At 69.9% G+C, this 230686-nt stretch carries 197 protein-coding genes, 5 tRNA genes, 8 pseudogenes and 1 riboswitch (1 of these 211 cut by a window edge); of the genes and pseudogenes, 134 read left to right on the plus strand and 76 right to left on the minus strand.

All coding sequences use genetic code 11. The features are described 5' to 3' along the window. The 4 genes and pseudogenes from J7E89_RS18265 to J7E89_RS18280 form a co-directional block, all read left to right on the plus strand. A pseudogene (locus J7E89_RS18265) lies at positions 1 to 344 on the plus strand (NAD(P)-dependent oxidoreductase); the annotation flags it as partial. A gap of 42 nt (positions 345 to 386) precedes the next feature. After that, complete coding sequence (locus J7E89_RS18270; protein WP_214974771.1) at positions 387 to 791, plus strand: MerR family transcriptional regulator; 405 nt, start codon at positions 387 to 389, stop codon at positions 789 to 791. A gap of 21 nt (positions 792 to 812) precedes the next feature. Then, on the plus strand, positions 813 to 1139 hold the full coding sequence (gene trxA, locus J7E89_RS18275; protein WP_308315515.1) for a thioredoxin: 327 nt from the start codon (positions 813 to 815) through the stop codon (positions 1137 to 1139). 150 nt (positions 1140 to 1289) lie between these two features. Beyond that, positions 1290 to 3566 carry a UvrD-helicase domain-containing protein gene (locus J7E89_RS18280; protein ID WP_214974772.1) on the plus strand — a complete coding sequence of 759 codons (2277 nt, stop codon included), beginning with the start codon at positions 1290 to 1292 and terminating at the stop codon, positions 3564 to 3566. A 12-nt stretch (positions 3567 to 3578) separates the two neighbouring features. Here the strand turns inward: J7E89_RS18280 and glgB are convergent, their stop codons facing one another. The 6 genes from glgB to J7E89_RS18310 all read right to left on the minus strand — a co-directional run bounded on the left by glgB (position 3579) and on the right by J7E89_RS18310 (position 14875). Next, the gene (gene glgB / locus J7E89_RS18285) at positions 3579 to 6206 is read right to left on the minus strand and encodes a 1,4-alpha-glucan branching enzyme (protein ID WP_214974773.1); all 2628 of its coding nucleotides are present in this window, start codon (positions 6204 to 6206) and stop codon (positions 3579 to 3581) included. A 340-nt stretch (positions 6207 to 6546) separates the two neighbouring features. Continuing rightward, positions 6547 to 8193 (minus strand): maltokinase, encoded by a 1647-nt coding sequence (locus J7E89_RS18290; protein ID WP_214974774.1) that lies wholly within the window; start codon positions 8191 to 8193, stop codon positions 6547 to 6549. Positions 8194 to 8396: 203 nt separating this feature from the next. Further along, positions 8397 to 10118 (minus strand): maltose alpha-D-glucosyltransferase, encoded by a 1722-nt coding sequence (gene treS, locus J7E89_RS18295; RefSeq protein WP_214974775.1) that lies wholly within the window; start codon positions 10116 to 10118, stop codon positions 8397 to 8399. Next, entirely contained in the window at positions 10115 to 12103 is a 1989-nt protein-coding gene (locus tag J7E89_RS18300; RefSeq protein WP_214974776.1) for an alpha-1,4-glucan--maltose-1-phosphate maltosyltransferase, read from the minus strand. Before J7E89_RS18300 ends, treS begins: the two co-directional genes overlap by 4 nt. A 391-nt stretch (positions 12104 to 12494) precedes the next feature. After that, on the minus strand, positions 12495 to 13703 hold the full coding sequence (locus tag J7E89_RS18305) for a S8 family peptidase (RefSeq protein ID WP_214974777.1): 1209 nt from the start codon (positions 13701 to 13703) through the stop codon (positions 12495 to 12497). A 233-nt stretch (positions 13704 to 13936) separates the two neighbouring features. Next, positions 13937 to 14875, minus strand: a complete 939-nt coding sequence (locus tag J7E89_RS18310) for an SDR family oxidoreductase (protein ID WP_214974779.1) — start codon at positions 14873 to 14875, stop codon at positions 13937 to 13939. A gap of 127 nt (positions 14876 to 15002) precedes the next feature. Here J7E89_RS18310 and J7E89_RS18315 point away from each other — a divergent pair, with 127 nt between their 5' ends. The 6 genes from J7E89_RS18315 to glgP all read left to right on the plus strand — a co-directional run bounded on the left by J7E89_RS18315 (position 15003) and on the right by glgP (position 24716). After that, a complete protein-coding gene (locus J7E89_RS18315; protein WP_214974782.1) occupies positions 15003 to 15953 on the plus strand; it encodes an AraC family transcriptional regulator in 951 nt (316 codons plus the stop codon). Between the two features lie 273 nt (positions 15954 to 16226). Next, the gene (locus J7E89_RS18320; protein ID WP_251060725.1) at positions 16227 to 17705 is read left to right on the plus strand and encodes a 4-hydroxyphenylacetate 3-hydroxylase family protein; all 1479 of its coding nucleotides are present in this window, start codon (positions 16227 to 16229) and stop codon (positions 17703 to 17705) included. Further along, the gene (locus tag J7E89_RS18325; RefSeq protein ID WP_308315516.1) at positions 17702 to 19126 is read left to right on the plus strand and encodes an MFS transporter; all 1425 of its coding nucleotides are present in this window, start codon (positions 17702 to 17704) and stop codon (positions 19124 to 19126) included. The genes J7E89_RS18320 and J7E89_RS18325 overlap by 4 nt, the downstream gene beginning before the upstream one ends. 300 nt (positions 19127 to 19426) lie before the next feature. Then, the gene (locus J7E89_RS18330; RefSeq protein ID WP_214974786.1) at positions 19427 to 20608 is read left to right on the plus strand and encodes a monodechloroaminopyrrolnitrin synthase PrnB family protein; all 1182 of its coding nucleotides are present in this window, start codon (positions 19427 to 19429) and stop codon (positions 20606 to 20608) included. A 37-nt stretch (positions 20609 to 20645) separates the two neighbouring features. Next, positions 20646 to 21932: an FAD-dependent monooxygenase gene (locus J7E89_RS18335; protein ID WP_214974788.1), complete on the plus strand. Its 1287-nt coding sequence runs from the start codon at positions 20646 to 20648 to the stop codon at positions 21930 to 21932. Between the two features lie 138 nt (positions 21933 to 22070). After that, positions 22071 to 24716, plus strand: a complete 2646-nt coding sequence (gene glgP, locus J7E89_RS18340) for an alpha-glucan family phosphorylase (protein ID WP_214974790.1) — start codon at positions 22071 to 22073, stop codon at positions 24714 to 24716. Between the two features lie 119 nt (positions 24717 to 24835). Here the strand turns inward: glgP and J7E89_RS18345 are convergent, their stop codons facing one another. The 4 genes from J7E89_RS18345 to glgX all read right to left on the minus strand — a co-directional run bounded on the left by J7E89_RS18345 (position 24836) and on the right by glgX (position 33253). Continuing rightward, a complete protein-coding gene (locus J7E89_RS18345; protein WP_214974792.1) occupies positions 24836 to 26863 on the minus strand; it encodes a M4 family metallopeptidase in 2028 nt (675 codons plus the stop codon). Between the two features lie 288 nt (positions 26864 to 27151). Beyond that, positions 27152 to 29101: an ABC transporter ATP-binding protein gene (locus J7E89_RS18350; protein WP_214974794.1), complete on the minus strand. Its 1950-nt coding sequence runs from the start codon at positions 29099 to 29101 to the stop codon at positions 27152 to 27154. Next, on the minus strand, positions 29098 to 30918 hold the full coding sequence (locus tag J7E89_RS18355) for an ABC transporter ATP-binding protein (RefSeq protein ID WP_214974796.1): 1821 nt from the start codon (positions 30916 to 30918) through the stop codon (positions 29098 to 29100). The genes J7E89_RS18350 and J7E89_RS18355 overlap by 4 nt, the downstream gene beginning before the upstream one ends. A 43-nt stretch (positions 30919 to 30961) precedes the next feature. Beyond that, on the minus strand, positions 30962 to 33253 hold the full coding sequence (gene glgX / locus J7E89_RS18360; RefSeq protein WP_214974798.1) for a glycogen debranching protein GlgX: 2292 nt from the start codon (positions 33251 to 33253) through the stop codon (positions 30962 to 30964). A 166-nt stretch (positions 33254 to 33419) separates the two neighbouring features. Between glgX and J7E89_RS18365 the strand changes: the two genes are divergently transcribed. The 6 genes from J7E89_RS18365 (at position 33420) to J7E89_RS18390 (ending at position 40030) form a co-directional block, all read left to right on the plus strand. Continuing rightward, positions 33420 to 34619, plus strand: a complete 1200-nt coding sequence (locus J7E89_RS18365) for an Ig-like domain-containing protein (protein WP_308315517.1) — start codon at positions 33420 to 33422, stop codon at positions 34617 to 34619. Between the two features lie 160 nt (positions 34620 to 34779). Then, positions 34780 to 36042: an Ig-like domain-containing protein gene (locus J7E89_RS18370; protein WP_214974802.1), complete on the plus strand. Its 1263-nt coding sequence runs from the start codon at positions 34780 to 34782 to the stop codon at positions 36040 to 36042. An 80-nt stretch (positions 36043 to 36122) separates the two neighbouring features. Next, positions 36123 to 36890, plus strand: a complete 768-nt coding sequence (locus tag J7E89_RS18375; protein ID WP_214974804.1) for an enoyl-CoA hydratase/isomerase family protein — start codon at positions 36123 to 36125, stop codon at positions 36888 to 36890. A gap of 258 nt (positions 36891 to 37148) precedes the next feature. Then, on the plus strand, positions 37149 to 37664 hold the full coding sequence (locus J7E89_RS18380; protein ID WP_251060727.1) for an ATP-binding protein: 516 nt from the start codon (positions 37149 to 37151) through the stop codon (positions 37662 to 37664). A gap of 402 nt (positions 37665 to 38066) precedes the next feature. Further along, on the plus strand, positions 38067 to 38855 hold the full coding sequence (locus J7E89_RS18385; protein ID WP_214974805.1) for a polysaccharide deacetylase family protein: 789 nt from the start codon (positions 38067 to 38069) through the stop codon (positions 38853 to 38855). Continuing rightward, positions 38852 to 40030: a YncE family protein gene (locus tag J7E89_RS18390; protein WP_214974806.1), complete on the plus strand. Its 1179-nt coding sequence runs from the start codon at positions 38852 to 38854 to the stop codon at positions 40028 to 40030. The genes J7E89_RS18385 and J7E89_RS18390 overlap by 4 nt, the downstream gene beginning before the upstream one ends. 70 nt (positions 40031 to 40100) lie before the next feature. Here J7E89_RS18390 and J7E89_RS18395 read toward each other — a convergent pair whose 3' ends face one another. Beyond that, positions 40101 to 41291, minus strand: coding sequence for a cytochrome P450 (locus J7E89_RS18395; RefSeq protein WP_214974807.1), 1191 nt, complete (start codon positions 41289 to 41291; stop codon positions 40101 to 40103). 501 nt (positions 41292 to 41792) lie between these two features. On the opposite strand from J7E89_RS18395, the gene J7E89_RS18400 reads away from it, so the two are divergent. Beyond that, positions 41793 to 42008 carry an EF-hand domain-containing protein gene (locus J7E89_RS18400; protein WP_214974808.1) on the plus strand — a complete coding sequence of 72 codons (216 nt, stop codon included), beginning with the start codon at positions 41793 to 41795 and terminating at the stop codon, positions 42006 to 42008. Between the two features lie 34 nt (positions 42009 to 42042). On the opposite strand, the gene J7E89_RS18405 is transcribed toward J7E89_RS18400, so the two are convergent. The 3 genes from J7E89_RS18405 to J7E89_RS18415 are packed head-to-tail and all read right to left on the minus strand — an operon-like array spanning position 42043 to position 45158. Continuing rightward, on the minus strand, positions 42043 to 42615 hold the full coding sequence (locus J7E89_RS18405; protein ID WP_214974809.1) for a PadR family transcriptional regulator: 573 nt from the start codon (positions 42613 to 42615) through the stop codon (positions 42043 to 42045). Positions 42616 to 42641: 26 nt separating this feature from the next. Next, positions 42642 to 44690: an NADPH-dependent 2,4-dienoyl-CoA reductase gene (locus J7E89_RS18410; RefSeq protein WP_214974810.1), complete on the minus strand. Its 2049-nt coding sequence runs from the start codon at positions 44688 to 44690 to the stop codon at positions 42642 to 42644. Between the two features lie 60 nt (positions 44691 to 44750). Further along, positions 44751 to 45158 carry a MerR family transcriptional regulator gene (locus J7E89_RS18415; RefSeq protein WP_214974811.1) on the minus strand — a complete coding sequence of 136 codons (408 nt, stop codon included), beginning with the start codon at positions 45156 to 45158 and terminating at the stop codon, positions 44751 to 44753. Between the two features lie 140 nt (positions 45159 to 45298). On the opposite strand from J7E89_RS18415, the gene J7E89_RS18420 reads away from it, so the two are divergent. Beyond that, entirely contained in the window at positions 45299 to 46783 is a 1485-nt protein-coding gene (locus J7E89_RS18420) for a SulP family inorganic anion transporter (RefSeq protein ID WP_214974813.1), read from the plus strand. Between the two features lie 195 nt (positions 46784 to 46978). Here the strand turns inward: J7E89_RS18420 and J7E89_RS18425 are convergent, their stop codons facing one another. The 3 genes from J7E89_RS18425 to J7E89_RS18435 all read right to left on the minus strand — a co-directional run bounded on the left by J7E89_RS18425 (position 46979) and on the right by J7E89_RS18435 (position 49474). Continuing rightward, on the minus strand, positions 46979 to 48157 hold the full coding sequence (locus J7E89_RS18425) for a serine hydrolase domain-containing protein (protein WP_214974815.1): 1179 nt from the start codon (positions 48155 to 48157) through the stop codon (positions 46979 to 46981). Between the two features lie 141 nt (positions 48158 to 48298). Beyond that, on the minus strand, positions 48299 to 48874 hold the full coding sequence (locus J7E89_RS18430) for a TerD family protein (protein WP_214974817.1): 576 nt from the start codon (positions 48872 to 48874) through the stop codon (positions 48299 to 48301). Between the two features lie 141 nt (positions 48875 to 49015). Continuing rightward, positions 49016 to 49474 (minus strand): GNAT family N-acetyltransferase, encoded by a 459-nt coding sequence (locus J7E89_RS18435; RefSeq protein WP_214974818.1) that lies wholly within the window; start codon positions 49472 to 49474, stop codon positions 49016 to 49018. A gap of 170 nt (positions 49475 to 49644) precedes the next feature. Between J7E89_RS18435 and J7E89_RS18440 the strand changes: the two genes are divergently transcribed. After that, complete coding sequence (locus J7E89_RS18440) at positions 49645 to 50424, plus strand: GNAT family N-acetyltransferase (RefSeq protein WP_214974819.1); 780 nt, start codon at positions 49645 to 49647, stop codon at positions 50422 to 50424. Beyond that, positions 50421 to 51296 (plus strand): lysophospholipid acyltransferase family protein, encoded by an 876-nt coding sequence (locus J7E89_RS18445; protein WP_308315518.1) that lies wholly within the window; start codon positions 50421 to 50423, stop codon positions 51294 to 51296. The genes J7E89_RS18440 and J7E89_RS18445 overlap by 4 nt, the downstream gene beginning before the upstream one ends. Here J7E89_RS18445 and J7E89_RS18450 read toward each other — a convergent pair. Next, the gene (locus J7E89_RS18450) at positions 51278 to 51913 is read right to left on the minus strand and encodes a TetR/AcrR family transcriptional regulator (protein WP_214974820.1); all 636 of its coding nucleotides are present in this window, start codon (positions 51911 to 51913) and stop codon (positions 51278 to 51280) included. The genes J7E89_RS18445 and J7E89_RS18450 overlap by 19 nt on opposite strands. A gap of 175 nt (positions 51914 to 52088) precedes the next feature. Here J7E89_RS18450 and J7E89_RS18455 point away from each other — a divergent pair, with 175 nt between their 5' ends. Both J7E89_RS18455 and J7E89_RS18460 read left to right on the plus strand, forming a co-directional pair. Then, positions 52089 to 53627, plus strand: coding sequence for an APC family permease (locus J7E89_RS18455; RefSeq protein ID WP_214974821.1), 1539 nt, complete (start codon positions 52089 to 52091; stop codon positions 53625 to 53627). A gap of 178 nt (positions 53628 to 53805) precedes the next feature. Then, the gene (locus tag J7E89_RS18460; protein ID WP_308315519.1) at positions 53806 to 54606 is read left to right on the plus strand and encodes an SAM-dependent methyltransferase; all 801 of its coding nucleotides are present in this window, start codon (positions 53806 to 53808) and stop codon (positions 54604 to 54606) included. 72 nt (positions 54607 to 54678) lie between these two features. Here the strand turns inward: J7E89_RS18460 and J7E89_RS18465 are convergent, their stop codons facing one another. The 4 genes from J7E89_RS18465 to gcvT form a co-directional block, all read right to left on the minus strand. Further along, positions 54679 to 56046 carry an L-serine ammonia-lyase gene (locus tag J7E89_RS18465; protein ID WP_214974824.1) on the minus strand — a complete coding sequence of 456 codons (1368 nt, stop codon included), beginning with the start codon at positions 56044 to 56046 and terminating at the stop codon, positions 54679 to 54681. A gap of 142 nt (positions 56047 to 56188) precedes the next feature. Continuing rightward, positions 56189 to 57451: a serine hydroxymethyltransferase gene (gene glyA / locus J7E89_RS18470; protein ID WP_214974826.1), complete on the minus strand. Its 1263-nt coding sequence runs from the start codon at positions 57449 to 57451 to the stop codon at positions 56189 to 56191. Between the two features lie 20 nt (positions 57452 to 57471). Next, positions 57472 to 57852 carry a glycine cleavage system protein GcvH gene (gene gcvH / locus J7E89_RS18475; protein ID WP_214974828.1) on the minus strand — a complete coding sequence of 127 codons (381 nt, stop codon included), beginning with the start codon at positions 57850 to 57852 and terminating at the stop codon, positions 57472 to 57474. A gap of 58 nt (positions 57853 to 57910) precedes the next feature. Continuing rightward, positions 57911 to 59026 (minus strand): glycine cleavage system aminomethyltransferase GcvT, encoded by a 1116-nt coding sequence (gcvT, locus tag J7E89_RS18480; RefSeq protein WP_214974830.1) that lies wholly within the window; start codon positions 59024 to 59026, stop codon positions 57911 to 57913. Between the two features lie 148 nt (positions 59027 to 59174). Further along, a riboswitch (glycine riboswitch) is annotated at positions 59175 to 59272 on the minus strand. A gap of 127 nt (positions 59273 to 59399) precedes the next feature. Here gcvT and J7E89_RS18485 point away from each other — a divergent pair. The 10 genes from J7E89_RS18485 (at position 59400) to J7E89_RS18530 (ending at position 70148) form a co-directional block, all read left to right on the plus strand. Continuing rightward, the gene (locus J7E89_RS18485; RefSeq protein WP_214974832.1) at positions 59400 to 60107 is read left to right on the plus strand and encodes an AAA family ATPase; all 708 of its coding nucleotides are present in this window, start codon (positions 59400 to 59402) and stop codon (positions 60105 to 60107) included. A 79-nt stretch (positions 60108 to 60186) separates the two neighbouring features. Further along, a complete protein-coding gene (locus J7E89_RS18490) occupies positions 60187 to 60963 on the plus strand; it encodes an enhanced serine sensitivity protein SseB (protein WP_214974834.1) in 777 nt (258 codons plus the stop codon). Positions 60964 to 61046: 83 nt separating this feature from the next. Next, positions 61047 to 61850, plus strand: a complete 804-nt coding sequence (locus J7E89_RS18495) for an enhanced serine sensitivity protein SseB C-terminal domain-containing protein (RefSeq protein WP_214974836.1) — start codon at positions 61047 to 61049, stop codon at positions 61848 to 61850. A 398-nt stretch (positions 61851 to 62248) separates the two neighbouring features. Then, a complete protein-coding gene (locus J7E89_RS18500; RefSeq protein WP_214974838.1) occupies positions 62249 to 63247 on the plus strand; it encodes an ABC transporter permease in 999 nt (332 codons plus the stop codon). 116 nt (positions 63248 to 63363) lie between these two features. Beyond that, a complete protein-coding gene (locus J7E89_RS18505) occupies positions 63364 to 65139 on the plus strand; it encodes an ABC transporter substrate-binding protein (RefSeq protein ID WP_308315520.1) in 1776 nt (591 codons plus the stop codon). A 116-nt stretch (positions 65140 to 65255) separates the two neighbouring features. Beyond that, positions 65256 to 66254, plus strand: a complete 999-nt coding sequence (locus J7E89_RS18510) for an ABC transporter permease (protein ID WP_214975108.1) — start codon at positions 65256 to 65258, stop codon at positions 66252 to 66254. Next, a complete protein-coding gene (locus J7E89_RS18515) occupies positions 66251 to 67360 on the plus strand; it encodes an ABC transporter ATP-binding protein (RefSeq protein WP_214974842.1) in 1110 nt (369 codons plus the stop codon). Before J7E89_RS18510 ends, J7E89_RS18515 begins: the two co-directional genes overlap by 4 nt. A gap of 20 nt (positions 67361 to 67380) precedes the next feature. After that, positions 67381 to 68553, plus strand: coding sequence for a dipeptide ABC transporter ATP-binding protein (locus J7E89_RS18520; RefSeq protein WP_308315521.1), 1173 nt, complete (start codon positions 67381 to 67383; stop codon positions 68551 to 68553). An 18-nt stretch (positions 68554 to 68571) separates the two neighbouring features. After that, positions 68572 to 69246 (plus strand): trimeric intracellular cation channel family protein, encoded by a 675-nt coding sequence (locus J7E89_RS18525; protein ID WP_214974846.1) that lies wholly within the window; start codon positions 68572 to 68574, stop codon positions 69244 to 69246. A 50-nt stretch (positions 69247 to 69296) separates the two neighbouring features. Continuing rightward, positions 69297 to 70148 (plus strand): thioesterase family protein, encoded by an 852-nt coding sequence (locus J7E89_RS18530; RefSeq protein WP_214974848.1) that lies wholly within the window; start codon positions 69297 to 69299, stop codon positions 70146 to 70148. Positions 70149 to 70336: 188 nt separating this feature from the next. Here J7E89_RS18530 and J7E89_RS18535 read toward each other — a convergent pair whose 3' ends face one another. Then, positions 70337 to 70963, minus strand: a complete 627-nt coding sequence (locus tag J7E89_RS18535) for a TetR family transcriptional regulator (protein WP_214974850.1) — start codon at positions 70961 to 70963, stop codon at positions 70337 to 70339. Between the two features lie 97 nt (positions 70964 to 71060). Here J7E89_RS18535 and J7E89_RS18540 point away from each other — a divergent pair, with 97 nt between their 5' ends. The 3 genes from J7E89_RS18540 to J7E89_RS18550 all read left to right on the plus strand — a co-directional run bounded on the left by J7E89_RS18540 (position 71061) and on the right by J7E89_RS18550 (position 72753). Next, entirely contained in the window at positions 71061 to 71225 is a 165-nt protein-coding gene (locus J7E89_RS18540) for a hypothetical protein (protein WP_214974852.1), read from the plus strand. A gap of 7 nt (positions 71226 to 71232) precedes the next feature. Continuing rightward, positions 71233 to 71505 (plus strand): DUF4190 domain-containing protein, encoded by a 273-nt coding sequence (locus J7E89_RS18545; protein ID WP_214974854.1) that lies wholly within the window; start codon positions 71233 to 71235, stop codon positions 71503 to 71505. 78 nt (positions 71506 to 71583) lie between these two features. Then, positions 71584 to 72753 carry a cysteine desulfurase family protein gene (locus J7E89_RS18550; RefSeq protein ID WP_214974856.1) on the plus strand — a complete coding sequence of 390 codons (1170 nt, stop codon included), beginning with the start codon at positions 71584 to 71586 and terminating at the stop codon, positions 72751 to 72753. Between the two features lie 9 nt (positions 72754 to 72762). Here J7E89_RS18550 and J7E89_RS18555 read toward each other — a convergent pair whose 3' ends face one another. Next, complete coding sequence (locus J7E89_RS18555) at positions 72763 to 73431, minus strand: N-acetylmuramoyl-L-alanine amidase (protein WP_214974859.1); 669 nt, start codon at positions 73429 to 73431, stop codon at positions 72763 to 72765. Between the two features lie 54 nt (positions 73432 to 73485). Here J7E89_RS18555 and mnmA point away from each other — a divergent pair, with 54 nt between their 5' ends. Continuing rightward, positions 73486 to 74613 (plus strand): tRNA 2-thiouridine(34) synthase MnmA, encoded by a 1128-nt coding sequence (gene mnmA, locus J7E89_RS18560; RefSeq protein ID WP_214974861.1) that lies wholly within the window; start codon positions 73486 to 73488, stop codon positions 74611 to 74613. Between the two features lie 291 nt (positions 74614 to 74904). Beyond that, positions 74905 to 75612: a heparin lyase I family protein gene (locus tag J7E89_RS18565; RefSeq protein WP_214974863.1), complete on the plus strand. Its 708-nt coding sequence runs from the start codon at positions 74905 to 74907 to the stop codon at positions 75610 to 75612. A 104-nt stretch (positions 75613 to 75716) separates the two neighbouring features. On the opposite strand, the gene J7E89_RS18570 is transcribed toward J7E89_RS18565, so the two are convergent. Next, the gene (locus J7E89_RS18570; protein WP_214974864.1) at positions 75717 to 75917 is read right to left on the minus strand and encodes a DUF397 domain-containing protein; all 201 of its coding nucleotides are present in this window, start codon (positions 75915 to 75917) and stop codon (positions 75717 to 75719) included. A 12-nt stretch (positions 75918 to 75929) separates the two neighbouring features. Beyond that, positions 75930 to 76784 (minus strand): Scr1 family TA system antitoxin-like transcriptional regulator, encoded by an 855-nt coding sequence (locus J7E89_RS18575; RefSeq protein WP_214975111.1) that lies wholly within the window; start codon positions 76782 to 76784, stop codon positions 75930 to 75932. Between the two features lie 273 nt (positions 76785 to 77057). Here J7E89_RS18575 and J7E89_RS18580 point away from each other — a divergent pair, with 273 nt between their 5' ends. Next, entirely contained in the window at positions 77058 to 77552 is a 495-nt protein-coding gene (locus J7E89_RS18580; protein WP_308315522.1) for an ATP-binding protein, read from the plus strand. Here the strand turns inward: J7E89_RS18580 and tnpA (J7E89_RS18585) are convergent. Next, a complete protein-coding gene (gene tnpA, locus J7E89_RS18585; protein WP_251060728.1) occupies positions 77549 to 77887 on the minus strand; it encodes an IS200/IS605 family transposase in 339 nt (112 codons plus the stop codon). The genes J7E89_RS18580 and tnpA (J7E89_RS18585) overlap by 4 nt on opposite strands. 48 nt (positions 77888 to 77935) lie before the next feature. Then, a pseudogene (gene tnpA, locus J7E89_RS18590) lies at positions 77936 to 78198 on the minus strand (IS200/IS605 family transposase); the annotation flags it as partial. Positions 78199 to 78250: 52 nt separating this feature from the next. On the opposite strand from tnpA (J7E89_RS18590), the pseudogene J7E89_RS18595 reads away from it, so the two are divergent. The 4 genes and pseudogenes from J7E89_RS18595 to J7E89_RS18610 form a co-directional block, all read left to right on the plus strand. Beyond that, a pseudogene (locus J7E89_RS18595) lies at positions 78251 to 78931 on the plus strand (RNA-guided endonuclease InsQ/TnpB family protein); the annotation flags it as partial. A 49-nt stretch (positions 78932 to 78980) separates the two neighbouring features. Continuing rightward, entirely contained in the window at positions 78981 to 79604 is a 624-nt protein-coding gene (locus J7E89_RS18600) for an IS607 family transposase (protein WP_214974866.1), read from the plus strand. Next, complete coding sequence (locus J7E89_RS18605) at positions 79601 to 81577, plus strand: zinc ribbon domain-containing protein (protein ID WP_308315523.1); 1977 nt, start codon at positions 79601 to 79603, stop codon at positions 81575 to 81577. The genes J7E89_RS18600 and J7E89_RS18605 overlap by 4 nt, the downstream gene beginning before the upstream one ends. An 8-nt stretch (positions 81578 to 81585) precedes the next feature. Next, positions 81586 to 82107 (plus strand): annotated as a pseudogene (locus J7E89_RS18610) (RNA-guided endonuclease InsQ/TnpB family protein); the annotation flags it as partial. A 235-nt stretch (positions 82108 to 82342) separates the two neighbouring features. Here J7E89_RS18610 and J7E89_RS18615 read toward each other — a convergent pair. Together J7E89_RS18615 and J7E89_RS18620 are read right to left on the minus strand one after the other, a co-directional pair. After that, a complete protein-coding gene (locus tag J7E89_RS18615) occupies positions 82343 to 83122 on the minus strand; it encodes an alpha/beta fold hydrolase (RefSeq protein ID WP_214974868.1) in 780 nt (259 codons plus the stop codon). A gap of 53 nt (positions 83123 to 83175) precedes the next feature. Continuing rightward, positions 83176 to 83508, minus strand: coding sequence for a DUF427 domain-containing protein (locus tag J7E89_RS18620; protein WP_214974870.1), 333 nt, complete (start codon positions 83506 to 83508; stop codon positions 83176 to 83178). 93 nt (positions 83509 to 83601) lie between these two features. Between J7E89_RS18620 and J7E89_RS18625 the strand changes: the two genes are divergently transcribed. The 10 genes and pseudogenes from J7E89_RS18625 to J7E89_RS18670 form a co-directional block, all read left to right on the plus strand. Next, on the plus strand, positions 83602 to 84141 hold the full coding sequence (locus tag J7E89_RS18625; protein WP_214975117.1) for a TIGR00730 family Rossman fold protein: 540 nt from the start codon (positions 83602 to 83604) through the stop codon (positions 84139 to 84141). Between the two features lie 16 nt (positions 84142 to 84157). Continuing rightward, positions 84158 to 84847, plus strand: coding sequence for an SDR family oxidoreductase (locus tag J7E89_RS18630; protein ID WP_214974871.1), 690 nt, complete (start codon positions 84158 to 84160; stop codon positions 84845 to 84847). Continuing rightward, positions 84844 to 85851 carry a methionine synthase gene (locus J7E89_RS18635; RefSeq protein ID WP_214974872.1) on the plus strand — a complete coding sequence of 336 codons (1008 nt, stop codon included), beginning with the start codon at positions 84844 to 84846 and terminating at the stop codon, positions 85849 to 85851. Before J7E89_RS18630 ends, J7E89_RS18635 begins: the two co-directional genes overlap by 4 nt. 28 nt (positions 85852 to 85879) lie before the next feature. Continuing rightward, positions 85880 to 88063 (plus strand): NAD-dependent DNA ligase LigA, encoded by a 2184-nt coding sequence (gene ligA, locus J7E89_RS18640; protein WP_214974873.1) that lies wholly within the window; start codon positions 85880 to 85882, stop codon positions 88061 to 88063. Positions 88064 to 88358: 295 nt separating this feature from the next. After that, complete coding sequence (locus tag J7E89_RS18645; protein WP_214974874.1) at positions 88359 to 90500, plus strand: bifunctional diguanylate cyclase/phosphodiesterase; 2142 nt, start codon at positions 88359 to 88361, stop codon at positions 90498 to 90500. A gap of 401 nt (positions 90501 to 90901) precedes the next feature. After that, a complete protein-coding gene (gene gatC / locus J7E89_RS18650; protein WP_015036350.1) occupies positions 90902 to 91198 on the plus strand; it encodes an Asp-tRNA(Asn)/Glu-tRNA(Gln) amidotransferase subunit GatC in 297 nt (98 codons plus the stop codon). Positions 91199 to 91204: 6 nt separating this feature from the next. Then, positions 91205 to 92707 carry an Asp-tRNA(Asn)/Glu-tRNA(Gln) amidotransferase subunit GatA gene (gene gatA / locus J7E89_RS18655; protein WP_214974875.1) on the plus strand — a complete coding sequence of 501 codons (1503 nt, stop codon included), beginning with the start codon at positions 91205 to 91207 and terminating at the stop codon, positions 92705 to 92707. A gap of 5 nt (positions 92708 to 92712) precedes the next feature. Next, the gene (locus tag J7E89_RS18660; protein WP_214975120.1) at positions 92713 to 92946 is read left to right on the plus strand and encodes a hypothetical protein; all 234 of its coding nucleotides are present in this window, start codon (positions 92713 to 92715) and stop codon (positions 92944 to 92946) included. Positions 92947 to 92962: 16 nt separating this feature from the next. Continuing rightward, the gene (gatB, locus tag J7E89_RS18665) at positions 92963 to 94474 is read left to right on the plus strand and encodes an Asp-tRNA(Asn)/Glu-tRNA(Gln) amidotransferase subunit GatB (protein WP_214974877.1); all 1512 of its coding nucleotides are present in this window, start codon (positions 92963 to 92965) and stop codon (positions 94472 to 94474) included. Between the two features lie 397 nt (positions 94475 to 94871). Further along, a pseudogene (locus J7E89_RS18670) lies at positions 94872 to 95054 on the plus strand (hypothetical protein); the annotation flags it as partial. Between the two features lie 108 nt (positions 95055 to 95162). Here J7E89_RS18670 and J7E89_RS18675 read toward each other — a convergent pair. The 5 genes from J7E89_RS18675 to J7E89_RS18695 all read right to left on the minus strand — a co-directional run bounded on the left by J7E89_RS18675 (position 95163) and on the right by J7E89_RS18695 (position 98218). Further along, entirely contained in the window at positions 95163 to 96296 is a 1134-nt protein-coding gene (locus J7E89_RS18675) for a methyltransferase domain-containing protein (protein ID WP_214974879.1), read from the minus strand. Between the two features lie 14 nt (positions 96297 to 96310). Beyond that, on the minus strand, positions 96311 to 97174 hold the full coding sequence (locus tag J7E89_RS18680) for a radical SAM/SPASM domain-containing protein (protein WP_308315524.1): 864 nt from the start codon (positions 97172 to 97174) through the stop codon (positions 96311 to 96313). A 157-nt stretch (positions 97175 to 97331) separates the two neighbouring features. Next, positions 97332 to 97526, minus strand: a complete 195-nt coding sequence (locus J7E89_RS18685; protein WP_214974883.1) for a hypothetical protein — start codon at positions 97524 to 97526, stop codon at positions 97332 to 97334. Next, positions 97523 to 97813 (minus strand): hypothetical protein, encoded by a 291-nt coding sequence (locus J7E89_RS18690; protein WP_251060730.1) that lies wholly within the window; start codon positions 97811 to 97813, stop codon positions 97523 to 97525. The genes J7E89_RS18685 and J7E89_RS18690 overlap by 4 nt, the downstream gene beginning before the upstream one ends. A 177-nt stretch (positions 97814 to 97990) precedes the next feature. Continuing rightward, the gene (locus J7E89_RS18695; protein WP_214974885.1) at positions 97991 to 98218 is read right to left on the minus strand and encodes a hypothetical protein; all 228 of its coding nucleotides are present in this window, start codon (positions 98216 to 98218) and stop codon (positions 97991 to 97993) included. Positions 98219 to 98343: 125 nt separating this feature from the next. Between J7E89_RS18695 and J7E89_RS18700 the strand changes: the two genes are divergently transcribed. Then, positions 98344 to 99156 (plus strand): helix-turn-helix transcriptional regulator, encoded by an 813-nt coding sequence (locus J7E89_RS18700; protein ID WP_214974887.1) that lies wholly within the window; start codon positions 98344 to 98346, stop codon positions 99154 to 99156. After that, complete coding sequence (locus tag J7E89_RS18705) at positions 99153 to 99374, plus strand: DUF397 domain-containing protein (RefSeq protein WP_214974889.1); 222 nt, start codon at positions 99153 to 99155, stop codon at positions 99372 to 99374. The genes J7E89_RS18700 and J7E89_RS18705 overlap by 4 nt, the downstream gene beginning before the upstream one ends. Positions 99375 to 99900: 526 nt before the next feature. Here the strand turns inward: J7E89_RS18705 and J7E89_RS18710 are convergent. The 3 genes from J7E89_RS18710 to J7E89_RS18720 all read right to left on the minus strand — a co-directional run bounded on the left by J7E89_RS18710 (position 99901) and on the right by J7E89_RS18720 (position 102088). Beyond that, positions 99901 to 100329, minus strand: coding sequence for a phage major capsid protein (locus J7E89_RS18710; RefSeq protein WP_214974892.1), 429 nt, complete (start codon positions 100327 to 100329; stop codon positions 99901 to 99903). A gap of 466 nt (positions 100330 to 100795) precedes the next feature. After that, entirely contained in the window at positions 100796 to 101080 is a 285-nt protein-coding gene (locus J7E89_RS18715; protein WP_214974894.1) for a hypothetical protein, read from the minus strand. Between the two features lie 588 nt (positions 101081 to 101668). Beyond that, positions 101669 to 102088, minus strand: coding sequence for a recombinase family protein (locus J7E89_RS18720; RefSeq protein WP_214974896.1), 420 nt, complete (start codon positions 102086 to 102088; stop codon positions 101669 to 101671). On the opposite strand from J7E89_RS18720, the gene J7E89_RS18725 reads away from it, so the two are divergent. From J7E89_RS18725 to J7E89_RS18750, 6 genes are all read left to right on the plus strand, one after another. Further along, positions 101975 to 104125 carry a phosphocholine-specific phospholipase C gene (locus tag J7E89_RS18725; protein ID WP_374196834.1) on the plus strand — a complete coding sequence of 717 codons (2151 nt, stop codon included), beginning with the start codon at positions 101975 to 101977 and terminating at the stop codon, positions 104123 to 104125. The two genes, J7E89_RS18720 and J7E89_RS18725, sit on opposite strands and share 114 nt — an antisense overlap. A gap of 182 nt (positions 104126 to 104307) precedes the next feature. Continuing rightward, entirely contained in the window at positions 104308 to 106527 is a 2220-nt protein-coding gene (locus J7E89_RS18730) for an MMPL family transporter (protein ID WP_214974899.1), read from the plus strand. 15 nt (positions 106528 to 106542) lie between these two features. Continuing rightward, complete coding sequence (locus J7E89_RS18735) at positions 106543 to 107100, plus strand: GNAT family N-acetyltransferase (protein WP_214974900.1); 558 nt, start codon at positions 106543 to 106545, stop codon at positions 107098 to 107100. Positions 107101 to 107135: 35 nt separating this feature from the next. Beyond that, positions 107136 to 107789 (plus strand): hypothetical protein, encoded by a 654-nt coding sequence (locus tag J7E89_RS18740; RefSeq protein WP_214974901.1) that lies wholly within the window; start codon positions 107136 to 107138, stop codon positions 107787 to 107789. A gap of 171 nt (positions 107790 to 107960) precedes the next feature. After that, positions 107961 to 108146, plus strand: coding sequence for a hypothetical protein (locus tag J7E89_RS18745; protein ID WP_214974902.1), 186 nt, complete (start codon positions 107961 to 107963; stop codon positions 108144 to 108146). A 92-nt stretch (positions 108147 to 108238) separates the two neighbouring features. Next, positions 108239 to 111355, plus strand: coding sequence for an AAA family ATPase (locus J7E89_RS18750; RefSeq protein ID WP_214975126.1), 3117 nt, complete (start codon positions 108239 to 108241; stop codon positions 111353 to 111355). Positions 111356 to 111427: 72 nt separating this feature from the next. Here the strand turns inward: J7E89_RS18750 and J7E89_RS18755 are convergent, their stop codons facing one another. Continuing rightward, positions 111428 to 112609, minus strand: coding sequence for a sorbosone dehydrogenase family protein (locus J7E89_RS18755; protein WP_214974903.1), 1182 nt, complete (start codon positions 112607 to 112609; stop codon positions 111428 to 111430). Positions 112610 to 112765: 156 nt separating this feature from the next. Next, entirely contained in the window at positions 112766 to 113758 is a 993-nt protein-coding gene (locus J7E89_RS18760) for an aldo/keto reductase (protein ID WP_214974905.1), read from the minus strand. Between the two features lie 75 nt (positions 113759 to 113833). Here J7E89_RS18760 and J7E89_RS18765 point away from each other — a divergent pair, with 75 nt between their 5' ends. The 6 genes from J7E89_RS18765 to serA all read left to right on the plus strand — a co-directional run bounded on the left by J7E89_RS18765 (position 113834) and on the right by serA (position 123732). Next, positions 113834 to 114772 carry a 2-hydroxyacid dehydrogenase gene (locus tag J7E89_RS18765; RefSeq protein ID WP_214974907.1) on the plus strand — a complete coding sequence of 313 codons (939 nt, stop codon included), beginning with the start codon at positions 113834 to 113836 and terminating at the stop codon, positions 114770 to 114772. Between the two features lie 345 nt (positions 114773 to 115117). Beyond that, on the plus strand, positions 115118 to 118138 hold the full coding sequence (locus J7E89_RS18770) for a bifunctional diguanylate cyclase/phosphodiesterase (RefSeq protein WP_214974909.1): 3021 nt from the start codon (positions 115118 to 115120) through the stop codon (positions 118136 to 118138). A 208-nt stretch (positions 118139 to 118346) separates the two neighbouring features. Beyond that, positions 118347 to 120206: an acetolactate synthase large subunit gene (locus tag J7E89_RS18775; RefSeq protein WP_214975129.1), complete on the plus strand. Its 1860-nt coding sequence runs from the start codon at positions 118347 to 118349 to the stop codon at positions 120204 to 120206. Positions 120207 to 120232: 26 nt separating this feature from the next. Further along, positions 120233 to 120760, plus strand: a complete 528-nt coding sequence (gene ilvN, locus J7E89_RS18780; protein ID WP_028813778.1) for an acetolactate synthase small subunit — start codon at positions 120233 to 120235, stop codon at positions 120758 to 120760. A gap of 125 nt (positions 120761 to 120885) precedes the next feature. Then, positions 120886 to 121887 (plus strand): ketol-acid reductoisomerase, encoded by a 1002-nt coding sequence (gene ilvC, locus J7E89_RS18785; RefSeq protein ID WP_214974911.1) that lies wholly within the window; start codon positions 120886 to 120888, stop codon positions 121885 to 121887. Positions 121888 to 122139: 252 nt separating this feature from the next. Then, on the plus strand, positions 122140 to 123732 hold the full coding sequence (serA, locus tag J7E89_RS18790) for a phosphoglycerate dehydrogenase (RefSeq protein WP_214974913.1): 1593 nt from the start codon (positions 122140 to 122142) through the stop codon (positions 123730 to 123732). A gap of 296 nt (positions 123733 to 124028) precedes the next feature. Here the strand turns inward: serA and J7E89_RS18795 are convergent, their stop codons facing one another. Beyond that, complete coding sequence (locus J7E89_RS18795) at positions 124029 to 125183, minus strand: CdaR family transcriptional regulator (protein ID WP_214974915.1); 1155 nt, start codon at positions 125181 to 125183, stop codon at positions 124029 to 124031. A gap of 164 nt (positions 125184 to 125347) precedes the next feature. On the opposite strand from J7E89_RS18795, the gene J7E89_RS18800 reads away from it, so the two are divergent. After that, positions 125348 to 126274 (plus strand): proline dehydrogenase family protein, encoded by a 927-nt coding sequence (locus J7E89_RS18800; RefSeq protein ID WP_214974917.1) that lies wholly within the window; start codon positions 125348 to 125350, stop codon positions 126272 to 126274. A 168-nt stretch (positions 126275 to 126442) separates the two neighbouring features. After that, a complete protein-coding gene (gene pruA, locus J7E89_RS18805; RefSeq protein ID WP_214974919.1) occupies positions 126443 to 128074 on the plus strand; it encodes an L-glutamate gamma-semialdehyde dehydrogenase in 1632 nt (543 codons plus the stop codon). A gap of 104 nt (positions 128075 to 128178) precedes the next feature. Here the strand turns inward: pruA and J7E89_RS18810 are convergent, their stop codons facing one another. Next, a complete protein-coding gene (locus tag J7E89_RS18810; RefSeq protein ID WP_214974921.1) occupies positions 128179 to 129018 on the minus strand; it encodes a DUF1206 domain-containing protein in 840 nt (279 codons plus the stop codon). A 168-nt stretch (positions 129019 to 129186) separates the two neighbouring features. Here J7E89_RS18810 and J7E89_RS18815 point away from each other — a divergent pair, with 168 nt between their 5' ends. The 3 genes from J7E89_RS18815 (at position 129187) to J7E89_RS18825 (ending at position 131830) form a co-directional block, all read left to right on the plus strand. Then, a complete protein-coding gene (locus J7E89_RS18815; protein ID WP_214974924.1) occupies positions 129187 to 130266 on the plus strand; it encodes a S1 family peptidase in 1080 nt (359 codons plus the stop codon). A gap of 102 nt (positions 130267 to 130368) precedes the next feature. Continuing rightward, positions 130369 to 130929, plus strand: a complete 561-nt coding sequence (locus J7E89_RS18820) for a GNAT family N-acetyltransferase (RefSeq protein ID WP_214974926.1) — start codon at positions 130369 to 130371, stop codon at positions 130927 to 130929. Between the two features lie 154 nt (positions 130930 to 131083). Next, the gene (locus tag J7E89_RS18825) at positions 131084 to 131830 is read left to right on the plus strand and encodes a hypothetical protein (protein ID WP_251060732.1); all 747 of its coding nucleotides are present in this window, start codon (positions 131084 to 131086) and stop codon (positions 131828 to 131830) included. On the opposite strand, the pseudogene J7E89_RS18830 reads toward J7E89_RS18825, so the two are convergent. Both J7E89_RS18830 and J7E89_RS18835 read right to left on the minus strand, forming a co-directional pair. After that, positions 131827 to 133459, minus strand: a pseudogene (locus tag J7E89_RS18830) (IS200/IS605 family accessory protein TnpB-related protein). The gene J7E89_RS18825 and the pseudogene J7E89_RS18830 overlap by 4 nt on opposite strands. After that, positions 133452 to 134027 (minus strand): IS607 family transposase, encoded by a 576-nt coding sequence (locus J7E89_RS18835; RefSeq protein WP_214974928.1) that lies wholly within the window; start codon positions 134025 to 134027, stop codon positions 133452 to 133454. Before J7E89_RS18835 ends, J7E89_RS18830 begins: the two are co-directional and overlap by 8 nt. Between J7E89_RS18835 and J7E89_RS18840 the strand changes: the two genes are divergently transcribed. Further along, entirely contained in the window at positions 133989 to 134564 is a 576-nt protein-coding gene (locus J7E89_RS18840; protein WP_251060733.1) for a hypothetical protein, read from the plus strand. The two genes, J7E89_RS18835 and J7E89_RS18840, sit on opposite strands and share 39 nt — an antisense overlap. Positions 134565 to 134804: 240 nt before the next feature. Beyond that, positions 134805 to 134930: a hypothetical protein gene (locus J7E89_RS41840; RefSeq protein ID WP_285439257.1), complete on the plus strand. Its 126-nt coding sequence runs from the start codon at positions 134805 to 134807 to the stop codon at positions 134928 to 134930. Between the two features lie 17 nt (positions 134931 to 134947). On the opposite strand, the gene J7E89_RS18845 is transcribed toward J7E89_RS41840, so the two are convergent. Continuing rightward, positions 134948 to 136513 (minus strand): metallophosphoesterase family protein, encoded by a 1566-nt coding sequence (locus tag J7E89_RS18845; RefSeq protein ID WP_214974930.1) that lies wholly within the window; start codon positions 136511 to 136513, stop codon positions 134948 to 134950. 127 nt (positions 136514 to 136640) lie between these two features. Here J7E89_RS18845 and J7E89_RS18850 point away from each other — a divergent pair, with 127 nt between their 5' ends. Together J7E89_RS18850 and J7E89_RS18855 are read left to right on the plus strand one after the other, a co-directional pair. Beyond that, on the plus strand, positions 136641 to 137684 hold the full coding sequence (locus J7E89_RS18850; RefSeq protein WP_214974932.1) for a 3-isopropylmalate dehydrogenase: 1044 nt from the start codon (positions 136641 to 136643) through the stop codon (positions 137682 to 137684). 224 nt (positions 137685 to 137908) lie between these two features. Continuing rightward, positions 137909 to 138997 (plus strand): branched-chain amino acid aminotransferase, encoded by a 1089-nt coding sequence (locus tag J7E89_RS18855; RefSeq protein ID WP_214974934.1) that lies wholly within the window; start codon positions 137909 to 137911, stop codon positions 138995 to 138997. A gap of 149 nt (positions 138998 to 139146) precedes the next feature. Here the strand turns inward: J7E89_RS18855 and J7E89_RS18860 are convergent, their stop codons facing one another. From J7E89_RS18860 to J7E89_RS18885, 6 genes are all read right to left on the minus strand, one after another. Beyond that, positions 139147 to 140160: a methyltransferase domain-containing protein gene (locus J7E89_RS18860; RefSeq protein WP_214974938.1), complete on the minus strand. Its 1014-nt coding sequence runs from the start codon at positions 140158 to 140160 to the stop codon at positions 139147 to 139149. Between the two features lie 15 nt (positions 140161 to 140175). Continuing rightward, positions 140176 to 140595 (minus strand): lasso peptide biosynthesis B2 protein, encoded by a 420-nt coding sequence (locus tag J7E89_RS18865; RefSeq protein WP_214974945.1) that lies wholly within the window; start codon positions 140593 to 140595, stop codon positions 140176 to 140178. Further along, complete coding sequence (locus J7E89_RS18870) at positions 140592 to 140879, minus strand: PqqD family protein (protein WP_214974949.1); 288 nt, start codon at positions 140877 to 140879, stop codon at positions 140592 to 140594. Before J7E89_RS18870 ends, J7E89_RS18865 begins: the two co-directional genes overlap by 4 nt. Further along, the gene (locus J7E89_RS18875) at positions 140872 to 142668 is read right to left on the minus strand and encodes an albusnodin/ikarugamycin family macrolactam cyclase (RefSeq protein WP_214974952.1); all 1797 of its coding nucleotides are present in this window, start codon (positions 142666 to 142668) and stop codon (positions 140872 to 140874) included. Before J7E89_RS18875 ends, J7E89_RS18870 begins: the two co-directional genes overlap by 8 nt. Before the next feature lie 75 nt (positions 142669 to 142743). After that, positions 142744 to 142890, minus strand: a complete 147-nt coding sequence (locus J7E89_RS18880; RefSeq protein ID WP_214974955.1) for a hypothetical protein — start codon at positions 142888 to 142890, stop codon at positions 142744 to 142746. A gap of 120 nt (positions 142891 to 143010) precedes the next feature. Further along, entirely contained in the window at positions 143011 to 143418 is a 408-nt protein-coding gene (locus tag J7E89_RS18885; protein ID WP_214974957.1) for an ATP-binding protein, read from the minus strand. Positions 143419 to 143632: 214 nt separating this feature from the next. Here J7E89_RS18885 and J7E89_RS18890 point away from each other — a divergent pair, with 214 nt between their 5' ends. Then, positions 143633 to 144799: a helix-turn-helix transcriptional regulator gene (locus J7E89_RS18890; RefSeq protein ID WP_214974959.1), complete on the plus strand. Its 1167-nt coding sequence runs from the start codon at positions 143633 to 143635 to the stop codon at positions 144797 to 144799. 23 nt (positions 144800 to 144822) lie between these two features. Continuing rightward, entirely contained in the window at positions 144823 to 145536 is a 714-nt protein-coding gene (locus J7E89_RS18895; protein WP_308315525.1) for a 5-formyltetrahydrofolate cyclo-ligase, read from the plus strand. Between the two features lie 115 nt (positions 145537 to 145651). Here J7E89_RS18895 and J7E89_RS18900 read toward each other — a convergent pair whose 3' ends face one another. Then, positions 145652 to 147094, minus strand: a complete 1443-nt coding sequence (locus J7E89_RS18900) for a cytosine permease (protein ID WP_214974963.1) — start codon at positions 147092 to 147094, stop codon at positions 145652 to 145654. A gap of 141 nt (positions 147095 to 147235) precedes the next feature. Between J7E89_RS18900 and ureA the strand changes: the two genes are divergently transcribed. The 7 genes from ureA to J7E89_RS18935 all read left to right on the plus strand — a co-directional run bounded on the left by ureA (position 147236) and on the right by J7E89_RS18935 (position 155398). Beyond that, positions 147236 to 147970, plus strand: coding sequence for an urease subunit gamma (ureA, locus tag J7E89_RS18905; RefSeq protein WP_214974965.1), 735 nt, complete (start codon positions 147236 to 147238; stop codon positions 147968 to 147970). Then, on the plus strand, positions 147967 to 149655 hold the full coding sequence (locus J7E89_RS18910; protein WP_214974968.1) for an urease subunit alpha: 1689 nt from the start codon (positions 147967 to 147969) through the stop codon (positions 149653 to 149655). The genes ureA and J7E89_RS18910 overlap by 4 nt, the downstream gene beginning before the upstream one ends. Positions 149656 to 149673: 18 nt before the next feature. Next, entirely contained in the window at positions 149674 to 150705 is a 1032-nt protein-coding gene (locus tag J7E89_RS18915; protein ID WP_251060734.1) for an agmatine/peptidylarginine deiminase, read from the plus strand. 34 nt (positions 150706 to 150739) lie between these two features. Then, positions 150740 to 151375 carry a TetR/AcrR family transcriptional regulator gene (locus J7E89_RS18920; protein WP_214974970.1) on the plus strand — a complete coding sequence of 212 codons (636 nt, stop codon included), beginning with the start codon at positions 150740 to 150742 and terminating at the stop codon, positions 151373 to 151375. A gap of 148 nt (positions 151376 to 151523) precedes the next feature. Continuing rightward, on the plus strand, positions 151524 to 152051 hold the full coding sequence (locus J7E89_RS18925) for a PD40 domain-containing protein (RefSeq protein WP_214974973.1): 528 nt from the start codon (positions 151524 to 151526) through the stop codon (positions 152049 to 152051). A gap of 316 nt (positions 152052 to 152367) precedes the next feature. Then, positions 152368 to 153969 (plus strand): citramalate synthase, encoded by a 1602-nt coding sequence (cimA, locus tag J7E89_RS18930; RefSeq protein WP_214974975.1) that lies wholly within the window; start codon positions 152368 to 152370, stop codon positions 153967 to 153969. Positions 153970 to 154072: 103 nt separating this feature from the next. Then, positions 154073 to 155398: a hypothetical protein gene (locus J7E89_RS18935; protein ID WP_214974978.1), complete on the plus strand. Its 1326-nt coding sequence runs from the start codon at positions 154073 to 154075 to the stop codon at positions 155396 to 155398. Here the strand turns inward: J7E89_RS18935 and J7E89_RS18940 are convergent. Together J7E89_RS18940 and J7E89_RS18945 are read right to left on the minus strand one after the other, a co-directional pair. Beyond that, a complete protein-coding gene (locus J7E89_RS18940; protein WP_214974980.1) occupies positions 155395 to 155604 on the minus strand; it encodes a DUF397 domain-containing protein in 210 nt (69 codons plus the stop codon). The genes J7E89_RS18935 and J7E89_RS18940 overlap by 4 nt on opposite strands. Further along, positions 155601 to 156425: a helix-turn-helix transcriptional regulator gene (locus tag J7E89_RS18945; RefSeq protein ID WP_214975135.1), complete on the minus strand. Its 825-nt coding sequence runs from the start codon at positions 156423 to 156425 to the stop codon at positions 155601 to 155603. The genes J7E89_RS18940 and J7E89_RS18945 overlap by 4 nt, the downstream gene beginning before the upstream one ends. Positions 156426 to 156536: 111 nt before the next feature. On the opposite strand from J7E89_RS18945, the pseudogene J7E89_RS18950 reads away from it, so the two are divergent. After that, positions 156537 to 156863, plus strand: a pseudogene (locus J7E89_RS18950) (ATP-binding protein); the annotation flags it as partial. A 69-nt stretch (positions 156864 to 156932) separates the two neighbouring features. Here J7E89_RS18950 and J7E89_RS18955 read toward each other — a convergent pair. Continuing rightward, positions 156933 to 157553, minus strand: a complete 621-nt coding sequence (locus J7E89_RS18955) for a YceI family protein (RefSeq protein WP_214974982.1) — start codon at positions 157551 to 157553, stop codon at positions 156933 to 156935. 165 nt (positions 157554 to 157718) lie between these two features. Between J7E89_RS18955 and J7E89_RS18960 the strand changes: the two genes are divergently transcribed. From J7E89_RS18960 to J7E89_RS18975, 4 genes are all read left to right on the plus strand, one after another. Beyond that, a complete protein-coding gene (locus J7E89_RS18960; protein ID WP_214974984.1) occupies positions 157719 to 158204 on the plus strand; it encodes a cupin domain-containing protein in 486 nt (161 codons plus the stop codon). A gap of 376 nt (positions 158205 to 158580) precedes the next feature. Then, the gene (locus tag J7E89_RS18965) at positions 158581 to 160944 is read left to right on the plus strand and encodes a polysaccharide lyase 8 family protein (protein ID WP_214974986.1); all 2364 of its coding nucleotides are present in this window, start codon (positions 158581 to 158583) and stop codon (positions 160942 to 160944) included. 163 nt (positions 160945 to 161107) lie between these two features. Next, positions 161108 to 162691 (plus strand): acyl-CoA carboxylase subunit beta, encoded by a 1584-nt coding sequence (locus J7E89_RS18970; protein ID WP_214974988.1) that lies wholly within the window; start codon positions 161108 to 161110, stop codon positions 162689 to 162691. A gap of 43 nt (positions 162692 to 162734) precedes the next feature. Continuing rightward, positions 162735 to 162926 (plus strand): acyl-CoA carboxylase subunit epsilon, encoded by a 192-nt coding sequence (locus J7E89_RS18975; protein WP_214974991.1) that lies wholly within the window; start codon positions 162735 to 162737, stop codon positions 162924 to 162926. 86 nt (positions 162927 to 163012) lie between these two features. Here J7E89_RS18975 and J7E89_RS18980 read toward each other — a convergent pair whose 3' ends face one another. From J7E89_RS18980 to J7E89_RS19015, 8 genes are all read right to left on the minus strand, one after another. Then, entirely contained in the window at positions 163013 to 163594 is a 582-nt protein-coding gene (locus J7E89_RS18980) for an ATP/GTP-binding protein (protein WP_028813754.1), read from the minus strand. Then, on the minus strand, positions 163575 to 164132 hold the full coding sequence (locus J7E89_RS18985; protein ID WP_214974994.1) for a DUF742 domain-containing protein: 558 nt from the start codon (positions 164130 to 164132) through the stop codon (positions 163575 to 163577). Before J7E89_RS18985 ends, J7E89_RS18980 begins: the two co-directional genes overlap by 20 nt. A gap of 93 nt (positions 164133 to 164225) precedes the next feature. Next, entirely contained in the window at positions 164226 to 164639 is a 414-nt protein-coding gene (locus tag J7E89_RS18990; RefSeq protein WP_037649449.1) for a roadblock/LC7 domain-containing protein, read from the minus strand. Positions 164640 to 164649: 10 nt separating this feature from the next. Further along, entirely contained in the window at positions 164650 to 167841 is a 3192-nt protein-coding gene (locus tag J7E89_RS18995; protein WP_214974997.1) for a nitrate- and nitrite sensing domain-containing protein, read from the minus strand. 339 nt (positions 167842 to 168180) lie between these two features. Then, the gene (locus J7E89_RS19000; RefSeq protein ID WP_214974999.1) at positions 168181 to 168762 is read right to left on the minus strand and encodes an ATP/GTP-binding protein; all 582 of its coding nucleotides are present in this window, start codon (positions 168760 to 168762) and stop codon (positions 168181 to 168183) included. After that, on the minus strand, positions 168743 to 169150 hold the full coding sequence (locus tag J7E89_RS19005) for a DUF742 domain-containing protein (protein WP_214975001.1): 408 nt from the start codon (positions 169148 to 169150) through the stop codon (positions 168743 to 168745). Before J7E89_RS19005 ends, J7E89_RS19000 begins: the two co-directional genes overlap by 20 nt. Positions 169151 to 169267: 117 nt before the next feature. Then, a complete protein-coding gene (locus J7E89_RS19010; protein WP_037649408.1) occupies positions 169268 to 169681 on the minus strand; it encodes a roadblock/LC7 domain-containing protein in 414 nt (137 codons plus the stop codon). Between the two features lie 9 nt (positions 169682 to 169690). Beyond that, entirely contained in the window at positions 169691 to 173416 is a 3726-nt protein-coding gene (locus J7E89_RS19015; RefSeq protein WP_214975003.1) for a nitrate- and nitrite sensing domain-containing protein, read from the minus strand. 573 nt (positions 173417 to 173989) lie between these two features. Here J7E89_RS19015 and J7E89_RS19020 point away from each other — a divergent pair. The 12 genes from J7E89_RS19020 (at position 173990) to J7E89_RS19075 (ending at position 179191) form a co-directional block, all read left to right on the plus strand. After that, positions 173990 to 174175, plus strand: a complete 186-nt coding sequence (locus J7E89_RS19020; protein WP_214975005.1) for a hypothetical protein — start codon at positions 173990 to 173992, stop codon at positions 174173 to 174175. A 98-nt stretch (positions 174176 to 174273) separates the two neighbouring features. Continuing rightward, a complete protein-coding gene (locus J7E89_RS19025; RefSeq protein WP_214975006.1) occupies positions 174274 to 175062 on the plus strand; it encodes a fumarylacetoacetate hydrolase family protein in 789 nt (262 codons plus the stop codon). Continuing rightward, a complete protein-coding gene (gene gltX, locus J7E89_RS19030) occupies positions 175055 to 176530 on the plus strand; it encodes a glutamate--tRNA ligase (protein WP_214975008.1) in 1476 nt (491 codons plus the stop codon). The genes J7E89_RS19025 and gltX overlap by 8 nt, the downstream gene beginning before the upstream one ends. A gap of 65 nt (positions 176531 to 176595) precedes the next feature. Beyond that, positions 176596 to 177318 (plus strand): HAD family hydrolase, encoded by a 723-nt coding sequence (locus J7E89_RS19035; RefSeq protein WP_214975010.1) that lies wholly within the window; start codon positions 176596 to 176598, stop codon positions 177316 to 177318. A gap of 87 nt (positions 177319 to 177405) precedes the next feature. Further along, positions 177406 to 177477 (plus strand) — tRNA-Gln (locus J7E89_RS19040). A 23-nt stretch (positions 177478 to 177500) separates the two neighbouring features. After that, positions 177501 to 177573: transfer RNA gene (locus J7E89_RS19045), tRNA-Glu, on the plus strand. A gap of 63 nt (positions 177574 to 177636) precedes the next feature. Continuing rightward, positions 177637 to 177709 (plus strand) — tRNA-Glu (locus tag J7E89_RS19050). A gap of 30 nt (positions 177710 to 177739) precedes the next feature. Then, a tRNA-Gln gene (locus J7E89_RS19055) sits at positions 177740 to 177811 on the plus strand. Between the two features lie 23 nt (positions 177812 to 177834). Then, positions 177835 to 177907, plus strand: a tRNA-Glu gene (locus tag J7E89_RS19060). A gap of 114 nt (positions 177908 to 178021) precedes the next feature. After that, the gene (locus tag J7E89_RS19065) at positions 178022 to 178360 is read left to right on the plus strand and encodes an STAS domain-containing protein (RefSeq protein ID WP_214975012.1); all 339 of its coding nucleotides are present in this window, start codon (positions 178022 to 178024) and stop codon (positions 178358 to 178360) included. After that, positions 178350 to 178616 carry an MEDS domain-containing protein gene (locus tag J7E89_RS19070; RefSeq protein ID WP_214975013.1) on the plus strand — a complete coding sequence of 89 codons (267 nt, stop codon included), beginning with the start codon at positions 178350 to 178352 and terminating at the stop codon, positions 178614 to 178616. The genes J7E89_RS19065 and J7E89_RS19070 overlap by 11 nt, the downstream gene beginning before the upstream one ends. Continuing rightward, positions 178613 to 179191, plus strand: coding sequence for an MEDS domain-containing protein (locus J7E89_RS19075; RefSeq protein WP_308315526.1), 579 nt, complete (start codon positions 178613 to 178615; stop codon positions 179189 to 179191). Before J7E89_RS19070 ends, J7E89_RS19075 begins: the two co-directional genes overlap by 4 nt. A 398-nt stretch (positions 179192 to 179589) precedes the next feature. Here J7E89_RS19075 and ndgR read toward each other — a convergent pair whose 3' ends face one another. Continuing rightward, on the minus strand, positions 179590 to 180309 hold the full coding sequence (gene ndgR, locus J7E89_RS19080) for an IclR family transcriptional regulator NdgR (RefSeq protein WP_028813744.1): 720 nt from the start codon (positions 180307 to 180309) through the stop codon (positions 179590 to 179592). Positions 180310 to 180484: 175 nt separating this feature from the next. Between ndgR and leuC the strand changes: the two genes are divergently transcribed. The 4 genes from leuC (at position 180485) to J7E89_RS19100 (ending at position 183752) form a co-directional block, all read left to right on the plus strand. Then, the gene (leuC, locus tag J7E89_RS19085) at positions 180485 to 181909 is read left to right on the plus strand and encodes a 3-isopropylmalate dehydratase large subunit (protein WP_214975017.1); all 1425 of its coding nucleotides are present in this window, start codon (positions 180485 to 180487) and stop codon (positions 181907 to 181909) included. 11 nt (positions 181910 to 181920) lie between these two features. Further along, entirely contained in the window at positions 181921 to 182514 is a 594-nt protein-coding gene (gene leuD / locus J7E89_RS19090; RefSeq protein ID WP_214975137.1) for a 3-isopropylmalate dehydratase small subunit, read from the plus strand. A gap of 192 nt (positions 182515 to 182706) precedes the next feature. Further along, entirely contained in the window at positions 182707 to 182934 is a 228-nt protein-coding gene (locus tag J7E89_RS19095; protein ID WP_028813741.1) for a hypothetical protein, read from the plus strand. Between the two features lie 143 nt (positions 182935 to 183077). Continuing rightward, positions 183078 to 183752: an HU family DNA-binding protein gene (locus J7E89_RS19100; RefSeq protein WP_214975018.1), complete on the plus strand. Its 675-nt coding sequence runs from the start codon at positions 183078 to 183080 to the stop codon at positions 183750 to 183752. 330 nt (positions 183753 to 184082) lie between these two features. On the opposite strand, the pseudogene cofC reads toward J7E89_RS19100, so the two are convergent. Then, positions 184083 to 184718 (minus strand): annotated as a pseudogene (gene cofC, locus J7E89_RS19105) (2-phospho-L-lactate guanylyltransferase); the annotation flags it as partial. Positions 184719 to 184901: 183 nt separating this feature from the next. On the opposite strand from cofC, the gene J7E89_RS19110 reads away from it, so the two are divergent. From J7E89_RS19110 to J7E89_RS19120, 3 genes are read left to right on the plus strand one after another with little or no spacing between them, the layout of a single operon-like run. Next, a complete protein-coding gene (locus J7E89_RS19110) occupies positions 184902 to 185672 on the plus strand; it encodes a 1-acyl-sn-glycerol-3-phosphate acyltransferase (RefSeq protein ID WP_214975020.1) in 771 nt (256 codons plus the stop codon). After that, positions 185669 to 186682, plus strand: a complete 1014-nt coding sequence (locus J7E89_RS19115) for an NAD(P)H-dependent glycerol-3-phosphate dehydrogenase (RefSeq protein WP_214975021.1) — start codon at positions 185669 to 185671, stop codon at positions 186680 to 186682. Before J7E89_RS19110 ends, J7E89_RS19115 begins: the two co-directional genes overlap by 4 nt. A 34-nt stretch (positions 186683 to 186716) precedes the next feature. After that, positions 186717 to 187874, plus strand: coding sequence for a D-alanine--D-alanine ligase family protein (locus J7E89_RS19120; RefSeq protein WP_214975023.1), 1158 nt, complete (start codon positions 186717 to 186719; stop codon positions 187872 to 187874). Positions 187875 to 187899: 25 nt separating this feature from the next. Here J7E89_RS19120 and J7E89_RS19125 read toward each other — a convergent pair whose 3' ends face one another. Further along, positions 187900 to 188388 (minus strand): DUF3515 domain-containing protein, encoded by a 489-nt coding sequence (locus J7E89_RS19125; protein ID WP_374196833.1) that lies wholly within the window; start codon positions 188386 to 188388, stop codon positions 187900 to 187902. Between the two features lie 20 nt (positions 188389 to 188408). Further along, on the minus strand, positions 188409 to 188642 hold the full coding sequence (locus tag J7E89_RS19130) for an Lrp/AsnC family transcriptional regulator (RefSeq protein WP_069926747.1): 234 nt from the start codon (positions 188640 to 188642) through the stop codon (positions 188409 to 188411). A 206-nt stretch (positions 188643 to 188848) separates the two neighbouring features. Between J7E89_RS19130 and J7E89_RS19135 the strand changes: the two genes are divergently transcribed. Together J7E89_RS19135 and thiD are read left to right on the plus strand one after the other, a co-directional pair. Further along, the gene (locus J7E89_RS19135) at positions 188849 to 189820 is read left to right on the plus strand and encodes a thiamine-phosphate kinase (RefSeq protein ID WP_214975025.1); all 972 of its coding nucleotides are present in this window, start codon (positions 188849 to 188851) and stop codon (positions 189818 to 189820) included. Between the two features lie 39 nt (positions 189821 to 189859). Further along, positions 189860 to 190660, plus strand: a complete 801-nt coding sequence (gene thiD, locus J7E89_RS19140; RefSeq protein ID WP_214975028.1) for a bifunctional hydroxymethylpyrimidine kinase/phosphomethylpyrimidine kinase — start codon at positions 189860 to 189862, stop codon at positions 190658 to 190660. Here thiD and J7E89_RS19145 read toward each other — a convergent pair. The 3 genes from J7E89_RS19145 to rpmB all read right to left on the minus strand — a co-directional run bounded on the left by J7E89_RS19145 (position 190651) and on the right by rpmB (position 195845). Beyond that, a complete protein-coding gene (locus tag J7E89_RS19145) occupies positions 190651 to 191844 on the minus strand; it encodes an FAD-dependent monooxygenase (RefSeq protein ID WP_214975031.1) in 1194 nt (397 codons plus the stop codon). The genes thiD and J7E89_RS19145 overlap by 10 nt on opposite strands. Positions 191845 to 192400: 556 nt before the next feature. Next, positions 192401 to 195529 (minus strand): BTAD domain-containing putative transcriptional regulator, encoded by a 3129-nt coding sequence (locus J7E89_RS19150; RefSeq protein WP_214975034.1) that lies wholly within the window; start codon positions 195527 to 195529, stop codon positions 192401 to 192403. A 130-nt stretch (positions 195530 to 195659) separates the two neighbouring features. Further along, positions 195660 to 195845: a 50S ribosomal protein L28 gene (gene rpmB, locus J7E89_RS19155; RefSeq protein WP_003957616.1), complete on the minus strand. Its 186-nt coding sequence runs from the start codon at positions 195843 to 195845 to the stop codon at positions 195660 to 195662. 148 nt (positions 195846 to 195993) lie between these two features. Here rpmB and J7E89_RS19160 point away from each other — a divergent pair, with 148 nt between their 5' ends. The 9 genes from J7E89_RS19160 (at position 195994) to mutM (ending at position 205301) form a co-directional block, all read left to right on the plus strand. Continuing rightward, a complete protein-coding gene (locus tag J7E89_RS19160) occupies positions 195994 to 197742 on the plus strand; it encodes a DAK2 domain-containing protein (RefSeq protein ID WP_214975037.1) in 1749 nt (582 codons plus the stop codon). 263 nt (positions 197743 to 198005) lie between these two features. Then, positions 198006 to 200216, plus strand: coding sequence for an ATP-dependent DNA helicase RecG (gene recG, locus J7E89_RS19165; RefSeq protein ID WP_214975041.1), 2211 nt, complete (start codon positions 198006 to 198008; stop codon positions 200214 to 200216). A gap of 75 nt (positions 200217 to 200291) precedes the next feature. Continuing rightward, positions 200292 to 200876 carry a 16S rRNA (guanine(966)-N(2))-methyltransferase RsmD gene (rsmD, locus tag J7E89_RS19170; RefSeq protein ID WP_214975044.1) on the plus strand — a complete coding sequence of 195 codons (585 nt, stop codon included), beginning with the start codon at positions 200292 to 200294 and terminating at the stop codon, positions 200874 to 200876. 26 nt (positions 200877 to 200902) lie between these two features. Then, positions 200903 to 201382 carry a pantetheine-phosphate adenylyltransferase gene (gene coaD, locus J7E89_RS19175; protein ID WP_206281711.1) on the plus strand — a complete coding sequence of 160 codons (480 nt, stop codon included), beginning with the start codon at positions 200903 to 200905 and terminating at the stop codon, positions 201380 to 201382. A 109-nt stretch (positions 201383 to 201491) separates the two neighbouring features. Then, positions 201492 to 202547 (plus strand): ATP synthase F0 subunit B, encoded by a 1056-nt coding sequence (locus J7E89_RS19180; protein WP_214975046.1) that lies wholly within the window; start codon positions 201492 to 201494, stop codon positions 202545 to 202547. Between the two features lie 138 nt (positions 202548 to 202685). Then, positions 202686 to 203327, plus strand: a complete 642-nt coding sequence (locus tag J7E89_RS19185; protein ID WP_251060768.1) for a DUF177 domain-containing protein — start codon at positions 202686 to 202688, stop codon at positions 203325 to 203327. A gap of 2 nt (positions 203328 to 203329) precedes the next feature. Then, positions 203330 to 203503, plus strand: a complete 174-nt coding sequence (rpmF, locus tag J7E89_RS19190; protein WP_003965982.1) for a 50S ribosomal protein L32 — start codon at positions 203330 to 203332, stop codon at positions 203501 to 203503. Positions 203504 to 203510: 7 nt separating this feature from the next. Then, on the plus strand, positions 203511 to 204362 hold the full coding sequence (rnc, locus tag J7E89_RS19195) for a ribonuclease III (RefSeq protein ID WP_214975052.1): 852 nt from the start codon (positions 203511 to 203513) through the stop codon (positions 204360 to 204362). 69 nt (positions 204363 to 204431) lie between these two features. After that, entirely contained in the window at positions 204432 to 205301 is an 870-nt protein-coding gene (gene mutM, locus J7E89_RS19200; RefSeq protein WP_214975055.1) for a bifunctional DNA-formamidopyrimidine glycosylase/DNA-(apurinic or apyrimidinic site) lyase, read from the plus strand. 4 nt (positions 205302 to 205305) lie between these two features. On the opposite strand, the gene J7E89_RS19205 is transcribed toward mutM, so the two are convergent. Then, the gene (locus tag J7E89_RS19205; protein ID WP_214975057.1) at positions 205306 to 205725 is read right to left on the minus strand and encodes a helix-turn-helix domain-containing protein; all 420 of its coding nucleotides are present in this window, start codon (positions 205723 to 205725) and stop codon (positions 205306 to 205308) included. Between the two features lie 114 nt (positions 205726 to 205839). On the opposite strand from J7E89_RS19205, the gene J7E89_RS19210 reads away from it, so the two are divergent. After that, on the plus strand, positions 205840 to 206442 hold the full coding sequence (locus tag J7E89_RS19210) for a flavodoxin family protein (RefSeq protein WP_214975058.1): 603 nt from the start codon (positions 205840 to 205842) through the stop codon (positions 206440 to 206442). Between the two features lie 22 nt (positions 206443 to 206464). Here J7E89_RS19210 and J7E89_RS19215 read toward each other — a convergent pair whose 3' ends face one another. Then, complete coding sequence (locus J7E89_RS19215) at positions 206465 to 207400, minus strand: CAP domain-containing protein (RefSeq protein WP_214975060.1); 936 nt, start codon at positions 207398 to 207400, stop codon at positions 206465 to 206467. Positions 207401 to 207547: 147 nt separating this feature from the next. Between J7E89_RS19215 and J7E89_RS19220 the strand changes: the two genes are divergently transcribed. The 4 genes from J7E89_RS19220 (at position 207548) to J7E89_RS19235 (ending at position 214100) form a co-directional block, all read left to right on the plus strand. Next, positions 207548 to 207829, plus strand: coding sequence for an acylphosphatase (locus J7E89_RS19220; protein WP_214975062.1), 282 nt, complete (start codon positions 207548 to 207550; stop codon positions 207827 to 207829). Between the two features lie 369 nt (positions 207830 to 208198). Beyond that, positions 208199 to 208414, plus strand: a complete 216-nt coding sequence (locus J7E89_RS19225) for a hypothetical protein (protein ID WP_028814575.1) — start codon at positions 208199 to 208201, stop codon at positions 208412 to 208414. Between the two features lie 202 nt (positions 208415 to 208616). Then, on the plus strand, positions 208617 to 212474 hold the full coding sequence (locus J7E89_RS19230; protein WP_214975064.1) for an AAA family ATPase: 3858 nt from the start codon (positions 208617 to 208619) through the stop codon (positions 212472 to 212474). 207 nt (positions 212475 to 212681) lie between these two features. Next, entirely contained in the window at positions 212682 to 214100 is a 1419-nt protein-coding gene (locus J7E89_RS19235) for a sugar porter family MFS transporter (RefSeq protein WP_214975066.1), read from the plus strand. A 41-nt stretch (positions 214101 to 214141) separates the two neighbouring features. Here J7E89_RS19235 and J7E89_RS19240 read toward each other — a convergent pair whose 3' ends face one another. Both J7E89_RS19240 and J7E89_RS19245 read right to left on the minus strand, forming a co-directional pair. Continuing rightward, positions 214142 to 215113: an LLM class flavin-dependent oxidoreductase gene (locus J7E89_RS19240; protein WP_214975069.1), complete on the minus strand. Its 972-nt coding sequence runs from the start codon at positions 215111 to 215113 to the stop codon at positions 214142 to 214144. Positions 215114 to 215175: 62 nt separating this feature from the next. Further along, complete coding sequence (locus J7E89_RS19245) at positions 215176 to 216624, minus strand: cytosine permease (RefSeq protein ID WP_214975071.1); 1449 nt, start codon at positions 216622 to 216624, stop codon at positions 215176 to 215178. A 314-nt stretch (positions 216625 to 216938) separates the two neighbouring features. Between J7E89_RS19245 and ftsY the strand changes: the two genes are divergently transcribed. Further along, entirely contained in the window at positions 216939 to 218162 is a 1224-nt protein-coding gene (gene ftsY / locus J7E89_RS19250) for a signal recognition particle-docking protein FtsY (RefSeq protein WP_214975072.1), read from the plus strand. 231 nt (positions 218163 to 218393) lie between these two features. Here the strand turns inward: ftsY and J7E89_RS19255 are convergent, their stop codons facing one another. Further along, positions 218394 to 219056, minus strand: a complete 663-nt coding sequence (locus J7E89_RS19255) for a bifunctional DNA primase/polymerase (protein WP_214975073.1) — start codon at positions 219054 to 219056, stop codon at positions 218394 to 218396. A gap of 433 nt (positions 219057 to 219489) precedes the next feature. Here J7E89_RS19255 and J7E89_RS19260 point away from each other — a divergent pair, with 433 nt between their 5' ends. The 5 genes from J7E89_RS19260 to ffh all read left to right on the plus strand — a co-directional run bounded on the left by J7E89_RS19260 (position 219490) and on the right by ffh (position 227178). Further along, positions 219490 to 220965 (plus strand): hypothetical protein, encoded by a 1476-nt coding sequence (locus J7E89_RS19260; protein WP_214975074.1) that lies wholly within the window; start codon positions 219490 to 219492, stop codon positions 220963 to 220965. 348 nt (positions 220966 to 221313) lie between these two features. Next, on the plus strand, positions 221314 to 222681 hold the full coding sequence (locus J7E89_RS19265) for an ammonium transporter (protein WP_214975075.1): 1368 nt from the start codon (positions 221314 to 221316) through the stop codon (positions 222679 to 222681). Next, the gene (locus J7E89_RS19270) at positions 222678 to 223016 is read left to right on the plus strand and encodes a P-II family nitrogen regulator (RefSeq protein ID WP_214975077.1); all 339 of its coding nucleotides are present in this window, start codon (positions 222678 to 222680) and stop codon (positions 223014 to 223016) included. Before J7E89_RS19265 ends, J7E89_RS19270 begins: the two co-directional genes overlap by 4 nt. Before the next feature lie 43 nt (positions 223017 to 223059). Continuing rightward, complete coding sequence (locus J7E89_RS19275) at positions 223060 to 225534, plus strand: [protein-PII] uridylyltransferase (protein WP_214975079.1); 2475 nt, start codon at positions 223060 to 223062, stop codon at positions 225532 to 225534. Positions 225535 to 225624: 90 nt separating this feature from the next. Further along, positions 225625 to 227178, plus strand: coding sequence for a signal recognition particle protein (gene ffh / locus J7E89_RS19280; protein WP_214975080.1), 1554 nt, complete (start codon positions 225625 to 225627; stop codon positions 227176 to 227178). A 75-nt stretch (positions 227179 to 227253) separates the two neighbouring features. On the opposite strand, the gene J7E89_RS19285 is transcribed toward ffh, so the two are convergent. Beyond that, a complete protein-coding gene (locus J7E89_RS19285; RefSeq protein WP_214975082.1) occupies positions 227254 to 228126 on the minus strand; it encodes a methyltransferase domain-containing protein in 873 nt (290 codons plus the stop codon). A 524-nt stretch (positions 228127 to 228650) separates the two neighbouring features. Between J7E89_RS19285 and J7E89_RS19290 the strand changes: the two genes are divergently transcribed. From J7E89_RS19290 to rimM, 4 genes are all read left to right on the plus strand, one after another. After that, on the plus strand, positions 228651 to 229244 hold the full coding sequence (locus J7E89_RS19290; protein ID WP_214975085.1) for a hypothetical protein: 594 nt from the start codon (positions 228651 to 228653) through the stop codon (positions 229242 to 229244). Between the two features lie 228 nt (positions 229245 to 229472). Beyond that, positions 229473 to 229919 (plus strand): 30S ribosomal protein S16, encoded by a 447-nt coding sequence (gene rpsP, locus J7E89_RS19295; protein WP_214975088.1) that lies wholly within the window; start codon positions 229473 to 229475, stop codon positions 229917 to 229919. 2 nt (positions 229920 to 229921) lie between these two features. Next, a complete protein-coding gene (locus tag J7E89_RS19300) occupies positions 229922 to 230161 on the plus strand; it encodes an RNA-binding protein (protein ID WP_005311361.1) in 240 nt (79 codons plus the stop codon). A gap of 95 nt (positions 230162 to 230256) precedes the next feature. Continuing rightward, positions 230257 to 230686 carry the 5' portion of a ribosome maturation factor RimM gene (rimM, locus tag J7E89_RS19305; protein WP_214975092.1) on the plus strand. 134 nt of this gene lie beyond the right edge of the window, so only the first 430 of its 564 coding nucleotides appear in the window; it begins with the start codon at positions 230257 to 230259; its stop codon lies off the right edge, out of view.

The raw sequence follows: 230686 nt of genomic DNA on the forward strand, positions 1-230686 counted from the left end.
TCTACGCGAGCATCTCGGGTCTGGTGCACGCCTTCGCCCTGGCGCGGGAGGACAAGGTGGCGGCCACGGCCCTGGCTCCGTACCTGAACGCCATCACCTCGATCCTGCCACCCATCGCGGCCGGTATGGCGACCGCGATCGACGCGGGCCAATATGACGGCGACGAGGCCAACCTGAGCATGATGACCGCGAGCGTCGACCACCTTCTGCACATGTCGCGTGACCGTGGCCTCGACACGGGCCAGCTGGAGGCGATCAAGGCCGTCGCCGACCGTGCGATCGCCAAGGGGCACGGCGCGGACGGCTGGGCGAGTACGTTCGAGGTGCTCAAGCTCAAGGGCTGACGTCCTTGCCTTGACGTCGGCGTCAAGGATTACCGTCGGGGCATGCGAATCGGCGAGCTGGCGGAGCGCGCGGGGACAACCACCCGCGCACTGCGCTACTACGAGTCCCGCGGGCTCCTCCCCGCCCGGCGCGCGGTCAACGGCTACCGCACGTACGACGAGGACGACCTGCGGCTCCTCCAGCAGATCCGGACCCTTCAGGACTTCGGGTTCGACCTGGAGGAGACCCGTCCCTTTGTGGACTGCCTGCGGGCCGGCCATCCGGCGGGGGACTCCTGCCCGGCCTCGCTCGACGTGTACCGGCGCAAGCTGGCCGAACTCGATGTGCTGATCGGTCAGTTGGACGCCGTACGCACAGAGGTGGGCGCCCAGCTCGCCCGAGCGGAGCTCGAAGCCGATGCGGCAGTGCCCGGTGGCCCCGAGCCGCGCTGTGAACTGACGGACTGACGGACTGAGGAGACATTGAGGGTGCGAGCAGTGGGTGTGGACGCGGTCACGGACGCGACCTTCGACGACGAGGTCCTGAAGGCCGGTCTTCCTGTTCTTGTGGAGTTCACGGCCGACTGGTGCGGGCCGTGCCGGCAGCTCGCGCCCGTACTCAGCGACGTGGCCCGGGAGGAAGCCGACCGGGTCAAGGTGGTTCAGCTGGATGTGGACTCGAATCCCGAGACGACGCTTCGGTACGGCGTGCTGTCGATGCCTACGCTCATCGTCTTCCGCGACGGCGAGCCCGTGAAGCAGATGGTCGGCGCCCGCCCCAAGCGAAAGCTCCTCCTGGAGCTGGCGGACGCGTAGCCGGGCGACACGCTGCCACAGGCAAAAGAAATACCCCGGGGAATTGACACCCGGGGTATTTCTCTGCGTATATTGAGCGTTTCCGTGACCTCGGCTAAATTGGGCCACAGAGGTGCCGCATGAACACAGTGTAGCTTGTTGGGAGCTGAATTGTCAACCGAGGAATTTCAGAAAGAGCAGGAATTCATCACCGGTCTCTACGCGCGCCTCGATGACCTGCGTGAAGAGGCAGAGGTCGCTGTGCAGTCCGCGTTGACGCAGGTGAGGACCGGCCAGCAGGCGAAGCTGGAGCGGGATGTGCTGGTGGCCGAGCAGTCCGGGCTGCTCGCCGCATTCAATGCGGGAGAGAGCGGGCTCTGCTTCGGGCGGCTCGACTTCCGGGACGGACGCCAATACCACATGGGGCGTATCGGAATCCGGCAGAACGACGCCGAGCGCACGCCACTCGTCGTCGACTGGCGGGCCGACATTGCCCGGCCCTTCTATCTCGCGACCGGTTATTCCCCGATGGGACTGCGCCGTCGGCGGCACATCACCACCGAAGGCCGCACCGTCACCGCTCTGCACGACGAAATCCTCGACCTGACCGACCCCACCCGCACCGGCTACGAGGGCTCCGCCGCCGACACCGTGCTGCTCGCCGCGCTGGACGCGGCCCGCTCCGGACGGATGCACGACATCGTGCAGACCATCCAGGCCGAGCAGGACCGCATCATCCGCGCCTCGCCCCAGGGCGTCCTCGTCGTCGAGGGCGGCCCCGGCACCGGAAAGACCGTCGTTGCCCTGCACCGCGCGGCGTATCTGCTGTACGCCCACCGTGAGCTGCTCGCCCGTCGCGGTGTGCTGATCGTCGGGCCGAATCCCGCCTTTCTCGCCTACATCGGCGAAGTGCTGCCCTCGCTCGGCGAGACCGGGGTCCTGCTGGCGACGGTCGGCGAGCTGTTCCCGGGCGTAACCGCCACCGGTACTGACACTGCCGCGGCCGCCGAGATCAAGGGCCGCCTCGCGATGGCGGACGCCCTCGCCCGCTTCGTGCGGGATCGGCAGACCGTGCCCCACCCGGGCATCGAGATCGAGCATGACGACGGCACGCTGGTGCTGGACCGGGCGATGGCGGAGGACGCCCGGGCCGCCGCCCGCGCGACCCTCCTGCCGCACAACCTCGCCCGCCCCCACTTCGCCTTCCGGATCATCGACGCGCTCACCGACCAGCTGGCCGACCGGATCGGCTACGACCCGTACGGCGGCCCCAACTTCCTCGGCCCCGACGACATCGCCCAGCTCGGCAAGGCCATCGCGCTCAGCGACGAGGTGCACGCGGCCATCGACTCGCTGTGGCCGCCGCTCACCCCGCGGCAGCTGGTTGCCGACTTCCTCGCCGATCCCGTTCATCTGCCCGACGCCGAAGCCGAGTTGATCCGGCGCGTCGGAGGCGAGTGGACGCCCGCCGACGTGCCGCTTCTCGACGAAGCCGCCGAACTGCTCGGCGAGGACGACTCGGCCGCGCGCGCGGCCGAGGAGGCCGAGCGGCAGCAGCGCATCGCGTACGCCCAGGGCGTGCTGGACGTCGCGTACGCCTCCCGCAGCTACGAGTTCGAGGACAAGCACGACGAAGACTCCGAGATCCTGGGCGCGCAGGACATCGTCGACGCCGAGCGGATGGCCGACCGCCACGAGGAGGCCGACCACCGCAGCGCCGCCGAACGGGCCGCCGCCGACCGCACCTGGGCCTTCGGCCACATCATCGTCGACGAGGCGCAGGAGCTGTCCGCCATGACCTGGCGGCTGCTGATGCGCCGCTGCCCGACGCGCTCCATGACGCTCGTCGGCGACCCGGCCCAGACCGGGGACGCGGCGGGCTGCGACTCCTGGCAGCAGATCCTCGACCCGTACGCCGGGAGCCGCTGGCAGCACACCCGGCTCGGCGTCAACTACCGCACGCCCGCCGAGATCATGGAGGTCGCGGCCGGTGTACGGCGGGCCGAGGACCCGGCCTTCGAGCCGCCCGGCTCGGTGCGCTCGACGGGGACGCGGCCCCGGGCGCGCGCCGCGGTGCCGGACGGCCTGGCCCGTACCGTCGCGGAAACGGTCGCGGACGAGGCACCGCAGGACGGGGCGGAGGAGGGGCGGCTGGCCGTCATCGCCCCGGCCGCGCTGCACGCGACACTGGCCGCCGCCCTTCCCGGCGCCGCGCACGGCCCCGCGCCCGACCTCACCAGGGCCGTCGTAATCCTCGACCCGCGGCAGGCTAAGGGCCTGGAGTTCGACACGGTGGTCGTCGTCGAGCCGGGACGGATCCTCGCCGGGTCGCCGCGCGGCGCCAACGACCTGTACGTGGCTCTGACCCGGGCCACGCAGCGCCTCACCGTCGTACATACGGGAGCCCTTCCCGAATGCCTCCGGGAAGGGCTCGCGCGGCTCGCGTAGGCAGGAAGGGGATCAGGCCGGCTTGAACCACACCGTCGCCAGCGGCGGCAGTGTCATCTCCAGGCTCGGCCGGCCTCCGTGCGCCCCGCCCGACTCCGGCTTGAGCGGTTCCGTATTGCGTACGTCGCTGCCGCCGTACCGGGCCGCGTCCGTGTTCAGGACCTCCGTCCAGGCCGGGATGAGGTCCGGGACGCAGAGCCGGTAGCCGTGGCGTACGACGGGCGAGAAGTTGGAGACGGCCAGCAGCGGGCCGCTCTTCGCGTCGAAGCGCAGGAACGCGAAGACATTGTCCTCGGCGGCGTCGCCCAGCACCCACGTGAAGCCGTCGGGGACCGTGTCCAGCTCCCACAGGGCGGGCGTGGCGACGTACAGCTGATTGAGGTCGCGGACCAGGTCACGTACGCCCCGGTGGTCCGGCTCCGCCGAGTACGACGGGTCCAGCAGCCACCAGTCGGGGCCATGCCCCTCCGACCACTCCGCTCCCTGGGCGAACTCCTGCCCCATGAAGAGGAGCTGCTTGCCGGGGTGCGCCCACATGTAGCCGAGGTACGCACGGTGATTGGCGCGTTGCTGCCACCAGTCGCCCGGCATCTTGCTCACCAGGGCCTGCTTGCCGTGCACCACCTCGTCGTGGGAGATGGGCAGCACGTAGTTCTCGCTGTAGGCGTACACCATCGAGAAGGTCATCTCGTTGTGGTGGTACTTGCGGTGCACGGGCTCCTTGCTGATGTACACGAGGGAGTCGTGCATCCAGCCCATGTTCCACTTCAGGCCGAAGCCGAGGCCGCCGCTGTCGGTCGGGCGGGTCACGCCGTCCCAGGCGGTGGACTCCTCGGCGATCGTCACGACGCCGGGGTTGCGGCGGTAGACGGTCGCGTTCATCTCCTGGAGGAAGGAGACGGCGTCCGGGTTGTCGCGGCCGCCGAACTCGTTGGGCGCCCATTCGCCGTGCTCGCGCGAGTAGTCGAGGTAGAGCATCGAGGCGACCGCGTCGACGCGCAGCCCGTCGATGTGGAACTCCTCGCACCAGTACGTGGCGTTGGCGACCAGGAAGTTACGGACCTCCGGGCGCCCGTAGTCGAATTCGAGCGTGCCCCAGTCGGGGTGCTCGGCGCGCCGCCAGTCCTCGTGCTCGTACAGGTTCGGGCCGTCGAACCGCGCCAGTGCCCAGTCGTCCTTCGGGAAGTGGGCCGGGACCCAGTCCATGATGACGCCGATGCCGGCCCGGTGCAGCGCGTCGACCAGGTGGCGGAAGTCGTCGGGCGTGCCCATGCGGGCGGTCGGGGCGTACAGGCCGGTGACCTGGTAGCCCCACGACCCGCCGAAGGGGTGCTCGGCGACCGGCATCAGTTCGACGTGGGTGAAGCCGAGGTCGGCGACGTAGGAGGGGAGCTGGTCGGCCAGCTCGCGGTAGCTCAGGCCGGGCCGCCAGGAGGCGAGATGCACCTCGTAGACGGAGAACGGCGCCTTGTGGATCGGCCGGTCGGCGCGGTGCGCCATCCACTCCTGGTCGCGCCAGGTGTGGTGTGAGGCCGTCACGATCGACGCGTTGGCGGGCGGGCACTCGGTGCGGCGGGCCATCGGGTCGGCGCGCATCGTGTGACTGCCGTCGGGACGCATGATCTCGAACTTGTAGAGCGTGCCCTCGCCGACGCCCGGCACGAACAGCTCCCAGACGCCGGACGAGCCGAGGGAGCGCATCGGGAACCCGGTGCCGTTCCAGTAGTTGAAGTCGCCGACGACGCGTACGCCGCGGGCGTTCGGCGCCCAGACGGTGAAGCGGGTGCCGGTGACGCCCTGGTGGACCATCGGCTGCGCGCCGAGCGCCTGCCACAGCTCCTCGTGGCGGCCCTCGCCGATGAGGTAGAGGTCGAGCTCGCCGAGGGCGGGGAGGAAGCGGTACGGGTCCTGGACCTCGTGTTCGGTGCCGTCGTACGTGACGAGCAGGGTGTACTCCGGCGGGACGGCGTCCAGGGGCAGTACGCCGGAGAAGAGGCCGTCGCCGTCGTCGTGGAGTGGAGTGCGGTGGCCGTCGGCCAGGACGGTGACGGCCTGGGCGAAGGGGCGCAGCGTGCGGAAGATGATGCCGGTGGGTGCGTTTGGTTCTTGGAACGGGTGGGCGCCCAGGAGGCCGTGCGGGTCGTGGTGACCGCCGGAGAGCAGCCGGTCCCTGTCACTGCCTTCGAGGGCTCCCGGCCGCCGCTTCTTGGGCGTGGGGGGCTTCGCGGGGGTGCCGCTCTCGGCGTCCTGCACGGCCTTCGGCGCGGAGTCCGGCGGCCCTTCCGCCGGCTGCGGGGCCCGGCGCGGCTTGGCGGACTTGGCCGGCTGCGCCTTCGAACCCCCGCGCGCGCCGGTGCCCGGTCCGCGCCCGGACTCGGCGTCCTGGGCGGCCTTGGGCGCGGAGTCGGGCGGCCCTTCCGCCGGCTGCGTGGCCTGCGGCGACTTGGCGGCCTTGGGCTTTGCGGCCCGGGCGGGCTTGCGCGGCTGCGGGGAGGCCTCGGCGGCCTGCGTGGCCTCGGCGGCCTCGGCCGGCTTCGGGGCCGTGGCGCGCTTGGCGCGCTTCCGGGGCGGGGTGGGCGGATTGGACGGTGCGGGCTGCTCGGCGTCTGCGGACTTGCGGGACGGTGGACGGGGGGTCACGGGTGCGGCCTCCTCGGGAGGATCCGGTCGGGTGCGGTGGACGGGGTCGGGTTGGCTGAATCGCGCCACGCGAAGGGGCGCGGGCACGGCGGTCCGGCCGCGCGCCGGAGCCACAGGCGGCTACGGCCGCCCCCGGCCAACTGGGGTGCGCGAAGCCCCCGGAGGCCGCCGTAACTGGGGCTCCGCCCCAGACCCCGGTCCTCAAACGCCGGACGCGCCGAAGACGCCCGGCGGGCTGGGGTTTTCAGCCCGGCCGGCGTTTGAGGCCTTCGGGAAGGGGCGGGGTGGGGAAAGAAGGGATCCGCCGGACGGTCAGGAAGTGGAGTTGACCGGAGCTGGGTCATGGTGTGGGTCCCGGGGAGCGGTCGTTGGCCGGGGGCGGGGCGGTGGTGCGGTGGGTGGTGTCCGAGGGCGCGGCCGGACTGGTGTGTGCGCCCGCGCCCGGGGGCCGGGTGGGGGCGTTGTGCGCGCCCGTGCCCGGAGGGCGGGCGGGGGCGGTGTCCCGGCGGAGGCCAGGGGTGCGGGCCGCGGGTGGCGCCGGGGACGAGGCCAGGCGGTGGATGGCCGCCAGGGGGACCGGGAGCCAGTCCGGGCGGTGCCTGGCCTCGTAGAGGACCTCGTACACCGCCTTGTCCGTCTCGTACGCCCGCAGCAATTCCGGTTCCTCGCGCGGGTCCGTGCCCGAGGCGAACGCGTAACCCGCGCAGAACGCCTCGCGGCACCGCGTCGCCCACTCCGCGTTCCACGGCTGGTGGGAGCGGGCGGCGTAGTCGAAGGAACGCAACATGCCCGCCACGTCACGTACGACCGGCTGCGGGCGGCGCCGCTCCGTGAGCGGGCGCGACGGCTCGCCCTCGAAGTCGATCACCGACCACTCGCCGCCCGGCGCCCGAAGCGTCTGGCCCAGGTGCAGGTCGCCGTGGACGCGTTGGGCCGGCCACGCCCGCCCCGCCCGCCCCCGCGCCGCGAACGCGTCGAAGGCGGTGCGCAGCGCCGGGACGTACGGGACCAGCGCCGGCACCGCCTGCGCCGCCGCGTCGAGGCGCTCGGTCATCGCCGCGGCCAGCAGCTCCGTCTGTTGCCGGCGCAGGGTCACCGTCGGCAGGGCTACGGCCAGCGCGGTGTGCACCTCTGCGGTGGCCCGGCCCAGGGCCTGTGCGTCGGCGGTGAAGTCGTTGCCGACGGCGAGGGCCCGCAGCGCGCGCTGCCAGCCGTCCTCCGAGCCGCGCAGGAAGGGCTGGAGGACCCCGAGGGTGTACGGCTCGTACGGATCGTCCGCGTTGTCGGCCTCGTACCAGGCGACCGGAGCCGGCACCCGGTCGCAGCCCTTGTGGGCCAGTGCCAGCGGCAGCTCCAGATCGGGGTTGGAGCCGGGGCTGACCCGGCGGAACACCTTGAGGATGAACGAATCTCCATAGACGAGCGAGGAGTTGGACTGTTCGGCGCCCAGTGGCCTGGGAGTGAGACCGGGCGGGATGTCCACCGACGGGTCGCGCTCGAAGCGCAGCGCGCCCGGTGCGCCCGTGTTGCGCAGCCGTTCCAGCAGCAGCCCGGCCAGGCGCGGGTCGAGTAGTGCGTCGTAGACCGTGAGGCCGGCCAGCGGCCCCTCCTGGACGTGACCGATCAGGGCCGGCGCCAGGCGCGGCGGCAGCGCGGACCGTACACCGAGCAGCAGTTGATAGCAGTCGGCGACCGGCGGCGCCGGTGGGCCGTGGCTGGGCCCGGCGGGCTGCTGGACGCTCACCAGCAGATGCAGCAGGCCGGGCCCACCCGAGGCCCCCGCGCCGGAACCGCCTCTGGCGGGCAGCAGTTCCGTGGCGGCGACGAGTGAGAATCCGGTGACCGGGCGCCCCTTGCCCGCGAACCACCGCTGCCTGGGCAGCCATTCGTGCAGCAGTGGCGCCAGCGAGGGGAGCAGCGCCGGTGGAGGGGCTGGAGGAGTGGCGCGGCGGGCGGCCGTACTCCGGATGGATGCAGCCTCCGACATGGCATCGCGTCCTTTCCCCGGGCACACCACAGGATGCGCAGAGTGTCCCGGATTGCGACCGTAGCTGTCCGGGCGGTGCGTGGGGTTCTCCCCGCAGCCGAAACGCGGGAAGTGTCGGGTCGGGGATCGTCCGTACGGACCCGATATGAGGGGGAGAGTGCCCAAGGCGGGGCGGTGGAAACCGCCCCGCACCGGACGGGAATTCAGACGCGCTTGGCCGGCAGCGGCGCCGGGTCCTTGCGCAGCCGGAACCAGTAGAAGCCGTGACCTGCGAGGGTCAGCAGATACGGCCATTCGCCGATGGCCGGGAAACGCACCCCGCCGATCAGCTCGACCGGATGCCGTCCGTTGAAGGTCTGGAGATCCAGTTCCGTCGGCTGCGGGAAACGCGAGAAGTTGTGGACGCACAGCACCAGGTCGTCCTTGTACTCGCGCAGGAATGCGATGACCGCGGGGTTGGTCGACGGCAGCTCCGTGTACGAGCCGAGTCCGAAGGCGTGGTTCTGCTTGCGGATCTCGATCATCCGCCGGGTCCAGTGCAGCAGCGAGGAGGGCGAGGTCATCGCGGCTTCGACGTTGGTGACCTGGTACCCGTAGACCGGGTCCATGATCGTGGGGAGGAAGAGCCGTCCCGGGTCACAGGACGAGAAGCCGGCGTTGCGGTCGGGCGTCCACTGCATGGGTGTGCGTACGGCGTCCCGGTCGCCCAGCCAGATGTTGTCGCCCATCCCGATCTCGTCGCCGTAGTAGAGGATCGGCGATCCGGGGAGGGACAGGAGCAGAGCCGTGAACAGCTCGATCTGGTTGCGGTCGTTGTCGAGGAGGGGAGCCAGCCGCCTGCGGATGCCGATGTTGGCGCGCATCCGTGGGTCCTTGGCGTACTCCGCGTACATGTAGTCGCGCTCTTCGTCCGTGACCATTTCGAGGGTCAGCTCGTCGTGGTTGCGCAGGAAGATGCCCCACTGGCAGTTGGACGGGATGGCCGGGGTCTTGGCCAGGACTTCCGAGACCGGGTAGCGCGATTCGCGGCGTACGGCCATGAAGATGCGGGGCATGACGGGGAAGTGGAATGCCATGTGGCACTCGTCGCCGCCCTTTTTGAAGTCGCCGAAGTAGTCGACGACGTCTTCAGGCCACTGGTTGGCCTCGGCGAGGATCACGGTGTCGGGGTACGACGCGTCGATCTCGGTCCGTACCCGCTTCAGGAACTCGTGGGTACGGGGGAGGTTCTCGCAGTTTGTGCCCTCCTCCTGGTAGAGGTAGGGGACGGCGTCGAGGCGGAAGCCGTCGATGCCCAGATCCAGCCAGAAGCGCAGGGCCGAGATCATTTCTTCCTGCACGGCCGGGTTCTCGTAGTTGAGATCCGGCTGGTGGGAGAAGAAGCGGTGCCAGAAGTACTGCTTGCGGACCGGGTCGAAGGTCCAGTTGGACGTCTCGGTGTCGACGAAGATGATCCGGGCGTCCTGGTACTGCTTGTCGTCGTCGGCCCAGACGTAGTAGTCGCCGTAGGGGCCGTCCGGGTCGGACCGCGACTCCTGGAACCACGGGTGCTGGTCACTCGTGTGGTTCATGACAAAGTCGATGATGACGCGCATGCCGCGGTGGTGTGCGGCGTCCACGAACTCCACGAAGTCGGCGAGGTCACCGAACTCGGGGAGGACGGACGTGTAGTCGGAGACGTCGTAACCGCCGTCTCGCAGCGGGGACTTGAAGAACGGCGGCAGCCAGAGGCAGTCGACACCGAGCCACTGGAGGTAGTCCAGCTTGGCGGTGATGCCCTTGAGGTCACCTACGCCGTCTCCATTGCTGTCCTGGAAGGAGCGGACGAGCACCTCGTAGAACACGGCGCGTTTGAACCACTCGGGATCGCGGTCCTTGGCGGGAGTGTCCTCGAATGTGTCGTGGACGGGCTCGTTGACGATCATGATGTGGGTGACCCTCCGATCGGCGGGGACGGTCGCAGGACGACGATGTGCGCGGGCGTACGGCCCGGCTCGAGGCGCACATAGTTGGCCCTGCCCCAGTGGTAGGTCTCGCCGGTGAGCTCGTCGCGCACCGGGACGGAATCGGACCAGTCGAGGCCGAGTTCCGGCATGTCCAACGAGACCGTGGCCTCCTGGGTGTGGTGCGGGTCGAGGTTGACGACCACCACAACGATGTTCGAACCCGAGCGCTTCGAGTACGCGATGACGGCGTCGTTGTCGGCATGGTGGAAGTGCAGGTCACGCAGCTGCTGGAGCGCCGGATGGCGGCGGCGCAGACGGTTCAGAGTGGTGATCAGCGGGGCGATCGAGCGGCCCTCGCGCTCCGCCGACTCCCAGTCGCGGGGCCGCAGTTGGTACTTCTCCGAGTCGAGGTACTCCTCGCTGCCCGGCTTGGCCGGAGTGTTCTCGCACAGCTCGTAGCCCGCGTACACGCCCCAGGACGGCGCCAGGGTGGCGGCGAGCACGGCGCGTGCTTCGAATGCGGGACGGCCGCCCTGCTGGAGGTAGGCGTGCAGGATGTCCGGGGTGTTCACGAAGAAGTTCGGGCGCATGTACGAAGCGGCCTCGCCGGTGAGCTCCGTGAGGTACTCGGTCAGTTCGTGCTTGGTGTTGCGCCACGTGAAGTACGTGTACGACTGCTGGAAGCCGATCGCGCCGAGGGTGTGCATCATCGCGGGGCGGGTGAAGGCCTCGGCGAGGAAGATGACGTCGGGGTCGGTGCGGTTGATGTCCGCGATGACCTTCTCCCAGAAGACCACCGGCTTGGTGTGCGGATTGTCGACGCGGAAGATCCGTACGCCGTGGCTCATCCACAGCCGCAGCACCCTGAGCGTTTCCTTGACCAGGCCCGGCATGTCGGCGTCGAACGCGATCGGGTAGATGTCCTGGTACTTCTTCGGGGGGTTCTCGGCGTACGCGATCGAGCCGTCGGCGCGGTGGTGGAACCACTCGGGGTGCTCGGTGACCCAGGGGTGGTCCGGCGAGCACTGCAGCGCGAAGTCCAGCGCGATCTCCATGCGCAGGTCGTGGGCGCGCGCGACGAAGGCGTCGAAGTCCTTGAACGTACCGAGGTCCGGGTGGATCGCGTCGTGGCCGCCGGCCGCCGAGCCGATCGCCCACGGCACACCGACGTCCTTGGCCGACGCCGAAAGCGTGTTGTTGGGACCCTTGCGATGGGTGGTGCCGATGGGGTGGATGGGCGGCAGGTACACCACGTCGAAGCCCATCGCGGCGACGGCGGGCAGCCGCTCGGCGGCTGTCTTGAACGTTCCGCTCTTCTGCTTGCCCCTCTTGTCGGTACGGACGCCCTCCGAACGCGGGAAGAACTCGTACCAGCTTCCGTAGAGCGCGCGCTCGCGCTCGACCAGCAGCGGCATCTCGGGCGACGACGTGACCAGCTCGCGCAGCGGGTGGCGGCCGAGCGCGGCCTCCGCTTCGGGGTCGAGCGCGGCGGCCAGCCGGACGGCCGGGGGCTTCTTGGTGTTGCGCAGCGCGTCTACGGCGGCCAGGACGGCCTCGCGGCCGTCCTTCTTCGGCACACCGGACGCGGCGCGCTCATAGAGCTCCGCACCCTCCGCGAGTACGAGTTCGGTGTCCTGGCCCGCCGGGATCTTGATCCGGGCGTTGTGGCGCCAGGTCGCCACGGGGTCCGACCAGGCCTCCACGGCGTACGTCCACTGCCCCTCGGCGAGAGGCGTCACGCGCGCCCCCCACCGGTCGGTGCCCGGCGCGAGCTCGCGCATCGGGGTCCAGGGGCCCTCCCGGCCCGCCGGGTCACGCAGGACGACATTGGCGGCGACGGCGTCGTGGCCCTCGCGGAAGACGGTGGCGGTGACTTCGAACGTCTCACCGGCCACCGCCTTCGCCGGCCTTCTGCCGCAGTCGACGGCGGGACGTACGTCCAGGACAGGGATGCGACCGATCATTGGCTCACCTGGGGGCTGTGCGGCCGCGGACGAGCGCGGCTCGCGTTCGGGGGATTTCTTGGGTTCTGTTCTTTTTATCTGCTCCGTTGGCGACTGGCGGGGTGCGGGCATCACCGCTCCTGTCCACGTTCACTCGGGTGGACCGACTTGGACGGACTTGGGACGCGTGGGGGGTGCGTACCGTGTGTACCGGAGGAGCCTTCCCTCGTACGTCGGGTGCGCAATCCGGGGCTTTGTTAACTACTGCCGCGTAACGGTGGCTAAAAAAACTGGGCCCCGGGATGCGTAAGGGTGGGGAAAAGAAACGGCCCCACCTTTCGGGCGGGGCCGGTTCGTTCTGCGGTGTTTGTTTTGCGGTGTGCGGTGTGCGGTGTGTGTTGTGCCGTTCGGATCAGTTGTTGACTTGGAGCAGGCGGTTCGGCGTGGCGAGACCCGCGCCCGTGACCTTGCCCTGGACCGCCTTCGCGGTCAGCGCCGCGCTCACGGCCGCCGGGGTCGCCGACGCGTGGTCGGCCAGATACAGCGCCGCCGCGCCCGCCACGTGCGGGGTCGCCATCGACGTACCGGATATGGTCTTTGTCGCCGTGTCACCCGTGTTCCAGGTGGACGAGATCGCCACGCCGGGAGCGAACAGGTCGAGACCCGGGCCCCAGTTGGAGAAGCTCGCGCGCGCGTCCTTGACGTCCGTCGCGCCGACCGTGACAGCTTCCGCGACGCGGGCCGGCGAGTACAGGTTCGTCGGCAGCCCGTCGTTGCCCGCCGCGACCGCGTACGTGACGCCGGACGCGATCGAGTTGCGTACCGCCGCGTCCAGCTGGGCGTTGGCGTAACCGCCGAGGCTCATGTTCGCCACGGCGGGCTTCCTGGCGTTCTTGGTCACCCAGTCGATACCCGCGATCACCTGGGCCGTCGTACCGGAGCCCGCGTTGTCGAGCACCCGTACGCCGACGACCTTGGCCTTCTTCGCGACGCCGTACTGCCCGCCCGCGACGGTGCCGGCGACGTGCGTGCCGTGGCCGTTGCCGTCCTGGGCGGTGGCGTCGTTCTCGACGAAGTCCCAGCCGCTGCTCGCCCGGCCGCCGAAGTCCTTGTGGGACGTGCGGATGCCGGTGTCGATGACGTACACCTTCACGCCGCTGCCGGCGCTCTCGGGATAGGTGTACGACTTGTTCAGGGGGAGGCCGGGCTGGTCGAGCCGGTCCAGGCCCCAGGTCGGGTTCGTCTGGGTTTGGTCCAGTGACACCATGGTGTCCTGGACCACGGAGGCGACGTTCGGATCGGCTGCCAGGCGCTTGGCCTGCGCCTCGGTCGCTCTCACCGCGTAACCGTTGAGCGCGGTGCTGTACGTGTGACGGATGTCCGCCCCGTACTGCTCCGCGAGGTCGCTGCCGGCCTCGGACGGAGCCAGGATTCCGCCCGAGCCCGTCTTCAGCGTGACGATGTAACTGCCGCCGACCGAGCCGGGTGAACCGGCTCCCAGTATTCGCCCCTCGGCGGGGGCGGCCTGCGCGGGCAGCGTGATGGCCGAAAGAACCGCTGCCGTGGTGGCAGCGGTGACGGCCCCCGCAAGACGCAGGCGAGTATTTCGCGTTTGTGCCATGTGCTGAGTCACCTCCTCAACTTGGCGCACGTGCTGCGGAGTTGGCCGGCCCTCGCTGCCGGTCCCCCGTGGTGCTGGCCACAGACGATGCCTGTGGAAGCCTCTCGTGCGCTGTGAAGCACTACAAGACCGCACGTGGGGGCGGAATTGGCCATATCACCGGTGAGGGCATTGAGGAGGTGATCACTCATGTCGTCCGCAGGTCGTCCAGAACGAGGAGACCTCGGACCGGACTAGGAGGCCGTGGCCGCTTCGTCCGACCAGATCTGCCACGGCTGCCTGGCCACCCACTCGTCCACCGGCGCCGGCTTCACGGAAAGTGCCTCGACGGAGCTGCCGTCGTCGCCGGCCATCAGCTCGGGGCCCGCGCCGCTCGCCATGTAGTGGTAGATGCCCGCCACACCGGCCGCCCCCTCGGGGCCGATGACCTGCGCCAGTCCCTCTTCGAAGACGTGCGGCGGGAGCGCCACGTAGCTCACGTCGCGGCCGAGGCCCTGCGCGAACGCGTCCGCGAGCTCGTCGCCGGTCAGACTCTGCGAGCCGCCGATGTCCAGCGTGCGGCCGGCGACACCGTCCACGGTCAGCGCCGCGTACACCGCCTCGGCGAGATCCCGGTGGGAGATCCACGCGGTCTTGGTGTCGGCGGGCAGCGGGTAGGCGAGCACGCCGTCCTTCGCCAGCGCCGGGCCGTTCCACGGGCTGAAGAGGTTGTCGAGGTAGACCGGCGGCCGCAGCACGACCAGCTCCACCCCGCTGCCGCGCAGGCTCTCCCGCAGCACCGTCTCAGCGAGCCGCCGCGTCTCGAAGGCCGCCACATTGGTGGAGGCCTCGGGGACGCGTGTGTTGGCGTTGTAGACGACCCTGCGCAGTCCGACCTCACGGGCGGCGTCCGCGATGTTTCGCGCGTACGTCCGGACCGTCTCGGTGTCGTACACCAGTGGCATCACGACCGAGGCGTGCGTGGCGCCCTCGAAGAGGTGGCGTACGTCGTCGGGGTTCGCGAGGTCGCCGGCGATGAAGGCCGCTCCCTCCAGCTCGGGGCGCTCGCCCTCGGGCTTGCGGGTCAGTGTGCGGATGCGGTGGTTCCGCTCGGCCAGCAGACGGGCGACCGCGCCACCCTGGAAGCCGGTCGCCCCCACGACCGCGACGCGCATCGAAATCTGATCGGACATGAGTGTGTAGAGCCCTTCGATAGGGTGAGGCTGTTGCCGTGAACGGCCTTTCCAGGCTGGCGGCGGGGGCTTCGGCCGATCAATTAACAAACCGGGGCGAGGGTTGAGGGATCGTCCAATGGACGGCATGGAACGTGCAGGCCACGATGGTGAAGACCTGCTCAGCGAGCTGCTGAAGCCCTTGCGTCTCACCGGCGTTTTCGACAGCCGCTGGCATGTGAACGCCCCGTGGGCGATCGAGGGTGACGCCGAGCAGAGTTGCGCCGTACTCCACTACATCGTCGAGGGCGGCTGCTGGATCAGCGGTGAGGGCCAGACCGCTCTCGAACTGAACGCGGGCGACCTCGCCGTCTTCCCGACCGGGACCGCGCACCGGCTCTCCGACCGGCCGGACCGGCAGGGTGTGCCGTTGCGGGCCGTGCTTCCCGAGCGGCAGCCCGGCACGTCCGGCGAGATCAGGATCGAGGGCAGCGGGCCCGCGAGCCGGCTGCTGTGCGCCGGGCTGCACTACGACGCGAGCGCCGCCACGGGCCTTTACAAGGCGCTGCCGTGGGCCCTGGTCCTCGACGGCCCGCAGGTCGCCGCCGAGCCGCTGCTGCGGGACACGTTGCGCCTGCTCGCGGCCCCGGACCGGCCCGTCGGGCCGGGCGACCGGCTCATCACACTCCGCGCGTTCGAGATGGCACTGGTGCTCGCGCTGCGGCCGCTGCTGCGGGAACTGGCGGACAACCCGGCCGCGCTGCCGGTGCTTCGCCACCCCGGCATCAGCAGGGCCATGGTGATCATCGCGACCCGGTTCGCGGAGCCGTGGACGATCGAGTCCCTGGCCAAGGAGGTCGGCATGTCGAGGTCGGCCTTCACCGCCGCCTTCCGCAGTCTCGTCGGGGACGCGCCGGCGCGGCATCTGACGGGGCGGCGGATGCAGGAGGCGGCGCGGTTGCTGGGGGAGACGACGGTGGCGCAGTCGGCGGTGCCGCAGCGGGTCGGTTACCAGAGCTCTGTGGGCTTCCACCTTGCGTTCCGCAAATGGTTCGGGAAGACGCCGGGGGAGTACCGGATCGCGGCCGGCCTGGCGTGAGGGCGTGCCGCTGCGCGGGGTCGCCATAGCCGGACGGCTCCTGTGGAGCCCCTCCGGCGATTGAGGAGCGGGGTCCGGGGCAGCGCCCCTCACGCGGCGGAGCCGCAAAGTGTCACAGCGGGAAGTGGCGGGTCGGGGAAAGCCCCCGCAGGGCCCGCCGCCCGCGTCGCACCGGCTGGCCGGTTCATAAGGACCGGTGGACGGGTGTTCATTGCCCGGGCGGGCGCGGCGAGGCAGGCTCGGCAGCGGCAGTGCCGTTCCGCATGAGGAGAAATGGTGACGAGGTCCGGTCAGGATTATCTGGAATCGCTGCGAGACGGCCGAGAGGTGTGGCTGGACGGCGAGCGCGTCAAAGACGTCACCCGGCACCCGGCCTTCCGCAACACCGCGGGATCCATCGCCGGCCTCTTCGACCTCGCGCACGACTCGGCGCACACACCCGTGCTCACCTCGGACGGCGTGCACCGCGCGTACACGATCCCGCGATCGTACGAGGACCTGGTCGCCCGGCGCCAGGCCTACAAGGTGTGGGCCGAAGCCAGCTTCGGCTTCCTGGGCCGTACGCCCGACTACATGGCCGGCGGCGCCGCCGGATTCGCCGCGCTCCCGCAGGTCTTCACCACGGAGTCGTTCGACGGAGCGCCCAATGCGCTCGCTTACCACCGGCGGCTCGCCGAGGGCGACCTCTACCCGACGTTCACCATCACGAATCCGCAGATCGACCGCACCAAGTCCGCCTCCGAGCAGGAGGAGGACGACCTGGTGGTCCGCGTCGTCGCGGAGCGGGACGGCGGGATCGTCGTACGCGGCGCCAAGATGATCGGCACCGGCGCCGTCTTCGGCAACGAAGTCATCGTCGGCACGATCGAGCCGCTCGCGCCGCAGGACATCGAGCACGCCGTCTGCTTCTCCGTGCCGATCGACACCCCGGGGCTGAAGTTCCTGTCGCGTACGTCGTACGAGGCGCAGGCGCGCAGCGTCTTCGACAACCCGCTCTCCTCCCGCTTCGACGAGAACGACGCCCTGCTCGTCTGCGAGGACGTCTTCGTGCCGTGGGAGAACGTCCTCGCCTACCGCAACGTCGACGCGAGCTTCAAGATGTGGTGGCAGACCCCGGCGTACGTGAACTTCGTGCACCAGGCGGCGACCCGCTTCTGGACCAAGATTGAGTTCCTCACGGGTCTCGCCATCCTCATCACCAAGGCGAACAACACCTACAAGCTGCCTCCCGTCACCCAGGCCATCGGCCGGCTGATGGGCAAGGTCGCCCAGGCCAAGGCCTTTGTGCTGGCCGCGGAGGCGTCGTACGAGACCGTCGAGGGCGGGCAGGGCGTCAAGCCCGGCAAGGAGATCTCCTTCGCGCAGCGCATCATGGCCGGCGAGCTCTACCCGCAGGCCGTGCAGGAGATCAAGATGCTCGCGGGCGGCGGCGTCATCCAGCTGCCCGCCTCCGCCGAGGACCTGCTGCATCCGGAGCTCGGGCCGCTCGTAAGGAAGTACATCCGATCGCCCGGGCATCCCGCCGAGGACCGGATCAAGCTGCTGAAGCTGGCCTGGGACGCCCTCGGTTCGGAGTTCGCCGGACGGCATGAGCAGTACGAGCGCTTCTATCACGGCGCCCCGCACATCTACCTGATGCAGCAGGCATGGGAGGGCGACACCGGAGCGTGCGAGTCGCTCGCGCAGGCATGTCTCGACGGCTACACGCTGGGGGCGGGCGGGACGGGCGGCGAGGAGCGCTCGGCGCTGTGAACCGCTCTCCGAAAGCCGCGCTCGCCCTGCTCGCCTCCACCCAGCTGCTGCTCATCATGGACACCGCGATCATCAACGTCGCGCTGCCCTCGATCGGTGAGGATCTGGGCTCGGGCTCGGCGGGACTGTCGTGGGTGGCCAACGCCTACCTCATTACCTTCGGCGGGCTGCTGCTGCTCGGTGGGCGTACCGCCGACCTGCTCGGCCACCGGCGGCTGTTCGTCGCCGGTCTCGGTCTGCTCGCCGCCGCTTCCGCCGTCGGCGGGCTCGCGCAGAGCTCCGGCGCGCTCGTCGCCGCCCGCGCCGTCCAGGGCGTGGGCGCGGCGCTGGCCGCGGCCGCCGCGTTCGCCCTGCTGCTGATCCTGTTCCCGGACGGGCCCGGGCGGCACAAGGCGCTCGGCGCGTTCGCCGCGATGGGCGGGCTCGGCGGCGTGCTGGGCACCGTCTCCGGCGGGGTGCTGACCGACCTGCTGGGCTGGCGCTCCACCTTCTGGCTCAATGTGCTCGTCGGGCTGCTGCTCGGCGTACTCGCCCTGCGCCTCCTCGACGGCGGTACGCGCTCCGCCGAGCGCGGCTTCGACCTCGGCGGCGCGCTCACCGCCACCGGCGGGCTCGGCCTGATCGCGTACGCCCTCGTCGGCGCCGGCGAAGCGGGCTGGATCAGCGGGCGCACGCTCGCCGCCGGCGGCGCCGGGCTGGCGCTGCTCGCCTCCTTCGCCGTACTGGAAGGCAAAATCGCGCGGCCGCTGGTGCCGCCCGCCGTGCTGCGGCGGCCCGCACTGCGGCTCGCCAATGTGCTGAGCGCGCTCGCCCAGATGGCGCTCTTCCCGATGTTCTTCCTGGTGAGCCTCTACCTCCAGAGCGTGCTCGGTTACTCGCCGCTCGTCGGCGGGCTCGGGCTGCTGCCGCTGTCGATCGTCGTCGTTCTCACCGCCCCGCAGAGCGGGCGCCTCATCGCCAGGCTCGGACTGCGCTCCACGATGACGCTCGGCTTCGGGCTGCTCTTCGCCGGTACGGCCTGGCTGGCCCTCGCGCTCGCCGCCGAAGGCACTTTCTTCACCACCGTCCTGGCCCCCAGCCTCGTGCTCGGCGTCGCCCTGCCGCTGGTCATGGTCACCACCAACGTCGCCGCGACCGCCGACGCGTCGCCCGAGGAGACAGGGCTCGCCTCCGGGCTCATCAACACCAGCCAGCAGTTCGGCTCGGTGCTCGGCCTCGCCGTCCTGGTCGCCGTCGCCACCACGGTCACGGACACGTCCACCAGCGCCGCCGCCACCGCCCAGACCGCGGGCTTCCGGGCCGCGCTGCTCGTCGGCGCGGTCTTCGCGGGCGTGGCCGCACTCCTGTCCGCGCGGCTGCGCCTCCCCGCGCCGCCCGAGGTCCCCGCGAGCCACGAGCGGGTGGGGGACGCCGTGAAGTAGGGCCCGGGCGGGCGGCGTTGTGAGGCGCCGCCCGCCCGCGCGCGGCACTTGCCGCGCTCCGGCGCGCCGCGGCGTGCCGTACGGCACGGGCTGAACCCCCTGCGTACGGACGCCCGGGCGACAGCCGGCACCACGCGACGGGACGGCCACAAACCGCCGCCGCGATCGATCCGGGGCCGCCACCACGGACCGCACCACCGCACTGCGAACACCTCCGCCGCGCCCACACCGCGGCGGACCCACGCCGTCGGCCGCACCGCATGGCATCCACCGAATCCCATTGCCCGAGGGGGGCATCCCATGACCACGCACCTCACGCACCTCACGCACGTCCCGGATTTCCGGCACCTGAGCAACACCGCCGACCTTGTCGCGCCCGGTCTCGACGCACGCAACGAACCGCGTTACCGGATATCCGAGATACGCCAGGCCGACCCCCTGGCCGCCGACCCACTGCTCGCCGCACTGCCCGCGATGAACCGCGACGCCGACGTCCCCGCGCTCACCGTCTCCCTGCGCACCCTGCTGCCGGACGCGGACACGCTCGCCCGATGGAGCGTCGTCGAGTCGCTCGCCGCCATGCGCGACCTCGGCATGATCCTCGGCTCGCTCAAACGGCACGGCACGGAGCCGCTCGCCGTCGTCCCCGAAGCCCTGCCGGTGCTGGAGGCGCTGGGGCGACGTACCGACATGGTGCCGCGCGACACCGTGCACCACTACACGACGTGGAACCCCACCGGCGTACGCCAGCGGATGTACACGGGTGAGGAGATGGAGGGCAATCTCCAGGACGCCGTCCGCATGGTCTTCCCCAGCCTCGCCGCCTCGCTCGACACCTGCGCCGCGCTGGCCCGCCTGGAACCGCACGATCCGGGATTCGCCGTCGCCCTCGACCGCACCGCCCAGCACGTCCAGTCCATGGTCGACTCCATCGACTTCACCGTCGCCAACGTCTCGCCGGTCTTCTTCGCGCAGACCCTGCGCCCGTACTTCGAGGAAGTCGGCGTCGCGGGCCACGACTACCTCGGCCCGGCCGCCGCCCAGGTGCCGCTGTGGCTGGTCGACCTGACGCTGTGGCAGTGCGATCACAGCTGCCCGCAGTACGACGGGTTCCTCTCCGAATCGGTGCAGTACAGCCTGCCGTCCTGGCGCGACTTCTACGCCGTCCACAGCGGCGGCACCTCCGCGGTCTCCAAACTGGCCGCCGCCCTCGACTGGGAGAACGCGGACCGGGTGTCCCCGCAGCTGGCCGCCTCCGCCGTCTCCCTCGCCCGCGTACTGCGCATCCTCAAGACCTTCCGGGCCCGCCACATCGGCATCGCGCGCAAGGCGTACAGCGAAGAGGTGCGGCTCTACGACGTGGGCTCCGGCGGCGCCCCGATCGAGCTGCTGCGCTCCGTGCTCGACCTGACGCGGGACAACGAGACCCTGGTGCGCCGCACGACCGAGCGGCACCGCACGCCGGTCGCCTCGAACGTCTGACCGCCAAACGCCTGAATGTCTGAAGGGCTACCCACCCATGACCCACATCCTGATCGCCGGCGGCGGCATAGCCGGGCTCACCGCCGCCCTGAGCCTGCACGCGGCCGGCTTCGGCCGGATCACCGTGGTCGAGGCGGCGCGCGAGATCCAGCCGGTCGGCGCCGGGCTGAACATCATGCCCAACGCCGTACGCGAACTTGACGCGCTGGGGCTCCTCGGCGTACTCGACCGGCAGGCCGTACGCACCCGCGAGCTGCGCTACTACCACTGCTCCGGCGGCCTGATCTCCCGTGAGGCGCGCGGTCTCGGGGCCGGTTACCACTGGCCGCAGCTGTCCGTCCACCGCGGCCACCTGCAACTGGCGCTGGCCGAGGCGGTACGGGAGCGGCTGGGCGCGGACGCCATCGTCGGCGGCGTCCGGGTGTCCGGGCTGACCATGCTGGCGGACGGCCGCGCGCACGTGGAGCTGGAGCACCGCGACGGCGGGACCCGCGCGCACGCCGCCCTGGAACCCGACGTACTGATCGGTGCCGACGGCATCCGCTCCACCGTCCGCACCGCATTCGACCCGGGCAGTGCCGAGCCGCCGTGGAACGGCATGCTCGTGTGGCGCGGAATCTCACGCATGGACGCCGAGCGGGCCGGTACGTTCATGTTCATCGCCGGATCCGACCGGCAGAAGGCCGTCGTCTACCCGATGACCGAACCGGACCCGCAGACCGGGGAAGTGCTGGTCAACTGGGCGCTCGCGATGCCCGCCGAGTCCATCGACGACGCCTCGCGCGGTGACTGGAACCGGCCGGTGCCGGTCGGCAAATTCCTGCGCCACTACGAGGGCTGGGAGTTCGACGGCGTCAGCGTCCCGGACGTACTACGGGCCGCCGACCGCGCATTCGAATACCCCATGGTGGACATCGACCCCCTGGAGCGCTGGACCCACGGCCGTACCACACTGATCGGCGACGCCGCCCACGCCATGTACCCGATCGGGTCGAACGGCGCGACGCAGTCCATCGTCGACGCCCGCGCCCTCGCCCACGCCATGGCCCGGTACGCCGACCCGGCCGAGGCGCTGGCGGCGTACGAGGCCGAGCGCCGGCCCGCCATGACCGAACTCCAGCGGGCCAACCGGCGGCTCGGCCCCGAGGTCGTCATCAACCTGGCGCACGAGCGGGCGCCGGGCGGATTCACCGACATCGACGACGTGATCCCGGCCGAGGAGCTGGCGGCGATCGCCGCCCAGTACGCGGCGACCGGGGCGTTCGACCCGGTCACCGTCAACCTGGGATCGCCGTACGACGTCGGCGTGCACGCCCTGCGCTGACCCCCGCGCTGACCCCCCGCGCCCGCAGTGCGCCGTGGCTGCGGGGGGCGGCGTGGCACTACCTTCGTCAGGGAAAGGCCGGACACACACCGCCGTGCGTCCGACCCGGTTCGTATGTCCCCTGCGAAGGTGGAACACGTGAAGGCCATTCGTCGATTCACCGTGCGCCCCGTTCTTCCCGAACCCCTACGACCACTCAGCGACCTCGCCCGCAATCTGCGATGGTCCTGGCACACCGAGACCCGCGAGCTGTTCCAAGCCGTGGACCCCGAAGGCTGGGCAGCCGCTGGGGGTGATCCCGTACGGCTGCTCGGGGCCGTACCTGCCGGGCGGCTGGCCGAGCTGGCCCAGGACCGGCGCTTCCTGCGCAGACTCAACGCCGCCGCAGACGACCTGGACGACTATCTGCGCGGCCGGCGGTGGTACCAGTCGCAGTCACCGACGCCGGAACTGCCCGCCGCCGTCGCCTACTTCTCACCCGAATTCGGAGTCACAGCGGCTCTACCCCAGTACTCGGGCGGCCTCGGCATCCTCGCCGGGGACCACCTGAAGGCCGCCAGTGACCTGGGCGTACCCCTCATCGGTGTCGGGCTCCTCTACCGGCACGGGTACTTCCGCCAGAGCCTTTCAAGGGAAGGCTGGCAGCAGGAGCACTATCCCCTCCTGGACCCGAACGAACTCCCCGTCTCCCTCCTCCGGGAGCCCGACGGCACGCCGAGTCAGGTATCCCTCACCCTGCCCGGCGGGCGGTCCTTGCGGGCCCACATCTGGCAGGCGCAGGTCGGGCGCGTACCGTTGCTGATGCTCGACTCGGATGTCGAGGAGAACGCCGCGGGGGAGCGCGATGTCACCGACCGGCTGTACGGCGGCGGCAGCGAGCACCGGCTGCTCCAGGAGATGCTGCTCGGCATCGGCGGAGTGCGGGCCGTCCGCTCGTACTGCCGCCTGACCGGCCATCCGGCCCCCGAGGTGTTCCACACCAACGAGGGCCACGCCGGCTTCCTCGGTCTGGAGCGGATCCGGGAACTGGCGGGCGAAGGGGTGGAATTCGACCCGGCTCTGGAGTCGGTCCGTGCCGGAACCGTCTTTACGACGCACACACCGGTCCCGGCCGGCATCGACCGCTTCGACCGCGAACTCGTCGCGCGCCACTTCGGGGACTCCGGCGAACTGCCGGGCGTCGACGTCGGGCGCATCCTCCAGCTCGGCATGGAGACGTACCCGGGCGGCGAGCCGAACCTCTTCAACATGGCGGTGATGGGCCTGCGGCTCGCCCAGCGCGCCAACGGCGTCTCCACCCTCCACGGCGCGGTCAGCCGCCAGATGTTCTCGGGTCTGTGGCCCGGCTTCGACCCCGAGGAAGTACCGATCACCTCGGTCACCAACGGCGTACACGCGCCCACCTGGGTCGCCCCCGAAGTCATGCGCCTCGGGGCGCGGCAGATCGGTGCGGGCCGCGCCGAGGACGCCCTGTCGGTCGGCTCCCTCGGCGGGTCCGACCGGTGGGAGAGCGTCGCCGACATCGCCGACGCCGACATCTGGGACCTGCGGCGCACCCTGCGCGAACAGCTGGTCCAAGAGGTACGGGAGCGCCTGCGCGCATCGTGGCGCCAGCGCGGCGCGGGCGACGCGGAACTCGGCTGGATCGACGAGGTTCTGGACCCGGACGTCCTGACGATCGGCTTCGCGCGCCGCGTCCCCTCGTACAAACGCCTCACCCTGATGCTGCGCGACCGCGACCGCCTGATGGAGATGCTCCTTCACCCCACCAGGCCGGTCCAGATCGTGGTGGCGGGCAAGGCGCATCCGGCGGACGACGGCGGGAAGCGGCTGGTGCAGGAGCTGGTGCGGTTCGCGGACGATCCGCGCGTACGCCACCGGATCGTCTTCCTGCCCGACTACGGCATGGGCATGGCGAAGAAGCTCTACCCCGGCTGCGACGTCTGGCTGAACAACCCCCTGCGCCCGCTCGAAGCCTGCGGAACGAGCGGAATGAAGGCCGCCCTCAACGGCTGCCTCAATCTCTCGGTGCTCGACGGCTGGTGGGACGAGTGGTTCGAGCCGGACTTCGGCTGGGCGATCCCGACCGCCGACGGCGCGGCGACGGACGAGGACCGCCGGGACGAGCTGGAGGCCAGTGCCCTCTACGAGCTGATCGAGCAGCGCGTCGCGCCGCGCTTCTATGACCGGGGGCGCGGCGGCCTGCCCGACCGCTGGATCGAAATGGTCCGTCAGACCCTGGTCAGGCTCGGCCCGAAGGTGCTGGCGGGGCGCATGGTGCGGGAGTACGTCGAGCGGCTGTACGCCCCGGCCGCCGAGGCGCACCGGGCGCTGGTACCGGAGGCGGCCCGCGAACTGTCGGACTGGAAGGCGAAGGTGCGCGCCGCGTGGCCGCACGTCAGGGTCGACCACGTCGAGGCGCTGGCGGCGACCCCGGTCAACGGCACGGCGGAACTCGGCTCGACGCTCGGCCTGCGCGTACGCGTGGCTCTCGGCTCCCTCCTGACCCCCGACGACGTGGAGGTGCAGGCGGTGGCGGGCCGGGTCGACCCGGACGACGCGATCGGTGATGCCCAGGCCGTCCCGCTGAAACCGGCGGGCGGCCCGGACCTGGAGGGCCGCTGGATGTACGAAGGCCCGCTGGCCCTCGACCGCACTGGCCCCTTCGGCTACACGGTCCGGATACTGCCGTCCCACCGCCTGCTGCCGCACAGCGCGGACTTGGGCTTGGCGGCGCTGCCGACGGAGGCGACGGGGGAGGGCGCGGGCGTACTGATGCGCTGACGCGCCCCATCCGCCCCGGGCGGCCGAATTCAGCCCGTCCGGGGATCTGGGATTAGCCCGCCGAGCGGCCCCGGGGGAACGAAGGTTCCCCCGGGGCCGCTCGATCCGTTCCCGTCGTACTACGGGAACGTCACCTTGAAGCTGTTGATGTAGCCGGTGTCCTGCGCCGCCACATCCTGGACCTTGAGCTTCCACACCCCGTTCGCCGTCTCGGACGACGCGTTGACCGTGTACGTCGCGACGACGTTGTCGGCCGAGTCCGACCCGCTGGAGTTCTTCAGCCGGTACGCCGTACCGTCCGGCGCGAGCAGGTCGATGACCAGGTCACCGCGCCAGGTGTGGACGATGTTCACGTCGACCTTGAGGGTGCTGGGCGCCGCGCCCGTCTTGGTCGAGGTGACCGACGACGTCACCGCCGCCCCGTTGTCCGGGATAGCCACATCGGTTGTGTTCTCGAACGACGTGCCCGTACCCGGGTCGCCGCCGCCGGGACGCGTCCCGACGTTGACGCCGGCCCACGCGTCCGCCACGGCCTTGTACTCCGCGCTGGTGGTGCCGTACAGCTCACCGGCGACCGCGAGCGTGCCGGTGCGCGCGCCCGCGTAGTTGGTCGACGAGCCGAACTTCGTCGTCAGCGCCTTGAACCAGATCTGCGCGGCCTTCTCGCGGCCGATGCCGGTCACCGGCAGGCCGTCGGAGGTCGGCGAGTCGTAGCTGACGCCGTTGACGGTCTTCGGTCCGCTGCCCTCGGAGAGCAGGTAGAACCAGTGGTTCGCCGGACCGGACGAGTAGTGGACATCGATGCTGCCGATGCCCGAGTACCAGGCGTCCTTCGACGAGCCGTCCCGGCTCGGCTTGTCCATGTAGCGCAGCGGCGTGCCGTTGCCCCGGATGTCGATCTTCTCGCCGACCAGGTAGTCGCCGAGGTCCTTGGGGTTGTTGGCGTTGAACTCGACGGCGGCGGCGAAGATGTCGGAGGTCGCCTCGTTGAGGCCGCCCGACTCGCCGCTGTACACCAGTCCCGCGGTGTTGGAGGTGACGCCGTGCGTCATCTCGTGCGCGGCGACGTCGATCGAGGTGAGCGGCTTGGCGTTGGCGGCCCCGTCGCCGTACGTCATGCAGAAGCAGGAGTCCGACCAGAAGGCGTTGACGTACGCGTTGCCGTAGTGGACCCGGGAGTACGCTCCGACGCCGTCACCGCGGATACCGGTACGCCCGTGCACGTTCTTGAAGTAGTCCCACGTCAGGCCGGCCCCGTACGCCGCGTCCGCACCCGCGGTCTCCAGGTTCTGCGGGGTGCCGTCGCCCCAGACGTCGTCCGGGCCCGAGAAGAGGGTGCCGGTGCCCGACGTACCCCTGTTCAGGTTGTACGTCTTGTGGTTGCCGCGCCCGGTGTCGGTCAGTGTGTACGACGGGGCGGAGCCCACCGTCACCTGACCGCTGTACTGGGTGTTGCCGGTGCCGTTGTGAATGGCCTGCCACTCGAAGATCTTCTTGCCAGTGGAGGCGTCGGTGACGACGTGCAGTTCGTTCGGGGTGCCGTCGTGCTGCAGGCCGCCGACGACCGTCTCGTACGCGAGTGTGGGCTTGCCCTGCCCCATCCACACCACCTTGCGCGGGGCCCGGTCCGCCTCGGTCTTCTTCGACCCCTCGGCCTTCGCGGCGCCCAGCGCCTGCTTCTCGGCGACGGCCGGAGCCACTTCGGCGCTCATGTCGATGGACTTGAGCTGGGCCTTGGATGCCTTGGTCACGCCCTCGGTCTTGCCGGCCTTGGTCTCGGCGACGATCAGGTCGCCGCCGAGGACCGGGAGTCCGTCGTAGGTGCGCTCGTACCGCGTGTGGGTGGTCCCGTCGCGGTCCTGGACGACGTCGCGTACGGCGAGCCTTTCCTTGGCGCCGAGCCCGAGGTCCTTGGCGGTGGCCGCCTTGGTGGCGTTGGCCTCGCGTATCAACTCCGCACGCTGGGCGGGGGAGAGCTTCGCGGGCAGGGCGCCGGGGTCGGTCTTCCCCGCTGCGGCGGTCTTCGGGGCGGCGGCCTGGGGATCGTCGGCCGATGCGGTGCCGGCCTGTACGCCGACGGTGAGCAGTGCTGCGGCTGTGAGCAGCGCGCCGGTCGCGGTGGCACGTCGTCTGGGCGTGGATCTCACGCGAACTCCTTCTGCAAGGGGGGTGGCGGGCAGCTTGGGTGGGCTGCCCGGGCAGAGCCGTGCGGAGCAAGGTGAAGCGCGGAACGGGGGAAGAGTGACAGGGGTGAGCACCCGCTGTCAGGACCGCGTCAAGAAGTTGGCCGGAATTCGTCCGTTGCCCGAATAGTCATGTTCGTTAACCGGACGCTTCGCGGCCTGTTAACCACGAGGCCGTACGGCGCCCGGAACCGGCCATGAACCGAGGCCACGGGTTTCAGTTGGCCGTGCCACGAGTGCCGGAGCGCGGCATCAGGCCAGGCTGTCGCGCCAGGCGCGGTGCAGGCCGGCGAAGTGGCCCGTACCGCCGATGAGTTCGGTGGGGGAGCCGTCCTCGACGATGCGGCCGTGCTCCATGACCAGCACCCGGTCGGCGATCCCCACCGTCGACAGCCGGTGCGCGATCACCACGGCCGTACGCCCGCGCAGCACCGTGTCCATCGCGCGCTGCACCGCCCGCTCGCCAGGGACGTCCAGGGACGACGTCGCCTCGTCGAGGATCAGGACCGCCGGGTCGGCCAGCAGCGCGCGGGCGAAGGCGACCAGCTGCCGCTGGCCCGCCGAGATGCGCCCGCCCCGCTTGCGTACGTCCGTGTCGTACCCCTGCGGCAGACCGCTGATGAAGTCGTGTGCGCCGATCGCCTTCGCCGCCTGCTCGATGTCCTCACGGGCGGCGTCGGGGCGGCCGATGGCGATGTTGTCGGCGACCGTACCGGAGAACAGGAACGCCTCCTGGGTCACCATCACCACCCCGCGTCGCAGTTCGGGCACGGCGAGATCGCGCAGGTCGGTGCCGTCGAGGAGGACGCGGCCCCCGGTCGGGTCGTAGAAGCGGGCCAGCAGCTTGGCGAGGGTCGACTTGCCCGCGCCCGTCGAGCCGACGACGGCGACGGTCTGGCCGGCGGGCAGCGTCAGGCTGAAGCGCGGCAGGACTTCGCCGCCGGTGCGGTAGGCGAAGCTGACGTCGTCGAAGACGACCTCGCGGCCCGGTCCGCCGTTCCCGAGGGCGGGCAGTTCACGCGGCTCGGCCGGTTCGCGGACGGTCGGGGTCTGGGCGAGCAGGCCCGCGATCTTCTCCAGGGAAGCGGCCGCCGACTGGTAGGAGTTGAGGAACATCCCGAGCCGGTCGATCGGGTCGTAGAGCCGCCGCAGGTAGAGCACGGAGGCGGCGAGGACGCCGAGCTCCAGCGTGCCGTCGGCTACCTGGTAGGCGCCCCACAGGACCATGCCGGCGACCGCCGTGTTGGCGACCAGCCGGGAGCCGACGACGTACTGGGCCATCTCCAGCAGGCCGTCGCCGTTCGTCCGCTCGTGGCGGTGGTTGAGCACGCGGAACTCGGCGTCGTTCGCCCGCTCGCGCCGGAACGCCCGTACCGGCCGGATGCCGTTCATCGTCTCCGCGAACTTCACGATGACGGCGGCGATCGCTGTCGACCGCTTGCTGAAGACGACGGAGACGCGGGCCCGGTAGCGCCGGATGAGCAGATACAGCGGTACGAACGACAGCACCGCCAGCCCGCCGATACCCGCGTCGAGGTACAGCAGCAGCGCGCAGATGTAGACACTCGACAGGATGACCCCGATCAGCTCCTGCAGACCCTCGCTGAGCAGCTGCCGCAGCGACTCCACGTCGGTCGTCGACCGGGAGATCAGCCGCCCGGACGTATACCGCTCGTGGAAGTCGACACTCAGAGCCTGCGCGTGCCGGAAGATCCTGCCGCGCAGATCGAGGAGTACGTCCTGGTTGACGTGGGCGGAGAGCCGGATGAAGGCGTAATGGAGCAGGCCCCCGCCGACCGAGCACAGCACATAGCCGGCCGCGACAACGACCAGCGGCCCGAAGTCGTCGCGCCGCAGGGCCGGCACGCCGCGGTCGATGGCGTACGCGACGAGCAGCGGCCCCGCCTGCACCGCCGCCTGCTGGAGCAGCAGGATGAGCGTGGCGACACCGACCCTGACCCGCCGGGGCCGCAACAACGACCGCAGCAGCACCCCCGTCGCCCCTTCGGGCGCGGGCAACGCATCCCGGTCAAAGGGATCCCCACCCCGCTCCGCACCCCCAACCCCACCTCCAGCTTCCGCCCCGACACCGACCGCGCCCCCGGCTTTTGCCCCGGCCCGGGCCTCATCCGTGCGCCTGGCGGGCCGCTCGGCCCCGGCCGCGTTGTCGGAGTTCGGCTGGCCGTTCGCGGTGGTGGTCATGCCTCGGCTCCCTTTTCGCCGTCGGCCGGGCCGTCGGACGTTCCGGACATCAGCCATGCGTACTCGGCGCTGCTGTGCAGCAGTTCGTGGTGGGTGCCGACGGCTGTGATGCGGCCGGCGGAGAGCAGCGCCACCCGGTCGGCGAGCAGCACGGTGGACGGACGGTGCGCGACGACGAGCGCGGTCGTGTCCGCCAGGACGCGCCGCAGTGCCGCCTCCACCAGTGCCTCCGTATGCACGTCGAGCGCCGACAGCGGATCGTCGAGCACGAGGAAGCGCGGCCTGCCCACCACCGCCCTGGCCAGCGCGAGCCGTTGCCGCTGACCGCCTGACAGGCTCAGGCCCTGCTCGCCGACCTGCGTGGCCGTGCCCTGCGGCAGTTGGTGTACGAAGCCGGCCTGCGCGGTGTCCAGGGCCCGGTCCAGGTCGGCTTCGTCCGCGCCGCCGCCCGCGCCCATCAGGACGTTCTCGCCGACACTCGCCGAGAAGAGCGTCGGCTCCTCGAAGGCGACGGACACCAGCTCCCGCAGCCGCTCGCGCGGTATCGCCGTGATGTCCTGCCCGTCGAGCGTGATCCGCCCGCCCGTCACTTCGTGCAGCCTCGGTACGAGCGTGGTGAGCGTCGTCTTGCCGCTGCCGGTGGCTCCGACGAGGGCCATCGTCTCGCCCGGCCGTACGTGCAGATCGATGTGGGCCAGGACGGGCGGAGTTCCGGGGGACGCGTCGGGGTATCGGAACTCGACCCCCTCGAAGACGATCCCGTCCCCGCCCGGAGCCGCCGTGAGCACGTGCGCGCCCCCCTCCGTCTCCTCCCGCGCGTCCATCACCTCGAAGTACCGCTCGGTCGCCGTCGCCGCGTCCTGGCTGATCGCGAGCAGGAAGCCGATCGACTCCACCGGCCAGCGCAGAGCCAGCGCCGTCGACAGGAATGCCACCAGCGTGCCCGCCGACAGATCGCCGTCGGCGACCTGCACCGTGCCGAGCACCAGCGCCGTGCCGATCGCCAGTTCCGGCAAAGCCGTGATCACGGCCCAGATGCCCGCCAGCAGCCGGGCCTTCGTCAGCTCCGTGCCCCGCAGCGTCAGCGACAGCTCACGGAAGGCCTGCGCCTGACTGCGGTGCCGGCCGAACCCCTTGATGACGCGGATACCGAGCACGCTCTCCTCGACGACCGTCGTCAGATCGCCGACCTGGTCCTGGGACCGCCGCGCGACCAGTGCGTACTTCGACTCGAAGGCAAAGCACAGCACCACCAGCGGAATCACGGGCGCCAGCAGCACCAGCCCCAACGACCACTGCTGTTGCAGCAGGATGACGAACCCGACCAGGATCGTCACCCCGTTGACCAGCAGGAACGTCAGCGGAAACGCCAGGAACATCCGCAGCAGCATCAGATCCGTCGTCCCGCGCGAAAGTAACTGCCCCGACGGCCACCGGTCGTGGAAAGCCACCGGCAGCCGCTGCAGATGCCGGTACAGATCGCCCCGCATCGCCGCCTCCACCCCGGCCAGCGGCCGCGCCACCAGCCACCGCCGCAGCCCGAAGAGCGCCGCCTCGGTGAGCCCGAGCAGCAGCAGGTACAGCGCGCCGAGCCACACCCCGCCCGGGTCCCGGTCCGCGACCGGGCCGTCCACGATCCACTTCAGGACGAGCGGGATGACCAGGCCGAGGCAGGAGGCCAGCACCGCGACAAACGCCGCGCAGGCCAGCCGTGCCCGCACCGGGCGCACGTACGGCCACAGGCGCAGCAGCGAACGTACGGCCGATCGGTCCTTGGCGGAAGCAGTGGGAGCAGTGGGAGCATCCGTTCCGGTCATCAGGATCGAGCGTACGGTTCACCACTGACAGCGCTCAGCGAATTTACGCCGCACCCGCCTTCAGCAGAAGCACCGATCTCGCCGGCACAGTGATTGCCCCGCCCCCCAGGTGCACCGCCCCCGGCGCCGTTTCCTGGCTCTCCAGCGACGTGTCCACGACCAGTTCGTACGTCCGCGCCCACGGCGGCCCCGGCAGCACGAAACTCACCGGACTGTCCCCCGCGTGCAGTACGGCGAGAAAGCTGTCGTCCGTGATCTTCGCTCCGCGCGCGTCGCGTCCCGGGATGTCGCGGCCGGACAGGTAGAAGCCCACGGTCGAGGCCGGGGCGTACCAGTCCTCCTGCGTCATCTCCTTGCCGCGCGGGGTGAACCACGCCAGGTCGCGCAGCCCGTCCGCCGCCTGCGCCCGCCCCGAGAAGAACGCACGCCGGCGCAGCACCGGATGCGCGTGCCGCAGGGCCAGCAGACGGGACGTCAGCTCGAAGAGCTCCCGCCGGCCGCGGTCCTCAAGCAGCGACCAGTCGATCCAGCTGACCTCGTTGTCCTGGCAGTACGCGTTGTTGTTGCCGCCCTGCGTACGCCCCATCTCGTCGCCCGCGACCAGCATCGGCACGCCCGTCGACAGCAGCAGCGTCGTCACCAGGTTCCGAAGCTGCCGCCGGCGCAGGGCGTTCACCCCGGCGTCCTCGGTCTCCCCCTCCGCGCCGCAGTTCCACGACCGGTTGTCGTTCGTCCCGTCCCGGTTGCCCTCCCCGTTCGCCGCGTTGTGCTTCTGGTGGTACGACACGAGGTCCCGCAGCGTGAAGCCGTCGTGCGCGGTGACGAAGTTGACGGAGGCGTACGGGCGACGGCCGCCCCACGCGTACAAGTCGCTCGACCCCGACAGCCGGTACCCCAGGTCACGGACGTCCGGCAGCGCGCCCCGCCAGAAGTCCCGTACTGCGTCCCGGTAGCGGTCGTTCCACTCCGTCCAGAGCGGGGGAAAGGCGCCCACCTGGTAACCGCCGTTCCCCACGTCCCACGGCTCGGCGATCAGCTTCACCCGCCGCAGCACCGGATCCTGCGCGATCACCGCGAGAAAGGGCGACAGCATGTCGACGTCGTGCATCGAGCGCGCGAGCGCCGCCGCCAGGTCGAAGCGGAAGCCGTCGACACCCATTTCGGTGACCCAGTACCTGAGCGAGTCGGTGATCAGCCGCAGGACGTTCGGCTGTACGACGTGCAGGGTGTTCCCGCAGCCCGTGTAGTCGGCGTACCGCCTGGCGTCGTTCTGGAGCCGGTAGTAGCCGCGGTTGTCGATGCCGCGCAGCGACAGCGTGGGCCCGAGCTCGCCCGCCTCCGCCGTGTGGTTGTAGACCACGTCGAGAATGACCTCGATGCCGGCCGCGTGCAGGGCCCGCACCATCTCCTTGAACTCGCCGACCTGCGGCCCGGCCGTCCCCGAGGCCGCGTAGGCGGCGTGCGGCGCGAAATAGCCGATGGAGTTGTAGCCCCAGTAATTGCGCAGGCCGCGCCGCAGCAGGTGGTCCTCGTGGGCGAACTGGTGCACCGGCAGCAGCTCGACCGCCGTCACCCCCAGCCGCTGGAGATGCTCGATCGCCGCCGGGTGACCCAGTCCGGCGTACGTACCGCGCAGCTCCTCGGGAATGCCCGGGTGCAGCTTGGTGAAGCCGCGCACATGCAGCTCGTAGATGACGGAGTCCGCCCACGGCGTCTTGGGCCGCCGGTCGTCCACCCAGTCGTCGTCGGGCGCGTCGTCGTGCACCACCACGCCCTTGGGGACGAACGGCGCCGAGTCCCGGTCGTCGCGCACGGTGTCCGCGACGTTCTGCTGCGGCCAGTCCCTGACGTGCCCGTACACCTCCGCCGGGAGTGTGAAGTCGCCGTCGACGGCCCGTGCGTACGGATCGAGCAGCAGCTTCGCGTGGTTCCAGCGGGCGCCGGTCCACGGGTCCCAGCGGCCGTGCACACGGAAGCCGTAGCGCTGCCCCGCCCGTACGCCCGGTACGAAGCCGTGCCAGATCTCGTGGGTCAGCTCGGTCAGCGGGCAGCGCGTCTCGTTGCCGTCCTCGTCGAAGAGGCACACCTCGACAGCCTCGGCCCCGCCTGCCCACAGCGCGAAATTGGTGCCCGCGACACCGTCGGGGCGGACGCGAAAGCGCGCCCCGAGCGGAGTCGGCGAGCCCGGCCACACGTGTGGTCTGCCCGGGTCGTGCCCTGGGCGCCGCCCGTTCACCGCGGCCGGGGCGGCCGCGGGGCGGCGCTCGCTCACCGCCTCGGGCACCGCTGCCGGCACCGCCTCCTGTACTGCCTCCTGCTCGGCTGCGCTGGACACCTGTAAGCCTCCCGCGGCTCGTTGGGACCGGCGGATCCTTGAGGCCGTACGGCGTCCCGGCCGTGGCCCCCTCGCGTGGTCCTCCCACCTGTTCTTCCCGTAACGGGGCTCGTACTCACGTTTCCCCTGGAGGGGGGCGGTCGTTGGGCCGGGCGTGAGAGACGCAGTGAGACGCGCACGGGCGGCGCTGGCCGCCCTACTGGCAGGGGCGGGACTGATCGCCGGGCTCGCGGGATGCACGGCCGACGGCGATGCGCTGTTCGGCGGGAAGCCGCGTTCGCCCAAGGACCACATCCGGATCGTTCCCGGGAACGGCGCGACGGGAATCCGGGCCGACGGCCGTATCGAGGTGAAGGTCCCTGATGGACGGCTGGAGCGGGTTCAGGTCGTACGGGTCGAGGACGCCGACCAGCACGAGGTCACCGGCCGGATCGCGGACGACGGGCTGAGCTGGCGGCCGGACGCCGGACCGCTGCGGCTCGCCGCGAAGTACACGGTCCACGCGGTCGCCCTCGACGGACACGGGCGGCGCTCCGCCCGGCACACCTCGTTCACGACGGTGGTCCCCGAGCACCGGTTCATCGGCTACTTCAAGCCGGAGAACCGGTCCACCGTCGGCACCGGAATGATCGTTTCCTTCTCCTTCAACCGTGCCGTCGTCAACCGCGCCGCCGTCGAACGTGCCATCAAGGTCACCTCGCAGCCGCCGGTGGAGGTGTCGGGCCACTGGTTCGGCAGCCAGCGCCTGGACTTCAGGCCGCGCGACTACTGGAAGCCGGGCACCCGCGTCAGCGTCGACCTGCGGCTGCGCGACGTCGAGGCGGCGCCCGGCGTGTTCGGCATCCAGCACAAAGCCGTCGGCTTCACGGTCGGCCGCTCTCAGGTGTCCACGGTGGACGCGGAGGCGCACACCATGGTGGTTCGGCGCGACGGCGAGAAGCCGGTGAGCGTGCCGGTCAGCGCGGGGGCGCCGAAGAGCACGACGTACAACGGAAAAATGGTCGTCACCGAGCTGTACGACGTCACCCGGATGGACGGCAGGACCGTCGGCTTCGGCGGCGAGTACGACATCCCGGACGTCCCGCACGCGATGCGGCTGACGGCTTCGGGGACCTTCCTGCACGGCAACTACTGGGCCCCGTCGAAGACGTTCGGATCGGTCAACACGAGCCACGGATGCATCGGGCTGCGCGATGTGAAGGGTGGGAGTCCGGACACCCCGGGCGGCTGGTTCTTCGACCGCACGCTCATCGGGGATGTGGTGGAAGTGGTGAACTCCCGCGACCGGAAGGTCGCTCCCGACAACGGCCTCGGCGGCTGGAACATGGACTGGAACCGCTGGAAGGCCGGTTCCGCGATGAAGTGATTCTCCCTCCCCCCTCTCACAGCTACTTGGAACTGAACGGTGACATATACCGGGATCCCGGGACGCGGCCGGTGTGATTACCATTCACCAGGCGCGCGGTTGCTGCGCGAGGGGGTGCGGGCCATGGCTGAGGCCAGGCCGTGCGAGGGGAGAACAAAAAGTGAAAAGGCAGCCGATATCGGGGACATCGGCCGGAGCGCGGCGGGGGCGCGGATCTCGGCGCGGGGGCCCGGGACTGCTGGCTCTGCTGCTGGGGGCGATGCTGCTGTTCGTCACGGCGTGCGGCGGAAGCGGTGACTCCGGCGGTGGTGACGGCAAGGGCGAGAAGGACGGGGCGGGGAAGGCCGCCGACACCAAGGCGTCGCAGGCCGTGGTGACGATCGCGCCCAAGGACGAGGCGAAGAACGTCGCCACGAGCGGTGCTCTGAAGATTCGCGCGGACAAGGGCAAGCTGACGTCCGTCACGGTCGAGGACACCAAGGGCAACGAGGTCGAGGGAAAGATCACCGCGGGCGGCACCGCCTGGGAGCCGACGCACCACCTCGGCGCCGCCACCAAGTACAAGGTCCACGCGATCGCGAAGGACTCCGAGGGCCGTGAGTCCGCGAAGGACACCACCTTCACGACGCTCGTACCGAAGAACACCTTCGTCAGCTACTTCACGCCCGAGGACGGCTCGACGGTCGGCGTCGGAATGCCCGTCTCGCTGCGTTTCAGCCGGGGCATCACCGCGCCCGAGGACGTCGAGAAGGCGGTCAAGGTCACGGCCGAGCCGTCGGTGCCGGTCGAGGGCCACTGGTTCGGCAACGACCGCCTCGACTTCCGCCCCGAGAAGTACTGGGCCGCAGGGACCAAGGTGACGCTGAAGCTGAACCTCGACGGCGTCGAGGGCCGGCCCGGCGTGTACGGCAAGCAGACGAAGACCGTGAAGTTCACGGTCGGCCGCAGCCAGGTCAGCGTCGTGGACGCCGCTGCGCACAAGATGACGATCAAGCGCGACGGCAAGGTCTTCAAGACCATCCCGATCACCGCGGGCGCCCCGTCGACGACGACGTACAACGGCCAGATGGTCATCAGCGAGAAGTACGCGGTGACGCGCATGAACGGCGCCACGGTGGGCTTCGGCGGCGAGTACGACATCAAGGACGTGCCGCACGCGATGCGCCTGTCCACCTCGGGCACCTTCATCCACGGCAACTACTGGGCGGGCGCGGGAACCTTCGGGTCGGCCAACGTCAGCCACGGTTGCGTGGGTCTGCGGGACGTGCGGGGCGGATGGGACAAGCAGGCCCCGGCCGCCTGGTTCTTCAACAGCTCGATCCTCGGTGACGTGGTCGTCGTGAAGAACTCCCACGACAAGCAGATCCAGCCGGACAACGGCCTCAACGGCTGGAACATGTCCTGGTCGGAGTGGAAGAAGTAACACACGCTGTACGTACGGGCCTGGTGCTGTTGTTCACAGCACCGGGCCCGTTGTCGTTAACGGGGGCTAACCTCGCTCGTATGACTGTGAATCTCGAAGTCTCCGAGGGCGTCGGCACCATCCGCCTGGCACGCCCCCCGATGAACGCACTGGACATCGCGACCCAGGACCGGCTGCGCGAGCTCGCCGAGGAGGCGACCCGGCGCGACGACGTGCGCGCCGTGGTCATCTACGGCGGCGAGAAGGTGTTCGCGGCCGGCGCGGACATCAAGGAGATGCAGGTGATGGACCATGCGGCGATGGTCGTACGCTCCAAGGCCCTCCAGGACTCGTTCACCGCGGTCGCCCGCATCCCGAAGCCCGTCGTCGCCGCGGTCACCGGCTACGCGCTGGGCGGCGGCTGCGAGCTCGCCCTGTGCGCCGATTTCCGTATCGCCGGCGACAACGCCAAGCTCGGCCAGCCCGAGATCCTGCTCGGCCTGATCCCCGGCGCGGGCGGCACGCAGCGGCTCGCGCGGCTGGTCGGCCCCTCCAAGGCCAAGGACCTGATCTTCACCGGGCGGCAGGTGCGCGCCGACGAGGCGTTGGCGATCGGCCTGGTCGACCGGGTCGTGCCGGCCGCCGAGGTGTACGAGCAGGCGCACGCCTGGGCCGCGAAGCTCGCGCAGGGTCCCGCGATGGCGCTGCGGGCGGCCAAGGAGTGCGTCGACGCGGGGCTGGAGACGGACGTGGACACCGGGCTCACCATCGAACGCAACTGGTTCGCGGGACTGTTCGCCACCGAGGACCGGGAGCGAGGCATGCGCAGCTTCGTCGAGGAGGGGCCCGGCAAGGCCAAGTTCCTGTGACGCGCGGCAAGTTGGTGCAAGTTGGTGAGTACTCCTCCCGGGCGGATTAACGCAGCTTTAACGCAGCCTGAAGGGCGCCTTGTGCAACGCGTTCGGTGATCAGTCGTACGCGCTATGTCACCGCAGGTCATGTGGGGTGCGGCGGGCACTTGGCTGCCACTGGCATATGTCAACCGGCACCCCCGGGCGGGGTCGTTGCGGGGAATCGAATCCCCCGGAACGGCCCCGGACGGCCTCGCGGGCGGCCATGATGGGGGCATGGCGGGGCTGGATGGTGTGGAGCAACCGCGGCCGCGCGGCAGCGCGACTGCCGCGCGGTGGACGCCGGCCGTAGAGGACGAACAGGCGTTCAGGGCGGTGGAGTTGTTCGGGAATCCGACGGATGAAGAAGTCCGGCTGCCCTCCCGTCCGGAGTCGGCGGCCACAGCGCGGCGGCTCACGCACTGCGTGGTGTTCCGCCAGTGGGGGCTCTCCCCGCAGACCGCGGAGTACGCGGTGCTGCTCGTCTCGGAGCTCGTGGGCAACGCCGTGCGGCACACCGGCGCCCGCGTCTTCGGGCTGCGCATGCTGCGCCGCAGGGGCTGGATAAGGATCGAAGTGCGCGACCCGTCGCGCGGCCTGCCCTGCCTGATGCCGGTGCGCGAACTCGACACCAGTGGCCGAGGGCTCTTCCTCGTCGACAAGCTCTCCGACCGGTGGGGCGTGGATCTGCTGCCGCGCGGCAAGACCACCTGGTTCGAGATGCGGGTCTGCGACCGTGCCGTCGAGCGCTGACCGTACGAGCTGACGCGTACGAGCTGACGGGTACACAAAAGCCCCCTGCGGCCGGGGTGCGGCTCTTCGGGGGCTTTTGTGGAGCGCCGTGGAACGAGGGGGGTGTGATCCACGGCCGCTTTGGTGACGACCTGGCCCGGGTCAATGGGGGTCGTGGCACCGACTATGGCAGACAGGTGAGCACGGCGCCAAAGGCCCCCATTGGGGCAAAACCGCACAAGATTGGGCATTCTCGAAATGAATCGCAGGTGAGCTGAGCCACTTCACCTGGTAATGCTCGCATAAGTATGGGCTCAAGTGGGTGAATCCATACCTGGAGGGGGTGTGGGGCGGCTCGCGTGTGGCGACCCGCTAGGCCCCAAATTGGCTCAATCGTTAGCTTTTGCTCGCATTACCCCTTAAATGGGGCGCGTGACACTGACATGCCGCCGTAGTGTGCTGCGCGCCGGAGCGGGAGCGGCGGTGGCCGTCGCGGGAACGCCCGCCACCGGCTGCGGCGCGGGCGCCGGGTCACCCGCCCCCGTACCCTCGCCCCCTGTACCGCCCACGGCACCGCGCCCCGCCCCCGCCCCCCACCGCTTTGCCGGCCTGCCCGTCCAGGTCACCCACGGCCCGCGCGACCGCCCCCGGGTCGCCCTCACGTTCCACGGCCAGGGCGACCCGGCCATCGCGGAGGCCGTGCTCGCCGAGGCCGAGCGGGCCGGCGCCCGCCTCACCGTCCTCGCGGTCGGCAGCTGGCTCGACGCTCATCCGGCGCTCGCCCGCCGGATCCTCGACGGCGGCCACGACCTCGGCAACCACACCCAGCGCCACCTCACCATCTCGGCCATGGGGGAGCGGGAGGCGTACGCCGAGATCAGCGGCTGCGCGGACCGGCTGCGCCGGCTCACCGGCTCCATCGGCACCTGGTTCCGCCCATCGCGCACCCAGTACGCCACCCCGCTCGTGCAGCGGCTGGCACGCCGGGCGGGCTATCCGCACGTCCTCTCGTACGACGTCGACTCGCTCGACTTCACCTCGCCCGGCGCCCCGGCCGTCACCCGGAAAATCGCCGGGGAAATCCGCAACGGATCCGTGGTGAGCCTGCACCTCGGCTACGCGGACACGATCACCGCCCTGCCCGCCCTCCTCGACGAACTCGACCGCCGCGGCCTGCGCGCGGTGACGACCACGGAGCTGCTGACCCGATGACGACGATGATTCGACGAACGACCGCGCTGCTCGCCGGCGCCCTCCTGGCGGCCCTCGCGGGCTGCGCCGACCCCGCGGGCCCGGCCGGGGACCGCGGCACCAAGGACGTCGCCCCGCCCGCCAGCGTGAAGAAGACCGCGCCGCCCGGACTGCCGGGGATGCCGCCGGTGCTCGACACCAAGGACGTGTACGCCGCGGACCGGCCGAACCAGCTGTCACCGGTCGTCAAGAACTTTCCGTCGCGCGTCTACGTCCCCAACACCAACTCCAACACCGTGTCGGTGATCGACCCCAAGACATACAAGGTCATCGAGACGATCCCGGTGGGCGTCCAGCCGCAGCACGTCGTCCCGTCCTGGGACATGAAGACCCTGTGGGTCAACAACAACCGCGGCCACACCCTCACCCCGATCAACCCCGCCACGGGCAAGGTGGGCAAGCCGGTGGAGGTGCACGACCCGTACAACCTCTACTTCACGCCCAACGGCAAGTACGCCGTCGTCATGGCGTCGATGGACCGCGAACTGGTCTTCCGCGATCCGCACACCATGGACCGCGTCAAGACCGTGCCGGTGAGCTGCGCGGGCGTGAACCACGCCGACTTCTCCACCGACGGACGGTACTTCGTCGTCTCCTGCGAGTTCTCCGGCGAGCTGCTGAAGGTCGACACCGAGAAGATGAAGGTCGTCGGCCAGCAGAAGCTTCCGTTCGAGGGTGCGATGCCGCAGGACGTGAAGATCTCACCCGACGGCAAGACGATCTACATCGCCGACATGATGGCGCACGGCATGTGGGTCCTGGACGGCGCGAAGTTCACCACCCCCAAGCTGCTGCCGACGGGCAAGGGCTGCCACGGCCTGTACGTCTCGCGCGACTCCAAGGAGATGTACGTATCCAACCGGGGCGAGGGCTCCGTCTCCGTCTTCGACTTCGGGAAGAACAAGCTGACGAAGAAGTGGCACCTGCCGGACGGCGGAAGCCCCGACATGGGCGGTGTCTCGGCGGACGGCAAGGTGCTGTGGCTGTCCGGGCGCTACGACTCGGAGGTGTACGCGATCGACACCACCACCGGCAAGCAGCTCGCCCGCATCCCGGTCGGCGGCGGCCCGCACGGTTTGGCGGTCTACCCGCAGCCGGGCCGCTACTCGCTGGGCCACACCGGCATCTTCCGCTGACCTTCCAGCCGCTGCGGCGTTCGAGGATCGGGGTCCGGGGCACAGGCGCCGGTTACCTGCTCCCGGCCGCCTACCAGAGCACCGGCAGCCGCTCCGGCAAGCGCTTGATGAAGCCCGTGCGCCACACCAGTTGCTCCGCCGGGACCGCGAGACCCAGCCGTGGCATCCGGTCCACCAGCGCCGCCAGCGCCGTTTCCGCGTGCGCGCGCCCCAAAGCCGACGCCGGGCAGAAGTGCCGGCCGCCGCCGAAGGCCAGATGCGGGTTGTGTTCGCGGTTCAGGTTCAGTGTCTCGGGGTCCTCGAAGACCTCCGGGTCGAAGTTGGCGCCCTCGACGAGGACCAGGACCAGGTCTCCCTTGCGTACGAGCACGTCACCGAGCTGTACGTCGGCGAGCGCGACCCGCGGCAGGCCGTCTCCGATCGACAGATTCCAGCGCAACAGTTCGTCGACGGCCCGGCCCATCCGGTCGGGATGGTTGCGCAGATACCCGATCAGCTCCGGCCGCTGGAGCAGCGCGAGCACCGCCAGTACCAGGAAGGCGGAGGTCGAGACCGCACCCGCGCCGAACAGCGAGGCGGCGACGGTGGCGAGCATCTCGTCCGTCAGATGCGCCGACTCGGCGTCTTCGCGCAGCGCCGCCAGCTCACCGAGCAGCCCCGAGCGTTCGGACGCCGGAGCGTTCAGCCGCTCCACCATGTAGCCGACGTCCTTGTACCAGTTGAGCTTCGAGCCCTCGAAGGGGTGCGCGCTGGTCATGAACGCGATGTCCAGGCTCGACATGAGCCGCGGCCAGTCCTCGAACGGCACCCCGAGAACCTTGCAGTGCAGCGCCGCCGAGAAGGGGTCGGCGAACCCTGCCCGCAGGTCCACCGGCGGCCCCCAGGCCATCAGGTCGTCGATGAGCCGATCCGCCGTGACGCGCAGCCAGCCGTCCAGCGCCCCGCCCGCAGGCGGGTTGAGCGCCTTCATCACCGCACCGCGCAGCCCGGCGCTGTTGATGTTGCCCATGTTGTTGACCACCTCGGGCGGGATGGTCAGCGCGTACTGCCGCGGCACGCCGGGGTTGGCTGTGTCCTTGAGGCTGAACCGCTCGTCCTCCAGCACCTGTTTGGCCAGCGGGTAGCTGCTCACCAGCCAGGCGCTGTCACCGGTGAGGGTGCGCACCCGGGCCACAGGCTGCTGCTCCCGGAGCCAGGAACACTCTTCGGGCAGTACGTCGCCCCGTCGGGAGAGGGGGAATTCAAGCAGCTTGTCGGTCATCGTCCGCAGTCCTTCCGTAGGCATCGAGCTTTACGACGGCATAGGCATGGGCAGAGCGCTGACGATCCGTCACGGAAGTGCTCCACCATCGCGTCGCAGCTCTTGCGGAATTGGTCGCCCGGGCTGTCAGGGCATGGTCGCCCTCGGAGCGGATGGGGCGGTATTGGGGGGTGTAGGGCCGGATCGTGAATGCGTCAGTCGTGATGGCCACTGATGGAAACGCCCTTGGCGCCGCTAGTCCCGGGGAGCCCTGTGCTCCTGGTGTGGCGACGACGCCATGAAGTTATCGCCCGGCGGCGGAGAGTTACGAAGCGGCCCCGGGTATTGGCCGGAACTAAGCACTCCGGGGCGGAAAAACCACTGTCCCCGCGCGGAGGCTTTACGGAGAAATACTTCAGGGCGCCACCATCGGGGCCTCCGGGCCCACCGGCCGACAGGGCCGGTGACCAGCCCGATAATCTGGGCGGGTTCTGATCAGCACCAGAAGGGGTGGGTCCATCCATGGCGGACATCGAGTCGGCGCGCAAGGCTTTCGAGCGGTACGACGTCAACGGGGACGGGACGATCTCGGCGGTCGAGTACAAGAGCGTCATGGCGCAGCTCGGTGACCCCTACGTCACCGAGACGGTGGCCCAGGCCGTGATCAACTCCCACGACAGCAACGGTGACGGCAAGCTCACCTTCGACGAGTTCTGGGCGTCCCAGAACAAGGGCTGACCGCCGTACGGTACGGGCCCGGAATCCCCCCGGCTCAGGGCGTGGGTTCCGGGCCCGTGCGCGTATCCGCGGTCATGTCGTCGAGCTCGGCCTGCGCCGCTTCGAGCCAGCCGACCCAGAAGTTCTCCAGGTCGATCCCGGCGCGCAGGACCAGATGCCGCAGTCGGTCGCTCTGGCTGTCCCTGCCCTCGCCGAAGTCGCGTTCCTCGATCGCGCGGTACTCCGCCAACTGCGCGCGGTGAAGCGTCAGATGGCGGCGTACCTCCGCCTCCAGGCCTTGCGTGCCCACGACTCCCGCCGCGCGCAGGCGCAGCAGGAGGGCGTCCCGGATCGGCTTGGGATCCTCGATCTTCCCCACCCACGCGGCCAGTTCGTCGCGCCCGGCCGGCAGGACCTCGTACTCCTTCTTCTGCCCGCGCGTCGGCTGCTGCGGCTGAGGCAGGGCCCGGATCGCGCCGGACTGCTCCAGCTTGGCCAGCTCGCGGTATATCTGCTGATGCGTGGCGGACCAGAAGTAGCCGATGGACTTGTCGAACCTGCGGGTCAGCTCCAGCCCGGACGACGGCTTTTCGAGCAGGGCGGTGAGGATCGCGTACGGGAGGGACATGAGCGCATCCTAGGCAGGGCTCCCCGTCACAGGGTGGCCGCGAGTTCCGTCCCCTGCCGGATCGCGCGCTTGGCGTCCAGCTCGGCGGCCACGTCCGCGCCACCGATGAGGTGCACGGGCAGTCCGGCGGCGAGCAGCGTGTCGTACAGCTCGCGGCGCGGTTCCTGACCGGTGCACAGGACGACGGTGTCGACCGGGATCAGCCGCTGCTCGCCGCCGACCGTGACGTGCAGTCCTTCGTCGTCGATACGGTCGTACGCCGCGCCTGCGACCATCGTGACGCCGCGGTGCTTGAGTTCGGTGCGGTGGATCCAGCCGGTGGTCTTGCCGAGCCCGGCGCCGACCTTGGCGGCCTTGCGCTGGATCAGGGTCACGGTGCGGGTCTGCGGGGCGCGGACCGGGGCCTGGAGGCCGCCGCGCGCGCCGTAGTCCATGTCGACGCCCCACTGGCGGAAGAACACCTCGGGGCTGAGGCTCGCCGAGTCGGTGCCGGCCGGGTCCGACGACGTATCCGTCAGGAACTCCGCCACGTCGAAGCCAATGCCGCCCGCGCCGATGACCGCGACACGGTCGCCCGCCTTCGCGTCGTCGCGCAGAAGGTCGAGGTAGCTGACGACGCTGGGGTGGTCGATGCCCTCGATCTGAGGGATGCGCGGCGTGACGCCGGTGGCGAGGACGATCTCGTCGAAGCCGGCGGCGGTGAGGGACTCGGCGGTGGCGTGCGTGCCGAGACGTACCTCTACGCCGTGCTCGTCGAGTTGGTTGCGGAAGTAGCGCAGCGTCTCGTTGAACTCCTCCTTGCCCGGCACCTTGCGCGCGATGTTGAGCTGACCGCCGATCACGTCGGAGGCGTCGTACAGCGTCACGGTGTGGCCGCGCTCGGCGGCTGTCACCGCGCAGGCGAGCCCGGCAGGACCGGCGCCGACGACGGCGACGCGCTTGGAGCGGCGGGTGGGGGAGAGGACCAGCTCGGTCTCGTGGCAGGCGCGCGGGTTGACCAGGCAGGAGGTGATCAGGCCGCTGAAGGTGTGGTCGAGGCACGCCTGGTTGCAGCCGATGCAGGTGTTGATGGAGTCGGCGCGTCCGGCCTTGGCCTTGGCGACGAAGTCGGGGTCGGCGAGGAAGGGGCGGGCGAGCGAGACCATGTCGGCGCAGCCGTCGGCGAGGAGTTCCTCGGCCTTCTCGGGCGTGTTGATGCGGTTGGTCGTGACGAGGGGGATGTTCACCGAGCCCATGACCCGCTTGGTCACCCAGGCGTACGCGCCACGCGGCACGGAGGTGGCGATGGTGGGGATGCGGGCCTCGTGCCAGCCGATGCCCGTGTTGATGATGGTCGCGCCGGCCGCCTCGACCTCACGGGCGAGCGTGATGACCTCGTCGAGGGAGGAGCCGCCGGGGACCAGGTCGAGCATCGAGAGGCGGTAGATGAGGATGAAGTCCGGGCCGACGTGCTCGCGCACGCGGCGGACGATCTCGACCGGGAAGCGCATGCGGTTCTCGTACGAGCCGCCCCACCGGTCGTCGCGGTGGTTGGTGTGGGCGGCGATGAACTCGTTGATCAGGTAGCCCTCGGACCCCATGATCTCGACGCCGTCGTAGCCCGCCGACTTCGCGAGTCCGGCCGTACGGACGAAGTCCTCGATGGTCTCCTCGACCTCGGCGTCGGTCAGCGCGTTCGGCGTGTACGGGCTGATGGGGGCCTGGATGGCGCTGGGGGCGACGAGGTCGGGGTGGTAGGCGTACCGCCCGAAGTGCAGGATCTGCATCGCGATCCTGCCGCCCTCGCGGTGCACGGCGTCGGTCACCTGCCGGTGCTGCGCGGCCTCCTCGGGCGTGGTCAGCTTCGCGCCGCCGGGGTAGGGGCGGCCGCGGTCGTTGGGGGCTATGCCACCGGTGACCATGAGGCCGACGCCGCCGCGGGTGCGGGTCGCGTAGAACTCGGCCATCCGCTCGAAGCCGCGCTCGGCCTCTTCGAGTCCGACGTGCATCGAACCCATCAGCACGCGGTTGGGGAGGGTCGTGAAGCCCAGGTCGAGGGGGCTCAGGAGATGCGGGTATTCAGTCGTCGGACTCATGCCGCAATGTGTAGTCCACGCGGGTCGTGTTGTGCAACAAGTTGCATAAAGAGTGCGGTGTTACTTCGGCAACATCCGCGACGACGTGCGCTCGTGCAGAGTGCGGGCGAACTCCTTGGCCCGTTCCAGCTGGGTCCGCAGATCGCTCACGCGCTCGGCAGCCGCCCGCTCGAAGCCTCGCACCCGCTCCAGCAGCGCCTCCCGCTCGTCCTCCGTCGGTGGCTCGGGCGCGTCGAGCCGGTCGGTGGCGTCCAGCAGGTCCCGCATCTGGTCCAGCGTGAATCCGAGCGGCTTCATGCGGCGTACGACCATCAGGCGCGCGACGTCGGCCTCGGTGTAGAGGCGGAAGCCGCCCTGGGAGCGGGCGGACGGGGTGACCAGGCCGGTCTCCTCGTAGTGCCGGATGGTCCGCAGGGACAGCTCCGTCCTGGTCGCGACCTCGCCGATCTGCATGTGCTTGCTGTCCACGCCCGGTGGCCTCTCGTCCGTCGTCGTACGCCCGTCGCGATCTCTACCCTAACGTCAGGGTAGAGTTGCCCCGCGCCGGTGAACGCCGGTCCCGGTTTCCCCTGCGCACGACAGGCTCCATTCTCTTGCTTTCCTTCGCCATGCCCCGCCCGCCCCGCCCGCTCCGCCCCGTCTGGCTCTCGCCCAAGGTCTTCCGTACCGAGTTCCTGGCCGGCCTGGTGGTCGCGCTGGCGCTGATCCCCGAGGCGATCTCGTTCTCGATCATCGCCGGTGTCGACCCGAGCATCGGTCTCTTCGCGTCGTTCACGATGGCTGTCACCATCGCGTTCGTCGGCGGGCGGCCCGCGATGATCTCGGCGGCGACGGGAGCGGTGGCCCTGGTCATCGCCCCGCTCAACCGTGAGCACGGCCTCGGGTATCTGATCGCCTGCGTCATTCTCGCGGGCGTCTTCCAGATCGTCCTCGGCGCGCTCGGGGTCGCGAAGCTGATGCGGTTCGTGCCGCGCTCGGTGATGGTGGGCTTCGTCAACTCGCTCGCCATCCTGATCTTCATGGCCCAGGTGCCGGAGCTCACGGACGTTCCGTGGATGGTGTATCCGCTGGTCGCGGCGGGGCTGGCGCTCATGGTGCTCTTCCCGAGGATCACCAGGGCCGTCCCGGCGCCGCTGGTCTCCATCGTCATCCTCACGACGGTCACGCTGGCCGCCGGGATCGCCGTACCGAACGTCGGCGACAAGGGTGACCTGCCGTCGTCGCTGCCGGTCCCGGGATTGCCGGACGTACCGTTCACCTTCGACACGCTGAAGATCATCGCGCCGTACGCGCTGGCGATGGCGCTGGTAGGCCTGATGGAGTCGCTGATGACGGCCAAGCTGGTCGACGACATCACCGACACGCACTCCAGCAAGACCCGCGAGTCCATCGGCCAGGGCATCGCCAACATCGTCACCGGCTTCTTCGGCGGCATGGGCGGCTGTGCGATGATCGGCCAGACCATGATCAACGTCAAGGCCTCGGGTGCGCGTACCCGCCTGTCGACGTTCCTGGCGGGTGTCTTCCTGATGGTGCTGTGCATCCTCTTCGGGCCCATCGTCTCGGACATCCCGATGGCGGCACTGGTCGCGGTGATGATCCTGGTCTCGGTGGCCACGTTCGACTGGCACTCCATCGCGCCGAAGACGCTCAGGCGGATGCCGCTGGGTGAGACGACCGTCATGGCCGTCACCGTGCTGTGCGTGGTGGCGACGCACAACCTGGCCATCGGTGTGGTCGTCGGCTCCATCACCGCCATGGTCATCTTCGCCAAGCGCGTCGCGCACCTGGTCGATGTCACCGCGGTCACCGACGAGGACGGCGGCCGGGTCGTCTACACCGTCACCGGAGAGCTGTTCTTCGCGTCGTCCAACGAGCTGGTCGAGCAGTTCGACTACGCGAAGGGCGGACCGGAACGGGTTGTCATCGACCTGACGGCGGCGCACATCTGGGACGCGTCGTCGGTCGCCGCGCTGGACGCGATCACGACGAAGTACGAACACCGGGGCAAGACGGTCGAGATCGTCGGCCTGAACCTCTACAGCGCCAAGATGCACGACGCACTCAGCGGCGAACTCGGCGCCGACCACTGATGGACGCCCCCACCAGGGCGTCCCCCTCCGGCCGAGCACCCGCCCCGCCCCACGCGGTGACGGCCTGTGCGGCTGCGCCCCGCCAGGTGACGGCACCCCGTGGTGACGGCCCGCGTGGCGCCCCGAGTGGTGATGGCACAGCGCGGTGGACGCCGTGTGCTGCTGCCCCCGTCCGGCGCGCGGGCTGGCTGTCGGTCACCGGGCGCTGTAGACCGCCTCCACCAGTGCCATCTTGCGTGGGTCGTCGGCGATGTTCGGGCCCATGCGGTTCATGACGTACCCCATGCTGATGCCCGCCTCGGGGTCGGCGAGGCCGCAGGAGCCGCCGAAGCCGTCGTGGCCGAAGGCCCGTGGGTTGGGGCCGTACGAGCCGCGCGGGCCACTGAGCCACAGGCCGAGCCCGATCTCCGTGTCGTGGCCGAAACCCGCGCCGAGCACCAGGTCCCGGCAGCTACCCTGCCCCTCGCGGGCTCGCTCGGCGGCCTGGGGGGAGAGGACGCGGTGCTCGCCGGAGCGGCCGTGGCGGGCGAAGATCTCGTACAGGGCGGCCACCGCGCGGGCCGTGCCGTGGCCGTTGGCCGCGGGGATCTCGGCGGCCCGCCACTCGGGTGTGTTGGCCTGGGCCGCTCCCGGGCCAGGATTGAGCAGGGCCGCGAGGGCGACGGGCTCCAGCGCGGCGAACAGCGCCGCCTGCTCGCTGGTGGGCTCGGCCCGGGGGTGCACGAGCTCGGCGGCCCGCCCGGCTTCCTTCTCAGGCAGCCCTATCGTGAAGTCGATGCCGAGCGGCCCGGTGACCTCCCGGTGCAGGAACTCGCCCGGGAGCAGGCCCGTAACGCGCCGGACGACCTCACCGACCAGGAAGCCGTACGTGATCGCGTGATAGCCGGACCGTGTGCCCGGCTCCCACCAGGGCTCGGTGGCCGCCAGCCGCGCACAGGTCAGCTCCCAGTCGTACAACTCGGCGAAGGTGTGCGGCTCGCGCAGCCCGGCCAGCCCCGCGCGGTGCGACAGGAGATGGCGTACGGGAATGGCTTCCTTGCCGGCGGCTGCGAACTCGGGCCAGTACGAGGCGACCGGCGCGTCGAGGTCGAGCAGCCCGCGGTCGGCCAGCAGGTGGGCGCACAGCGCCGTCGGCCCCTTGGTCGTCGACCACACATTGACCAGCGTGTCCCGCTCCCACGGCCGGCTGCGCGCGGCGTCCGCCCAGCCGCCCCAGAGGTCCACCACGGTCTCCCCGCCGACCAGCACGGTCACGGCCGCGCCCAGTTCCCCGCGCTCCCGGAAGTTCTCCTCGAACGTGGTGCGCACGGCGGCGAACCGGTCGTCGCAGTGGCCGTGGATCTGCGGCACGGGCCGGGACGCGGATTCGGACATGGGCTGGCTCATCGGGCCCTCCAGGCGGCAGTCGGGTAACCAGGAACGTACCGACTGGTCGGACTGGTGGGAAGGCGGCGCGCATGGCCAACCGGGCTGTCCGTGCCGGTCTCCCGGCACGGACAGCCCCGCCGCGGCGTATCAGATGTTGACGCCGAAGTCCGTCGCGATGCCGCGCAGGCCCGAGGCGTACCCCTGGCCGACAGCACGGAACTTCCACTCCGCGCCGTTGCGGTAGAGCTCGCCGAACACCATGGCGGTCTCGGTCGAGGCGTCCTCGGAGAGGTCGTACCGCGCGAGCTCCTTGTTGTCCGCCTGGTTGATGACCCGGATGAAGGCGTTGCGCACCTGGCCGAAGCTCTGGCCGCGGCTCTCGCCCTCGTGGATCGACACCGGGAAGACGACCTTGTCGACCTCGGGCGGAACCGTCGAGAGGCCCACCTTGATCTGCTCGTCGTCGCCCTCGCCCTCACCGGTGAGGTTGTCACCGGTGTGCTCCACCGAGCCGTCGGGGCTCTTGAGGTTGTTGAAGAAGACGAAGTGCTGGTCCGACACGACCTTGTTGTTGGCATCGACCAGCAGGGCGCTGGCATCGAGGTCGAAGTCGGTACCGGTCGTGCTGCGTACGTCCCAGCCCAGGCCCACCGTGACAGCGGTCAGGCCGGGGGCCTCCTTGGAGAGCGAGACGTTGCCGCCCTTGGAGAGACTGACACCCATGAAGATCCCTGCTCAATCCGGCGCGGGCCGCGCCCTTTGACGATCTCTTTGCCCAATCCGCCAACGCTTGTGCGGCCCGCTCAGTTCCCGTCAGTTCCCCTCAGTCCTCCGAATGGCCGCGCAATGGCCGCGCAACTGGGGTCAGCCAACCGGAATGACGAGCTCCGGGCGGTCCCACATCACCGCGGGCGGACTGGCGGGCTCGGTTCCCGTCCGCTCGCCGCCCACGCTCAGGTAGAAGCCCTCCGAGGGCGGGTGCGAGACCACGCGCACGCCGGTGATCCCCGCCTCCCGCGCCTGGCCGAGCATGTGCGCGACGAGCAGGCGGCCGATGCCGAGGCCCTGGGCGGAGTCGGCGACGAACATCAGGTCCAGCTCGGGCGGGTCGAGCACGAGGGAGTAGAACCCGAGCACCCGGTCGTCCTCGGGGGCGACGGCCACGAAGACCCGGTGCGTCTCGATGTAGTCGGGCCCGACCCGGTAGCCCGCGACCATCGGGGCGTACGGGCCCTCGTACGCGCGCGAGGTCCGCACGAGCCGGGTGAGCCGCTTCGCGTCCCGCGCGGTCGCCCGCCGGACGCTTGTAATGCGTGAAGCCATAAGGAGAGTATTACTCACCCCTCGCCTCCAAGGCGACAGCCGCCCGGCCCCTGAACCCCGCTGTTCATTTCACGGATCCGGCGGCCAGCCCTCCCTGTCACCGGCCCGACCGTCGCCGCCGCCATGCTCCTTTCGCGATCGGCACCGAACCGGACGGAGAACGGCACCCCATGCGCCCCATAACCACCGCCACCGCCACCGCCCCCACCTCCACCCCCACTAGTTCGTACGTCACCTCCATCGCGGATTCCGAGGAGCAGATCCGGGCAGCGCAGCGGCTGCGGTACCGGGTCTTCGGCGAGGAGATGGGCGCGACCCTCGACTCGCCCCTGCGCGGACACGACATCGACGCGTACGACGAATTCGTAGACCACCTGATCGTCACCGACAGCACGACCGGCGAGGTGGTCGGCACCTACCGGCTGCTGCCCCCGGGACGGACCGAACGCTCCTACTCCGACAGCGAATTCGATCTGCGGGCACTCGACGGCCTGCGCCCGGCCATGATCGAGGCCGGCCGTTCCTGCGTACACCCGGACCACCGCTCGGGCGCGGTGATCAACCTGATGTGGTCCGCGCTCGCCCGCTACGTCCTGCTCTCCGGCCACCGCTACCTGGCCGGCTGTGCCTCCGTACCCCTGTCGGACGGGGGCAGGGCCGCCGCCGGCGCCTGGCTGCTCGGCACGGCGAAGCACTCGGCGCCGCCCGAGCTGCGGGTGCACCCCCGCCGGCCGTGGATGCCCGCCGGGCTGACGGCGGAGCAGCCCAGTTACGCCGATCTGCCGCCGCTGCTGCGGGGCTACTTCAGGCTCGGAGCGTGGATGTGCGGGGCGCCCACCCACGACCCCGAGTTCGACGTCGCCGACTTCTTCGTCCTGCTGGACATGGACCGGCTCGGGGACCGCTACCGCCGCTACTTCCTGGGCGAGGGCGGAGGCGAATCCCGGTGAACCCGGTGAACCCGGTGAGCGTGAGCCAGGTGGGCCCGGCGAACGCCTGGGCCGTGGACGCGGGGTGCGCTCCGGACTGCGCCGCCGATGCGGCCCCGCGCGTGCCGATGGCGGAAGCGGTACGCCGCTGCGCCGCCCTCGCGTGCGCGCTTGCCCGTGGCGTGTCCAGGGGCGACCGGCTCGCCGAACCCGAGGCGCTGCGCGGTCAGGCCAGGAGCATCCTCGGGGCCCTCGGCATACGGCTGGTGGCCGGCCCCGAACCGCTCACCGTGCCCGGCGGAAGGGGAGGACCCGGCACCCTGATCGTGGCCAACCACATCTCCTGGCTCGACGTCGTCGCCGTACTCGCCGTGGAGCCCGTGACCCTCCTTGCCAAGCGGGAGATCGGCCAGTGGCCGGTCGTCGGCACCCTCGCGCGGCGGGTCGGCACCCGATTCATCGACCGCGAGGAGCTGCGCGAACTTCCCCGTGCCGTGGCCGACTTGGCGTCGGTGCTGAGATCCGGGCGGTCCGTACTGGTCTTCCCCCAGGCCACCACCTGGTGCTCCGCGCCGGGCGGCAGGTTCCGGCGGGCGACCTTCCAGGCGGCGCTCGACGCGGGCGCGCCCGTCCGGCCGGTGACGATCTCGTACGAGCAGTCGGGCGCCCCCAGCACAGTGGCCGCGTTCCTCGGCGACGAGGACTTCGTGACCTCGCTGCGCCGGGTGGCGGGCGCGTCGGTCCTGACCGTACGCGTCACCGCGCACGCACCGCTGCCCCTCACCGACCGGCGGTCGATGGCGGCCGAAGCGCTGGCCGCCGTCGGCGGTGCGCAACCCGAGCCGGGTTCGGCTGCCCTACGTCCCTTGTTGCCCTACGACGCCGCGAGCTGAGCGGCGAGGCCGTCGAGGATGAGGCGCAGGCCCAGTTCGAAGCCGCGGTCGTCGAGGGAGGCGAGGCCCCCGGGGCGGGCGTCCGACGACTCCAGGGAGTCGGCCAGGGCGGGGTAGTCGGGGCGGTAGCCCGACGGGGTGCGGGTGAATCCGGCGGCGAAGGTTTCGAGGGCGGAGCCGAGGACGAGGTAGTCGAAGGCGGCGGCGGTCTCGGCAGCCCGGTCCGGGGTGCAGCCCGCGCGGATGAGGGTGGCCAGCAGGGCGTCGTAACCCCGCAGGGCCTTGTCGGCCTCGACCCGGCGGCGGGCCACCAGGGCGATCACGTTCGGGTAGCGCAGGTACACCCGGCGGTACCCGCGGGCGTACTCGGCGAGGCCGTCGCGCCACTGCGGGTCCTGGAGCGGGCGGAGATCGATCTCCTCGTTGATGAGTTCCGAGGCCGCGTCCAGCAGGTCGTCCTTGGAGGCGACGTGGTGGTACAGCGAGGCCCCGCGGACCCCGAGACGCTCGGCGAGCGACCGCATTTTGAGGGCCTGAGGGCCTTCCTCTTCGATCAGTTCCAGCGCGGCGCGCGCGATCATCGCGCGGCTCAGCAGCGGCTGACTCGGTCGGGCCATGGTCGCGGCTCCCCCTCTTTCGCCGGTCAGGTTACTCGGCGGCAGGGGCTTCACAAGCGGCCGGGGGCGCGTTACGGTCCCCGCAGCCCGTAAACCTAACAAGGTTAGATTTAGGTCGGCAGTGCGATGCCGGCCGACCGCTTCCCTCGCCACCCTCAGCCCTCCGAGGTGCACCGTGCCAGAACCCCAAGCCATCCAAGCCACCCAAGCCGTCCACGACACAGACGCCGCCCGCCTCGGCGACCTGGGATATAAGCAGGAGCTGCGACGCAGCCTCGGCATCCTGGGGAACATCTCCATGGGCTTCGCCGTGGTCTCGCCGGTGGTCGCGCTGTACGCGGTGGCCATGGTCGGCACGATGATCGCCGGGCCCGCCTGGGTATGGGCGCTGCCGGTCGTCCTGCTCGGCCAGTGCCTGGTCGTCAACGTCTACTCCGAACTGGCGTCCCAGTGGCCGCTGACCGGCGGCCCGTACCAATGGGGGCGACGCCTTCTCGGTCCGACCTTCGGGTGGATGAGCGGCTGGGTGTGGCAGTTCGCGGTGATGTTCGGCAACACCACGGTGGCCTACCTGGCCGCGCCCTGGGTCTTCGCCCTCGTCGGCGTCACGCCCACGCCGGGGACGATGGTCGCGGTGGCCGCCGGCATCCTCCTCGGCTGCATGCTGGTCAACGCGTTCGGCATCAGGATCCTCAGCTGGTTCGTTTCGCTCGGCATCGCCGCCGAGGCGGTGGCGTCGGTACTGGTCGGCTTCGCCCTGCTGCTGTTCTTCCGTGAGCACGGTTTCGCGATGTTCACCGAGACGCTGGGGGCCGAGCAGCTGTCCGGCGGCTCCACCGCGATGGCGTTCCTCGCCGTCCTCGCCGTCGCCGGCTGGGGCTTCATCGGCTTCGACGCCTGCGTCTCGACGGCCGAGGAGACCAAGGACGCCGGCCGCCAGGTGCCGCGCGCCATGTGGTGGGCGCTGCTCAGCGTCGGCGTCGTCGTGATCCTCAACGCCATGGCGGTCGCCCTGGCCCATCCCGACCCGGCGGCCGTGGTGGCGGGGGAGGACCTGGACCCCGTAACGACCGCCGTGATCTGGTCGTTCGGCTCCTGGTCCGACAAGCCGTTCGTGCTCGTCGTACTGATCGGGTTCCTCGCCTGCGCCATGGCGTCCCAGGGCGGAGCCGCCCGCGGCGTGTACTCGCTGGCGCGCGACGGCGTCTTCCCCCTCTCCCGGTACGTACGGAAGGTCAACCGGCGGCAGGCGCCGATCGGCGGGCTGATCGCCTCCACCGCGGTCAGCTGCTCAGGCCTGTTGCTCGGTCTGAACGCCACCGCGATCGGCAGCCTGATCGCCTTCGGTACGGCGGCCACCTTCCTGCCGTTCTTCCTGGTCTCGCTGGCCGCGCTCGTCGCCCGCCTGCGCGGCACCTGGGTGCCCTCCGGTCACATACGCCAGGGACGCAAGGGCACGTTCCTCAACGTGCTGGCGGTGCTGTGGACGGCCTTCGAGGTCGCGAACGTCTGCTGGCCCCGCGCCGTCCTCGCCCCGCCCGGCGCCCCCTGGTACCAGGTCTGGGCCGGACTGCTGGGCACCGGCGTCGTGATCACCGCCGGTCTCCTCTACCTGCTCGCCAAGCGCCCGCAGGACAAGCTCCGCGCCGCCGAACGGACCTCGGCGGATGTGAGCGCGGAGCAGCCGGCCGAGCTCGCGGCCGAACCTTCCTGATCTCGCTCAAGCCAACAAGGAGTCGCCGCCCCGGCGCGCACGCCGGCCTTCGGCGGCGGGATCCACTGCGTAACCCTGCACGTTCCCCACGCGTAGAGCCTGCCGCCCCTGGGGCTTAACTCACGTATGTAGGCTGCCGGTTGACCTTGAACCGAGCGTGACTCCAAGAGGGGGAGCCGTGGCCGAACAGCCCCGCGACAGGATCAACACCGCGCAGCCTCATACGGCACGGATCTGGAACTACTGGCTGGGCGGCAAGGACAACTACCCGGTCGATCAGGAGGCCGGTGACCAGATCCGCAAACTGCACCCGGGCATCGGCGACTACGCCCAGGCGGACCGGCTGTTCCTCGGTCGGGCGGTGCGGCATCTGGTCGCCGACTGCGGGATCCGGCAGTTCCTCGACATCGGCACCGGTCTGCCGACGGCCGACAACACCCACGAGGTGGCCCAGCGGCTGGCACCGGAATCCCGCGTCGTCTACGTCGACAACGACCCGCTGGTGCTCGTCCACGCGCGTGCCCTGCTCACCAGTACACCCGAGGGGAGGACCGACTACCTCGACGAGGACCTGCGCAACGTCGACCGGATCCTGGAACACGCGGCGAAGACGCTGGATCTCAGTCAGCCGGTCGCGCTCGTGCTGCTCGGCGTGGTCATCTTCCTGGAGGACGACGCTCAGGCGTACGGCATCGTCGGCCGCCTGATGGACGCGCTGCCGTCCGGTAGCCACCTGGTCCTCTCGCACACCATCACGGATCCGGCGATGCCCGATGTGGACGCGGCAGTGGCGTTCTGGAACGAGCACGGCACCCCGAAGCTCACCCAGCGCACTCCTGACCAGGTCACCCGATTCTTCGACGGCCTGGAGCTCCTGGACCCCGGTGTGGTGTCGTGCAGCCGCTGGCGTCCTGAGGCGGATGCCAACGGCGTACCGGCCGAGGTGGCCATGTTCAGCGGCGTCGCCCGCAAGCCCTGAGCAGCAGGGCACGGCTCGGCCCTGACCAGCGCTGAAAGACACCAAGGCGCTGGTCAGAGCCTACCCGGATGCTCAGCACTCGATGATGTTCACCGCGAGGCCGCCGCGCGCGGTCTCCTTGTACTTGACCGACATGTCCGCGCCGGTCTCCTTCATGGTCTTGATGACCTTGTCCAGGGAGACCTTGTGGCTGCCGTCGCCGCGCATCGCCATCTTCGCCGCCGTGACGGCCTTGACCGCCGCCATGCCGTTGCGCTCGATGCACGGGATCTGGACGAGGCCGCCGACCGGGTCACAGGTCAGACCCAGGTTGTGCTCCATGCCGATCTCGGCCGCGTTCTCGACCTGCTCGGGGGTGCCGCCGAGGACCTCGGCCAGCGCGCCGGCCGCCATCGAGCAGGCGGAGCCGACCTCGCCCTGGCAGCCGACCTCGGCGCCGGAGATCGAGGCGTTCTCCTTGAAGAGCATGCCGATCGCGCCCGCCGAGAGCAGGAAGCGGACCACGCCCTCCTCGTCCGCGCCCGGCACGAAGTTCATGTAGTAGTGCAGGACCGCCGGGATGATGCCGGCGGCGCCGTTCGTCGGGGCCGTGACGACGCGGCCGCCCGCGGCGTTCTCCTCGTTGACCGCCATCGCGTACAGCGTGATCCACTCCATCGCGAGGGCCAGCGGGTCGCCCTCGGAGCGCAGCTTGCGCGCGGTGTTCGCGGCGCGGCGGCGCACCTTCAGGCCACCGGGCAGGATGCCCTCCTGCGCCATGCCGCGCGCGACGCAGTCCTGCATGGCGCGCCAGATCTCCAGCAGCCCCTCGCGGATCTCGGGCTCCGTCCGCCAGGCCTTCTCGTTCTCCAGCATCAGGGCGGAGATCGACAGACCGGTGTCCTTCGCCAGGCGCAGCAGCTCGTCGCCGGTGCGGAAGGGGTACTTCAGCACGGTGTCGTCGAGCTTGATCCGGTCCTCGCCGACCGCGTCCTCGTCCACGACGAAGCCGCCGCCCACCGAGTAGTACGTCTTCTCCAGCAGCGGCGCGCCCTCGGCGTCGTACGCCCACAGCGTCATGCCGTTGGCGTGGTACGGCAGGGCCTTGCGGCGGTGCAGGATCAGGTCCTCGTCGAAGTCGAAGCCGATCTCGTGCACGCCCAGGAGGCTGATGCGCTTGTCCGCCTTGATCCGCTCGACCTGCTCGTCGGCGGTCTCGACGTCGACCGTGCGCGGGGAGTTCCCCTCCAGGCCGAGCAGCACGGCCTTCGGGGTGCCGTGGCCGTGGCCGGTCGCGCCGAGCGAGCCGAACAGCTCGGCGCGTATCGAGGCGGTGTGGGCCATCAGGCCGTCGTTCTTGAGGCGGCCCGCGAACAGGCGGGCGGCGCGCATCGGGCCGACCGTGTGGGAGCTGGAGGGGCCGATGCCGATCGAGAACAGGTCGAAGACCGAGATGGCCACGGGGTAACTCCTAAGTGGTGGGGAAGACGCCGTTGTCTGCCGGGGTGGTGCAGATGATCAAGGCGGGGTGACACGGTGCGGGGCACCGCACTCACTGTTCAGTGTGCGCGGTGCCCCGATATTCAGTCTGTGTCGTACGTAACTACTTCAGACCAGGGTAAAGCGGGTGCTTGCCGGCCAGGGCCGTGACGCGGGCGGCCAGGGCGTCGGCGTCGTACGACGGCTTCAGCGCCTCGGCGATGATGTCCGCGACCTCGGCGAAGTCCTCGGTCTGGAAACCGCGGGTGGCCAGGGCCGGCGTACCGATCCGCAGACCCGAGGTGACCATCGGGGGCCGGGGGTCGTTCGGGATGGCGTTGCGGTTGACCGTGATGCCGAGCCCGTGGAGACGGTCCTCGGCCTGCTGGCCGTCGAGCTCGGAGTTCCGCAGGTCGACGAGGACCAGGTGGACGTCCGTGCCGCCGGTGAGGACGGACACGCCGTGCTCGGTGACGTCGGCCTGCACCAGGCGCTCGGCCAGGATGCGGGCGCCGTCCAGGGTGCGCTGCTGGCGCTCCTTGAACTCCTCGGAGGCTGCCACCTTGAAGGAGACGGCCTTCGCGGCGATGACGTGCTCCAGCGGCCCGCCCTGCTGACCGGGGAAGACCGCGGAGTTGATCTTCTTGGCGAGCTCCTGAGTCGACAGGATCACTCCGCCGCGCGGGCCGCCGAGGGTCTTGTGCGTGGTCGTGGTGACGACGTGGGCGTGCGGCACCGGGTTGGGGTGCAGGCCCGCGGCGACCAGACCGGCGAAGTGCGCCATGTCGACCATGAGGTACGCGCCGACCTCGTCCGCGATGCGGCGGAAGGCGGCGAAGTCCAGCTGACGCGGGTACGCGGACCAGCCGGCCACGATCAGCTTCGGCTTGGACTCCTTGGCGAGGCGCTCGACCTCGGCCATGTCGACCTCGCCGGTGGCGTCGTCCACGTGGTACGCGACCACGTTGTAGAGCTTGCCGGAGAAGTTGATCTTCATGCCGTGGGTCAGGTGACCGCCGTGGGCCAGGTTCAGACCCATGATCGTGTCGCCGGGCTTCAGCAGCGCGAACATCGCGGCCGCGTTGGCCTGGGCGCCCGAGTGCGGCTGTACGTTCGCGTGCTCGGCGCCGAAGAGCGCCTTGATGCGGTCGATCGCGATCTGCTCGACCACGTCGACGTGCTCACAGCCGCCGTAGTAGCGGCGGCCCGGGTAGCCCTCGGCGTACTTGTTGGTGAGTACGGAGCCCTGGGCCTCCATGACGGCGACCGGAGCGAAGTTCTCCGAGGCGATCATTTCGAGGGTGGACTGCTGGCGGAGCAGCTCGGCGTCGACGGCGGCGGCGACGTCCGGGTCGAGCTCGTGCAGGGGAGTGTTGAGAAGCGTCATCACGGTCCCGTTCGAGGGTTTCAGTTGCCGGAGGAGAGGGCGTCGTACTCGGCGGCGGAGAGCAGGTCGGGCTGCTCCTCGGAGACACGCACCTTGAAGAGCCAGCCGCCCTCGAACGGGGCGGAGTTCACCAGCGACGGGTCGTCCACGACGTCCTGGTTGGACTCGACGACCTCACCGGTCACGGGGGAGTACAGGTCGCTGACCGACTTGGTGGACTCCAGTTCGCCGCAGGTCTCGCCCGCGGTCACCGTGTCGCCGACGGCGGGGAGGTCGGCGTAGACGACGTCACCGAGCGCGTTGGCCGCGAACTCCGTGATGCCGACCGTCGCGACGCCGTCCTCGGCGGTCGACAGCCACTCGTGCTCCTTGCTGTAACGCAGCTGCTGGGGGTTGCTCATGAGCTGAATTCTCCTGTACGCGGGGGAGTGCTGGTGAACGGGGAGGTTGTGCGGGGGGTCACTTCTGGCGCTTGTAGAACGGCAGCGCGACGACCTCGTACGGCTCATGCGTACCGCGAATGTCGACGCCGACACCGGAGGTGCCGGGTGCCGCGTGCGCGGCGTCGACGTACGCCATGGCGATCGGCTTGCCCAGCGTCGGGGACGGGGCGCCGGAGGTGACCTCGCCGATGACCTTGCCGTCGGCGACTACGGGGAAACCGGCGCGCGGGACACGGCGGCCCTCGGCGATCAGGCCGACCAGCTTGCGCGGCGGGGCGGTCTCGGCGCGCTCGGCGGCGGCTTCGAGGGCGGCGCGGCCGACGAAGTCGCCCTCCTTCTCGAACTTCACGACCCGGTCGAGGCCCGCGTCGAAGGGGGTGAGCCCGGTGGTCAGCTCGTGCCCGTACAGCGGCATGCCGGCTTCCAGGCGCAGGGTGTCGCGGCAGGAGAGGCCGGCGGGGACGAGGCCGACGTCCTTGCCCGCTTCCGTGAGCGCCTGCCACAGCTTCTCGGCGTCGGCGGGGGCGACGAACAGCTCGAAGCCGTCCTCGCCGGTGTAGCCGGTCCGGGCGATGAGCGCCGGGACGCCGGCGACGGTGCCGGGAAGACCGGCGTAGTACTTCAGCCCATCGAGGTCGGCGTCGGTGACGGACTTCAGGATGCCGGGGGACTCGGGGCCCTGGACGGCGATCAGGGCGTACGCGTCACGGTCGTCCCGTACGACGGCGTCGAAGGCGGCGGCGCGCTCGGTGATGGCGTCGAGGACGATCTGGGCGTTGCCCGCGTTGGCGACGACCATGTATACGGTCTCGCCGAGGCGGTAGACGATCAGGTCGTCGACGATCCCGCCGTCTTCCTGGCAGATCATCGTGTAGCGGGCGCGGCCGAGGCCGATCGTGCCGATGTTGCCGACGAGGGCGTAATTGAGGGCGTCCACGGCCTGGGGACCGGTGACGGTGATCTCGCCCATGTGGGAGAGGTCGAAGAGACCGGCGCGGGTGCGAACGGCGTTGTGCTCGTCGCGCTCGCTGGCGTACCGCAGCGGCATGTCCCAGCCCGCGAAGTCGGTCATGGTGGCGCCCAGCGAACGATGCAGCGCGTCGAGGGCGGTGTGACGGGGGACATTGCTCATGTGCGGGGCTCCCAGGGCATGACAGGCGAGGACAATCCTCCCCATCTGTCATCGGAACCTGAGAGGTTCACCGAGAGAGTGGCGGTTGGCTGTCTCGGCTTGCACCTTGGGTGGAGCCGCGACGAAGCGGCCCGCTTTTCAGATCTGCCTCGCCCGCGCGGTACGGGGCCTGAGAGATTCAAGGGAGGAACTTGCTCCTTCGGCGTCCTGGGCACACAGTGCTTCGGACTCTCCCGCGCGGATTCAAGCGGCCGGTATGCAGTTGGCGGGCACATCATTGCACGGAAATGGACTTGTGGCGCATTGCCTTTTCTTTACACTTCTTGGGCAAGGGTGGGGGGAAGGGTGGGGGACACCCGACAGGGGGAAGACGATGACGTTGCAGCAGTCCGGTGCGTACGCGACGACGGCCGCGGTGTCCGCACAGCACGGCGTGCAGGCGCGGGAGGCCGCGCGGCGGCCCGTGCCCACGGTGCGTGATCTGCGCGAGCGCGCGGGGCGCAGTCCGCGGGCGCTCGCGTTCGGGGCCGGCGACACAGTGGTCGTCTCCGGCCTGCCCGGCAGCGGCAAGAGCACCCTTATCCGGCGGACGGCCACGGCGGGGGCGACGCACCGCATCGACTCGCAGGACGTGCGGGAGCGCTGGGAGGCGCGGATGCCGCGTCAGCTTCCGTACGCGCTGTACCGGCCGCTGGTGCGGGCGGCGCACTATGCCGGCTTGCGGCGCGCCCTGCGCTCGGGCGGGAGCGTCGTGGTCCACGACTGCGGCACACAGGCCTGGGTGCGGCGCTGGCTTGCGCGCGATGCCCGGCGCCGGGGAGTCGCGCTGCATCTGGTGCTGCTGGACGTTACGGCGGATGTCGCGCGGGCCGGCCAGGAGGAGCGCGGCCGCGGTGTCTCGGGGTACGCGTTCGCCCGGCACCGGCGGGCGGTAGGGCGGCTCGTGCGGGATGCGGAGGCGGGGCGGTTGCCGGTGGGGTGTGCGTCGGCGGTGCTGCTGGACCGGGATGCGGCGGGGGCGCTGGCTGTGATCGACTTCCCCGGGCCGGCGGCCCCACCATCCAGCCCCTCCGGCGTTTGAGGAGCGGGCTCCGGGGCGGAGCCCCTGTTCGGGGAACAGCCCCGTAGGGCGTCCCCGCGCGCCGCGTTAAAGTCGTCCCGTGGACTACCCCGACTTCCCCGTACCCGCCCACCCGCACGGCGGCAACGGCTGGCCCGGCAACGAGCTCGAAGAGGTGCTCGGTGCCTCGCTCGGCAACCCCGCGGCGGGCGGCCGCATCGTCGAGGTGCTCGGCCGCAGTCAGGTGTGGGTGCCGCTGCCGGCCGGCGGCGGGCCCGAGGCGCCGAACCTCGATCTGCCCACCGTGGACATCCACGGCGAGGCGTACGTCCCCGTGTACAGCTCCGAGGAGCAGCTGCGCCAGTGCGCCGGCCCGCACATGTCCTTCGCCGTGGCGCCCGCCCGCGAGTTCGCCCGCGGCCTGCCGCCGCAGCTCGGCATCGCGGTGAACCCGGACGGAGCGGTCGGTGTGCCGCTGCCGCCGCCCGCCGTCGCCGAGCTCTGCCGGGCCGGGCGTACGCCGCTGGACGGGCCGGCCAGTGGTGGCAGGGTGCGGCTCTTCGAGCCGGACTGGCAGGAGGAGCCGGTTGATTTCCTCTCCGCCGCCGCCGGGGAATTCCAGGAGAGCGGCGTCGTGCTGACCGCCCGTCGGGCGCTCGCGAGCATCGAGGGCGAGTCCCCGACGCTGTTCGTCGGCGTACAGCTGTCCTCCTGGGAGGGCGCGGACCGCAATGCCCCGATGGACGCCCTCGGCCGGGCGCTCGGCCGCGTCCAGGTGCCCTGGCAGGTCAACCTGGTGTTGCTGGACGTGGCGGCCCAGGACCCCGTCGCCGGCTGGATGCTGGAGAGGGTGCGGCCCTTCTACACACGCGCCTGACTCGTGCTCTGTGTCAGTGCTGCCGCTTAAGCTGAAGCAAACACGTGAAGCAACACGGTGGATCGAAGAGGGGCGGGACCAGGGTGAGCGCGTCAGGCACTGCGGCGGCCGGGCAGGTCGAGCACTTGCTGCGCCAGGTGACGCCCGGGCGGTACGACGCGTACGAGGCGCTGCTGCGTGCCATCGCCGACCCGGCCGACGGCAAGGTCTGGATGCTGCTCTGGCACGGCCAGGCGGGGTCCCCCGACGCCCAGTACGGGAACATGGAGATCGACGGCCTCGGTTACGCCCCGTGCGTCACCTCCGCCCAGGAGCTCGCCGCCAGCGGCTGGAGCCGGGCGTACGAAGTGGTCACCGGGCGGGACCTGGCACGCGCGCTCTTTCCCGACCGCTGGGGTATCTGGCTGAATCCGCACGCCCCGGGCGGCGGCGTCGGCATCCCCTGGCTCGATCTGCGGCGTATCGCGACCGGGCTCGACCGGATGCCCGCCGGGCCGCTGCGGCTGTCCGAACCCGCCATCGAGATCCCCCAGTTCTACGCACTGCTCACGCAGAACGCCCACCGTACGCCCGCCGTCCGCGCCCTGCGCCGTGCCTGGGTGCAGCCGGCGCTCGGGGCGCCGTATCTGGCCATCGGACTCGATCTCTACGACACGAGTCAGCAGTCCGTCGACGCGGTGCGCGCGATGATGCAGCAGTCGATCGGTGTGGTCCCCGAGGGCCTGCCCGTGTCCACCGTCGCGATGTCCGACGAGTACGACCCGGTCTCCATGTGGCTGCGCGCCAACGCCCGCCCGTTCTACGACCGCGACGCGCATGCGGCACCCGCCGCACCCTCCTCCGCCGCCCAGGGCGGCTACGGCTACCCGGCGCCGCGCGCCTACTGAGGCGCCCCCTCGACGGGCATCGATAGCCCAATTCTGCGGGCTATAACGCCCGTTGGGCGGCATGTCCGTTCTGATGCAATAGGCAGCTTCTGATCCGCTGAGCCGATCACGGCGTCCGGATAACGGAAGACCACAGGCCACATCACGGTTACGCATCCATTGCCCGCCAGGGCTGGCGGGTGATCGCGCGCTCATTGAAGACTCCCGCAACAAGGAACGTCGGTCCTGTGTACGACCCGCTTTCCCCGTAAGCAACTGCGTTTGTCCTAGCACCTTCTGCACCTTCTGCAGCTTCTGCAGCTTTCTGCACCACTTGCACCTGCGATGCGATTAAGCCGCTACAGCGGCAGGCGCGGGCCGACCACCCGTCGGCCGAGCCGAGAGGGGTCCCCACCACGATGACGGCACCACTGCACGACACGAGCGCGGCAGAGACCGCGGCCGTTGACGTCGCGGCCGATGTTCCGGCGAAAGCCATCGAAGGCCGCTCGCCCTGGAAGATCGCATGGGTGCGTCTGAAGCGCGACAAGGTGGCGCTGGCCGGCGGCGTCGTCGTGTTGTTCCTGATCCTGGTCGCGGTGTTCGCGCCCTTGATCGTCAGCGCGCTCGGTCATCCACCGAACGACTTCCACGAGGACAAGATCGACCCGCTGTTCGGTACACCGATCGGCAGCTGGGGCGGCATGAGCTCCGACTTCCTGCTGGGAGTCGAACCGGTCAACGGCCGTGACGTGTTCAGCCGCCTCGTGTACGGCGCCCGGATCTCGCTGCTGGTCGCCTTCCTCGCGGCCGTCTTCGCCGTCGTGCTCGGCACGGTCTTCGGGATCATCGCCGGTTACTTCGGCGGCTGGGTCGACGCGGCGATCAGCCGGGTGATGGACGTACTGCTGGCCTTCCCGCAGCTCCTGTTCATCATCGCACTGGTCTCGGTACTGCCCAACTCCCTCTGGGGATTCAGCGGTTCCGGCGTGCGCATCGGCGCGCTGATCGTCGTCATCGGCTTCTTCGGATGGCCGTACGTGGGCCGGATCGTCCGCGGCCAGACGCTCTCCCTCAGGGAGCGCGAGTACGTCGAGGCGGCACGCAGCCTCGGCGCGGGCCGCGCGTACATCCTCTTCAAGGAGCTGCTGCCCAACCTGGTGGCGCCGATCACCGTCTACACGACGCTGATGATCCCGACCAACGTCCTCAGCGAGGCCGCGCTCAGCTTCCTGGGCGCCGGAGTCAAGCCGCCCACCGCCTCCTGGGGGCAGATGCTCTCCAAGGCCAAGGAGTACTACGAGGCGGACCCGATGTTCATGATCGCGCCCGGCGTGGCCATCTTCATCACCGTCCTGGCCTTCAACCTCTTCGGCGACGGCGTGCGTGACGCGCTGGACCCGAAGGGCTCCCGCTGACCGTACGTCCCGTACCACCCACAAGTTCCCACGCGCCGCCCCTGCCGATGTGTCAGGAGGCCACCCAAACCGTCGGTCCTGCCAAGGACCGTCACTCTCACGGAGGTTGCGAGATCGTGACAACCAACAGTTCTTCCAGGCGACGGCTCGCCGCAAGCGCGGCGCTCGTTGTCGCCGCGCTCGTCGGAACCGCGGCCTGCGGTGGCGGAGGCAAGGACGACGGAGCCGACGGCAAGGGCAAGGCCCCTGGCTTCAACGCCGCCGTCGGCAAGATCGCGAACCCTTCGGACAAGAAGGGCGGCACGATCAAGTTCATCGGTACGCAGGACTCCGACTCGTGGGACCCGCAGCGCGGTTACTACGGCTTCATGTGGGACTTCGCCCGCTACTACACGCGCCAGCTGATCACCTTCAAACCGGTCCCGGGCACCGAGTCCACCGAGCTCGTCGCGGACATGGCGACCGACACGGGTCAGGTCTCCGCGGACAAGAAGACGTACACCTTCAAGCTGAAGGAAGGCGTCAACTGGGAGGACGGCAAGCCCGTCACCTCCAAGGACATCAAGTACGGCATCGAGCGCATCTGGGCGCAGGACAAGATCTCCGGCGGCCCGATCTACCTGCAGCAGGTCCTGGACCCGAAGAAGGAGTACCAGGGCCCGTACAAGGACAAGTCGGCCGACAAGCTGGGCCTGAAGGCCATCGAGACGCCGGACGACAAGACCATCGTCTTCAAGCTGCCGAAGCCCAACGGTGACTTCCTCCAGATGCTGGCCATGCCGGCGGCCACGCCGGTCCGCCAGGACAAGGACACGGTGGAGAAGTACGGCCTGAAGCCCTTCTCCAACGGCCCGTACAAGATCGACTCCTACACCCCCAACAAGGGCATGGAGCTGAGCCGCAACCCCAACTGGAAGAAGGAGACCGACACCGTCCGCAAGGCGCTGCCGGACAAGGTCTCGCTCAAGCTCATCACCAACGCCGACGACATGGACAACCGCCTCATCGAGGGCGACTACGACGTCGACATCAACGCCACCGGCATCAGCCCGGCCGGCCGCACCAAGGCGCTGCGCGACCACAAGGCCAACGTCGACAACCCGCAGACCGGCTTCATCCGGTACGCGGTGTTCCCGCAGACGGTCAAGCCGATGGACAACATCCACTGCCGCAAGGCGGTCATCTACGGCGCCGACCACAAGTCGCTGCAGACCGCGCGCGGCGGCCCGATGGCGGGTGGCGACATCGCCACCAACATGCTGCCGCCGAGCATCAAGGGCTCGGACGCGAAGTACGACCCGTACAACGTCCTGAAGGACACCACGGGCAACGTCGCGAAGGCCAAGGAAGAGCTCAAGGCCTGCGGCAAGCCGAACGGCTTCGAGACCACCATCGCGGTCCGCAACAACAAGCCGCAGGAGATCGCCACCGCCGAGTCGATGCAGGCGTCGCTGGAGAAGATCGGCATCAAGGTGCAGATCGACCAGTACGACGGTGCGCAGACCTCGGGCATCATCGGCGCCCCCAAGAACGTCGACAAGAAGAACTACGGCATCATCATCATGGGCTGGGGTGCCGACTTCCCGACCGGTCAGGGCTTCTCGCAGCCGCTGGTCGACAGCCGCTTCATCCTCGACAGCGGCAACAACAACTTCTCGATGCTGAAGGACAAGTCGATCGACGGCCTGTTCGACAAGGCGATGCTTGAGACGGACCCCGACAAGGCCGCCGAGTACTACAAGCAGATCAACGAGAAGGTCTCCGAGCGCGCGGTCTACCTGCCCTTCACCTTCGAGAAGAACGTGATCTGGCGCAGCTCGCGGCTGACCAACGTCTACACGGCCGACTCCTACAACGGCCGCTACGACTACGCCTCCCTCGGCGTCAAGTGACCGTCCGTTCGCTCCGCCGGCACACCCGCCGCTAAGCCCGAAGGGCAGGTGATGGCCGCGTGCGGCGGCCCGGGAATCCCTCACCGGATTCCCGGGCCGCCGCCGGGCCGACCGTAGTGCTCGCATACCTCATCAGGCGGCTGACCGCCGTCGTCGTGATGCTGCTCGTGGTCACGCTCGTGACCTTCGGCATCTTCTACGTCATCCCGAAACTGACCGGCAGCGACCCCGCCGCGATGTTCATCGGCAAGCAGGCCGACCCAGGCGCGATCGAAGGTGTCCGGGAGAAGCTGGGCCTCGGCGATCCCATCCTGGTGCAGTTCTGGAACTTCGTCAGCGGCCTGTTCGTGGGCCGCGACTACACCGGTGGCGGCTCGTCGTTCCACTGCGACGCCCCGTGCTTCGGCTACTCCTTCCGTACGGAGCAGGAGATCTGGCCCGTACTCACCGAGCGGCTTCCCGTGACGCTGTCCCTGGCGGGCGGTGCGTGCGTGCTGTGGGTCATCGTCGGTGTCACCACCGGCATCATCTCCGCCCTCAAGCGGGGTACGGCGATCGACCGTACGGCGATGACCATCGCGCTGGCCGGTGTGTCGCTGCCGATCTACTTCACCGCCCTTCTCTCCCTGGCGATCTTCAGGACCCAGCTCGGCTGGTTCGACGCGGAATACGTGGACATCGCGTCGGATCCGCTCGCCTGGTTCAGCGGCCTGGTGCTGCCGTGGGTGACCCTCGCCTTCCTGTACGCGGCGATGTACGCCCGGCTCACCCGCGCCACGATGCTGGAGGTCCTGGGCGAGGACTACATCCGTACCGCCCGCGCCAAGGGCCTGAGCGAACCGGTGGTCGTCGGCAAGCACGCCCTGCGCTCGACGATGACGCCGATCCTCACCATCCTCGGCATGGACCTCGGCGCCCTGGTCGGCGGCGCGATCCTCACCGAGACCGCCTTCAGCCTGCCGGGCCTCGGCCAGGCGGCGGTCAAGGCGATCGGTGACTTCGACCTTCCGCTGATCCTGGGTGTCACGCTCATCGCCGCAGCGGCCGTGGTGCTCGCGAACCTCGTCGTGGACATCCTGTACTCCGTGATCGACCCCCGAGTGAGGCTCTCGTGACCGACCTGACGAAGACCGGTGCGGTCGGCGAGCCCGTACGCTCCGGCTCCCCGCGGCCGGACGCCTTCCTCGACGTACGCGACCTCAAGGTGCACTTCCCCACCGACGACGGGCTCGTCAAGTCGGTGGACGGCCTCTCCTTCCAGCTGGAGAAGGGCAAGACCCTCGGCATCGTGGGTGAGTCCGGCTCCGGCAAGTCGGTGACCTCGCTCGGCATCATGGGCCTGCACACCGTCGGCCAGTACGGCCGGCGCAAGGCCCAGATCTCCGGCGAGATCTGGGTGGACGGCAAGGAACTGCTGTCCGCCGACCCCGACGAGGTACGCAAGCTGCGCGGCCGCGAGATCTCGATGATCTTCCAGGACCCGCTGTCCGCGCTGCACCCGTACTACACGATCGGCCATCAGATCGTGGAGGCGTACCGCATCCACAACAAGGTCGACAAGAAGGCCGCCAAGCGGCGCGCGATCGAACTGCTCGACCGGGTCGGCATCCCGCAGCCCGACAAGCGGTTCGACGGCTACCCGCACGAGTTCTCCGGCGGTATGCGCCAGCGCGCGATGATCGCGATGGCGCTGGTCAACAACCCCGAACTGCTCATCGCGGACGAGCCGACCACCGCCCTGGACGTCACCGTCCAGGCGCAGATCCTGGACCTCATCCGCGATCTGCAGAAGGAGTTCGGCTCGGCGGTCATCATCATCACGCACGACCTGGGCGTCGTCGCCGAACTGGCCGACGACATCCTCGTGATGTACGGCGGCCGGTGCATCGAGCGCGGTCCCGCGGAGAAGGTCTTCTACGAGCCCCAGCACCCGTACACCTGGGGCCTGCTGGGCTCGATGCCGCGCATCGACCGCGACCAGACCGAGCGCCTCATCCCGGTCAAGGGCTCGCCGCCCAGCCTGATCAACATCCCGAGCGGCTGCGCCTTCCACCCGCGCTGCCCGTACGCGGACGTGCCCAAGGGCGGGATCACCCGCACCGAGCGCCCGGAACTCAAGGTGCTGCCCGGCAAGGAATCCGAACGGCACTACTCCGCCTGCCACATGGCGGCCGAGGACCGGACGCGGATCTGGACCGAAGAGATTGCGCCGAAGCTGTGAGCGAGACGAAGGATCCTGAAGTGACGATCCCGGAGCAGGCGTCCTCTTCGCCGTCGCCGTCGACCGAGCCGCTGCTCAGGGTCAGCGGCCTGGTGAAGCACTTCCCCATCAAGAAGGGCGTCCTCCAGCGCCAGGTCGGCGCGGTCCAGGCCGTCGACGGCCTCGACTTCGACGTACGCCCGGGGGAGACCCTGGGTGTGGTGGGCGAGTCGGGCTGCGGCAAGTCGACGATGGGCCGGCTGATCACGCGGCTGCTGGAGCCGACCAGCGGGAAGATCGAGTTCGAGGGACAGGACATCACCCACCTGGGCACCGCCCGGATGCGTCCGCTGCGCCGCGACGTCCAGATGATCTTCCAGGACCCGTACTCCTCGCTGAACCCGCGTCACACGGTCGGCACGATCGTCAGCGCGCCCTTCAAACTCCAGAACATCACGCCCGAGGGTGGGGTGAAGCGGGAGGTCCAGCGGCTCCTTGAGCTGGTGGGTCTCAACCCGGAGCACTACAACCGCTATCCGCACGAGTTCTCCGGTGGGCAGCGCCAGCGCATCGGCATCGCGCGGGCGCTCGCGCTCAAGCCGAAGCTGGTCGTCGCGGACGAGCCGGTGTCGGCGCTGGACGTGTCGATCCAGGCGCAGGTGGTGAACCTGCTGGACGACCTCCAGGACGAGCTCGGGCTGACGTATGTGATCATCGCGCACGACCTCTCGGTCATCCGGCACGTCTCGGACCGCATCGCCGTGATGTACCTCGGCAAGATCGTCGAGCTGGCGGACCGCAAGGATCTGTACGAGGCGCCCATGCACCCGTACTCCAAGGCGCTGCTGTCGGCCGTCCCGGTGCCCGACCCGCGCAGCAAGCACAAGCGCGAGCGCATCCTGCTCAAGGGCGATGTGCCGTCGCCGATCTCGCCGCCCTCGGGCTGCCGCTTCCACACGCGGTGCTGGAAGGCGACGGACATCTGCAAGACGCAGGAGCCGGTGCTGACCGCGCTCAAGACCGGCCACCAGGTGGCCTGCCACCACCCGGAGAACGCGCCGGACCAGGCACCGCAGTCGTCGACGGTGCTGGAGACGGCGCGGGAGGCGATCGAGATCGTCGACGTCACGCCGGCGGCGGCGGTTCCCGGGGAGGCGGCGGTTTCCGGGGATGAAACAGCGCCCGCGAACACGGAGGACGTGGGCAAGGATTAGAACCGGCACAATTGCCCGGTGTTCCAGGAACTCTTCACGCCCTCCGTCCAGCATTCGCTCGACATCGTCGGGATCTTCGTCTTCGCGATCTCCGGCGCCCTGCTCGCCGTGCGCAAGAATTTTGACGTATTCGGCATCGCGGTGCTCGCAGAGGTCACCGCGCTGGGCGGAGGGCTGCTCCGCGACCTCATCATCGGCGCGGTGCCGCCGGCCGCCTTCACCGATCTCGGGTACTTCACCACCCCGCTGATCGCGGCCGCACTGGTCTTTTTCCTGCATCCCGAGGTCGAACGCATCCAGGGCTCGGTCATGGCCTTCGACGCGGCCGGGCTCGGGCTCTTCTGCGTCACGGGCACCACCAAGGCGTACGACTACGGGCTCGGCCTGACCGCTTCGGCGGCCCTCGGCCTCGCGACCGCCGTCGGCGGCGGCGTACTGCGTGACGTCCTCGCCAACGAGGTGCCTTCGCTGCTGCGCTGGGACCGTGATCTGTACGCCGTCCCCGCGATCGTCGGGGCCGCCATGGTCGTCATGTTCATCCGCTTCGACGCGCTGAACGCGGTGACCAGCGGGATCGCCGTCGTCACGGCCTTCGTGCTGCGGCTGCTGGCGCTGCACTTCCACTGGCGGGCGCCGCGCGCCTGGAACCGGAGCTCGGCGAAGGCCGAGGAGCAGTCCGAGGCGACGACTTAGCCCGACCGCTTAGCTACCGCTTAGTAACGTGCCGGTGTACCGTGAATGCCATGGCACAGGCAACACAGGCATCCATCGGGGACAGCGAGTTCGACCGCGACACCGCGATCTCCCCGCGCGCATCGGAACCGGGCGTCTACGACGCGGAGCTCTCCGCAGGCTGGACGATCTTCGGCGCCGTCAACGGCGGCTACCTCCTCGCCCTGCTCGGCCGGGTGCTCGGCGACGCCCTGCCGCACTCCGATCCGTTCACGGTGTCGGCGCACTACCTGACACCTTCCGTCGCGGGCAAGGCGGTCGTCCGGACGCAGAGCGTCCGCAGCGGGCGCACTCTCTCCACCGGCCAGGCCTCCCTCTTCCAGTACGCCGAGGACGGCACCGAGGTCGAGCGGATCCGCGTCCTCGCCTCGTACGGCGACCTGGACGCCCTGACCGACGACGTCCGCACGACGGCCAAGCCGCCCGTCATGCCGCCGTACGAGCACTGCCTGGGGACCGAGGCCGGGCCCACGGCCATCCTGAGCAGCTCGGCCATCACCGAGCGGCTCAACATCCGGCTCGACCCCGCCACCGTCGGCTGGGCCGTAGGCGAGCCGTCCGGCAACGGCGAGATGCGCGGCTGGTTCGGCCTCGCCGACGGCCGCGACGCCGACCCGCTCTCGCTGCTGCTCACGGTCGACGCGCTGCCGCCGACCTCGTTCGAGCTGGGCCTGCAGGGCTGGACGCCGACCGTCGAACTCACCACCCACATACGCTGCCGGCCCGCCCCCGGACCGCTGCGCGTCTCCATCACCACCCGCAACCTCGCGGGCGGCTTCCTGGAGGAGGACGCGGAGGTCTGGGACAGCGCGGACCGGCTCGTCGCCCAGTCCCGCCAACTGGCACGGGCGCCGCGCGGCTAGGGCCTGTACGGCAAGATCGGCCGGACAGGGCCTGAGTCCCTCCGGGCGCAGTGGCGCGCCGGCCACCTGCCCGCGGCCACTCCCACCGACCGGCTGGTCCAGAGGCGCCCCGGAACCGGCGAACGCCTGTGCGGTGTTGGGGCGCCGGGCGGAGGAGCGGCCGGCAGCGGTGCGGTGCGGGGCCGGCGTCAGTCCAGCCAGTGGCGGCGGCCGAGGCTGACCAGGCGCAGCTGGCGGCGGGCGAGGGAAGCGGCGGCCTCGACGCGCTCGTCGCCGTACGGCTCGGCCTCCAGGAACGCGGACGCGGTCATCACCATGTGGTCGACGTAGACGTGCGCCAGCATCCGCAGGTCGTCCTCGCTCCAGCCCGCCGAGTCGGGCTGGGTGGCGAGCCAGGCCGCCACCTCGTCGGCGAACAGGCGCAGTTGCTCGCCTATCGCGGCGCGCACCGGCTCCACGCCGCCGTGGCGTTCGCGGGCGATGAAGCGGACATGCGCGGGGTACGCGCGGACGTGCCGGGCGACGAGGCCGACCGTACTGTCGATGCGCTCGGCGCTGTCGCCGGTCGCGGCGAGGGTCGCGCGGATCACCGCGTGCAGGCTGCCGAGAGCCTCGTCGACGAGCGCGACGCCAAGGTCGGCCGTGTCCCGGAAGTGCCGGTAGAAGGCGGTCGGGGCCACGCCGACGGCGCGGGTGACCTCGCGCAGACCGAGGCTGCTCAGGCTCTGGTCCTCGAGCAGTACGAGCGCCGCCTCCATGAGGGACTGGCGGGTCTTCTGCTTCTGGGCCTGGCGGATGCCGACGGTGTGACTCATGACATTCAGTAAACAACTGTTCTCTGTTGCGGGGAAGCGTGGGGGGAGGCCTAGACTGGGCAGTCAGTGAACAGTCGTACTCCCAGGAGGGGTTCACGTGTTCGTCCTCGTAGCGGCTCTGCTGTTGCTGGGGGTGCTGATGGGCTCGGTGGCCCACGTGCCGGTCCCGGTGTCCCTCGTCGCCGCCGCGCTCATCGGCGTCTGGCTGCTGGTCTTCGCCGCCCGTGAGCGTCACTCGCGACGGTCCACCCGAAGGAGCTGAACGCGCCATGGAGTTCACCGCATCCGCACGCAGCCGCACGGGGCTGCGGGACGCCGACGGCATGGCCGTCGCGTCGTTCGTACTCGGCCTCGTCGGACTGCTCGTACTCAACATCTTCCTCGGCCCCGTCGCCATCGTGCTGGCCGCCATGGCCCTGAAGCACGGCACCGAACGCCGGGGCAGAGCGCTGCTCGGGCTCGGCCTCGGAGTGGCCGACCTGGTGGTCCTCGCCGTGCTGGCCTCCGCCGACGGCAGCCTGTCCTGGACCTTCGGCGGCTGAAAGGGCGCGGAGGGAAAGCCGGCGGCGGCAAGGGCGGGACCGGGGAGCGTCCGGTGGGCTCGTAGAATCGAATCCACCATGGCTTACCTCGACCACGCCGCGACCACCCCGATGCTTCCGGAAGCGGTCGGGGCGATGACCGCCCAGCTCGCCGTCACCGGCAACGCGTCGTCTCTGCACGCCGCCGGCCGACGGGCGCGGCGTACCGTCGAGGAGGCCCGCGAGATGCTCGCGGAGTCCCTCGGCGCCCGGCCGAGCGAGGTGGTCTTCACCGCCGGCGGCACCGAGGCCGACAACCTCGCCGTCAAGGGTCTGTACTGGGCGCGGCGCGACGCCGACCCGCGCAGAACCCGGGTGCTGGCGAGCCCCGTCGAGCACCACGCGGTACTGGACGCCGTCCACTGGCTGGGCGAGCACGAGGGTGCGACCGTCGAGTACCTGCCGGTCGACTCGTACGGCCGGGTCCACCCGGAAGCACTCCGCGCCGCCATCGAACGCGACCCGTCCGACGTCGCCATGGCCACCGTGATGTGGGCCAACAACGAGATCGGCACCGTCATGCCGGTCCGCGAACTGGCAGACGTGGCCGCCGAGTTCGGCGTACCGCTGCATGCCGACGCGGTGCAGGCGTTCGGGCAGCTGGACGTCGACTTCGCCGCCTCCGGGCTGGCCGCGATGACCGTGTCCGGGCACAAGATCGGCGGGCCGTACGGCATCGGAGCGCTGCTGCTCGGCCGTGATTACACCCCCGTCCCCGTACTGCACGGCGGCGGCCAGGAGCGACACGTGCGCTCCGGCACGCTCGATGCCCCGGCCATCGCCGCGTTCGCGGTGGCGGGCCGGATCGCGGCCGAGCAGCGGGAGTGGTTCGCGCGCGAGATCGGCGGGCTGCGCGACGACCTGGTCGCGGCCGTACGCGCCGCGGTCCCCGAGGCGATCCTCGGCGGCGACCCGTCCCCGGGCGGCCGGCTGCCGGCCAACGCCCACTTCACCTTCCCGGGCTGCGAAGGCGACTCCCTGCTCCTGCTCCTCGACGCGCAGGGCATCGAATGCTCCACCGGGTCCGCCTGCACGGCCGGAGTCGCCCAGCCGAGCCACGTCCTGCTGGCCACCGGAACCGACCCCGACCTCGCGCGTGGCACCCTGCGCTTCTCGCTCGGGCACACGTCGACCGCCGAGGATGTGGCGGCGGTGGCGGAGGCGATCGGTCCGGCGGTGGAGCGGGCGCGTACGGCCGGACTCGTCTGACCTCGTGGACTACGCCTTGACAGGGGGCTGCCCCGCCAGCTCCTCCTTCACCAGCCGGAGGTAGCGGGCCCAGTCCCAGTGCGGGCCCGGGTCGGTGTGGTCGGTGCCCGGGACCTCGACGTGGCCGATGATGTGCTTCCGGTCGGCGGGTATCTCGTACCGACGGCAGATCCCGGCGGCGAGACGGGCCGACGAGCGGTACATGACGTCCGTGAAGTTCTCCGGCCGGTCGACGAAGCCTTCGTGCTCGATGCCGACACTGCGTTCGTTGTACGAGCGGTTACCGGCGTGGTAGGCGACGTCCAGCTCCCGCGCCATCTGCGCGATGTGGCCGTCCTTCGCCCGCACGATGTAATGCGCGGCGGCCGCGTGCAGCGGGTTCTTGAAGACGCGCACGGCCGAGGCGAAATTGCCCTGCGTCACGTGGATCACGATCCGGTCGATGGTGTAGTCGGCGGGACGGTCGGCGGTCCGCAGATTAGCGGCCGACGCGGCGACCCACTGGGCCCCCTTGTGATCCACCTCTCCCTCTACCCGCTGCTTGTCGATGCCCGGCACGAGCCACCACAGCCGGGACAGCTCTTCCCCGTACACGGCGGCCGTACCGCCCACGACGGCCGCCCCACCCCCGATGAACAGCGCCCGTCTGCTCACCCCTGCCACCCTCTTCTGCTCCATGAGCCCTTTAACGCTTTCGGCCCTGTCGGTGGTTCCGTCTACCCTGGTGGAGCTATGACTGAGACCCCGCGCCGCCTCCGTGTCCTCGCCGCCATGTCCGGTGGGGTCGACTCCGCCGTTGCCGCTGCCCGAGCCGCCGAAGCCGGGCACGACGTGACCGGCGTACACCTCGCCCTGTCCGCCAACCCGCAGTCGTTCCGTACGGGCGCGCGGGGCTGCTGCACGATCGAGGACTCGCGCGACGCGCGCCGGGCCGCCGACGTCATCGGCATCCCCTTCTACGTCTGGGACCTCGCCGAGCGCTTCCGCGAGGACGTGGTCGAGGACTTCGTCGCGGAGTACGAAGCCGGGCGCACCCCGAACCCCTGCCTGCGCTGCAACGAGAAGATCAAGTTCGCGGCGCTGCTCGACAAGGCGCTGGCGCTGGGCTTCGACGCGGTCGCCACCGGCCACTACGCGACCGTCGTCCTGAACGAGGACGGCAGCCGCGAGCTCCACCGCGCGTCCGACATGGCCAAGGACCAGTCGTACGTCCTCGGCGTCCTCGACGAGCGGCAGCTCGCGCACGCGATGTTCCCGCTCGGCGACACCCTCACCACCAAGGACGAGATCCGCGCGGAGGCCGAGCGCCGGGGTCTCGCGGTCGCGAAGAAGCCCGACAGCCACGACATCTGCTTCATCGCGGACGGCGACACCCAGGGCTTCCTGGCGAACCGTCTCGGTGGCAAGGCGGAGGGCGACATCCTCGACGAGTCGGGCACCAAGGTGGGCACCCACGAAGGCGCCTTCGGCTTCACCATCGGCCAGCGCAAGGGCCTGCGCATCGGCCACCCCGCCGCCGACGGCAAGCCACGCTATGTCCTGGACATCTCCCCGGTGAACAACACGGTGACGGTGGGCCCGGCAGAGGCCCTGGACGTCACCGCACTCACGGCCATCAAGCCCCGCTGGTGCGGTACGCCCCCGGCCGGCAGCGGCACGTACACGGCCCAGCTACGCGCGCACGGCGGCGAGACGCCGGTGACGGCGGAGCTGATCGACGGCTCGGAGCTCCGGGTCACCTTCACCGAGCCGGTGCGCGGGGTCGCCCCCGGCCAGGCGATCGTGCTGTACGACGGCACACGCGTAGTCGGCTCGGCAACAATCGCGACGACGAGCCGAGCGGCGGCGGCCTCCGTCTGATCCGGTGGAACGCCCGACGGCCTACGGCAGAAGAGTCAGGCACTATGCGTGGTGCTTGTCCCCGAGCGCGTCGAGAAGATTGTCATGGTCTTCAGGGAGACCTTGGAGCGGGTGCACTATGCGCCGAGCCTGTCCTCACACCGTTCACACGCAGCAGGAACAGGAGGTACGGCAAACGGTCGAAGCGCTCAACTCCCCTCTCTTGAACGTTCGATCGCACGCATGCTAGACAGCGCTTGCCCATCGCCCGCAGCTTCGCGGGCAGGCACCTCCCCCATAAGGAGCCCCCTGATGCGCAAGCGCACCGGCGCTCTCAGCGCCGCCGTCTCCTCCTTGGTCCTCCTGTCCATCTCTCCCGCCGAAGCCTCCGTCATCTGGGACGGCGACGCCTCCCGCGGCACCGGAGTGTTCTCCTCGCTCCTGTGCGACTCCCCCGGCAGCGTCGTCGCGCAGGACAACAACGACGGGCGCGGCAAGGTCTTCAAGTTCAACAAGCCGCTGGGCCTGGAGCGCTGCGAGGCGCACGGGATCAGCGTCGGCGGGTCCCGCTACACCTTCAAGAACAACTCGACCTATTACCTGGGCTGGGACACCTCCACCAACACCCCGGACGCCGGCACGATCTTCCAGTGGAAGTCGTACGGCACGGGCGACCAGCATCAGCAGAACTATCCAGTCCTGATGAAGGTCGAGGGCGGGGTCCTGAAGCTGTTCCACATCGAGGTCGGCGAGAAGTGGACCCTGAAGTGGTCCACGCCGGTCACCACCAGTACGTACAAGCGGATCGTGCTCGGCATCCACACCTCGAGCAGCGCCTCGTCCGGCTGGGTGGAGGCGTACTACAACGGCTCCAAGGTCGTCTCGTTCTCCGGCCGTACGTGGGACGACCTGGGCAATGACACCCGGTTCGGCACTTACGGCGCGGAGGTCAAGGACAAGCGCGTCATCAACTGGATCGACGGCCTGAAGGTGGGCACGTCGTACGGGGACGTGGACTGACCGCAGACGGTCCGGTGGTGATCTGCTCAGCCAAGTTGCGCGTCGTTCAGCAGGGTGCGGTCGAGGACCTGCTCAGCGGCCAGGTTCGTACCCCGGTGTCCCGATCAAGGCCGGGGAAGTTCGATTTCCCCGGCCTTGATTCCAAGCAGGAACGCGCGCAAGGAGGCACGGCTAGTTGCGACGATGGCAGCAGGACTCTCGCTCTCCCTGATCGAGATGCCGTTGCTGCGGGTTTCAGTCACCTCGACACAGTTGTTGCCCCCACCTGAGCAGAAGGACGAGCGCTGCCAATTCCGTTCGGGCAATTTCAGGACCTCTCACAGTTCACGGGCGATGGATCGTATGAGCTTCTGTGACTCGGCTGCGCAGAGCGCGGAGCGCTCCATCAAGTCCAACAGACAGCGGTAGTTTTCCAGCGGTGTCGGGGCGTCCACGAAGTGGGCACCAAAGGATGTGTCCAGTTGGACGGTGTCCAACTGGGGAACGGCGCCTTCGGCGTAGAGGATCGATTGTCCCGCTCCGTGGAAAGCACCGGCGCTGAACGGGATGACCAACAGTGTGATGTTGTCCCGCTCGGATGCGTCCGCGAGGTGGTCCAATTGGGCACGTGCAACATTTCGGCCGCCGAACTCCAGTCGAAGTGCGGCTTCGTGGATGATGCCGAGGTACGGAGTCGGGTGGTCGCCAACGAGGATGGCCTGACGGCCCATGCGGTGCGCGACCCGCAATTCCACCTCCAGGCGCGGCAGCTTCGGCACCGCGAAATCGAAGATGGCCCGGGCGTGGTCCTCCGTTTGGAAGAGGCCTGGCAGGTGCACGGTCTGAGCCGTTCTGATGCGCGTGGCGTGCCACTCAAGCTCGGACACATCGAGGTGCCCATCCGGGAGCTTGCCCCGGTACTCGTCCCACCAGCCCCGGCCCCGGCGTGTGCCGGCCATCGCGGCGAGTGCTTCGATCAGCCCGGAGTCCGGACACTTGTAGTGGCAGGCGAGTTGACGGACGCGCTCTTCGCTGAGCCCAGTCCGACCTGCCTCCACGTTGGAGATCATTGTGCGGTCGGCGCCGAGCATGCCGGCCGCGTCCTGAATTGAGATACCTGCCTGCTCACGCATGCGACGTACCTCGGTGGCCAAGCGTCGCTGGCGGCCTGTAGGTGTGTTCCGCGTTGCCATGGGTCCTCTCTCACGCGCGCGAACAGTCTGGCAGCCGCTGACACAGCGGTCCAGTGAGTCAGTCAACTAATCACTAGTTAGTGGTAGTTGAGCTCACATGTGAGTTGCTTTGCGCTAGCGTGTGACCCGTACCACTCGCGTAGTCGTCGTCGACGGAAGCGCACCGGTCCACCCTGCCCGCCCGGGACGGCAGGTTCAGCGACCGGCATTGCCACTGCTCACACCTCAACGTCGCTGGTACACACCCACTCGCACGCACTCAGGATGTGTCTCGTGAGGACAGAACCCGCTCCCATCCCGTTCCACCAACCCTGGCAGTACGAGCTCAGTTTCCCCTGCGACCCGCGCAGCCCCCGAATCGCCCGCACCACCCTGCGCGCCATCCTCGCGGCCCACCAGCTCGATGAACTCAGCTACCGCGCCGAGCTGTTGACCTCCGAGCTCGCCACGAACTCCGTACGCCACACCAAGGGGCCCGCCGCCGTCCGCCTGCACTGGCTGCACCCCGTCCTGCGTATCAGCGTCTGGGACATGAGCCCGGACCTGCCAAAGCCTCTGCGCAAGGCGGTGTCCGTGTACGACGAGGAGGGGCGCGGGCTCGCGATCCTCGAACTCGTCGCTGACCGGTGGGGCGGGTGCGCGATGGGAGAGGGGCCGTACGGACCCGGCGGCAAGACCATCTGGTTCGAACTCGCCGTCACGGACGGGCTCCCCACCAAGGTCTTGGCTGGTGCCCCCGCCTTGAGGCGGGAGCGTAGGTCATCTTAAAAGGGCGGCGCGGAGCTCCGCCGTATCGCTGCGAAGCAGGAACGTTCAGACGGGGGCGCTGTTGGTTCTCGATGTACTGGCGCACGGCGGTCAGTGGTGCCCCCGCCGCAGCTTCCGGGGAAGTGAGAGCGGGACCAGGAGTGCCCGTGCATGATGCCGCGGTTGACTTGGCCGATGGACTTCTGACGCAAGCGCCGGGAGCTGACGCCCTTGAGGCTGTTGGCCAGCTTGGCCAGGGCGACCTTGGGCGGGTGGCGCACCAGGAGGTGCACGTGATCGCGCTCGCCGTTGAACTCCTCCAGCTCCGCCTCGCAGTCGGCGCACACGGCCCGCATGATCTCCTGAAGGGTGCAAACGACGTGCGCACTGGGTCTTACGTCAGGGGCTGCCTGTCATTGTGGGACAGGGCGACCTTGGGCGGGTAGTGCACGAGAAGGTGCACGTGGTCCTCTTCGCCGTTGAACTCGCGTAGCTCTGCCTCGAAGCTCTGGCATACCTCGCGCATGACCTCTTCGCAGCGTGTCAGCATCTCGTCGGTGAAGACTCCGCGCCGGTACTTGGTGACGAAGACCAGGTGTGCGTGAAGGTTGTACATGACGTGTCGTCCCCGGCGTAGATCGGGGTTTGGTTCCCAGCGTGGTGACATAGACCAAGCGTGGTATGAATCAAGCGAACTCGGCTGAAAGGGGGTGGGCCGGATGATCCGGGCGTACAAGTTCCTCATGCGGCCCACTGTGGGTCAGACGATCGCGCTCGGCGAGATGCTGCGTGATCACTGCTCCTTTTACAACGGGGCGTTGCAGGAACGACGCGACGCCTACCGGCACGCGTCGAAGACGAGCATCAAGTACGGGATACAGTCCGCGCAGCTCAAGGACATCCGGGCGTTCGACCCGGAGCGTCAGGGCCGCTGGTCGTTCTCCTCGCAACAGGCCACCTTGCGCCGTCTCGACAAGGCGTTCGCCGCGTTCTTCCGCCGGGTCAAGTCCGGCGAGACACCCGGTTACCCGCGCTTTCGCGGGGTGAACTGGTTCGACACGGTGGACTTCCCGAAGGACGGAGACGGCTGCCGGTGGGATTCCACCCCGCACGACCCGGTCACCCGCGTCCGCTTCCAGGGCGTCGGGCACGTCAAGGTCAACCAGCACCGGCCCGTAGTCGGCAGGGTCAAGACCGTCTCGGTCAAGCGCGAGGGCAAGCGCTGGTACGTCGTGCTGACCGCAGAGCAGCCCCAGCCCGAGCCGCTGCCCGCAACCGGCAGTGTCGTCGGCATCGACATGGGCATAGCCAACTTCCTCGCCGACTCGAACGGCGAGTTCGTTCCCAACCCGCGCCACGGCCGGAAGGCGGCCGAGAAACTCGAAGCTGCGCAGCAGGCTCACCAACTCCGTTAGTCATCCCTAGTGTTGTGCATATATGTTTGCGTGTATGGAGTTGCTGCGTATGTCCAAGGCCGCGAACCGTCTGGGTATCCACCCGATGACGCTTCGCCAGTGGGCTATCGACGGCAAGATCCCGTTCTCGTGGGTCGGCCGTGAGCGCCGGTTCTCCTCGGTTGATGTGGAGAACATGAAGCGCGGCAGCGACTCTGCCGCTTCTCGTCCGAGGCGGGAGGTTTTGTATGTGCGTGTGTCCGGCTCGTCCGGGCAGGAGTCCTCGCTGGCCGCGCAGGAAGAGGAGTTGCGGGCAACCGCCTCGGGTGAGGTCGTGAAGGTCGTCAAGGACCGTGGTTCGGGCCTGCGAGAGAACCGGCCCGGCTTGAACCGGGTGTTGGCGATGGTCTCCGACGGCAGCGTGAGCGTGGTTCGGGTGACGCATGAGGACCGGCTGGCCCGGTTCGGAGTGGGCTGGCTCAAGCGCTTGTTCGCCGTGTACGGCGTCACTCTGGAGGTCTTGCATCCGAAGAAGTCCGGTGGCCGGGACGAGTTGCTGGAGGACTTCGTTTCCCTGGTCACCACGTTCGCCGGGCGTCTGTACGGGATGCGTTCGGCCGAGGCCCGCAAGCGGCTACTCGCCGAGACCGGCCAATGCACTGCCGATGGTGACCGGTGAGCCGGAAGCTGCCGCTCGCCGAGGGCGAGACCTCCCGCACCGCATGCGCACGCGGCCTGCTGCGCACGGCCGTGGATGAGAGGACCGGCGAGCTGCTGCCCGCCGCTGTGCTGGCGGAGCGTGTCGGCTGGGCCGCTGATCTGGTGTCGGGCATGGTCACCGCGCTGACCGGTGAGCACTGGAGCACGGCCGATGTGGACGTACTGGCCGCCGGGGAGGATGCCGGGGGCCGGAAGCTGCCGTCGAACGCATGGATGGCCCTGCGGCGTCTCGGCTGGACCGTCACCGCCCCCGAGGGCATCAAGATCAACGACCGGATCGTGCGCATGGCCCAGGAACAGGCCGGGCGTTCGCTGCGGTCGGCGAAGTGGCGTACCAATCTGGTGGCCGGGGTCCTGGCCGCGTGGCCCGCCGATCCAGCCAAGCGCACCGCCGAGGAATGGGATCAGGTTCGCGCAGCCGTGCCCGGAGGGCAGCACCTGCCGTCCAGCGTGATCAAGTCCCGCACCCGTCAAGCGGTCGCGTTTGAGCGCAAGCACGGGCGGCTTCCAGTCGATGTGTTCGAGCTGGAGCCCGCGCCCCGCGTGGCGCGGATGCTGCTGCTGTCCGCGTGCGACGGGCAGCAGGCCACCATGGAACGCGCCGGCGAGCCAGGCCGGGCGCTGCTTCGGCTTCAGCTTCCTACTCGTCCCGACCCGCGCACGTACGCGGACTGGACGTGGGTGGCCTGCCCGATCTCGCTGCCGCCGACGATCCCGACCGGCGCGGTCCTGCACCTGCCCACCCTGCGTGTGTCCGGTGGCCGGGTGCGCGCCGATCTCGCCTACACCCACGCCGTCCCCAAGACCGCCAGCACCGGGCACACGATTGCGCTCGGCGTGGACTGGGGCCTGAACACGCTGCTGTCCGCAGGTGCCGCCCGGCTCCACGATGACGGCCGTATCACCGCCCTTGGGCACGGCGCCCAGTTCCGGGCTTCCGGAGTGCTGGCCAAACAGCACCGACTCCGGCGGCTGTCCGAGTGCCTCCACGCCAAGGCCGACCACTACCAGCGACTCATCGACGGCCACGCACCCGACCCGGCCCTGGCCGACAAGCACGCGGTCCTGGTGGAAGAATTCCGCCGAGTGTCCGCCCGCCGCTCGAACCTCAACGACGCTCTCGCGTGGGCTGCCGCCCGCTGGGCCGTCGACCAGGCCATCGCCGCCGGAGCGAGCGTCATCTACCAGGAAGACCTGCGGTCGATGGAAGCCAAAGGCATGGGCCGCACGCACAACACCCGCATGTCCCAGACCGTGCGCGGGCAGATTGCCGACCGCATGCGGCACCTCGCCGCCGAGACCGGCATCGCCGTCGTCACCGTCCCGGCCCGGAACACCTCCAAGCACTGCCCCCAGTGCCTCACCCCGCTCAGGCACCGCAAAGCCCCCGACCGCCCCACTGTCGCGGGCTGGAAGTGGGCCATCTGCCCCGACCGTTACGGCTGCGGCTGGCAGGGCGACCGCGACCACGGGGCATGGCGGCGTATCGCCGCACGCGGCCTGACCCACCAGACCAAGACCGTCACCGACCGCACCAGCGGCACCGTGGTCATCCGATCCGTCGTGGGCACCCTCGAAGCCAAAGCCGTGGTCACCCCGACCACGAACACCAGCCGGGACCGGTCGAAGACCGGACCCACCCGGCACCAGACAACACGCCCTGCGCCCAGGCGACGCAGGGCACCCTCCCCCACCGCACCCTCGGGCCCGGCGGGCAAGCGTCCGGAGGGACACGCCCCAACGGACCGGACCCGGCTGCCCCGCGCAGCCCACCGGCACCAGAGCATGACGACGATCAGCACACCCACCACCGGCCACAGGCCACGAGGGGCAGCACTGGGCGCGGGCTTCCACTTGCACGCTCACGCTACCCCTCCTCGGTGGGCAGAATCCGTGCCAGACACTACGTCTGTCATGGGATCGCTTAGCTGATTAGAGACGCTCTTTCCCGGTGCAAGCGCGGCTCAAAGCGCCGCCGCAGAGCCGTGGAGACCGTGGCCCGGCTGCACCGCAAGGTGCGCCGTCAGCGACTCGACCACGCACACAAGACGGCGCTTGATCTCGTACGCGAGCACGACTTCACCGCTCACGAAGCCCTCAAGATCCGCAACATGAGCCGGACAGCCGCCCCGAAGCCGGACCCCGACAAGCCAGGCAGCTTCCTGCCCAACGGGGCCGCGTCCAAGGCCGGGCTCAACCGTTCGATCGCCGATGCCGGATGGGGGGTGTTCCTTACGATCCTGCACGCCAAGGCTGAGAGCGCCGGACGGGAAGTGATCGCCGTGGACCCCCGCAACACCTCCCGGCGGTGCCCCGAATGCGGGCACACTGCCAAGGAGAACCGGCCCACACAGGAGAAGTTCCGCTGCGTCTCGTGCGGCCACCAGGCGCACGCTGACACGGTGGGCGCTCTCAACGTTCTACGGGCCGGGCTGGTCCGTCGCGACGCCAACCTGGCATAGCGAGAAGCCCCCTCCTTTTAGGAGGGGGAGGAGTCACGTACTTGCTGACGATCTCGTCTGTTGTTGTTGTCCTTCTGCCCCGCGCCCGCGCTCAGCCCGAAGACCTTCGCGCGGATGGTGCCGTCCGCGCTGTCACTGGTCCGCTGTTTCACATCTTTGCGGAGCGCCGCGGCGTAACGGGGCGGTCGTGGAGGTAGAAGCAGATGCTGTACGTCAGGGGCTGATCGCGGTGGGCTCACGCCGTGAAGAAGTCCCGCAGCACCGGGGCCAGAACGTGCGGTGACACGTCGTGGACCTGGCCCGTCAGGGTGCGGTGCCTGCCGCAGCGCACCGCCTCCGCGACCCGCCGGGCAGCGTCACGCATCGCAGGCGGGCTCGCCCCGCCGTCGACGACGAGCACCGGCGGTCTGACGGACGCCAGCCGTTCCACCGGCACCGTGCCGTCGCCCATCACCGCGTCGTCGTACGCCAGAGTCGGTGCCACCGCCTCCAGTTCCGGCCACATCGGTGCCTCGCGCACCTGCGCGACGCCCTCGGGCTCCATGCCCACCACCGACAGGAAGAGCTCGGCGGCGCCCCCGCGGTCGCCGGCCGCCAGGAGTTCGCCGAGGCGTGTCGTGTACCGCGCCTTGGCGATCCTGTCGCTCGGTTCGACGACGGTGAAGGGCGGCTCGTACACGGCGATCCTGTCGAACGGCACGCCGCTCGCCGCCGCCTCCAGGACCAGCGCCCCGCCCGACGACATGCCGTACACCGACACGGGGCCGCGCTCTTCCTCGACCAGGGCCGCCAAGTCCTCGACCTCGCGGGCGACCGCGTAGGGCGGAGTGTCCCCGCTGTCGCCGCGGCCGCGCCTGTCGTACGTGACGACGCCGAATCGCGGCGCGAGCAACGCCGCCAGCGGCACCTCGGCGCTGCCCGTGCTGAACGCACCGCCCACCAGGATCAACGACGGCCCCCCGCCCCGCCGTTCACAGGCGATGGGCGTGCCGTCACGGGAAATCACTTTGGTCATGAGGTGCTGACCGGCCGACGCCCGGGAACTCATCGCTCCCGCGAGAGGAAAATTCAGTCCGTACCGAGAATCTCCGTCTCGTAGAAGCAGAAGTGGCCCTTCACGGCCGCCACTTCCGGCACCGGGTCGAGGTAGGCCCACACCAGATCGGGGGCGTCCGGCAGTGACCAGTACGACGCGTATCCCTTGAAGGGACAGTGGGTGCGCCGGTCGGATGTCGTCAGCAGGTCGGTCCTGACGTCCTCGGGCGGGAGGTAGTAACGCACCGGCAGGCCGGTCTCGCGCAGCAGCAGCGGGCGGCGGCTCTCCGCCAGCACCTGCCCGCCGTGCGTGACACGTACATGCGTGGTGCCCTGCTCGACGGTGATGCGGTGTCCTGCGGTCACGGGTGACCCTCTCTTCGGTCTCCAGGGCTCTGTGGTGCGACAGCCCTCTCTCACACTCCAGCATCCGCGCGGCGTAGGTTCTTCCCCATGGCACTGAACATCTGCGTCTTCCTCTCCGCCGCCGACCTCGACGAGCGCTACACCCGCCCCGCCCGCGAATTCGGCGAACTGATCGGCAAGGGCGGCCACACCCTGGTGTGGGGCGGCTCGGAGGCTGGCCTGATGAAGGTCGTCGCGGACGGCGTGCAGGAGGCCGGCGGGCGGCTCGTCGGCGTATCGGTGGAGTTCTTGCACACCGTGGCGCGCGAGAACGCCGACGAGATGGTGATCGCCAAGGACCTCGCCGAACGCAAGGCGCTGCTGCTCGCCAAGTCCGACGCGGTCGTCGTCATGGTCGGCGGCACCGGCACGCTGGACGAGGCCACCGAAATACTTGAGCTGAAGAAGCACGGCCTGCACACCAAGCCGGTGGTGCTGCTCAACACGGCCGGTTTCTACGACGGCCTCAAGCTGCAGTTCCAGCGGATGGAGGCCGAGGGCTTCCTGCCCGTACCCCTCGCCGACCTGGTCTTCTTCGCGGAAGACGGCGTCGCGGCACTCGCCTACCTTGAGGAGTCCGCAGGAGTGCGGTAGTGCGAGCATGGGCCCTATGGCTACACATGTGATCACCGGAGCGGGATCGGGCATCGGCGCGGCCGTCGCCCGCCGCCTGCACGAGCGCGGCGACGACGTCGTCCTGATGGCCCGCGACGCGGGCCGCGCCAAGCAGCTCGCCGAGGCTTTCCCCGGCGCCCGTACGCTCGTCGGCGACCTCGCGAACCCGGACCGGCTCTCCTGGGCGTTCTCCCACCAGCCGATGCCGGAGCGGGTGGACTCGCTGCTGCACATCGCGGGCGTCGTCGACCTCGGCCGGATCGGCGACCTCGGCACCAAGGCCTGGCACCACCAGCTCAACGTGAACCTGATCTCCCCGGCCGAGCTGACCCGGCTCTTCCTGCCCCAACTCCGCCAGGACAAGGGCCACGTGGTCTTCGTCAACTCGGGCGCCGGCCTTGTCGCGCATGCCGAATGGGGCCCGTACGCCGCGAGCAAGCACGGCCTGAAGGCCCTCGCCGACTCCCTGCGTCAGGAGGAGCACGGCAACGGCGTGCGGGTGACCTCGGTCTATCCGGGGCGTACCGCCAGCGCCATGCAGGAGAAGGTCCATCAGCAGGAGGGCAAGGAGTACGACCCGTCGCGCTGGATCGATCCCGAGTCGGTCGCGACGACGATCCTCATGGCCCTCGACCTCCCGCGCGACGCCGAGGTCAACGACCTGTCCGTGAGGCCGGGCCGATGAGCGAGCACACGGGCGAGTACGTATGGGGACCCGCGACCGGCGTCGGATCCATGCCCGGTGGAGACGCCCGCGAGACCGCCAGGACCGTCACCGGCAGCTTCGAGGACTTCCCGTACCTCGCGGAGCTCCCCGCGCGCGGCCCCGGGGCCGACATGATCGGGCGGACCGCCGGAATGCTCGTCGAGATGTACGTCCATCTCGAACCCAGCGGCTGGCGCTTCAGCGACCGGCCGGGGCGCGACACCCGGCGCGCCCGGTCCTGGCTGGGGGAGGACCTCGACGCGCTGGAGGAGTTCACCCAGGGGTACACGGGGCCGCTGAAGGTGCAGGCCGTCGGGCCGTGGACGCTGGCGGCAGGAGTGGAAACGCGCAACGGCGAGGCCGTGCTCCGCGACCCGGGCGCGGTCCGCGACCTCGCGGGCTCGCTGGCGGAGGGCCTGCGCGCGCATCTCGCGGAGGTGCGGCGGCGGGTGCCGGGCGCGCAGGTGGTGCTCCAGCTCGACGAGCCGTCGCTGACGGCCGTACTGCGCGGGCAGGTCAGGACCGCCAGCGGATACCGGACGTACCGGGCGGTGGACCGTCAGGTCGTCGAGGGGACGCTGCGGGACGTGATGGGGGTCAGCGACGGCCCGGTGGTCGTGCACTCCTGCGCGCCGGACGTGCCGTTCGCACTGCTGCGCCGGGCCGGCGCCGCGGGGGTGTCGTTCGACTTCTCTCTGCTCACCGAGCGTGACGAGGAGTCGATCGGTGAGGCGGTGGAGGGCGGTACGCAGCTGTTCGCCGGAATCGTGCCGGGCACCGACACGGCATTGTCAGACCCGGCCGGTAGCGTCATGGGTGTCAGGACGCTGTGGCGCAGGCTGGGGCTGAATCCGGGGACTCTGGCGGAGTCCCTGGTGCTCACTCCGTCGTGCGGGCTCGCGGGGGCTTCTCCCGCGTACGCGCGCGCCGCGCTCGCGCACTGCGCCAGGGCCGCGAGATCGCTCGCGGACAACCCTGAGTAACGGGAATCGGAAACGGGAGGACAAGACGGTGGCTGGCGAACAGCAGGCGGCGGTACCCGCTGAGGCACGGGATCGGCACGCACAGGTCGCTGAGCAGGTCGAGGAGCACCGCTTCCGGTACTACGTGAAGGACCAGCCGGTCATCAGCGACGCCGAGTTCGACCAGCTGCTGCGGACGCTGGAGGCGCTGGAGGACGAGTATCCGGAGCTGCGTACGCCCGACTCGCCGACCCAGAAGGTCGCGGGGGCGTACGAAACGGAGTTCACGGCCGTCCAGCACCGCGAGCGCATGCTCTCTCTCGACAACGCCTTCGACGACGAGGAGCTGACGGCCTGGGGCGAGCGTGTCGCGGGTGAGCTGGGCGCCGTGCCGTACCACCTGCTGTGCGAGCTGAAGGTGGACGGCCTCGCGGTCAATCTGACGTACGAGAAGGGGCGCCTGACGCGGGCCGCGACGCGCGGCGACGGGCGCACGGGCGAGGACATCACGCCCAACGTCCGTACGATCGCGGGCATCCCGGACCGGCTGAAGGGCGACCGGATCCCGGACCTGGTCGAGATCCGCGGCGAGGTCTACTTCCCGATGGAGAAGTTCCAGGAGCTGAACGCGCGGCTGGTGGCGGCCCAGGACAAGCCCTTCGCCAACCCGCGTAACGCGGCGGCCGGTTCACTGCGGCAGAAGGACCCCAAGGTCACCGCGAGCCGCCCGCTGCACATGGTGGTGCACGGCATCGGGGCCCGTGAGGGCTTCGACATCGACCGCCTGTCGCAGGCGTACGACTTGCTGCGCGAGTGGGGCCTGCCGGTCGCGCAGCACAACAGGGTCGTGAACGACCTCGCGGGCGTACGGGAGTTCATCGCGTACTTCGGCGAGAACCGGCACTCCGTGGAGCACGAGATCGACGGCGTCGTCGTCAAGCTCGACGAGATCCGGCTTCAGGGCCGCCTCGGCTCGACCTCGCGGGCGCCGCGCTGGGCCATCGCCTGGAAGTACGCGCCGGAGGAGGTCAACACCAAGCTGGTCAACATCCGGGTGGGCGTGGGGCGTACGGGGCGTGTGACGCCGTACGCCCAGGTGGAGCCGGTGACGGTCGCCGGTTCCGAGGTCGAGTTCGCCACCCTGCACAACCAGGAAGTGGTGAAGGCCAAGGGCGTACGCATCGGGGACACGGTGGTGCTGCGCAAGGCGGGCGACGTCATCCCCGAGATCCTGGGGCCGGTGGTGGACCTGCGGGACGGCAGCGAGCGGGAGTTCGTGATGCCGTCCGAGTGCCCCGAGTGCGGTACGCCGCTGCGGCCGATGAAGGAGGCCGACATCGACCTCCGCTGCCCCAACGCCCGCTCCTGCCCTGCCCAGTTGCGGGAGCGGCTGTTCTATCTGGGCGGCCGCAAGTCCCTGGACATCGAGAACTTCGGGTACGTCGCGGCGGCCGCGCTCACCAGGCCGCTGGAGCCGGCCGAGCCGCCGCTGCGCGACGAGGGCGACCTGTTCGACCTCAAGGTCGAGCAGCTGCTGCCCATCAAGTCGTACGTACTGGACCAGGATTCGGGGCTTCCCAAGCGTGACCCGAAGACGGGTGAGGAGAAGGTCGTCACCTTCTTCGCCAACCAGGAGGGCGAGCCGAAGAAGAACACCCTCGCCATGCTGGAGAACATCGCGGCTGCGAAGGAGCGGCCGCTGGCCCGGGTCATCACCGGTCTTTCCATCCGGCATGTGGGACCGGTCGCGGCGGAGGCGCTGGCCCGCGAGTTCCGTTCGCTGGAGCGGATCGAGGAGGCGACGGAGGAGAAACTGGCCGCCGTGGAGGGGGTCGGGCCGACCATCGCCGCCTCGCTCAAACAGTGGTTCGAGGAGGACTGGCACCGGGAGATCCTGCGCAAGTGGCGGGCGGCCGGGGTCCGGATGGAGGAGGAGGGCGCCGGTGAGGAGCATGGGCCGCGTCCGTTGGAGGGCCTGACAGTCGTGGTGACCGGGACCCTGCAGAACTACACGCGGGATGGCGCGAAAGAGGCGCTCCAGGGCCTTGGCGCAAAAGTGACCGGATCTGTTTCAAAGAAGACCGGATTTGTGGTGGTCGGCGACAGCCCCGGCTCGAAGTACGACAAGGCCATGCAGTTGAAGGTGCCGGTCCTGAACGAAGAGGGATTCGCCGTCCTTTTGGCGGAGGGTCCGGACGCGGCCCGTGAAGTGGCTGTGCCGACCGAGGAGTAGGCGCGGCGTGGGACGGGGAAAGGGGCGGTGAGAGGGGGGGAAGAACCGCAGTCGGGATCACCCGTTCAGCGCATAGCAGACGGACGCGGGTGGCTGGGTCGCATTCGGGCAACAGCGGTGGACAGCTGCCCGGGAGAGCCTTCTGCGGCCTACTGTTGAGATGTGCGCCTGCCGTGCACGGCTGCAACGGGTGTCCCCTGCCCATGAGGAGCCTGGGGAAGGGATTTCAGTCGTGGATGGCATGACAACGGGGCCATCGCTTGGCACGGGCACCGCCGGCTGTGAGAGGGACGGAATGAAACCCACCGGAGTTGCCGACCCGGCCTCACGGCTGCGGCGGTGGGCAGGCGCCCCGAGGGCGCTGCCCACCGCCGTCGTGACACTGGCCGCCCTCGTCCTGGCCACCGGGATCTTCCGCGCCCTGACCGGGGACCGCGCGCTGTTCCCCGACGGCACGGTCGGCTGGTCCCTCGCGCTGCTGACCGGGATCATCGTCGGCCATCTCGTCGCCCTCGGCCGCGACCGCTGGTGGGGCGGCACGGGATCGGGCGCCGCGCTCACCCTGGCCGTGCTTCTGCTGTACGGCTGGGTGCCCGCCGGTCTGGTCAGCCTGGCGGTCGTGGTGCTGGTCGGCATGGCCCGCAGGCACCGCTGGAAGCAAGGACTGCTGCACGGCGCGGTGGACATACTCGGGATAGGCGCCGCAGCGCTCGTCCTGGCCGTGTTCGGCGACGTACCGACCGTCGAGAAGCCCTGGCAGCCGCTGGCGTGGGGGATCGAGACGGTCCCGGAAGTCGTGCTCGCCGCCACGACGTATCTCGCCCTCACCCGGCTGCTCCTCTGGTACGCGCTGGCGCCGCGGGGCGGACGGCTGCCGTCCGTCGCCCGGACAGCCCTGTACCGGCAGGCGCTCGTCGCGGTCGCCCTGCTCGGCATCGCACCCCTGATCTGCGTGATCGCGGTGGCGCTTCCCGTGCTGCTGCCGCTGTTCGCCGTACCGCTGATAGCGCTGGACTCCACGCTGTGGATCGCCAGGGCCCGGGCGGAGGAGCAGCTGCGGGACCCGCTGACGGGGCTGCCGAACCGGCAGTGGCTGCTGGAGCGGGCCTGGCCCGCGCTGGAGGAAGCCGAGAACATCGGCACCAGGTCCGCTCTCGTGCTGATAGACCTCGACCGTTTCCGGGCGGTCAACGACACGCTCGGCCACCTGGCGGGCGACCGGCTGCTGATCCAGATAGCCGACAGGCTGCGCCTGGCGCTGCCGCGCGGGGCGGAGGCCGCGCGGCTCGGCGGGGACGAGTTCGCGGTCCTGCTCCCGAAGGCGGACTCGACGACCAGTGCGCAGCGCGTCGCCAGGCATCTGGTGGCCGAACTCTCCTCGCCGCTCGACCTGGACGGCCTGACGCTCGTTCTGGAGGCCAGTGCGGGTGTCGCCGTCTTCCCCGACCACGCGCTGGACGCGGAAGGGCTGCTGCGGCGCGCGGACGTGGCCATGTATCAGGCCAAGCGCGACCGTACGGGCGTAGAGGTCTACGAATCGAAGCGGGACAGCAACACGCCGGACCGGCTGGGCCTGCTGGGCGACCTGCGGCGCGCGCTGGACGCGAGCGAGGTCGAGCTCCACTATCAGCCGAAGGTCCGCTTCGACGGGCAGGTCGCCGGCCTGGAAGCGCTGGTCCGGTGGGTGCACCCGGAGCGCGGGCGGGTCTCCCCGGACGAGTTCATCGCGATCGCGGAGTCGTCGGGGCTGATGCCGCACCTGACGGAGTACGTCCTGGAGACCGCGCTCGCGCAGGTCGCCCGCTGGCGGGCGCAGGGGCTGAACACTCCGGTGGCCGTGAACGTCTCGCCGCGCGACGTGCACACGCCCGGCTTCGCCGGCGCGGTCGCCGCCCGGCTCGCCCGGCACGGTGTTCCCGCCGGATCCCTCCAGCTGGAGATAACGGAGCACGTGCTCCTGGAGGACCCGCAGCGGGCCGCGGACACGCTGGCCGGACTCACCGGGCACGGCGTGAAGATGTCCCTGGACGACTTCGGTACGGGCTACTCCTCCCTCGTCCACCTCCGCCGGCTCCCGGTGAGCGAGCTCAAGATCGACCGGTCGTTCGTGGCCCGGCTGGCCGTCGACAACGAGGACGCCGAAATCGTCCGCTGTACGGTCGACCTCGCCCACTCGCTCGGCCTGCTGGTCGTCGCCGAGGGCGTCGAGGACGACGAGACGTGGGAGCGGCTGCGGGATCTGGGCTGCGACGCGGTGCAGGGCTGGCTGGTGGCCGCCGCCATGCCGCCGGACGAGGCGACGGCCTGGCTCCTGGCCCGGGGCGAGCGGGGCTGGCACCGCCAGGTCGACCTGGACCGGGTCGCCGCGGCCGCGGCCCTGGAGGAGACCCAGCGCCAGTCCCCGGCCTCGGCGCCGTCCGGCCAGGCGGTGAACTAGCCCCCGCTTCCCAGCTGCGGGCCGGCGGGTACGGCCCGGGGCTGCGGCCCGGTGGTGCGTGCGCCCGGCCTGGCGGTCGGCCGGGGTGCCCACCCGCGACATCCGCGTCACCCGTGCCGGAGGCGGGGAACGGCGCCTGCTGCATGCGTCGGCGGTGGGCACTGGGCACTGGAGGCCCGCGACTTATGCGCCAGCCGCACGGGCGGTGCGGCTGGGAGACCACCCGGCCGGAGGCCGGCCCGTACCCACCGGCCCGCGGGCGGCAATGGCCCGCAGCGGGCACCAGGGCAGCCGCAGCTCGCCCCGCTCCGCGCCCCCGCTGGCAATCCGTTTCGTGGACAGGGGGCCCGGCCCCATAGGATTGGGCCAAAATCCACACACTCACCCCTGAGGATCGCTGCATGCCTGGCATCACGCGCGAGGAGGTCGCCCACCTCGCACGGCTGGCGCGTCTGGAGCTGAAGGGCGAAGAGCTCGATCACTTCGCCGGTCAGCTCGACGACATCATCGGCGCGGTCGCCCGCGTCTCCGAGGTCGCCGACCAAGACGTACCGCCGACCTCCCACCCGCTGCCGCTGACCAACGTCATGCGCGCGGACGAGGTCCGTCCGTCGCTCACCCCGGAGCAGGCCCTCTCCGGCGCCCCCGCCCAGGAGCAGCAGCGTTTCAAGGTGCCGCAGATCCTGGGGGAGGACTAAAAAGTCATGACGGACAACACGCACATCATCAAGCTCACCGCCGCCGAGACCGCCGAGAAGATCGCTTCGGGCGAGCTCACGGCCGTCGAGGTGACCGAGGCCCACCTGGCTCGTATCGACGCCGTCGACGAGAAGGTGCACGCCTTCCTGTACGTGGACAGGGACGGGGCGCTCGCCCAGGCCCGCGCCGTCGACGCGAAGAAGGCCAACGGCGAGAAGCTCGGCCCGCTGGCCGGCGTGCCGCTCGCGCTCAAGGACATCTTCACCACCGAGGGCGTCCCGACCACCGTCGGTTCGAAGTTCCTCGAAGGCTGGATCCCGCCGTACGACGCCACGGTCACCCGGAAGCTCAAGGCGGCCGACGTCGTCATCCTCGGCAAGACCAACATGGACGAGTTCGCCATGGGGTCCTCGACGGAGAACAGCGCGTACGGCCCGACCGGCAACCCGTGGGACCTGACCAAGATCCCCGGCGGCTCCGGCGGCGGATCGAGCGCCGCGCTCGCCTCGTACGCAGCCCCGCTCGCCATCGGCACGGACACCGGCGGCTCCATCCGCCAGCCCGCCGCCGTCACCGGCACCGTCGGCGTGAAGCCGACGTACGGCGGCGTCTCCCGCTACGGCATGGTGGCGTTCAGCAGCAGCCTCGACCAGGGCGGGCCCTGCGCCCGTACGGTCCTGGACGCGGCCCTCCTGCACGAGGTCATCGCCGGGCACGACCCGCTCGACTCGACCTCGATCGACGCCCCGGTCCCCCCGGTCGTCGAGGCCGCCCGCAACGGCTCCGTCGCCGGCATGCGCGTCGGCGTCGTCAAGCAGTTCCGCGGCGAGGGCTACCAGGCCGGCGTCCTCCAGCGCTTCGACGAGTCCGTCGAGCTGATGCGCGAGCTCGGCGCCGAGATCGTCGAGCTGGACTGCCCGTCCTTCGACCTGGCGCTGTCCGCGTACTACCTCATCGCCCCGTCGGAGGCCTCGTCCAACCTGGCCCGCTTCGACGCCATGCGCTACGGCCTGCGGGTCGGCGACGACGGCACGAAGTCCGCCGAGGAGGTCACCGCGCTCACCCGCGAGGCCGGCTTCGGCGACGAGGTCAAGCGCCGGATCATTCTCGGTACGTACGCGCTCAGCTCCGGCTACTACGACGCGTACTACGGATCCGCTCAGAAGGTCCGTACGCTCATCACGCAGGACTTCGAGAAGGCCTTCGAGAAGGTCGACGTGATCGTCTCGCCGACCACGCCCACCACCGCCTTCCCGATCGGCGAGCGCGCCGACGACCCGATGGCGATGTACCTCGCGGACCTGTGCACGATCCCGACCAACCTGGCCGGCAACGCCGCCATGTCGCTGCCCTGCGGCCTGGCGCCCGAGGACGGCATGCCGGTCGGTCTCCAGATCATCGCCCCGGCCATGAAGGACGACCGCCTTTACAAGGTGGGCGCTGCCGTAGAGGCGGCCTTCGTGGAAAAGTGGGGCCACCCGCTGCTCGAGGAGGCACCGTCGCTGTGAGCCCAATGACCGTCAAGGCCAAGGGATTCAAGAATTCCAAGGCCGGTACGTACCTGTCGATCGGCACCACCGCTTTCGGAGCGATCAGCGTCGTCAAGCAGGCCAGGATGGCCCGCCGCGACAATGACACGCTCCGGCTCGTCGACGCCGTCGTCTCCGCCGCCGCCATCGCCACCGGCATCGCTCTGCTCTATCGCGAGCTGAAGAAGCTCGGCGACGACGACGTTCTGCTGGGTTGAGAGGGAATGTTTCACCGTGACCGTCACTGAACTTGTGCCGTACGAGGACGCCCTCGCGACCTACGACCCCGTCATGGGCCTCGAGGTCCACGTCGAGCTCGGCACAAAGACGAAGATGTTCTGCGGCTGCTCCACGGAGCTCAAGCAGGACGCCAACAGCCAGACCTGCCCCACCTGCCTGGGGCTGCCAGGCTCGCTCCCGGTCGTCAACGCGATCGGCGTCGAGTCGGCCATCAAGATCGGCCTCGCGCTCAACTGCGAGATCGCCGAGTGGTGCCGCTTCGCCCGGAAGAACTACTTCTATCCGGACATGCCGAAGAACTTCCAGACCTCGCAGTACGACGAGCCGATCGCCTTCAACGGCTATCTGGACGTCCAGCTGGAGGACGGCGAGATCTTCCGCGTGCAGATCGAGCGCGCCCACATGGAGGAGGACACCGGCAAGTCGCTGCACGTCGGCGGCGCGACGGGCCGTATCCACGGCGCGTCCCACTCCCTCCTGGACTACAACCGGGCCGGCATCCCGCTCATCGAGATCGTCACCAAGCCGATCGAGGGTGCGGGCGTGCGCGCCCCCGAGGTCGCGAAGGCGTACGTCGCCGAGCTGCGCGAGCTCATCAAGGCGCTCGGCGTCTCCGAGGCGCGCATGGAGCAGGGCCAGATGCGCTGCGACGTGAACCTCTCGCTGCGGCCGCACGGCCGTGAGGAGTTCGGTACGCGCTCCGAGACGAAGAACGTCAACTCCCTTCGCTCGGTGGAGCGTGCGGCCCGCTACGAGATCCAGCGGCACGCCGCGGTGCTCAACTCCGGCGGGACGATCGTGCAGGAGACCCGGCACTTCCACGAGGAGGACGGCTCCACCACGGCCGGCCGCATCAAGGACAACGCCGAGGACTACCGGTACTTCCCGGAGCCGGACCTGGTCCCCGTGGCCCCCTCCCGCGAGTGGGTCGAGGAACTCCGCCGCGGCCTGCCCGAGCTGCCGCGGGTACGCCGCAACCGTCTCCGCGAGGAGTGGGGCGTAAGCGAGCACGACATGCAGTCGATGCTGAACGCCGGTGCGATCGACCCCATCGTCGCCACGATCGAGGCGGGCGCGGACGCCGCCTCGGCGCGCAAGTGGTGGATGGGCGAGCTGGCCCGTAACGCCAACGAGTCCGGCCGCGACCTCGCGTCGCTGCCGATCACACCGGAGCAGGTCGCCCGTATCACCGCGCTGGTGAAGGACGGCTCGCTCAACGACAAGCTGGCCCGCCAGGTCTTCGAAGGCGTCCTCGCGGGCGAGGGCGGACCGGACGAGGTCGTCGAGAAGCGCGGCCTGAAGGTCGTCTCGGACGAGGGCGCGCTCGGCACGGCCGTGGACGAGGCCATCGCGGCGAACGCCGGCATCGCGGACAAGATCCGCAGCGGCAAGGTCGCGGCGGCCGGCGCGCTGGTCGGCGCGGTCATGAAGGCCACCCGGGGCCAGGCGGACGCGGCGCGCGTGCGCGAGCTGATCCTGGAGAAGCTGGGCGTGACCGAGGGCTGACGCCCGCGTCCTGTACGTACGCCGAGGGGCGGTGCACCGGTGAAACGACCGGCGCGCCGCCCCTTTGCCGGTCCGATTGGTCGGCACAGCCCTGCGTGAAGATCCATGGGCCGGGGAAGTGTCGTTCCGGTCCGTCGATCGCCTTCGTTGAGAATCACGCGGGTTGAGCCAACGGACCGGCAGTTCGCCGCGATTCAGCGCCGGCTCGCGGACGAGCCGCCGGCGGAATTCACCTCACCGACCGGCGGCCGGTACTGGGTTCCACTTCGCTGAAGACCTGACGGCCCGTTCAGTGCCGGGCGCCGAGGACGTTCACCGGTGCGCCGTCCGTACGCCTTCCCTTTGTCATTGCGTGTGATTAGCGTCCCCGCCGTCACACCTGACTCAGGAGGATCAATTGGCCACTGACATGTCCCGGCGGCGGCTGTTCGCACTCGGCGGGGGCGCGCTCGGCGCGGCTGCCGCGGGGTCTGTGCTGCCCCCGTCGCTCCAGGCCGCGCTCGCCGCCGAGCCGCCGTCCGGCGGACTGCGTGCCGTCAAACACGTGGTCGTCCTGATGCAGGAGAACCGGTCCTTGGACGGTTGAAGCCTCCTGTAAGTCTAGAGCGGCCCCCTGACCAGCGGAACAGCCCCGCCCATGCGCCGGAGGAGACGCACAGACGGGGCCGTGTTGGTGCCGCGCGGTGGCCTAGTCGATCTTGGCCGTCCACTTCCCGCGCGACAGATGACAGACGCCATCGGGCGTGATCTCCACGCGGCTCCCGTAGAGCGGGAGACTGCCCTCAGCGTTCAGCCGGTTACGGATGCGCTCCAGGGCGTCCCAGAGTCGCCGGGGGCCGCCCTGGTGGACCGTGGGCGGGTCCGTCCACGTGGCGCTTGCCCGCGCCCATGAGCCGTCCTCGTGGAGCAGCCACGCCGTCCGTTCCCGGCCCCGTTCCTCGTAGTACGTCTCCACACCCGGTGTGGTGATCTCCAGCATGGACCGGAGTTCCCAGGCGTCCGCCAGGTTCAGGACCGGGTACCGGCCCGTGGTGATCTCCTCCCCCTCCTGGTCCCGTACGGAGGGGTGCACCTCCCACAGCCGGGGCGGGTAGTCGGCACCGGCCCGGGTCTTCATGAACCCGGCCCAGTCCCGTTCGATCTGGCCTACGGCCCCGCCGTCCTCACCCTTCCAGGCCGTGAGGATCAGGGACGTGTTCGCGATGGTTGTAACGAGCCGTCCGCCGGGCCGGAGAGCGGCCAGCCACGACGCTGGGAGGGGCCGTACGGACACTGTGGCCACCAGCCGGTCATAGACGCCGGGGAGTGGCCCCGTGGCGTCGCAGGCGACGAACTGGGGCCGCAGTCCCATGCGTTCCAGTCGTTCGGCCGCCGCTTCGGTCAGGTACCGGTCCACGTCCACGCTGGTGACCCGGGAGGCCCCGAGCCGACGAGCCGCGTAGGCGGTTAGACCGCCCGCTCCGGTACCTACGCCCAGCAGCTCCAGGCTGTCCGTGATGCACGCGTGCCGGAGCATGCGGACCACTAGCCCGGGATGCGTGGCGGAGGATGTGGGCAAGCCTTCCGGCCGGTCATCAGGCTTGGCGTGGTCGGCGTGGAGACCACCGACACTGGTCACCAGGGACGTGTCACTGTAGGCCGCCCGCGTCCAGTCGTCCGGGGCGGACGGGCCGTCGTGCAGCACCCAGCCGCCCCCGTCCGCGCGAGTCCACCAGCGTGGTACCAGCTCATGACGCGGGACGCTCGCCACGGGCTCCCGCCACCGCGACACCGGGCCGGTCACCTCGGCCGCCAGCCGTGCCGCATGCTCCTGCCAGTCCATTGGCACCCCTTTGCCTAGTACGCGGGATCGCATGCCGTTGTGTTGGCCGGGTCGCAGTCGCTGGAGTCATCCGGGGTACAGCCCATGTGCGGGCGGGCCGGGATGCGTTCGACGGCCGCCCACCATTCCGGGCTCCCCAGGATGTCCGCCAGCCGCTTGTCCTTGACGTTCCCGCACGGCATGAACCGCGAGAGGACACACAGGGCCAGACTGCCATCCGGGAGTACGGCCGCGCGCCCGTGCCCGCAGCGTCCGCACAGTTCCGCCACGTCTGGCGTCTCCTCCGTGGCGGCCCGGCCGACCGCCCGCACACGGTCCGTGTTGATCTGGGTCACGCCGAGAGACAGCAGCTCGGCGCGAGCCTCCGTTACCCGCTGGCCCTCATTGATGTGGACGATGCCCGCGCGCAGCGGGATGCCGCGCCTCAGCGCCTCTTGGATGTTGGCGCGGGTGCGGAGGTAGCTCCCCGTCCGCGTGGTGATGGCGTCGTGTTCGTCGGGGTCATCGCTGTACCAACTAGTGGCGAGCGTGACCCCCTCGCGGCTGAGCAAGCTCCACCAGTGGGGCCGGATGTGGAACAGGTTCGAGTACACCTCGACCTTGCGTCCCAGACTCAAGGCCAAGGACACCAGATCCGTCCAGGCCGGGTTCAGAGTCGGCTCACCGCCGATGAGCTGTACCTGGGGGATGTCCAACGCTGCCGCGTCGGTGATCAGCGTCCGCCAGTCGTCCGCCGTCATGGTGCCGTGCGTGCTCTGCGGGCTGGAGTTGGAGAGACAGTGGGTGCACTTGAGCTGACAGCCTCCGGTGATCTCCAGCTCCAGAGTTGTGAGCAGGCCCACCGGGCTACGGGTCGGGCTATCTGCGATTGCCGTCACGTGTGTCTCCATCCTTGATTGGGAGTGCTGCGGAGCCGCCCCGGTAGTGGGCTGTCCTTCGTCTTCCACCACCGGGGCGGAGCTGGGGTCCGTCCCTGCCAGGTCTCCCGGTTTGGGCGGGGGCGGGGAGGTTCGGTCAGTCCGGCAGGGACGGGGTTCAGTGGTTGCGGCGCTTCCGGCACAGAGGGCAGAAGCGGGAGCGGGGCGGGTTCGAGCCGGGCGGGAAGTAGACGACGCCGGAGCGCACGTCCAGCGCGCCCCCATGCGGCGTCCACCAGCCCTCCGGGGAGTTCTCGTACGGGGTGCCCGCGAACGGGTCGGTACGCGTCTCGGTCGCGCTCTGGGCGGTCACGCCAGGCCCCGGCGTTGCTGCCGGTGGAGTCGGCCGATGGCCAGGAGCTGGCGGTGCTCCCGTTCGGTGGCCGGGCGGATACGGGACCACCTCGTCCGCCAGTTCAGGCCCGTGGGGCGGAAGAGTTCGACCCATTGCCCGTCCACCTCTTGGACGGTGGCCACCATTTCCGAGTCCTTGTCCACGACGACCCGGCCCACGGTCACGTCCGAGGGGTGCCGGAAGTCGAGAACGGGGCGGACGACGCGAGGTCTGGCCGGTACGGGAGTGCGGGTGACGGTTCTCACTGGGGCCTCCGGTGGGGGTGTTGCCGGATCGTGGCGTTGGCGGACCGGACGCTGACCGGGCTCCCGATCTGACGAGCCCGCTCCCGGTTCGTGTCCGCCGCGCCACAGATGGCGCACCCCGGGAGCGCGACCGGCTCCAGGTCCGGGAGCACCAGTTCCGGGAGTGCCGCCGTGGTCTCACTGGAGGTCATCGAGCACCCGCCTTAGTCCGGCCTCAACGTCCGTCAGCATTGCGCGCGTCGGTTTGGTGTACGGACCGCGTGGGACGCTCGGCGGTAGCGGCACCTTGTTGGAGAAGCCCACCGTGTCTCCCGGCGTGAGCCGGTGGAACTCCCGCCGGTCCACCGCTGCCTCCAGCTCCGCCAGTGCTTCGCCGGGCGTGCGTTTGGGAAGGGGTTTCGCCATGGCCGCCGCGCCTTTCTCCGTCGCTGCAATTGCCTGACTGTCTACTCCCACCATGGCCGGATCGGCGTACGCTCAACACCCGTGGAGGGTTTCCAAACCGCTTGGAAAGACCGGGAGTTGAACGCATGAACGAACAACCACCCGAGCCAGCCAACGGCCTGGAATGGTTCGGCCGTGAGGTGGAGGCGGCGTTAGCGCACAAGGGAGCTAGCCAGCGGGAGCTAGCAGACGCGACCGGTTACAAGGAGCCGTACGTCTCGAAGGTCAAGAACGGTAAGGCCCTCCCGTCCCCTCAGTTCGCGGAGGGGTGTGACCGCTTCTTCAACACGTCGGGGTACTTCGCGCGGCTGCTAGCCAAGGTGTCCCAGAACGGGCACCCGGAGTGGTTCATCCCGTACCTGCGCCTGGAGGAGAAGGCGGCCCAGGTTCTGGACTTCAGCTCGTTTCTCATCATGGGCATACTCCAGACCCCGGAGTACGCCGAAGCATTGTTCCGGGCCGCGCACCCCCTGGACGCTCCCGAGGTCATCAAGGAGAAGGTGGCGTTGCGTCTCCAGCGCCGGAGCGTGCTGGAGCGGCCAGCCCCGCCCCTCCTCTGGGTGATCTTGGATGAGTCCTGCCTCCGCCGTGAGGTGGGCGGGCGTGAGGTCATGCGGAAGCAAATGGAACACCTGCTGGCGGAAGCGGAGTTGTCCAATGTCACCTTGCAGGTGCTGCCGTTCGACTCGGGTGCGCCCCCGGCCGCCGAAGCCTTTACGCTGCTGACGTTCGATGACGACGGCATGGCTCCAGTCCTCTACTCGGAGGCCCAGGGCTTGGGTCACGTGATCGACTCAGCGTCCGTCGTAAGTACCGGCACGGCCCGTTACGAGCGTCTGCGCGCTGACGCAAGGTCCCCGGAGAAGTCTCTCCAGGCAATCAAGGAGTACGCACGATGAGCAAGGCAGAGGACACGCCCATGACCTGGGTGAAGTCGAGTTACAGCAGTGGTGACGGTGGACAGTGCATCGAATGGGCACCCTCGTACGCCAGGGCTCACGGCGTCGTCCCCGTGCGCGACAGCAAAGACCCGGAGGGCCCGGCCCTCATGGTCCCCGCCGAGTCGTTCGCCGCGTTCGTCGTCGGGGTCAAGGATGGGGAGTTCCCCGCCGTCTGACCCGCGCGTGATCACTCTGTGCTCATCGCCGGCTCAGCCAAGAGTGATCGCCGTAGGAACGCGAAAAGGCCCCGGTCCCCCTCCCGCATGGGAAGAGGACCGGGGCCCTTGTCATTCAGGAGGAGCCTGTGGGCGCGACGTCGCGACTGGGCCACGCCGCACTCCAGCCCCACCCAGCGGGCCCATGGAGGGCTCCTGCGGCCCGTGTCGTCCGCGTAGGTAGAGCCCGAAAGCGGCGTACCTGGAGGTAGCCCCGGAGTTTGGTGGTCCGGCATGCCCACCACGGCGGCGTGTTCGGCGGACGCGGTTTCAGGGCCCGAACGGGCCGTTAGGGGTCGTTGCGGCCGGTCACTCTCCGGGGGCTCCGGGGGGCGTTTCGCCAGGTCACAGGGCACGCGGCGTAATCACGCGTGGGGCCTGACGGACCCTGGAACCCGTACAGAGACAGAGCCGGTATCACGTTTCGATGTCCCGGCCGCTCCAAAGGGGGTCATAGCCACCCCCTGACTCCTCAGTGAGCGGACTCTCAGCCGTTCCTGGTCACGCCGTGAGCTTCACCTGACAGGCCCTTGGGTGCCGGGCTGGCGAGATTTCCAAAGAACGCGGAATCGAGCTGGAGGGATATGGCCCGCGCCAGGGCATCGCCCACCACCTTCTGAGCGGCAGGGCTGGAGTCCTCGGCCATTTCGGAAGAGATAACCCGGAGGCCCGCCACCTTCGCCGGGGTGACAATCTCCTCACCCAGCTCCGCATCCTCAATCGGGATCTCTGCGCCTTCACTCAGCCATGCCGCACCGCCGTCGTCAACGATGACGGGAATGTGCATTCGAGTGGAGTCGGTCGTCAGGGTAGTGGCCACCTGGAGAGCCACGGATTGACCCTGTACAGGCTGGACAATGAGGGCTGCATAGTCATCCGGGGTGAAGGCTGCCGCACCTGTGGCGGTCGTGAACATAGACAAGCTGTTGCCCTATCTAAGAGTGGAAAGAGTGCCGCTCAGCGGTCGCCAGTGCGGAATGTGGTCTGCATGCGTCCCTGGGCCCGCTCCTCGCGGTGGCGACGGAACACGGAATCCCAAGAGACCTGCTTTGTCTCGCTGTTTGGGGTGAGCCCTCCGCGCCCCATGCCGGGCGGATTTCTCGCCTCATGTACTGCTTTGTGAATTGCTGCCGCCAGAGACTCCAGACGCTCCATAGACAGCTCGCCGGCCAGGGGCTGGAGGATTTTCCTTCGACGCTCGGTCATAGCGGCGCAGAAGGGCGTCCAGGGCCTCTTGGTGCTTCCGCTCCGCGTGCTCCGCGTCTAGCCTTTCTCGGGCCTCTTTCATCTCCGCCAGCTCGGCCCGGAGGCGATCCACTTCCGATGGCTCGTCAGTCTCGGAATTTGCGGAAGTTTCAGGGGGCGTGCTGCTCGGCTCGGTCTCAGGCACCGGCACCGTCCGTCTCGTTCTTTGCCGAGTAGATCGGCCGCATAGCGGAACGGGCCTCTACCTCGGAAATCCCACCGTTGTTGAAGGCGTTGCGCACCATCTCACCAAGGTCCCGGGCCGCCTTGTCGCGGAGGGCGTAGAAGTCGGACGCCAGGTCATGCGCTCCGTTCTCGTGCGCCAGATGGAGGGCGTCACCGAGGGCGGCGATAAGACGGCGGGTCAGGTTAATGCGGTCGAGGATCAAAGGGCCCTCCGGGGGCGTGTTGTTTTTGGGCACAGAAAAACCCCGCGATCCGATGGGAAATCGGAACGCGAGGTTGTGTGGCCATTTATTGCGCGGGATACGCACCCGGTGCCGCCGGGGTAGGTGTGCGCTCCACTCGTAAGTGCAGGCGCCTACTGGTGTTATTAACTGGGGGCCGTGACACCCCGCCGGGGGAGCCCTCCGCCAGGAGCTGGTCCCGCCCAAGGTCAGGGGGCACAAAAAGTGCCCGGGGACCCTTCTTTCTACATACGCGTATAGAGAAGAAGGGTCCCCGGGCAGTTTTCCTGCCCTGGGACCCTCTCCGGTGTGGTGTGTGTCTCAGAGCAGCCGGGCAGCCATCGAAGAGGTATCCGGCTGGGGCCCCTGGCCGCCACGCTCCATTGCCTTGCGCAGGGCCCACCCGGCACGCGAAGGCCCCGGCGGGCCGGAGCCTCACCGGGGCCTGAGAGGGCGCACGGGACCGCTTACGCGGCGGCTAGCGCGTCAACTCGGGCTCGGCCCAAGCGATTGCACAGCGCGCGTCACCGTTGAACTTCGCACCCCGGTACGGAGCACGCGTTACCGTCACGCGGTCGATGGCGAGCCGGATAAGGTCGCGCTTCATCTCCGTCTCCGCCGCTCCGTGATGATCCGCTCACGGTCGAACGGGTTCATAGAGTCCAGGTGCTCCAGCTCGAACCACACGCGGGTTTTACCGATGACCTTCAACAGGTCCTCTGCGCCCTTGCGGCTGAAGCGGTCCAGGGTGAAACACCACAACGTGCCCGTTTCACCTGCCGCCAGCGCAGACAGGGCGTTGTCGAAATCGTTCCGGATCACGTTCTCTTTGAAGCCGGACGCGATGTCTGTCCACACCTTGCGGACGGTCAGTCCCTCGCGGGCCGCCCAGCGCCGTCCCTGCATCTCCTGGGAGTCAGTGGACAGCTCCTGGCGGGGGTCGTCCTCGCCCAGTTCCTTGGACTTGCGGCAGTACAGGTCAACCAGCTTGGCGGGGTCGGTCATGGTCGTGGCCGTGCTCATGTCGGGCGCGCTCCTACAGACGGTGTCGTGTCCCGCCTGTTCACTGGGGGGCGTGACAGCCGTTTTCCCAGGTCAGGAGGGACCTGCAGGAGGCTTCGCCCATCCTTCGACCACTACTTCGGGACCCTGCGCGGAGTACGCGGATTCGGTGACCGCAATGCGGTGGAGTTGCCGTCGGGGAAGCCGGTCTTCGAACAGCCCGGGCCCGCGCGCACCGTGCTGCCCTTCCCCGTCCGGGACGCGGCCGAGGCCCAGAAGAAGGACCTCCAGTACATCGGCGACCTCGACCACTCGTGGGGCGGCGGCGCCAAGGCCTGGAACCAGGGGTGGATGGACGGGTGGGTGTCGGCCAAGACCGCCGCCACCATGGCGTACTACGACCGCCGCGACCTGCCGCTGCACTACGAGCTCGCGGACACCTTCACCATCTGCGACGCCTACCACTCCTCCATCCATACGTCGACGAGCCCCAACCGGAACCATCTGTGGAGCGGGTGGACCGGTAACGAGGCCGACGGCAGCCGCGCCGTCACCAATGCGGCGTACGCCGAGGGCACCCACCCGGGCTACCCGTGGCCGACGTACGCCGAACGGCTGGAGAACGCGGGGCGCAGCTGGAAGACGTACCAGGAGTGGGAGAACTTCACCGACAACAACATCGAGTTCTTCACGGTCTTCAAGAAGATCGCCCGCAAGGCCCTCGCGAAGGTCCCCGGCGGCTTCACGTACATGGAGGCGTTCTACGCCGAGGTGCGCGCCGCCGACGAAAACGCAGACGCCGCCGAACGAGAGAAGCTGCTCGCCGCGCTGGAGGAGGGCGTGGCCACGCTGACAAAGGCTGAGCGCTCTCTCTTCGAGCGCGGCCTGCGGCGAGGAGAGACCGGCAGCCTCGCCGAGCAGTTCCGGGCCGACGTGGCGGCGGGCACGCTGCCCGAGGTGTCGTACCTGGTGCCTTCGGCGCTCGACTCGGAGCACCCCGGCTCGTCCTCGCCGATCGCCAGCGCCTCGCTCGTCTACAAGGTGCTGGACGCGCTCGGCTCGCATCCGGATGTGTGGCGGCACACCGTCGTGCTGATCAATTACGACGAGAACGACGGTTTCTTCGACCACGTGCCGCCGCCCGTGCCGCCCGCCGACAACACCGACGAGCGGTGGCAGGGGCGTCCCACCGGGCTCGGGATCAGGGTTCCGATGCTGGTGGTCTCGCCGTGGACCGTCGGCGGGTACGTCTGCTCCGAGGTCTTCGACCACACCTCCGTGATCCGCTTCCTGGAGCAGTGGACGGGCATAGAGGAGCCCAACATCACGCCCTGGCGGCGCACGGTCACGGGCGATCTGACCTCGGCGTTCGACTTCAAGCGCGGGCGCCGGCAGCCTTCGGTGGAGCAGCCCGGAGCGATACCGCCGTTCACCGGCCGCTGGCGGCCCGTTCCGCCGCTGGTGCAGAACATGCCCGTACAGGAGGAGGGGAGGCGGCCCGCGCGCCCGCTGCCGTACCAGCCGGACGCGCACGGCAAGGTTGACGACACCGCCTTCAAGGTCGCGCTCAGCAATACGGGGCGCGCGAGCGCGCACTTCGCCCTCTACCCGTACGCCGGTGAGTTCGCCATTCCGCAGCACCGGGATGTAAGAGGCACGGCGCAGTGGGCGGTACCCCTTACGCGTGACGCCTACCGCTTCACGATCACGGGGCCGAACGGCTTCCGCCGCGAGTTCGCCGGTACGAAGACGGGCGTCGCCGAGGTCTCCTCGTACCTCGACGCACGCGACCGTGACCTGCACCTCACCCTGGTCAACAGGGGTAGGACGCCGCTGACCTTCACGGTGCGGACACTCGCGTACGCCGACGGCGCCGGCCTCGACGAGGGCCGGCCCCGCCAGGTCACCGTGAAGCCGGGCCGCAGCCGCACCGTGGTGCACTCCGCAGCCGACGCGCACGGGTGGTACGACTTGGCGATCACCGTTACGGGTGATGACGCTTTCCGCAGGCGCCTCATGGGGCACATAGAGAACGGGCGCGCGAGCGTCTCAGGCTGATTACGCCGGGTGGTACGCGGGAGCCCGGGAGCTGTGCCCCTGGCTCCCGCGGTTCCTGTGACTATGCACACGAATGGGACAAAGGATCACGTTTGGCTGTCAAAGTTGCTGATCGTAGGTCTTGAGTTCTTTGCGGGTTTGTTCCCGGTAAAGATCCACGAACCACCCAGGGAGCAAGTCCGTTGGCAGCAATCGCCCGGTGGTGCGTCAAGCACCGCTTCGCATCGGTCCTGCTCTGGCTGCTCGCGCTCGGCGCGGTGGCCGGAGCCGCCGGAGTCGCAGGTTCGGCGTACTCCAACGACTACCAGGTGCCGGGCACCGAGTCGGGCCGCGCCACCGCCCTCCTCGACGCCGGATTCGACGGCAGGGGCGGCGACAGCAACACCATCGTCTGGCACACCGCGGGCAACACCACCGTCCAGGCCGCCGGAGTCGAGCAGTCGATGACGCGGACGCTCGACGCCATAGAGGACCTCCCGGGCGTGGCGAGCGTCGCCAGCCCGTACGAGCGCGAGGGCGCCGCGCAGATCAGCAAGGACGGGCACACCGCCTACGCCACCGTCACCTTCGACGCGCAGGCCGACGACGTCCTCCAGCCGCGCGCACAGGCACTCGTCGACACCGCGAAGGACGCGGAGACCGATCGGCTCCAGGTCGAGCTCGGCGGTACCGCCATCGGCCTCACCGAGGCCCCCGACTCGCACCTCAGCGAGGTCGTCGGCGTCGTCGTAGCGGCCGTCGTTCTGTTCGTCGCCTTCGGCTCGCTCGCCGCCAGCCTGCTGCCCATAGCGACCGCCCTGGTCAGCGTCGGCACGGCGTACGCGGGCACCGTACTGCTCGGCCACGTCATGACGGTCGCCGACTTCGCGCCGATGCTCGGCATGCTGGTCGGGCTGGGCGTCGGCATCGACTACGCCCTGTTCATCGTCACCCGGCACCGCAAGGGGCTGCGCCGCGGCCTGTCCGTCGCCGACTCGGCGGCGAACGCGGTCGCCACCACCGGCCGCGCGGTCGTCTTCGCCGGCGCCACCGTCTGCATCGCCCTGCTCGGCATGCTGATACTGCGCCTGTCGTTCCTCAACGGCGTCGCGATCGCCGCGTCGCTGACCGTCGTCCTGACCGTCGCCGCCTCGGTGACCCTGCTGCCCGCCCTGCTCTCCCTCATCGGCATGCGGGCGCTCAGCCGCCGCGAACGCAGGCAGCTCACCGAACACGGCCCGCAGCCCGAGCTGCCCACCGGCTTCGCCGCCCGCTGGTCCGCCTTCGTCGAGCGCCACCCCAAGCTGCTCGGCGCGGTCGCCGCCGTCGTCATGCTGGTCCTCGCGCTGCCCACGCTGGGGCTCCACCTGGGTACCTCCGACCAGGGCAACAACCCGGCGTCCTCGACGACGCGATCGGCGTACGACCTGATCGCCGACGGCTTCGGCCCCGGCAGCAACGGCCCGCTGACCCTCGTCGCCGAGGTCGACGGCCGTGACGACCGCGCCGCGATGGACGCGCTCGCCGGCACGGTGCGCAGCGCCGACGGTGTGGCGTCCGTCAGCCCGGTGACGTACAACAACACCGGCGACACGGCCGTACTCACCGTCGTACCCGAGTCGTCGCCGCAGTCGAAGGACACCAGCGACCTGGTCGACCGGCTGCGCGACAGCGTCCTGCCGCAGGCCGAGCAGGGCACCTCGCTGGAGGTGTACGTCGGCGGGGTCACCGCGAGCTACGACGACTTCGCCCAGGTCATCATCGGCAAGCTGCCGCTCTTCGTCGGCGTCGTGATCGCCCTCGGCTGCGCCCTGCTGCTGCTCGCCTTCCGCAGTGTCGGCATCCCGCTCAAGGCCGCCCTGATGAACGTCCTCGCCGTAGCCTCCTCCTTCGGAGTCGTCGTGGCCGTCTTCCAGTGGGGCTGGGGGAGCGAGCTGCTGGGGCTCGGCAGCGCGGGGCCGATCGAGCCGTTCCTGCCGGTGATCATGGTGTCGGTGCTCTTCGGACTGTCGATGGACTACCAGGTCTTCCTGGTCAGCCGGATGTACGAGGAGTGGCTGGAGACCGGTGACAACCGGCGGGCGGTGCGGGTCGGCCTCGCCGAGACCAGCCGCGTGATCAACTCCGCGGCCGTGATCATGATCTCGGTCTTCCTGGCCTTCGTGCTCAGCGGCGACCGCGTGATCGCGATGTTCGGCATCGCGCTCGCGGCGGCCGTCGCCCTGGACGCGTTCGTCCTCCGTACGCTCCTGGTGCCCGCCCTGATGCACATGCTGGGCGGCGCGAACTGGTGGCTGCCGAAGCGGCTCGACCGGTGGCTGCCGCGAATCAGCATCGAACCCCCCGAGTGCCTTACAGCGCATGGCAAGATCGAGGAACAGCGCACGGGCACGTCGGAAGAGTCCCAGGAGCTCGTGCCATAACAGGCGGGGAGCTCGATGTTCGCGATACAGCTGGGTGACAGTGGTGAGGACGCGGCGCTGCGCCCCCTGGAGCCGTGGCAGGCCGGGGAATTCCTGGCCCACATGGACCGGGGGCGCGAGTACATCGGCCAGTACATCGGGCTCGCGGCGGCCGCCACCGACCTCGACTCGGCGCGGGCCTTCCTCCAGCTGTACGCCGAGAAGCAGGCCGCGGACGCCGGCCGCATCTACGGCATCTGGCTCGACGGCACGCTCGTGGGCGGGGTCCTCTTCCGGACCTTCGACGCGGCGGCGGGCAACTGCGAGGCCGGCTGCTGGCTGGAGGAGGCGGCGGTGGGGCGCGGCCTGATCACGCGCGCCACGCGGAAGCTGATCGACTGGGCGGTGGACGAGCGGGGGATGCACCGCGTGGAGTGGCTGGTGGCCTCCGGGAACACCGCGAGCATCAATGTGGCGAAGCGGCTGGGGATGACGCGGGACGGCGTACTGCGCGAAAGCAACCCCTATCGGGGCGTACGGCACGACATCGAGGTCTGGTCGGTGCTGGCACGGGAGTGGCGCGAGGGGCGTTAAGAAAGCTCTCAGAAACGGCACCTAGCGTGCGGCGTATGACAGCCACAGCCCGCACCCAGTCCGACGAAGCAGCCGACGAGGCCGCCGCCACCGCAGGCGCGCCCGACAAGGGCGACGAGAGCGCCGCAGTAGACATCAAGAAGGCCGCTGACCAGGACGACGTCACGGTGGGGGGCACCGAGGCCGCGGACAGCCTCGCAGAGGCCGACGGCGACGCCGACGACTATGCCGACGACCTCGACGAGGCCCCGCGCGCCTCGTCCTCCGGCGTCGGCGCGGGCGCCGCCGCCGTGGTCTCCACGGTGCTCGGCTTCGCCGCCCTCACCGGGACCTGGACCAGCCGTGTCGCCGCCGAGCGCGAGACGCTCATCGGCCAGCTGGGGACCAAGCAGACCGACAGCCCGGCCGACCAGGTCGCCGCGCTGTACGGCAACGGCTGGCACATGACCGCCCTCGTCAACGGCGGCTTCGCGCTGCTCGCGCTCGTCGTCGCCGTCGGCGTGCTGGCCCGCCCGCTCTTCGGTACGCCCGGCACGAGCGAGCAGTCCCCGTGGGTCCGCTCCTTCGCCTGGGCGGGCGTCGCCCTCGGCGTCCTGGGGCTGCTCGTCTCCGCCGGGATGTACCTCGACCTCTTCGCCTCGATGCCTACGCCGCCTACGGCGGGAACGGGCGCCGGAGCAGGCCAGTAAGGCATACCGACCAAGGGCCTTAGGGGCGTACGCACCCGTGCGCGTACGCCCCTAAGGCCCTTCGTGCTGCCAAGATGCGGCACTCTCCCGATGCGCAGGGGGCCCCTGGGAAACGAAAGTTGAGGCATCGCAGAAAGCGACCTCAACGAACAACCCACCAGGGAGCACACCGTGTTCGAGCACGAGATCCAGCAGCAGCACGCGGCCGAACTGATCCGCCTGGCAGCCACCGAGCGCCTCGCACGGCAGGCCGCCAAGGCCCGCAGGGCCAACCGCCGCGCCGCCCGCGCGTCCGGGCAGAACGCATCCGAGGGGCCGGTGAGTTCGCTGCGCAACCGGTTCGCACGGGCCGCGTGACGGCGGCCTGACGGCGGCGTGAGGGACACGAAATGACTGTCGTGCCCTTGGTGATTTCCCCTGCGGGTGCCCCGATGTCGGACCCCTGTGCGATGCTCAGCGATGTGGAAACCAGGTCCGTCAGCCCGGTGTTCGTCGGCCGCGCCGGCGAACTGGCCCAGCTCACCGATGCGCTCGCCCGCGCCACCGCGGGCGAGCCGCAGGCGTTGCTCGTGGGCGGCGAGGCCGGGGTGGGCAAGACCCGGCTCGTCGAGGAGTTCTTCGCGGCAGCCTGCGCCCAGGACGCCGTCGTCGTGGTGGGCGGCTGCGTCGAAATCGGCGCCGACGGACTGCCGTTCGCACCGTTCTCCACCGCCCTGCGCGCCCTGCGGCGCAGGCTGCCCGACGAGGTCGCCGCCGCGGCCGCGGGCCAGGAGGGCGAACTGGCCCGGCTGCTGCCCGAGCTCGGCGAGACCACCCGCGACCAGCACAGCGAAGACGGCATGACGCGCCTCTTCGAGCTGACCGTCCGCCTCCTGGAGCGCATCACCGCCGACCGTACGGTCGTCCTCGCCCTGGAAGACCTGCACTGGGCCGACACCTCCACGCGCCACCTCCTCGCGTACCTCTTCCGCACGTTGCGGCGCGGGCGCCTCGTCGTCGTCGGCACCTACCGCGCGGACGACATCCACCGCCGCCACCCGCTGCGGCCCCTCCTGGCCGAACTCGACCGGCTGCGCACCGTCCGGCGCATCGAACTGTCCCGCTTCAACCGCTTGGAAGTGCACCGCCAGCTGACCGGAATCCTCGCCGCCGAACCCGAGACGGCCCTGGTCGAAGAGGTGTTCACGCGCTCCGACGGGAACGCGTTCTTCGTCGAGGAACTGGCCTCGTGCATCGGGACCGGCTGTACCACGGGCCTGAGCGACTCCCTGCGCGACGTGCTGCTCGTACGGGTCGAAGCGCTGCCCGACGACGCCCAGAAGGTCGCCAGGATCGTCGCCGAAGGCGGCTCCACCGTCGAATACCGGCTGCTGCTCGCCGTCGCACAGCTCCCCGAGGACGATCTGATCGAGGCATTGCGGGCCGCCGTGGGCGCCAACCTGCTCCTCGCGACCCCGGACGGCGACGGCTACCGCTTTCGCCACTCCCTCGTGCGCGAGGCGCTCAGCGACGATCTGCTGCCCGGCGAGCGCTCCCGCCTCAACCGGCGGTACGCCGAAGCGCTGGAGGCCGACCCCTCGCTCGTACGGACCGACGAGTACGCCACGCGTCTCGCCAGCTTCTGGTACGCCGCGCACGACGCCGCCAAGGCCCTCCCCGCCGTACTGAAGGCCTCCGTGGAGGCCCGCCGCCGTCACGCCTACGCCGAGCAACTGCGCCTCCTGGAGCGCGCGATGGAGCTGTGGGACGACGCTCCCGCCGACGTACGCGCCGTGCTGCGGCCCCTGGACTACGCCGAGGTCTACCCGCCCTGCGGCTGCGACCCCGCGACCACGCCGCTGCGCTTCCTCGACCTCATGGCGGAAGCCACCGTCGCCGGCCGGTTCGGCGGCGAGCGGGAACGGGCGCTCAAGATAGCCAAGAAGGCGCTGCGGCTCCTGGAGGGCGAGGGCGACCCTCTGCGTGAGGCCTGGTTCTGGGTCCAGCGCGCGAGGCTGATATCGAACCTCGCGCGGGGGGACGGCTGGGCCGAGCTCGCCGCCGCTCGGGACCTCGTGCGCGGTCTGCCGCCGTCCGCCGTGCACGCCGAAGTCCTGGCCCAGGTGGCGGGCTGGGGCATGCTGCACGAGCCCGGCCCGGACACCCTGGTCGCCGCCGAGCAGGCCGTGGAGTACGCGCGCATGGTGGGAGCCAAGGCCACCGAACTCACCGCGCGGACCACGCTGGGCGGCCTGATGGTCGACGCGGGGGACATCGAGGGCGGCCTCACCATGCTGTACGCCGTCAAGGAGCAGGCGGTCGAGCAGGCCATGGCCAGCGTCGCGGCCCGCGTCCACGTGAACCTGCCCTCCCATCTGGAGTCCGTGGGACGCTCCGGTGAGGCGGTCCGCATCGCGCGGGAGGGCGTCGCCTTCTGCGAGAAGTTCGGCCTCCCGGACAGCGAAGCCTGGGTCCGCGGGAATCTCGCCGAGTCGCTCGTCTCCCTCGGCCGCTGGAGCGAGGCCGTCGAGCACGCCGTGTGCATCGAGCGTGCGTCCGTGCCCAGCGCCAAGCCACGCGGCGCCGGCGCCTGGATACAGGCCGACGTGGCGCGGGCCCGCGGCGAACTGGCCGAAGCGGAAGAGCGATTGGCGGCCGCCCGGGCGTACTTCGGCAGCCACGACCCGATGCCCCAGCACGACCTGCCGGTGCACACGGCCGGCCTGACCCTCGCCGCCGCCCGGGGCCGCATCCTGGACGTCCGCGCCGGTTTCGCGCGGGCCACCTCCACCGGCTTCCCCCTCGGAACCCACCGCTACGCCTGGCCCCTGCTGGCCGAAGCCGCCGCCGCCGAGGCCGACGCGCGTGGCCTCCCGGCGGCCGAGGCGGGCCGGACCGAGGCCCTGGAGCTGATCCGCGCCGGAGCGAAGCGGCTCGCCACGCCCGCGCCGCTGTGGCATGCCTACGACCGCTGGGTCCGCGCCGAGCTGCGCCGGGCCGAGGGCAACGCCGGGCCCGACGACTGGGCCGACGTCGTCACCGCCTTCGAGGCCCTGGAGCGCCCGTACGACCTGGCCCGCGCCCGCCTGCGCTGGGCCGAGGCACTGCTCGCCGCCTCCACCACGGGCGGCAGCGACGCCGGGGCGGCCGTGGTGGAGGCCGGTGCGGTGAGCCTTCGCGAGCTGAACGCCGACGAGCGCGAGCGGGCCGCCGAGCTGCTTCGCCTCGCCCGGGCGGCGGCGGAACACCTGGGCGCCCGCCCGCTCGCCGAGAGCGTCGCGCTGCTCGCCCAGCGCGCCCGCCTCTCGCTGGACACCCGGGCGCCCGAGGTGCCGGTGCTCACCGCGAGCCCGGCCGCGTCGCTCGGCCTGACCCCCCGCGAACAGGACGTACTGCGCCTGGTCGCGGCCGGCCGCAGCAACCGGCAGATCGCCGAGGAGCTCTACATCTCACCCAAGACAGCGAGCGTCCACGTCTCCAACATCCTGGCCAAGCTGGGCGTTTCGGGCCGGGGCGAGGCCGCCGCCCTGGCGCACCGGCTGAGGCTCTTCACCGACGCGCAGGACCAGCCCCAGGCGGCCGGATGACGACCTTCCCCGAAGCGAGGCCTATAGGCCCCTGCCCCGGGTCTCCGTCCCCGACGTCGTCCCGGGCCCGGCCTACTTCACCTCCAGGTTCAGGATCCGGTCGTCGCCCGGTTCCGGCGTGCCCCGGGTGTCCGTCTCGCTGGTGACCAGCCACAGCTTGTCGCCGCCGGCCGCCACCACCGTGCGCAGCCGGCCGTACTCCTCGGTCAGGAACGACTCCGGGTCGGCCACCGGCTTCGTCCCGTCCAGCGGAATCCGCCACAGCCGCTCGCCGCGCAGGCCCGCCATCCAGATCGATCCCGCGGCGTACGCGATCCCGCTCGGCGAGGCCTCGGACGTCTTCCACTGCGCGACCGGGTCGACGAACCCCTCCTTGCTGCCCTTGCCCTCGACCTCGGGCCAGCCGTAATTCTCGCCGGGGCGGATCTGATTCAGCTCGTCCCAGGTGTTCTGGCCGAACTCGGACGCCCACAGCCGCTTCTCGCTGTCCCAGGCCAGACCTTGCACATTGCGGTGTCCGTACGAATAGACGACCGAGTCCGCCTCCGGATTGCCGTGCACCGGCTCGCCGTCCGGGGTCATCCGCAGAATCTTGCCGCCCAGCGACTTCTTGTCCTGCGCCAGCCCCGTGTCGCCCGTCTCGCCCGTCCCGGCGTAAAGCATCTTGTCCGGGCCGAAGGCGATTCGACCGCCGTTGTGGACCGTGCCCTTCGGGATGCCTCTCAAGATGGTGTCCGGCGCGCCGAGTTGCTGCCCGGCGGGCTTCTTCTCGTCGTACAGCAGGCGGGCGATGCGGTTGTCGGATTCGGTGGTGAAGTACGCGTAGACCATGTGGTCCGAGGCGAAGTCGGGCGAGATGGCCAGGCCCATGAGCCCGCCCTCTCCGGCCGGCGCGACCCCCGCGACCGTGCCGATCTCGGTCTTCTGGCCGCTCTCGCCGTCGACGCGGGTGATCGTCCCCTCGTCGCGCGAGGAGACCAGCAGGTCGCCGTCCGGCAGCGGGGCGAGCCCCCAGGGGGACTTGAGGTCTTCGGTGAGCGTGCCCACCACCTTGACCGAGCCCTTCGCGGGCGGCGGCTGGGCGCGGGATCCGGAGCCGGGCCTGGACGCGTCACCCGATGGCGACGCGGTGCCGGCGGTCGGTGTGGCCGTCGGGGCCGGCCCGTTCCCGTCCGCGCCGGAACATCCCGCGGTGAGAAGGAGAACGGCGGCAGCCACCACAGCTGTCACAGCAGGACGTTGCACGTTACGCATCCCTTCGACGGCCGGCGTCGTCGCCGGCAGCGGCTCTCACTCTTCATACACCGCTCGTGCGCCGGAGGTTCCCTTCTGCATCAGCCCGGCGCGCGGGTTGCCTGCGGCGGGAAAGCCCCGCGCAGCGGCAACCCGCGCGCCGCCCCCCCCCCGCAGTCAGTCCCACGAGCCCCGCGCCGGCGGCAGCCCCGCGATTTCCGCCAGGTCGTCGCCCGTGAGCCGCAGCCCCGCCGCCCGCGCGTTCTGTACCGCCCACCGCTCGCGCTTCGTCCCCGGCACCGGTACCACCTGGCGGCCGCGCCCCAGCACCCATGCCAGCGCCACCTGCGCCGGCGTCGCGCTGTGGCGCTCGGCGACCCGCCGCAGGCCCGCCACCACCGGCTGGTTCGCCGCCATCATCTCCGCGGTGAAGCGCGGATGCCTGGCCCGTACGTCGTCCGGCTCGAAGCCCTGCCCCGGTTTCAGCGTCCCCGTCAGGAAGCCGTTGCCCAGCGGCATGGCGGCCAGAAAGCCGATACCCCGCGCCTCGCACCACGGCAGCAGCGCCGCCAGCGCCTCCGGCGACCACACCGACAACTCGGCCTCCACGGCGCTCACCGGAAAGACCTGCTGCACCCGCTCCAGCTGACGAATCGTTCCGTCATGCATCCGCGCCCCGGGTCGCCGCGCCGCCCGCGCCCCCACCGCGCACACGCCGAGCGCCCGCACCTTTCCCGCGCGCACCAGGTCCGCCATCGCGCCCCACGTCTCCTCGACCGGCACCTCCGGATCCGGCCGGTGCAGCTGATAGAGATCGATCACATCCGTCTGCAGCCGCCGCAGCGAGGCGTCACACGCCCGCTTCACGTATCCCGGGCGCCCGTTGGCGACGATGTGCTGATCGCCGACCAGCAGCCCGCACTTGGTCGAGACGAAGGCATCGGCGCGCCGCTCCCTGAGCACCCGCCCCAGCAGCAGCTCATTGGTGAAGGGTCCGTACATGTCAGCCGTATCGAGCAGGCTGACCCCTGCGTCGAGCGCCGCGTGCACGGTCCGCAGCGACCGGTCCCCGCGCTGCTGCGAGCCGGTGTACGCCCAGCTCATCGGCATGCATCCGAGTCCGATCGCGCCCACTTCGAGCGCTGCCGCACCGATTGTCCTGCGCTCCAACTCCCCGTACCCCTCCCTCTGCCGCTCCCAAAACTAACCTCTGTACTCGGTCACCCTTCGCATAGCCTCGGGACCATGACTTCCGACGTATGGCTCCCCGTCCCCGCTGCCGAAATAGAAGGCCTCCCCGAGGGCTTCAATTACCGCTTCTGGGACGGTGGCCAGGACTTTCCCGCCGATCCCGCCGACTGCGCCTTCTATGTCGTCCCGTACATGAAGGGCACCGAGATCGCGGTGCGTCCGCTCGCCGCGATGACGTCCGTACGGGCCGTCCAGACGCTCTCCGCCGGCATCGACCACGTCGAGCCCGGCCTGGGGGACCTGAGCGCCGGAGTGCACCTGTGCAATGCCCGCGGCGTCCACGAGGCCAGCACCGCCGAGCTCGCCCTCGCGCTGATCCTCGCCTCGCTGCGCGGCATCCCCGGCTTCGTACACGGCCAGGACAAGGAGGAATGGCGGGACGGCTTCTATCCCGCGCTGGCCGACAAGTCCGTCCTCATCGTTGGTTACGGCTCGATCGGTGCCGCCATCGAGGACCGGCTCACGCCCTTCGAGTGTGCGCGGGTGGCGCGCGTCGCGCGCTCCGCCCGTACAACGGCGCGCGGCCTTGTGCATCCACTGGCCGACCTGCCCGGACTGCTGCCCTCCGCCGACGTCGTGATTCTCTCCACCCCACTCACCGAGGCCACCCAGGGCCTGGTGAACGCCGACTTCCTGTCCCGTATGAAGGACGGGTCGCTGCTGGTGAACGTCGCCCGCGGCCCCGTTGTCGACACCAAGGCACTCATCGCCGAGCTGGAATCGGGCCGGCTGCGAGCCGCCCTCGACGTCACCGACCCCGAGCCGCTTCCCGCAGGCCACCCCCTGTGGCACGCGCCCGGCCTCCTCATCAGCCCGCACGTGGGCGGCAGCACCTCGGCGTTCATGCCCCGCGCCAAGCGCCTGATGGCCGACCAGCTGACCCGCTTCGCCGCCGGAGAGCCGCTGCGCAACATCGTCCTCACCACTCACTGACAGCCGCCCGGCGGACACACTCCGAAGCCACCCGAATGCGCGGCGTGCCGTCGACCACCTGAGCCGTCACGCAGAGTAGAGGGAGTATGTCCCTGAGTGACTGAATTGGTGTATCGTCCGGACCAAGGGGCTGCGCCGCGCGATATCACGGCGCTGGGGAGCGACCGGACTGTGAGGGGGGCGACGGGCGATGCACGGCGAATGGACCAAGGATCCGACGCGACGGGGCCACCGGCGACAACTCACGGGCGATCCGGCGGACAGGCCGGATCCCCGGCTGCTCCCCGCCCCACAGCGGCTCTCCGTCCCCCGGGCGCCCGGCGCGCCGCGTACCAGGGCGGCCCGGTGAGTGCCCCCGGAGCGCTCATCGCCCGGCAGCAGGTGCCCGGCAGCGGGACGACGCTGCTCTCGCAGCTCGTCCTCGCCCTGGTCTGCGGCGCCTACGCCGTCGGCTCGGCCCTCGGCTGGGGCTCCGCCCAGATCGCCCTGATCATGGGCGACTTCGGCCTGGCTGTCGCCGCCCTGATCGCCGCGATCTCCTGTTTCCTCTACGCACGCGCGCGGGAGAGCCGGTTTCGGCCCGCCTGGCTGCTGTTCGCGATCTCCTCCGCGATGGCAGCCTGCGGGAACGCCGTGTGGGGCTGGTACGAAGTGGTGCTGGGCAGCGAGGTCCCCTCGCCCTCCTCCGCCGACTTCTTCTTCCTCTGCTTCGGGCCGCCCGCCATCGTCGGCCTGCTGGTCCTCGCCAAGCGCCCCGTCACCCGGGCCGGCTGGGTCTGCCTCGCGCTCGACTCCTGGCTGATCGGCGGCTCGCTGCTCACGCTCTCCTGGAGCCTCGCTCTCGCGCACACCGCCGACTTCCAGGCCGAGAGCACGGCCCACGCCGCGCTGTCCCTGGCATACCCGCTGCTCGACATCGCGCTGGTCAGCATGGTGCTGGCGCTGCATTTCCGGCGCTCCAACGCCAACCGCACCGCGATCAACACCGCCATCGCAGCCCTCGCCATGACCGTGGTGTGCGACGCGCTGTTCACCTCGCCGCTGCTGCGTGAGAACTACCGCTCGGGCCAGCTCCTCGACGCGGGCTGGTTCGCCGGCTCGCTGCTCCTTGCCTACGCACCCTGGGGCGCGCGCCGCGCGGAGCAGTGGGGGGAGGGTGCTCCGTACAACCGGGGCAGCCACAATCCACGCACCCACACTCCAGGCACGCACACTCCGGGCAGCCGCAAGCCGGGCACTCACCCTCCTGGCCCCCGCAATGTGGGCCCCCACAACCCGGGCAGCCACAACCCGGGCACGCGCAACCCGGCCAGCCGTCCCATCGGCGGCTCACTGGCTGCCCTCACGCCGTATCTCGCCGCCGCCGTCTGCACGCTCGGCATCCTCTACAACGTCATCGAGGGCCGCCGCCCCGACCGGGTGGTGGTCCTCACCGGCTGCACGGTTGTGCTCGCCCTGGTCGTCCGCCAGGGCATCATGCTCCTCGACAACATCTCCCTCACCCAGGAACTGGCGCAGAAGGAAAACCACTTCCGCTCCCTGGTGCAGGGATCGAGCGACGTCATCATGATCGCCGCTCCGACCGGCATATTGCGTTACGTCAGCCCGGCCGCCTCCGGCGTCTACGGACGCGAGGCGGAGGAGCTCATCGGATCCGAGCTCGCCTCCCTCATCCACGCGGAGGATCTCGGCAGAGTCGTCCACGAGGTACGCCGCTTTCTGGCCGCGCCTCCCGCCGAGGAGCCGACCACCCGCATCGAATGCCGCTTCAAGTCGGGTACGGGGGAGTGGCTCAATGTCGAGTCCACCGTCAACCGGCACCAGGGCGGCCTGATCTTCAACAGCCGGGACGTGACGGAAAGGGTCCGCCTCCAGGCGCAGCTCCAGCACAACGCCGAGCACGATCCGCTCACCGACCTGCCCAACCGGGCGCTGTTCACCGCCCGGGTCCGCCAAGCCCTCAACGGCCGCCGTGTCGGCGATCCCGGTACGGCCGTGCTCTTCATCGACCTCGACGGTTTCAAGGCGGTGAACGACACCATCGGCCATCAGGCCGGCGACGAGCTGCTGATCCAGGCGGCCCGCCGCCTCCAGGACTCCGTGCGCGCGGGCGACACCGCGGCCCGGCTCGGCGGCGACGAATTCGCCGCCCTGATCGTCGGTGAGGGATCCAGGGACCAGGCCGCCCGCGAATGCCAGGTCCACGAGATCGCCGACCGGCTGCGCCTCACGCTGTCCCAGCCGTACCGGATCGACGGCAACGAGGTGCGCGTCGCCGCGTCAATCGGGGTCGCCTTCGCCGAGCCCGGCGTCACCCCCACCGACCTCATGCGCAACGCCGACCTCGCCATGTACCGGGCGAAGGCGGCCGGCAAGGACCGGGTCGAGCTGTACGCGCCGCAGATGCAGGCCGAGGTGGTCCGCAGGACAGAACTGGCCACCCGGCTGCGCACGGCGCTCCACGACGGCGAGTTCGCGCTGCTCCACCAGCCGGTGGTCAGCCTGGCGACCGGCCAGGTGGCGTCCGTCGCCGCCCAGGCCCGCTGGCGCTCCACCCAGGGCATCCTCTTCACGCCCGCCGAGTTCCTGCGGGTGGCCGACACCGGTGACTCCCAGGAGGGCGCCCGCACCGCGGAGCTCGGCCGCTGGCTCCTCGAAGAGGCGGTCGAGCAGGCGGCGGAGCGCAACCGGGCGGGCCACGAGGTGCCGGTCGTGGTCCGGCTCTCGGCCCGCAGGCTGGTGGACAAGTCCTTGCCGCTCGGCTCCATCGAGGCGCTCCTCACGCGGCACGGCCTGCCCTCGGGCTCGCTGATCGTCGAGCTGGCCGACAGCGACCCGCGGATCTCCTTCGACGAGCTGGAGCGGCGCCTGGTGTCGCTGCGCAGGCTCGGCGTGCGAATCGCGCTGGACGGCTTCGGCAGCGGGTACGCCGCGATCAACGCGCTGCGCCGGCTGCCCATCGACGTACTGAAACTGGACCGCGGACTGGTCGAGGGCGTCGTCGAGTCGGCCCGGCTGCACAAGATCACTAGCGGGCTGCTGCGGATCGCCTGCGACCTCGGGATGCAGTCCGTGGCGGACGGTGTGGATGTGCCGGAGCAGGTGGTCGCCCTGCGCGCCATGGGGTGCACGCACGGGCAGGGGATGGCCTTCTCCGGGCCGCTCGACGAGTACCGGCTGCGGCGGGCGCTGGTGCGCGGCGAGTTCCCCGTGCCGGGCGGGACGGCGGCGGCCCCGGCCCTGTCCGTTCTCGCAGGTGGATCGGGTGGATCGCTTCCCGTACGTCATGTGGGCGCGAACGGGAGCGAAACGATCACACGTCCTCCATTGCGCTCAAATAGTGAGACGCCCGTCCCACCTACTTGACAGGCGCGGGGCGCCGGAGGGAGGGTCAGTGCCATGCGCACCCGAATTCTCGTACTTGGAAAGCGCGTCGGCTGAAGCAGAGCACGTACACGCAGCTCTGCAGACCGCACCGGCGCGCTCCCCTCGCTTGCCTCACGGCACGGGGGGTTTTTTGTTGCACTGGCACTTCCCAAACCCTCGTAAAATGACCCTCAGCTTCGAGAAGAGAATGCCGATGACCGAGCAGGCCTCCGGGGCCCACCATCCGCAGCCGCGGCCCCGCAACGGCGGACACCACGCCACCACTGTCGAGCACGTGACGGGCGCCCAGTCGCTCATCCGCTCCCTCGAGGAAGTGGGGGCCGACACGGTATTCGGCATTCCCGGCGGCGCCATCCTGCCGGCGTACGACCCGCTGATGGACTCCAAGAAGGTCCGCCACGTCCTGGTCCGCCATGAGCAGGGTGCCGGTCACGCGGCGACCGGCTACGCGCAGGCCACCGGCAAGGTCGGCGTGTGCATGGCCACTTCGGGGCCCGGCGCCACGAACCTGGTCACTCCGATCGCCGACGCCCACATGGACTCCGTCCCCATGGTCGCGATCACCGGCCAGGTCGCCTCCAAGGCGATCGGCACGGACGCCTTCCAGGAGGCGGACATCGTCGGCATCACCATGCCGATCACCAAGCACAACTTCCTGGTCACCAAGGCCGAGGACATCCCGCGCACCATCGCCGAGGCGTTCCACATCGCCTCGACCGGACGCCCGGGCCCGGTCCTGGTCGACATCGCCAAGGACGCCCTCCAGGCGAAGACCACGTTCAGCTGGCCGCCGAGCCACGACCTGCCCGGCTACCGCCCGGTCACCAAGCCGCACGCCAAGCAGATCCGCGAAGCCGCCAAGCTGATCGTCCAGGCCAAGCGCCCCGTGCTGTACGTCGGCGGCGGCGTCATGAAGGCCAACGCCACCGCCGAGCTGAAGGTCCTCGCCGAGCTCACCGGCGCCCCCGTCACCACCACCCTGATGGCGCTGGGCTCCTTCCCCGACAGCCACCCGCTGCACGTGGGAATGCCGGGCATGCACGGAGCGGTCACCGCCGTCACCGCGCTGCAGCGGGCCGACCTGATCGTCGCCCTCGGAGCCCGCTTCGACGACCGCGTCACCGGCAAGCTGGACAGCTTCGCCCCGTACGCCAAGATCGTCCACGCCGACATCGACCCGGCCGAGATCGGCAAGAACCGCGCCGCGGACGTGCCGATCGTCGGTGACGCCCGCGAGGTCATCGCCGACCTCGTCCAGGCCGTCCAGGCCGAGCACACCGAGGGCAACACCGGCGACTACACCGCCTGGTGGAACGACCTCAACCGCTGGCGCGACACCTACCCGCTCGGCTACGACCTGCCGGAGAACGGCCAGCTCTCGCCGCAGCAGGTCATCCAGCGCATCGGCCAGCTCGCCCCCGAGGGCACCATCTACGCCGCGGGCGTCGGCCAGCACCAGATGTGGGCCTCGCACTTCATCCAGTACGAGCAGCCCGCCACCTGGCTGAACTCCGGCGGCGCGGGGACGATGGGGTACGCCGTCCCGGCCGCCATGGGCGCCAAGGCCGGCATGCCGGACCGTACGGTGTGGGCCATCGACGGCGACGGCTGCTTCCAGATGACCAATCAGGAACTGACCACCTGCGCGCTCAACAACATCCCGATCAAGGTCGCCATCATCAACAACGGCGCGCTCGGGATGGTCCGCCAGTGGCAGACGCTCTTCTACAACCAGCGCTACTCCAACACCGTGCTGCACAGCGGCCCGGACGCCGACGGCAAGCAGCCGAGCGCCGGTACCCGGATCCCGGACTTCGTGAAGCTGTCCGAGGCCATGGGCTGCCACGCGATCCGCTGTGAGGACCCGGCCGACCTGGACAAGGTCATCGCCGAGGCAAATGCCATCAATGACCGCCCGGTCGTGGTCGACTTCATCGTGCACGAGGACGCCATGGTCTGGCCGATGGTGGCCGCAGGCACCTCCAACGACGAGGTCATGGCCGCCCGCGGGGTGCGCCCCGACTTCGGCGACAACGAAGACGACTGAGCAGACGAGAGAGAGACTTCAAGCCCATGTCCAAGCACACCCTCTCCGTCCTGGTCGAGAACAAGCCGGGCGTCCTCGCGCGGATCACGGCCCTGTTCTCCCGCCGCGGGTTCAACATCGACTCCCTCGCGGTGGGCACCACCGAGCACCCCGAGATCTCGCGCATCACCATCGTGGTGAACGTGATCGAGGCACTGCCGCTGGAGCAGGTCACGAAGCAGCTGAACAAGCTCGTCAACGTACTGAAGATCGTCGAACTCGAGCCGAGCGCCGCGATCCAGCGTGAACTCGTCCTGGTGAAGGTGCGGGCCGACAACGAGACGCGCTCGCAGATCGTCGAGATCGTCCAGCTGTTCCGCGCCAAGACGGTCGACGTCTCCCCGGAGGCCGTGACCATCGAGGCCACCGGCGGCGCCGACAAGCTCGAAGCGATGCTCAAGATGCTGGAGCAGTTCGGCATCAAGGAGCTCGTCCAGTCCGGAACGATCGCCATAGGGCGGGGCTCCCGGTCCATCACGGACCGCAGCCTGCGCGCCCTCGACCGCTCGGCCTGACCAAGCTCCGGTCGCGCTGTTCGCACAGCCCTGTGCCGATCTGCTCGCATAGCGAGACCCAAAGTCCTTCATTCCGCACCCCGCCGTACGGTGGGACGCACAACCAGCACTCAAGGAGAATCCCAGTGGCCGAGCTGTTCTACGACGACGATGCCGACCTGTCCATCATCCAGGGCCGCAAGGTCGCGGTGATCGGTTACGGCAGCCAGGGCCACGCCCACGCGCTGTCGCTCCGTGACTCGGGTGTCGACGTCCGGGTCGGTCTGCACGAGGGCTCCAAGTCCAAGGCCAAGGCCGAGGAGCAGGGTCTGCGCGTGGTGACCCCGGCGGAGGCTTCCGCCGAGGCCGACGTCATCATGATCCTGATCCCGGACCCGATCCAGGCCCAGGTCTACGAGGAGTCCATCAAGGGCAACCTGAAGGACGGCGACGCGCTGTTCTTCGCCCACGGCTTCAACGTCCGCTTCGGCTTCATCAAGCCCCCGGCCGGCGTCGACGTCGCCCTGGTCGCCCCGAAGGGCCCGGGCCACCTGGTCCGTCGTCAGTACGAGGAAGGCCGTGGCGTTCCGGCGATCGCCGCCGTCGAGCAGGACGCCACCGGCAACGCCTTCGCGCTGGCCCTCTCGTACGCCAAGGCCATCGGCGGCACCCGCGCGGGCGTCATCAAGACGACCTTCACCGAGGAGACCGAGACCGACCTGTTCGGTGAGCAGGCCGTGCTCTGCGGCGGTGCGTCGGCGCTCGTCAAGGCCGGTTTCGAGACCCTGACCGAGGCCGGTTACCAGCCGGAGATCGCGTACTTCGAGTGCCTCCACGAGCTCAAGCTCATCGTGGACCTCATGTACGAGGGCGGCCTGGAGAAGATGCGCTGGTCGGTCTCCGAGACCGCCGAGTGGGGCGACTACATCACCGGCCCCCGCATCATCACCGACCAGACCAAGGCCGAGATGAAGAAGGTCCTCGCCGAGATCCAGGACGGCACGTTCGCCAAGAACTGGATGGACGAGTACCACGGCGGTCTGAAGAAGTACGACGAGTACAAGACGAAGGACTCCGAGCACCTGCTGGAGACCACCGGCAAGGAGCTCCGCAAGCTCATGAGCTGGGTCAACAACGAAGAGGCGTAAGCCTCGGACACGGGGGCCGCGGCGTATCGCCGCGGCCCTTCGTGCACCACCGGAAAGCACAACTGGACAGAACGTCCAGCCACGGACGGGTGATCTTACGCTGAGGCGGAAGACCGAGTGCCGGGCGCCACTAGACTGCTTCCATACATATACGCGTCAGGCCCACAGCGTCGTGCGTCTTCCACGCGGCTAGCCCCTCCACCGCCTGCGGCCGTCGGGACGGCCGTCCGCAAAGGACCAGTGAGGACTCACGTGAGCTCGAAACCTGTCGTACTCATCGCTGAAGAGCTGTCGCCCGCCACAGTCGACGCCCTGGGCCCGGACTTCGAGATCCGGCACTGCAACGGCGCCGACCGGGCAGAGCTCCTGCCGGCCATCGCCGACGTGGACGCGATCCTCGTCCGCTCCGCCACCAAGGTCGACGCCGAGGCCATCGCCGCGGCGAAGAAGCTCCGCGTCGTCGCCCGTGCCGGTGTCGGCCTCGACAACGTCGACGTCTCCGCCGCCACCAAGGCCGGCGTCATGGTCGTCAACGCGCCGACGTCCAACATCGTCACCGCCGCCGAGCTCGCCTGCGGCCTGCTCGTCGCCACCGCTCGCAACATCCCGCAGGCCAACACCGCCCTCAAGAACGGCGAGTGGAAGCGCTCGAAGTACACGGGCGTCGAGCTGAGCGAGAAGACCCTGGGTGTCGTCGGCCTCGGCCGCATCGGTGTCCTGGTCGCGCAGCGCATGTCGGCCTTCGGCATGAAGATCGTCGCGTACGACCCCTACGTACAGCCCGCGCGCGCCGCCCAGATGGGCGTCAAGCTGCTCACGCTCGACGAGCTGCTGGAGGTCGCGGACTTCATCACCGTGCACCTGCCGAAGACGCCCGAGACGCTCGGCCTGATCGGCGACGACGCGCTGCACAAGGTCAAGCCGGCCGTACGCATCGTCAACGCCGCGCGCGGTGGGATCGTCGACGAGGCGGCGCTGTACTCCGCCCTCAAGGAGGGCCGGGTCGCCGGCGCGGGCCTCGACGTGTACGCGAAGGAGCCCTGCACCGACTCCGCGCTCTTCGAGCTCGACCAGGTCGTCTGCACCCCGCACCTCGGTGCTTCGACGGATGAGGCGCAGGAGAAGGCGGGCATCGCGGTCGCCAAGTCCGTGCGGCTCGCGCTCGCCGGTGAGCTTGTGCCGGACGCGGTCAACGTCCAGGGCGGTGTCATCGCCGAGGACGTACGTCCCGGTCTGCCGCTCGCCGAGAAGCTCGGCCGGATGTTCACGGCGCTGGCGGGCGAGGTCGCGGTGCGGCTCGATGTCGAGGTGTACGGCGAGATCACGCAGTACGACGTCAAGGTGCTCGAACTGTCCGCTCTGAAGGGCGTCTTCGAGGACGTCGTCGACGAGACGGTGTCGTACGTCAATGCGCCGCTCTTCGCGCAGGAGCGCGGGGTTGAGGTGCGGCTCACGACGAGCTCGGAGTCGCCGGACCACAAGAACGTCGTCACCGTGCGCGGCACGCTGTCCGGTGGCGAGGAGGTTTCGGTCTCGGGCACGCTGGCCGGGCCGAAGCACCTCCAGAAGATCGTCGGGATCGGCGAGCACGCCATCGACCTGACGCTGGCCGATCACATGGTCGTCCTGCGCTACCAGGACCGTCCGGGCGTCGTCGGCACGGTCGGCCGCATCCTCGGCGAGGGTGGGCTGAACATCGCCGGCATGCAGGTCTCGCGTGCGGACCAGGGGGGCGAGGCGCTGGCCGTTCTCTCCGTGGACGACAAGGTTCCGGCGGCGGTTCTGAGTGAGATCGCTGCTGAGATCGGGGCGGCCTCTGCTCGCTTCGTGAACCTGGCTGACTGAGCCTGGCTCACGCTTGACCCCTCCCGTACCCGGTACGCGGATGCCTGCCTCGCGCGGGGGTCCGGGTGCCGGGTACGGGTGCGTAGGAGGGCGGCGGGTACGGGGCTTGCGGCGCTTTCCCCTACCCGCCCCTTCCCGCTGTGACATTTTGCGGCTCCGCCGCGTGAGGGGCTCCGCCCCAGACCCCGGTCCTCAAACGCCGGACAGGCTGAAGTGGCCGGGGGCGGGCCGAACTGGGGGCGCTGCCCCGGGCCCGGTCCTCAAACGCCGACGGGCTGGAGTTGGCGGTGCCGGGTTCAGAGGCGTGCTGCCTTCAGGGACATGTGGAGTAGCAGGCGGTCCTCGCCGTTGTGGAGGTCCAGGCCGGTTAGTTGTTCCACGCGGGACAGGCGGTAGTAGAGCGTCTGGCGGTGGATGTTCAGGGCGGTCGCGGTGCGGGCCGCCTGGCCTGCGCAGTCCAGGAATGTTTCCGCTGTGCGGGCCAGTTCGGCGTGCGCGGGGTCGAGGAGGGGGTGTACCGCAGGGTCGACCGGGTGGCCGGGGCCGCTGTCGGGGAGTGCGGCCAGGAGGCGGTACGGGCCGATGCCCGACCACTCCGCTACCGGGCCGAGGTGGGGGCGCGCCAGTGCCGCCCGGGCCGCAGCCGAGGCTTCGCGCCAGGCGCCGGGCAGGTCTTCGAAGGTGTGTACCGGGTTGCCGATGCCTACGACCGGTCCTGCCGTGGTGAGGAGGGTGGCGGCCGCCTGGTGGGCGGGGGAGAGGTCGGCCGGCGTACGGATGCGGATCAGGGCCGCGACGCGCGGGCCGGCCGGTCCCGGCACCGGAAGCAGGCACAGCGCGGCCGCCCCCGGGACCTTGGGCACACCGGGCAGGGCATCCGGCCAAGGCGCGACGCACAGCAGGGCGTACGTGCCACCCTCGCCCAGCGCCGCACTCAGCGAGGCCAGCGCCGCGGCCCGGCTGTCGGCGGAGTCCGAGGTGAGCAGGGTCAGGAGATGCGGGCCGAGGTCGGCGCGGGCGCGGGCCTCGTCGGTGAGGAGCTCACCGATCCGGGCGCAGACGGCCATGGCCGAGGCAGGCACGGGTCCGGGCGGGCCGTTGTCCCCGGCGAGCAGCCACACGTAACCGTGGACGATCCCCCGATGGCGTACGGGCAGGCACAGCCGGCCGCGCAGCACGCCGGCGGCGGGGTCCGCGGGGATGTACACCGGGGCTTCCGCCGTGGCGATGCCGAACTTCTCGAACCACGCGCGGACCTCGGCCGTCGAGCGGCGGGTGAGGATCGAGCGCGTACGGACTGGGTCCAGGGTCGATTCGTCGAAACCGCTGCCGCTGTCGTGCGCGCCGAACGCGATCAGCCGGAAATCGCGGTCCTCCAGCGTCGCGGGAGCGCCGAGAAGCGCCGAGATCTCGTCGACCAGCTCCTGGTAATCGCCTTTCACGCTTCTCATTCTCGCACCCCTTCAGACATCTGTATGAGATACGGGCCACGGATGCGTGACAGCTGTCGATGGTTCAAGATGCGAGCGATCCTTAGATTTCACGGTGGTTATCCGTGCCGTACCGAAAACTCCTGGTCGCGGCCCCCTTCAAGCCTTTTCCGTGGAGGTGCCCCGTGCTGGGTCCCGTGATCCTCGCCGCTTCGCGCAGCGACAAAATGCGCCGCTTCGTGTCGGCTGCCCCGGGCACCAAACAGGTTGTCGGCCGGTTCATCGCCGGAGAGACGGTCGAGGAAGTCATTCCGATCGTTCAGGAGGCGGCGGCCAAGGGTCTCGACGTCACGCTGGACTACGTGGGCGAGGACATCACCACGCGCCAGCAGGCTTTCGCCGCTCGTGACGCGTACCTGGAGCTGGTCGAGCACCTCAAGGGGCTGGGGCTGGGCGAGCGGGCCGAGATGTCGGTCAAGCTGTCGATGTTCGGGCAGGCGCTCGAGGGCGGTCACGAGCTGGCGCTCGCCAACGTCCGCCCGGTCGTCGAGGCCGCCGCCGCGATCGGCACCACGGTCACGCTGGACGCCGAGGACCACACCACCCTCGACTCGATGTTCGCCATCCACGAGGAGCTGCGGAAGGACTTCCCGCAGACCGGCTGCGTGATCCAGGCGTACCTGTTCCGCACCGAGGACGACGCGCGCCGCCTGTCCGGGGCCGGCAGCCGCGTCCGTATCGTCAAGGGCGCCTACAAGGAGCCCGCGACCGTCGCGTTCCAGGACAAGGCCGAGATCGACAAGGCGTACGTCCGCATCCTGAAGATCCTGATGGCGGGCGACGGCTACCCGATGATCGGGTCGCACGATCCGCGACTGATTGCCATCAGCCAGGAGCTCGCCCGGCGGGCAGGGCGCAAACTGGATGAGTACGAATTCCAGATGCTGTACGGGATCCGCAGCGAAGAGCATGTGCGGCTCGCGGCAGAAGGACACCGGATGCGTGTGTACACCGCGTACGGCACCGACTGGTACGGATATTTCATGCGGCGCCTCGCGGAGAAGCCTGCCAACCTGCTGTTCTTCGTCCGCTCGATGATCACCAAAAACTGATGCAGTGTGCGGGCGATGGTTGTCGGCTCGTGACTCCGCCCCGTGGGGCTTCTCATTTCGCCCGCCGTAGCAGGCTCGTGACGGTCAAGCCCTGACCACAGCTCAACGTACGCCACCGCTTCAGTTCCTCTCGGCTGAAGCCAAGGAATCACTCGGAAGAGGTAACTCATGGACGCTGTCACCCAGGTCCCCGCCCCGGTCAACGAGCCGGTGCACACCTACGCGCCCGGTTCGCCGGAGCGCGCGCGCCTCGAGGCCAAGCTCAAGGAGCTGGCCGAGAACCCCCGCGACCTCCCGATCACGATCAACGGGGAGAAGCGGATGGGCGGCGGCGAGCGTTTCGACGTCGTACAGCCGCACAATCACAAGGCCGTCCTCGGCACCGCCGCCCACGCCACGCAGGACGACGCGCGGGACGCGATCGACGCCGCGCTGGCCGCCGCTCCGGCGTGGCGCGCGATGTCCTTCGACGACCGCGCCGCGATCATCCTGCGCGCCGCCGAGCTGCTGTCGGGCCCGTGGCGCGAGACGCTCGCCGCCTCGACCATGCTCGGCCAGTCGAAGACCGCCCAGCAGGCCGAGATCGACACGCCGTGCGAGCTCATCGACTTCTGGCGCTTCAACGTCAAGTACGCCCGTGACCTGCTCGCCGAGCAGCCGCCGGCGAACTCCCCGGGTGTGTGGAACCGGCTGGACCACCGTCCGCTGGAGGGCTTCGTCTACGCGATCACGCCCTTCAACTTCACGGCCATTGCCGGCAACCTGCCGACCGCTCCCGCTCTGATGGGCAACGTGGTGGTCTGGAAGCCGTCCCCGACGCAGACGCACGCGGCAGTGTTGCTGATGGAGCTCCTGGAGGAGGCGGGCCTTCCCAAGGGCGTCATCAACCTGGTCACGGGTGACGGCATCGCCGTCTCCGAGGTCGCCCTCAACCACCACGAGCTGGCCGGGATCCACTTCACCGGTTCGACCAAGACCTTCCAGTACCTGTGGAAGACGGTCGGCAACAACATCGAGAAGTACCGCTCGTACCCGCGCATCGTCGGCGAGACCGGCGGCAAGGACTTCGTCGTCGCGCACCCGAGCGCGGACCGCGCGGTCCTGAAGACCGCCCTCACGCGCGGCTCGTTCGAGTTCCAGGGGCAGAAGTGCTCCGCGTCCTCGCGTGCGTACGTCCCGGCCTCGATCTGGGAGTCCGGCTTCAAGGAGGAGTTCGCGGCGGAGGTCGACGGCATCACCATGGGTGACGTCACCGACCTGTCGAACTTCATCGGCGCCGTCATCGACGAGCGTTCGTTCGCCAAGAACAAGGCCGCGATCGACCGCGCCGCCGCCGACCCGACGTGCACGATCATCGCGGGCGGCACGTACGACGACTCGGTCGGCTACTTCGTCCGCCCGACGGTCATCGCGTGCACGGACCCTTCGAGCGAGGTCTTCACGACCGAGTACTTCGGCCCGATCCTCGCGGTCCACGTCTACGAGGACGAGAAGTACGACGCCATGCTGGAGCAGATGGAGTCGGTCTCCGACTACGCCCTGACCGGCGCCGTCATCTCCAGTGACCGCGCGGCTGCGGCGTACACGATGGACAAGCTCCGTTACGCCGCGGGCAACTTCTACATCAACGACAAGGCGACCGGCGCAGTCGTCGGCCAGCAACCCTTCGGTGGCGGCCGCGCGTCCGGTACGTGCGACAAGGCCGGCGCGCCGCAGAACCTCCAGCGCTGGACCCTGACCCGGGCCATCAAGGAGACCCTGGTCGCGCCGACCGACTACACGTACCCGCACCAGGGCTGACCCCTCCCCGGCGCGCGCGGATCCCGCCGCGCGGCCCCGCGAAACCCCGCCCCCGTCCCGGCCCCCACGCCGGACGGGGGCGGTTCGCGTATCCGGTGCCGGGCTCAGATCCTGCGCCAGCGGGCCATGGCGAAGGAGAAGAGGCCGAACATGGCCAGGCCGACCGCGATCAGGGCGAGCAGCCACGGGCCGGCCGAGGTGTCGGCGAAGGAGCGGAGGGTGTCGTCGATGCCCTTGGCCCGGTCGGGTTCGTAGTCGACCGCCGCCTTCACCGCGAAGCCGCCGAGCATGGCGAAGACCGCACCGCGCGCGATGCCACCCGCCACGCCCGTGACATCGACGGCCTGGCGGGTACGGCCCCGCAGTTCAGGCGTCTTCAGGTGCTTGCGGTACTTGCGCAGCACTGCGCGGCCCGCGATCCACACGCCCGCCACCGCGATGGCCAGGCCGCCGATGGCTACGATCCACTGACCGGCGGGGAGTTGCATGGCCCTGGCCGTCACGTCTTCGGACTGGTCGTCGCTCGATCCGCTGCCACTGCCGCCGGTGCCGGCGGCGAAGGACAGTACGGAGTGGGACACAAAGCCGTAGAAGAGGAAACGCGCCAGCGACAGAAGGCGCTTGCGGGGCTTGTGGCCGTCGGGTCCGGCCGCACCGAAGAGGGCCTCGGAGAGCCGCCACAGCGCCATGCCCGCCAGCCCGATGCCCAGCGCCCAGAGCAGGTACTGGCCCAGTGGCTGCGCGGCCACCTCCGCGAGCGCGCCGCCGCGGTCCGCCTCCCGCTTTCCGTCGCCGAATGCGATCCGCATGGCCAGTAGGCCGACCAGCAGGTAGAGCACCCCGCGTGCCACGAATCCCCAGCGTGCGGCCGTCTCCAGGGCCGAACTGTCCGACGCCCGGCGGGCGGTGCGCCTGCCGCGACGGGTGAGTGCCCATGTGCCCATGCCCTCGCCTCCTTTGTCGCTGTTCGTGTGCCCCGAAGCGGGCGGCGGAACCCGTGGGCGTGTGAGGGCGGCCGGGTGCGGTCTTGTGGGATCGCAATGAGCATGCCAAATTCCTCCTCACTGGTGTTCCCGTTTCCCCGCGGGAACCTGACTGAGGAGATTCCCCCCATGAGACGCACCCTCCGTGCGCACGCAGCCCTGACCGCCTTAATAGCCGCCGGCGCGCTCGGCCTCGGCGCGACGCCCGCCGGCGCCGGGACCGACGCCCGGACCGGCGCCGGGACCGCGGGCGCAGTGGCCGCCGGTCCGGCGACGTACGCCCTCGACTCCGCGCTCTCCGAGCGGCTCGGCGACGACACCGCCGGCAGCTACATCGACCGCCGTACCGGCGAACTCACCGTCACCGTCACCAGCGAGCGCGCCGCCGAACAGGTCCGCGCGGCCGGTGCCACGGCGAAGCGCGTGGAGCGCGGTGCCGCGCGGCTCGAGGCGGCCATGGCCGCGCTGGAGTCCGGAGCGAAGATCACTGGTACGTCGTGGGGCATCGACCCCCGGACCAACCAGGTCAGCGTCGAGGCCGACCAGTCCGTGTCCGCGCGGGAACTGGCCCGGCTGAAGAAGGTCGCGGACGCGCAGGACGGCGCGGTGCGCGTGTCGCGGGTACCAGGGACCTTCAAGCGTGAGGTGGCGGGCGGCGACGCCATCTATGGCGGTGGGTACCGCTGTTCGGCCGCCTTCAACGTCTCCAAGGGCACGACGCGTTACTTCGTGACGGCGGGTCACTGCACCAACGACGTCGCCAACTGGTCGGCCACGTCCGGCGGTCCGGTGATCGGTGTTCGTGAGGGCACCAGCTTCCCGACCAACGACTACGGCATCGTGCGGTACACGAACGGCTCGGCGCCGGCGGGCAATGTCAACCTCTACAACGGCAGTTACCAGGACATCGCGTCCGCCGCGAACGCGGTTGTCGGGCAGGCCCTCAAGAAGAGTGGCTCGACGACCAAGGTGACCAGCGGCACCGTCACCGCCGTGAATGTCACTGTCAACTACGGTGACGGGCCCGTCTACGGCATGGTCCGCACCACCGCTTGTTCGGCCGGTGGGGACAGCGGCGGCGCGCACTTCGCGGGCAGCGTCGCGCTCGGCATCCACTCGGGCAGCTCCGGCTGTACGGGTACCAATGGCTCCGCCATTCACCAGCCGGTGAGGGAAGCGCTGTCCGCGTACGGGGTGAACGTGTACTGACGCCGGTGCGGGAGCGGGCTGCTGGGGCTCCGCTCCGGACCCCGCTCCCGTCCGGTGTTTGAGGACACGCCTGTCGCGGGCGGGGCCTGGGAGAGTCGGGGCATGACTGATGAACCGGAGCGCACCGACCGCGTTCGTACCGCCCACACCGCCGATCTCGCGCCCGCCGCGCTCGACGAGATCCGCGCCCTCCTGGACGCCGCCTTCGACGGCGACTTCAGTGAGGACGACTGGGACCACACCATCGGCGGCATCCACGCGGTCGTCCAGGACGAGCAAGGCCTCGCCGCCCACGGCAGCGTCATCCAGCGCCGGGTCTTACACCGCGGCCGGTCGCTGCGCGTCGGTTACGTCGAAGGGGTGGCCGTACGGGCCGACCGCCGCCGACAGGGGCTCGGGGGCCGGGTGATGGAGGCGCTGGAGCGGGTGATCGACCGGGCGTACGTCCTCGGGGCGCTCTCGGCGTCCGACGAAGGGGCGGCGCTCTACGCGGCGCGTGGGTGGGCGGTGTGGCCGGGGCGGATCGCGGCGCTGGGTCCCCACGGCGTCGTACCCCTGCCCGACGAGGAGGGTTCGACGTATCTGAGGCCTGTGGTTGCGGCCGGGCTTCCGGACGCGTCGGACGCCCTGTTCTTCGACTGGCGTGGCGGCGACCTGCTCTAGGTCGGTGGAAGTCGGTTTCCGGCCGCGCCGTGACGAAAAAGAAACGTGCACCTACCTAGCGGTAACAAACGGCGGCGTGCCAGATTTCCGCATGCCACCGGCCGGCGGCTCCCCTCACCGATACGCCTTCGAGGCCCAGCGCAGGAGTTCCGCCGTGTCCGGATTTCGCTCCATCGGTACGCTCAGACCGACCCGCACTCCCAGGCCCACGCGGCGCCTTCTCACCGCCGCGCTCTCCCTCCCCCTGGCGTTCACCGCCCTGCTGACAACCGGAGCCGGCTCCTCGGCCGCCGGACCCGCCTCCGGACCGACCGCGATCGTTTCCATGGGCGACAGCTACATTTCGGGCGAAGCGGGACGCTGGCGCGGCAACAGCCTCACCGACAGCGGCAGCCGCTACGGCTCCGACCGGGCGTGGACAGGGAGTGGCTACGACCCGAGCCTCGTATACGGTCCGACGGCCGTCAACGGCTGCCACCGTTCCGACTCCGCCGAGGTGCGCAGCGCCACCGGCACCACCCAGGCGCTGATCAACATCGCCTGTTCGGGCGCCACCACGCAGAACGTCTTCCGTGCTTCGAGCGGCGGCACGTCGTTCAAGGGCGAGGCCCCGCAGGCCGACCAGCTCGCCGGTATCGCCGCGGCGAACAACGTGAAGGTGATCGCGCTGTCGGTCGGCGGCAACGACCTCGGCTTCGCCAACATCATCACCGCCTGCGCCACGGACTACATGGTCTGGTACTCGTACTGCCACGACGACCAGCAGGCCGTCGTGGACGCGAAGATCGACACGGCGATGGCCAACGTCGGCAAGTCCGTCGACGAGATCCGCGCGGTCATGTCCGCCGCGGGCTACGCCGCCTCGGGCTACCGGATTGTCCTGCAGTCCTACCGTTCCTAGAGACTGAGCGGGAGTGAGTCCTGTTGCCAGGGCCCATGCTCAGCCGCGTGCCGCGAACGGTGTTGGGCACGCTGGTCACCCGCTTTCGCTCCATGGTCCGGCTGCGCGCATCGGGTGCGTGGTCCGGGATGATGGGGGGCGGGTTTCCTCGCGTCCTCGGTTGCCTGGTCGGGCCTGGACGGTCCGATGCCCGCGGTGATCGCTCTGGTCGTCGCGGGGCGGTGCTGTCCGTCGCCGGATGGGGTGTCCGAGGGCGCGCCTGCCGATCGCGATGCTCGCGGCATCGTGGCGGCTGGTCTTGCGGTTGGTGCTGGTGAGGGGTTTCTGCCAGTGCTGTGCGCCCCACTTGCTGGTGTAGGCGGGATCGACCGCGACGATCGCCAGTCCGGCTTCGGCGGCCATGGAGACGATGCGGGCGCGGAGTTTCCCGGTGGGCATCCCGGAGATCAATTGGCGGAAGCGGCGCTTGCGGCCGTGCTTCTCGCGGGTCTTGTCCGCCGTGAAGTCCAGGTCTTCGATGGCGATGGCTTTCACGCCGAGGCGCTGTGCCCATGTGATCAGGCGGGTGAGAGCATGCCGGATCTGGGCGTCGCGATGCGTCGCGGTTCCCGACAGGTCGTAGGAGAACCGCCTTGGCTCGCCGATGGGGTTGCCGTGGGTGTCGAGCTGCCAGGCGGCGAGGTGGTCGGCGTTCGTGTCAACGCCGATGACACCGCCTGCGAGTGCTGCTTTGAGTGGAACGGTCCGTACGAGGGGCCGTTGCCAGGATGCGGTGAGGTACCAGCGGCCACGGGGCACGTCGTAGTGGATGCGGTAGGCGACGGCCTGGTTCGCGGCGATACGGTCGGCCCACTGCGTACCCCGGTGAGCGAAGGCAACCTTGCCGGTGAGGGCGTACCGGCCGTGCTTGCTGTTGGCCAGATGCGCGAGCGGAGCGGGAAGCTTGATGCTCAACTCGCCGTCGCCGGTGACACGGATCGTCTCGTTCCCGAAGCGTTTGCCGGACTCGCCGTCAGCGGCGAGGAACCAGCGCTCCGCCTCCCACCGCTTGCGCCACTGTGCCTCGGTGAGCTGGGCCTTGGCCAGGTGGTGACGGGTGTTGAGCAGGCGCTTACCGCCCCGCACGACCCGCACACGACCGGCGTCGCGGTCGGCTCGCGCACGGTGGAGCCGATCCTCGAGAAGGTGCAGACGACGCGTCTTCGCATGCCACTCCCGCTTCGACCGGTAACCACCACCGGCGTGCCTGCTGCCTTTCTCTGCGAGCGGCAGGGACAAGCGGTGCGCGACCGTCTTGATACCGGCTTCCAGGTTCTGGATGTGCGCCGCCTGGCCACGCCTGGCGAGCGCCCACTGATCGTGCGTGGCCTTGGTGAGCGCACCCGCCCACCGCGACGACGACATCGGTGTCAGCTCCCGCTTACGCACCGCCCACGCGTCCGCTGAATGCTCCAGTCCGTCGGCGCAGCGGGCCTTGAGGTCACGGGATGCCAGCGCACCCATGTGCTCACCGACCAGGCGCAGGATGTCCTCATCCGCCGGCGTGAGGTGCTTGAGACGATCGCGTACCGCCACGCCGGATGGGCCGGGCGCGACGAACGAGGCAGCGATCGGGCGGAGTTCACCCACGCTCGGCCGCCTCCACAGCTTTCATGGCCCGCATCTTCGCCGACCTGCGGCCATACAGGCGGGCGCAGAACGACGTCAGCACCTCCACCATGTCGCGCACCAGGTCGTCTTCGATCTCACCGTCATCCAGAACGACCAGGCGACGCCCGGTCCCGGACAGGGCTGCTTCGACCAGCTCCACATTCATGCGGCCGAGCCGGTCCTTGTGCTCCATCACCACGCAGGCCACGTCCGGGTCGGCCAGCAGGCGACGGGCCTTCGTGCGGGAGCCGTTCATGCCCGAGGCGATCTCGGACTCGACCCGCACGACACGGTGTCCGGCCTTCACGGCCCACGCCGACAAGCGTGCGACCTGGCGTTCCAGATCCGCTTTCTGATCGTGGGAGGACACCCGGGCATACAGGCCGACACCACCAACCTGCCCGCGCGTGGTGCTGGACTCCATGTTCACCAGGATTGTGCGCGGGCCGACCCTCTGAGCCGGTACCGGCAACGTCCCCTCACGAAACCAGCGATACGCGGTCTGCGGATGCACACCCTGCGCCTTCGCCCACTCCGTCAGATTCACACCACGACAACGACACTCACCACCTCATGGTTACGCTCACTCAAACGACCATGTGGAACAGCAGTTGAATACCCCTCGCCCATCCCGCGGGCCGCCGAGAACCGCTACACGGAGAGCGGCTGGAGCCGGGTCAACACCGGCGGCTGCCCGTTCTGGAACAAGGACTCCGACTGGGCGCGCGATTCGCTCGTTCCGCAGATCGCGGACCGTCTCAAGGGCGTGGCCGCCGCCAAGGGCACGCAGTTCCTGGACCTGCGCGACATGCTGCAGGGCCGGGAGGTGTGCGCCAGGCAGAGCAGGCTGGTGAACGCCACGCAGCCGCCGTCGGCCACGAGCAGCGAGTGGGCGCGCTGGATCGACAGCGATTCCACGCAGGGGCCGGTACAGGAATCCATGCACCCGAACTACTACGGCCAGCTCGGCCAGGGGCGGTGCCTTTCCCTCGTCTACGCGGCTGCGACCGGTGGCAGTGGCGGCTACACCTGCCGCAATACGGCGGGGGCGGACGCCTCGGGGATGTACCTGACGGCATCCTGACAGCGGTGATGGCCACGCTTTTCCCCGGCGTGGCCATGATCGCGTCTCAGATAGTAGGAAGTCCGAGTAATTGTGGAGACAGACAGTCCGGCCTCGCTTAGCTTGGAAGAAGCCGAACGTCTCGCTCCATCAGCGAACGGCGGACGCGAGCCCGTGCCCCATGCAGGTAACCCCTGCGGCACCTGCTCCCCGCCCATTCCGGCGCCCTGAAATCATTCTGATCTCAAGGAGTCGATCATCATGGCCGAGACCGTGCGCCGCGTCCGCCACACCCCCCGTTCGAACGACACCGACCGCAAGCAGGCGGCCGCCGCCCTTCAGCGTGCGCTGGACCGCCGCGACAACGGCGGCGCCACCGGCCACTGAGGCTGGCGACCCGCCGACTAGCTGCCGCGCCGGATCTCGAAGTAGTCGATGCGCTCGCCCGATTCGGCGAGCGCGGAGACCTTCAGCTTCGGTGATGTACCGGCTTCGGCCTCCACCGCGAGGAATGAGAAGCCGGTGTAGCGGACCCGGGACCACTCCACCGTGTCGGGGTCGGGCAGCCGCAGCTTCGTCCAGTGGAAGGTCACTATGTGGTCGTGGTCGTGGATGTCGCCCTCGTAGCTGTCCTTCACCCCCGGCCCGAAGCCGTACAGGTCCTTGCCCGCGCCGCCCGCCGTGACGTACACGATCCCGTCGCGCGTCGGGTCGGTCGAGGCGCCGACCGGGACCGGCTTGCCGACCTCGCCGCCCCGGATGGCGTCGGTCCGCTCGTACACGTGGTTGTGCCCGTTGATCACCAGGTCGACCTGGTGCTTGGTGAAGAGCGCCAGCCACGCGTCGCGCACCCCGCCGTCCGAGGCGTGCGTCGATGTCGAGTACATGCAGTGGTGGAAGAAGACCACGATGAAGTCGATGTCGGCCTGCCGCCGCAGCTCGCCGAGCCGTTTGTCGAGCCAGGCGCTCTGGGCGCCGTCCGTGTAGCCCTTGTTGGCGGGGATCTCGTACGACACGTCGTTCGCGTCCAGTGCCACGACGCCGACATTGCCGTACGTGAACGAGTAGATGCCCGGGGCTTTCTTCGCGTCGGGCCCGTTCCCCGGCAGCGACCAGCGCGCGGACTGGCCGCCGTAGCCGTTGGGGGAGTACCAGGCCTCCATGTCGTGATTGCCGGTGGTCACCATCCACGGCACCCGGGAGGCCACGCTCTCGGTCTGCGCCAGGAACTGGTCCCACACGCGCGCGTCGTACGTGTCCGACTCCCTGCCCTTCCCGGTGCTGTCCGCGTAGCAGATGTCGCCCGCGTGGAGGTGGAAGGAGGGGTTCTGGCCGAGGATCAACTGGTCGTTGGCGAGGGCGTCGTAGCTGACCCCCTGGTCCCCGAAGGCCGTGAAGACGAAGGTCTCCGGCTGCGCGGGCGCCGTACGGAACGAGCCGATGGTCGACAGGCGCGATGCGTCGGCCGGGTCGAATCCGTCGTGCCCGGCGCCGTAGTAGTACGTCGTCCCCGGCCGCAGCCCGTCGAGCCCCACATGCAGGTAGAACTGGTCGACCGAGGGCAGCTTCCGCGACAGTGACGGCGTGTGCAGGGCGCGCACCTCCGCCTCGATCTTCCGGCTCAGCTCCCACGGCTTCAGCCCCACCCGTACGTACGGGCGCTTGACCGCGAAGGGCACCTGCCAGGAGATCCGCATCTGCGTCTTAGGGTCGGCGCCGAAGGCGAGATGGCGGCCGAAGGGTGCGACGAGCGACCCGTCGACGCGGGCGGTGAGTGTGGTGAGGGAGGGGGAGGCGGCCGAATACGCGGGACTCGCGCCGCCCAGCAGTGCCGCTCCGCCCGCCGTGGCGGCGGACGAGGTGATCACCCGCCGGCGGGACAGCTTCGTACGGAGATACTCGTGCTGCTCCGGCATGGTCATGCGGCGGGCGAGCTGCTCGGGGATACCGGTGCGGGGGGTGTCGGCCATGGGAAAAAACTTCCCAGTAACAACCAACTCTGGCCAGACTTAAGGGTGAACAGAATCTGTCGAGATTTTGAGTCCGAATGGCGGACACTCGGTGTCAGCCGCTGGGACGCGGGAGTAGGGTGCCGACATGTCTCGCAGCCTCAATCTCGCAGTGGTCCCTGGTGACGGCATCGGCCAGGAGGTCGTGGCCCAAGGGCTCAAGGTCCTCAACGCCGTCCTCCCGCAGGATGTGAAGCTGCAGACCAAGGAGTACGACCTCGGCGCTCAGCGCTGGCACCGCACCGGAGAGACCCTCCCGGACGCGGAGCTCGACTCCCTCAAGCAGCACGACGCCATCCTGCTCGGCGCGATCGGCGACCCGTCCGTGCCGTCCGGCGTCCTGGAGCGCGGGCTGCTGCTCAAGCTGCGGTTCGCCTTCGACCACTTCATCAATCTGCGTCCGTCGAAGCTGTTCCCCAACACCGCGACCCCGCTGGCCGGCCGCCCCGACATCGACTTCATCGTCGTGCGCGAGGGCACCGAAGGCCCGTACACCGGAAACGGCGGCTCGATCCGCACCGGTACGGAGCACGAGGTCGCGACCGAGGTCAGCCTCAACACGGCGTACGGCGTCGAGCGCGTCGTCCGTGACGCGTACGAGCGGGCCAAGGCGCGTCCGCGCAAGAAGCTGACGCTGGTCCACAAGAACAACGTCCTCGTCTACGCCGGCCACATGTGGAAGAACATCTTCGACAAGGTCGGCCAGGAGTACCCCGAGGTCACCACCGACTACCTGCACGTCGACGCCGCGACGATCTTCTTCGTCACGCAGCCCGGGCGTTTCGACGTCATCGTCACCGACAACCTCTTCGGCGACATCCTCACCGACCTCGCCGCTGCCGTGACCGGCGGCATCGGCCTGGCGGCCTCCGGCAACATCAACCCGACGGGTGCCTTCCCGTCGATGTTCGAGCCCGTTCACGGCTCCGCGCCCGACATCGCGGGCCAGGGCAAGGCCGACCCGACGGCCACGATTCTCTCCGTCGCCCTCCTCCTGCGGCACCTCGGCTTCGAGGCCGAGGCCGTCCGTATCGAGGCGGCCGTCTCCGCCGACCTCGCGGAGCGCGACGGCAGCACGGTCCGTACGACGGACGAAATCGGCGACGCGCTCGCGGTACGAGTAGCGGGCTGACCCGACGGACTCCTCCCACAGCCGCCGGGTCACAGACACCCGGCGGCTGTGCTTTGCCGCGGCCGGGTGGGACCATCAATCCTGGGCCGCACTACACGCCGTTTCATGCACGCACTCCCACAGGCGATAATCGAACGTGGGGCCGCGGTATGAAGGGAAGCTCGGACGTCCTACTAAGGCGTGAGCGCGGTCCACCCCACACAAACGGTGAAGGACACGCACTCATGACGACGCCCACGATCGAGCTCAAGCCCTCCTCGCACCCGCTGTCCGACGCGGAGCGCGAGGCGATCCTGGCCAACCCCGGATTCGGCCGCCACTTCACCGACCACATGGTCACCATCCGGTGGACCGAGGGTCGTGGCTGGCACGACGCGCAGCTCGTGCCGTACGCGCCGCTGTCGATCGACCCGGCCAACATGACCCTGCACTACGCGCAGGAGATCTTCGAGGGCCTGAAGGCCTTCCGCCGGCCCGACGGCTCGGTCACCACCTTCCGGCCCGACGCGAACGCCAAGCGCTTCCAGGTTTCCGCGCGGCGACTGGCGATGCCGGAGCTGCCGGTCGAGACGTTCATCGCGGCGTGCGACGCTCTGGTCCAGCAGGACAAGGCATGGGTTCCGGCGCACGGTGGCGAGGACTCGCTGTACCTGCGCCCGTTCATGATCGCCAACGAGGTCGGGCTCGGTGTGAAGCCGGCGAACGAGTACCTCTTCATCGTGATCGCGTCGCCTGCCGGTGCGTACTTCCCCGGTGGGGTCAAGCCGGTCTCGGTCTGGCTGTCCGAGAACTACGTCCGCGCCGTCCCCGGCGGCATGGGCTTCGCCAAGACCGGCGGCAACTACGCGGCCTCGCTGCTCGCCTTCGCCGAGGCGGCGGAGAAGGGCTGCGACCAGGTGGTCTGGCTCGACGCACTGGAGCACAAGTGGGTCGAGGAGATGGGCGGCATGAACCTGTACTTCGTGTACGGCAACAAAATCGTCACCCCCGAACTCACCGGCTCGCTCCTCGCCGGCATCACCCGCGACTCGCTGCTCCAGCTCGCGCGTGACCTCGGGTACGAGTCGGCGGAGGGCCGTATCTCCACGGCGGACTGGAAGCGCGACACCGAGAACGGCACCCTCACCGAGGTCTTCGCGTGCGGTACGGCGGCGGCGATCACGCCGGTCGGGTCGGTGAAGTCCGAGGGCGCGGAGTGGGTGCAGGGGGACGGGCAGCCGGGCAAGGTGACGATGGAGCTGCGGCGGGCGCTGCTGGCCATCCAGACCGGCACGGCGGAGGACACCCACGGCTGGGTCCACGAACTGGCCTGACCCAGGCCGAAGTTGTACGCCCTGGCCGCGCCCGGCACCTCTCCGCCGGGCGCGGCCTCGCGCGTCGTTCAGGCCCCCGAAACCGCCGCCGCAACGGCCCGCGCCCCCGCCGGCAGGCGCTCGTCCGCGTGACGTACGGCGACGAGCCATCAGGTAGCGGCGGCCGTGATACGGGCGTGCCACGTCTCGCCTTCGCGGATGAGGCGCGCGCGCAGTTCGTGGGTTCGGGGAGCGCCGGTCTCCCACCAGTGGCGGACAAGGGCGCCGAGGGCTTCGAGTGCCGGGGACTCTGCCTGGTTGGCGATGAGGTGGGCGTCGGTGACGACCGCGGCGTGTGCGGCACCGTCCGGGGCCAGGAATCCGATGCCGATGCCAGTGCCTTGGTCAAGGGTCGCTTCGAGCAGGCCGTCGGGGGCGGTGGCAATCAGCCAGTTCTTCAGATGGAAGTAGTCGGTGCCTGGTGCTGAGGTCGGCGCGATGTGAGGCGTCTCGGTCAGAGAGGAGAGGAGAGACGCCGCGGCGTCCACCTCGTACTCTCCGAGGATGGTGAGCGCGCGTTCCGGCTGCTGTGGGTCGACGGCGCGGCAAGTGGTCTCCAGGGGGAAGGCCGCGATCATGGGCGTGTATCCGCCGTGGTGGATCTCGACTGTGTGTGGCTGGTGGTGATCGTCGACGGTGACGCGGGCGATCGCGTAAGCCCCTGGCAGATCGGCGATGCGTGCGCCGCAGAGGAGCGTTCCGCCGGGCTTCAGTTGCTGGAGCCAAGCGTCGGGGATGGCCGGCGGGGTGGTGCCGACGAGGATGCGGTCGTACGGGGCGCTGGGCGGGTAGCCGAGGAGGCCGTCGCCCACGACGACGGCGACCTGGTGCTCGTGTTCCGCGTAGAGGGCTTCGGCGCGCTTGGCGATGTCGGGCTCGATCTCGATGGCGGTGACGCGCCCTTCCGCTCCGGCCAGTCGGGCGAGGAGCGCGGCGGAGAGGCCGGAGCCGATGCCGATGTCCATGACGTTCGCGCCGGGGTGGACATCGAGCATTCGCAGGTGGCGGTGGGTGACCGCGGCCGGGGTGCAGGGGCGTACGGCCTGCCCGTCGACGCCGTGGAACTGCGTGCTCGGCACGGTGCTGATTGCTTGGTCGAGAGCGGGGTGGGTGGGTTCGGGCATCGACTGGTCCTTGCCTCAGATGCGGAGGGTGACGTGGAAGGGGCGGTCCGGGGTGTTCGGCTCTCCGACTGGTCGGCCGCACGCCTCGATCCAGGCGTGCGATTCGCATGGGTCGAAGCGGCAGCCTATGCACCAGTCGACAGACCGGCCGTGCAATGCCGAGTCGAGGAAGGCGGCCAGGGACATCTCCAGGCACGCGGCACGGCTGGGAAAGAACCGGCTTGCCCAGTCGCGTGCGGCGACCGTCCTTACGGCTTCGGACGCGCTGGCGCGGCGTCGGGTGCATCGCTTGGCGACTCGGGCAACGGTGAGGGTGGCGCGTAGCGGGGTGGCTTCGACCAGCATCGTGGCCAGGGCGAGAGTGCCGACGGCCATGAAGCGGTCCAGCAGCGGTGGGCGTTCGATTCGCGGAGGTATGGCCATGGGGATGCTCACCGGTGCCACCTCCCGCGGCTGTAGACATGTAGAAGGCGGCGGTCCTGCAGTTCTCGCGCGAGATTCCGCATGTCGGCGCGTACCCGCTCGGGGTCGGATCCGAAGTGGGCCGCGACGGCGTCGGCAGCCTCGTCCGCTGTAGCGCCCTTGGCCAGGTGGCGCCACCAGAGTGCGCCGGATCCAGTGAGCGCGTACCAACGGCCCCGGCCTCGTACGTCGAGGAGCATGCCGCCGCGTTCGGTGATCGTGGCGTGCACAGTGGATGCCGGGTGGAGGTCAGGCATGGAACACCTCGGAGGCGGAGGCCGCCATGCTGGTGCGGTGCTGCTGCAGCCAGAGTTCGGCGGCGACGAGTGATTCGAGGGCGGCCAGCCTTCCGGGGACGCCGGCGGTGAGACGATCCAGGTCGACGTGGGCGGCGGTGGGGTCGATCCATCCTTCGGCGGCCAGTTCGCTGTGCGCCAGGAGGCCACGCAGAGCTGAGTTGTGGCGTCGGAGTCCGGCGTACGCGTTTCCGTCGTAGGCGCCTTTGGTCCGGCGCTGCAACAACCAGTCGGGTACGAGGCCTTGGAGGGCGGCGCCGAGCAGTGGTTTCTGGACGGTGACGGAAGCGTGAGCGACCGCGGGGACGGCCATGGCCGCTCTGACCACGGCGTTGTCAAGGTAGGGCGCGTGATGCGGCAGCCCCAGTGCCTGAGCCTGGTTGCGCAGCTCTGCCTCGTAGATGCCGAACTCACGCAGTTCCGCCCAGGCACGGTGGCCGCTGGTCTGGCTGGGGTCGACGGTGCAGTCCTCGGCTGCTGCGGCGGCGCGGAGCGACAGGTGTTGGCGGGCCTTAGGGGTGAGCCAGGCGCGGAGACCGGCGGCCATGACCCAGTGCAGCCTGGCCGGTGGTTCGGGGCGCGCGGTGGCCGGGTCAATGGCGAGGTCTTGGGCGAGCTGCCGTAAGGCGCTGGAATGGGTGGTGTGGGCCAGACGCACAGCCGCAGCGACGACCGCGTACATGGGCAGGTGGCGGAGCCTGGCGCGGGCCAGGGAGTGCTGGAGTAGAGCCGGCATGTCGTGGGACGCGGCCACGTCCGCGAGGTAGGTGGGGGAAGTGGCGAGCAGAGTGTCGGCTCCTGACCCAGTGAGATGCACGTCGCTTCCGCGCTCGACGCATGGGTCTTGGTAGGCGGCGCGCATGCGCCAGCGTGCCGCATCCGGGAAGGGCTGGTCGGTAGCCGGGGCATCGAGCAGTTCGGCGAAGAACAGGCCCTCGGCGTCGGTGATCAGCTCGTGGTAGAGCCCCGGTCGGCCGTGGGCCGCTCGTTGGGCGTAAGAGACGTCCTCGTTGAGGCTGGTGGCATCCGCGTCGGTCACTGCGAACACTTCGGCGCCCACGGTGTCTGTGGCCAGTAGTACCAGCGAAGTGGAATCGAGGCCGCCGGAGAAATCCGCAGTCAGTCTGCCCGCCGATCGCGCGCGGTGTGAGACCGCCGTGACCAATGCCTGGCGCAGTTCGTCAACCGCTTCTGTGAAGCCGAGCGCTCGGGGCTGCTCGTATTCGTGAATGGAGTGCCGGCCCTGGCGGTCGATGACAAGGCCATGGCCCCCCGGCATCCGCCGAACGCCGGCGAAGGCGGTCCCGTCACCTGTGACTTCGGGAACGGTGGGGCACACCAGGCGGGCGGTGATCGACGCATGGTCCACGTTCGCCCCGACGCGAAGCGCAAGGGAGCGAGCGGACGTTGACCAGTGAGTGCGACCCTGCGCTTCGGCAAAGTACACGGGACGTGTCCCTGCCACGTCCGTGATGACGACCGTCAGATAGCCGTCATCGGCCACGACCCAGTAACTGCCCGGCCAGTGAGTAAGGTCTGCCCACTGGCCTGCCCGGGCCGCGCGGAGCCCGTCGCGGAGCTGTCGTTCATCGGCGTAGCAGTTTCCGACGACGGCCAACCGCACTGTTCTGTCTCTGACTGTCCGGTAGGCGCTGTCACGAAGCGGGCCGTGCATGGTCGGCGCCTGCTCGTCGGCCCAGAGCCGTGGTGAGCCGGCGGATGCCTTTCCCGGACTGTTGAGGTGGAACACGCTTCCCCCTTTCCAAGGGATAGCGCCGCTGGGCGGGGGCGCACGAGCCCCCCGCCCAGCGGCCTTCGATGGGGGCTACTCGAAATAGCGGCCCTTGTCGGCGCTGTCCTCGGCGTACTTGCCGAGAGTCACTTTCGACACCACGTCGAGCTCGAACAGCTGCGGTGCGCTGTAGGTCTCGGGGGTTTCGCTCGTCCGCTCTTCCGTCACGTGGTCGGTCATCGGTGTTTCCTTTCAACGGTGGGATGAATTGCCGCCACCACGCGCTGCCCGTAGGGGGGCGCCGGGGCGGACGTCTAGTAGGTGACGCGCGCACGGCAGAGCAGTGGCCGGCCTCTGGCGTCAGCGTGAGACCACCTCAGGGCGGCGGACGTGGACGGCCTGGAATTCGGCCCACACCGCCTTGAGCGGTCCGGTTTCGTCCACGCCCCATCCGTCGGCGCATTCCGCGACCAGGAACAGACCTCTTCCGGTGTTGCTGCAGTCGTCCGGCGTTCTGGTCCGTGGCATCTCGCTGCTTGCGTCGTGTACTTCGACGCGCAGGACGGCATCGTTGATCGACATCGCCACGAGGAAACCGCAGGTCCGGTCGCCGCCGTGCAGCAGAGCATTGGTCGCGAGCTCCGATACGCACAGCCGAACGTCGTCGCGCCGGTCTGGGACTCCCCAGCCGGTCAGCGTGCGCGTGACGAACTCCCGTGCCGCGCGCACAGAGACGGGGTGTTGGTCGAACACCTGCTGCTTCGCCATTGGCTGCAAGGGGGCGTGTGGATCCGGTGCCATGACACTCCGTCCCGGGGGATGTCCTTGTCCGTTCGGTGAAGCTCAAAGAAACCTCCGCCGCGGCCCGCGAACCAGAGCAGAATTGCGGCACGCGCTACGCATCCGTGAGGCACAGCAGGGCATGACCTGGTGTGTTCGGCTCCTGCGCGAACCACCTTTTCTACGAGGAGAGAATTGACCCATGGCGCTGAAACGGCACGGCTTCGTGCGCCGCCGTCGCGCGGTGGGTTTCACACAGGAGAGCCTCGCCGAGGCGATGAACGTGGAGCGGTCCACGGTCTCCCGCTGGGAGTCGGGCAAGGTGTCGCCGCAGCCGTACATCCGACCGCGGCTGGCGGCCGTCCTGTGTGTGAGCGTCGAGGAGCTGAGTGACCTCCTCGCTGTGACTCCAGAGGCTGAAGTGCCTTCCACCGAGCGGACGCGATACGCGATGCAGAACCCTTCGCGTGTCGATCTGGTCGTGGTCGCCGAGCTCCGAGACGGAATGCAGACGCTCGCGGAGCGTTACGACCGGATGCCTTCCACCACCTTGCTGGCACAGGCGGGGCGGCACGCCGGCCAGGTAGCCTTCCTCGCCGAGGAAGCACCGGCGGGCCGCGTGCAGCGTGAGATGCGCGTGCTTCAGGCAGACTCCGCGACCTTCATGGGCCAGCTCGTCTGGGACGCCTCCCAGCGACACGACCACAGCACGGCGCGGTCGTACTACGCCCAGAGCCTGGAAGTGGGACGCCATCTCCGGGACCGCACCGCCGAGGGGCACGCGCTCCTGCGAACCTGCTACGTGGCGCTCTACGGCGCCAACGACTACCGCGAGGCGCTCGATCTTGCGCTGGAGACCGCCCGTACGACGCGATACACGAGCCATGTGGTCACCGGTCTCGCCATGCTGCACGCCGCCGAAGCCCACGCCTTCCTCGGGGAAGGCCGTGAATGCGAACGAGCCCTCGCTGGTGCCGAGCGGCACCTCGATCAAGCCAACAGTGCAGACGCCGCACACGAACTTCTGTCTCCCACGCACTTCGGCCGACTGGCGGGCTCCTGTTATCTGACGCTCGGCGACTACCGGAAGGCGCAGCGCCTTCTGGAGGACACAGCGGTCGGCTTGCAGGATCGGCGCAAGTCCCGAGCGATCGTCCTTGGCAACCTGTCACTTTGCTGGATCCGGGCGGGTGACCTGGATGCCGCGCTGGTGGCCTTCATGGATGCTGTGGACGAATTACAGGGCACGCGCGGAGGCGGTGCGATGAACATCATCTTCCGTGCCGCCCGCGAGCTGCGAGCCTGGCGAAGCGAGCCAGCCGTGCAGGAGGCACAGGACCGGCTCATGGCACTGATGGAAGCGGCGTGAAGGGCGGCAGGGTGCATACACAGGTGGATCAGGAGAAGCAGCGAGTACGGGAGCAGGTCTGGGGGCTCCTCGACGCGGCGAACGCGGCCCACGACGCCTCTGTACGTGGACGCATCCCAAATTTCAGGGGCTCCGAGATGGCTGCCGGTCGCCTCGCGAACCTGTCTCAGTGGGCAGATGCCCAAGTCATCAAGGCAGTGCCCGACAAGGCGCAGCTGCCGGTGCGCGCTCGGGCTCTCACCGAGGGCAAGACGGTGTTCATGGCTGTTCCGAGGCTCGCCGCCCAACGCCCCTTCTATCTGCTGGATCCGGCGGCGCTGACCGTCTCGCCCGCCGAAGCGGCGTCGAGCAAGGTCGCCGCGACGATCGCTCCCAAGGTCGATGTCGAGTCGATGCCTCCGGTCGACATGGTGGTGGTCGGGAGCGTCGCCGTGAACCGCTGCGGAGTCCGCATCGGCAAGGGAGCCGGCTACTCAGACCTGGAATTCGCCTTCCTGATGGAAGCCGGGCTCATCAGCTCGGAGACGGTCGTGGTGACGACAGTCCATGGCCTGCAAGTGGTCGAAGACGAACTGCCCTCAACGACACATGACTTCAGCGTCGATCTGATCGTGACCCCTGACGAAGTAATTCCCTGTCCCGGCGCCCATCGTCCTTCCGGGCTCGTCTGGGAGGACCTGGACGCTGACAAGATCGCCTCCATCCCGGCTTTGGCCGCCCGGGCTCCCGGCCGTTAGGGCGAACGGGCGGCGGCCGTACGAGCCGTGCCTCGGTCACCAGCGCGGAGCCGTACGTACGTGAGGCCGCTACCGGCATCCCCGCCGGGCGCGGCCTCGCGCGTACCTCCGGTGCCTACGCGGGAGTGGGGGTCTCGCTCTCGGCTTCCATGATGGGCTCCGCGGCGGGGTGTGCGGCCGTCCGCCCCTTCGCCGTCAACGCCGCGTACGCGACGCCGCCCACCAGGCCCGAGAGGATGAAGCTGCAGTCCACGCCACCGGTGAGCGCCAGCAGCGGGCCTTCGTAGACCGTCGTGGAGACTGCCGCCAGGCCTACCGCCGCGCCCAGCGCCCAGGAGACCGTGGCCTGGACGTTCCAGCCGGCGCGGTACCAGTAGATGCCGCCCTTGGCGCGGCGGTTGAAGACCTGGAGGGCGTCCGCGTCGTACTGGCCGCCGCAGCGCACGTACCCGATGAGGGAGATGACCGCCCAGGGGGTGCCTATCGCGGTCAGGAGCAGGACGAAGGACGTCATCGCGGACTGGACCGACCACGCGAAGGAGCCCACGAACACGAACGCGGTCGCGACGGCGGCCGCGATCACGGTGGCCCGGGTGCGGGTCGCCTTCGGCAGGATCGCGTCCAGGTCGAGGCCCATCGAGTACAGCATCAGGCCGGCGTTGCCGACGGACCCGGCCGAGGCCGCCAGGAGCAGCGGCACAAGGAACCAGAAGGGCGCGGCCTCGACGAGCGGTCCCGCGTAGTCGAGGCCGGCGCGGGCCGCGAGAGCCGTGTACGTACCGAACAGCTGCGGGACCAGCAGGCCCAGGAGCAGGCCCAGACAGGTGGCCCAGAAGACCTTGCGCGAGCTGTGGCGGCGCGGCGAGATGTAGCGCGTGTAGTCACCGAGCAGCGTGATGAAGGCGACCGGGCCGCTCAGTCCGGCGGCGACGGCCGCGAGCAGCCAGGTGGGCCAGAAGGAGCCGAGGAGGTACGGGGTGTCCGGCGGGGCCGCGGTGGTGAAGTCGCCGGCGTACGCGTAGACGCCCACCAGCAGCAGGATGATCATGCCGACGGACAGCACCTTGCTCAGGCTGAGGAGCAGCTTGTAGCCGTAGACCGCCGCTACGACCGTGGCGCCGGCCAGCACCGTGTACATCAGGGCGCGCGACGCCCCGCCGTCCGGCAGTCCGGTCAGCCGGGACAGCGTCCCGACCATCACGTCACCGCCGATCCACAGCGTGAGCGCCGTATAACCGAGGGACAGGAGCAGGCCGACGACCGAGCCGACGAGCCGGCCGCGTACGCCGAACTGGGCGCCGCTGGAGGTGGAGAGGTTGGTGGCCGTGCGCAGCGAGATGAGCGCCAGCGGGGCCGTCACCGCGATGCCGGCCAGGGTGCCGACGATGATCGACGTCAGCGAAGGCCACAGGCCGAGGCCGAAGGACGGCGGCAGCCACCCGAAGACGATGACGCCGAGGCACAGGTTCGAGCCGAGAAGGAGGGAGACGAGGTCGCGCGGCCCGCTGGTGCGCTCCTCGTCGGGGATGGTGTCGACTCCGCGCTGTTCAATCGGCATGGCTGGGTCCTCCCGGTCCGCCGGACAACAAAAGTTTTGAGTGCTGTTCAATGTGACTTGCCTCAAGGCGGCGCGTCAATGTTTCCCGCGTATGAATCTCGTGGTTAGAGTGAAGTTCTAAACTTTTGGAGGTGTGGCGGCGTGCGACTGACCCCGACGGAACGCGACCGGCTGCTGCTGTTCGGAGCCGCCGAGCTGGCGCGTGCGCGCCGGGCGCGCGGGCTGCGGCTCAACGTGCCGGAGGCGACCGCGCTCATCGCGGACACGGTCTGCGAGGCGGCCCGCGACGGGCGGCGGCTCGCGGAGGCGATCGAGGCGGCACGCTCCGTGCTCGGCCCCGACGATGTGCTGCCGGGTGTGGCTGATGTGGTGACCGAGGTGCATGTGGAGGCCGTCTTCGACGACGGGTCCCGGCTCGCGGTCGTCTCGTCCCCGATCGGCGGCGGTGCCACGCTGGGCGACGACGCCCCTGGCGCGGTCCTGCCGGGCCCCGCGGACGCGGAGCCGGAGCCGGCGGTGCGGCTGACCGTACGCAACACCGCGACCGTTCCCGTCAGCGTCACCTCCCACTTCCACTTCTTCGAGGCCAATCCGCGCCTCGACTTCGACCGCGCGGCGGCGTACGGCATGCGCCTGTGTGTCCCGGCGGGTTCTTCGGTCCGCTTCGACGCGGGCGGCGAGGCCGAGGTCGGGCTCGTACCCATCGGCGGAGAGCGGATCGCCATCGGCTTCGCGGGGCTCGTCGACGGGCCGCTGGACGCGCCCGGCGCAAAGGAAGAGGCCCTGCGCAGGGCGGCCGCCTGCGGCTATCTGGGAGTACAGCCCGAAGGAGTACAGCCCGAAGGAGCACAGCCCGAAGGAGGAGCTGAGGCATGAGCATCGATCCGCATGAGTACGCCGCCGTGCACGGCCCCCGCGCCGGGGACAGGGTCCGGCTCGGCGACTCCGGGCTGACCGTGCGCGTCGAGTCGGACGCGCAGAAGCCGGGCGAGGAGTTTCTGGCCGGCTTCGGCAAGACGGCCCGCGACGGGCTGCACCTCAAGGCCGCCGCCGTGCGCGAGACCTGCGACGTGGTCATCAGCAATGTGCTGGTCATCGACGTGGCGCAGGGCATCCGCAAGGTGTCGATCGGCATCAAGGAAGGCCGCATCCACGCCATCGGGCGGGCCGGCAATCCGGATACCCTCGACGGCGTGGACGTCGTCGTCGGCACCGGTACGTCGATCGTCTCCGGCGAGGGCCTGATCGCCACCGCGGGCTCGGTGGACACCCACGTCCACCTGCTGTCGCCGCGCATCATGGAGGCCTCGCTGGCCTCCGGCGTGACGACGATCATCGGCCAGGAATTCGGCCCCGTCTGGGGCGTCGGTGTGAACTCGCCGTGGGCCCTGCGCCACGCCTTCGGCGCCTTCGACGCCTGGCCCGTCAACATCGGCTTCCTCGCGCGCGGCTCGTCCTCCGACGCGGCCCCGCTCGTCGAGGCGCTCGCCGAGGGCGGCGCGTCCGGCTTCAAGGTGCACGAGGACATGGGCGCGCACACCCGCGCCCTGGACACCGCGCTGCGCGTCGCCGAGGAGCACGACGTACAGGTCGCACTGCACAGCGACGGCCTGAACGAGTGCCTGTCGGTCGAGGACACCCTGTCCGTCCTCGAAGGCCGTACGATCCACGCCTTCCACATCGAGGGCTGCGGCGGCGGGCACGTCCCCAACGTGCTGAAGATGGCGGGCGTACGCAACGTCATCGGCTCGTCCACCAACCCCACCCTCCCCTTCGGGCGGGACGCGGTCGCCGAGCACTACGGGATGATCGTCTCCGTACACGACCTGAAGACCGACCTGCCCGGCGACGCCGCCATGGCGCGCGACCGGATCCGCGCCGGGACGATGGGCGCCGAGGACGTGCTGCACGACCTGGGTGCGATCGGCATCACGTCGTCCGACGCGCAGGGGATGGGGCGCGCCGGCGAGACCGTGCGCCGTACGTTCCAGATGGCCGGGAAGATGAAGGCCGAGCTCGGCCCGATGGAGGGCGACGGCCCGGACGACGACAACGCGCGCGTCCTGCGCTACATGGCCAAGCTGACCATCAATCCCGCCATCGCCCACGGCCTCGCCCACGAGATCGGGTCGATCGAGGTCGGCAAGATGGCCGACATCGTGCTGTGGCGGCCGCAGTACTTCGGCGCGAAGCCGCAGATGGTGCTGAAGTCGGGTTTCCCGGCGTACGGCGTCACGGGCGACCCGAACGCGGCGACCGACACCTGCGAGCCGCTGGTCCTCGGACCGCTGTTCGGTGCGTACGGCGCCACCCCCGCCGACATCTCGGTGGCCTTCGTCGCGCAGGCCGCCCTCGACCAGGGCAACGACCTGATGCCCACGCGCCGGCGCCGCGTCGCCGTGCGTGGCACGCGCGGCATCGGCCCGGCCGACCTGCGCCTGAACTCCCGTATCGGACAAGTGGGGGTGGACGGACACAGCGGACTCGTCACGCTCGACGGCGACCCGCTCCGCTCCGAACCCGCCGACTCCGTCTCCCTGAACCGCCTCTACTTCCTCTGATCCCAGTAAGGACCCCCCATGGCTTTCCGTATGCCCGCCGAGTGGGCCCCGCACGAGCGCACCTGGATGGCGTGGCCCAGCCCCAACGTCACCTTCTCCGACGCCGATGAGCTCGCCGCCTCCCGCGCGGCCTGGGCGAGCGTCGCCCGCGCCGTACGCACCTACGAGCCGGTCACCGTGGTCTGCGGCCCCGGTCAGTCGGCCGGCGCCCGCGAACTGCTCGGCCCGGACATCGAGCTCGTCGAGCGTGAGCTGGACGACGCCTGGATGCGCGACATCGGCCCGACCTTCGTCAAGGACGACGAGACCGGCGAACTGGCCGCCGTGGACTGGGTGTTCAACGGCTGGGGCGCGCAGGACTGGGCGACCTGGGAGCACGACTCGAAGATCGCCGGCATGGTCGCCGATCTCGTGGGCGTACCCACGCTCTCCTCCCCCCTCGTCAACGAGGGCGGCGGCATCCACGTCGACGGCGAGGGTACGGTCCTGCTCACCGAGACCGTCCAGCTCGGCCCCGAGCGCAACCCCCAGTGGACGCGCGAGCAGGTCGAGGCGGAGATCCACGCCAAGCTCGGCACGACAAAGGCGATCTGGCTGCCGCGCGGCCTGACCACCGACTACCCGCCGCACGGCTTCGGCACCCTCGGCCACGTCGACATCGTCGCGGCGTTCGCCGCGCCCGGTGTGGTCCTCGCCCACACCCAGCCGGACCCGTCGCACCCCGACCACGAGCCGTGCAAGGCGAACGTCGAGCTGCTGCGCTCGCAGACGGACGCCAAGGGCCGCCCGCTCAAGGTCATCGAGGTGCCCGCCCCGACGAAGGTGAAGGTCGACGGCGACTGGGTCGACTACTCGTACATCAACCACTACCTCTGCAACGGCGGCGTGGTCCTGTGCGCCTTCGACGACCCGCGTGACGAGGAGGCGGCCGAGATCTTCCGCGGCCTCTTCCCCGACCGTACGGTCACCCTCGTCGACGCCCGCGAGATCTTCGCCGGCGGCGGCGGAATCCACTGCATCACCCAGCAGCAGCCCGCGACACACAGCTGATCGGGTAAAACATACGAGTGAACGAGAACGCCTCATGACCGGGTCCGCGTCCGGCGACGCCGGCTCGGCGAAGCCGCCGTCCCGCCGTCGCAATTCCGCCCCGCCCCGCGAGACCGTGCTCGCCGCCGCCATGGCGAGCATCGCGGAGCACGGGCTGGAGCGGCTGACCATGGCCGGGCTCGGTCGTGAGGTCGGCATGAGCAGTGGGCACCTGCTCTATTACTTCCGCAGCAAGGACGAGCTGCTCCTCCAGACGCTGGAATGGAGCGAGGAGCAGCTCGGCATGGACCGCAGGGCCGCGCTCGCGCGTCAGGTCCCGGTACGCGAGCGCCTCGACGCGTACGTCGATCTGTACGTGCCGTCGGGGCCCCGCGATCCGCACTGGGCGCTGTGGCTGGAGCTCTGGAACCGTTCGCACGCCGTCGACGAGGAGGCCCGCGCCCGCCTCCTCGACATCGAGCTGTCCTGGCACCGCGATCTGGTGGCACTGCTCGTCGAGGGCGCTTCGCGCGCCGAACTGCGCACGGTGGTCGACGCCGACCGTTTCGCGACCCGGATACGGGCGCTGCTCGACGGCTTCAGCACGCATGTGGCGATGGGGCTGCCGGGTTCGGAGCGGTCGCAGGTGCTGGCCCAGATCGCGGAGTTCCTGGACGAGACGCTCCGCTGAGTCCGCTGAGTCCACTGAACCCGGGCGCGGACGCATGTGAACACGTTCGGGTTGTACGTAATCGGGCGGATTGACCCCGTGTCCGATGGTGCGCTTGTATCCCCTTGAGTTCATCAGCACACGCACACGCACACACGGGGGAACCACCATGTCCATCGCCACACGGACCTTACGCATCTCACGCGTCGCTCTGGGCGCGGCGCTCGTCGCCGCCGTCACCGCGACCGCGCTGCCCGCCGCGGCGGAATCCGCCGCGCCGCAGACCCGGCGCATCAGCGTCGCACCGGACGGCGCCCAGGCGAACGGCTCCTCGACCAGCCCGGTCGCGAGCGCCGACGGCCGCGTCGTCGCCTTCTCCTCGTACGCCTCCAACCTGGCGCCGGGAGACACCGCCCGTACCAACGACGTCTTCGTACGCGACGCCCGCGACGGCAAGCTCCGGCGCATCGCCCTGGAGGGTGCCGAGACGTCGGCGCCCGGGCTCAGTGCGAACGGCCGCTACCTCACCTTCAACGCGGACGACGGCACGCTGGGCGGATACTCGGTCCACGTAAGGGACTTGAGGACGGGGAAGACCGAGCGCGTGGCGCCGGTCCTCGACGACGGGTACGCCGCTTCGTACGGTACGGCCGCGATCAGCGCGACCGGCCGTTACGTCGCCTTCTCGGGCGGGTGATCGGTGGACCGATGGATCAGTCCTTGATCACGCCCGCCCGCATCGTGAGACGGGGATACCACGCCACGCAAGACGTGCCAGACTGCCCTCGTGTTCTCGTTCGCCGTGATTATGGGCAGCAGGCGCGCCGGTCCCCAGTGACCGCTTCCGTATCACCACGTACGGCGCGGCCACCGTGCCCCAGACCCGCGCGCAGACCTCTCGCACCCGCGAGAGGTTTTTTCGTTTCCCGGCCCCACCACGGCCGGGGCGAGGTGCGCGCGATGATGGGGGCAAGTGGAGCCAGTCCTTCCACTCGACAGGAGTCCAGAAAGCCATGACCTCTTCAGGCCCCGACGACAGTTTTCACGTCTTCGACACCACGCTGCGCGACGGCGCCCAGCGCGAAGGCATCAATCTGACGGTCGCCGACAAGCTGACCATCGCCCGGCACCTGGACGACTTCGGCGTGGGCTTCATCGAGGGCGGCTGGCCCGGCGCCAACCCGCGCGACACCGAGTTCTTCTCGCGTGCGAAGGCCGAGATCAAGTTCAAGAACGCGCAGCTCGTGGCCTTCGGCGCCACCCGCCGCCCCGGCGCCAGGGCCGAGGACGACCCCCAGGTCGCGGCCCTTCTGGACTCCGGCGCCCCCGTGATCACCCTGGTCGCGAAGTCCCACGACCGCCATGTGGAACTCGCCCTGCGTACGACGCTCGACGAGAACATCGCGATGGTCCGCGACACGGTCTTCTACCTCCGCGCCCAGGGCCGCCGCGTCTTCGTGGACTGCGAGCACTTCTTCGACGGCTACCGCGCCAACGCCGAGTACGCCAAGTCGGTCGTACGGGCGGCCTCCGAGGCCGGCGCCGACGTAGTCATCCTCTGCGACACCAATGGCGGCATGCTCCCCGCCCAGATCCAGGCCGTCGTCGCCACCGTCCTGGCCGACACCGGCGCGCGCCTGGGCATCCACGCGCAGGACGACACGGGCTGCGCGGTCGCGAACACCCTCGCTGCCGTCGACGCGGGCGCCACCCACGTCCAGTGCACGGCCAACGGCTACGGCGAGCGCGTGGGCAACGCCAACCTCTTCCCGGTTGTGGCAGCCCTGGAGCTGAAATACGGCAAGCAGGTGCTCCCGCCGGGCGCGCTCGCCGAGATGACCCGCATCTCGCACGCCATCGCCGAGGTCGTCAACCTGACGCCCTCCACCCACCAGCCGTACGTCGGCGTCTCCGCCTTCGCGCACAAGGCCGGCCTGCACGCCTCCGCGATCAAGGTCGACCCCGACCTCTACCAGCACATCGACCCGGGCCTGGTCGGCAACCACATCCGGATGCTGGTCTCCGACATGGCGGGCCGCGCCTCGATCGAGCTCAAGGGCAAGGAGCTCGGCGTCGACCTGGGCAACGACCGCGAGCTGGTCGGCCGCGTCGTCGCCCGCGTCAAGGAGCGCGAGCTCCGGGGCTACACGTACGAAGCCGCCGACGCCTCCTTCGAGCTCCTCCTGCGCGAGGAGGCCGAGGGCCACGCTCTCAGCTACTTCCGTACGGAATCGTGGCGTGCCATCACCGAGGACCGCCCCGACGGCAGCCACGCCAACGAGGCCACGGTGAAGCTGTGGGCCAAGGGCGAGCGCATCGTCGCCACGGCGGAGGGCAACGGCCCGGTCAACGCCCTCGACCGGGCCCTGCGTGTCGGCCTGGAGCGGATCTACCCGCAGCTCGCCAAGCTGGAACTGGTCGACTACAAGGTCCGCATCCTGGAGGGCAAGCACGGCACCGAGTCCACGACCCGCGTCCTGATCACCACGGGCGACGGCGAGGGCGACTGGTCCACGGTCGGCGTCGGCGAGAACGTCATCGCGGCGTCCTGGCAGGCCCTGGAGGACGCGTACACCTACGGCCTCCTGAAGGCGGGCGTCGAGCCGGCGGAGTAGGTCGGCCGCCGGACGGGTGTGGTGCGCGGACGGTGCCCGCGTCCGCGCACACACAGCTAAACCCATATGTCTTAAAATGCGGCCATTCGGGTAGCTTTTAAGTATGAGGACACGACTGTTCTCCACCCTGTCAGGGCTGCTGCTCTCGATCGCGGCGGCCGTACTCGCTGTGGCTCCCGGCGCGCAGGCGGCCACGGGGCTCGATGCTGCGGCGGACTCGCTGCGTCAGGGACCGGTGTACGTCGATCAGCGTGCCCGCGATCAGCTGCCGCCCCGCGAGGCCGACGCGCTGGAGGAGAAGATCCTCGACGCCGGAAAGCCGGTCTTCGTCGCCGTACTCCCGCAGAGCGCGGAGTTCCCGGAGGACGGCCTGCTGGCTGACCTGCGGACCAAGACCGGGATCACCGGGGTGTACGCCGTCAGGCTCGGCGACGCTTTCGACGCGGGCGCCGACTCCGCCGTGATGTCGCGCCAGGCGGTCGACAACCTCACCGCGTCCGTCGAGCCGGCGGGCGGCCTGGACGCCGTCACCCAGCTGAACACCTTCGTCGACGACGCACTTGATCAGGCCAGGGGCGGCGCCCCCAACACCTGGGACGGCGCGAGCCAAGGGCCCTCTTCCGTAGTCGGACTGGTCACCTTCGGTCTGGTGCTCGTCGCCGGCGCCGCCGGTGTGTTCCTGGTGGCCAAGCGCAATCGCGGGCGGCGGGCGGCGCAGGAGCGGGCCGCGCTGGAGAAGGTGCGGGTGGTCGTCGACGAGGACATCACCGCGTTCGGCGAGACCCTGGAACGCCTCGACTTCCATCCCGCCGAACCGGGCGCGGACGACGCGATGCGCGCCGACTACGAGCGGGCCCTGGACGCGTACGAGAGGGCCAAGTCGGCCATGGCCAAGGCGACCAAGGCCGGCGACGCCCGCGCGGTCACCCAGGCGCTGGAGGACGGCCGCTTCTCGCTGGCCGTGCTCGCCGCGCGCCGCGAAGGCAAGCCGCTGCCCGAACGACGCCCGCCCTGCTTCTTCGACCCGCGCCACGGCCCGTCCACGGCCGACGTCGACTGGGCTCCGGCCGGCGGCACCACACGCAGGGTGCCGGTCTGCGCGGCGGACGCGACCCGGCTGGCGGAGGGCCAGGACCCGATGTCCCGCATGGTCGAGACGGCGGACGGCCGCCGCCCGTACTGGGAGGCGGGACCGGCGTACGCCCCATGGATCGGCGGCTACTACGGCGGCGGCCTCCTGCCCGGCCTGCTGATGGGCACGATGCTCGGCTCGATGCTCTCCGCCCCCGCGTACGCCGACTCCGGTATGGGCGGTTACGAGGGCGGAGATTTCTCCGGAGGCGACTTCAACGCCGGGGACTTCGGCGGCGGAGGCGACGTCGGCGGTGGCTTCGGCGGCGGAGGCGACTTCGGCGGTGGCGGCTTCTAGGCGGTTGCGCCGAGGAACGCCGTCCAGGCCGTCCAGGCGCCGGGCGAGACCGTGAGTACGGGCCCGTCCGTGACCTTCGAGTCACGGACGTGCACGGCACGGGACTCGGCGGCGACCTCGACGCAATTACCGCCGGTGTCGCTGCTGTAGCTCGACTTGAACCAGACCGGACCGTCCGAGAGGTCCAGCTGCGCTGCGCGGGTCATGTCACTCCTAGCAGTTCGTCCAGCAGGCCCATGCTGTCCTGAACCGAAAGAGCCTGCGAGCGCAGCATCCCATATTTCTGTTGATACACACTGACTTCGTCGGGGTCATCGGCCAGGAAGCTCGCGTAGTGCACCTCGAGATAGGCGAGTTGATCGTGGTCGGGGGTCTCCAGCAGCACGAAAGGACCCGCGAGGCCGGCGTGGATCTCCCGCTCGATCGGCATGATCTGAAGCCCCAGAAAGGGCAGTTCGGCGCACTGGCGCAGTCGCAGGATCTGCTCCCGCATCACCGCACGTCCGCCGATGGGGCGCCGTAAGACCGACTCCTCCAGCAAGAAGCTCATCATCGGCGGCCATGGTGTGCGCTGAAACAGCTTCTGCCGGTCGAACCGTGCGGACACGCTCTCGTCCAGTTGCTCCTTGTTGAGCGGCGGGTAGAGGCAGGAGAACACGGCTCGGGCGTACTCCTCGGTCTGGAGCAGTCCGGGCACGACGTGGTTCTCGTACGAGAGCAGGGTCAGCGCCAGCGCTTCGTAGTCGATGAAGTCCTGGGCGAAGACCGGGTACCGCTCCCGCTCCGGCATCTGCTCCACACCGACCGCGAGGGCCCCACCCGTGTTCAGGAGTTCATCCAGTTGATGGGCGAAATCGGGCTGGAGGGGGCGTCTGCCCTGCTCGATGGAGGCGATGGTGTCCACGTGCACGCACACGCGCTCGGCGAGCTGCGGCTGCGTCAGGCGTGCGCGCCTGCGGAAGTGGCTGAGCTGGGCGCCGACCAGGTGCCATGAGGGGTTCTTCTTGCGCTTGTTCGCCGGGTGCATGGATGCTGCCTTCCCGCCCGCGGCCGTACTCGACCGGTTCTGGGTCGTACCAACGATCTGTACGACTTCACTCATTGGTCCACTCTAGTCACGGACTGTGACAGTGGTGGCATGAATGAAGGAACCCAACAGCCTTGCTTCCGCGAAGTGTTCTACCGGCGCGAGCGGCGATCCGTGCCTGCTGCCAGGGGGTTCGCCGCGCAGGCGCTCCGCGCCTGGGGGGTCGTGGACCGCGCGGACGAGGTGCTGCTCTGCGTGAGCGAGCTGACCACCAATGCCCTGCTCCACGGCGTCCCGCCCGGCCGGGGCTTTCGGCTTCACCTCCACCTGGAGTGCGACGGCCGGCTCCGCGTCGAGGTCCACGACAGTGGCCCGGGGGAGGTCCGCGCCCGGCAGTCGGACGACCCGATGGGCGTCGGCGGCCGGGGGCTGCCGCTGGTGGCCGCACTCGCGGACAAGTGGGGCGTGACGCAGCGGCGCCCGGGCAAGGTGGTGTGGTGCGAGTTCTCAGACCTGCGGGGCCGCGTTCTTGATCGCGGAGATGTCGAAGGTCAGCTTGACCTTGTCGCTGACCATCACCCCGCCGGTCTCCAGCGCCGCGTTCCAGGTCAGGCCCCAGGCGGAGCGCAGGATCTCCGCGCTGCCCTCGAAGCCGACGCGCTCGTTGCCGTACACGTCCGTCGCGGAGCCGTTGAATTCCAGGTCGATGGCGAGCGGCTTGGTGACGTCCTTGATGGTCAGGTCGCCCTTGATCCGGTAGTTGTGACCGCCGAGCTGCTCCGCCGACGTGGAGCGGAAGGTCATGAGGGGGAACTGCTCCGCGTCGAAGAAGTCGCCGCTGCGCAGGTGACCGTCGCGGTCGCCGATGCCGGTGTCGATGCTGGCGATCTTGACGTCGATCGCGGCGGCGGAGCCGGACGGGTCGGACCCGTTCAGGGACAGCGTGCCCTCGTGGTCGGCGAAGCTGCCCCGGACATTGGTGACCATGGCGTGGCGGACCGTGAAGCCGATGCTGCTGTGCGCCGGGTCGATGGTGTAGTCGCCGGTCAGGGCGGCCAGGGCCGGGTCCACCGCGAGGGTGGTGGTCGCGGCGGGGGTGGTGGTGTTCTTGCGGTTGAACAGAGCCATGGCTCCTCCTCGGGTGGTTTGTTTAACCTTCAACGAGATTCACTGTAGACCCGTGTCGTTCAAAATTCAACATCTGGAGTCGAAGGCCTTCCGAGGCCCTCTGGTGACGCGCGTATCGTGGGAAATCAGTGATCCGCCAGGTCCTCCCGGAGGGCGGTGTGCGCAGTGGTCGAGCGTCGGATACTGGGTCCTGAGGGCGGCGAGCTCTATCAGCCGGAGGGGGCGTGCGGAGACCGGTTCCTCATCAACAGTGGTGAATGGGGAGGCCGGTTCGCGCTGGTCGAGCACCGGCTGCCGCCGAAGGTGCTCGCAGCCCCCGTGCACAAGCACACCCGCGAGGACGAGTTCAGCTTCGTCCTCGCGGGTTCGGTCGGTGCGAGGTTCGGCGACGAGGAAGTCGTAGCCAGGCCCGGCGACCTCGTGTTCAAGCCGCGCGACGAGTGGCACACGTTCTGGAACGCCGGCGAGACACCGGCCCGGTTGCTGGAGATCATCTCTCCGGGAGGCCTGGAAGAGCTGTTCCGATGGCTCGACCGGCTGAGCGAGGAGCTGAGCCCGCAGGAGTTGCAGCAGAAGATCGGGCCGTACGGCTGCTCCGCCGACATGGCAGCGACCATGGCGCTCGTCGAGAAGCACGGGCTGGTCTTCTAGCCGTCGCGCGACGGGCACGCGCGGCGTCTGTGGCGGCCGTTTCCCCCTACCCGCCCCTTCCCGCAACTGGGGCTCCGCCCCAGACCCCGCTCCTCAAGCGCCGGAGGGGCTGAGAGTTGCCGCAAGCGGCAAATCCAGCCTCGCGCGGCAAATCCAGCCCGTCCGGCGTTTGAGGACACGCCCGGAGGGCGTCCGGGGTCTGGGGCTGCCCCAGCTTCGGGAAGGGGCGGGTAGGGGAACAGCGCCGCAGGCAACCCGTACCCACCCAGGGGAGTAAGCGCTTTCCGATAACCGCGTCCTGACCATTGAATGCTCCCGGAGCACCGTGCTACACCAGCGGGTACAGGTCTAAACCACCGCTCCCCCGGAGGCCCTCGTGCCGCTCTGGTCCCGCCGTACCTTCCTCGCCGCCACGTCCGGCACTTCACTCGCACTCGCCCTCGCCGGCCCCGCGCAAGCCGCACCCGAACCCGCCGCCGCCGACGAGTTCGACGCGCTCCGCCTCCGCTGGGTCGAGCTCTCGCTGGGCACCGGATTCGACGCGGCCGCCGAGCCCTACGCCTCGCGTCTGAAGGAGACCGGCCGGCTCGCCGCCGGCTTTCGCGCCACCATGGCCCCGGCCGACACATCCCTGTGGCCCGGCTACAGCTTCGACCCGCCCGCCGGCATCACCCAGAGCTACGGCCGCTTGTGGACCATGACCCAGGCCTACCTCCAGCCCGGCACCGGCCTCACCGCCGACGCCGGCCTCCTCGCCGACATCATCAAGGGCCTCGACCACCTCTCCGCCAAGATCTACAACCCCTCCACCACCCGCTACGGCAACTGGTGGGAGTGGCAGATCGGCAGCCCGCGCCTCCTCATGGACATCGTCGCCGCCCTCCACGACCGGCTCACCGACGCTCAGCGCCAAGCCGCCTGCGCCGCCGTCGACCACTTCATCCCCGACTCCGTACTGAAGAACTACTCCGGCACGAGCACCGGCGCCAACCGCGTCGACCTCTGCCGCTCCGTCGCCCTGCGCGGTGTCCTCGGCCGCAACCCGGCCAAAATCGCCCTCGCCCGCGACGCCCTCTCGCCCGTCTTCCCGTACGTGACCAAGGGCGACGGGCTGTACGCCGACGGCTCGTTCGTCCAGCACACCTGGGTCGCCTACTCCGGTACGTACGGCCAGGTCATGCTCGACGGGCTCGGCAGGCTCTTCACCCTCCTCGCAGGCTCCACCTGGGCCGTCACCGACCCGAACCGCCAGATCATCCTCGACTCCGTCGAGAACGCCTACGCGCCCCTCATCTACAACGGCCTGATGATGGACAGCGTCAACGGCCGTGCCATAAGCCGCGGTTACCTCAGGAGCGACGACCGCAAGGTCATGCGCAGCGACCACTTCCATGGTCAGGGGCTCATCGCCGCCATCCCGCTCCTCGCGGGCGGCGCGTCGGAAGCGGAACAGCGGCGTTGGACCGCCATCGTCAAGGGCTGGATCGAGCGCGACCGTACGACGCCCCTCCTCTCCGCGCCGCAGTTCAACGTCGCCGACCTCTCCAGACTGCACGCTGTCGCCGCGTCGCCGGTCGCCGCCGCCCCCGAGCCCGTCGCGCACAAGCTCTTCGCGTCCATGGACCGGGCCGTACACCGGCGCCCCGGCTGGGCGGCCGGCATCTCGATGGCCTCGGAGCGGATCTCGTACTACGAGTGCGGCAACGGCGAGAATCCGCGGGGCTGGCACACCGGAGCCGGAATGCTCTACTGGTGGCCGGGGGAGAAGGAGAACGACCAGTACACGAACTGGTTCTGGCCCACAGTCGACTTCTACCGCCTTCCCGGAACGACCGTGTCCACCAAGCGACTTGCCGACAAAGCCGGTGGCGAATGGGGGGCGCCCAAGCCCGCCACCAAGTGGGTCGGCGGCTGCACCGACGGCGAGTTCGCCGCCGTCGGTCAGCACCTCAAAGGCCTCGGCTCCACTCTCGAAGCGCGCAAGTCGTGGTTCTGCGTGGCCGATACGGTCGTCTGCCTCGGCGCCGGCATCACCTCCACCGACGGCGTACCCGCCGAGACCATTGTCGACAACCGCATGCTGGGTGAAGGCGGTACGAACCCGCTCACGATCGACGACGATCACGCCACTTCCCGCTGGGCCCACCTCGAAGGCCATGGCGGCTGGGTCTTTCCCGGAGCGGGCGGAGCCGGCGGCGCGGACCTGAAGGCCCTGCGCGAGGACCGCACCGGCTCATGGAGCGACATCAACACCACCAGCACCACCGAACGGCAGACCCGCCGCTACCAGACCCTCTGGCTCGACCACGGCACCGACCCGGTGGACGCCGACTACGCCTACCTCCTGATGCCGGGCGCCTCCCGCCGCACCGTCGCCGCCCGCGCGGCCGACCGCGACTGGCTGCTCATCCTCGCCAACACGCGCGCCGCCCAGGCCGTGGCGATCCACTCCCTCGGCGTCACGGCCGTCAACTTCTGGCAGCCGGGCACAGTGGAGCGGCTGACGGCGACGGCCCCGGCGAGTGTGCTCGTACGCAGAAAGCGGCGCACCGCGACCCTCGCCGTCAGCGACCCGACGCGCACCGGGCAGCCCCTGGAGGTGACCTGGGAGCGCCGCGGCGTCCGCGTCATCTCAAAGGACCCGGGCGTCGAAGTGCTGTCCACCGGCCGTACGCTGAAACTGCGCGTCACGCCCGGTACCGCCGGGGCGACCCACCGCTGTGAGGTGGCTCTCAGCTGAAGCCCCGCGTCCCCTTGTTGGACCCCCACAATCCCCGACGGCTCTGAGCTGGTGCTTAGGCTGCATGGCGGGAAGGTTCTGTCCAGTGGTGACAGGAGAACGGGCCGGAGACTGTGAAGAGTCGACGGCCTGTTTTTCTTGTACTCCTTCGTAGGGTCAGTACATGACCGTTTTGGACGAGACGCCGCGCGAGCCCACCGACACCCGTGGCCGGGTGGCCGAGCTGCTCGCGCTGCGTGAGCAGGCCCGCCGCGGCCCCAGTGACCGGGCGACCGAAGCTCAGCATGCCAAGGGCAAGCTGACCGCCCGTGAGCGCATCGAGCTGCTGCTCGACCCGGGTACGTTCAAGGAGGTCGAGCAACTGCGCCGGCACCGGGCGACCGGGTTCGGCCTGGAGGCCAAGAAGCCGTACACCGACGGTGTCATCACCGGCTGGGGCACGGTCGAAGGCCGCACGGTCTTTGTCTACGCCCACGACTTCCGCATCTTCGGCGGCGCGCTGGGCGAGGCCCACGCCACCAAGATCCACAAGATCATGGACATGGCCATCTCGGCCGGTGCCCCGCTGGTCTCGCTCAACGACGGCGCCGGCGCCCGTATCCAGGAGGGCGTCTCGGCGCTCGCCGGTTACGGCGGCATCTTCCAGCGCAACACCCGCGCCTCCGGTGTCATCCCGCAGATCAGCGTGATGCTCGGCCCGTGCGCGGGCGGCGCGGCGTACAGCCCGGCCCTCACCGACTTCGTCTTCATGGTCCGTGAGACCTCGCAGATGTTCATCACGGGCCCGGACGTCGTCCGTGCCGTGACCGGTGAAGAGATCACCCAGAACGGCCTCGGCGGCGCCGACGTGCACGCCGAGACCTCGGGCGTCGCGCACTTCGCGTACGACGACGAGGAGACCTGCATCGCCGAGGTCCGCTACCTGATCTCGATGCTGCCCTCCAACAACCGTGAGAACCCGCCGACGGTCGAGTCCGAGGACCCCGAGGACCGCCGTTCCGAGGTGCTGCTCGACCTGGTCCCGGCCGACGGCAACCGCCCGTACGACATGCGCAAGGTCATCGAGGAGCTCGTCGACGACGGCGACTTCCTGGAGATCCACGAGCGCTGGGCCACCAACATCCTGTGCGCGCTGGCCCGCCTCGGCGGCCAGGTCGTCGGCATAGTCGCCAACCAGCCGCAGTCCCTGGCCGGTGTCCTCGACATCGAGGCCAGCGAGAAGGCCGCGCGCTTCGTGCAGATGTGCGACGCGTTCAACATCCCGATCGTCACTCTTCTGGACGTACCCGGCTTCCTGCCGGGCGTCGATCAGGAGCACGGTGGGATCATCCGCCACGGTGCGAAGCTGCTCTACGCGTACTGCAACGCCACCGTGCCGCGGATTTCGCTGATCCTGCGGAAGGCCTACGGAGGTGCGTACATCGTCATGGATTCCCAGTCCATCGGTGCCGACCTCACCTACGCCTGGCCCACCAACGAGATCGCGGTGATGGGCGCCGAAGGTGCCGCCAACGTCATCTTCCGCAAGCAGATCGCCGAGGCCGAGGACCCCGAGGCCATGCGAGCCCGCATGGTCAAGGAGTACAAGTCCGAGCTGATGCACCCCTATTACGCCGCCGAGCGCGGCCTGGTCGACGACGTGATCGACCCGGCCGAGACGCGCGAGGTGCTGATCGCCTCTCTCGCCATGCTCCGCAACAAGCACGCAGACCTGCCGTCGCGCAAGCACGGCAACCCCCCGCAGTAATCCTGCGACGAAGACGAAGACGAAGACGAGACGGAGAACCTCAATGAGCGAATCTTTGCTGCGCGTCGAAAAGGGCCACCCCGAGCCCGAGGAACTTGCCGCGATCACCGCGATCCTGATGGCCCGCGCCGCCGGCCGTCCGCAGGCCCCGGCCCACCACGGCCGCTCCACGGCCGGCTGGCGCCGCCTTGAGCGCACCCCGGGCTTCCGCGCCCCGCACAGCTGGCAGGGCTGAGCCGCACGGCTTTCTCTGCGCGTACGACGAAGGCCCCCGTCCACTCCTCGGAGTGGCGGGGGCCTTTCTCGTACGTACGCCGGTTCCTACCGGAGCCGTGCCATCAGCGCGTGCTCGACGAGCGTGATCAGCGCGCTCTTGGCGTCCGCGCGGTGGCGGGCGTCCGTCGTGAGGATCGGGGTGTCGGGGCCGATCTGCAGGGCCTCGCGCACCTCGTCCGGGTTGTACGGCTGGTGCCCGTCGAAGCCGTTGAGGGCGATGACGAACGGCAGACCGCTGTTCTCGAAGTAGTCGACGGCGGGGAAGCAGTCGGCGAGCCGCCTCGTGTCGACCAGGACCACGGCGCCGATCGCGCCGCGCACGAGGTCGTCCCACATGAACCAGAAGCGGTCCTGACCGGGCGTACCGAAGAGGTACAGGATCAGGTCCTGGTCCAGGGTGATACGGCCGAAGTCCATGGCCACCGTGGTGGTGGTCTTGTCTCCGGTGTGAGTGAGGTCGTCGATGCCCGCCGAAGCGGAAGTCATGACGGCCTCGGTGCGCAGCGGGTTGATCTCCGAGACGGCTCCGACGAACGTGGTCTTGCCCACGCCGAAGCCGCCCGCCACCACGATCTTCGCGGAGGTTGTGGAGCGGGCTGCTCCGCTGCTAGAGCTTGCGAAGTCCACTGAGCACCCTTTCGAGCAGTGTCACGTCTGGCTGACCGCCGGCGGACTCGTCGCCGCCGGGCTGGTGAATGGCTACAAGTCCGGCCTCTGCCAGGTCGGCGACGAGGATCCGGGCAACCCCGAGGGGGATGGTGAGAAGTGCCGAGATCTCGGCGACCGACTTGATCTCCCGGCACAGGTGGCAGATCCGCTGGTGCTCGGGCAGCTGCCCTTGCAGACGCGACGGGTCCGCCGTGGTACTGACCAGCGCCTCGATGGCGAGCTGATAGCGCGGCCTGGTGCGCCCACCGGTCATGGCGTACGGCCGGACCAGCGGGTTGTGGTTCGGCTGCGAGGCGGCGGGCGCGGGGGCCCGCCGCGACTGCGCCGGCTGTTGCGGCTGTCGCTGCTGCGGCGGCTGCTGCGGCGGCTGCTGCTCGTACGGCTGCGCGCGGCTTGGCGCGGAGGGGAAGTTGAACCTGTTCTGCGAGGTATCACCCTGATTCTGACCCTGGCCGTAAGGCCAGTTGGCCGAAGAACCGTCCGGGGGTGTTGCCACGTTTCCTCCTCCGACTGCCGGGCGCCACATTGCTGTTGGTGCCGCGTTCTCGAACATTAAAGCCCGCGGACACCAAAGCGCAGTCTTTGACTGCTAGTTGAGAAGACTTCCTTGCAGCTCGGCGCGCAGGTCCGGGGTGAGGACACTGCCGGCCCGGTCCACCAGGAGAGCCATCTCGTAACCCACGAGGCCGATGTCGGCCTCCGGGTGGGCGAGTACGGCCAGCGAGGAGCCGTCCGAGATCGACATGAGGAAGAGGAAGCCGCGCTCCATCTCCACCACGGTCTGGTTGACCGCGCCGCCCTCGAAGATCCGGGACGCACCCGCCGTCAGCGAGGTCAGTCCGGAGGCCACCGCTGCCAGCTGGTCGGCGCGGTCCCGGGGGAAGCCTTCGGACATCGCCAGCAGGAGTCCGTCCGCGGAGACCACCACCGTGTGGGACACCCCGGGGGTGTTGTCCACGAAGTTGGTGATCAACCAGTTCAGATTCTGCGCCGCCTGGCTCATCGGGCTCACACTAACGCTCCTGGTTGTAGGTGTTGCCATGGCCACCGTTCTGATCGTAGGTGGCCGCCGTGTTCGTGTCCGTTCCCGCGTTGCGACCCTGCTGGACACCTCGGCGCAGGTTGCTCAACCTGCCCCGTACGTCCTCGGGGGCGCGGGAGACCTGAGGGCCGCCCTGCGGGGTCTGCTCCGCGGTTCCCTCGACCAGGTTGGCCTTGGGCACCCGCCGGGGGAGACCGGAGGAGGTGACTCCGCCTGCCTTGGGCTCACGGAGCTTCTCCGCCCGCTGCCAGCGCTCGTCGTTCGACGAACGCCAGTCATCGGGGCCGTTACCGTTCCCGTTTCCGTCCTGCTGCGGCGCGTCCTGCTGCGGCTGCTGGGCGGCGACCGGCTGCCGCGCCGCTTCCTGTCCGAAGGACTGCCCGGCCGACTCCCCACCGGGCTGCCAGTGCTGCTGGCCGCCACGCCGCGGGAGGCCGGCATCGGTCGCCTCGGGGCCGGGGGCCGCAGTGGAACCGGGACGGTCGAAGCCTACGCGCTCCCGGTCGCTCGCGGGAGCGCCCGGCGCAGATTCCGTTTGCGACCCGAACTCCGGCTCGTACGCGCCCTGGTAGGAGTTCTGGTCCTGCCAGGGCCCCTGGTGGGAGCCGGAATCGTACGAGTCTTCGTACGTCGCCTGCGGAGCGGCCGACTCCTGGTACTCGCCCTCCGGATACGTCTGGTAGGCCGGGTAGTCGTCGTACCCGCCCTGGTCGTACGCCGGCTGCTGAGGCTGCTCGTACTGCTGCTGGGGGTCGTCGTAGGACACCTGCTGGTGGTCGTCGTACGACCCCTGCTGCAGCTCGTCACGGAACAGCGGGCGGTCGCCGGTGGCCTGTGCCTCCAGCTGCGCACGCCGCTCCTCGCGCATCAGCGAGCGGCCCACCGGGTCCAGCTGAGCGTCGTCGCCCTCGTTGCTGTACGCCGAGTCGTCGAAGCCCAGCTCGGCCGCGGTGCGCATCGGAGCGCTCTCGTACGACTGCTGCTCGGGAATGATCGAGGAGACCGTGAAGTCGTCGTGCGGCAGCGGCTCGCCGCCGCCACCGTGCGTGATGGCGTCGGGAAGCATGACCAGCGACGTGGTGCCGGCCTGCTCGCCCGAGGGGCGCAGCTGGACGCGGATGCTGTGCCGGTCCGCGAGACGGCCGACCACGAACAGGCCCATGCGCTGCGAGACGGCGGCGTCCACGGTCGGCGGGTTCGCCAGCTTGTGGTTGATGTCCGCGAAGTCCTCGGCGGTGAGGCCGATGCCCTTGTCGTGGATCTCGACCATGACGCGGCCGTCCGGCAGACGGGTCGCGGTGACGCGCACCTTCGTCTGCGGCGAAGAGAACGTGGTGGCGTTCTCCAGCAGCTCGGCGAGCAGGTGCACGAGGTCGGTCACGGCCTGGCCGTGGATCTCCGACTCCGGTACGCCGGTGAGCTCGATGCGCTCGTACATCTCCACCTCGGAGGAGGCGGCGCGCAGCACGTCGACCAGCGGAACCGGCTGGTTCCAGCGGCGGCCCGGCTCCTCGCCGGCGAGGACCAGGAGGTTCTCGCCGTTGCGGCGCATACGGGTCGCGAGGTGGTCCAGCTTGAAGAGGTTCTCCAGCTGGTCCGGGTCGGCCTCGTTGTTCTCGAGGTCGGTGATCAGCGTCAGCTGGCCCTCGATGAGGGACTGGTTGCGGCGCGAGAGGTTGGTGAAGATCGCGTTGACGTTGCCGCGGAGCATGGCCTGCTCGGCGGCGAGCCGCACAGCCTCGCGGTGCACCTGGTCGAAGGCGCGGGCGACCTCGCCGATCTCGTCGTGCGACGTGATCGGGATCGGCTCGACACGGGTGTCGACGCGGCCCGGCTCTGTACGGGAAAGCTGGTCGACCAGCATCGGCAGGCGCTGCTCGGCGATACCGAAGGCGGCGGTCCGCAGCTGGCGCATCGCGTTACTCATCTGGCGCGCCATCATGCCGGCCAGGATCACCGAGGCGAGCAGGGCGATGACGACGATCAGACCGTTGACGATGGCGTCGGTCTTGGCGTCGGAGGAGATGGTGGCGGCCTCGGCCACGGCCTTGTCGACGAGGTCGTTCTCGATCTGGGTGTAGCCGTCGAACTTGGCGGTGGAGGCTGCCATCCACACCTCGGGCGTGACGCCCTTCTGCTTCAGTCCGGCCGGTTTGCCCTGGCCGATCTCCTCGGCCATGCCGTCGAGGACCGAACCGTCCTTGCTCGGCGGAGGCACGAAGGGGACGCCGGCCTGGTCGGCCTGCTGCTTGGCGGCGGCGAGCCTCTTGGCGCCGTCCTCCGCCTTGCCCTTCATGATGCGCTTGAGCTTGTCGGTGTCCTCCTGCGTACCGCCGGAGACGTACTCGCCGAGGGCGATCTGCTCCAGGTAGTTGTACGAGTTGAAGGCGACCGTCTGCTTGGCGAGCTTCTCCGGGTTGCCGCTCGGGCGTATCAGGAGGTGCATGCCGATGGAGCGCTGGAGCGACGCGGCGGCCTTGGCGAGCTGGACGGCGTAGACCGTACGGCCGTAGGCGGTGATGTTGCCGGTGCCCAGGCCGAGCTCGTTCGACAGCTCCATCAGCGAGTGCTGGATCTGGACGTAGCCCTCTTCGGTCTTCACCGGGTCGAGGGCCTGGGTGTACGCGGCCTTGCGGAGCGCGGGGAGCTTCGGCTCCTCGTTCGCGAAGAGGCCGAGACGACGCTCGAGGCCCTGCTTCTCGGGGAGGCTCCTGGAGGCTTCCTTGAACTTCTTCGCGGCCTCGTCGGTCAGGGCGTACGCCTGGGTGACCTCGGAGCTCGTGCGCTTGCCCTGGAGGAGCGGCTCGGCGGTCAGGTCACGCTCGTTGAGGAGCGCCTGGCCGTACTCGGACGCGGCGCGGATGAGGACCGCGGTCTTCTCGGCGTCCTGCGCCTCCTGCCAGGTGTCGACAGAGGCCTTCACCTGGAAGCCGCCCATGACGAGGCCGACCAGCACGGGTATGAGAAGGATCGCGTTCAGCCTGGTGGGTACGCGCCAGTTGCGCGGCGAAAAGCGGCTGCTGCTGCCACTGCCCTTGCCACCGCTGCTCGCCGGGGCGGCCGCGGTGGGCGAGGTCGCGTGCGACGTCGCTGTGCGCGGCGGCGGGGTGAAGTTGCCCCGCGCGCCCTGCTGCTGTGCGGAGCTCGTCTTGCTACGCCTCACTCGACCAACAACCTCTCGGCGCCGGCACCTACGTTGTGCCGTTTTTTCGTTCAGGGCCGTACTACTCGGGAGTTCGACGAATTCCAGCACGTCAACCGGCTGCGTTCCAAACAGCAGGAACCGGCCATTCCGAGTGGTGTAAGCCTCAGATAAAACGGTCAAATAGAGCGAGCTGCGCCAAATGGCGAGGCCAATGTGAGCGCAGCGGCACCACGCGAACGCGTGCGGTGGCCGTGGCGGAGCAATTCTCTGTCGAAACGTTATGAACAGAGGGGCGGAGAGTGTCGAAGGACACAGTCCGCCCCCCCACCCGCTACGACAACTGCCGTATGCGAGGGACTACTTGAGACGTGCCATCAGTGCGTGCTCCACGAGCGTGATCAAACCGCTCTTGGCGTCCGCCCGGTGGCGCGCGTCGGTGGTGATGATCGGGGTGCCGGGGCCGATCTGCAGGGCCTCGCGCACCTCGTCGGGGGTGTACGGCTGGTGCCCCTCGAAGCCGTTGAGGGCGATCACGAAGGGCAGCCCGCTGTTCTCGAAGTAGTCGACCGCGGGGAAGCAGTCGGCGAGACGGCGGGTGTCCACCAGGACGACGGCGCCGATCGCGCCGCGTACCAGGTCGTCCCACATGAACCAGAAACGGTCCTGACCAGGCGTACCGAAGAGGTACAGGATCAGGTCCTGGTCCAGGGTGATGCGGCCGAAGTCCATGGCGACCGTCGTCGTCGTCTTGCCGCCGGTGTGCGTGAGGTCGTCGATACCGGCGCTCGCGCTGGTCATGACGGCCTCGGTGCGCAGCGGGTCGATCTCCGAGACGGCGCCCACAAACGTCGTCTTGCCGACGCCGAAGCCGCCCGCCACCACGATCTTCGCGGAGGTGGTGGAACGGGCCGTTCCGCCGCTAGAGCTTCCGAAGTCCACTGAGCACCCTTTCCAGCAGCGTTACGTCCGGCGTGCCGCCGGCCTCTCCATTGCCCGGCTGGTGGATCGCCACCATGCCGGCCTCCGCCAGGTCGGCGACGAGGATCCGCGCGACTCCGAGCGGCATCGACAGCAGCGCCGAGACCTCGGCCACCGACTTGACCTCGCGGCACAGGTGGCAGATCCGCTGGTGCTCGGGCAGCAGCGACGAGAGGTGCGCCGGGTCGGCGGTCGTGCTGACCAGCGCTTCGATGGCGAGCTGATAGCGGGGCCGGGTCCGGCCGCCGGTCATCGCGTACGGACGTACCAGCGGCTGGTCGCCCTCGTGGTCGTACGACGCGTCGAGGCGCGCTCCGTACGGATCACGAGAGGCGGGGGGCGGGGTCATGGATCGATCCTCCGGGCATGACAGCAGTTGGATGGGCCTGCCGTCTGACGGGGCCGGGGTGGGGGGCTTCTGCGCGGCCTGACGGTTTGTTTCTCGGCAATACCTGAGGTGCGCGGCCTAGTGGAGAAGGCTGCCCTGGAGCTCCGCACGGAGATCCGGGGTGAGTACGCTGCCGGCCCGGTCGACCAGCAGCGCCATCTCGTAACCGACGAGGCCGATGTCGCAGTCGGGGTGTGCGAGCACGGCGAGGGAGGAGCCGTCGGAAACGGACATGAGGAAGAGGAAACCGCGCTCCATCTCGACGACGGTCTGGGTCACAGCCCCGCCCTCGAAGATCCGGGAAGCCCCCGCGGTCAGCGAGGTCAGGCCGGAGGCCACGGCCGCCAGCTGGTCGGCACGGTCCCGCGGGAAGCCTTCGGACATCGCCAGAAGGAGTCCATCGGCGGAGACCACCACCGTGTGGGACACCCCTGGGGTGTTGTCCACGAAGTTGGTGATCAACCAGTTCAGGTTCTGGGCCGCCTGGCTCATCGGACTCAACTAACGCTCCTGCTGGTGAGAGGGGTCAATGTTGAAACTCCCGGTCGTTGAGCCGTTGTTGCCGGCCTGGCGACCTTGCTGGATACCCCGACGAAGATTGGTCAGCCGGCCGCGTACGTCATCTGGCGCACGCGAAACCTGCGGACCGGTCTGGTGGTTCTGCTGCTGCGCTGTACCCGGCACCAGATTGGCACGGGGGACGCGACGCGGCAGACCCGAGGTCGTGACACCGCCGGCTGCGGGCTTTTTGACCCGCTCGGCCTGCCGTACGAGTTCGTCGTTCGGCGAGGTGCGCCAGGCGGCGCCGTTGGTGGCGTTCGTACCGTTGGTGGTGCTGCTCGCGGCACCCGTGTCACGCGCCTGGGCACGCTGCGGCATTGGAGGGGTGGCGGCGGGAGCGGCAGGTGACTGCTGCGCGGGCCGCCCGGACTGCTGATGGGGCTGCTGGGGCTGCTGCGCCGCGGCGGGCGCCTGCTGCTCACCGGCCTGCTGCTGGAACCAGTTCGACTCAAGCGTGTCGAACAGCGGCGTACGTCCGTCACCGGCACCCGGAGCCGGCGGCAGCTCGTGCTGCTGCTGCGGCGCGGGTGCGGCTGTGTTCTCGGGGGGCCGGGTGTTCCGGCCGTTGTCGCGGCCGTGCCTGCGCGGCGCCGGCGGGAGGGCCTGCGGTCCGCCCTGGGCCTGGCCGGCCTGGGGACGGGACTGGCCGGGGCGCCGGGCGTGGCCCTGACCCTGGTCCTGGCCCTGGACCGGCCCGCCGTACGCGCCGGCCGGGTTGGCCTGCTGCGGGGCGCTGAAGTCCGGCCGCGGGAGCTGCGCGGTGGACGCGGGGTCCAGCGGGCCGGGGAGCTCGGGCCGCTGGTACTGACCGGTCGAGCCGCTGCCCTGCGGAGCGTTGCCGTGCGGGGCGTTGCTCTGCGGACCGCGCTGAGCGGGGCGCTCGTACTGCCCGGTGGCCGCCGGTCCCACGGGACCGCGTACGTCGGAACGCTCGAACACACCCGCCGAGGGCGGCGGCGCGTCGAAATCAGGCCGCTGGAACTCGGCGGTGGCGCCAATTCCCTGCTGCCGGGAGGCCGTGTCCGCTTCTTCGTGACCGCGCGGCTGGTCGTTGCCCCAGCTGGTGGTCTGCGGACGCGCCGGACGCTGCGGGGCGGGGTTGGAGCCGGGCAGCTCGGGGCGAGCGCCGCCGCCGCGGGGCGGCTGCTGCTGCGGACGTCCCTGGTCGCCCTGGGCGGGGCTGTTCTTCTGGAAGGCATTGGGGCGTACGTCGGAACGCTCGCGGTTCCCGGCCTGCCGACCGCCGCCGTCACCGAAGGCACCGCCGAGCCCGCCGCCCTGACCGGAGCCGGGCTGCTGACCCTGACCCTGAGCCGGGCCCCCGTCGCGTCCGGGCAGCGCCGCACGCTGACCCGAGCCCGCGACCTGGCCACGCGCGCCGCCGGGACCGGCGGGCAGCCGTCCCGCCGGAGCGGGGCCGGCGCCGACCGCGCCGGGACCGGCCTGCTGCCGGGCGCCGGGACCGGAAGGTACCTGCGGCTGAGCGGCGGCGCCGGTCTTCGCCGGAGCCTTCTTGCCGCCCTGGGCGACATCGACGGGCAGCATGACCAGCGCGGTCGTACCACCGGAGTCGGAGGGGCGCAGCTGGATACGGATGCCGTGTCGCAGGGACAGGCGGCCGACCACGAACAGACCCATGCGGCGCGAGACCGAGACGTCCACGGTGGGCGGCGAGGCGAGCCGCTCGTTGATCGCCGCGAGGTCTTCCGGCGACAGACCGATACCGGTGTCGTGGATCTCGACCAGCACGCGCCCGTCGGGCAGCGCGTGACCGGTGACGCGGACCTTGGTCTGCGGGGAGGAGAAGGAAGTCGCGTTCTCGAGCAGCTCGGCGAGCAGGTGCACGAGGTCGTTGACGACGCGTCCCGCGACCTCGGTGCCCGGCACCGAGGAGAGCTCGATGCGCTCGTACTGCTCCACCTCGGACGCGGCGGCACGCAGTACGTCGACGAGCGGCACGGGCCGGGTCCAGCGGCGGCCGGGCTCTTCACCGGCGAGAACGAGCAGGTTCTCACCGTTACGGCGCATGCGGGTCGCGAGGTGGTCGAGCTTGAAGAGCGAGGACAGCTGGTCGGGGTCGGCCTCGCGCGACTCCAGCTCGGAGATGAGCGAGAGCTGACGCTGGATAAGACCCTGCGAACGCCGCGACAGGTTGGTGAACATCGCGTTGACGTTGCCTCGCAGCAGCGCCTGCTCGGCGGCCAGTCGGACCGCCTCGCGGTGCACGTCGTCGAAGGCCGCGGCCACCTGGCCGATCTCGTCGCGCGAGTGCACACCGACGGACTCCACGGACGTGTCGACGTCCTGCGGGTCGGCCTCGGAGAGCTGCTTGACGAGCTCGGGGAGACGGTCCTGGGCGACCCGGGTCGCGGTGTCCTGGAGGCGGCGCAGCGAGCGGATCATGGAGCGGGCCACGACGAACGCGCCGACGAGCGAGACGCCGAGGACGAGCAGGATCAGTACACCGTTGAGGATGGCGTCCTGCTGCGACTCGTTGCGCAGCTCACGGGCCTTCTGCTCCATCTCGTTGAGGAGCGTGGCCTCGATCCGCTTCATCGCGTCGATCTTGGTGGAGTCGGCGTCGGTCCAGTCCATGTACGAGCGCTCGGGCTCGGACTTGAGCCGGCCCGGCGTCGACAGCACCCGGTGCGCGTACTTGTCGGCGGCGTCGATCGTGGGGCTGCCGGTCTCCAGCGTGGCGGTCAGATTCTCGTTGTCGCCCACGTAGACCTGGTCGAACTGCTTGAGCGCCGCGTCCTCGCTGTCCATCGCGGACTTGGCGTAGAGGCGGTCGTTCTCGGTGAGCTTGCCGACCTCGCGGTCGTTGGCCGGCAGCGAGGCGGCGATGATCGCGCGCTGGATGGAGGCGTACTCCTTGGCGGAGGAGAACGCGGACAGGGCGCGCGTCCGCTTGATCATCTCCGGGTTGGAGGTGGCCTGCGCCATGTCCTGGGAGAGGCTCAGCAGCGAGTTGATCAGCTGGCTGTAGTTGTTGACCGTCTGTGAGTTGGTCGTCTTCTTCTCGTACGCGCCTTCGCGGATCTGGCGAATCGAGTTCAGCCGGGACGCGATCTGGTAGAGGCTCGACCTGATGCTCAGCAGGCTCTCGTCATCGCCCGGGTCGATGTTCTGCGTACCGGCGATGAACGCGTCCTTGGCCCGGTCGGTCTTCTCCCGGGGGCCCTTGACCTTGAAGTCGGCAGGGCTGGTGCCGTTGGCGAGCGGACCGGCCGACTTGTCGCGCTCATCCTGGAGCGCGAGGGCGAGCGCGGTCGCCTGCTTGGTCATGTCGGTCAGCAGCTGCATGTGCTCCAGCTGCTCCATGTCGTTCATGGACTCGTTGATACGCAGCCCGCCGAGCGTGGTCGCAGCGACCACGGGCAGGGCAAGCAGGGAGACCAGACGGGTACTGATGCGCCAGTTGCGCAGGGCTATTCGCGAGCCCGTGGAAGTGGGCTCCTTCGCTCTCGCGGGAGTCGCCTGCTCGCCGCCGCCCTTGACTCCGGTGCGCACGGCACGATCGCCGCCGCCGTCGCCGGCCTTGGCCGGCGCTGTGTTTCCGGCGTGTTGGGCGCGCTGGGCGTGCTGGGGCGAGGATCCGCGGTCTGTGCCGCGCGGCTCCTGCTCCGCCGCAGCGCTGCCATCCCTCTTGAAACGTCCCTGCACTAGCGTCGCAACCTCTGGACCAGGCGTTCCCCCGCGCAAACGGCGGAACGGTGTCGAGTCGTGGGGCACCGAGCGGCCCCATGGGTGGTCGTGAGTGACCGGCGCTTCTCCCCTTCCCGCCGCTCACTCGGCGCTGCGTTGCGCCCTGCGCGCCGGCTGGAATCTCGCGGCGGTCCGGGGAATTCCAGCACAGTGCCGGATCTCCAACAAGGCCCGCGTGTCGGGTCGTGACCCGAGTGACACCCCGTGAGTGCTGAGTAACCAGGAGTAGAAGGTGTTCATGGTTAAAAGGGGCATAAGGCGACGAGTCGCTTAGGGGCGGGGGGTGTCCCAGTCCTGATGATCAGGAGCGGAATGATGGCTTCAATGGCGCAATGTCCGTTTTCTGGACCCGCATGGGCCGCCCGAAATAGTCGATATGCCCGCCATCTCGTGAGGAAACTCACACACTGTTCTTGCCTGCTTCGCATCTTTGGCGGGGAATCGGGTGTTTAGCCTGACGCTTTGCAGAGATCGCGAATCCGACAACACCGCGCCCAAGCGGCGCCCGTACCGAACAGGCCCGAACAGCAAATGAAGACCGCGACGACGACCACGTTGAAGATTCGCAGCACCGCCAACCCCCGCCGCACCACGCTGGCGCACCTCGAGGACGCCGCGGACCTGCTGGTGGCGGAGCGCCCGGAGCACCCCGTCGACCTCCCCGCCGAGACCGCCAACCCGCGCCGCACCATCCTCATGGAAGCCCCCGCCGCGTAGCCGGGCACGGCGCCAATACGGCAGGTCGGGGCCCTCGGCCGCGTTAGCCTGGAGCGTCAGTCTCCAGCCAGCCAGCAAGTAAGGGGCGGCAGCATCCCGTGCGCATCGCCAGGTTTTCCATCGACGGCAATGTCGCCTTCGGCGCGGTTGAGGGTCCCAGCGCCCCAGGCGCAGAGGCAGACCTCGTCCTCGACATCATCAAGGGCATTCCGTACGCCGACTTCGAGCTCTCCGGCGTCAAGGTCCCGCTGAGCAAGGTCCGCCTCCTGCCGCCCGTTCTCCCCAGCAAGGTCGTGGCCGTCGGCCGCAACTACGCGGAGCACGCGGCGGAACTGGGTAATGAGGTCCCTGACGTACCCATCACCTTCTTCAAGCCGTCCACCTCGGTGACCGGCCCGGGCGACGACATCGCGTACCCCTCCTTCTCCAGCGAGGTGCACCACGAGGCCGAACTGGCCGTGGTCATCGGCCGCATGTGCCGCGAGGTCCCGCGCGAGCGCGTCAAGGACGTCATCTTCGGCTACACCTGCGCCAACGACGTCACCGCACGCGACGTGCAGCAGCGCGAGAAGCAGTGGGCCAGGGCCAAGGGCTTCGACACCTCGTGCCCGCTCGGCCCCTGGGTGGAGACCGACCTCGACCCCGGTGACCTCGCCATCCAGTGCACGGTCAACGGCGAACAGCGCCAGCTGGGGCGTACGAGCGACATGGTCCGCTCCGTCGAGGACCTGATCGTCCACATCTCCGAGGCCATGACGCTGCTCCCGGGCGACGTCATCCTCACGGGGACCCCGGCCGGAGTCGGACCCCTGAACGTCGGCGACGAAGTCGCCGTCACCATCGAAGGCATCGGCACTCTCACCAACAAGGTGATCAAGCGTGGCTAGCGCACCCGTACGTGTACGTTTCTGTCCCTCGCCGACCGGCAACCCCCACGTGGGCCTGGTCCGCACCGCCCTGTTCAACTGGGCGTTCGCCCGGCACAACGGCGGCACGATGGTCTTCCGCATCGAGGACACCGACGCCGCCCGCGACTCCGAGGAGTCGTACCACCAGCTGCTCGACTCGCTGCGCTGGCTGGGCCTCGACTGGGACGAGGGTCCCGAGGTCGGCGGCCCGCACGCCCCGTACCGCCAGTCGCAGCGGATGGACATCTACAAGGACGTCGCCCAGAAGCTGATGGCCGGCGGCTACGCGTACGAGTGCTTCTGCACCGCCCTCGAGCTGGAAGTACGCCGCGACGCCGCCCGCGCGGCCGGCAAGCCGTCCGGCTACGACGGCACGTGCCGCAACCTCAGCGCCGACCGCATCGAGCGCTACAAGGCCGAAGGCCGCGAAGCCATCGTGCGCTTCCGGATGCCCGACGAGCCGATCACCTTCACGGACGTGGTCCGCGGCGAGCTGACCTTCAACCCGGACAACGTCCCGGACTACGGCATCGTCCGCGCCAACGGCGCCCCCCTCTACACGCTCGTCAACCCGGTCGACGACGCGCTGATGGAGATCACCCACGTGCTGCGCGGCGAGGACCTGCTGTCCTCCACCCCGCGCCAGATCGCGCTCTACAAGGCGCTGATCGAGCTGGGCATCGCCAAGGAGATCCCGCAGTTCGGGCACCTCCCGTACGTCATGGGCGAGGGCAACAAGAAGCTCTCCAAGCGCGACCCCGAGGCGTCCCTCAACCTCTACCGCGAGCGCGGCTTCCTGCCGGCGGGCCTGCTGAACTACCTGTCCCTCCTCGGCTGGTCCATCGCCGAGGACCGCGACATCTTCACGATCGAGGAGATGGTGGTGGCCTTCGACATCAAGGACGTCAACGCCAACCCGGCGCGCTTCGACCTGAAGAAGTGCGAGCACATCAACGCCGAGCACCTGCGCAAGCTCTCGCTCTCGGACTTCACCGCGGCCTGCGAGCCGTGGCTGAAGGCGCCGTACGCCAACTGGAAGCCGGAGTCCTTCGACCGCGCGGCCTTCGAGCGGATCGCCCCGCACGCCCAGACCCGCGTGACGGTCCTCTCCGACATCACGGCCAACGTCGACTTCCTGTTCCTCGACGAGCCGGTAGAGGACGAGGCGTCCTGGGCGAAGGCGATGAAGGGCGAGCCGGCAGCGCTGCTCACCACGGCCCGCGCCAACCTGGAAGCGGCCGACTGGACCAGCCCCGAGTCCCTCAAGGAGGCCGTCCTGGCCGCCGGCGAGGCCCACGGCCTGAAGCTCGGCAAGGCCCAGGCCCCGGTCCGCGTGGCGGTCACCGGCCGCACCGTGGGCCTCCCGCTCTTCGAGTCCCTGGAAATCCTGGGCAAGGAGAAGACGCTCGCCCGCATCGACGCGGCCCTGGCCAAGCTCACCGCCTAGTCGCGCCCGTACGCACGAAAGGCCCGGAAGCACCGGCTTCCGGGCCTTTCCCGTACCGTCGGATCATGCCGATCCGCGCTGTGGTCTGGGACATTGACGACACGATCTTCGACTACGCGAGCGCCGATACCGCCGGCATGCGTGATCACCTCGCGGCCGAGGGCCTGCTCAGCGGATACGAGTCCGTCGACCGGGCCCTGGACCACTGGCGCGAGACGACCGCTCTCCACTGGGCGCGCTTCGCCGCGGGGGAAGTCACCTTCGAGGCGCAGCGGCGCGACCGGGTGCGGTCCTTTCTCGGTACGCCGCTGCTGAGCGACGACGCGGCGGACGAGTGGTTCACGCGGTACGTCGCCCACTACGAGGCCGCCTGGAAGCTGTTCCCCGACACCGTGCCGGCGCTGGACGTCCTGGCGGATGACTACCGCCACGCCGTGCTGTCGAATTCCAGCGTCCACAATCAGGACCGCAAGCTGCGGGTCCTCGGCGTGCGGAGCCGTTTCGAGGCGCTGCTGTGCGCCGCCGAGCTGGGCTTCTCCAAGCCCGCCGCCGAGGCATTCCACGCCGCCTGCGACGCGCTCGCCCTGCCCCCGCACGAGGTCGCGTACGTCGGTGACCAGCCCGACATCGACGCCCGGGGCGCCGACGAAGCCGGCCTGGCCGGGATCTGGCTCGACCGTTGCGGCCTCGGCGGCCGTCCGGAGCTCGTCCGGATCACCGGGCTTGAGCAGCTACCTGGGCTGTTGCGGGGCGATACCCGTTTTGGAGCGCCGTCCACCTTCGGGTAATGTTCTTTCTGCGCCGCCCGAGAGGGCCGAAAGGTCCGGCCGGGAAGCGCAAACCAAACAAGCCCCCATCAGGGGGTTGTGTTTTGGTGGGCTATGGTGTAATTGGCAGCACGAGGGTTTCTGGTTCCCTTAGTCTAGGTTCGAGTCCTGGTAGCCCAGCTCGCAGAGCTTTTTCTGCACAGGCCCCCGTTGTGTAGCGGCCTAGCACGCCGCCCTCTCAAGGCGGTAGCGCCGGTTCGAATCCGGTCGGGGGTACAGATCCTTTCTTTCCATCGCCTTCGGGTCGCTCCCGGATGCGCTGACGCAAGGATCGCTAGGGCCCCCGTTGTGTAGCGGCCTAGCACGCCGCCCTCTCAAGGCGGTAGCGCCGGTTCGAATCCGGTCGGGGGTACAGGTTGGGACCGATTGGTCTAAACCATTTTGGGCTATGGTGTAATTGGCAGCACGAGGGTTTCTGGTTCCCTTAGTCTAGGTTCGAGTCCTGGTAGCCCAGCTCGCAGAGCTCATATCTGCAAGGCCCCCGTTGTGTAGCGGCCTAGCACGCCGCCCTCTCAAGGCGGTAGCGCCGGTTCGAATCCGGTCGGGGGTACGTACGAAGAAGAAGGCCTTCCGCACTGCGCGGGGGGCCTTCTTGTATGGCCAAAGCACTACGCTGGGCCGCGTATCGAAGCCTTCGCATCCGTCCGCCTGAGGAGCGCCGAAGTTGGAACCCCTCGTACACACCGCGGAGTTACGCGTCGTCCGCACCTGCCGGCCGGACGGACTCCGTGTCGAAGGTGTCGTGGACGTACACGGGCACCAGCACCTGCGCACCGCCCTTGAGGCGGTCGAGCAGACAGACGGAGACGTCCAACTCGACCTGTCCGGGCTGGAGTTCCTCGACCTCGGCGGGCTGCGGCTGCTGATGGCTTTCGCCCGATCGCGCGCCGCGGGAAGCCAGGTGGAGCTGGTGGGTCTCGCTCCGCATCTGCGTGAAGTGATCTCACTGGTCGGCTGGGACGAGACCCCCGGCCTGCGGCTGGGAGCCAACCATGTCAACTGACAGCGGCCTGAACGGTGCGGGCTTCGTTCATCACGCCTCCCTGTACGACGGCGACGAGGCATTCCTCGCGATGGCTCTGCCCTTCGCCGAGGAGGGCCTGGACGCGGGGGAGCCGGTGCTCGCCGCGACCACGCCCGCCAATTCGAACTGCTCCGTGGCGCCCTGGGCGCGCGGGCCCACGGCCTCGACACGGCGGAGACGGCCTACTTCGGCCGCAGACCGGTGGAGCGCGTCTCGTCGTTCCTGCGGTACGTGAAACGCCGCGAGGTACCGGGGCGGCGGACGCGGATCATCGCCGAGCCGCTGTGGGCCGGCAAATCCGCCCGCCAGATCGCGGAGTGGAAGTGCATGGAGTCCGGGCTGAACGTGCTGCTCGCGGACCGTGACGTCTGGATGATCTGTCCGTACGACACCAGGACGGTCCCCGAGGACGTCGCGGCGGCCGCCCGCGCCACCCACCCCGCTCATGTGGTCGGGGCGAAGATCCTGCCCTGTGCGGCGTACGTCGATCCGGACGCGTACGCCGCGGTGGCCGACGCCCCGCTGCCGCCGCCGCCGCTGGGAGCCGACCGGTTGGACGGGCCGGCCACACCTGCTGCCGTACGCGCCTTCGTGCGGGGCAGCGCGGCTCGGGCAGGCCTTTCGGGGGCGCGTCTCGCGATGGCCGAGATCGTCGCCAACGAGGGCGCTGACCTGCCTGCTCGACCGCGGCGCTACGGGGGCGGAGGTGTGCGCGTGGGAAGAGCCCGGCATCGTCGCCTGGGACCTGTTCGCCACCGGGCCGGCTACCGCGGCTCCGGCGGCCTGGGCGGGGTTCGCACCGCCCGGTGAGCGGGCCGACCCGTTCGACGGGCTGTGGCTGATGCGCAGCCTCTGCGAATCGGTGGAGATCCGGATGGTGGACGGCAGGATGCGGCTCCGTCTGCGGTACGGGGGGAAGGGCAACGCGGAGCGCCTCTGAAGGGGCCCTGCGGGGCTTTCCCCGACCCGCCCCTTCCCGAAGGGCGCTGCCCCAGACCCCGCTCCTCAAACGCCGGAGGGGCTGGATGATGCCGTGAGCGGCAAATCCAGCCCGTCCGGCGTTTGAGGACACGCCCGAAGGGCGTCCCGGGGGTCTGGGGGCTCGCCCCCAGTTCGGGAAGGGGCGGGTCGGGGAACAGCGCCGCAGGCACCCGCACCGTCCATGCACCCGCACCCGCACCCGCACCCGCACGCGAGCAGCGGCTCGCTCAGCCGCCCGAGCGGCGCAACGCCTCCGACAGGCGCGCCGCAGAGTCGATGACCGCCTGCGCGTGCATCCGCCCGGGGTGACGCGTCAGCCGCTCGATCGGTCCGGATACCGAGACCGCCGCGACCACCCGATTCGACGGCCCCCGCACCGGCGCCGACACCGACGCCACCCCCGGCTCCCGCTCGCCGATCGACTGCGCCCAGCCCCGCCGCCGTACACCGGACAGCGCCGTCGCCGTGAAGCGGGCGCCCTGGAGGCCCCGGTGCAGCCGCTCCGGCTCCTCCCAGGCCATCAGGATCTGCGCGGACGAGCCCGCCTTCATGGTGAGCGTGGAGCCCACCGGGACGGTGTCCCGCAGTCCGGACAGCCGCTCGGCCGCCGCGACGCAGATACGCATGTCGCCCTGCCGGCGGTAGAGCTGCGCGCTCTCGCCGGTGACGTCACGCAGGTGCGTGAGTACGGGGCCGGCCGTGGCCAGCAGCCGGTCCTCGCCCGCCGCAGCGGAAAGTTCCGACAGTCGGGGGCCGAGGATGAACCGGCCCTGCATGTCCCTCGCCACCATCCGGTGGTGTTCCAGTGCCACGGCAAGGCGATGTGCCGTGGGTCGTGCAAGCCCTGTCGCCGCGACCAGCCCGGCGAGGGTGGCCGGACCGGACTCCAGTGCGCTCAGTACCAGAGCTGCCTTGTCGAGAACGCCGACGCCGCTAGAGTTGTCCATGCGTCGATACTCGCGTCTCACTCTGTGAAACGCAAGTTCAATTTTTCCGGGAACTTGCGAATCTGTAGGGGAGGCCGCACAACGGCTCAGCAGCCACCGCCCCGACGGGGGGTCCAGGGCGAGGGCGATCCGATCTCTAGATGGGCCGGTGAAGACGCCGGTCGAAGGGAAAGCGATGGGTAGGACACTTGCGGAGAAGGTCTGGGACGACCATGTCGTCAGGCGCGCCGAGGGCGAGCCGGATCTCCTCTTCATCGATCTGCACCTGCTGCACGAGGTGACCAGCCCGCAGGCCTTCGACGGCCTCCGCAAGAGCGGCCGCCAGGTACGGCGGCTCGACCTCACCATCGCCACCGAGGATCACAACACCCCGACCATCGACATCGACAAGCCGATCGCGGACCCGGTCTCCCGCGTCCAGCTGGAGACGCTGCGCAAGAACTGCGCCGACTTCGGCGTGCGGCTGCACCCGCTCGGCGACGTCGAGCAGGGCGTCGTCCACGTCGTGGGACCGCAGCTGGGCCTGACCCAGCCCGGCACCACCGTGGTGTGCGGCGACAGCCACACCTCCACGCACGGCGCGTTCGGCGCGCTGGCGTTCGGCATCGGCACCAGCCAGGTCGAGCACGTCCTGGCCACGCAGACCCTGCCGATGGCGCCCCCGAAGACCATGGCGATCACGGTCGAGGGCGAACTGCCCGCCGACGTAACCGCCAAGGACCTGATCCTGGCGATCATCGCGAAGATCGGCACCGGCGGCGGTCAGGGTTACGTACTCGAATACCGCGGTTCCGCCATCGAGAAGCTCTCGATGGAGGCCCGGATGACCATCTGCAACATGTCGATCGAGGCCGGTGCGCGCGCGGGCATGATCGCCCCCGACAAGACCACCTTCGACTACCTCCAGGGCCGTGCACACGCCCCGAAGGGCGAGGACTGGGACGCCGCAGTCGCCTACTGGCAGACGCTGCGCACCGACGACGACGCCGTTTTCGACGCCGAGGTCGTCATCGACGCCGCCGATCTGGCGCCGTTCGTCACCTGGGGCACCAACCCGGGCCAGGGCGCGCCGCTGTCGGCGAACGTCCCCGACCCTGCTTCGTACGAGGACGCTTCGGAGCGCTTCGCCGCCGAAAAGGCCCTGGAGTACATGGGGTTGACCGCCGGGCAGCCGCTGCGCGAGATCAAGGTCGACACCGTCTTCGTAGGTTCGTGCACCAACGGCCGCATCGAGGACCTGCGTGCCGCCGCCGCGCTCATGGACGGCCGCAAAGTCGCCGACGGCGTACGGATGCTGATCGTTCCGGGGTCTGTGCGAGTCGCGCTGCAGGCCATCGAAGAGGGCCTGGACAAGGTGTTCACCGCCGCCGGGGCCGAATGGCGGCACGCGGGCTGCTCGATGTGTCTGGGCATGAACCCGGACCAGCTGGCGCCCGGTGAGCGCTCCGCGTCCACCTCCAACCGCAACTTCGAGGGCAGGCAGGGCAAGGGCGGCCGTACCCACCTGGTGTCGCCGCAGGTTGCCGCCGCGACGGCGGTGCTGGGCCACCTGGCCGCGCCCGCCGACCTGTCCGACGTTCCGACGCTCGTGGAGGCCTGAGCATCATGGCCATGGAAGCTTTCACCGCACACACCGGCCGGGCCGTTCCGCTGCGTCGCAGCAACGTCGACACCGACCAGATCATCCCCGCGCACTGGCTGAAGAAGGTCACCCGCGACGGCTTCGAGGACGGGCTGTTCGAGGCCTGGCGCAAGGACCCGCAGTTCGTGCTCAACCGCCCCGAGCGGGAGGGTGCCACGGTTCTGGTGGCGGGTCCGGACTTCGGTACCGGCTCCTCCCGTGAGCATGCCGTGTGGGCGCTGCAGAATTACGGCTTCAAGGCCGTCATCTCGTCGCGGTTCGCCGACATCTTCCGCGGCAACTCGCTCAAGAACGGCCTGCTGACCGTCGTGCTCGACCAGAAGGTCGTGGACGCGCTCTGGGACCTGGTCGACGCGGACCCCACCGCCGAGATCACCGTGGACCTCGAGGACCGTCAAGTCCGTGCCGAAGGCATTACGGCTGATTTTGAACTTGACGAGAACGCCCGCTGGCGGCTGCTGAATGGTCTGGACGACATCAGCATCACCCTCCAGAACGAGCCGTCCATCGCTGCTTACGAGGCCGGCCGACCGTCGTTCAAGCCCAGTACGACGCAGGTCTGACGCCCTCGCATCACTCCGTTGCCCCCTGCCGCTCGCGGTGGGGGGCAACGGCATGTTTGGGCCCCAACTCCCGTGGTAGGCGAGGGACATGGGGGCAACGCGGCAAGGGTCTGGGAGGGCTTTTGGACACCCGGATTCCATTAGTTGCCCCCGCCGGAGGCGACAACTCGCCCCAGATGGCACAATCGGTGCATGGAACGCGACAGCCAACTCAAGCTCTATGAGGCAGTCGCGGACCGGTTGAAAGAAGCACACACAAGAGTGCGCACACTGCAAGTCCCGGAGGGCGTACGGATGGCGCTGACCCGGAAGCTGCTGGTCATAACGGCCGCGGCGAAACACGATCTCGCCGATGCGGCAAGGCGCCTGGACAGGTTGATGAAGGACCTCGATGAGGGTCGATTCCCTGAAGGTGACTGAGGCCTGTGGAAGTCCTCAAGGTCTACTTCGTTGCGGCACTAGGGTGATTAGCCCGTTTCGTGTTTGATTTGCGGTATATATCTGCCTAACGTGCGAAAAAGCTTGAACACATTCGTTCTGGCAATGTCTCCGAAGGGGAAGACGTGAACAAGGCGCAGCTCGTAGAAGCGATTGCAGACAAGGTCGGCGGCCGTCAGCAGGCCGCGGACGCGGTCGACGCGGTACTCGACGCGATCGTCCGTGCAACGGTCGCCGGCGACCGCGTGTCGGTCACCGGCTTCGGATCGTTCGAGAAGGTTGAGCGTCCGGCCCGTTACGCCCGCAACCCGCAGACGGGCGAGCGGGTACGGGTCAAGAAGACCTCGGTTCCGCGCTTCCGCGCCGGTCAGGGCTTCAAGGACCTGGTCAGCGGCTCGAAGAAGCTCCCCAAGGGTGGCGAGGTAGCCGTCAAGAAGGCGCCCAAGGGCAGCCTTTCCGGCCCGCCCCCCACCATTGCCAAGGCCGCGGCCAAGAAGGCCGCCACCAAGCGGGCCGCCGCCAAGAAGACGACCCCGGCGAAGAAGGCGGCCCCCGCCAAGAAGGCCACCACGGCGAAGAAGGCGACCCCGGCCAAGAAGGCCACGGGCGCCGCGAAGAAGACCACGGCCGCCGGGAAGAAGGCGGCCCCCGCCAAGCAGGCAGCGGCCAAGAAGGCCACGCCTGCGAAGGCCACTGCCAAGAAGACCGCACCGGCCAAGAAGGCCACCGCGAAGAAGGCGCCCGCCAAGAAGACCACCGCGCGCAAGACCACCGCCAAGAAGACCGCTGCCGGGAAGTAGCAGGGGCAGCAAGGACTCACGCGCCGGGCCGGGCTCCCTCCGGGGAGCCCGGCCCGCGGTGTGTTCCGGTCCGCAAGCGGGCCCCCGGGCAGAGGGCGCCGCTCAGAAGGTCTGCAGCGTCACCAGAGTGATGCGCAGGTCCGCGCCCTCGCCGTCCCCCTCGATACGCACCCGCTGGCCGGGACGCAGCAGCCGCAGGCCGCCCGCGTCGAAGGCCCGGGCGTCGAAGTCCACCGGGGTGCCGTCGTCGAGCAGCACACTGCCGCTGCGGGTCTCGGAGTCGTACGTGTACGCGGTCGCCTGCATAACCGCAGCGTATCTGGCGGTGACCGCCGCGCTCAGCCGGGCCGTGCGCGGGCCCACGCCGAGCGCCACCGCCGCCCGCAGATCGTCGCCCGTGTCCACGTCCTGGCGTACGGAATCAACTCCGTCGAGCGGTATTTCCCGGGCCCCCGCGGCCGAATGCCGGGCACGCGAAGGACCGCCGAAGAACGGCGCCAATTCCACCCCCGGCGCCGCCGAAAGAAGCGTCGTACCGATTCCGGCGGCATCAGCCAGAAATGCACGTGGAAATGCGGCGGCGTAATCGAGCACCTGCTGCAATTCCGCCGGCCGCAGTGCGGGAAGATCCGCATTCAGCGACGCGACTGCGGCCCCGGGCCGCCGCGCCCGCACCGTGCGCGCCCCGTGCGCCAAAGCGGCGTTGAGACCCGCGGCAGGGGTGTCCGGCGCGATACGCGCCCCGAGGGCGGCCAGCGCGGCGGCCGCGGGGCCGTCGTCCGTGACGACCACCACATCCCGTACGGCGGGGCAGGCCAGGACCGCGGCCACGGTGTCCTCGGCGAAGGCGAGAGCGAGCCCCCGGCGCAGTGCGTCCCCCGCCGAGGGGGCGAGCCTGCTCTTGGCCAGCAACAGGGGCTTCAGGGGGACGACCAGGGACCAGGGAGCGGTCCGGAGCGTGTTCAGTGGCGAGCCCTCCGTCCAGTGCGCGTCGGGCCCTATTGTGGCCTGTTCGTACGGCCGGCAGGGGATCCGGGCCCTGCCCCGGGGCGTACGGTGTTCTCGACAGACAGGGGACCTGGGGCGACACTTGTGCGCCTGACCAGGCGCGTACGTACAAGCAGCCAGGTCCTAGAGGAAGGTGTCCGAGTGTCCCGCCGCAGAATCGGCTTCTGGTACCGCCTGGCGGCGGTCATCGCCAAACCCCCGCTGGTGGTTCTGTTCAAGCGGGACTGGCGCGGAATGGAGAACATTCCGGCCGAGGGCGGATTCATCACGGCGGTCAATCACAACTCGTACCTGGACCCGCTCTCCTATGGGCACTTCCAGTACAACACGGGACGTGTTCCCCGGCTGCTGGCCAAGGCGGCGCTCTTCAAAACCCCGTTTGTCGGGATGATGCTGCGCGGTACGGGCCAGATTCCCGTCTACCGCGAGACCACCAACGCACTCGACGCTTTCCGAGCGGCGGTCGACGCCATCGAGCGCGGCGAATGCGTCGCCTTCTACCCCGAAGGCACGCTCACCCGTGACCCCGACATGTGGCCGATGGCGGGAAAGACCGGAGCGGCGCGCGTGGCCCTCATGACGAAGGCCCCCGTTATTCCGGTTGCCCAGTGGGGCGCCAACTTGGCGATGCCGCCGTACGCCAAGGAGAACAAGCTTCAGCTCTTCCCGCGCAAGACCCTCTCGGTGCAGGCGGGTCCGCCGGTGGACCTCGACCGGTTCTACGACAAGGAACCGACGCCCGAGGTGCTGCGCGAGGCGACCGAGGCGATCATGAGCGCCATCACGGAGCAGCTCGCCGAGCTGCGCGGCGAGCCCGCGCCCGTCGAGCCGTACGACCACCGCAGGGCGCGCGCGCAGCAGCGCCGCAAAGCGGAGCAGCGCAGCAAAGCCGAGGGAGAGAGCGCAAAGTGACACGCCAGCCGGTCAAGGCGGCCGTATTCGGAACAGGCTCCTGGGGCACTGCCTTCGGCATGGTGCTGGCCGACGCGGGCTGCGAGGTGACCCTGTGGGGCCGCCGCGCCGAAGTCGCCGACGCCATCAACAACGGCCGTACGAACCCCGACTATTTCCCGGGCGTCGAACTGCCCGCATCGTTGCGCGCCACCACCGACCCCGCCGAGGCCGCCCAGGGTGCCGACTTCACGGTCCTCGCCATCCCCTCGCAGACGCTGCGCGGCAACCTCGCCGCGTGGGCACCGCTGCTGCCCGCCGACACCGTCCTCGTCTCCCTCATGAAGGGAGTCGAACTCGGCACCGCCAAGCGGATGAGTGAGGTCATCGAGGAGGTCGCCAAGGCGCCCGCCGAGCGGGTCGCCGTGGTCACAGGTCCCAACCTCGCCAAGGAGATCGCCGCCCGGATGCCCGCCGCCGCGGTCGTCGCCTGCAGCGACGAGTCGGTGGCCACCCGGCTCCAGTCCGTCTGCCACACCCCGTACTTCCGCCCGTACACCAACACCGACGTCGTCGGCTGCGAACTCGGCGGCGCCGTCAAGAACGTCATCGGCCTCGCCGTCGGCATCGCGGACGGTATGGGCCTCGGTGACAACGCCAAGGGCTCGCTCATCACCCGCGGCCTCGCCGAAACGACCCGCCTGGGACTGGCGATGGGCGCCGACCCGCTCACCTTCTCCGGTCTCGCCGGCCTCGGCGACCTGGTCGCCACCTGCTCGTCGCCGCTCTCGCGCAACCACACCTTCGGCACCAACCTCGGCCGCGGCATGACGCTCGAAGAGACCATCGCGGTCACCAAGCAGACCGCCGAGGGCGTCAAATCCTGTGAGTCGGTGGCCGATCTGGCCCGCCGGCACGGCGTCGACATGCCGATCACCGACACGGTCGTCGACATCGTTCACAACGGGAAGCCGCCGATCGTGGCGCTCAAGGAGCTGATGTCACGCAGCGCCAAGCCCGAGCGCCGCTGACGCAGTCCCTACTACCAGGTACCCTCAACGCGATATGAGCAGCGAGAACCTCCCCCAGAGCCCCGCACAGGAGCCCCGCAAGCCGCGGGTGGCCGTCGTATTCGGCGGTCGCAGCTCCGAGCACGCCATCTCGGTCGTCACGGCCGGCGCCGTACTGCGGTCCATCGACCGTGAGAAGTACGACGTACTGCCGATCGGCATCACGACGGACGGCCGCTGGGCGCTGACCGCCGACGAGCCTGACCGGATGGCCATCGCCGACCGGATCCTGCCGAGCGTCGAGAACCTCGCCGAATCGACCGAGGGCGGCGTGGTGCTGTCGGTCGACCCGGGCAACCGTGAAGTGCTCTACAGCGAGCCTGGCTCGGTGCCCAAGGCGCTGGGCGAGGTCGACGTGGTCTTTCCCATGCTGCACGGCCCGTACGGCGAGGACGGCACCCTCCAGGGCCTCCTGGAGCTCTCCGGTGTCCCGTACGTCGGCTCCGGTGTGCTCGCGTCGGCCGTCGGCCAGGACAAGGAGTACATGAAGCGGGTGTTCATCTCCTTCGGGCTGCCGGTCGGCCCGTACGAGGTCATCCGCCCCCGGGAGTGGGAAAACGACCCTTCCGCCGCCCGGAAGAAGATCGTCGACTTCGCCGGCGAGCACGGCTGGCCGCTCTTCGTGAAGCCGGCCCGCGGCGGCTCCTCGATGGGCATCACCAAGGTCAGTGACCTCTCCGGCCTCGACGCGGCGATCGAGGAGGCGCAGCGCCACGACCCCAAGATCCTCGTCGAGTCGCTGCTGCGCGGCCGCGAGATCGAGTGCGGTGTGCTGGAGTTCGAGGACGGGCCGCGCGCGAGCGTGCCCGCCGAGATCCCGCCCGTCACGTCCCACGACTTCTACGACTTCGAGGCGAAGTACATCGACTCGGCGGCCGGCCTGGTGCCCGCCCCGCTCACCGAGGAGCAGACCGCCGAGGTGCGGCGGCTCGCGGTCGAGGCATTCGACGCCGCGTCCTGCGAGGGCCTGGTGCGCGCGGACTTCTTCCTGCTCGACAGCGGCGAGTTCGTGATCAACGAGATCAACACGATGCCCGGCTTCACTCCGATCTCCATGTACCCGCGCATGTGGCAGGAGACCGGGGTGTCCTACCCGGAGCTCGTCGACCGGCTGATCCAGGCCGCGCTGCGCCGCCCGACGGGCCTGCGCTAGAGGCTCAGGGCCAGCGGCCTCAGGGCTAGAGGCTCTTGGGCACTGCCTTCTTCACCGGCCCCGCGAAGGCCGCCAACGGCGTGACGTCGTGGGCGTACTTCGCGGGGAGCGTGACTTCGACGTACGCCTCGCGGTAAGTCGTGGTGAAGCGCGGGCTGCCGTCCTCCTGGCGCTCCAGCATCCAGTTGACGCCGTCCGCCTCCACCGCCTGCGCCGCCGGATCGCTCATCTTCTCCGGCCGGGGGACACCGCAGCGCAGTACGATCGCCGGATCTCCCCATACGGCGGTGAGGTCCGACTCCGGGTCGGCGGTGCGCCGCTGCTGCCCCTCGACGGCCGCCGGCAGCTCACGGTGCAGCGCCCGGCACACCTCGGCCTCTTCCGAGGACGGGGTGGGAACCGGGATCGCCACGGCGTCGTCCGTGAGGGAGCAGCCGGCGGCGGCGGCAGCGAGCAGCAGGGCGACGCATGCCATCGACGAATGCGACAGAAGCCGGCGGGAAGTGGAAGTCACCGGCCAAGAGTAGACGGGGGCTAGATGTGCACGACCGGGCAGGTCAGAGTGCGGGTGATGCCGTCCACTTGCTGGACCTTGGCGACCACCAGCCGGCCGAGATCATCGACCGTGTCGGCCTGCGCGCGCACGATCACGTCATAGGGTCCGGTCACGTCCTCGGCCTGGATCACTCCCGGAATCTTGCCGATGGTCTCGGCGACGGACGACGCCTTGCCCACCTCGGTCTGGATGAGGATGTACGCCTGTACCACGGAACCTCCAGGGCGGCCACGAGGATCATGTGGGGAGATAAAGAGACGCCACCGTATCGCGTCGTCGTGGGCAGCGGGGAGACTTGCGCGGCCGTCGGCGTACGGAGCGTGGCGTACGGAGACCAGAAGTTGACGTATGTGTTGACGGTACCTACAGCAGTGATGGCTCGCGACCGCAAGCGCACTGGGGCAGAAGGGGCACATCCATGAAGGGCACTGTGGGCGAACTGGGGGAGTTCGGGCTCATCAGAGAGCTCACCTCCCGGCTCACCTCCACCCCGGCGGTACGGCTGGGGCCCGGCGACGACGCCGCCGTCGTGGCCGCACCCGACCGGCGGGTCGTGGCGAGTACGGACATCCTGCTCGAGGGGCGTCACTTCCGGCGTGACTGGTCGACGGCGTACGACGTGGGCCGCAAGGCCGCGGCCCAGAATCTGGCCGATATCGCCGCCATGGGAGCGGTGCCGACCGCGCTGCTCCTCGGCCTCGTCGTCCCCGCCGAACTCCCGGTCAGCTGGCCGACCGAGCTGATGGACGGCATCAGGGACGAGTGCCAGGTCGCGGGGGCGGCCGTCGTCGGCGGTGATGTCGTACGCGGCGAGACCATCACCGTGGCGATCACCGCGCTCGGCGACCTGCGCAACCACGAACCGGTGACGCGGTCCGGGGCCAGGCCCGGCGATGTCGTCGCCGTCACCGGCTGGCTGGGCTGGTCCGCGGCGGGCCTCGCCGTCCTCTCGCGCGGATTCCGCTCGCCGCGCGCCTTCGTCGAGGCGCACCGGCGCCCCGAGCCGCCGTACCACGCGGGCCCCGCGGCCGCCGGGCTCGGCGCCACCGCCATGACCGACGTCAGTGACGGGCTCGTCGCCGACCTCGGGCACATCGCGGAGGCCAGCAAGGTCCGTATCGACCTGCGGTCGGGGCTCATCGACATTCCGACGCAGATGTCGGACATCGGGCAGGCGGTCGGCGTGGACCCGCTCCAGTGGGTGCTGACCGGGGGAGAGGACCACGCGATCGTGGCGACGTTCCCGCCGGACACGAAGCTGCCGGCCCGCTGGAAGATCATCGGCGAGGTCCTCAACCCGTCGGCGCTGCCGCAGGTGACGGTCGACGGGGCGCCGTGGACGAAGAAGGGCGGCTGGGACCACTTCGGGGACATCGAGACCGCCCCCTAGTCCCGCAGGTTGTGGCCCGGGCGTACTAGATTCGCCCGTATGCGAATACTTCCCTGCGTCCTCACCGTCGCCGGATCCGACTCCGGCGGCGGTGCGGGTATCCAGGCCGACCTCAAGACGATGCTGGCCCTCGGCGTGCACGGCATGAGCGTGCTCACCGCCGTGACGGCGCAGAACTCGCTGGGTGTGCAAGGTGCCTGGGACCTGCCGGTGGAGGCCGTACGGGCCCAGTACCGCAGCGTCGTCGACGACATCGGCGTACAGGCGGTGAAGACCGGGATGCTGTCCAGCGCCGAACTCGTCGAGGCGGTGGCCGAGCTGCTGGCCGGCACCGAGGCCCCGGTGGTCGTCGACCCGGTGGGCGTGTCGAAGCACGGCGACCCGCTGCTCGCCACGTCCGCCCTCGAATCCGTACGGACGAAGCTGCTGCCCACGGCGACGGTCGCCACCCCGAACCTTGACGAGGTGGCCCAGCTCACCGGCGTACGCGTGGAGTCCGAGGCCGATCTGCGGCGGGCCGCCGACGCGCTCCTGGAATTCGGGCCGCGCTGGGTGCTCGTCAAGGGCGGACACCTGCCGGGCGACGCGGTGGACCTGCTGACGGACGGCACCGAGGAGCACTGGCTGCGTGCCCCCCGGCACGACAACCGGCACACGCACGGGACGGGCTGCACGCTGGCTTCCGCGATCGCGTCGGGCCTGGCGAAGGGCCTCGACGTACCGCAGGCCGTGTCCGCCGCAAAGGAGTACGTGACCGAGGCGATCGCGGCAGGGTTCGCGCTGGGAGCGGGGATAGGCCCGGTGGACCACGGCTGGCGGCTCAGGAACAGTCAGGAGTAATCCTTCAGCCTGATGTTGGTCGCGGCCCTCTCCGTGAGTTTCTTGAAGAAGCCGGCGAGGAGACGCGAACTCAGCATGCGGTACGCCCGGTCGCGCTGCCGGATCTTTTTCTCGCTGGGCGGCGCGAGGAACGGGCCCGCGTTGCCCGCGATCTTCTGGCAGCCTTTCGCGAAGTCGCGGACCTCGGCCTCGTACGCCGCGAAGGCGGTGCGGTGGCCGCCGCGTGCGCGGGCGAGTTCGCCGGCGAGCACGTAGGCGCAGACGACAGCCGCACCGGTCCCCATGCCGCCCATGGTGGCGCCGTAACCCGCGTCGCCGATCAGAACCACCCGGCCCTTGGACAGCCGGTCAATGTGGATCTGCGCGATCGCGTCGAAGTACAGGCTGTCGGCGGCGTCCAGGGCGTCCAGCGCCTTGGGGGTCTCCCATCCCATGTCCGCGAACTTCGCGGCGAGGATCTTCTTCTGCCGGCCGAGGTCGTTCCGGTCGTACGCCAGCTGCTCGGAGGCGAAGACGAGGCTCGCGCCGGCCCGGTCGGGGTCGCCGTCGTAGTTTGTGATGGAGACCATGCGGCCCGGGTCGCTGTAGATCAGGGCGGTCCTGTCCAGTCCGAGGTGGTTGGGCATGTCGAAGCCGGCGACGTAGTAGCCGAGGTGGCGCAGGTACTGGGACTCGTCGCCGAAGGCGAGGCGGCGGGTGTTCGAGTGCAGTCCGTCGGCGCCGACGACGAGGTCGAAGCGGCGCGGGGCGCCGTGGTCGAAGGTGACGTCGACGCCGTGGGCATCCTCCGCCATCGTGGCGACCGAGTTCCCGAAGACGTACTCGACGGTGTCCTTGGTGCGCTCGTACAGGATGGCGGAGAGATCACCGCGGAAGATCTCCACGTCGCCGCTCATCATGGCGGAGGGAAGGTCGACTCGGGGGCTTCCGTCGACGTCGACGACGGTCTGCGTGCCCATGTGGGTCTGCCGGCGGTGGACGTCGTCCCAGATGCCGAGCTCCTGGAGGACCTTGCGGTGGACGTGACCGCGGAAGTCGACGGCGAAACCGCCGGTGCGCAGGGCCGGTGCCTTTTCCACGACGGTGACGCGGGCGCCGTACCGGGAGAGCTGGAGGGCGAGGGCAGGGCCGGCGATGCTGGCACCGGAGATCAGGACGTTGAGGTTGCGCAGCTGCGTTGTCATGGGCCGAGCGTGACGCCCACCGCTGACCGAGCCCTTACCGTCGGCTGACCGCGATGTATGCCGCCGCCGCGTGGGCGGGAAAGCCCCCCGTCCCCGGACGCCCTTAGGTCGCGTCCGCAATCGCCGGACGGGCTGGAGTTTCCTGGCGCCGGCACAATTCCGCGCCCCACCAGAGCTACCGCACACGGAGCCTTCCCCGCACATGGAAACTCCCAAGCGCGGCAACCCGCTGGCGGCGGGCGCGCGGCGACCTTCCGGGAGCGGCGGCTTCCGGTGTACGGCGACCCTCCCGAGGCGGCGGCTTTTCCCCTGCACGGCAACCTTCCCGACCGCAGCACCCACTCGGTGTGCGGCACCCACTCGGTGTGCGGCAGCTCCCTGGGTCCGGTGTGCTGCGGCCTTCCCGGGTGGCGGCTTTTGGTGTGCGGCGACCCTCCGAGCACGGAGCTTTTTTCCGTGAGCGGCGACCTTCCCGTGCGCGGCGGTCTTTCGGCGTGCGGCGGCTCCTTTCAGCCCGTCCGGCGTTTGAGGACCGGGGGCTGGGCCGGAGCCCCGGTTACGGGGAGGGGCGGGTAGGGGAAAGACTCCTCAGCCCGCCCCGGAGCTCGCGCCCGTGCGCGTACGCCTTCTCGTACGTCCCCGGCGGCAGGCCCGCGCCGGCCCGGTCGCGGACGCGCGCCACATCCGGGTCCAGAGCGAGCGCCGCCCCGCGCAGCCCCTGCGCCGCGCCGAGCAGCCCGGCGGCCTCTTCGGCGGCGGCCAGGGATGCCATCGCCTCGGCCACCTCCGCCAGGTCGAGCCGCGAACCCGGCTGCTCCAGCGCCAGCTCCCGCGCCTGCCCGAACCAGTCCGCGGCCTCGTCGACGCGGCCCTCCGCCCCGGCGGTGCGGCCGAGGCCGACAAAGATCCGCAGGGTCTCGCCCACGCTGAACCACGTCGCGGCGACAAGCGCCAGCGCCGCCTCGTAGTGCTCACGCGCCCCCGCAGTGTCACCGGCCAGCCGGGCCGCGTCGCCCAGCCCCCGCACGGCTCCCGCGGCCTTGTCCGGGACGCCGACGCTGCGGGCCAGTTCCGCCGCGCGCGTGTACAGCCCGACCGCATCGTCCGGCCGGCCCGTGTGCAGCAGGACCGCCGCCCGGCGCACCAGCAGATCGGCCGTCTCCTCCGGCGCTTCCAGCTCCTGGACGAGCGCGAGCGCCTCGTCGAGCAGCACCAGCGCCCGCCCGGCGCCGCCACGCCAGTGCGCGAACATCGCCAGCGGATCAAGGGAGTTGGCCATGCCCCAGCGGTCTCCGGCCGCCCGGAAGCCCTCCAGCGCCGCACCGAACGCGGCTTCGGACGCCGCGGGCCGCCCGGCGAGCATTTCCTGGAAGCCGTGCCCCATGTCGAGCACGGCCCCGGCCCACAGACCGTCGCCCAGCCGCCCGCGAGCCCACTCGATGTCGCTGCTGCGCGGACCGCTCACCAGGGACCACAGCACGAGCGTGAACGGCAGCCGCAGCGGCTCAGCCAGGCCGGTCATCAGCGCGTCGGCGCGCTCGATCAGCCCGTCGTCCCCAGGATCACCGCGCCCCGCGACGGCGTTGAACACGCACAGGACGTACTCCTCGACGAGCCCCTCGGGCGGCTCCGCCCCCACCGCCGCCAGCAGTTCGGCGGCGACCGGCACCAGCTCACCCTGTCGGCCGCGCAGGCGCGCGTACCAGGAGATCGCGGCCAGCAGCCGCAAGCGCAGCCGTAGCCGCAGCCGCAGCGCAGCGGCCGTATCGCCGTGGCGCGGGAGCGGCCGCAGCGCCGCGAGGAGGTTGGCATGGTCGGCGTCCAGCCGTTCCAGCCACTCGAGTTGCGCGCCGCCGCGCATGAACGGCTCGGCGGTCTCGGCCAGCTCCAGGAAGTAAGCCGCGTGCGCCGCCCGAAGCGCGCTTTCCTGCCCGGGCTCCCCGGCGAGGCGCTCCGCGCAGAACACCCGGATGGTCTCCAGCATCCGGTACCGCCCGCCCGCCACCTCCACGAACGACTTCTCGGCGAGCGAGGCCAGCACGTCCTCGGCCCCCGGAACATCACAGACCCGCTCGACCGCGTCGAGCGTCGCGCCCCCGGCGAACACGGTCAGCCGCCGGGCCAGCAGCCGTTCCTCGTCGTCGAGCAGCTCCCAGCTCCACTCCACGACCGCGCGCAGTGTCCGGTGCCGCGGCGCCTTCGTGCGGTCGCCGCCGCGCGACAACAGCCGGAAGCGGTCGTCGAGGCGGGCCGCGATCTCGTCGAGCGTGAGCGTCCGCAGCCGGGCCGCCGCCAGCTCGATCGCGAGCGGCAGCCCGTCCAGCGCGGCGCAGATGCGCTCCACGCGCGCGTGGGCGTCGTTTTCCGGGGTTTCCGCCCCGAATCCGGGGCGTACGCCAAGCGGCGGCAAGACCGCGTTGACCGCTGCCGCCCGGTCGGCGAACAGTGCGACGGCCGCCGACAGCGCGAGCGGCGGCAGCGGGCACACCACCTCACCGGTGATCCCCAGGGCCTCCCGCCCCGTCGCCAGAACGCGCACACGGGGGCACGCCCCGAGGACCAGACCGGCGAGCCGCGCCGCGCCCTCGACCACGTGCTCACAGTTGTCCAGCAGAAGCAGCAGCTCCCGCCCTTCGAGCGCGGCCAGCAACCGCTGTGCGGCATCACCTGCGGCCGTTCCCTGGAAGCCGCTTTCGCGCACCCCGAGAGCGGTCAGTACGGCGTACGGCAACTGCGCCTCATCGGAGAGCGGCGCCAGTTCGACGTAACAGACCGTCCCCGCCCACCGCCCGGCCGCCTCCACCGCCAGACGGGTCTTGCCCGCCCCGCCGGGCCCGGTCAGCGTCACCAGCCGCTCCGCGCCGAGCAGCCGGCCGATCCGCTCCAGCTCCTCGCCGCGCCCCACAAAGCTCGTCAGCTGCGACGGCACCCCGCGCGGGGCGGCGGCCCGCTCGGCGGACTGTCCCCGCAGCAGCTCCAGATGGAGTGCGGCCAGCTCGGCGGAGGGATCGGCGCCGAGCTCGTCGGCCAGCCTGCGCCGGGCCTGCTCGTACACGGCCAGCGCCTCGGCTGGGCGCCCGCCCGCGTGCAGTGCCCGCATCAGCTGCCCGTACAGCCGCTCCCTCAATGGATGTACGGCGATGAGCTCCCGCAGCTCAGGCACCAGCTCGGGGCCCCCGCCGAGCGCGAGGTTCGCGTCGACGCGGTCCTGGAGCGCGGCCAGCCGCAGCTCGTCCAGCCCGGCCGCCCGCGCCTCGGCGAACGGCACCCCCGTCAGGTCCGCGAGCGCCGCCCCGCGCCACAGCCCGAGCGCCTCCCGCAGCAGTTCGGCCGCCCGCGAAGGATCTCCCTCGGCCAGCGCCCGGTGTCCCGCGCGGGACAGCCGCTCGAAGCGGTGCGCGTCCACGTCGTCCGGGTCCGCGACGAGCCGGTAGCCGGCCGGCAGCGACTCGATGGTTACGCCGAGACGCCTGCGCAGCCGGGACACCTGGGACTGGAGCGCGTTGGCGGCCCCGGCCGGCGGCTCGTCGCCGTACAGCCCGTCGGTCAGCTGCTCCGTGCCCACGGCCCGGCCCGCCTCCAGCACCAGCAGCGTGAGGAGCGCGCGCGGGCGGGGACCGCCCGGATCGAGCGCGTCACCGTCGGCGGAACGGATGTCGAGAGGACCCAGGATGGCGAAGCGCACGCGCCGATTCTGGCAGGTCACAGGGGTTTTGACAGGCTCCGGACATGAATTCGGACATAAAAAGAACCGGTCCACCGCGAGGGTGGACCGGTTCTTAAGCAACCAGCTAGGTGGCCGCGCTTGGCATACGTCAGCGCGAGACCTTGCCGGCCTTGATGCACGAGGTGCAGACGTTGAGCCGCTTCGGCGTCCGACCGACCACTGCACGCACGCGCTGGATGTTGGGATTCCAGCGACGAGACGTACGGCGGTGCGAGTGCGAAATGTTGTTGCCGAAGCCCGGCCCCTTGCCGCAGACGTCGCAGTTGGCAGCCACGGGTCACTCCAAAGACTTCAGATGCACTTACAGTGGATCCCGGCATGCCGGGATCGAAGAATCGAGTGGCGTAGCCGGGGGAATGTCCCGATTTTCATCGGGCAACCGGAGCAGCATACATCGGCTGCTCCCGTAGAACGAAACTACCATGGCTCCCGAGGGCCCTCGCCCCGTCCCCCAGCGTCCGCCCCCGCCTCCTGTGCGGCGCATCGCGCGACTACCCTGCGGTTCAACCCGCTCTCAAGGAGGACGCCAGGTGCCGCAGACCCTCGACGCCGTCGCGGTACGCACCTGGTGCTCGCTGGCCCTGGAGGCCCTGGGCAGAGCCCGCGAGGAAATCGACGCGATCAATGTCTATCCGGTCGCGGACGGGGACACCGGTACCAACCTCTACCTGACCGTGGAATCGGCCGTTCAGGCCGTGGAAGCGGTGTTCACCGCTCACGAGACCGTTACTGGCGCCGACCCTGCGCAGGCCTCGGCACCCGCTCTCGCGGACGCTGTACGGGCGATGGCGCACGGCGCCCTCATCGGCGCCCGGGGCAACTCGGGGACCATCCTGGCGCAGCTGCTCCGCGGCATGGCGCAGGTCCTTTCCGACCGCGCCACCGACGCCGAGGGACTGCGGCGGGCGCTGCGCAGGGCGAGTGAATCGGCGTACCAGGCGGTCGCGCACCCCGTCGAGGGCACGGTCCTCACCGTCGCCACGGCGGCGGCAGACGCCGCCGAGAGCGCGGGCGGCGACGACACCACCGGCGTGGCGCGTGCGGCGTACGAAGGGGCGCGCGCCGCACTCGACGAGACCCCCCGGCAGCTGGCGGTGCTCGGCCGCGCGGGCGTCGTCGACGCGGGCGGGCGGGGCCTGGTGGCCGTGCTTGGCGCGCTGGTCGAAGCGGTCTCGGGTGAGGCCGTCGCCGTACTCAAGAGGGAAGCACCGGCGGCGCCGCTGTCCATGGCCGACGACTGCCCGGCGGACGCGGCACAGGAGGGCGGTCCCGCCTTCGAGGTGATCTACCTGCTTGAGGCGGACGACGCGGCGGTGAGCCGGCTGCGTACCCGGCTCGACGGGCTCGGTGACTCGCTTGTCGTCGTCGGGGGCGACGGCCTGTGGAACGTCCATGTGCACGTGGACGACGCGGGCGCGGCGGTGGAGGCGGGCGTCGAGGCCGGCCGGCCGTACCGGATCCGCATCACGCACTTCGCCGCCGACCGGGTCGCGCCGCCCCGGGAACGGGCCCAGCGGGCGGTCGTCGCCGTCGTACCCGGCGAGGGCCTGGCGGGGCTGTGCGCCGAGGCGGGCGCGACCACTGTGCTCGCGCGCCCGGGGGAGCCGCCCGCGAGCGGGGAGCTGGCGGAGGCGATCCGGCGCGCCCACGCGCGCGAGGTCGTCCTGCTGCCGAACGACGCCGACCTGCGGCACACCGCCGCCGCGGCGGCGGAACAGGTCCGCGCCGAAGGGGTACGGGTCGCCCTCATCCCCACCCGCGCGGCGGTCCAGGGCATCGCGGCCCTCGCCGTCCACGAACCGGACCGCCGCTTCGACGAGGACGTCGTGGCGATGACCTCGGCGGCGGGCGCCACGCGGTACGGCGAACTGACCGTCGCGGAGCGGCAGTCCTGGACGATGGCCGGCATCTGCCAGGCCGGTGACGTGCTCGGCCTGATCGACGGCGACGTGGTCGTGATCGGGTCCGACCTGACAGCGGCGGCCCGCACGGTCCTGGACCGGATGCTGGCGGCGGGCGGCGAAATGGTCACGCTGGTGCTGGGCGAGGACGCCCCGGCGGGCCTGGCGGAGTACCTGGAGGCGCATGTCCGGGAGTCCCACCTGGCGGTGGACACGGTGACGTACGACGGCGGCCGCCAGTCGTCCCCACTGCTGATCGGCGTGGAATGAGAGCGCCCGGGAACGGGGCCCGCGGTACCGCGGGCCCCGTTCCCGGGCGCTTCGGGCACACCTGTCGACCCAAGTGGTGTGGTGTGCAGTGACTCCGCCTGTGCGTGAACGCGGTGGCTTCTAACTCGCCCGCCGAGGCGGACTCATGACGGACAAGCCCTGCCCGATGCCGAAGAGCATGCCGCGAATGTAGCGCCTTGCTGACGCCTGTGCTCCCGGATTCCGGGATCGGGCGGCCGCAACTGTCAGAGCCATAGTGTCCAATGGATTCCGTGCCCGCGCTCGACGAACCACTCAAGAAGACGCTCGGCGGCACCACCGCGAAGGTGATGGCCGAGCATCTCGACCTGCACACGGTCGGTGACCTGCTGCACCACTACCCCCGGCGGTACGCCGAACGCGGTGAGCTGACCCAGCTCGCCGACCTCCCGCTCGACGAGCACGCCACTGTCGTGGCGCAGGTCGCCGACGCCCGCGTCCTGCGGTTCGCCAACGGCAAGGGCCAGCGCCTGGAGGTGACCCTCACCGACGGCAGCGGACGGCTCCAGCTGGTCTTCTTCGGCAAGTCGATCTACCACCACCAGAAGGAGCTGCTGCCGGGCCGCCGCGGCATGTTCTCCGGCAAGGTCGGCATGTTCCGCAACATCCGCCAGCTCTCCCACCCGGCGTACGAAATGCTCGGCAAGGACAGCGACGCCGACGCCGTCGAGGCCTGGGCGAACCAGCTCATCCCGCTCTACCCGGCCTGCGCCCAGATGGAGAGCTGGAAGATCGCCAAGACGGTCGACGTCGTCCTGGCCTCGATGGAGGCCACCGGCTGGCAGGAGATCGCCGACCCCCTGCCGCCCGCCTTGCGCGAGGGCCGAGGTCTCACCGACCTGCCCGACGCGTTCCGCAAGGTCCACCGGCCGCGTACGAAGGCGGACATCGCCGAGGCGCGGGACCGCCTCAAGTGGGACGAGGCGTTCGTACTCCAAGTCGCGCTCGCCCGGCGCCGGTTCGCCGACACCCAGCTCCCGGCCGTCGCCCGCCGCCCCGCCCCCGGCGGCCTGCTGGACGCCTTCGACGCCAAGCTGCCCTTCACCCTCACCGACGGTCAGCAGAAGGTCTCCAAGGAGATCTTCGACGACCTGGCCACCGAGCACCCCATGCACCGCCTCCTCCAGGGGGAAGTGGGCAGCGGGAAGACCATGGTCGCGCTGCGGGCCATGCTCGCCGTTGTCGACGCGGGCGGCCAGGCCGCGATGCTCGCGCCCACCGAGGTGCTCGCCCAGCAGCACCACCGGTCGATCACCGAGATGATGGGCGAACTGGCCGAGGGCGGCATGCTCGGCGGCGCCGAGCAGGGCACCAAGGTCGTACTGCTCACCGGTTCCATGGGCATGCCCGTCCGCCGCCGGGCCCTCCTCGACCTGGCCACGGGCGAGGCAGGCATCGTGATCGGTACGCACGCGCTAATCGAGGACAAAGTCCAGTTCCACGACCTCGGCCTCGTTGTCGTCGACGAACAGCACCGGTTCGGCGTCGAGCAGCGCGACGCCCTGCGCTCGAAGGGCAAGCAGCCCCCGCACCTGCTGGTGATGACGGCGACGCCCATCCCGCGCACGGTCGCGATGACCGTCTTCGGCGACCTGGAGACCTCGGTCCTCGACCAGCTCCCGGCCGGCCGCTCGCCCATCGCCACCCACGTCGTCCCGGCCAAGGACAAGCCGCACTTCCTCGCCCGCGCGTGGGAGCGCGTGCGCGAAGAAGTGGAGAACGGCCACCAGGCGTACGTCGTCTGCCCCCGCATCGGCGACGACGAGGACAACCCCAAGGGCGGCGCCAAGAAGAAGCAGGCCGAGGAGGATCCGGAGAAGCGGCCGCCGCTCGCCGTCCTGGAGATCGCCGAGCAGATCTCCGCCGGTCCCCTCAAGGGCCTGCGCGTCGAAGTCCTGCACGGGCGGATGCAGCCCGACGACAAGGACGACGTGATGCGCTGCTTCTCCGCGGGCGAGGTCGACGTCCTCGTCGCCACCACCGTCATCGAGGTCGGCGTGAACGTCCCCAACGCCACCGCGATGGTGATCATGGACGCCGACCGGTTCGGGGTCTCGCAGCTGCACCAGCTGCGCGGCCGGGTGGGCCGTGGCTCGGCGCCCGGGCTGTGTCTGCTGGTCAGCGAGATGCACGAGGCCAGCCCGGCCCGTGCCCGGCTGGCCGCCGTGGCCGCCACCCTGGACGGTTTCGAGCTCTCCCGCATCGACCTCGAACAGCGCCGCGAGGGCGACGTACTCGGCCAGGCGCAGTCCGGCGTCCGGTCGTCGCTGCGGATGCTCGCTGTCATCGACGACGAGGAGGTCATCGTGGCGGCCCGTGAGGAGGCCGTCGCCGTCGTCACCGCCGACCCCGAACTCGAACGGCTCCCGGAGCTGCGCACCGCCCTCGACGCCCTGCTGGACAAGGAGAGGGAGCAGTACCTCGACAAGGGCTGACAATGGGTGCAGCAGGATCCGTTCTGCTCAGTCGCTTCAGTCGCTTCGCACCTACGACCCTAGGACCCGACACCCATGACCCGCGTGATCGCCGGCACGGCCGGCGGACGCCGCCTGGCCGTCCCGCCGGGCAACGGCACCCGCCCCACCTCCGACCGTGCGCGCGAGGGCATGTTCTCCACCTGGGAGTCGCTGCTCGGCACCCTCGAGGGCATCAGGATCGCCGACCTGTACGCCGGCTCGGGCGCCGTGGGCCTGGAGGCGCTGTCGCGCGGCGCCGTGCACGCCCTGCTGGTCGAGGCCGACAGCCGGGCCGTCCGCACCGTCCGGGACAACGTCCGCACCCTGGGCCTGCCCGGCGCCGAAGTCCGGACGGGCAAAGCGGAGCAGATCGTCACAGGTCCGGCGCCCGAGACGCCGTACGACGTGGTATTCCTCGACCCTCCGTACGCCGTCACCGATGACGATCTTCGCGAGATCCTCCTCACACTCCGCACCCAGGGCTGGCTTGCGGACGATGCCGTCGCCACCGTGGAGCGCAGCACAAGAGGTGGAGTATTCAACTGGCCCAAGGGATTTGAGCCATTGCGGGCCCGTCGCTACGGCGAGGGAACGCTTTGGTACGGTCGCGCCGCCTCTACGTGCGAAGACGCACGATGACCGGACCGGAGAGCGAGGGACTACAGATGCGCCGCGCAGTCTGTCCCGGGTCATTCGACCCGATCACCAATGGACATCTCGACATCATCGCCCGCGCCTCCAAGCTGTACGACGTCGTGCACGTCGCGGTGATGATCAACCAGTCCAAGCAGGGACTGTTCACGGTCGAGGAGCGGATCGACCTGATCCGCGAGATCACCGCCGAGTTCGGCAACGTCGAGGTCGAGTCCTTCCACGGGCTCCTCGTCGACTTCTGCAAGGAGCGCGACATCCCGGCCATCGTGAAGGGCCTGCGCGCGGTGAGCGACTTCGACTACGAGCTCCAGATGGCCCAGATGAACAACGGCCTCTCGGGCGTAGAAACGCTGTTCGTCCCCACCAACCCCACCTACAGCTTCCTCTCCTCCAGCCTGGTCAAGGAGGTCGCGGCCTGGGGCGGCGACGTCTCCCACCTGGTCCCCCCGAGGGTCCTCGGCGCGCTCACCGAGCGTCTCGCCAAGAAGTGACAAGAGAAGTGACAATCTGACGGAGCGCCACCAGCTGTCGGGCGGGGGCCGACTGCCCGTACAGTCGTCCCGTCCGTCTCCAGCCGGAAGAACAGGTGGCGAGCACACGGTGGACGTGCAGAAGAAGCTCGACGAGATCGTCGAAGCGGTGGGCAGCGCCCGGTCCATGCCCATGTCGGCCTCGTGCGTGGTCAACCGCGCCGATCTGCTCTCGATGCTCGAAGAGGTACGCCAGGCCCTGCCCGGCTCCCTCGCGCAGGCCCAGGAGCTGATCGGCGGTCACGCGCAGATGGCCGAGCAGGCCCGCCAGGAGGCCGAGCGGATCATCGAGTCCGCGCACGCCCAGCGCGGTTCGCTCATCTCGGACACCGAGATCGCGCGTCGCTCCCAGGAGGAGGCGGACCGCATCCTCAGCGAGGCCCGCCGGGACGCCGAGGAGATCCGCGCCGAGGCCGACGAGTACGTCGACTCCAAGCTCGCGAACTTCGAAGTCGTCCTCACCAAGACCCTCGGCTCCGTCGACCGCGGCCGCGAGAAGCTGCTCGGCCGTGGCCCCGGCCTCGACGGGCAGGGTTATGAGGACCCCGACTTCGCGGAAGCCCCGGAGCGCAGCCACGACCCGGAGACCCTGCGCCAGAGGGCGGACGAGTACGTCGACACCAAGCTCGGCGCATTCGAGGCCGTGCTCTCCAAGACCCTCGAAGCGGTCGGCCGCGGCCGGCAGAAGCTGCATGGACGCGTCGCCTCGGACGAGCTCGGGGCGCACATGGTGGCCCAGGACGAGGCCGGAGCGCAGCGCAGCAGCGACGCGGACTTCCTCGCCGACCTGGCGGAGCCGCAGGCCGCACTCCCGGTGCCAGGGCAGCCGCAGATCCCCGCGCAGCAGTCGTACGACCCGTACGCGTACCAGCAGCCGCAACAGGAGCAGGACCCTTACGCGTACCAGCAGCCACAGGACCCGTACGCCGCCCAGCAGCCGGATCCGTACGCCTACCAGCAGCAGGATCCCTACGCGTACCAGCAGCAGGGCTACGACCAGGGACAGGGCTACGGCCAGCAGCCGCAGCACGTCCCTCAGCAGCAGGCAGCCCTCGACGAGACCAGCCTGTTCGACACGAGCATGATCGACCTCGATCAGCTGCGGGAGTACGAGCAAGGGCGCTAGGGCCGATTGGGCCCTGAGCGAAGCGTCAAGTATCCTGGCACTTCGGTCGCGCGTATGCCCGCGATCACGGCTGCCCGCTTCGCGTTCCGCGACGGCGACACGGCGGCCCACCACAGCGAACCGAAAGCAGGAAGACCCCTGAACGCCCACCTCGACCACCGCAACCCCCTCGTGTTCGACACACACGAGCTGGGCCGGCGTCCCGGTGCGCTCCAGCGGCTGACCCGCTCGGTAGCGGCCCCCAAGAACTTCGGTATCGAAGGGGTCGTCGGTGTGCCGGAGGGCGCGCCGGTGAATCTCAGGCTCCGCCTCGAATCCGTCATGGAAGGGGTGCTTGTCACAGGCACCGCCCGTGCGACGGCCAAGGGGGAGTGCGTAAGGTGTCTGGAGCCGCTGGAGCTGGACGTTGCAGCGGACTTCCAGGAGATGTTCTCGTACCCTGCCGCCGATGACCGGGGCCGCCACAAGGCGGAACCGGCCGACGACGACGAGGACGACGAGGACAGGCTCTATCTCGAGGACGGCCTGTTCGACCTCGAGTCCGTGCTGCGTGATGCGGTAGTGCTCGCACTGCCGATGCAGCCGGTGTGCCGGGAGGACTGTCCCGGCCTGTGCCCGCAGTGCGGGGTCAGGCTGGACGAGAATCCTGGGCACGATCATGACGCCGTCGACATTCGATGGGCGGCACTGCAAGGACTCGCCGGGACCAACCAGGACGGCGAGAAGGACAACATTGGCGACGCCGCCGAGTCGGGCGTCGACGAGAAGCAGGAGAAGTAGCCGTGGCTGTTCCGAAGCGGAAGATGTCGCGCAGCAACACGCGCCACCGCCGGTCGCAGTGGAAGGCTGCGGTCCCCACCCTGGTTTCGTGTGAGCGTTGCCAGGAGCCGAAGCTCCAGCACATCGCGTGCCCGAGCTGCGGCACGTACAACAAGCGCCAGGTCCTCGAGGTCTGAGCGGCTGGTGAGAGGCACTGTGTCTAGCCCCAAGAAGGCGGATGACGCCAAGGCGGACTACGCCGGCAAGCCGGCGGAAAACACAGCCTCGTCCCACACGCTTCTGGAAGGGCGGCTCGGCTATCAGCTCGAGTCCGCCCTTCTGGTGCGTGCGCTGACCCACCGTTCGTACGCGTACGAGAACGGCGGTCTGCCCACCAACGAGCGCCTCGAGTTCCTCGGGGATTCCGTGCTCGGCCTGGTGGTCACGGACACGCTGTACCGGACCCACCCCGATCTGCCGGAAGGCCAACTGGCCAAACTGCGGGCCGCGGTGGTCAACTCTCGTGCACTCGCGGAGGTGGGCCGCGGCCTCGAACTCGGCTCCTTCATCCGGCTGGGCCGGGGCGAAGAGGGCACGGGTGGCAGGGACAAGGCATCCATCCTGGCCGACACCCTTGAAGCGGTGATCGGCGCGGTCTATCTCGACCAGGGTCTCGGAGCCGCATCAGAACTGGTGCACCGGCTCTTCGATCCGCTGATCGAGAAGTCTTCGAGCCTCGGTGCGGGCCTGGACTGGAAAACCAGCCTCCAGGAACTGACCGCGAGCGAGGGTCTCGGCGTACCCGAGTACCTCGTTTCGGAGACCGGTCCCGACCACGAGAAGACCTTCACTGCTGCTGCCCGCGTCGGTGGTGTCTCGTACGGCACCGGCACCGGCCGCAGCAAGAAGGAAGCGGAACAGCAGGCGGCGGAGTCCGCGTGGCGCGCGATCCGCGCGGCCGCGGACGAGCGCGCGGCGGCCGAGGCCACGGCCGCGGCGACGCCCGTGCGGGACACGGCCGACGACGCGACGCCGTCGGCCCAGGCCACCGCCTGAGTCACGCGAGCACTGCCCTCTGTGCCCCCTGCCGGATTCCGGCAGGGGGCACAGAGGTATGCTGCATCCGTGCCTGAGCTGCCCGAAGTCGAAGTCGTACGACGCGGGTTGGAGCGCTGGGTCACCGGCCGCACCGTCTCCGAGGTGCAGGTGCTGCACCCCCGGGCGGTACGCCGCCACCTCGCCGGCGGTGAGGATTTCGCCGTACGCCTCAAGGGGCACCGCATCGGGGCCGCGCGCCGCCGCGGCAAGTACCTCTGGCTGCCGCTCGAAGACACCGCGGGCTCCGTCCTCGGCCACCTCGGGATGAGCGGCCAGCTGCTCGTACAGCCGGAATCCGCGCCCGACGAGAAGCACCTGCGCATCCGCGTCCGCTTCGACGACGATTTCCGTACGGAGCTGCGCTTCGTCGACCAGCGCACCTTCGGCGGACTCTCGCTGCACGACAATTCCCCCGACGGGCTCCCCGACGTCATCGCGCACATCGCGCGCGATCCCCTGGACCCGGCCTTCGACGACGCCGCGTTCTGTACGGCGCTGCGCCTGCGCCGTACGACCGTCAAGCGCGCCCTGCTCGACCAGTCACTGATCAGCGGCGTCGGCAACATTTACGCGGACGAGGCGCTCTGGCGCGCGCGGCTGCACTACGAGCGCCCCACCTCCACCCTCACGCGCCCCCGCGCGGCCGAGCTCCTCGGCCATGCGCGGGACGTCATGTACGCCGCGCTCGCAGTCGGCGGCACCAGCTTCGACAGCCTGTACGTGAATGTGAACGGCGAATCGGGCTACTTCGAGCGGTCCCTGGACGCGTACGGGCGTGAGGACGAACCGTGCCGCCGCTGCGGGACGGCGATGCGCCGACGCCCCTGGATGAACCGCTCCAGCTACTTCTGCCCGCGCTGTCAGCGCCCTCCCGTCTCCCGCCGCCGCCCTCAATAGAGCGCTACGCGCGCCCCTCTCGATCGCCACGCTTCTCGTCGTAACGCTCGCGCGCCGTAAGCACCTCCGGCATGCGTCCCTCGACCAGGTCGATCAAAGCCAGCAGCCGTTCCGCGACGTCCTGCCCCAGCGGCGTCAGCTCGTAGTCGACGCGCGGCGGGTTGGTCGGCTGCGCCTGCCTGCTGACGAGCCCGTCCCGCTCCAGCGCGTGCAGCGTCTGGGACAGCATCTTCTCGCTGACGCCCTCGACCCGGCGGCGCAGCTCATTGAAGCGGAGGGTGCCGCCCTCCTGCAGCGCGCCGATCGTCAGGCTGCCCCAGCGTCCCGTCACATCCTCCAGCGTGCCGCGCGAGGGGCACTGGCGGGAGAACACGTCGAAGGCGGAGTCGGAGTCGCCACAGGTCTGCTGCGCGTTGCTGTCCATACAGCAAGCATACTCCGGCGCAGCGCTAACTCATGGCTTGCGCTTTCTAAAAGTTAGTGCTTTTCTTCTGTCATCAGTCACCGAGCAGAAGCACCGACGAGGAGACCGTCAGCCATGACCACCCCCGCTGTTCCGCCCGTAGTCTCGATCGCCTACCACTCCGGCTATGGCCACACCGCCGTCGTCGCCGAGGCCGTCCGCGCCGGAGCGGCCGACGCCGGAGCCACCGTTCATGTCATCAAGGTCGACGAGATCAGTGACGAGCAGTGGGAGCTGCTCGACGCCTCCGACGCGATCGTCTTCGGCTCGCCCACCTACATGGGGACCGCGTCGGGCGCCTTCCACCAGTTCGCCGAGGATTCCTCGAAGCGCTGGTTCACGGACACCTGGCACAACAAGCTGGCAGCGGGATTCACCAACTCCGCCTCCAAGAGCGGCGACAAGCTGCACACCCTGCAGTTCTTCCAGACCCTCGCCGCCCAGCACGCCATGCACTGGGTGAGCCTGGGCCTCAAGCCCGGCTGGAACTCCACCGAGGGTTCCGAGAACGACCTCAACCGCCTCGGCTTCTTCTCGGGCGCCGGCGCTCAGACCAACTCGGACGAGGGGCCCGACGGCGTACACAAGGCGGACATCGCGACCGCCGAGCACCTCGGTCGCCGCATCGCGGAAACCGCCAAGGTCTTCGCGGCGGGCCGGGAAGCCGTCGCCGCCTGACCTCCCGGTACGGAAGGGAGGGTCAGAAGCCGAAGTTCTGCGTCCACCAGGGGCCGCCGGGGCCCATGTGCACGCCGACGCCCAGGGTCTTGAAGTCGCAGTTCAGTATGTTCGCCCGGTGGCCCTCGCTGTTCATCCAGGCGTCCATCACCGCCTGGGCGTCGGCCTGGCCGCGGGCGATGTTCTCGCCGCCCAGGCCGCTGATGCCCACCTTTTCGGCGCGGTCCCAGGGGGTCGCCCCGTCCGGGTCGGTGTGATCGAAGAAGCCGCGGGCGGCCATGTCCTGGCTGAAGTCCTCGGCCAGCGTGGCCAGGGGGCCGTCGGCCCGGACCGGGGCGCAGCCGACCGTCGCCCGCTCCTGGTTCACCAGGGCTACGACGGTGGCCTCGGCGGTGGCTTCGCTGCCGGTGCCGTTGCCGTCGCCGAGGCCGGGGATCCTGGCCGGGGGAGTGGGCACGACGCGATCGGGCTTCGGGCTCTGGCTCTGCTCGGGCGCGGCCGGCTTCTTTGGGCGGCTGTCCGGGGCGGCCGTCTTGCGCTCGGAAGGCTTCGCCGACGGCTCGGCGGACGGCTTCTTGGAGGGCTGCGTGGGCTTCGGCTTGGGCGAAGGGGACTTCGAGGGAGCCTGCGCACGCCCGGTTTCCTCGGCGGCCGGCGTCGTCGCCCGGTCCGTGGGCTCCGCCGAGCTGCCGCCCTGCGTCTGGAGTTCGGGCGGACCTTCGGTGCGTATCCGGTCGGCCGAGCCGCCGCTGAAGGAGTAGTTCTCCCCACCGGGCAGCAGCCCGGAGGCGACCGCCACGGCACCCATGGCCACGGCGGCGGAGACGCCGAGGAGCCCGGTGCGTACGGGCGCGGCCCGCTTCTTCCGGCGGCGCGCACCACCCTGATACCGGCCTGCCGGGGCGTCCGCCTGGTCTGCTGCTACGGGTCCGGCGGCGGAGCGACGATGGCGTCCCATCTGCTGTGCCTTCCTCAATGCTTACTCGACGTGGTCAACGTCAATGCGCCTCACCCGAATGGGTGAGGCCTCATTTCGTCGGGACTGTACGCCATGACGCGTGGGGGCGAAGTGCCTCGTGAGCAATTGGCCAGTTAGCGTGCAGTCATGAACGAAGATGTGCGGCTCACCGCCTGGGTACGCGGTCGAGTACAGGGAGTGGGCTTCCGCTGGTTCACCAGGGCAAACGCTTTGGAAATCGGCGGCATCGCCGGCTTCGCCGTCAACCTGGACGACGGCCGGGTGCAGGTCGTGGCGGAGGGACCGCGTGAGAATTGCCACCGTCTGCTGGAATGGCTGCGCTCGGCCGACACTCCCGGGAGCGTCGACGGAGTGACAGAGATCTGGGGCACACCGCGCGGTGGTTATGCGGGCTTCGAGATCAGATGATCAATCAGGCGCGAGGGCGCCTTCGGCGCATTCCGCAGGTGCCCGTGGCAGGGGCGTGGGACAGAAACGACCTGGTGGTTGCCAAGAAACGCCTGTCGTGGAAAGCTGCCGACTACGGATGATCTCTACGCCCCCAGGGCCCCGCAGAAGAGGCGGCACCGCGCATTCCGCGGCTGCTCGCACCCGGGCTGCCCAGCGATACGGGGCGTGATCGTGTTGACCGTCAAACTTTTTGGTGAGACTCTGGAAGCCCCGCGCACCTTAGCTGTTTGGCATTGAGAACAACAGAGATGACAAGCACCGCGGGTGCGATTCCCTCACGACCCACCACCGCTTCGGTCGGTCACTCAGTGTGGAGGACCATCCATCATGGCAAAGGCGCTTCTCGGTTACGTCGGCGGCTCCGACCCGCGACTCCTCGCCGAGATGCGACGGCTTCAGCAGCGCGTCCAGGATCTTGAGTCCGAGCTCAACCGGATTCAGTCCGAGAACGACGCGCTCAGCGCCGCCGCTCACCACCGCGGAGATTCGCTGCTCGACAGCATCGACATCGACGTACCCCAGGCGGAGCCTGCGCTCACCTGACACGGTTCGTAGGAGAATCCGAGCCCGTCAGCTGTCCGTATCAGCCGCTTGAGATCTGCATCAAGATCTACCAGCAAGACATTGCAAGGGACGCTTCGGCGTCCCTTCTTTTTTGCGCCCCGTATGTAGACCTCTTCCCTTACCGTCTGATGTGCCCTGCACCTTCAGAGGTGAAACCGGCGGTGAAAGGTAGAGTGCGGCGGTGCATCTCAAGGCCATGACTCTCCGCGGTTTCAAATCATTCGCATCGGCCACGACGCTGCGGTTCGAACCAGGGATCACCTGCGTCGTAGGCCCCAATGGCTCGGGCAAGTCCAACGTCGTGGACGCGCTGTCGTGGGTGATGGGAGAGCAGGGCGCGAAGTCGCTGCGCGGCGGCAAGATGGAGGACGTCATCTTCGCCGGGACGACCGGGCGGCCACCGCTCGGCCGCGCCGAGGTCTCGCTGACCATCGACAACTCCGACGGTGCGCTGCCCATCGAGTACGCCGAAGTCACCATTACGCGGATCATGTTCCGCAACGGCGGCAGCGAATATCAGATCAATGGTGATACGTGCCGACTGCTCGATATCCAGGAGTTGCTCTCCGACTCCGGGATAGGGCGGGAGATGCACGTGATCGTCGGGCAGGGCCAGCTCGACTCCGTACTGCACGCCGATCCGATGGGGCGCCGGGCGTTCATCGAGGAGGCCGCGGGCGTCCTCAAGCACCGCAAGCGGAAAGAGAAGGCGCTGCGGAAGCTGGACGCGATGCAGGCGAATCTCTCGCGCATACAGGATCTGACAAATGAACTGCGTCGGCAGCTCAAGCCGCTGGGGCGGCAGGCGGCGGTGGCGCGGCGGGCCGCCGTCATCCAGGCCGACCTGCGCGACTCCCGGCTGCGGCTGCTCGCCGACGACCTGGTGAAGCTGCGCGAGGCGCTGCGCGCGGAGATCGCCGACGAGGCGGCGCTCAAGGAGCGCAAGGACGCGGCCGAGGCGCAGCTGCGAGCCGCGCTGGCGCGGGAGGCGGAGCTGGAGGAGGAGGTACGCCGCCTCGCTCCGCGACTGCAGCGGGCGCAGCAGACCTGGTACGAACTGTCGCAGCTGGCAGAGCGGGTGCGGGGCACGGTCTCGCTGGCCGACGCCCGGGTGAAGAGCGCGACGACGGCCGCCCCCGAGGAGGAGCGGCGCGGGCGCGACCCAGAGGACATGGAGCGCGAGGCCGCGAAGATCCGCGAGCAGGAGGCGGAACTCGAAGCCGCGCTGGAGGCGGCGCAGCGGGCGCTGGAGGACACGGTCGAGCACCGGGCCGGACTCGAACGGGAACTGGCCGCCGAGGAACGCAGGCTCAAGGACGCGGCCCGGGCCATCGCCGACCGCCGCGAGGGGCTCGCCCGGCTGAACGGCCAGGTCAACGCGGCCCGTAGCAGGGCCGGTTCCGCCCAGGCCGAGATCGACCGGCTGGCCGCCGCCCACGAGGGCGCCCAGGAGCGGGCCGCCGCCGCGCAGGAGGAGTACGAGCAGCTCAAGGCCGAGGTGGACGGGCTGGACGCGGGCGAGTCCGACCTGGCCGAACAGCACGAGGCGGCCCAACGTGACCTCGCCGAGGCGGAGGCCGGACTCACGGCGGCCCGGGAGGCCGCCACCTCCGCCGAGCGCCGCCGGGCGGCGACGTCCGCGCGGCACGACGCGCTGGCCCTGGGGCTGCGACGTAAGGACGGCACAGGGGCACTGCTCGCCGCGCAGCCCCGGCTGACCGGCCTGCTGGGCCCGGCGGCGGAACTCCTCACGGTGGCCCCCGGCTACGAGATCCCGGTGGCGGCGGCGCTGGGGGCGGCGGCCGACGCGATCGCGGTGGCGGACCCGGCCACGGCCGCCGAAGCGATCCGCCTCCTGCGCAAACAGGACGCGGGCCGAGCGGTGCTCCTGCCGGGCGCCCCGGCGGCCCCGGCGGCCGCACGCGTCCCGGCGGGGGCCGCGGTGCCGGCCGGGTGCGACGGGGATTCCGGCGACGCCTCGGCAGCCGTCGGCGGCGCGCCCCGCCAGGAGGCCGGGGCCGGCTCGGCCGGTGCGCGGGGCGAGGGCGCGGCTCCTGGGTGGCCCGGAGCCGGCGATCCGGGTCCGGGGGGCGCCGCTGCCGGCGCCGGAGTTGGCGTGCCGGCCGGGGCCGGGCACCGCGTGCCAGGGCAGGGGGGTGCGTATGGGCCGGGTGACGAAGCTGTCGGTGCCGGGGCAGAGCGTGCCGTGGTTGTGCCGCGGCAGGAGGGCAGAGGGGCTCCGGCTCTGGTTGGCGATCTGGTGCGCGGGCCCGCCGATCTGATGCCTGCCGTGCGGCGGCTGGTGCGGGACATGGTAGTCGTCGGGACGCTGGAGGACGCCGAGGATCTGGTCGCGGCGCAGCCGTCGCTGACCGCTGTGACCGCTGAGGGCGATGTTCTCGGGGCGTACTTCGCGCAGGGCGGGTCGGCCGGGGCGCCCAGCTTGTTGGAGGTGCAGGCCTCCGTCGATGAGGCCGCCGCCGAGCTGGAGGAGCTGGCCGTACGGTGCGAGGAGCTGGCCGGGGCGCAGCACCGGGCGCAGGAGCGGCGTAACGCGAGTGTCGCGCTCGTCGAGGAGCTGGCCCAGCGGCGCCGGGCCGCCGACCGGGAGAAAACGGGCGTCGCGCAGCAGCTCGGGCGGCTCGCCGGGCAGGCGCGCGGCGCCGCCGGCGAGGCCGAGCGGTCGGCCGCTGCCGCCGCCAAGGCCCAGGAGGCGCTGGAGCGGGCCACCGAGGAGGCCCAGGAGCTGGCCGAGCGATTGCTGGTGGCCGAGGAGGCGCCCGTACAGGAGGAGCCGGACATTTCCGTGCGCGACCGGCTCGCCGCCGACGGGGCCAACGCCCGCCAGACCGAGATGGAGGCCAGGCTCCAGGCCCGTACGCACGAGGAGCGGGTGAAGGGGCTCGCGGGGCGCGCGGACGCGCTCGACCGGGGGGCGCGCGCCGAGCGCGAAGCGCGGGCGCGCGCCGAACAGCGGCGCGCCCGGCTGCGCCACGAGGCACAGGTGGCGGCTGCCGTCGCGTCCGGTGCACGGCAGCTGCTGGCCCACGTCGACGTCTCGCTCGTACGGGCCGCCGAGGAGCGGGCCGCGGCCGAAGCGGCCAAGGCGGAGCGCGAGAGCGAACTGGCGACCGAGCGCGGCCGCGGCCGGGACCTCAAGGGCGAGCTCGACAAGCTGACGGATTCGGTCCACCGCGGCGAGGTGCTCGGCGCCGAGAAGCGGTTGCGCATCGAGCAGCTGGAGACCAAGGCGCTGGAAGAACTGGGCGTGGAACCGGCGGGACTGGTGGCGGAGTACGGGCCCGACCAGCCCGTACCGCCGTCGCCGCCCGCCGAGGGCGAGGAGGTGCCGGAGGATCCGCAGGACCCCCGCAACCAGCCGCGGCCGTTCGTACGCGCGGAGCAGGAGAAGCGGCTCAGGGCTGCCGAACGGGCGTACCAGCAGCTCGGGAAGGTGAATCCGCTCGCCCTGGAGGAGTTCGCGGCCCTGGAGGAGCGCCACAAGTTCCTCTCCGAGCAGCTTGAAGATCTGAAGAAGACGCGCACCGACCTGATGCAGGTCGTCAAGGAGGTCGACGAGCGCGTCGAGCAGGTCTTCAGTGAGGCGTTCCGGGACACGGCGCGGGAGTTCGAAGGAGTCTTCTCGCGGCTCTTCCCGGGCGGTGAGGGCCGGCTGATTCTGACGGATCCGGACAACATGCTCACCACGGGCGTGGATGTCGAGGCCAGACCGCCGGGCAAGAAGGTCAAGCGGCTTTCACTGCTCTCCGGCGGTGAGCGGTCGCTGACGGCCGTGGCTCTGCTGGTGTCGATCTTCAAGGCCAGGCCGAGCCCGTTCTACGTGATGGACGAGGTCGAGGCCGCGCTCGACGACACCAATCTCCAGCGGCTGATCCGGATCATGGAGGAGCTCCAGGAGAGCTCCCAGCTGATCGTCATCACTCACCAGAAGCGGACGATGGAGGTCGCCGACGCGCTGTACGGCGTGTCCATGCAGGGGGACGGCGTCTCGAAGGTCATCAGCCAGCGGCTTCGCTGAGATGTCCGCGCAACCTTCAAAACTTGAACACAAGCCGACCGGTCTGGGCCACGAATTTCAGGTTCCCCACCTCTTGACTTCGAAACCTGAAGGCATAGTCTCGGCAACGTCGTTTTTACCTTCAAGTGGTGCGCGGCGCGCTGCTGTGCCCCACTTGAAGTGCTTGCCCCCCACGCCAGGCGACGCGGCCAGGCACCAGGAGTTGATGTGACCAGCACTGTGAAACCACTGGCGTCCGGAGCCCGCGAGGCCCACCCGGATCACCTCGGCCACGTCATCTTCATCACGGCGGCAGCCGCGATGGGCGGATTCCTCTTCGGCTACGACAGCTCGGTCATCAACGGCGCTGTCGAAGGCATCCGCGGCAAGTACGACGTGGGTTCCGGAACCCTCGCCCAGGTCATCGCCATCGCCCTGATCGGCTGCGCCATCGGCGCCGCCACCGCGGGCCGTATCGCCGACCGCATCGGCCGTATCCGCGTCATGCAGATCGCGGCCGCGCTGTTCACCATCAGCGCCGTCGGCTCCGCGCTGCCGTTCGCCCTGTACGACCTGGCCTTCTGGCGAGTGCTCGGCGGCATCGCCATCGGCATGGCCTCGGTCATCGGCCCGGCGTACATCGCCGAGGTCGCCCCGCCGGCGTACCGCGGCCGCCTCGGCGCCTTCCAGCAGGCCGCCATCGTCATTGGCATCGCCGTCTCCCAGCTCGTCAACTGGGGCATCCTCAACCTCGCCGACGGCGACCAGCGCGGCAAGCTGCTCGGCATCGAGGCCTGGCAGGTCATGCTCGGCGTGATGGTGGTCCCGGCCGTCCTCTACGGTCTGCTCTCCTTCGCCATCCCCGAGTCGCCGCGCTTCCTGATCTCCGTCGGCAAGGTCGACAAGGCCAAGGAGATCCTGGCCGACGTCGAGGGCAAGAACATCGACCTCGACCTGCGCGTCGCCGAGATCGAGCTCGCGATGCGCAGTGAGCACAAGTCCACGTTCAAGGACCTTCTCGGCAGCCGCTTCGGCTTCCTGCCCATCGTCTGGGTCGGTATCGGCCTCTCGGTCTTCCAGCAGCTCGTCGGCATCAACGTCGCCTTCTACTACTCCGCGACGCTGTGGCAGTCGGTCGGCATCAACCCGAGCGACTCCTTCTTCTATTCGTTCACCACGTCGATCATCAACATCATCGGCACCGTGATCGCCATGATCTTCGTCGACCGGATCGGCCGCAGGCCGCTCGCGCTCATCGGCTCGACCGGTATGGCGATCGCCCTCGCCTTCGAAGCGTGGGCCTTCTCCGCGAACCTGATCGACGGCAAGCTGCCGCACACCGAGGGCATCGTCGCGCTGATCGCCGCCCACGTCTTCGTGCTCTTCTTCGCCCTGTCGTGGGGTGTCGTCGTCTGGGTCTTCCTCGGCGAGATGTTCCCGAACCGGCTCCGCGCAGCCGCGCTCGGCGTCGCCGCCTCCGCGCAGTGGATCGCCAACTGGGCGATCACCGCGAGCTTCCCGAGCCTCTCCGAGTGGAACCTCTCGGGGACATACGTGATCTACACATTCTTCGCCGTGCTCTCGATCCCCTTCGTGCTCAAATTCGTGAAGGAGACCAAGGGCAAGGCGTTGGAGGAGATGGGCTAAACCCCCGCTGCCCCTCTCCTCGAACACGGCACTGCCCCGGCTCACCCATTGAGCCGGGGCAGTACGTTTTCCGCGAACAGCTGCAGGCTGCGCCAGCCCTCGTCCACCGGCATCCCGCCGCACAGCGGATGCAGGACCAGACTGTCGGCGGCCAGCGCCACGCACTCGTCCGGCGTCACGACGCGGTAGACCCCCTCCTCGCGCAGCTCGTCGACGCCGGTCGCCCGCGACCGTACGGCCGACTTGATGTCCTTGGACTGCCAGGAGGCGTACGTCTGCGCCTCGTGCAGGAAGTGCTCGCCGTACACGGCCCACGTCCGGTCCGGATCCTCCGCGACATGCAGCAGCGGCGTCTCGGCCGCCGGCATCATGCAGAAGCCGTCGGTCCCGAACTCCGCCTGCCGCGCGTGGTAGTACGCCTCCAGCTCGGGCAGGTGCGCGCTCGGGAAGAACGGCAGACCGAGCCGCGCCGCGCGCCGGGCAGCCGCCTGCGAGGACCCGCCGACCAGCAGGAGCGGATGCGGCTGGGTGTACGGGCGCGGCGTGACACGCACGGTCCTGCCCCGGTACGGGAACGGCTCGCCGGTCCACGCCAGCAGCAGCGTTTCGAGCACCTCGTCCTGGAGCCTGCCGCGCCGCCCCCAGTCCACGCCCAACTGCTCGTACTCCTCCGGCCGGTAGCCGATGCCCGCGACCGTGACCAGGCGTCCCTTGCCTATCAGGTCGAGTACGGCGATGTCCTCGGCCAGCCGCAGCGGCTCGTACAGCGGACCGATGATCGCGAAGACGGTGACCGTGATGCGCCGGGTCGCGCCCAGGACCGAGCCGGCGAAGACGAAGGGGGAGGGCAGCCAGCTGTTGGCGGTGCCGTGGTGCTCCTCGGTCTGGACGGTGTCCAGGCCGCGGTCGTCGGCGTACGCGGCCATTTCAAGGGCGGCGCGATAGCGGGCCGCGTGCGTGGCGGGTGTCGCGTCGGGATCGACGAGATTGAAGCGGACCACTGTGAAGGCCATGACGAAACGTCCCCCTCCGCCGGATGTCGATGTGGCGAAGGGGGACGTTAGTTGACGTTGCGTCAGTTGGACAGGCTTCCGACCGTCTCGGGCTGCGACGCCTTGACCTCCGGCTCCGGAACCACCGGCTTCGTCCTGGGCAGCACCGCGTACAGCACCGCCGCCACGACGACCGTCGCCGCCCAGCCCAGGCCGTTGCGCCCGATCCAGGAACCGGCGAGCGGCCCGGTGAACCAGTCGACCTTGGTGAACAGCAGGCCCGCCACCAGCGCGACGCCCCATGCCGTCATGGCCTGCCAGGCGAAACCGCCCCGGTACCAGTAACCACTGGTGCGGGTGGTGTCCATGAGCGCCTCACCGTCGTACGCACGACGGCTCAGCATGTCCACACCGAAGACGCCGATCCACGCCGAGAACGCAACGGCCAGCAGCGTCAGGAAGGAGATGAACGAACCGAAGAAGCTCGTCGCCACCACCATCAGCAGGAAGCCGAAGATCAGGCTGATGATCGCGTTCACGCTCACGGCCCAGGCGCGCGGCACGTTGATGCCCAGCGTCTGCGCGGTGAAGCCGGCCGAGTACATCGACATCGAGTTGATCAGCAGCATGCCGATCAGGGCGATCAGCAGGTACGGAACGGCGATCCAGGTCGGCAGCAGCTCGCCGATGAACGACACCGGGTCGGTGGCCGACGCCAGGTCCGGCGTACTGACGGCCATGACCGCACCCATCAGAACCATGGGCAGGACGACAACGCCCGCGCCACCGACGGTCGTGCCGACCAGGCCCTTGCCCGAAGCCGTACGCGGAAGGTAGCGGGTGAAGTCCGGGCCCGAGGGGACCCAGCTGATGCCGCCGGCCGCGATGGTGCCGATGCCCGCGATCATCATCGCGGTCGAACCGGCCGGCTTGGCGAAGACGGCGGACCAGTCGGTGCCGGCGATCAGGTAGACCAGCACGAGCACGCTGAAGGCGCCGAAGAGGTACGTCGACCAGGTGCTGCACCGGCGCAGGGCGTTGATACCCAGACCCGATACGAGGAAGGTGCAGCCGACGAAGAGCAGCAGCGTCACGACGATGAGCACGGTGTTGCTCTTGATGCCGAAGAGCAGATCGAGCACGGTCAGCACGGCGTACGCGCCGGTCACCGCGTTGATCGTTTCCCATCCCCAGCGCGCGACCCAGATCAGCGAGCCGGGGAAGAGATTGCCCCGCTGGCCGAACACCGCCCTGGAGAGTGCCATGCCGGGCGACCCGCCGCGCTTGCCCGCGATCGAGATCAGGCCGACGAGCCCGTACGAGACGATGGGCGCCGCGACGGCCACGGCCAGTACCTGCCAGAAATTCAGGCCGTTGAAGACGACCAGGCCGGCGCCCATGGTGAGCAGGAGCACGCTGATGTTGGCGGCGACCCAGGTGGGGAAGAGTTCACGGACGCGGCCCGAGCGCTCGTTGTCGGGAACGGGCTCAAGACCGCGGGTCTCTATCCCGCCGTCGGACTCGGCAGACATGCATGCTCCGTGGGGGGCAGGGGTGGGGGGGCCGAATCATCATACATTCGACCCAAAAGCCCGCATGTCGGATCGACAGGGGTTGTCGCGGTCCACGATATGGGCCGCGACAACCCCTGGGTGCGCTCTGCGCACCGGACTCAGCCAGCCTGATACTGGGTGCGTTGTGACTCCGCCCCAAGGGGCTTCTCGCCGGCACGGGGCCGACGACGGACCAGCCCGGCCCGCAGAGGCAAACAGCCCCGCAGGGAGAACGACCGGTCATCCATGAGGTCACGCAGGTGGGGCAAGCGGTCAAGCATACTGGGCACGTTATGGAAATCCTCATCCTTGCTGTAGTCATCGCCCTGGTCGCGATCGGCGCCATCAGCGGGCTCGTGGTCAGCAGCCGCAAGAAGAAGCAGCTGCCGCCGCAGGCGCCGCCGACCACGCCGACCATCACCGCCCCGCCCGCCGAACCGCAGGTCGGCGAGGACGCGGCGCCACCGCGCGACGAAGCGCGCCGGACCATCGAGGAGGTGGACCTCCCCGACGCGTCGACCGCCGTCGAGGAGCCCGTCGCCGTCGAGGATCCGGTCGTCGCCGAACCCGTCGCGCCCGAGATCGAAATCCCCGAGCCCACCGCCGGCCGCCTGGTGCGGCTGCGCGCGCGGCTCGCCCGCTCGCAGAACACCCTCGGCAAGGGTCTGCTGACCCTGCTCTCCCGCGAACACCTCGACGAGGACACCTGGGAGGAGATCGAGGACACGCTGCTCACCGCGGACGTCGGCGTCGCCCCCACCCAGGAACTGGTCGAGCGGCTGCGTGAGCGCGTACGGGTGCTCGGCACGCGTACGCCCGACGAGCTGCGCGGGCTGCTCCGAGAGGAGCTGCTGAATCTGCTCGGTACGGACATGGACCGCGCGGTCAAGACCGAGAGCGCCACTGAGGTCCCGGGCATCGTCATGGTCGTCGGCGTCAACGGCACCGGCAAGACCACGACCACGGGCAAGCTCGCGCGTGTGCTGGTGGCCGACGGGCGCAGCGTGGTGCTGGGCGCGGCGGACACGTTCCGCGCGGCCGCCACCGACCAGCTCCAGACCTGGGGCGACCGCGTCGGCGCGCGCACGGTGCGCGGCCCCGAGGGCGGCGACCCGGCGTCGGTCGCCTTCGACGCGGTGAAGGAAGGTATCGCCGAGGGCGCGGACGTCGTACTCATCGACACGGCGGGCCGGCTGCACACCAAGGCCGGGCTCATGGACGAGCTCGGCAAGGTCAAGCGGGTCGTGGAGAAGCACGGGCCGCTGGACGAGGTGCTGCTGGTGCTGGACGCGACAACTGGGCAGAACGGTCTGGTGCAGGCGCGGGTGTTCGCGGAGGTCGTGGACATCACCGGCATCGTGCTGACGAAGCTGGACGGCACGGCGAAGGGCGGCATCGTGATCGCGGTGCAGCGCGAGCTGGGCGTCCCGGTGAAGCTGGTCGGTCTGGGTGAGGGCGCGGACGACTTGGCGCCGTTCGAGCCGGAGGCGTTTGTAGACGCCCTGATCGGCGACTAGCAGCCGGCACGCCCGGCCCTGCGGGCTGTTCCCCACCCCGCCCCTTCCCGCAGTGACACTATGCGGCTCCGCCGCGTGGGGGCTCCGCCCCAGACCCCGGTCCTCAAGCGCCGGAGGGGTTGAATAGTGCCGGGCAGGGCTGGCTTTGCGGCCCTGGCCGCAAGACTCAGCCCGTCCGGCGTTTGAGGGCACGCCCGTAGGGCGTCTGTGTTGTCTGGGGGAAAGAAAGCCCTACGCCGGCGACCGGTGCGCCACGTACGCCAGCGTCCCCAGCAGCAGCCTCGCCGGCGGCGGCGACTGAGCCGTGTCCAGGGATGGAGCGCGCAGCCAGCGCACCGGGCCGAGGCCGGCGAGATCGGACGGCGGCGCCGCGATGTGGTCGCCAGGACCAAGGCCGCGCAGGTCGAGATCCGCGTCGTCCCACCCCATCCGATAGAGGAGGCGCGGCAGCTCGGAGGCAGCACCCGGCGCCACGAAGAAGTGCGCCCGCCCGTCAGGAGTCGCGGCCACCGGCCCCACCGGCAGCCCCATCCGCTCCAGCCGTACGAGCGCCCGCCGCCCCGGGGCCTCGGCGACCTCGATGACATCGAACGTACGCCCAACGGGCAGCAGCGCCGACGCCCCCGGGAAGCCGGACCAGGTCTTGGTCACGTCGTCGAGGGTCGCACCCGCCGGCACCTCGGGCGCGAAGCCCAGCGGGTGAGCCCCCGGCGCCCGGCACGACGTATCGCCGCACGAGCACTCCCGCACCGCGGAGCCCGTTGCCGATGCTCTGGCGCCCGGCACGACCGCCCAGCCCCACAGCCCGGTGTACTCAGCGACCGTTGTGCAGTCCGACATGCGGCCGCGGCGCCGTGAGCCGGATCGCGTTTCCCGGCCGATCGTGAAGCCCATGCCCCCTCCAACGGGTCCAGTGCACCGATGGTTACGTCTTGGAGTCAATCTGTGACGCTGTGCTTCCGTCGAGGTGGTCCGGCGGCGCACAGAGGCATAAGAGGTGGTGCGGGCCGGACTGAGCGCCCCGGCGCGCACCGCTCCGCCGACTCCGGTCGGTGTATGTCAAGTGAATCGCGCCCGGCATCGGAGGAGTTCATCCAATGGGGTGGCGAATGGTGGCGTTTCTGGAATCGCCATGGCCGGAGCGGTGATCGTAGGATTACTGTCAGTGCACGAACCTCGGAATCACCGCGCATGTGGGTATGCCGGAGGCAAGCCGGTTTCCTGTTCGAGGGGGCGCATCCCGGGGACAGCGGGCCGCAAGTCACGGCATTCTGTTAGGGGTTCGGGCAACGAGGCAAAGAGGCTTCAGCGGGATGGGGGCGTTCCAGTGAGCGGCAGTGGCGCAGGCGGTACGAACGCTGGAAAGCGCCCGAACGAGCAGCTGGGCTCATGGTTCGTGCGCAGCGGCTGGTCCAAGGGTGAGCTCGCACGCCAAGTGAACCGCCGGGCGCGCCAGATGGGCGCCCACCACATCAGCACGGACACCTCAAGGGTGCGCCGCTGGCTGGACGGCGAGCAGCCGCGCGAGCCGATCCCGCGCATCCTCTCCGAGCTCTTCTCCGAGCGCTTCGGCAGCGTCGTCGCCGTGGAGGACCTCGGGCTGCGCTCCGCGCATCAGTCACCCTCGGTGTCCGGCGTCGATCTGCCCTGGGCCGGCCCGCAGACCGTCGCACTGCTCAGCGAGTTCTCGCGCAGCGACCTGATGCTCGCCCGGCGCGGCTTCCTCGGCACCTCGCTCGCCCTCGCCGCGGGACCCGCCCTCATCGAGCCCATGCAGCGCTGGCTCGTGCCCGCGCCCCCCGGTGAGCCCGGCCGTCCGGAATCCGCCGCGGCCGCGCGTCGGCCGTCCCGGCTCTCCAGGCCGGAGCTCGACCTGCTGGAATCCACGACCATGATGTTCCGCCAGTGGGATGCCCAGTGCGGCGGCGGACTTCGGCGCAAGGCGGTCGTCGGACAGCTCCACGAGGTCACGGACCTGCTCCAGGAGCCTCAGCCCGAGGCCACCTCCAAGCGGCTCTTCAAATGCGCCGCCGAGCTGGCCGAGCTGGCCGGCTGGATGAGTTACGACGTGGGACTCCAGCCCACAGCCCAGAAGTACTTCGTCCTCGCCCTGCACGCCGCCAAAGAAGCGGGCGACAAGCCCTTCGGGTCGTACGTCCTGTCGAGTATGAGCCGGCAGATGATCCACCTCGGCCGGCCCGACGACGCACTGGAGCTCATCCACCTCGCGCAGTACGGCAGCCGCGACTGCGCCACCCCCCGGACCCAGGCCATGCTGTATGCGATGGAGGCCCGCGCCTACGCCAACATCGGCCAGCCCAGCAAGTGCAAACGGGCCGTGCGGATGGCCGAGGACACCTTCGCCGACGCGGGCCTGGACGGCGAGCCCGAGCCCGACTGGATCCGCTTCTTCTCCGAGGCCGAGCTCAACGGCGAGAACGCCCACTCCTACCGCGACCTGGCCTACGTCGCCGGCCGCAGCCCCACCTACGCCTCGCTCTCCGAGCCCGTCATGGAGCGCGCGGTCGAGCTCTTCGGCAAGGACGACGAGCACCAGCGGTCGTACGCACTCAACCTCATCGGCATGGCCACCGTGCACCTGCTGAAGCGAGAGCCCGAGCAGTCCGTCGTACTGGCCGAAAAGGCACTCGGCGTCGCCAGGCGCGTGCGCTCCGAGCGGGTCAATACCCGGCTCCGCAAGACCGTCGACACCGCGGCCAGGGACTTCGGTGATGTTGCCCAGGTTCTCGACCTCACCGACCAGCTCGCAGCCCAGCTGCCCGAAGCCGCGGAAGCGGTCTGAGGGCCGGTCGGCGGCCGCCACAGACGCCGGTCGCGACAGCCACCCCGTGAAGCCGACTCGGCTCCCCCACCGCCAGGTCAACGGGTAGCCGTCGCGGCCGGTTTTGGCTGTGCGGGCTGTCCCGTACATGACGTGGGCAGAGGGTATCGCCGGCGCGCCGGCCCGGTCCGGCGGTTCATCCGTACGTAACACGCATGACCTCTTCGTCACTGGGGCGAAACATCGAGCGGCATCGACGGAAACGGCGCTGCGCCAATCTCATGGCGCATAACCGGCTCATCCCTTTGCTGCCGACAGGCCAACAGGCTCCGCCCCCGCACGGGCCGCACCGACGACGAGGAGACGCCGATGCCTCCAGGCATCATGACGCTCGCCGCAGACAAGATCGAACTGTCTGCCGCCAATACCGGCTTCATGCTCATCTGTTCCGCCCTGGTGATGCTCATGACGCCGGGCCTGGCCTTCTTCTACGGAGGCATGGTCCGGGTCAAGTCCACCCTGAACATGCTGATGATGAGCTTCATCAGCCTCGGGATCGTCACGATCCTCTGGGTGCTGTACGGCTTCAGCCTCGCGTTCGGCACCGACATCGGCTCGGTCATCGGCTGGTCCTCGGATTACGTCGGACTGAGCAACATCGGCATCACCGAGCTCTGGGACGGCTACACCATCCCGGTCTATGTCTTCGCCGTCTTCCAGCTCATGTTCGCGATCATCACCCCCGCGCTGATCAGCGGCGCCCTGGCCGACCGCGTCAAGTTCACCGCCTGGGCGCTGTTCGTCACCCTCTGGGTCACCGTCGTCTACTTCCCGGTCGCGCACTGGGTGTGGGGCTCCGGCGGCTGGCTCTTCGAGATGGGCGTCATCGACTTCGCGGGCGGCACGGCCGTCCACATCAACGCGGGTGCCGCCGCGCTCGGCGTCATCCTCGTCATCGGCAAGCGCGTCGGCTTCAAGAAGGACCCGATGCGCCCGCACAGCCTCCCGCTGGTGATGCTCGGCGCCGGGCTCCTGTGGTTCGGCTGGTTCGGCTTCAACGCCGGCTCCTGGCTGGGCAACGACGACGGCGTGGGCGCCGTCATGTTCCTCAACACCCAGGTCGCCACCGCCGCCGCCATGCTCGCCTGGCTGGGGTACGAGAAGATCCGTCACGGCTCGTTCACCACCCTGGGCGCAGCCTCCGGCGCTGTCGCGGGCCTCGTCGCGATCACCCCGTCCGGCGGCTCCGTCAGCCCGCTCGGCGCGATCGCCGTCGGTGCCATCGCCGGTCTGTTGTGCGCCATGGCCGTGGGCCTCAAGTACAAGCTGGGTTACGACGACTCCCTGGACGTCATCGGCGTCCACCTCGTCGGCGGTGTCGTCGGCTCGCTTCTCGTCGGCTTCTTCGCCACCGGCGGCGTCCAGTCCGACGCCAAGGGCCTCTTCTACGGCGGCGGGCTCGACCAGCTCGGCAAGCAGGCCGTCGGTGTCTTCGCGGTACTGGCCTACTCTCTGGTGGTCTCCGCGCTCCTCGCCTTCGTCATCGACAAGGCCATGGGCATGCGGGTCCCCGAGGACGACGAGGTCTCCGGCATCGACCAGGTCGAGCACGCGGAGACCGCGTACGACTTCAGCGGAGCGGGCGGCGGTTCGGCCTCCCGTTCGGCCGTATCCCCGGCGACGGGCCCGACCGACAAGGCCGGCGCCGCGACGCAGACCAAGAAGGTGGACGCATGAAGCTCATCACCGCAGTCGTGAAGCCGCACCGGCTCGACGAGATCAAGGAAGCCCTCCAGGCCTTCGGAGTCCAGGGACTCACGGTCACCGAGGCCAGCGGCTACGGCCGCCAGCGCGGCCACACCGAGGTCTACCGGGGCGCCGAGTACACGGTCGACCTCGTACCGAAGATCCGGATCGAGGTGCTGGTCGAGGACAGTGACGCCGATCAGCTCATCGAGGTGGTGGTCAAGGCCGCCCGTACCGGCAAGATCGGCGACGGCAAGGTGTGGAGCGTGCCGGTCGAGACGGCCGTCAGGGTACGGACCGGCGAACGCGGCCCGGACGCCCTCTGACCGGACGCATTCCGACCGGAACGCATGAAACGGGAGCTGCTGGGTGACGAGCGTAGAAGTGACTACTGAACCGTCCGACGACTCGGGACCCAGCGGCTACGCGGCGGCCCGGCTGCGACTTCTCCAGGAGAAGGCGCAGTCCGGGCCGCCGCGCCGCTCCGGCCTCGCCCGGCTGACCGACGACTGGCTGGACGCACTGTTCACCACGGCCGCCGCCGAAGCGGGCGTGCGCGGCGCGGCCCTCGTCGCGGTCGGCGGATACGGCAGGGGGGAGCTGTCGCCGCGCAGCGACCTCGACCTGCTGCTCCTGCACGACGGGCGGGCGGAGAAGGGCGCTCTCGCCGCTCTCGCCGACCGGGTCTGGTATCCGGTCTGGGACCTGGGCATCGACCTCGACCATTCCGTACGCACACCCGCCGAGGCCCGCAAGACCGCCGGCGAGGACCTCAAGGTGCACCTCGGACTCCTCGACGCCCGCCACGTCGCGGGCGACCTCGGGGTTACGGCCGGTCTGCGTACCGCCGTACTCGCCGACTGGCGCAATCTCGCCCCCAAGCGGCTGCCCGAGCTCCACGAGCTGTGCCAGGAACGAGCAGTGCGGCAGGGCGAACTGCAGTACCTCCTCGAACCGGATCTGAAGGAGGCGCGCGGCGGCCTGCGCGACGCCACCGCCCTGCGCGCCGTCGCCGCCTCCTGGCTCGCCGACGCCCCGCGCGAGGGCCTCGACGCGGCGCGGCGCCGGCTCCTCGACGTACGCGACGCACTGCACCTGACCACCGGGCGCGCCACCGACCGCCTCGCCCTCCAGGAACAGGACCAGGTCGCCACCGAGCTCGGGCTGCTGGACGCCGACACGCTGCTGCGGGAGGTGTACGAAGCGGCGCGCACCATCTCGTACGCCAGCGACGTCACCTGGCGGGAGGTGAACCGGGTCCTGCGCGCCCGGTCCGTGCGCCCCAGGCTGCGCGCCATGCTCGGCAGCAAGACCGCCCCCGAGCGCACGCCCCTCGCGGAGGGCGTCGTCGAGCAGGACGGCGAGGTGGTGCTCGCCCGCACCGCGCGCCCCGAGCGCGACGCGGTGCTCCCGCTGCGGGCCGCCGCCGCTGCCGCCCAGTCGGGGCTGCCGGTCTCCCTGCACGCCGTACGCCGTCTCGCCGCCGTCGCGCGGCCGCTGCCCGTGCCCTGGCCGGCCGAGGCACGCGAGGAGCTCGTCACGCTGCTCGGCGCGGGCGAGGCGACGGTAGGGGTGTGGGAGGCGCTGGAGGCCGAAGGCCTCATCACGCTGCTGCTGCCGGACTGGGAGCGGGTGCGGTGCCGCCCGCAGCGCAACCCTGTGCACACCTGGACCGTAGACCGGCACCTTGTCGAGACGGCCGTACAGGCCTCCGCGCTCACCCGCCGCGTCCACCGCCCCGACCTGCTGCTGATCGCCGCCCTGCTGCACGACTTCGGCAAGGGCTGGCCCGGCGACCACTCGGTGGCCGGGGAGATCATCGCCCGCGACATCGCCGCTCGTATCGGCTTCGACCGGGCGGACGTCGGCGTGATCGCCACGCTCGTACGCCACCACCTCCTCCTCATCGAGACCGCCACCCGCCGCGACCTGGACGACCCGGCCACCATCCGCGCGGTCGCCGACGCGGTCGGCGCCACCGGCACCCTCGAACTCCTGCACGCCCTCACCGAGGCCGACGCGCTGGCCACCGGGCCCGCCGCCTGGTCCACCTGGCGCGCCTCGCTCGTCACCGACTTGGTCAAGCGCGTCGCCGCCGTCCTCGCGGGCGAGGAACCCGCGGCGCCTGAGCCCGCCGCGCCCAGCGCCGAGCAGGAGCGGCTCGCCATCGAGGCGTTCCGTACCGGCGGACCCGTGCTGTCGCTGCGCGCACAGACGGAGGCGCACGGGGAGGCCGCGGGGGAGGAGCCGGAGCCGCTGGGCGTCGAGCTGCTGATCGCCGTACCGGATCAGCCAGGTGTCCTGCCCGCTGTGGCCGGCGTACTGGCGATGCACCGGCTGACCGTACGCACGGCGGAACTGCGGGCCGCCGAGCTGCCGGACTGGGCGGACGGCTCCGGCGCGCATTCCGGCGTACTGCTGCTCGACTGGCGGGTAGCGGCCGAGTACGGGTCGCTGCCGCAGGCCACCCGGCTGCGGGCGGACCTCGTGCGGGCCCTGGACGGCTCCCTGGACATCCCGTCGCGGCTCGCGGAGCGGGAGCGCGCGTACGAGAAGAACCCGCGCAGGCGGGGTGCCCAGGCACCGCCGCCGCGCGTCACGGTCGCCCCGGCGGGGTCCCGCCTCGCGACGGTGATCGAGGTCCGCGCGCAGGACGCCCCCGGGCTGCTCCACCGCATCGGCCACGCACTGGAGGCCGCGAAGGTACGGGTACGCAGCGCGCACATCAGTACCCTGGGCGCGAACGCGGTCGATGCGTTCTACGTCACAGGCCCGGACGGTGCCCCGCTCCCGGAGATTGAGGCCGCGGAGGTGGCCGGTGTGCTGGAGGGTGCGCTGCGGTAAGGAGCAGGGGGCAGACCTCACCGCGGACAGACCGTTACCCTGGGGGCATCTGTGTCCACCCGCCCCCTGACCCGAGGATTCGCGACCGCCGTGTTCGATACTCTTTCCGACCGCCTCGCAGCGACATTCAAGAACCTCCGGGGCAAGGGCCGCCTGTCCGAGGCGGACATCGACGCAACGGCACGCGAGATCCGTATCGCTCTGCTCGAAGCGGATGTCGCGCTGCCCGTCGTCCGGGCGTTCATCAAGCAGATCAAGGAGCGCGCCGCCGGGGCCGAGGTCTCGCAGGCGCTGAATCCCGCGCAGCAGGTCATCAAGATCGTCAATGAGGAGCTTGTCGGCATCCTCGGTGGCGACACCCGCCGGCTGCGGTTCGCGAAGAACCCGCCCACCGTGATCATGCTCGCGGGTCTCCAGGGTGCCGGTAAGACGACCCTCGCCGGAAAGCTGGGCCTGTGGCTCAAGGGCCAGGGCCACTCGCCGATCCTGGTCGCCTGTGACCTCCAGCGCCCGAACGCCGTCAACCAGCTGAGCGTCGTCGCCGAGCGCGCCGGCGTCGCGGTGTTCGCACCGGAGGCCGGCAACGGCTCCGGTGACCCGGTCAAGGTCGCCAAGGACTCGATCGAGTACGCCAAGAACAAGCTGCACGACATCGTCATCGTCGACACTGCGGGCCGCCTCGGTATCGACCAGGAAATGATGCAGCAGGCCGCGGACATCCGCGACGCCGTCAGCCCCGACGAGATCCTCTTCGTCGTCGACGCGATGATCGGCCAGGACGCGGTCAACACCGCCGAGGCCTTCCGCGACGGCGTCGGCTTCGACGGCGTGGTGCTGTCGAAGCTCGACGGTGACGCCCGTGGTGGCGCCGCGCTGTCGATCGCCAACGTGACCGGCCGCCAGATCATGTTCGCGTCCAACGGCGAGAAGCTGGACGACTTCGACGCGTTCCACCCGGACCGCATGGCGTCCCGCATCCTCGGCATGGGCGACATGCTGTCGCTGATCGAGAAGGCCGAGCAGACCTTCAGCCAGCAAGAGGCCGAAGCGATGGCGGCCAAGCTGGCGAAGGGTCCGAAGGAGTTCACGCTCGACGACTTCCTGGCTCAGATGGAGCAGGTCAGGAAGATGGGCTCCATCTCGAAGCTGCTCGGGATGATGCCCGGCATGGGGCAGATCAAGGAGCAGATCGCCAACATCGACGAGCGCGACGTGGACCGTACCGCCGCGATCATCAAGTCGATGACCCCCGCCGAGCGTCACGACCCGACGATCATCAACGGCTCGCGCCGTGCCCGCGTCGCCAAGGGCTCGGGTGTCGACGTCAGCGCCGTGAAGAACCTCGTCGAGCGGTTCTTCGAGGCGCGCAAGATGATGTCGAAGATGGCTCAGGGCGGCGGAATGCCGGGCATGCCGGGGATTCCGGGCATGGGTGGCGGCCCCGGCCGTCAGAAGAAGCAGCAGAAGCAGGCCAAGGGCAAGCGCAAGAGCGGCAACCCGCTGAAGCGCAAGCTGGAGGAGCAGGCCGCGGCCGAGCGCCGCGAGCAGGCCGCGCAGTCGGGCGGCGCGCTGGGGCTGCCGGCCGGCCAGAGCGCTCCTCAGGACTTCGAACTGCCCGACGAGTTCAAGAAGTTCATGGGCTGACACCCCGGACACGCAAGCGCTGTGGGCGCCCTCTCCGTCACGGAGCGGGCGCCCACAGCGCTTGCATCGCTCGTATCAAGGGGTACGCGCGATCAAGTAGCGGAACACGTTCGACATCCAGACCGTTCGGTCCCGCCGCACATGGGGGTGCAGCGCCTCGATGAGCTCCTTTTCCACCTGCGCCGGATCCGTGGCCCGTACGGCCGCGTCGAAGAGCCCGGTCGACAGGAGGCCGCGTACGGCGCTGTCCAGGTCGGCGTAACCGAAGGGGCACGCGACCCGCCCCGAGCCGTCCGGTTTCAGACCGGCCCGCGAGGCCACGTCCTCCAGGTCGTCCCGGAGCGCGGGACGCCATCCGCGGCCGGCACTGCCGCCGCCGGTGGCGCGCAGTGTCTCGGTGAGCCGGGAAGCGACCCGCAGCACCGAGGAGGTCGCGCAGCGCTCGGGCGGGCCCCATCCGGCCAGCACCACCGCGCTGCCGCGCTCGGCGAGCGGTATCGCGCTTTCGAGCGCCGCGGCGAGCGACTCGGAGTCGCCGGCCGCACAGCCGAGCGGTTCGAAGGCGGTGATGAGGTTGTACGCCGGGGCAGCGCCGTCGCAGACCTCCGCCGAATCGCCTTCGTACAGGCGCGTGGGTTCGTCCGGTGTGTCCTCGGTACTGCTCAGGCGCTCGCGGGCCAGCGCGACCCGGTCGGGATCGGATTCGACGCCTGTCACACGCGCGCCTCGCGACGCGGCGATCAGCAGAGCGAGTCCCGAGCCGCAGCCGAGGCCGAGCAGCCGGGTGGCGGGGCCCACCTCGAGCCGCTCGTACGCCGCTTCATACAGCGGGACCAGCATCCGTTCCTGAATCTCGGCCCAGTCGCGGGCGCGCGCGCCCGCGTCCGCCGCCGGCGCTGAGGCTGCGTTCGCGTAGTGCCGGTGGTGCCGGACGAGCGTTGGTGTCATCGAAAGCGCCCCAATCCGCCGAGAGGTCATTACGTGTCCTGATGGACGTTCCCCCGTGTGCGTGCGCTTGTACTCCCCGTAGCCAGGGAACTCCGCATCCGTCACCAAGTCCAGGGGTTGAAAGGCAATGCTTGTGTGCCCCTGCCGTGCGCCCCCGCGCCCGGAGCGGATCCAGGTTCCAGAGTGCCGTCGCCCGGCCGATCCCGCCACGGGAAGGGGCGGTGGCGCGGGCGCGGTGCGCCCCCGGGTACTGTCGCCGTCGGTGGCGGTGCCCATTGAGGCCCGCCCGCGCCCGGGGCCCGGCTCGCGCCCCCGGAGCAACGGATGCCCCGGCGTGCGTCTTTGTCTACGCGCTGGGGCGTACGCGCTGGTACGACCCGGGTTGATGCGAGCTGGGCGGGTCCTCCGCAGATCAGCGCACCCGCCCTCGTCAGGACGCATCAATGGCAACTGACTGGTACGTGCAAATTATTTGGGATGGCCCGGAATAGGAACACCGGGGCACCCCGGCTCGTTGTCACGACGTGAGCACGACACCACCTGTTCTCGCCGCAGAGCTGGCGCAGGCGTGGGCCGACATTCAGCGGTACCACCCCGAGCTGCCAGACCTAGCCGCGCCCGAATCCCTGATCGGAGAGTCGTCGTCCGCCTGTGGCGCCGAGCTCTCCTTCGAACGACTGCTGCACGAGGCAGTCCACGGCATCGCCGCCGCCCGCGGCGTCCGTGACACCTCGCGCGCCGGCCGCTACCACAACCGCAGATTCCTCGCGATCGCCGAGGAGATGGGCCTCGACCACCCCGAGGAGCCTCATCCCAGCAGTGGCTTCTCGCTGGTCTCGGTCAACCCCGAGGCGAGGCGGCGCTACCGGCCGACGATCGAGCGGCTCCAGCGCGCCCTCAAGGCGCACACCGTCGCGACCACGTCGGACACCAAGCGCTCCTTCCGCGGGCCGGCCGCCCGGCACGGCTCGTCCGGCGGCGGGGTGCGGGTCAAGGCCGTCTGCGACTGCGGGCGCAACGTCCGCGTCGTGCCCTCGGTCCTGGCCCAGGCCCCGATCGTGTGCGGGGGCTGCGGAAAGCCGTTCCGTATCCCGGAAGTGGTGGCCGCAGCGAGCTGACCGCCTTTTGCTGACTCCCTATACGCCCGTGCGGACCCGTGCTGGTCGGGTGCTGGTCGGGTGATGTCTGTGCCACAGGTGTGTGGCACAATGGCTAGCTGTACTCGACAGCCGCACAGGAACCCTCTCGCCTCCGGCTGACGCGTCCATCGGGCACCCCGAGTACCGCAACCCCACGTGGCATCTTGTTGTGCCCAACCACGTCATAGACCAGGAGACACCACTCCAGTGGCAGTCAAGATCAAGCTGAAGCGTCTGGGCAAGATCCGTTCGCCTCACTACCGCATCGTCGTCGCCGACTCCCGTACCCGCCGTGATGGCCGGGCCATCGAGGAGATCGGCCTGTACCACCCGGTGCAGAACCCCTCGCGCATCGAGGTCAACTCGGAGCGTGCCCAGTACTGGCTGTCCGTCGGCGCCCAGCCGACCGAGCCGGTCATGGCCATCCTGAAGCTCACCGGTGACTGGCAGGCGCACAAGGGCCTCCCGGCCCCCGCGCCGCTGCTGCAGCCGGAGCCCAAGGCCGACAAGCGTGCCGCGTTCGACGCGTTCGCCAAGGGCCTCGAGGGCACCGACGAGTCCAAGGGCGAGGCGATCACCCAGAAGGCGAAGAAGGCCGACAAGAAGGCTGACGAGGCTCCCGCAGCTGAGTCCGCTGAGTCGACCGAGGCCTGAGCATGCTCGAGGAGGCTCTTGAGCACCTCGTGAAGGGCATTGTCGACAACCCCGACGATGTGCAGGTCGCCTCGCGCAACCTGCGCCGCGGGCGCGTGCTGGAAGTCCGGGTCCACCCGGACGACCTCGGCAAGGTGATCGGCCGCAACGGCCGCACCGCCCGCGCTCTGCGTACGGTCGTGGGTGCCATCGGCGGCCGTGGCATCCGCGTCGACCTCGTCGACGTGGACCAGGTCCGCTGAACAAGTTGGCCGTTTTACCTAGATACGCCGGCTCGGGCCGGGAAGGGCTCGCGAGCCCTTCCCGGCCCGTAGTCGTAAGACAGGAGAAACATCAAGTGCAGCTCGTAGTCGCGCGGATCGGCCGCGCCCACGGGATCAAGGGCGAGGTCACGGTAGAGGTACGTACGGACGAGCCGGAGCTGCGGCTCGGGCCCGGCGCCGTACTCGCCACCGACCCGGCCTCCCCGGGGCCGCTGACGGTCGAGACCGGCCGGGTGCACAGCGGACGGCTTCTGCTGCGCTTCGCCGGCGTCAAGGACCGCACGGCCGCCGAGGCCCTGCGCAACACCCTCCTCATCGCCGAGGTCGACCCCGAGGCCACTCCGGAGGACCCGGAGGAGTACTACGACCACCAGCTGATGGACCTCGACGTCGTCCTCGCAGACGGCACCGAGATCGGCCGGATCACCGAGATCACCCATCTGCCCTCGCAGGACCTGTTCATCGTGAAGCGCCCCGACGGCAGCGAGGTGATGATCCCCTTCG

The sequence above is a fragment of the Streptomyces sp. ISL-100 genome (assembly GCF_018614615.1).
GTDB lineage: Bacteria > Actinomycetota > Actinomycetes > Streptomycetales > Streptomycetaceae > Streptomyces.

Coding starts and splice junctions, on each gene's coding strand:
- J7E89_RS18270 (WP_214974771.1), top strand. CDS start 387: ATGCGAATCGGCGAGCTGGCGGAGCGCGCGGGGACAACCACCCGCGCA.
- J7E89_RS18290 (WP_214974774.1), bottom strand. CDS start 8,193: ATGTCGGAGGCTGCATCCATCCGGAGTACGGCCGCCCGCCGCGCCACT.
- treS (WP_214974775.1), bottom strand. CDS start 10,118: ATGATCGTCAACGAGCCCGTCCACGACACATTCGAGGACACTCCCGCC.
- J7E89_RS18300 (WP_214974776.1), bottom strand. CDS start 12,103: ATGATCGGTCGCATCCCTGTCCTGGACGTACGTCCCGCCGTCGACTGC.
- J7E89_RS18305 (WP_214974777.1), bottom strand. CDS start 13,703: ATGGCACAAACGCGAAATACTCGCCTGCGTCTTGCGGGGGCCGTCACC.
- J7E89_RS18310 (WP_214974779.1), bottom strand. CDS start 14,875: ATGTCCGATCAGATTTCGATGCGCGTCGCGGTCGTGGGGGCGACCGGC.
- J7E89_RS18315 (WP_214974782.1), top strand. CDS start 15,003: ATGGAACGTGCAGGCCACGATGGTGAAGACCTGCTCAGCGAGCTGCTG.
- J7E89_RS18320 (WP_251060725.1), top strand. CDS start 16,227: ATGGTGACGAGGTCCGGTCAGGATTATCTGGAATCGCTGCGAGACGGC.
- J7E89_RS18330 (WP_214974786.1), top strand. CDS start 19,427: ATGACCACGCACCTCACGCACCTCACGCACGTCCCGGATTTCCGGCAC.
- J7E89_RS18335 (WP_214974788.1), top strand. CDS start 20,646: ATGACCCACATCCTGATCGCCGGCGGCGGCATAGCCGGGCTCACCGCC.
- J7E89_RS18350 (WP_214974794.1), bottom strand. CDS start 29,101: ATGACCACCACCGCGAACGGCCAGCCGAACTCCGACAACGCGGCCGGG.
- J7E89_RS18355 (WP_214974796.1), bottom strand. CDS start 30,918: ATGACCGGAACGGATGCTCCCACTGCTCCCACTGCTTCCGCCAAGGAC.
- J7E89_RS18375 (WP_214974804.1), top strand. CDS start 36,123: ATGACTGTGAATCTCGAAGTCTCCGAGGGCGTCGGCACCATCCGCCTG.
- J7E89_RS18380 (WP_251060727.1), top strand. CDS start 37,149: ATGGCGGGGCTGGATGGTGTGGAGCAACCGCGGCCGCGCGGCAGCGCG.
- J7E89_RS18385 (WP_214974805.1), top strand. CDS start 38,067: ATGGGGCGCGTGACACTGACATGCCGCCGTAGTGTGCTGCGCGCCGGA.
- J7E89_RS18390 (WP_214974806.1), top strand. CDS start 38,852: ATGACGACGATGATTCGACGAACGACCGCGCTGCTCGCCGGCGCCCTC.
- J7E89_RS18395 (WP_214974807.1), bottom strand. CDS start 41,291: ATGACCGACAAGCTGCTTGAATTCCCCCTCTCCCGACGGGGCGACGTA.
- J7E89_RS18400 (WP_214974808.1), top strand. CDS start 41,793: ATGGCGGACATCGAGTCGGCGCGCAAGGCTTTCGAGCGGTACGACGTC.
- J7E89_RS18405 (WP_214974809.1), bottom strand. CDS start 42,615: ATGTCCCTCCCGTACGCGATCCTCACCGCCCTGCTCGAAAAGCCGTCG.
- J7E89_RS18410 (WP_214974810.1), bottom strand. CDS start 44,690: ATGAGTCCGACGACTGAATACCCGCATCTCCTGAGCCCCCTCGACCTG.
- J7E89_RS18420 (WP_214974813.1), top strand. CDS start 45,299: ATGCCCCGCCCGCCCCGCCCGCTCCGCCCCGTCTGGCTCTCGCCCAAG.
- J7E89_RS18425 (WP_214974815.1), bottom strand. CDS start 48,157: ATGTCCGAATCCGCGTCCCGGCCCGTGCCGCAGATCCACGGCCACTGC.
- J7E89_RS18430 (WP_214974817.1), bottom strand. CDS start 48,874: ATGGGTGTCAGTCTCTCCAAGGGCGGCAACGTCTCGCTCTCCAAGGAG.
- J7E89_RS18435 (WP_214974818.1), bottom strand. CDS start 49,474: ATGGCTTCACGCATTACAAGCGTCCGGCGGGCGACCGCGCGGGACGCG.
- J7E89_RS18440 (WP_214974819.1), top strand. CDS start 49,645: ATGCGCCCCATAACCACCGCCACCGCCACCGCCCCCACCTCCACCCCC.
- J7E89_RS18450 (WP_214974820.1), bottom strand. CDS start 51,913: ATGGCCCGACCGAGTCAGCCGCTGCTGAGCCGCGCGATGATCGCGCGC.
- glyA (WP_214974826.1), bottom strand. CDS start 57,451: ATGACGCTTCTCAACACTCCCCTGCACGAGCTCGACCCGGACGTCGCC.
- gcvH (WP_214974828.1), bottom strand. CDS start 57,852: ATGAGCAACCCCCAGCAGCTGCGTTACAGCAAGGAGCACGAGTGGCTG.
- gcvT (WP_214974830.1), bottom strand. CDS start 59,026: ATGAGCAATGTCCCCCGTCACACCGCCCTCGACGCGCTGCATCGTTCG.
- J7E89_RS18485 (WP_214974832.1), top strand. CDS start 59,400: ATGACGTTGCAGCAGTCCGGTGCGTACGCGACGACGGCCGCGGTGTCC.
- J7E89_RS18500 (WP_214974838.1), top strand. CDS start 62,249: ATGACGGCACCACTGCACGACACGAGCGCGGCAGAGACCGCGGCCGTT.
- J7E89_RS18530 (WP_214974848.1), top strand. CDS start 69,297: ATGGCACAGGCAACACAGGCATCCATCGGGGACAGCGAGTTCGACCGC.
- J7E89_RS18535 (WP_214974850.1), bottom strand. CDS start 70,963: ATGAGTCACACCGTCGGCATCCGCCAGGCCCAGAAGCAGAAGACCCGC.
- J7E89_RS18545 (WP_214974854.1), top strand. CDS start 71,233: ATGGAGTTCACCGCATCCGCACGCAGCCGCACGGGGCTGCGGGACGCC.
- J7E89_RS18550 (WP_214974856.1), top strand. CDS start 71,584: ATGGCTTACCTCGACCACGCCGCGACCACCCCGATGCTTCCGGAAGCG.
- J7E89_RS18555 (WP_214974859.1), bottom strand. CDS start 73,431: ATGGAGCAGAAGAGGGTGGCAGGGGTGAGCAGACGGGCGCTGTTCATC.
- mnmA (WP_214974861.1), top strand. CDS start 73,486: ATGACTGAGACCCCGCGCCGCCTCCGTGTCCTCGCCGCCATGTCCGGT.
- J7E89_RS18565 (WP_214974863.1), top strand. CDS start 74,905: ATGCGCAAGCGCACCGGCGCTCTCAGCGCCGCCGTCTCCTCCTTGGTC.
- J7E89_RS18575 (WP_214975111.1), bottom strand. CDS start 76,784: ATGGCAACGCGGAACACACCTACAGGCCGCCAGCGACGCTTGGCCACC.
- tnpA (WP_251060728.1), bottom strand. CDS start 77,887: ATGCGGGCCGTGTGCGCCGACTGCGAGGCGGAGCTGGAGGAGTTCAAC.
- J7E89_RS18600 (WP_214974866.1), top strand. CDS start 78,981: ATGGAGTTGCTGCGTATGTCCAAGGCCGCGAACCGTCTGGGTATCCAC.
- J7E89_RS18615 (WP_214974868.1), bottom strand. CDS start 83,122: ATGACCAAAGTGATTTCCCGTGACGGCACGCCCATCGCCTGTGAACGG.
- J7E89_RS18630 (WP_214974871.1), top strand. CDS start 84,158: ATGGCTACACATGTGATCACCGGAGCGGGATCGGGCATCGGCGCGGCC.
- J7E89_RS18635 (WP_214974872.1), top strand. CDS start 84,844: ATGAGCGAGCACACGGGCGAGTACGTATGGGGACCCGCGACCGGCGTC.
- J7E89_RS18645 (WP_214974874.1), top strand. CDS start 88,359: ATGAAACCCACCGGAGTTGCCGACCCGGCCTCACGGCTGCGGCGGTGG.
- gatC (WP_015036350.1), top strand. CDS start 90,902: ATGCCTGGCATCACGCGCGAGGAGGTCGCCCACCTCGCACGGCTGGCG.
- gatA (WP_214974875.1), top strand. CDS start 91,205: ATGACGGACAACACGCACATCATCAAGCTCACCGCCGCCGAGACCGCC.
- J7E89_RS18660 (WP_214975120.1), top strand. CDS start 92,713: ATGACCGTCAAGGCCAAGGGATTCAAGAATTCCAAGGCCGGTACGTAC.
- J7E89_RS18675 (WP_214974879.1), bottom strand. CDS start 96,296: ATGGACTGGCAGGAGCATGCGGCACGGCTGGCGGCCGAGGTGACCGGC.
- J7E89_RS18695 (WP_214974885.1), bottom strand. CDS start 98,218: ATGGCGAAACCCCTTCCCAAACGCACGCCCGGCGAAGCACTGGCGGAG.
- J7E89_RS18700 (WP_214974887.1), top strand. CDS start 98,344: ATGAACGAACAACCACCCGAGCCAGCCAACGGCCTGGAATGGTTCGGC.
- J7E89_RS18705 (WP_214974889.1), top strand. CDS start 99,153: ATGAGCAAGGCAGAGGACACGCCCATGACCTGGGTGAAGTCGAGTTAC.
- J7E89_RS18710 (WP_214974892.1), bottom strand. CDS start 100,329: ATGTTCACGACCGCCACAGGTGCGGCAGCCTTCACCCCGGATGACTAT.
- J7E89_RS18720 (WP_214974896.1), bottom strand. CDS start 102,088: ATGAGCACGGCCACGACCATGACCGACCCCGCCAAGCTGGTTGACCTG.
- J7E89_RS18735 (WP_214974900.1), top strand. CDS start 106,543: ATGTTCGCGATACAGCTGGGTGACAGTGGTGAGGACGCGGCGCTGCGC.
- J7E89_RS18740 (WP_214974901.1), top strand. CDS start 107,136: ATGACAGCCACAGCCCGCACCCAGTCCGACGAAGCAGCCGACGAGGCC.
- J7E89_RS18750 (WP_214975126.1), top strand. CDS start 108,239: ATGCTCAGCGATGTGGAAACCAGGTCCGTCAGCCCGGTGTTCGTCGGC.
- J7E89_RS18755 (WP_214974903.1), bottom strand. CDS start 112,609: ATGCGTAACGTGCAACGTCCTGCTGTGACAGCTGTGGTGGCTGCCGCC.
- J7E89_RS18765 (WP_214974907.1), top strand. CDS start 113,834: ATGACTTCCGACGTATGGCTCCCCGTCCCCGCTGCCGAAATAGAAGGC.
- J7E89_RS18775 (WP_214975129.1), top strand. CDS start 118,347: ATGCCGATGACCGAGCAGGCCTCCGGGGCCCACCATCCGCAGCCGCGG.
- ilvN (WP_028813778.1), top strand. CDS start 120,233: ATGTCCAAGCACACCCTCTCCGTCCTGGTCGAGAACAAGCCGGGCGTC.
- J7E89_RS18795 (WP_214974915.1), bottom strand. CDS start 125,183: ATGAGAAGCGTGAAAGGCGATTACCAGGAGCTGGTCGACGAGATCTCG.
- pruA (WP_214974919.1), top strand. CDS start 126,443: ATGGACGCTGTCACCCAGGTCCCCGCCCCGGTCAACGAGCCGGTGCAC.
- J7E89_RS18810 (WP_214974921.1), bottom strand. CDS start 129,018: ATGGGCACATGGGCACTCACCCGTCGCGGCAGGCGCACCGCCCGCCGG.
- J7E89_RS18815 (WP_214974924.1), top strand. CDS start 129,187: ATGAGACGCACCCTCCGTGCGCACGCAGCCCTGACCGCCTTAATAGCC.
- J7E89_RS18820 (WP_214974926.1), top strand. CDS start 130,369: ATGACTGATGAACCGGAGCGCACCGACCGCGTTCGTACCGCCCACACC.
- J7E89_RS18840 (WP_251060733.1), top strand. CDS start 133,989: ATGCACACCCTGCGCCTTCGCCCACTCCGTCAGATTCACACCACGACA.
- J7E89_RS41840 (WP_285439257.1), top strand. CDS start 134,805: ATGGCCGAGACCGTGCGCCGCGTCCGCCACACCCCCCGTTCGAACGAC.
- J7E89_RS18845 (WP_214974930.1), bottom strand. CDS start 136,513: ATGGCCGACACCCCCCGCACCGGTATCCCCGAGCAGCTCGCCCGCCGC.
- J7E89_RS18850 (WP_214974932.1), top strand. CDS start 136,641: ATGTCTCGCAGCCTCAATCTCGCAGTGGTCCCTGGTGACGGCATCGGC.
- J7E89_RS18855 (WP_214974934.1), top strand. CDS start 137,909: ATGACGACGCCCACGATCGAGCTCAAGCCCTCCTCGCACCCGCTGTCC.
- J7E89_RS18860 (WP_214974938.1), bottom strand. CDS start 140,160: ATGCCCGAACCCACCCACCCCGCTCTCGACCAAGCAATCAGCACCGTG.
- J7E89_RS18870 (WP_214974949.1), bottom strand. CDS start 140,879: ATGCCTGACCTCCACCCGGCATCCACTGTGCACGCCACGATCACCGAA.
- J7E89_RS18880 (WP_214974955.1), bottom strand. CDS start 142,890: ATGACCGACCACGTGACGGAAGAGCGGACGAGCGAAACCCCCGAGACC.
- J7E89_RS18885 (WP_214974957.1), bottom strand. CDS start 143,418: ATGGCGAAGCAGCAGGTGTTCGACCAACACCCCGTCTCTGTGCGCGCG.
- J7E89_RS18890 (WP_214974959.1), top strand. CDS start 143,633: ATGGCGCTGAAACGGCACGGCTTCGTGCGCCGCCGTCGCGCGGTGGGT.
- J7E89_RS18900 (WP_214974963.1), bottom strand. CDS start 147,094: ATGCCGATTGAACAGCGCGGAGTCGACACCATCCCCGACGAGGAGCGC.
- J7E89_RS18910 (WP_214974968.1), top strand. CDS start 147,967: ATGAGCATCGATCCGCATGAGTACGCCGCCGTGCACGGCCCCCGCGCC.
- J7E89_RS18915 (WP_251060734.1), top strand. CDS start 149,674: ATGGCTTTCCGTATGCCCGCCGAGTGGGCCCCGCACGAGCGCACCTGG.
- J7E89_RS18920 (WP_214974970.1), top strand. CDS start 150,740: ATGACCGGGTCCGCGTCCGGCGACGCCGGCTCGGCGAAGCCGCCGTCC.
- J7E89_RS18925 (WP_214974973.1), top strand. CDS start 151,524: ATGTCCATCGCCACACGGACCTTACGCATCTCACGCGTCGCTCTGGGC.
- cimA (WP_214974975.1), top strand. CDS start 152,368: ATGACCTCTTCAGGCCCCGACGACAGTTTTCACGTCTTCGACACCACG.
- J7E89_RS18935 (WP_214974978.1), top strand. CDS start 154,073: ATGAGGACACGACTGTTCTCCACCCTGTCAGGGCTGCTGCTCTCGATC.
- J7E89_RS18940 (WP_214974980.1), bottom strand. CDS start 155,604: ATGACCCGCGCAGCGCAGCTGGACCTCTCGGACGGTCCGGTCTGGTTC.
- J7E89_RS18945 (WP_214975135.1), bottom strand. CDS start 156,425: ATGCACCCGGCGAACAAGCGCAAGAAGAACCCCTCATGGCACCTGGTC.
- J7E89_RS18955 (WP_214974982.1), bottom strand. CDS start 157,553: ATGGCTCTGTTCAACCGCAAGAACACCACCACCCCCGCCGCGACCACC.
- J7E89_RS18970 (WP_214974988.1), top strand. CDS start 161,108: ATGACCGTTTTGGACGAGACGCCGCGCGAGCCCACCGACACCCGTGGC.
- J7E89_RS18975 (WP_214974991.1), top strand. CDS start 162,735: ATGAGCGAATCTTTGCTGCGCGTCGAAAAGGGCCACCCCGAGCCCGAG.
- J7E89_RS18990 (WP_037649449.1), bottom strand. CDS start 164,639: ATGAGCCAGGCGGCGCAGAATCTGAACTGGTTGATCACCAACTTCGTG.
- J7E89_RS19005 (WP_214975001.1), bottom strand. CDS start 169,150: ATGACCCCGCCCCCCGCCTCTCGTGATCCGTACGGAGCGCGCCTCGAC.
- J7E89_RS19010 (WP_037649408.1), bottom strand. CDS start 169,681: ATGAGCCAGGCGGCCCAGAACCTGAACTGGTTGATCACCAACTTCGTG.
- J7E89_RS19020 (WP_214975005.1), top strand. CDS start 173,990: ATGAAGACCGCGACGACGACCACGTTGAAGATTCGCAGCACCGCCAAC.
- J7E89_RS19035 (WP_214975010.1), top strand. CDS start 176,596: ATGCCGATCCGCGCTGTGGTCTGGGACATTGACGACACGATCTTCGAC.
- J7E89_RS19070 (WP_214975013.1), top strand. CDS start 178,350: ATGTCAACTGACAGCGGCCTGAACGGTGCGGGCTTCGTTCATCACGCC.
- ndgR (WP_028813744.1), bottom strand. CDS start 180,309: ATGGACAACTCTAGCGGCGTCGGCGTTCTCGACAAGGCAGCTCTGGTA.
- leuC (WP_214975017.1), top strand. CDS start 180,485: ATGGGTAGGACACTTGCGGAGAAGGTCTGGGACGACCATGTCGTCAGG.
- leuD (WP_214975137.1), top strand. CDS start 181,921: ATGGAAGCTTTCACCGCACACACCGGCCGGGCCGTTCCGCTGCGTCGC.
- J7E89_RS19095 (WP_028813741.1), top strand. CDS start 182,707: ATGGAACGCGACAGCCAACTCAAGCTCTATGAGGCAGTCGCGGACCGG.
- J7E89_RS19120 (WP_214975023.1), top strand. CDS start 186,717: ATGAGCAGCGAGAACCTCCCCCAGAGCCCCGCACAGGAGCCCCGCAAG.
- J7E89_RS19135 (WP_214975025.1), top strand. CDS start 188,849: ATGAAGGGCACTGTGGGCGAACTGGGGGAGTTCGGGCTCATCAGAGAG.
- thiD (WP_214975028.1), top strand. CDS start 189,860: ATGCGAATACTTCCCTGCGTCCTCACCGTCGCCGGATCCGACTCCGGC.
- J7E89_RS19145 (WP_214975031.1), bottom strand. CDS start 191,844: ATGACAACGCAGCTGCGCAACCTCAACGTCCTGATCTCCGGTGCCAGC.
- J7E89_RS19160 (WP_214975037.1), top strand. CDS start 195,994: ATGGCTCCCGAGGGCCCTCGCCCCGTCCCCCAGCGTCCGCCCCCGCCT.
- recG (WP_214975041.1), top strand. CDS start 198,006: ATGGATTCCGTGCCCGCGCTCGACGAACCACTCAAGAAGACGCTCGGC.
- rsmD (WP_214975044.1), top strand. CDS start 200,292: ATGACCCGCGTGATCGCCGGCACGGCCGGCGGACGCCGCCTGGCCGTC.
- coaD (WP_206281711.1), top strand. CDS start 200,903: ATGCGCCGCGCAGTCTGTCCCGGGTCATTCGACCCGATCACCAATGGA.
- J7E89_RS19205 (WP_214975057.1), bottom strand. CDS start 205,725: ATGGACAGCAACGCGCAGCAGACCTGTGGCGACTCCGACTCCGCCTTC.
- J7E89_RS19210 (WP_214975058.1), top strand. CDS start 205,840: ATGACCACCCCCGCTGTTCCGCCCGTAGTCTCGATCGCCTACCACTCC.
- J7E89_RS19215 (WP_214975060.1), bottom strand. CDS start 207,400: ATGGGACGCCATCGTCGCTCCGCCGCCGGACCCGTAGCAGCAGACCAG.
- J7E89_RS19220 (WP_214975062.1), top strand. CDS start 207,548: ATGAACGAAGATGTGCGGCTCACCGCCTGGGTACGCGGTCGAGTACAG.
- J7E89_RS19225 (WP_028814575.1), top strand. CDS start 208,199: ATGGCAAAGGCGCTTCTCGGTTACGTCGGCGGCTCCGACCCGCGACTC.
- J7E89_RS19240 (WP_214975069.1), bottom strand. CDS start 215,113: ATGGCCTTCACAGTGGTCCGCTTCAATCTCGTCGATCCCGACGCGACA.
- J7E89_RS19245 (WP_214975071.1), bottom strand. CDS start 216,624: ATGTCTGCCGAGTCCGACGGCGGGATAGAGACCCGCGGTCTTGAGCCC.
- ftsY (WP_214975072.1), top strand. CDS start 216,939: ATGGAAATCCTCATCCTTGCTGTAGTCATCGCCCTGGTCGCGATCGGC.
- J7E89_RS19255 (WP_214975073.1), bottom strand. CDS start 219,056: ATGGGCTTCACGATCGGCCGGGAAACGCGATCCGGCTCACGGCGCCGC.
- J7E89_RS19265 (WP_214975075.1), top strand. CDS start 221,314: ATGCCTCCAGGCATCATGACGCTCGCCGCAGACAAGATCGAACTGTCT.
- J7E89_RS19270 (WP_214975077.1), top strand. CDS start 222,678: ATGAAGCTCATCACCGCAGTCGTGAAGCCGCACCGGCTCGACGAGATC.
- J7E89_RS19285 (WP_214975082.1), bottom strand. CDS start 228,126: ATGACACCAACGCTCGTCCGGCACCACCGGCACTACGCGAACGCAGCC.
- J7E89_RS19300 (WP_005311361.1), top strand. CDS start 229,922: ATGCTCGAGGAGGCTCTTGAGCACCTCGTGAAGGGCATTGTCGACAAC.